Genomic DNA, 221,408 nt, shown 5'->3' on the forward strand with positions numbered 1-221,408 from the left:
GCTGTAGATGGATCCACCGACGACTGCGACGTCGGCGCCGGCGCGCTGGACGTCGCCGATCGTCTTCAGGTTGACTCCGCCGGCGACGGAGAACGGGACACGTGCCTGTTCTCCGGAGCTGAGCAGCCCGTTCAAGTCGTAACCGGGCTGCGCCTGCTCGTCCAGCCCGGCGTGCATCTCGACGAACTTCGCACCCAATGCGCGAACCTCCTTCGCACGAGTGACCTTGTCGGCCACGCCGATCAGGTCGACGACGACGCCCTTGTTGTGAGCGGTCGCGGCCTTGACAGCACCGGCGATGGTCGAGTCGTCGGCGGCGCCCAGAATCGTGACGAGGTCGGCACCGGCCTTGAACGCGATGTCCGCCTCGAGCTCGCCGGCGTCCATCGTCTTCAGGTCGGCGAAGACGACCTTGTCCGGGTGCGCCTCCTTGACGGCGGTGATGGCGGAGAGCCCCGCGGCCTTGATCAGAGGGGTGCCGAGCTCGATGATGTCGACGTGCTCGGCGACCTGGCCGGCCAGCGTGAGGGCGGCCTCCGTGGTCAGAACGTCCATGGCAACTTGCAGCTTCATGATGATCTTCCTTCTTGTTGTGATGTGCGATGTGTACGTGGACAGGTGGTCAACTGGACGGCCGGCCTACTCGAGGTTGGCGTGCCGCAGCCACAGCTCCTCGGCGGGCGAGGAGTCGTTCTCCCACAGCGAGGCGAAGAGAGCCTCGGTGGCGACGAAGAGTGCCTGCTCGAACAACGAACCGGCGTACTGCCGCGACACGGAGGTCCCGTGGTCCGTCTTCTGCGCAGCCGGTATGACGACCAGCGCGTCGGCGAGCTTCGCCAGGGGCGAACTCGGGTTGGTGGTGAAGACCCCGATGCGCGCTCCGACCCGTGCGGCCGTGTCGGCGGCCTTGACCACGCCGGACGTGGTGCCGGACCCGGATGCCACGATCAACAGGTCGCTGGCGTCGATGGCAGGGGTGGTGGTGTCGCCGGCGATATGCACGGTCAGGCCCAGGTGCATCAGGCGCATCGCGGCCATCCGCAACACCAGGCCGCTGCGGCCGGCGCCCGCGACGAACACCCGGCCGGAACGGCCGATGTGATCGGAGAGCTCGGACAACTCGGCCGGGTTGATCTTGGCCACCGTGTCGGTGATCTCGCTGCCGACCAGGCTCAGATTGCGCGCGACGTCCTCGGAGGTGCTGGAGACGGTGGGCGTCGAAGTGGGTGCGGAAGACACGATCTTGTCCCTTCGGCTCGGTGGGTGATCCGTAGCCGCCCGGATGGCTGCTGCGGCGTTGACAACCATGGTTTCGGATCGAATGGGTGGGTGTAACACTGTTTTGTGACGGTCTTCACTACACTTTCGGGTTAGTTCCCCTGCCGCAGACCGCCGAACACGAGACGCGGCGACATCAACCGGTGACCCCGGAGGACCCATGACCCAGCTCGATGCCCACCCGGATGCCCACCCGGATGCCCGAACCGCCGCCCGCCCCGATGCCCGACTGGACCTGCCCTGGCCGCTGCTGAAGCGCGTGGCCGCGCTGACGGACGCCCCGCTCGCCCAGATCGCCGACCGGCTGCGGGAGGCTGCGACGCCATACGTGGCCAACAGCGCGCTGATCATCTTCACCGAGGACTGCACCGGCAGGCCGCAGAAGAAGGCCGGCGAGGAGGAGATCATCTCCCGCGTCTCGATCACCGAACTGGACGCGTTGCGAGCCCTCGTTCCGGACGAGGCTCCGTGGTTCGGTGACGCGCAGATCGGCGACCATGCACGGCCGGTGCTGGCCCTCCAGTACCCCGCCAGTGGTGCGCTGCTGGTCCTCACCGACCCCGATGCGGACCTCGATCCGTCGGACAAGGACTGCGCGGACCGCCTGGAGGTTCTCTCCTACCTGTGGGGGCTCGCCGCCCGCCGGATCCACGAGAAGGTGACCGACGCGCCACCGTCATACCTGGCGGAGTCCCGGGCGGCCTCCGCCGAGCGGCTCCGGGTGACCGCGGAGCTGACCGACCTGCACTCGACCACCCTGGAGACATTGCTGGCCGCGCTGCGCTCGTCCACCCTCGACGACGCCACGGCGCGGTCGACCGTCACCGACCTGACCGCCAAGTCCCTGATCGGACTGCGAACCCTCAATGACCGCACCACCGACCTGGTGAAGGAACCGGTGAGGACCGCCTTCGAGCGGCTGCGTGAGGAACTCCGACCACTGACGCGCTTCAGTGGCATCGGTGTGGAGTTCATCGAACCTCCGCTGAACGGCCGCGCCCTGCCCGGCGAGGTCGCGCACGCCGCGCGGGCGATCGTCCGGGGGCTGGTGCTCGCGATGATGGAGCAGCCCGCGATCAGCCGCATCAGGACCCAATGGGACTGCGACGGCGAGAACCTGCTGATCAACATTCGTGACGACGGCAGCGGCGCGTTGTCCGCGAGCGCCCCCAACATCAGCCGGCTGAATCGACAGGTCGAGGCGTTGGCCGGGCAGTTGCGGTTGGAGGTCATGTCCGGCTGGGGCGCAGATGTGTTCGTGACACTTCCGCTGGACCCGCCCGCGGCCCCGTCCGGTGACGTCGCCGGCTGGAATCTCGCCGCCCGCGAACTGGAAGTCCTGCAACAGCTCGCGGCCGGGCGTCGCAATCGCGCCATCGCGGCCACTCTCGGGATCAGCGAGAACACCGTGAAGTTCCATGTGCGCAAGCTGTTCAAGAAACTGGGCGTCAGTTCGCGCACCGAGGCCATCGCCCTGGCACACAGCCACGGCATCCAGTAGGGCCCTATCCGAACAGGATCCGGGCCTCGTCATACCGGTGCTGCGGCACGCCCTTGAGCTGGCCGAGCGCATCCGCGAGGTCCACCTGGATGATCTCGGTGCCGCGCAACGCCACCATGCTGCCCCACTGTCCCTGAACCACCGAGTCGATGGCCGCCATACCGAGCCGCGTGGCGAGCACCCGGTCGAACGCGGTCGGGGTGCCACCGCGTTGGATGTGGCCGAGGGTCGTCGCTCGCGTCTCGATACCCGTGAGGGACTCCAGTTCGGGTGCGAGCTGGTTGGCGATGCCGCCGAGCCGGGGACGGCCGAAAGCGTCCAGCCCGCGCTCGGAGTGCGCTTGCTCCATCTCGTCGGTGGTGAACCCCTCGGCGACGACCACCAGCGGTGCGCGACCGCGATCGTCGGCGAGCTTCACCCACCCGGCGATCTGGTCCATGCTCACCCGCTGCTCGGGGATCAGGATCACGTGGGCGCCGGACGCCATACCGGAGTGCAGCGCGATCCACCCGACGTGGCGGCCCATCACCTCGGCGATCATGCAGCGCCGGTGTGACTCGCCCGTGGTCCGCAGCCGGTCCATGGCCTCGGTGGCGATCTCGATCGCGGTGTCGAAGCCGAAGGTGTAGTCGGTGGCGTCCAGGTCGTTGTCGATCGTCTTGGGCACCCCGACGATCCTGATCCCTGCGTCGGTGAGCCGCTTCGCGGCCGCCAGCGTGCCCTCGCCACCGATCGCGATGATGGCGTCGATCCCCAGATCGGCCATGCGGCGCCGGATCGTATCGGGGCCGCCGCCGTTCTCGAACGGGTTGGTCCGGGAGGTGCCGAGGATGGTGCCGCCCGACTTGGCGATGCCTGTGACCATGCTGCGCCGCAGCGCGATGGCGTCGCCTTCGACGACACCGCGCCAGCCGTCCCGGTAGCCCATGAACTGCAGCCCGTGGACGGCGTCACCCTTGAGCACCGCGCCACGGATGACCGCGTTGAGGCCCGGACAGTCTCCGCCGGAGGTGAGGATGCCGATCTTCATGGCGAGTCCCTTCGTCGTCGCGAGCGCGTGTCGTGACCTCTGCTGGTTGGTGGTGGCCGGCGGTGTCAGCTGGACTTGTCGGCGGATCCGAGTTGGGTGGCCGCCTCCACGACGCGGGCCGCCATGCCCTGCTCGGCGGCAGCGCCCCAGACCCGGGGGTCGTACAACTTCTTGTTGCCGACCTCGCCGTCCACCTTGAGGACACCGTCGTAGTTGCCGAGCATGTGGCCGGCGATCGGCCGGGTGAAGGCGTACTGGGTATCGGTGTCGATGTTCATCTTGATCACGCCGTAGGACACCGCGTCACTGATCTCCTGCGGGGTCGAGCCCGATCCGCCGTGGAAGACCAGGTCGAACGGGCGTTCCTTGCCGACGGACGCCCCGACCGCCTCCTGGATGTCGTGGAGGATCTGCGGGCGCAGCTTGACGTTGCCGGGCTTGTAGACACCGTGCACATTCCCGAAGGTCAGTGCCGTCAGGTAGCGGCCGTGCTCGCCCGCACCGAGCGCCTCGACGGTCGCCTGTCCGTCGGCGACGGTGCTGTAGAGCTTGTCGTTGATGGCGTTCTCGACACCGTCCTCCTCACCGCCGACGGTGCCGATCTCGACCTCGAGGACGATGTGTGCGGCCGCCGTACGGGAGAGCAGTTCGCGGCCGATGCGGAGGTTGTCCTCGAGCGTCTCGGCCGAGCCGTCCCACATGTGCGAGTTGAAGATCGGGTCCTGACCCCGTCCGACCGCTGCTTCGGATGCGGCCAGCAGCGGCAGCACGAAGTCGTCCAGCTTCTCGCGCGGGCAGTGGTCGGTGTGCAGGGCGATGTTCACCGGGTACTGACGTGCGGCCTCACGGGCGTACGCAGCGAAGTTGAGCGCCCCGGCGACCATGTTCTTGATCCCGGCGCCGGACCAGTACGCCGCACCGCCGGTGGAGACCTGCACGATGCCATCGGATCCGGCATCGGCGAAGCCCTGCAGCGCAGCGTTCAGCGTCTGCGAGGACGTCACGTTGACCGCCGGGTAGGCGAATCCACCCGCCTTGGCGCGGTCGATCATCTCGGAGTAGATCTCCGGGGTTGCGATGGGCATGCTTCCTTCTCACTGACGCTGGATGGTTCGGGGGGCTCGCCGTACTCAGGCGGGTACTTCACCGGTGGTCTCGTAGGCGGCGATCTTGCCGATCCGCCGCTGGTGCCGCGCGGCGTTGCTGAACGGTTCGGTCAGGAACGCCTCGATGAGTGCGGTCGCCTCCTCGACGCTGTGCTGGCGACCGCCAACAGCCACGACGTTGGCGTCGTTGTGCTCACGGGCGAGCTTGGCGGTCTCGGTGTTCCACACCAGGGCGGCGCGCACCCCTTCGACCTTGTTCGCGGAGATCTGTTCGCCGTTGCCGGAACCGCCGAGCACGATTCCGAGCGCATCGACGCCCGCGGCCTGGTCCCGGACGACGGCCTGTGCCGCGTTGATGCAGAACCCCGGGTAGTCGTCCTCCGCGTCGTAGTCGACGGGTCCATGGTTGACCATCTCGTAGCCCTTGGCGGACAACGAGTCGATCAGGGCGGCGCTGAGTTCCAGGCCGGCATGGTCGGTGGCGATGTGAACACGCATGAGTGGTGGTCCTTTCCAGGTGTGTGATCGGGTCAGGTCGCGGGCACGGGTGTACGGGACATCGCGAGCAGTCCGCCGGCGCGCAGCGACTCGATGGCATCCGCGGGTGACGGCTTGCCGTAGACCGACGATCCGGCGACGAAGACGTTGGCACCGGCCTCGGCGGCGCGGGTGATCGTCTCCTCGGTGATGCCGCCATCGACCTGTATGGCGACGTCGACCCCGGCCTGGTCCACGGCGGCGCGGGCCCGGCGGATCTTCGGGACGGTGACATCGAGGAAGGCCTGGCCGCCGAAGCCCGGCTCGACGGTCATGATGAGCAGCATGTCGAGCTCCGGCAGCATGTCGAGGTAGGGCTCGACGGGAGTGGCGGGTCGCAGCGCCATACCGGCCTTGGCACCGCGTGCGCGCAGTTCCCGGGCCAGCTTGACGGGAGCATTGGACGCCTCGACGTGGAAGGTGACCGAGGACAGGCCCATGTCTGCGTATGCCGGTGCCCAGCGGTCGACCTCGGCGATCATCAGGTGCGCGTCCAGCGGCACCGGGCTGACCTGCTGCAGGCGCTCCACCACGGGTACGCCGAGGGTCAGGTTCGGCACGAAGTGGTTGTCCATCACGTCGACGTGGGCAGCGTCGGCGTTGCTGATCCGGCCCAGCTCGGCTTCCAGATTGGCGAAGTCGGCCGACAGGATGCTCGGATTGATGCGACAGGTCGGCGAGCTCATGACCGGGCCTCGCTCAGGGCGCCCGCCGCGGTGGACAGCGCGTTCTCGACATCGGCGAGGAGCTCGTTCCAGCTGGCCACGAACTTCTCCAGTCCCTCCGACTCCAGCTGGTTGACCACCTCGGTGTACGAGATGCCCAGGCCCGCGAGCGCCTTCAGCACCTCGGCGGCTTCGCCATACGTTCCGGAGATCGTGTCGCCGGTGACCGGACCGTGGTCGAAGGTCGCGTCGAGCGTCTTCTCCGGCATGGTGTTGACGACATCGGCCGCCACCAGCTCCGTGACGTACAGGGTGTCGGGGTATGCCGGGTCCTTGACACCGGTCGAGGCCCACAGCGCCCGCTGCGGACGGGCACCGTCGGCAGCCAGGGCGGCCCAACGGTCGGTGGAGAACTCCTCCTCGTAGACCTGGTACGCCAGGCGGGCGTTCGCCAGGGCGGCCTTGCCGCGCAGGGCGGCCGCCTCCGGCGTGCCGAGCGCGTCCAGCCGCTTGTCGATCTCGGTGTCCACCCGGGACACGAAGAAGGACGCCACCGAATGGATCGTGGACAGGTCGTGTCCGCGCTTCTTGGCCTGCTCCAGCCCGCTCTGGAAGGCGTCGATGACCGCGCGGTACCGCTCGAGCGAGAAGATCAGGGTGACGTTGACGCTGATGCCGTCGGCCAGCACTGCGGCGATCGCGCCCAGTCCCTCGACGGTGGCGGGGATCTTGATCAGGACGTTGTCCTTGGCGACCTTCTGGTGCAGCCGCTTCGCCTCGGCGATCGTGCCGTCGGTGTCCCAGGCCAGGCGCGGGTCGACCTCGATCGAGACCCGGCCGTCCACTCCCTGGGTCGCAGCGGCGGTGCCGGCGAAGAGGTCACATGCGTCGGCCACATCGGCGGTGGTGATCTCGAAGATCGTCTCGTCGACCCCGGCACCCTGTGCGGCCAGCTTCTCGATCTTGGGGGCGTAGTCGCTCCCGGAGGTGATCGCGGCCTGGAAGATGGAGGGGTTGGTGGTCACGCCGACGACGTTCTTCTCGTCGATCAGGCGCTGCAGGCTGCCGCTGTCCAGTCGCTCGCGGGACAGGTCGTCCAGCCAGATGGACACGCCGGCGGCGGAGAGCTGTGCGGTGGGAGTGGTGGTTGCCATGACTTCTACTTCTTCCTTGCAAGGGATGGTGAGGTTGGATTTCGGTCGGCGCCCCGGAGCAGCACCGGAACGCCGACCGAAGACGGGGCCGCCGGTTCAGCCGGCAGCGGCGGCGAGGGACTCGCGGGCGGCGGCCACGACGGCGTCCGCGGTGATCCCGAACTCCTGGAACAGGCGCTGATAGTCGGCCGAGGCGCCGTAGTGCTCGAGGCTCACGCTGCGGCCGGCGTCGCCGACGATTCCCTTCCACGTCAGGTCCAGGCCGGCCTCGACCGAGACACGCGCGGTCACCGAGGCGGGCAGGACGGACTCCCGGTAGGCCTCGTCCTGCTGGTCGAACCACTCCAGGCACGGCACCGAGACGACTCGGGTGGCGATGCCCTCGGCCTGCAGGGTCTCGCGGGCCTCGACGGCCAGCTGGACCTCGGAGCCGGTGGCGATCAGCAGCACCTGCGCCGGCACCGTGGCGCCATCGCGGGACGCCTCGGCCAGCACGTATGCGCCGCGGGCCGCACCCTCGGCGGAGCCGAAGGTGTCTCCGGTGGCGGCACCCTCGCCGCGCTCGAACACCGGGATGTTCTGCCGGGTCAGGACCAGTCCCGCGGGGTTCTCCAGGTTGCCCAGGACGCTCCGCCACGCGACCGCCACCTCGTTGGCGTCGCCGGGTCGCACCACGTCGAGGCCGGGTATGGCGCGCAGGGTGGCCAGCTGCTCGACCGGCTGGTGCGTCGGGCCGTCCTCGCCCAGGCCGATCGAGTCGTGCGACCACACGTAGATGGAGGGCACGCCCATGAGTGCGGACAGCCGGATGGCGGGACGCTGGTAGTCACTGAAGATCAGGAACGTCCCGGAGAACGCTCGCGTGGGACCGCTCAGGTGGATGCCGTTCACGATCGACGCAGCGGCGTGCTCCCGGATGCCGAAGTGCAGCACCCGGCCCTGCGGGTTGCCCGTCCAGGACTGGGTCGAACGGGACGCCGGGATGAACGACGGCGCGCCCTCGATCGTGGTGTTGTTGGAGCCGGCCAGGTCGGAGGACCCACCCCACAGCTCCGGCATGACGCCGGCGGCCGCGTTGATGACCTTGCCGGATGCGGCGCGGGTGGACACATCCTTGCCGGCCGGGAACTGCGGCAGCACACTGTCCAGCTCGGCCGGCAGCTCGCCGGCCTCGATGCGCTGCAGGAGCTTGGCCAGGTCCGGGTTCGCCGCCTGCCAGGCATCGAACGACTCCTGCCACTGCGCCCGAGCCGTCGTTCCGCGACCGACGACCTCGCGGGCGTGTGCCAGCACCTCGTCGTCGATCTCGAAGCTGCGCGCCGGGTCGAAGCCCAGCACCTCCTTGAGGCCGGCGACCTCATCGGCACCGAGCGCCGCGCCGTGGATCCCGCCGGTGTTCTGCTTCTTCGGCGACGGGTACCCGATGATCGTGCGCAACGAGATGATGGACGGGCGGGAGGTCTCCGCCTTGGCGGCGACGAGAGCGGCATACAGCTCCTCGACGTCCTCGACATAGTCACCGGTGCGGGTCCAGTCCACCCGCTGGGTGTGCCAGCCGTAGGACTCGTACCGCTTGAGAACGTCCTCGGTGAAGGCGACGTCGGTGTCGTCCTCGATGGAGATGTGGTTCTCGTCGTACAGCACCACCAGGTTGCCGAGCTCCTGGTGACCGGCCAGCGAGGACGCCTCGGAGGTGACGCCCTCCTGCAGGTCACCGTCGGAGGCGATCACCCAGACGGTGTGGTCGAACGGGCTGGTACCGGCCGGGGCGTCGGCGTCGAACAGGCCGCGCAGGCGGCGCTGGGAGTAGGCGAAGCCGACCGAGGACGCCAGGCCCTGACCGAGCGGCCCGGTGGTGATCTCCACACCGGGGGTGTGCTTGTACTCCGGGTGTCCGGGGGTCAGCGAGCCCCAGGTACGCAGCGCCTCCAGGTCCTTCATCTCCAGGCCGTAGCCGGCAAGGTAGAGCTGGATGTAGAGGGTCAGCGAGGAGTGACCCGGCGACAGGATGAAGCGGTCCCGGCCCGACCAGGTCGCGTCGGTCGGGTCGTGACGGATCAACTTCTGGAACAGGAGGTATGCCGCCGGCGCCAGGCTCATCGCGGTGCCGGGGTGGCCGTTGCCGACCTTCTCGACCGCGTCGGCGGCCAGCACTCGGACGGTATCGACAGCACGCCGGTCCAGATCGGTCCAGTCCAGGTCAGGGGCTTCGGCGGGGAGCCGGGTCGGTGTCGCTGTTGAAGTCACTGTCTTGTCCCTTCGGGTTGGCCATCGATCTACGGTGGCCGGATAGCTGCTTCCTCGGTTGAGGACCATCCTGTAGGGACAAACGGGTAGTGATAACGCCATTTTGTGACGGTTCTCACTATCCTTTCGGGTTGGTCCTCCCCAATGGGACCACCCGGAGGGTGGCAATCAGGCCCTTCCGACCCGGCGCGGGACGACGAACGGCCGCCTCCCTCAGGGGAAGCGGCCGTTCATCTCGGATGGTGCGTATGTCGTTGTGGTGGTGGAGACTAGGGGGCTCGAACCCCTGACCCCCGCCTTGCAAAGGCGGTGCTCTACCAGCTGAGCTAAGTCCCCGGAACTGAGGGCCACCATCCGGCGGCCGATCAGATCAGTTGTTGGTGTCTCCCGGCTTGTCGGCGGCTTGCGCCCACAGGTCCTTGGTGTCGTTCTTCTGGGCGAGCTTCTGCTTGGCTGCGACGGCCAGGCCGGCGAGGCCCAGCAGTACGACGAGCTTCTTCAACATCACGGGCTCCGATCGACTGCGGAACGGCGGGTGGTGGGCCTAACAGGACTTGAACCTGTGACCTCTTCCTTATCAGGGAAGCGCTCTAACCGACTGAGCTATAGGCCCGTGCACCGTCCGACGACCTGCCGCAGAATGCCGCAGGCGCCGGACGAGACTATCTCACCAAGGGCGGCAGAACCAAAACGGGATCGTATGGCGCTCGGTCTCGATACGCTCCTCCGTCGCTACTCGACCCACGAGGCTCTGCTATTCGTCCGACAGGGTCATCTGCACGCCGCCGACCAGCGAGGAGCAGATGTTGTAGAGGAACGCGCCGAGGGTCGCCAGGGCGGTCATCAGCAACACGTCGACGACTGCGATGACGACCGACAGCGAGACGACCCGGCCGAAGCCGACGTAGTCCATGATGTCGAACGTCTTGCCACTCGTCTCGAGCGTGCGCAGCAGCTCGTTGACGTTGTCCCAGACACCCATGCCCTGCAACACGATCCACAGCATCGCGATCATCACGACCATGGCGATGCCGATCGCCACGGACAGCAGGAACGCGATCTTCATGACCGACCAGGGGTCGACCCGGGACAGCGTCAGCCGCACCCGGCGCGGGGTGCTCCGGCCGCCGGGACGACGGGCCGGGCCGCCTCCCGCACGCGGCGCGGGGCGCCGCTGGCCGGCCTTGACCGGCCGCCCCTTCGCGCCACCGGCCGTGCCGCTCTTCGAGCCCGGCCGCGGCGCTTGCCGTGGAGGTGTCGCGCGCTTCTTACCGCCGGCTGCCGCGCCCGGAAGACGCACGGCACCGCCGGCATCGGTCGCGGTCGCCCCGGCGCCCTTGTCGGCGTCGGATCCGTCAGTGCTCACTCATCGTCTCCCGGCTCGTCCGGAGTCTGTTCGGTCTCAGGCTGGTCACTGTCAGTCTGCTCGTCCGCCTCGACCGGATGGTCGATGACCGGGGTCTCGGCGTCCGTGTCGTCGGTCCGTTCGTCAGACGATCCGTCACTCGACGACTCGCCCGACGGTACGCCATCATCCTGGTCGTCTTCGACTTCGCGCTCGGCGTTCCGCGCAACGGCCACGATCGAATCCTTCTTGTCCGGGGTCGCGAACTGCACTCCCTGGGTCGACCGGCCGGTGCGACGGATCTCGATGACGGGGGAGCGGACGATCTTGCCCTTCTCCATCACCACGAGCACCTCGTCCGTCTCGTCGACGGTCAGTGCGCCCACCAGGTCGCCGCCGCGGTCGGAGATCGAGGCGACCTTCACACCGAGCGTCGCCCGGCCCTTGACCGGGTAGTCCGACGCCGCGGTGCGCTTGGCAAGGCCGTTCTCGAAGACCACGAAGACGTCCGGGTCGGTGCCGTCGGCCACGATGTTCATCGACAGCAGCTCGTCGCCGTCGCGGAACTTCATCCCGGTCACGCCGGAGGTCGAGCGGCCCATCGGCCGCAACGTGTCGTCCGTGGCGTGGAAGCGCACCGACTGCCCCTTACGAGACACCAGCAGCACGTCGTCCTCGGAGCTGGCCAGGCCGGCGCCGACCAGCTCGTCGCCGTCACGCAGGTTGACGGCGATCAGGCCGCCGGAGCGCGGGGAGTCGTAGTCGGTCAGCTTGGTCTTCTTGACCAGTCCGCGCTTCGTGGCCAGCAGGAGGTATGGCGCCTGCTCGTAATCACCCAGGGCCATGACCTGCGCGATCTGCTCGCCGGGCTGGAAGGCCAGCAGATTGGCGACGTGCTGGCCCTTGGAGTCGCGGCTTCCCTCGGGCAGCTCGTAGGCCTTGGCGCGGTAGACGCGTCCGGCATTGGTGAAGAACAACAGCCACTGGTGCGTCGTCGTGGTGAAGAAGTGCGACACCACGTCATCGCCGCGCAGGTTCGCACCGCGCACACCCTTGCCACCGCGCCGTTGCGAGCGGTATTCGCTGGTCTTGGTCCGCTTGGCGTAGCCACCACGAGTGATCGTGACGACGACGTCCTCCTCGGGGATCAGGTCCTCCATGGACATGTCGCCGTCGAAGGGCACGATGTGGGTGCGTCGCTCGTCGCCATACCGCTCGACGATCTCGGCTAGCTCGTCGCTGACGATCTGCCGCTGCCGCTCCGGCTTGGCCAGGATGTCGCGGTAGTCCTCGATGGCGCGCTGCAGCTCGTCGTGCTCGTCGATGATCCGCTGCCGCTCCAGGGCGGCAAGTCGGCGCAGCTGGAGGTTCAGGATCGCGGTCGCCTGGATCTCGTCGACGTCCAGCAGCGACATCAGGCCGCCCCGGGCCTCTTCGGCGGACGGGCTGCGGCGGATCAGGGCGATGACCTCGTCGAGCGCGTCGAGCGCCTTGAGGTAGCCGCGCAGGATGTGGATCTGCTCCTCGGCCCGGCGCAGCAGGTAGGTCGTCCGGCGCTGGATGACGTCGACCTGGTGCTCGACCCAGTAGCGGATGAATGCCGAGATCGGCAGTGTGCGCGGCACACCGTCGACCAGCGCCAGCATGTTGGCGCCGAAACTCTGCTGCAGCTGGGTGTGCTTGTAGAGGTTGTTCAGGACGACCTTGGCGACGGCGTCGCGCTTGAGCACCACGACCAGTCGCTGGCCGGTGCGGCCCGAGGTCTCATCGCGCAGGTCGGCGATGCCGCCGATGCGCCCGTCGCGCACCAGGGTCGCGATCTTCTCGGCCAGCGCATCCGGGTTGACCTGGTAGGGCAGCTCGGTGACGACGAGGCACTGGCGTCCCTGGATCTCCTCGACGTTGACGACGGCGCGCATGACGATCGAGCCGCGTCCGGTCCGGTAGGCGTCCTCGATGCCCTTGCGGCCCATGATCAGGGCACCGGTCGGGAAGTCGGGGCCGGGGATGATCTCGAGCAGCTTCTCCAGCAGCTCCTCGCGGGAGCACTCCGGGTGCTCCAGCAGCCACTGCGCACCGGCCGCGACCTCGCGCAGGTTGTGCGGCGGGATCTGGGTCGCCATACCGACCGCGATGCCGGAGGCGCCGTTGACCAGCAGGTTCGGGAAGCGGGCCGGCAGCACGGTCGGCTGCATCGTCTTGCCGTCGTAGTTGGGCTCGAAGTCGACGGTTTCCTTCTCGATGTCGCGCACCAGCTCCATGGCCAGCGGCGCCATCCGGCACTCGGTGTATCGGGGCGCTGCGGCACCGTCGTTGCCCGGCGAACCGAAGTTGCCCTGCCCGTCGACCAGCGGGTAGCGCATCGACCACGGCTGCACGAGGCGGACCATCGCGTCATAGATCGCGCTGTCGCCGTGCGGGTGGTACTGACCCATGACGTCACCGACGACACGGCTGCACTTGTTGTAGCCGCGGTCCGGGCGGTAGCCACCGTCGAACATCGCGTAGACGATGCGCCGGTGCACGGGCTTCATGCCGTCGCGCACGTCCGGCAGCGCTCGGCTGACGATGACCGCCAGCGCGTAGTCGATGTAGCTGCGCTGCATCTCGGTGTTGAGGTCGATCGGGTCGACATTCGAACGTGGCCCGTCGCCGTCGGTGGGACCACCGGGAGGCAAGGTGTCGTCAGTCATGAGTTTCCTTCATTCTCAATGCAATTCAGAAGCTTTGTATGGCGATGCCGGCTCGGCTGGGGCGACAGCGCACGAGAGGTCTCGCCGCACCTCAGCCGACCCGCCGTGAGCCGACGACCAGCACGGGACGGGGCGTCCGCGAGCTTGCGAGCGGAGCGCAACGGACCGGGCTGCGAGGAGGCGAACAAGACAACTCAGATGTCGAGGAACCGGACGTCCTTGGCGTTGCGCTGGATGAACCCGCGTCGGCTCTCGACGTCCTCACCCATCAGGATCGCGAAGATCTCGTCGGCAGCGGCGGCGTCGTCGAGCGTCACCTGCAGCAGGGTGCGGTGGTCCGGATCCATGGTGGTCTCCCACAGCTCCTGGTAGTTCATCTCGCCCAGACCCTTGTAGCGCTGGTAGGGGTTCTCCTTGGGCAGCCGGCCGCCGTTCGCCTGGCCGATCTTCAACAGACCGTCGCGTTCCTTGTCGGAGAACGCGAACTCGTGCTCCCGGTTGCTCCACTTGATCCGGTAGAGCGGCGGCTGCGCGAGATAGACGTAACCGGCCTCGATCAGCGGTCGCATGAAGCGGAACAGCAGGGTCAGCAGCAGGGTGCGGATGTGCATGCCGTCAACGTCGGCATCGGCCATCAGCACGATCTTGTGATAGCGCGCCTTTTCGATCTCGAACTCTTCGCCGAAGCCGGTGCCGAACGCCGAGATCAGCGACTGCACCTCGTTGTTGGCCAGCACCTTGTCGATGCGCGCCTTCTCGACATTCAGGATCTTCCCGCGGATCGGCAGGATCGCCTGGTTGAACGGGTTGCGGCCCTGCACTGCCGAACCGCCGGCCGAGTCGCCCTCGACGATGAACACCTCGGAGATCGTCGGGTCGTTGCTCTGGCAGTCCTTGAGCTTGCCCGGCATCGCCGCGCTGTCCAGCAGGCCCTTGCGCCGCGTTGCCTCGCGCGCCTTGCGCGCCGCCATACGGGCTGCTGCGGACTGGATCGACTTGCGCACGATCGCCTGTCCTTCGCGCGGGTGCTGCGCCAGCCAGTGCTCGAACTCGTCGCGGACCGCGCTCTGCACGAAGCCCTTGACCTCGGAGTTGCCGAGCTTGGTCTTGGTCTGCCCCTCGAACTGCGGCTCACCGAGCTTGACCGACACGACTGCGGTCAGGCCCTCGCGGATGTCGTCACCGGTGAGGTTGTCGTCCTTCTCCTTGAGCAGCTTCTGGTTGCGCGCGAAGGTGTTGACCAGCGAGGTCATCGCCGTGCGGAAACCCTCTTCGTGCGTGCCGCCCTCGTGGGTGTTGATCGCGTTGGCGTAGGTGTGGACCGACTCGCTGTATGCCGTGGTCCACTGCATCGCGATCTCGACCGACAGCAGCCGGTCGGGATCCTCGTGCTCGAAGGCGATGATGTCGTCGTGCACCGGCTCGCTGCGCTTGGACGCGTTGAGGTGCTTGACGTAGTCGATCAGGCCGTCGTCGTAGCGGTAGGTGACGGTCTTGGCCTTGCCCGACTCGTCCTCGACCTCGTCCTGTGCCGTGGCGCCGGCGAGCGCTTCCTCCTCGGCGCCCTCGTCGACCTGCTGGACGCGCTCGTCGGTGAGCGTGATCGCCAGGCCCTTGTTGAGGAAGGCGTACTGCTGGAACCGGGCCCGGATCGTCTCGAAGTCGTAGTCGACGCTCTCGAAGATCTCCGGGTCGGCCCAGAAGGTGATCGTGGTGCCGTGGTCGGACTGGTCGGTCTGGCCGATAACCTCCAGCGACCCGAGCGGGTCGCCGTGGTCGAACTCCATGTAGTGGATCTTGCCGTCCCGACGGACCTCCGCGGTCAGCTTGGTCGACAGGGCGTTGACGACGGATGAGCCGACGCCGTGCAGGCCACCGGACACCTTGTAGCCGCCGCCACCGAACTTGCCACCCGCGTGCAGCTGGGTCAGGACCAGCTCGACGGTCGAGACGCCATACGCCTCGTTGATCTCCACGGGTATGCCGCGGGCGTGGTCACGCACGCGCACGGCGCCGTCGGGCAGGATGGTGACCTCGATGTGGTCGCCATACCCGGCCATCGCCTCGTCCACCGCGTTGTCGACGATCTCGGTGACCAGGTGGTGCAGGCCGCGGGGGCCGGTCGACCCGATGTACATGCCGGGGCGCTTGCGGACGGCCTCCAGACCCTCGAGCACCTGGATGTCGTCGGCACCGTATGTCGATGCGCCGCCGTCGTCCTGCTTGGCCGGCGAGCTCGCCGGGTTCTGTTCGTCAGGTGATTGCTGCGCAGCGGTGTCGGACACAGTGCTCCTTGGGTGGAGTGGGACGCGAATGGAAGCTGAGCCGGGCACGCCTGCGGCCCGCCGGGAGGCGAGCCGCATCAGCCAACATCAAGTGCTCAGAATCTGTCTCCTAGCATACCCTGTCCGAGCCGCCGAACCGCGCTTGACGTGCCGTGAACGGCACTATGCCGGTCGAACAAAGCGCTTCACGACTCCCTACACGCGACCGGGGCCGCGAGCGCGTCAACGCCGCGTTAACGGATCCGTCACTTGCGCACGATGTAGACGATCGCTCCGGTCTCGGTCGTGCAGGTGACGTAGGAGCCCGCCTGGCAGGTGACCTTGTAGTTGTCGTGGGTCTCCGGCGACTTGGCGCGGAACGAGGCGTTGCCGTCCTTGTCCTTCTTCGCGCTGTAGAGCGTCGAGACCACGCCGGCGAAGCTGCAGGACGTCTTGGGTCCGGTGCCGTAGGAGTCCGATCCCGGACATGATCCGGCGGAAGCCGGCAGCTCCGACGCCCCCGTGGACGAACTGGGACTGCTGGACGACGAGGATGAGGAGGAGGACGACGACGAGGACGACGAGCTGGGGCTCTGTGATGAGGACGAGCCCGATGAGGACTGCGACTGGTCCGGGGTCGTCGTCTGGGTCACGGTCCGGGTCGGTGTGAAGGCGCCATTGGCCATCTTGCCGCTGGAGTTGTTCAGGATGATCGCGATCACCACGGCGACGATCGCCAGCGATGCGACGATCACCGCGACCGGCGCCCACATGGCACCGCGACGCTGCGGCGGCTCCTCGTAGTAGGCCGCGGGCTGGTGGTAGCCGCTCTGGTCGGCTGGAGCGTATTCGTCATACTGCTGCGGCTGCGGGGGGCGAACGTATGGCGCGTGACCGGTCGCCTGGGTGCGGTCCGCATCGGCTTCGGCCGAGTTGGCCCACGCCGTGGTGTCGGGATCCTGCGATGCGCTGGAGCCGCTGCGGTCACTGAAGAAATGGTCGAACTCGTCCCGGCCCCTGCCCGGGTCGCCCTGACCGGGTTGGTCATGACTCACGTTGAACTGCTTCCTGCCGGTTGGGGTCTATGCCTGTGCAAAACTCGCCTCACTGTACGTGTGCCAGGCGTGCTGCGGCCAAATCCGCATCCGGCGAAGATTGTTCACCCGTAGGTGTCACGCGGGCCGCGGCCGTCACGCACGGTCCGCGGTCCCTTCTTCCAGCTCGGCGCGTTGGGCCCGACGATCCGCAACGACTGCACCACGTCCGCCCCGACCGCTTGCTCGAAATTGCCCAGCAGGGTGGAGGTCAGCAGGCGCAGCTGGGTGGTCCAGGCCGTGGAGTCGGCACGAACCGTCAGCTCACCGTCGGTGAACGACACCGGACGGGCGTGCGCCGCGACCGCCTCGCCGACGATCTCGTCCCACCGCCCCATCACCGAACCCGCGGCGACGTCGACCTGCCACCCCCGGTCGGACAGCAACCGGTCGAGCTGGTCGCCGATCATCGCCGGGTCGCGGCCGTCGTCGCGTGCCCGGCCGGTGCCGAGATCGCCGGCCTTGCGCGGACGGCGCCTCGCGGGTGCGCCGGGCCGAAAACCCTTCTCCCGGGCGGAAACTCGTGCACGGCGTATGGCGTCCCGCACCGCGTCAATCGGGTCAATCTCGTCGATCTCGTCGGGGGTCGTTCCGTCCTCGGGACCGTCCTGATCCGCGTCACCCACTCGGCTGCACCTTGCCGAGGGTGACGGTGAACTGGTTGCCGGTCAGCGAGTCGGGGACATCGTCGTCGACCGCTGCGGTGATCAGCACCTGCTCGCAGTCGGCGACCATCAGCGCGAGCCGCCGGCGGCGGCCCGCGTCCAGCTCGGCGAAGACGTCGTCGAGCACCAGCACCGGGTCGGTGCCCAGGTCGTGCCGCAACAGCTGGAACGCCGCGATCCGCAGCGCCAGCGCGAACGACCACGACTCGCCGTGGCTCGCGTAGCCCTTGGCCGGCAAGGTGCCCAGGCGCAGCACCATCTCGTCGCGATGCGGACCGACGAGTGTCTGGCCGCGCTCGACCTCGGCCCGGTGCTGTTGTTCGAAGGTCTTGGCGAAACCGGCCTCCAGTTCCGCGACGTCCGGGACCTCTCCCGCGGCGAGCTGGTCGGCGAGTTCGTCATACAGCGAGCTCTTGTAGGTGACCTTGGCGTCCGACTGCCCGGCGCTGACCTCGTCATACGCCAGCCGCAGGTAGGGCTGCAGGTCGCGCAGCAGCCGCAATCGCGCGTAGACGAGGTTGGCGCCGACCGAGGACAGGTGGCTGTCCCAGACCGGCAGCGTCGCCAGCGCGGCGGCCCGATCCGGTGCGGTACGAGCGGTTTTCAGCAATGCGTTGCGTTGCTTCAGGATCTTGTCGTAGTCGGCGCGCGCACCGGCCCACCGTGGCTGCCGCGCGACCAGCAGGTCGTCGAGGAAGCGGCGGCGCTCGCTCGGATCGCCCTTGACCAGGGCGAGGTCCTCGGGCGCGAAGAGCACGGTGCGCAGGGTGCCGAGTACGTCGCGCGGGCGAGTGACCGGCGACCTGCCGAGTCGCGCCCGGTTGGCCTTGCCGGGGTTGATCTCCAGCTCGATCTGCTGCTCACGCCCGTCGTGGACGACGGCACCGCGCACGATGGCCTGGCCGGCGCCGGCCCGCACCAGGGGACCGTCCTGCGCGACTCGATGCGAGGACAGCGACGCCAGGTAACCGATCGCCTCCACGACGTTGGTCTTGCCCTGGCCGTTGAGCCCGATGAAAGTGCTGACGCCGGCGGTGAATTCGAGGTCGGCGGACTCGTAGGACCGGAAGTCCTTCAGAGTCAGGTGACGCACGAACATGTCCCGAGTTTAGGTCCGTCCCGTTACCCCGCAAACACTCACGAACCGCACAGGATCGCCACGTTAGCTTCGCGTTGTGAGTCTGACGGGGCTGGGGTTCTATGACACGACGATCGTTGCAACCCTTCTCGCGGTTACGACGACGATGCTGCTGTGGAGCCGGGTCCGCGGAATGGTTGCGCTGCGTGCTCTGCAACGGATCGCGATGCTCGTGATGTGTCAGCTCTGCGCCATCGTGCTGACCATGACTTGGGTCAACAATCACTTCGGTCTGTACGCCTCGTGGTCCGACCTGCCGGGGACCGGTGGTTCGGGACATCTGGTCATGTCCGGCCCGCCCCCGGAGACAGCCGACTTCAGCCCGGCGGCGCGCGGGACCGAGAGCACCTTCTTCCGGGGACCGGCCTCTCGGCTCGCCGGGGAGGTGTTCGTGTGGACGCCACCGCAGTACCACCAGGCGGCATACAAGCACGACCGCTTCCCGGTGATCGAGTTGCTGCACGGTGTCCCCGGTGAGGCCCAGGACTGGCTGATCAAGGGTGGTATGCCGGGCCGGCTGGCCACCATGATGGCGCACGGCACGCTCGAGCCGGCCATCGTGGTGATGCCCACGCTGAACCCGGGCGGCGTCGACACCGATTGCACGGACACCCCACGAGCCAAGGTCGCAACCTGGTTGGCCAAGGACGTCCCGCGGTTGCTGTCCCGGCATTTCCGGGTGCTGTCGGATCCGAAGGGTTGGGCGCTCGCCGGCCTGTCGACCGGTGGCTTCTGTGCGATCAAACTCTCCCTGCAGTACCCGAAGAAGTTCGGCATCGGGGCAGGTATGGACTCCGACCCGTTCACCGGCGATCCCGCGGTGCTGGCGGACACTGCTCTGCGTACGGCGAACGCGCCGGTCACCCTGGCCCAGAAGCGACCACCCGTGCAGCTCTTCGCCGGCACCAGCGCCCAGGACCACTGGAGTCCGCCGTCCCACATTTTCGCGCTGCAGCGTGCGGTGCGTTACCCGACAGTCCTCGCGCCGCCCTACATCCTGAGCCGGGGCGGTCACAACTGGGGCACGTGGGGACGGATCGAGCCAGCGTTGTTCGCCTGGATGAACACGGTGCTTGCTCCGCCGCAGAGCCAGACGTCGCGGGGGACCCTGGGCGGGGTCTTCCACAAGATCCTGCATCCCTGATGCGGTCGGGCGCCCGAGTCCGGCTCCGGGGGGTGCCCGACCGCCTTGCCCGGGGCGGAGCGGAAGGCCGTACGTCAGTGGTCGGTGACGACGCCCTTCTCACCCTTCTTGGTGACGACGTGGCCGCCGAACTCGTTGCGCATGGCGGCGACGGCCTTCATCGCGGGGGAGTCGGTGCCCTGGCGGGAGAAGAACCGCTGGAAGAGTGAGGCGGAGATGACCGGCATCGGGACGCCGTACTCGACGGCTTCCTGCACGGTCCAGCGGCCCTCGCCGGAGTCGTTGACGAAGCCCTCGATCTCGGAGAGGTCGCCGTCCTTCTCCAGGGCAGCGGAGATGAGTTCCTGCAGCCAGGAGCGGACGACGGTGCCGCGGGTCCAGGCCTTGAACGCGGCGGGGACGTCCTTGACGATCTCCTTGGCCTCGAGCAGCTCATAGCCCTCGGCATACGCCTGCATCATGCCGTACTCGATGCCGTTGTGGACCATCTTCACGTAGTGGCCCGCACCGACGGCACCGGTGTGGCAGAAGCTCTCGTCGCGCGGACCCTCGGGGCGCAGCGCGTCGAAGACCGGCATCATCCGCTCGATGTTGGCGTCGGAGCCGCCCGCCATCAGCGCGTAGCCGTTCTCCTTGCCCCACACACCACCGGAGACACCGCATTCGGCGAACTCGATGCCCTTCTCGGCGAGTTCCTTCTCGTGCTTGGCGTCGTCGCTGAACTTGCTGTTGCCGCCGTCGAGCACCAGGTCACCCTTCTCGAGGAGTCCCTTCAGCTCGTCGATGACCGACTGGGTGACCTTGCCGGCCGGCACCATCACCCAGATGTTGCGCGGTGCGTCGAGCTTGCTGACGAGCTCGTTGAGGTCCTTGACGTCCGAGACCTCGGGGTTGGTGTCGAAACCGACCACGTCGTGCCCGGCCGCCACGAGGCGGTCGCGCATGTTGCCGCCCATCTTGCCCAAGCCGATCAAACCGAGTTGCATGCCGCGCCTTTCATTCGTGTATGTCGTACTTCGCTCCGACGCTACTCCGGAGGCTTCCCGGTCAACTCGCGAAACGCACCGGCATCAGGACGTAGCGGTAGGACTCGTCCGCGTCGCCGTCCGCCTCCGCCTGTCCCGACAGCACCGCCGGGCTCTTGGGCTGGGTGAACGACATACGGGCGAACTGCGTGCCGAGGGCACCGAGTCCGTCCAGCAGGAACTGGGGGTTGAACGCGATCTCGATCTCCGGGCCGGTCAGCGTCGCCTCGACGGCCTCGGAGGCCTGGGCGTCATCGCCCTGGCCCGCCTCGATCGCGACCTGGCCCTCCGAAAAGCGCAGTCGCACAGGGGTATTGCGCTCGGCGACGAGCGAAACACGCTTCACCGCTTCGGTCAGCGCGGCCGTCTCGATGACCGCGACGGAATCGACACTGGTGGGGAAGATCGAGGAGACCTTCGGGTACTCGCCGTCGAGCAGCCGGGTGGTGGCGCGACGCTGGCCGGCCTCGAAACCGACCAGACCGTCGCCGCCCGCAGCGGATCCGAGCGCGACCTGCACCGAGCCGGAGGCGCCGAGCGCCTTGGCGGTGTCCTGCAGGGTGCGCGCCGGGATGAGCGCGGTCTGTTCGGCATTCGCGTCGGTGGGGTTCCACGTGAGCTCGCGCAGCGCGAGCCGATAGCGGTCGGTGGCCAGCAGGCTCACCTTGTCGCCCTCGATCTGCAGGCGGACGCCGGTCAGGATCGGGAGGGTGTCGCTGCGGTCCGCGGCGATGGCCACCTGCGAGACGGCCTGGGTGAAGATGTCGCCGGCGATCGCACCGGTGGGCTCGGGCGAGGTCGGCAGCGTCGGGTAGTCCGCGGTCGGCATCTGCTGCAGCGAGAAGCGGCTGGACCCACAGGTCAGCTCCACCTTGTGCTCGTCGGCAGTGATCGAGACCGGCTTGTTCGGCAGTGACCGGGAGATCTCGGCCAGCAGCCGGCCGAGGACCAGCACCTGACCGGGCTCGTCGACCTGGGCATCGACGGTCACCTTGGCGGACACCTCGTAGTCGAAGGCGCTGAGGGTGAGCCCGTCGGTGCTCGCGTCGAGCAGCACACCGGCGAGGACCGGCACCGGCGGCCGGTTGGACAGGCCCCGCACGGCCCACGTCACAGCTTCGGCCAGGACATCGCGATCGACGATGAGCTTCACGTACTAACCATCCTTGTTCCGAGGTGCTCGCCGAAGTATGACGGGAGGTCATCCGCGGCGAAGTGGAGCGGGTCCGATGAGTGTTGTGCACCGAGTGTTGTGCACGCAGCCGGCCACGAGTGCGTCGGGGCGGTCTGCGCGCAGCATGACCCTAGTCTCCCGATGTATGACGCCGCCACCGTGGTTCCCGCCCGAGCGCAGCACTTCATCCCCAGTCGGCAATGGCGAAAACGCCATCTCTCTCCGGTAAGTAGTCGTAGTAACAGCTGTGGATTCTGTGGACAACCGTCAGTCGTCGCGTCATACCGCCATCGTGTGGTGTGGATGACCTGGGTGTCGTGCTGTGGATAACTTCGGTGATCCGTGGACGACCGATTCTGTCCACAGGTTGTCCGCAGTCGGCGGGTCCTCGATCGTGCAGTTGTACACAGGTTGCAGGGCTCTACCCACCGGCCGGTGTGGATTCGGGTGGGACCACATCCGTCACAGCGGACCAACTGCCCACATGTTTATCCACAGGGTGTGGACCATCGAGGGTGATGGAGAGGGCGGACTGCCGTGGCGGCCGGCTGCGGCGCGCGATGAGCGCCGAGCGCGCTGTGGTCCGCGTCGCGACATACGAACACCGATTTCCACAGAAGCTGTGGAAATCGGTGTGGAAGGTTTCCCGGGGGGGGGTCGCCCGGTCAGGCGGTGGCGCGGCGGATCTGCGTGGTGAGTTCGCTGATCTGCTCGTAGAGGTGGGCCCGCTCGCCCATCAGCTGGCGGATCTTGCGATCGGCGTGCATCACCGTCGTGTGGTCGCGCCCGCCGAACTGCTGACCGATCTTCGGCAGCGAGAGGTCGGTCAGCTCGCGGCACAGGTACATCGCGATCTGTCGGGCGTTGACCAGCGTGCGCGACCGGGAGGAGCCGCACAGTTCCTCCACGGACAGGCCGAAGTACTTGGCCGTCTGGCGCATGATCGCGGTCGCGCTGATCTGTCCCGAGCCGGAGCTGGGCATCAGGTCCTTGAGGACCCGGCCGGCGAGTTCCTCGGTGACGTGCTGGTTGGAGACCGAGGCGTATGCCGTCACGCGGATCAGCGCACCTTCCAACTCACGGATGTTGCTGGGCACCTTGCTCGCGATCAGGCTGAGCACCTGGTCGGGCATGTGCATCGAGTCGGCGACCGCCTTCTTGCGCAGAATGGCGATGCGGGTCTCCAGGTCGGGCGGCTTGACGTCGGTCGTCAGTCCCCATTCGAAGCGGGACCGCATCCGGTCCTCGAGCCCCGACAGCATCTTCGGCGGCTGGTCGGAGGTCAGCACGATCTGCTTCTCGCTGTTGTGCAACGCGTTGAAGGTGTGGAAGAACTCCTCCTGCGTGCCGTCCTTGCCCTGCAGGAACTGCACGTCGTCGATCAGCAGCACGTCGACGTTGTCGCGGTACCGCTTCTGGAAGCTGGAGGCCTTGTCGTCGCGGATCGAGTTGATGAAGTCGTTGGTGAACTCCTCGGAGTTCACATAACGGACCCGCATGTGCGGGTAGTAGTTGCGCACGTAGTTGCCGATGGCGTGCAACAGGTGGGTCTTGCCCAGCCCGCTGTCGCCATACACGAACAGCGGGTTGTAGGAGCGCGCCGGCGTCTCGGCGACGGCCTGGGCGGCGGCGCACGCGAACCGGTTGCCGGCGCCGATGACGAACGTGTCGAAGGTGTACTTCGGATTGAGTCGCGCATCCTGGATCGGCTCGGTCGTGACCGGCTGGCGGTTGCGTGCAGCAGCGCTGGTGAAGAGATCCTCTTCGACGTCGGACGCCGCCTCCGGCTCGGCCGGACGCGGGGTCGGCTCGACGGGTTCGTCCTCCGCGGGTTGCAGGCTCTCGTCCACGGTGACGGCCAGCCGGATGTCGGTGTGCAGCTGCTCACCGAGCGCCTTGCAGATCGGGTCGCTGAGCGTGGTCTCGACGAAGACCTTGGTCTGCGGGAACGGGACGGCCAGTAGGGCCGTGTCGCCGACCAGCCCGGCGAGCCGGGCGAGCCGGAGGTAGGCACGGTCACGAGCGGGTATGCCGGAGTCCTCGATGCCCAGCATCGCACCGTGCCAAACGTGAGCGAGGTCGATGTCCGGATCGCTCACAACGCTGCGTCCTCCCTGACAGATTGTGTATTCAGAATCGGCGATGCGTGGCCGCCGACGGACATGCTACGCCGTTCATCCACATAGTTATCCACAGGCTGTGGGCAGAGACGACGAGATGAACCGTATGACGGGGGGACCGACCTGGAAGACGCCGACGCTAACAACATGGACTAGCGTCCGGCAAGCCGGCTGCCGAAGAATTTTCTGCAGTGCACGGCGTGGCGGCTGGTGTGGCCGGAGCGAGAGCTCTTTGATGAGGGGTTCGGTCTCGCGAACCGCGCGGTATCGGTCGGTTTGACCCTGTCCACCGGCGGCCCGTATCGTAGCTGCGAGCCTCCTTCGCTCACGTCTGCCTGGACCACAACGGTTCCCTCCGGCAGCGATCGACCCCGCTCCGGCGGGCCGAAGCGAAGACCCCATGACCAACGCACGACCGGACCCACCGTGGGCCCACACATTTCGACGGAGACGACAGTGAGCAAGCGCACCTTCCAGCCCAACACCCGCCGCCGCGCCAAGGTGCACGGCTTCCGCCTGCGGATGCGCACCCGTGCGGGCCGCTCCATCCTGTCGGCGCGTCGCGCCAAGGGCCGCAGCAAGATCTCGGCCTGAGGGGCCACCGGCTGACCGCCAGTTAGGCGACAGTGCTGCCGACGAACAACCGACTGCGCGACAGTGCGGATTTTTCCGCAGTGTTGCGCAGTCGTCGTTCCGGACGGGCGGCGGGTCCCCGGCTCGTCGTGACAGCGTCGAGTTCGCCGGCGGATGCACATCGCGTCGGATTCGTGGTGTCCAAGGCCGTCGGCAACGCTGTCGTCCGCAACCGCACGAAGCGTGTGTTGCGCCACCGGATGGCAGCCCTGCTCCCGACGATGCCGGGCCACACGGACGTGGTGATCCGCGCGACTCCTGCTGCAGGTGCAGCACGGGCCGACGATCTGCGGCGCGACCTCGACCGGCAATTGGCCGCCGCGATCGAACGGCTCCGGTGACCAGATGTCGTTCACTCGGATCCTCGCACGGCCGCTCGTCTGGCTGGTTCGCTGCTATCAGATCCTGATCTCGCCACTGCTTCCGCCGAGCTGCCGGTTCACGCCGTGCTGTTCGGCATACGCGATCACGGCACTGACCCGCTTCGGGTTGTTCAAGGGAAGCTGGCTGACCATTCGTCGGCTGGCCCGCTGCCACCCGTGGAACCCTGGCGGCGTCGACCACGTTCCGCCTCTTGTTACCGCAGACGACGCCGGCTCACCCACGCCGGCGCCGCTCAACTGAAGGACTGCGCCATCTACAACTTCTTCGACACGATCCTGTACCCCCTCGAATGGTTCGTCGCCTTCGTCATGGTGGGGTTCCACAAGATCTTCACGGCCATCGGTATGCCGGCCGCCAACGGCTGGACCTGGGCGCTGTCCATCGTGGGCCTGGTGCTCGTGCTGCGCATCATGCTGATCCCGCTGTTCGTCAAGCAGATCAAGTCGTCGCGGCGAATGCAGCTGATCCAGCCCGAGATCCAGAAGATCCAGAAGAAGTACAAGGGCAAGAAGGACGCCGAGTCTCGTCAGAAGATGACTGAGGAGACGATGGAGCTCTACCGCAAGGCGGGCACCAACCCCTTCTCATCCTGTATGCCGATGCTGCTGCAGTCACCGTTCTTCTTCGCGCTGTTCCGGGTGCTCGACCGGCTGAAGGACATCGGCTCCGGTCAGCACGACCCGATCGGGTGGATGACGCAGTCGCTGGCGAAGCAGGCCGAGCAGTCGACGCTCTTCGGCGCTCAGTTGTCGTCGGCGTTCCTGCACCCGGGTGACTCCCCGCTGGCCGCGGTCCGCACGCTCTGCGTGGTGATGATCATCATCATGTCGGTCACGGTGTTCACCACTCAGCACCAGCTGATGCGCAAGAACATGCCGGCGTCGGCACTCGACAACCCGATGGCCAAGCAGCAGAAGTACATCATGTACATCATGCCGGTGTTCTTCGCCATTTCCGGCGTGAACTTCCCCATCGGTGTGCTGATCTACTGGGTGACCACGAACCTGTGGACCATGGGCCAGCAGTTCTACACGATCCGGCGGATGCCGGCCCCCGGATCGGAGGCCGAGAAGGAGCTGGAGAAGCGTCGCGCGGCCAAGGGCAAGCCGATCACCAAGCTGAGCATCCCGGGTCTGCACAAGGACGACGAGGCCGAGTCCGAGGACCCGTCGGTCGAGTTGGCCAAGTCCAAGACACCGCCCGGCACACCCGGCCTGGTCACCGCCGATGGCGGGACCGCCGGCAAGGCCGGCGGCCAGCGCGTGCAGCCCAAGCGCAACAACAAGAAGCGCAAACGCTAGCCCGCACCACCCTTTGTCACCGGTGGCGCATGTCGCCGCCCGGGCCGGCCTGCCGCAGGCCGCTCACCGAACTTTGAAGTTGATTCTGGACAGACACACGGAGCTCGAGATGTGTCGGCGTTGCAGGGGTCTTGACTCGCAACGCCGGCGCAGCACAAGCATCGTTGTGCTCATCAGCACTGGGAGTGAAGAATGACTGACGTGACCACCCACGACGACTCGTCTGCGCACGAAGCGGAGCCCGAGCCGCGCAGGACGGTCGACCTGGACCGCGAGGGGGAGGTCGCAGCCGACTTCCTCGAGACCCTGCTGGACATTGCCGACCTGGACGGTGACATCGACGTGGACGTCGACGGTGACCGCGCGTCCGTGTCGATCGTGGACTCCGAGGAGGGCCGCGTGCCGCGCCGCCTGGTCGGGCAGAACGGCAAGGTGCTGGACGCTCTGCAGGAGCTCACCCGGCTCGCGGTGCAGGCCGAGACCGGTAACCGCAGCCGACTGATGCTCGACGTCGCCGGGTTCCGCGCGGACCGCCGCGCTGAGTTGGTGAAGGTGGCCGAGGACGCCATGGCGTCCGTGAAGGCCGATGGCCAGCGCGTGGCACTCGACCCGATGTCTGCCTTCGAGCGGAAGGTCGTCCACGACGCTGTGCTCGCAGGCGGTTTGCGCTCGGAGTCCGAGGGCGCCGAACCACGGCGCTTCGTGGTGGTTCTGCCCGCCGACGACTGAGGCGTTCCACGTGAAACACGATCCCCCGCAGCACGGCACGGGCGGTTTGGAGACCGCCGACGTTCCTGCTGCACCGGCTCAGGCTGCGGCGATCTTCGGGGACCGGTTCCCGCTTGCCCAGCAGTATGCCGAGCTGCTCGCCGGCTCAGGAGTCGTCCGGGGGCTGATCGGGCCCCGCGAGGCGCCACGCCTGTGGGAGCGCCATATCCTGAACTGCGCAGTCATCACCGAGCTGATCGATCCGGACAGCACGGTCGCCGATGTCGGTAGCGGTGCGGGCCTGCCCGGCCTGGTGATCGCCGTACGTCGCCCCGACGTGTCGGTGACGCTGATCGAGCCCCTCCTGCGACGCGTGCGGTGGCTCGACGAAGTGGTGCAGGAGCTCGGACTGACGAATGTGACGGTTGCCCGTGGTCGGGCGGAGTCGCTCTGGGACGAGGTAGCTCCGGCCGATGTCGTCACCTCACGCGCCGTGTCGGCGCTGGAGAACCTCGCGGTCTGGTCCGTGCCCCTGGTGCGCCCGGGAGGTTGGTGGCTGCCGATGAAGGGCTCGTCGGTCGCCGATGAGATCGAACAGAGCCGTGATCTCCTCAGCTCGGTCGGTGTGACCGAGATCGAGGTGGTGGAGTGTGGTGTCGGGGTGCTCGATGAGCCTACGATCGTGGCTCGGTTGGCGATCGGCACACCACGCCGACTCGGCAAGAACGCGGCTGGCAAGGGCACCAAGAAGCCCGGCAGGCGTCAGTCGGCCGACCGCCGCCCTCAGGACCGCAGGCGCCAGTGATCATCCGGGCCGGCTCCGGCCGGTCCGACGGACCACAACGATGAATGGAAGAGGCGAACGTGAGCACAACGTCGCTGCCCACCGGGTGGCAAGGATCTGCAGTCACGACCGCCACCCCTGAACCGGTCGGCTGGCGCAATGCTGCGCGCTGTGAGCCCACCCTCGTCGTGGGTGCCCTGCACCCCGTTCCGGCTGGCGGATCCCCGGAACCTGTGCAGCGTGCTGAGGCTGCCCTTGTGAATGGCGCGGCGAACACGACCACCGCGCCGGCTGAGGACGAGCACACCGGCGACGGCGATGCTCCTGTTTCCCGTGAAACATCGGCCGAGGACCCGATACCGGCGGTGGATGAAACTCCGGTGTCTTCGCCGTTGGCCGACCAATTGGTCGAGCAGGCCCGGCGACGGGAGCGGCTGGCCGAGGGCAACGTCGTCCCGCCCGCACAGCCTCGGATCCTGACGATCTCCAACCAGAAGGGTGGGGTCGGCAAGACGACGACGACGGTGAACGTCGCAGCCGCGCTGGCGAAGTTCGGTCTGAAGGTGCTCGTCATCGACATCGACCCGCAGGGGAACGCCAGCACCGCACTCGGCATACCGCACCACGAAGAGGTGGCCAGCGTCTACGACGTTGTGGTCGAGGACGGCGAGCTGGCCGATGTGCTTCAGGAATGCCCCGACATCTCGGGCCTGTGGTGCGCACCCGCCACGATCGACCTGGCGGGCGCCGAACTCGAGCTGGTGTCGTTGGTTGCACGTGAATCACGGTTGAAGCGCGCGATCGACCACTATCAGGAACACCCCGGTGCCGCAGGACGGTTCGACTTCATCCTGATCGATTGCCCGCCCAGTCTGGGACTGCTCACCGTGAACGCGTTCGTCGCGGCGGAGGAAGTCTTCATCCCGATCCAGTGCGAGTACTACGCACTCGAGGGTCTGAGCCAGTTGCTGAAGAACATCGAGCTCATCCGCGCGCACCTGAACCCGCGGCTGCACGTGTCGACGATCCTGCTGACGATGTATGACGCGCGGACCCGACTGTCGGCCCAGGTTGCTGACGAGGTGCGTACGCACTTCACGGATCAGGTGTTGAAGGCATCGATCCCACGGTCGGTCCGCATCTCCGAGGCTCCCAGCCACGGACAGACCGTGCTCACCTATGACCCGTCGAGTAGCGGCGCCCTCTCGTATTCGGAGGCTGCCAAGGAGCTGGCCGCACAAGGCACTAAGATCGACCAGTGAGCGAAAAACGACGTGGACTCGGGCGCGGCCTGGGCGCATTGATCCCGACAGCACCGGCACCCGCCCCCGGAACCCCGCGTCCGTCGGACGTCTTCTTCCCCGGCAATTCGGTGGTCGCCAACAACCGCGACGCAGCCGAGACCGAACGTTTCACGGGAAACAATGACGCCGAGTTGCCGGCCGACTCCGCCGGGCCGAAGCCCGCTGAGCCGAAGCCCGCTGAGTCGAAGCCCGCTGGGCCGCAGCACGACGTTGCCACCCCGGCGAACGCCGAAGCCCCCGAGGCTGCGACGGATGACGTCGTTGACGTGGAGGAACTGCAGGAAGTTCCCGGAGCGACCTTCGCGGAGCTGCCGGTCGATCAGATCCGCCCGAACCCGCGTCAGCCACGCACCGTCTTCGACGAGGACGAACTCGCCGAGCTGGTGCACAGCGTCCGTGAGATCGGAGTGCTGCAGCCGATCGTGGTCCGCCGCCTGCCGGCCGACCAGGCCGCTGAAGCGGGTGTCACCTACGAACTCATCATGGGCGAGCGTCGACTCCGTGCCAGTCGCGGCGCCGAGAAGGCGACGATCCCGGCGATCATCCGCACCACGGACGACGACGACATGCTGCGCGATGCGTTGCTGGAGAACCTGCACCGCGCGCAGTTGAACCCGTTGGAAGAGGCAGCGGCGTACGGTCAGCTGCTCGATGACTTCTCCTGCACCCACGAGGAACTCGCCGGCCGCATCGGCAGGTCACGACCGCAGATCAGCAACACGCTGCGCCTGCTGAAGCTGCCGGCCCTGGTGCAGCGTCGGGTGGCCGCGGGCGTCCTGTCGGCCGGTCACGCCCGAGCACTGCTCGGTCTCGCGGACGCCGCAGCCATGGAGCGGCTCGCACAGCGCATCGTCGCCGAAGGGCTCTCGGTCCGCAGCACAGAGGAGATCGTGGCCCTGGGCGGTGACAAGGAGAAGTCGGTCCGTCGCTCCCCACGCGCCGGCCAGCACCACCCCCAGCTGGACTCGCTCGCCTCGAGTCTGTCGGACCAGCTCGACACCCGTGTGAAGATCTCGCTCGGCAAGAGCCGCGGAAAGCTGACCGTCGAGTTCGCCAGTGTCGACGACCTCAACCGCATCATGGATCAGCTGGGCGTCCAACGCTCTTGATCCCGCGGGTCGAGTAGGGCGAGGAACGAGCCCGTATCGAGACCGAAACCCGTTGTGTTTGAACATGTTTCACGTGAATCGGTGGGTTTCTCGGTCACCTTGGTGGGTGGCGGCTACGCCGCCGCCCCGGTCTCACTCCGTTCTCTCCGCTAGCGCTCCGTTCACTGCATAGGCCCGGGTCGACGACGCACCCGCCACCCCGGAGCGTCACCTGGACAGTGCTCCTGTTGACGTCGTCTGTTGCTTGCTGACGGTTCGCGCGCCGACCCTTCACGTGGCACCCGCACCCGATCACAGGTCGGAGAGTTGGCTAGTGGGTGGCGAAGTACTCGGTCATCGCCTTGACGTTCCTGCATTAGTTTTCGTGTGGCGACGTAGGCAATCAGGTGCGGACACGAGGACCCTGACCCCACCGGAATCGGCAGCGATGAGACTCCGCTGACACCCCTATTCGGCCAACTGAAGTATTAGGCGACTTTTCGAATCCGCCTGCGGGCCAACAGGATTCGGCGACAGAAGAGGGTGCTGGGTGCGTCGTGGCGCCGGGCCTATGCAGTGAACGGAGCACACGAAGGCGACGACCATGTCGAGTGGAGTGGCCGAGCGAGCGTGCGAGCCGCCACTCCGCCCGACATGCGAGGAGTCGAGCCATGGGGACAGCGCAGAGAACGGAGTGAGACCGGCGACGCGGCGTAGCCAGCACCCCAGACCCAGCCAGGCACAAAGAGACCTGCCAAGGACAACGAAAAGGCGGCCGTCCCGAAAAGCTCGGGACGGCCGCCTCTCGGAAGCGGTTGGAAGCTCAGCCGATGAAGGGCTCGAGCTCCTTGACGAGCTTCGGCTTCGGCATGACGCCGACGATGCTCTTGACGACCTCGCCGTTCTGGTAGACGTTCAGGGTCGGAATGCCGGTGATGCCGTACTTGGCGGAGGTGGCCGGGTTGTCGTCGGTGTTGAGCTTGACGACGGTCAGCTTCTCGGAGTTGGCCTCGGCGATCTCGTCGATGATCGGAGCGATCATCTTGCACGGTCCGCACCAGGGCGCCCAGAAGTCGACGAGCACCGGCTTGTCGCTCTTGAGAACGTCGGCCTCGAAGGTGGCGTCGGAGGTGTCCTTGGTGTTCGCACCCATGTCGGATGTTCCTTTCAATTGTGTGGATGTATGCCGAAAGGCGTTGGTGGGAAAAGGGATTCAGGCGTTGACCGTCTGCGCGGCATCCCGGGCGGGGGCGCCGGCCTCCTCCTGCGCGGCCAGGAAACGCTCCGCGTCCAGGGCTGCGGAGCAGCCGGTGCCGGCGGCGGTGATCGCCTGCCGGTAGGTGTGATCGACCAGGTCGCCGCAGGCGAACACGCCGGGCAGGTTGGTCGCCGTGGTGCCTGCACCGACGAGCACGTAACCCTCCTCGTCAGTGTCCACCTGACCTAGGACAAGCTCGTTGCGCGGCAGGTGGCCGATGGCGACGAAGACCGCGGCGGTGTCGACCTGGCGGGTTTCACCGGACACGGTGTCGGCGAGGGTCACCGAGCTGACCTTGGGGTCGCCCTGGATGCCGGTGATCCGGCTGTTCCAGGCGAAGTCGATCTTGTCGTTGGCCAGCGCACGATCGGCCATGATCTTGGAGGCACGCAGCTCGTCGCGCCGGTGCACGAGAGTGACCTTCTTGGCGAAGCGGGTCAGGAACGTCGCCTCCTCGATCGCGGAGTCACCGCCACCGACGACCATGATGTCCTGGTCGCGGAAGAACGCACCGTCACAGGTGGCGCACCACGAGACGCCGTGTCCGGAGAGGCGCTTCTCGTCCTCCAGGCCGAGCTCGCGGTATGCCGAGCCCATGGCCAGGATGACCGCGCGTGCCTCGTGCACGTTGCCCTCGCCGTCGGTGACGCGCTTGATCGGCCCGGTCAGGTCGACCTCGGTGACGTCGTCACGCACCAGGTCCGCGCCGAACCGATCGGCCTGCTCGCGCATCTGCATCATCAGCTCGGGGCCCATGATGCCGTCGGCGAAGCCGGGGTAGTTCTCCACCTCGGTGGTGTTCATCAGCGCACCACCGGCGGTCACCGAACCCTCGAAGACCAGGGGATGCAGGTTGGCGCGGGCGGCATACACGGCGGCGGTGTAACCGGCCGGACCGGAACCGATGATGATCAGGTTGCGAGGCTCGCTCACGGATTGTCCTTCACGTCGACTGGTCGGCCCGGCCGCTCGGCGGGCTCGTAGAGCACAACAGATGGTATGTCGGGAATGTTCCGTGCCGTACATCTGCTCCCGCTCCGGGTCGTGCAGCACGGCAGAGCGCCGAGCGGACGGGCCGCTCGGCGCTCGGGTCGGTGCTGTTTCGGCCTCAGACGCCGCGGGGCGCGGCGTAGGGCTGGGTGCCCTTGCTGCAGGTCGACGAGACCGCGAAGGCGGTCTGCTTGCTGTCCTTGGTGACCACGATGATCAACGCCGGCTTGCCGTCGTAGCTGGCCAGGTCGACCTTGATCCGCGAGGGGTCGTCGAGCAGGGAACCACCGATCGAACGCACGCACTCGACGATGGACCGCGGGTTCTTCAACGACCCGAACTTCGCCACGACGGCGGGGTCCGGGAGCTGGCTGCTGTCGCTGGACGCCATACTCGCGGCCTGCGCGTTGAAGCGGGCGTCGGAGTAGTTGGTGCCGGTGCTCTCGACCTGGACCCGGCCGGCCAGATCGTCGGAGCCGGCCGAGTGGCTGCTGGTCGGCACGGCGGACGTGGGCGCGTCGTTGCTCTGCAGGGAATTCACGCCGACAACGGCGACCGTCGCCACAACTGCGGCAGCGGCAACACCGCCGACCACTTGCATCCAGCGGCGGCCGCCGGACGTGCCGGCGGGCCGACCAGTGCGCGACAGCGGCGTGACGTTGCTGCGGTCATCGTCCGCGTGGTGTGCGCGTTCCTGGGCCAGCGCAGCGGTGATCCGGTCTGTCACGTCCAGCGGCATCGGCCCGGGGTCGGGCAGCGAGCGCAGCAGATCACGCATCCCGGTCGGGTCGTTCTCGAAGTCGTTCTCGAAGTCATCGGGAGGTGTCGTCACGGCTTCCTCCAATCGGGTTCAGTAGCTGAGACGACGAATGCCAGGTTGTGGTTCCGTCCTGCGGGCGAGCATTGCGGTGAAGGGGAGACCAACATCAGTCGAGGGTCCGACGAACATCGGGCCACTTTGGTTCCAACGGACATCAGGAACCGCCGGGGTAGCCGTCCCCGTGCCTGTCACGGAGCAACTCGGCCAATGCCGACCGTCCGCGAGCGCACCGGGATTTGATGGTCCCCTCGGCCACACCGAGGACCTCAGCGGCCTCGGCCACGGGCAGGCCCTGCATGTCGACCAGGGTCAGCGCCAGCCGCTGGCCCTCCGGGATCCTGCCCAGGGCTTCCTGCACATCGAGTCGTATGACGGTGCTGCCGTGCACGTCGTGCCGGTCCGCGAGGTCGTATTCGGGCAGCTCCGAGGTCGGCTTGATCCGGCGCAGCCGGTCGAGGCAGGCGTTGACGATGATGCGGTGCAGCCAGGTGGTGACCTGTGCGTCGCCACGGAACGAGTCGGCGCGCCGGAAGGCCGAGATGAAGCCGTCCTGGACGGCGTCCGCGGCGATCTCCGGGTCGCGGGTGGTGCGCAGCGCGACGGCCCACATGCGGTCCTTGTGCCGCCGGAAGAGCTCACCGAACGCATCGGGGTCTCCCGAGCAGTGCGCCGCGAGCAGCTCGCGGTCGGTGCTCTCCGCCAGGTCCGTCACGGATACACCTTGACGTCGTTGATGCGCTCCTGGAACTTGCCGTCGTCCTGCTTGCTGAGCTGGGTGACCCAGATGGTGATGTATTTGGCGTCGGCCCCGTCCAGGTGCGCGGTCTGCGTGCCCGAGCCGGTCAGGGTGGCCTCGGGCTGGCGCGTGCTCACCGGCTCGATCACGTCGCTGACGTAGAACTTGATCGTGGACGGCCCACCCGTTGTGGTGATCTTGACGTCCTTCACGGACTTCACCGTACCGAGGTTGAGCAGGATTCCGGTCCCTTGGCCGCCACCGCGACCGTCCGCGGTGTTGTAGTCGAAGGAGTTCCAGTAGGACCCCGGGTCGCCGTCGGTCGCATTCGCCGCGAGGCCGGAGTTCTCACCGCCGTTGATGCCGTATGACGTGGTGCGCTCGATCGTCAGCGGCTTCGCGGTCGGTTTCGGCTTGCTCGACCGGGCCGGTGCGGAACTCGACTTCGACCCACTGGCCGACGGCGACGCTGCCCCGGAAGAAGCGGCCTCGTCGGGGCTGGACGAGCCACCGAGCCCGTGCAGGCCGATCGCCGCGAAGATCACCGCGATGATCACCAGCAGCCCGACCAGCAGCAGCGCGAGCCGGCTGCTCTGGCTGTCGGGCTCGTAGCCGTGTCCGACGAGTCCGGGGACCGGCGGTTCGAGCTCGGCATATGACGGGTCGTAATCGTCGTCGACGTCGGGCGGCACCGCGGTGCGTTCACGGGCCCGCTCGAGGGTGGCGCGGGAGATCTGCGCGGTCTCGTCCGAGTTGTCGACCTCGGAGGCTGGCCCGGCGGCTGAGGCGACACCGCCCTTCGGCAACGCGGTCTTGACGGGAGCTGCGCCGCCGGTGGGCGTGTGTCCGGCTCCGTCGGTGTCGTCGCTTGGAACCGGGGCGCCGGGAGCTGCTGGGGGCTTCGTCCCGCTCCGGTCACCGCCGGGGACGGCCTGCAGGGTCGCCGCCGACTTGCCGCCGGATCCGGTCGTACGACGGGTCGACGTCGTCACGCGCTCGGAGGACCACGGCGCCAGCTGCCGGGCGAGCTCACCCGGCGTGCGCGGGCCCTCGTCGGCGCCGAGCGTCGTCCGGCACAGCGTGTCCAGGTCGCCCGGGACACCCGGCACCAGCTCGCTGGGCGACGGCAACTCGCCGTCGGCGCGGCGGGAGACGTTCTGCAGGCCGGGGACAGATTCCTCTCCGGGCCAGCGGCGGGTCAGCCCGGCATACACGATCTGGACGAGGGCCACGGTGTCCGCGCGGGAGGCGTCCTCCGAGGACAGGTCGTCAGCGCCGGCGAGCGCTGCGTCGGTCGGCAGGCCGAGCACGGAGACGGCGCCGTCGGGCGAGGAGACGATGTCGTGGGGCGTGAGCTGCAGGTGGTGCAGGCCGCGTGCCGAGGCGGCGCCCAGGCCACTGGCCGCCTCGCCGACCATCCGGCGCACCTCTTCGGGCGGCAACGGGTCGAACTGCAATGCGGCCGCAATGGATTCGGCACCGTGCAGCGCCTCGGTGATGACGTATGCCGTGCCGTTCTCGCGGCCGACGTCGAGCACCCGCGGCAGGTGCCGGTCCTCGACACCCGCAGCACGGCGGGCGCTGTCGAGCGCGGCCTCGGCATGATCGAAGTCGGCCGGGAAGACGGTTGCGGTCACCTCGCGCCCGAGCGTCGCGTCGGTGGCGATCCACAGCTCCTGGTCCGCTCGACCCGCCAGCTTGCGGGTCAGCGTGTAGCGCTGTGCCAGCACGGTGTTCTCGCCGATGGCTCGCACGTGGACCTTGGCTCCCTGTTCGCGGTACGGACACCGCCCGGGTGCGGCGCCGATGGGCGACGCGTGCCCGCCTCGGGCGACCACACATCGGCCACATCCTAGGAGGCATCCGGCGCGGTCCCGTGAGGGACACGCTTCGGGAGCGCCGATCCGCTGTCGGGTCGCGGTGCCGCGCAGGCCTTGTTCCGTGGGTGATCAACAGGTGATCAACGGGTGATCAGCGGCCCAGCAACCGGCGTACGCCGCCCAGCTTGCCCTGTATGGCGTCGACGAGCTCCTCGACCTCCTTGACGTGCAGCCGGCGGGAGAACAGCACGTAGAGCACGAGGAACACGACCACGGCGACGACGAAGACGACGAAATTGGCGAGCCGGCTGTCGTGACCGGTCAGCAGTTCGGTGCCGTACCGGGCGGCGAACGCGACGGCCATCGCGAACACCGACGCCACGGCCAGGCGTGCCCACGTCTGTGCCACGCCGACCATCCGCAGGCCGGGCAGCTGCTGGTCACGCAGCCAGCGGTATCCGAGGGTGGCCTCGACGAAGTAGGCGATCGAGCCGGCCAGGCAGACTCCGAAGCCGCGCCAGTCATCGGGCAGCAGGATGCAGGGAACAGCCAGCACGCTGGTGATGATCGTGCACCAGACCTGCATCTTGAAGGGCGTCTTCGCGTCCTGGTAGGCGAACAATGCGCGCTGCACGACCACGCAGACGGTGAACGGCACGAGTCCGATGAGCAGCGCGATGGTCTGGCGCTCGACCGCCGTGGCCAGTGACGGGTAGAACGCCGCGCACAGCGGGCCGGCGGCGACCAGCGCACCGAAGGTCGCCGGCATCGTCGCCACGGACGACAGCCGCAGGCTGAACTCGGTGTCGTGCGCGACCGCCCGGGTGCGGCCCTCGTGGGCCGCGCGCGACATACGGGTGAACAGGGCGGTGATCAGGCTGAGCGTCACGAGCGAGTGCGGCAGCATGAAGAACAGGAACGCGTAGCCCTGCGCCTGGTTGGCCGAGCCGATCGGGTTCAGCAGGTTCCCGGTGACCAGGAAGACCCCGAGTTGCTGGACGATCACGGCACCGAAGGCCCACCCGGCGATCGTCGAGGTGCTGCGCAGGCCGACCCCGCGGAACGAGAAGTTGGGCGACCAGGTGTAGCCGGAGCGCCGCAGCGGAATGATCAGCACGACGGCCTGCGCGATGATCCCCAGCGTCGCCGAACCGGCGAAGATCACCACCATCGAGGTCGTCCAGTCGGCCGGGTCACCGACCCGGTGGTGGTCGGCGACGAGCAGCCAGACCACACCCGCGATCGCGAACACGTTGGCCAGCGCCGGCGACCACATGAGCGCGCCGAACCGGCTCCGGGCGTTGAGGATCTCGCCGAGCATCGTGTAGAGGCCGTAGAAGAACAGTTGCGGCATACACAGCAGCGTGAACAGAATGCCGAGTCGCCACGTGTCGCCGGTCGCGTGGACGTAGCCGACCTTGAACACCACCGGGGCCGCGGCCATGAAGATCACGGTCGCGCCCAGCAGGATCGACATCGCCAGGGTGAGGATGCGGTCCGTGTAGGCCTTGCCGCCGTCCGGATCCTTCAGGGCGCGGGTGATCTGCGGCACCAGCACCGCGTTGATCACACCACCGGCGAGCAGCAGGTAGATCTGGTTGGGGATCTTGTTCGAGGTCTCCCACACGTTGCCCGCGACGCCGATGATCAGTGCCGCCATCAGGATCGTCCGGACGAAACCCAGCGCTCGCGACACCAGGGTGCCGGCGGCCATCACCGCGCTGGCCCGCCCGATGCCGCCCTCGGCGGCGGGCGCCTCGGCGGGTATGGCGGCCGGTGGCGCCACGTCGGGGTCCTCCCCGCGCGCGATCGCGTCCTTGCGTGCGGCGATCACGTCCGGGTCGGGCAGCGGCAGGTAGCCGGAGTCCTCGCCGATCCAGGCGGCATACATCGAACCCAGGCTGCCCTGGCCCTCCGGTGCGCCCGCTGCGGCGCGGGAACGCAGGTCGGACTCGGCGTACAGCTGGCCCAGGCTGGGTCGGCTCTCGTCAGTCATCGGTGTCGGTGCCCTCGTCGTCGGTGTACCTGTCGGAGTGCTCGGTGTGCGCTGTCGGCTTGCGTCCGGCGTCGACGATCGCGTCGTTCGGCGTCGGGCTGTCGGTCGCGGCCGGTGCGGAAGCGGTCCGTGGGCCACGTCGTATGGCGCGCCACAGGCCCACCACGAGGATCAGGCCGGCGATCACGCCCAGCACCCACATGATCCACCCGGACGTCGGGTGAACGTTGATCTGCACCGGTGACGGCACGTCCGCGTCCGTGAGCGGGGTGCCGTCCGGCGCGCGCAGCACGGCGTCCAGGGGGACGGTGCCACCACCGACCGCCTCGATGTGGAAGTGCGCGGTGGCGCGCGACGTCGCGTCGATGTCGACCGTCTTGACCGAGTTGGTGACCCGGATGAGGTACTTGCGCGGCTGCACGTCCAGCTGGACGTTGTGCACCGGGCGGTTCAGCTCGTTGGAGATCGTGATGCTGATGTCACCGGAGTCGGCGAAGAAGTTGATGGTCGAGGACCGGATGGTCAGCTTGTGCAGCATCGCGGTGACCGCGACGGTGTTGCGGTCGGCGACGGCGGCCAGCTTGGCGGCCGTGCCGCGCCACCGGGTCGAGCCGATGATGTCGAGTCCACGCTTGCGATCCGGTATGACGTCCTCGCCGTCGACCAGCACGCTCTGCAGGGCCGTGAGGCGCTGGCGCGACGCGGCCAGGTCGTTCAGCTCCGCCTTGGTGAGCGCGGCGCGCGCGACCTTCGGGGTCGAGTCACCCGTGCCCGGGTTCCTCAGCAGGGAGGTCCTCGGCGCCGACTTCAGCGCCGTCGCGGTCTGGGTGCCGGTGCGCAGCTTGACCCAGTGCGCCGCGCCCAGGGCATCGAGCTGGGCCGCGAGCTGGGTGGGGTTGGCACCGCCGGTGCGCGGCGCGACCAGTGCGATGGACCGCGGTGTGCCGGGCGACTGCTGGTAGAGGGCGAGCGACTGGGTCAGCAGCCGGCTGGTCTGCGTGCCCGGGGAGGTGGTCGACGTGCTGAATGCCTTGGACAGCTGCTCGTCATACGTCAGGACGCCGGAGGTACCGGCCGCACGGTGGGTCGCGGTCGTGGCCGGCGACCCGCCGACGGCGCGGCTCGGCAGCAGCGCCATCGTGGGGCTCTTGCTGCGGGTCGCGAGGTCCTTGGCGAACGACGTGACGGCCGTCCCGGCCAGGTCGCCGGTGGGCCAGACCAGGCGCGTGTCGCCGAGGTGCTTGACGCCGGCGGGCAGTGGACGGGAGAAGTCGCGGCTCGCCAGGGCCGTGCCGGCCGTCCCCCGCTGCCGCAGCGCCGTGAGGTCGGGGTCGTCCGACGGCAGCCACCACACGGACTGCTTCGCGTCGAGCGAGGTCAGCCGGGCGCTGAGCGCTGACACTGCCGCGTCGATCTTGCCGTGCGGGGTCTTGGGCGGGGTGGTGCTGGTCGGTGAGGACGGCGTCGTGGACCGGGTGGACCCGTCGCTGCTGCCCGACGAACCGCTGGTCGTCCCGGAGTCGGTGCCGTTGGTGTCGTCGGTGGACGTGGATCCGCCGGACGGCGTGCCCGACGTCGTGCTGGTCGGATCGGGGGTGCCGCTGGAGTCCCCGGTCGACGAGGTCCCGTCGGACGCGCCGGAGTGCTGCCCCGACCCGCTCGACCCGCTCGATCCGCCGGACGTGCTCGAGCTCGGCGAACCGGACGGCGACTCGCTCGGCGTCACCGCCGGCACGTTGCCGTCGGCCGCGGGCGGCGGATCGAGCAGCGCGGGGTCGACGGCGAAGATCACCGGTTTGCCGGCGAAGGCGTCGAGGGTCTGCTGCACCTGGGAGTTCGGCCCGATCGCGCGCTCCCACGCCGCGGCACGCGCCGCGCCGCTCGGCCCGAACAGGTCCGGATCGGCCGGCAGGGTGAGCGGTATGACGACCGTGACCTGCAGCGGTGATGGCACCGGCTTGTTCTGCAGCGCGAGGGTGCTGCGCGCCATACCTCGTATGCCGGAGGCGCCCGCCGAGGACCCGTCGGTGACCGTGACCGTCAGCGGCAGCGAGGCCAGGCCGTAGCCGTAGTCGAGCTTCTTGCCGGGGATGGTGACGGAGAACGGGGTGCTGCTGCCGGCACTGAGGGCGCCCGCGTCCGCGGTGGCCTTCTGCGTGGTGGGGACGTCGAGCTTGCCGGTCATCCAGCTCTCGGCGGCGGAACGTGTGTCCAGCAGCTGTGTGCCGACCGACACGTGCGCGACCGCGTGCGCCATATCGGTGGGGCCGGTGTTGGTGATGGTGCCGGTGACGGTCACCGACTGGCCGGAGGCCGACACGGCCGGCAGATTGGCGTCGAGACTGATCCGGGCCGAGGAGGAAGTGTCGGCGCTCGCGGGGGACGCGCCGAGGGTGAAGCTGAGCGAGAAGAGTGCGAGCAGCAGTGCGAGCAGTGCGGCGCCGGCGGCCTGGTTATGCCGAAGGAGCCAGGTGTTGCCAGGCGGTTTGGACGATGCGTCGTTCATTGGGGAAGGTCAGCTTCCGTTGCACACGGTCCAGGCGGAACCAGCGCGCGTCGACGGCCTCGTGATCGGGGTCGCCGTCGATGCTGATCTCGCCACCGAGTGCCTCCAACATGTAGTGATGGACCCGCTTGTGAATGCGTAGCTGCGGGGTGCTGAACCAATAATCGATCGTGCCCAGGGTCACCAGGGCACGTCCGATGATGCCTGTTTCCTCCTGGACTTCGCGAACTGCCGTCTCGACCAGTGTTTCGCCCGGCTCGACATGTCCCTTGGGCAGGCACCACTCGAGCCGACCGGCCCGGTTGTGCCGGGCGATCAGTGCGATCCAGGCGTAACCACCAGCCACGTCGATGATCACGCCACCCGCCGATGTCTCCTCCACGGCAGGCAACCGCCGCACGGGGCGGTCGGCGCGCGGCGGGTGGAGGGTCATCTCGACACTCTAAACCGCGGTCGCCGCGACTCCCAGCGGATCGAGCCATTCGCCTCACCTACCCTGTGGTGGTGCCGACGCCCCCACGACCCGACAATCCTGTGTCCCCCGGCGAGTCCCCCGGCGACCTGCAGCGCCGTGCGGTCGCGCAGCTGGCACCGGTACTGCCGCTGCTGCAGGAACTCGGTGCGCTCTTCGCCGACGCGGGCCATGAACTCGCTCTGGTCGGCGGTCCGGTGCGCGACGCGTTCCTCGGCCGGGCCTCCTCGGACCTGGACCTGACGACGTCCGCGCGTCCCGAGCAGATCGAAGCGCTGCTGAAGCCGTGGGCCGACACGACCTGGGACATCGGGCGAGATTTCGGCACGATCGGGGCCCGGCGCGGCGACGCCATCGTCGAGGTCACGACCTACCGCGCGGACGCCTACGACCGGCAGACCCGCAAGCCGATCGTCAGTTTCGGCGACTCGCTCACCGACGATCTGGTGCGGCGCGACTTCACCGTCAACGCCATGGCCCTGCGGTTGCCGGCCCTGGACTTCGTCGACCCGTATGACGGGATGGGCGCGCTCGCGGCGGGCACGCTGATGACACCGTCGGCTCCGGAGGTCTCCTTCGGCGACGATCCGCTGCGGATGATGCGGGCGGCGCGGTTCGCGGCCCAGCTGGGCTTCACCGTCGACCCGCGTGCCCGTGCCGCGATGAGCGAGCTCGCGGGGTCGATCGGGATGATCTCGGCCGAGCGGGTGCACGACGAGCTGGTCAAGCTGATGCTTGCTCCCGACCCGCGCGCCGGCCTGACCCTGCTGGTCGACACCGGCATCGCCGATCACGTGCTGCCGGAGTTGCCCGCGCTGCGGCTGGAGCTCGACGAGCATCATCGGCACAAGGACGTCTACGAGCACTCGTTGACGGTGCTCGAGCAGGCGATGGCGCTGGAGGGCGACCGCGTCGTGCCGGGGCTGGAGCAACCGGAGCTGGTGCCGGGGCCGGACCTGGTGCTGCGGCTGGCGGCGCTGCTGCACGACATCGGCAAGCCGGCCACCCGCCGCTTCGAGAAGCGCGGTGGCGTCTCCTTCCATCACCACGAGATGGTCGGCGCCAAGCTGGTGCGCAAGCGGCTGAAGGCGCTGCGCTTCGACAGGGACACCATCAAGCAGGTGTCCCGGCTGACCGAGCTGCACCTGCGCTTCCACGGGTATGGCGGGCCGGGCGTTCCCACCTCCGGCACCGCGGCCAACATCGACTCGCCGTGGACCGACTCCGCCGTACGGCGCTACATCACCGACGCCGGTCCGCTGTTGTCCCGGCTGCACCTGCTGACCCGGTCTGACTGCACCACCCGGAACCGCCGCAAGGCGGCGGCGCTCTCGGCGGCATACGACAGCCTGGAGGTGCGGATCGCGGCGCTGCGCGAGCAGGAGGAGCTGGACGCCGTCCGGCCCGAGCTGAACGGCAATCAGATCGCCGAAACCCTTGGCATCACACCGGGTCCGGTCCTCGGGCGCGCCTACAAGCACCTGCTGGCGTTCCGGCTCGACACCGGCCCGGTCGGCGAGGACGCCGCCCGCGAGGAGCTGCTGCGCTGGTGGGCCGACCAGCCCGAATCGAACGAGTAGAACCAGTAGAACCACCCACCCCTCGTTAACAGCCATCCACCCCTCACCCAGAACCACCCACCCCTCATTGCCGAGAGGACACCCGTTGACCGAGGGGACACCCGTTTCGGCCCATTTTCGGGGTGAATCGCGTGTCCTCTGGGTATTCGGGTGTCCTCTCGGCAATCAGGTGGCGACCAGGGTCGAGGTGGACTGTGTGGGCTGTTTCGTGCCGCGGCGCCAGCGGGCGGCGAGCACCTCGTCCACCACGTGGTCGGCGTCCAGGCCGTAGTCGGCAAGCAGCGTTGCGCGATCACCGACCGGGACGAACTCCACCGGCAACCCCAGCGGTATGACGCGTGTCGCCAGCCCCGCACGGTGCACCGCCATCGACAGCCCTGCTCCGAGTCCGCCGCCGATCGCGTTGTCCTCCAACGTGATCACGACGCGGTGCTCGGCGACCAGGGTCATCAGTTCCGGCGCGATGGGGTGGATCCAGCGCGGGTCGGCGACGGTCGTCGACACCCCGATCTCGGCCAGCCGGCGGGCGGCCTCGACGGCCACGGATGCCAGCGCACCGCTCGGGATCAGCAGCACCTGGGAGTCGGCACGGTGCGGCGTGAGCAGGTCGACCGGCCCGATCCGGGTGTGCACACTCACCGGTCGGGGAGCGCTGCCCTTGGGATAGCGCACCACGGTGGGACCGTCCTCGTGTGCCAGCGCCTCGCGCAGCAGCTCCCGCAGACGTATGGCGTCACGCGGTGCCGCGATCCGGATCCCCGGCACACCGCGCAGCATCGACACGTCCCAGATGCCGTGGTGGGACGGGCCGTCCGGTCCGGTGATGCCCGACCGGTCGAGCACGAAAGTGACTGGTAGATGGTGTAATCCGACATCCATCAGCACCTGGTCGAAGGCGCGACCGAGGAACGTCGAATAGATCGCGACCACCGGGTGCAGACCCGAGGTCGCCAGCCCGGCCGCGCAGGTGACCGCGTGCTGCTCCGCGATGCCGACATCGACGATCCGGTGCGGGAAGCGCTCGCCGAAGGGACCGAGCCCGGTCGGCAGGCGCATGGCCGCGGTGAGTGCGACGACGTCCGATCGCTCCTCGCCGATGGCGACCAGCTCCCGGCCGAAAACGGTTGTCCAGGCTTCGGTTCGGTCCTGCCGGCGCGTCCGTGCGGTGACCGGGGCCGGCGGCGTGGAAGGGCTGACGCTGTGCATCCGGTCGGCCTCGTCCTGCTCGGCCGGCGGGTAGCCGTTGCCCTTGCGGGTGACGACGTGCACCACGACCGGACCGGTGTGTTCCCGAGCGGCCCGGAACGCCCGGTGCAGTGTCTTCAGGTCGTGTCCGTCGACCGGCCCGAGGTAGCCGAAACCCAACATTTCCAACAGGTTCGACGTTGCCGTGCCGTCGCGCAACTCGCTCAGGTGCCTGCGGAGTGCACCGACGGTCGGGTCGTAGGACCGGCCGTTGTCGTTGATCACGATCACCACCGACCGGTTGCTGGCGCCGAGGTTGTTCAGCGCCTCCCACGCCATACCTCCGGTGAGTGCGCCGTCGCCGACGACGGCGACCACCCGCCGCCCGCGGCCGGTCAGCTCGAAGCCGCGGGACAACCCGTCGGCATACGACAGGGCGGTGGACGCGTGCGAGTTCTCGACGATGTCGCAGTCGCTCTCGTGGCGGGATGGGTAGCCGGAAAGGCCTCCGGCAGAACGCAATTGATCGAGTCGATCGTCGCGTCCGGTGAGCATCTTGTGCACATAGCTCTGGTGCCCGGTGTCCCAGATGATCGCGTCGTGCGGCGCATCGAAGGTGCGATGCAGTGCGATGGTCAGCTCGACGACACCGAGGTTGGGCCCGAGGTGTCCGCCGGTGCGCGTCACGACCTCGACCAGTCGCCGCCGGATCTGTGCGGCCAGCTCGGGGAGTGCCGAGTCCGGCAGCACCTTGAGGTCACCGGGGGAGGTGACGTGCCGTAGCAGCTCCGGCGCGGTCATCACGCCACCGCCGCCCGGATCGTCTCCCGCAGCGAGTTGGTCGTGGCGATCACCGCGGTGGGTTCGTAGCCGCAGTGCGCCATACAGTTCGCGCAGCGTTCGTCCTTGCCGCGGCCGAACGCCTCCCAGTCGGTGTCCTCGATCAGCTCCTGGTAGGTCGAGACGTAGCCGTCGTCGAGCAGGTAGCACGGCCGCTGCCAACCCTTGAGGCTGTATGACGGGATCGCCCACGGCGTGCACTCGTAGTCGACCCTGCCCTCGAGGAAGTCGAGGAACAGCGGGGAGTGATTGAGTCGCCATTTCTTGCGGCGGCCCTCCCCGAAGGCCTTCGCGAAGAGCTCGCGGGTCTCCTCGACGCCGAGGAAGCCCTCCTGATCGGGCGCCTTCCAGTAGGCATAACCCGGCGCGATCTGCATGTTGTCGACCTTGATCTCATCGTTGAGGTAGTCGAGCACGTCGATGACATCTTGTGGCGAATCACTATTGAACACAGTGGTGTTCGTCATCACCCGGAAGCCGCGCGACTGGGCCAGCTTGATCGCCTCGATCGCCTTCTCGAAGCCGCCCTCGTGGCTGACCGAGGCGTCGTGGCGTTCCTTCATCCCGTCGACGTGGACCATCCAGGCGAAGTCGCGGTGCGGGGTGAACTTGTCGATGTGCTTGGCCATCAGCAGTGCGTTGGTGCACAGGAACACGATCTTCTTGCGGTCCAGGAGTTCCTGGACGATCTCGTGCACCTGTGGGTGCATGAGCGGTTCGCCGCCGGCGATGGAGACCATCGGCGCACCGCATTCCTCGATGGCGGCGACGGCCTGTTCGACCGGCATACGCTGCTTGAGCATCGCCGCGGGCTCCTGGATCTTGCCGCAGCCGACGCACTTGAGGTTGCAGGCGAAGAGGGGCTCGAGTTCGACCAGCAGCGGGTACTTCTCGCGGTGCGCGAGCTTCTGCTTCAGGAGGTACTGCCCGAGGCGGACGGATTGACGAAAAGGCATGTGCGGCATGGTCAGACGACCTCTCGGGGAAGGGTGAAATGGACGTTCTCGGTGACGCCCCCGCGGCGGGTGACCTCCAGGTCCCCGAGCGCCGTGAGCGCTGCGATCAGTTGGTCGACGAGGGCAGCGGGTGCGGACGCCCCGGCGCTGACGCCGATGGTGCGCACTCCACGCAGCCATTCCAGGCGTATGTCGGAGGCGTCCTCCACCAGGTGGGCGACGGCGCCCGCGGCTCTGGAGACCTCGACGAGACGCACGGAGTTGGAGGAGTTCGCCGACCCGACGACCAGCACCAGATCGCTGTCGGCGGCCACGTCCCGCAGGGCGTGCTGCCGGTTGCTCGTGGCGTAGCAGATGTCGTCACGGCGTGGTGCCTGCAACGCGGGGAAGCGGGTGCGTAGCTCGCCGGCGATGACGTCGGCCTCCTCCACCGAGAGGGTGGTTTGCATGACATACGAGACCTGCGTGGGGTCAGGCACTTTCACGGTGCGGGCGTCCTCGACGGTTTCGACGACGACGACCTCGTCCGGGGCCTCTCCGCGGGTGCCGACCACCTCCTCGTGGGCGGCGTGGCCGATGAGGAAGACGGTGCGCCCGGCAGTGGTGAAGCGCCGGACCTCCTGGTGGACCTTGGCGACCAGCGGGCAGGTCGCGTCGATGACGTGCAGCCGGCGTTCGTCCGCCTGCACGCGCACCGACGGTGCGACACCGTGAGCCGCCAGGACGGCGGTGGCACCCTCGGGCACCTCGTCCAACTCCTGCACGAATACCGCTCCGCGCTGCTCGAGTTCGGCGACGACGTGCGTGTTGTGCACGATCTGCCGCCGCACGTAGACGGGCGGGCCGTGTTGTTCGAGGGCACGTTCGACGATTTCGATCGCGCGCTCGACGCCCGCGCAGAAGGACTGCGGCTCGGCGCGCAGGATGGTGCGCGGCGCGCACGCATCGAGCCATTCCTGCAATACCGGGGCCGCGCGACGCAGTGTCCGCAGCGCGGTGATGCCGCGTCGGAGGGTGCCGGGATGGAGAAGCGGGTCATCGGCCGTGTCGACGATCGAGCGCACGACGGCCAACTGTCGAGGGTCGAGATACCGTGCCAGATAAGCGGATTCGGTGTCCACCGCTGTCGAACCGTGTGCGGCGAGTGACTGCCTCTCCTCACCGGTGACCACATGGTCGGTGCTCTCGATGGTGCCGACGTGCACGGTCAGCCCGGCGCGGCGGAGCTCGCCCGCGAGCAGTGGTGCCGAAGGCAAGGCGACTTCGACCGAGCCGGTGCGCAGCCGGTCGGCCACCACCAGCTCGCCCGGCCGGACGTCCGGGTCGAGCGCGCCGGCGACCCCGGCGATGACCGTGGGCACGTCGGTGCGGCGCGGGTGGCCCTCCGGGCCGCGGCCGGAAACGTATGGCGTGTCGCGCATTCCGTGCTCGAGGGCGAGCCGTTCGATGCGCAGCGGGGTCAGCAGTTGGGCGCTCATGACGTCGCCTTGCGCGGGACAGAACCTCGTGGGGCGAGCAGGCTCGGACGACTGCCCTGCTCCGCCTTGCTGAGTGCTTGCACGGCACGGCCGAGCGCCCAGACCGGGAAGATCAGCCGGTAGAGGTGATAGGCGATGTAGAAGTCGCCGGGGAAGCCGGTTCCGGTGAACCGGTCCTCGGCCCAATCACCCTCCGGGCGTTGGGTTTCGGCGAGGTAGTCGACTCCGCGGGCCAGCGTCGCTCCGAATTCGCCCGCGGCGACGAGCGCCATCAGGGCCCAGGCGGTCTGGGACGGTGTCGAGTCACCTCGGCCGACCCACGCCGGGTCGTCATACGAGCGCAGGTCCTCGCCCCAGCCACCGTCGGCGTTCTGGTGGTCCTCGAGCCAGTGGACCGCCGCGCGGATCGGGCCGGCACCCGGGTCGATGCCCGCGGCGACGAGTGCGGGCACGACGGCACCGGTGCCGTAGACGTGGTTGGCGCCCCAACGGCCGAACCATGAGCCGTCCGGCTCCTGGTGATCCAGCAGCCACTGCACCCCGCGCTGACAGCGTGCACCACGCGAACGTCCCACGGCGGCAAGCATTTCCACGACATGTGCCGTGACGTCGGCGGATGGCGGATCGGTGACCGCGCCGAAGTCGCAGAACGGAAGTTTTGCCGGCCAGCCGCTGGTGTTGTCCGCGTCGAACGCGCCCCAGCCCCCATCGGAGGACTGCATGCCGGCGGTCCACGCTGTTCCACGGGAAACGGCCTGTTCCTGGACAGGGCCGCGCGTGGTGATCACCCGGTTCAAACCCATCACGATGATGGCGCTGTCGTCGGTGTCGGGGTAGTTGTCGTTGGCATATTCGAAGGCCCACCCGCCGGGCGGGAGCTTCGGGCGCTGCTCGACCCAGTCGCCGGGTGCGGTGATCTGCTCGTCGATCAGCCAGTCGGCGGCGCGGCGGAGTGCCGGATCGCGAGGATCCACACCGGCATCCAGCAGTGCGTTGAGTGCCAGCCCGGTGTCCCAGACCGGCGATTGGCAGGCTTCGAGCCGGCGTACCGGACCGTCGCTCGTGTCCTCATGGATGACGAAGCCCTCGAGGCCGTCGATCGCGGACTTGAGCACCGGGTGGTCCAGCGGGTAGCCGAGCGTGTGCAGCGCGAGAATCGAATAGACCCAGGGCGGTTGGATGCCGCCCCATCCGCCGTCGGCCTCCTGGCGGGCGATGATCCACTCGGCCGCCCGGCGCAGCGCGTTCCGGCGTACCGGGCCGATCGCGTGACGGTGATAGACGTGCAGACCCGAGTCGAGCCGGTTGAAGAACGTCTTGCCCTCCGCAGGCTCCGGCCTACTCAGGGCGGCGCTCGACCCGCTTATCTCCGAGAGGTCCCACTTCATCCGGCGCTTGGGCCGCAACGTGCAGACGACGGTGAGCGGGACGATCGTCTGCCGGGCCCAGCAGCCCCAGGAGTAGACGTTCAGTGGCAGCTTCTTCCCCAGATACATCAGCTCCGGCGGCATGGCGGGCAGGTCGGTCCACTCCCACCAGCCGAAGAGCGCACACCAGATCCTCGTGAAGACACGCGTCTGCTCCAAACCGCCTGCGGACACGATGAATTCGCGTGCAGCGGCCATGTGCTCGGCACTGGGCTTGTCGCCCGCCATACGCAGGGCGATCCAGGCCTCGACGGTCGTCGACAGGTCCCCGGGGCCGCCGGCGAAGGTCGCCCAGGTGCCGTCCGCGCGCTGCTGGCTGCGGATCCAGCGGGCGGTCTGCTCACGCGTCTCCGCAGTGTCGATGCCGAGGAAGACGCGCAGCATCATGTCCTCGGCGTCCATCGTGACGTTCGTTTCGAGCTCCCCCTTCCACGCACCGGTGGGCAACTGCAGGTCGAGCAGTCGGCCGACGGCGCGGTCGAGCGTCTCGCGGGCGCGGCTCGCCGTGCCGTCCGTCGATGGGGGTGTCGCAACGTGCGTCATGTGTCACATGTCCCTTCCGGCGACGTAGTGCGCCACCTCGGTCAGTCCGGTGACGGCCGCCTCGTCGAGGTCGGCCCCGTGCAGTGCTGTGATCGCGCGGGTGATCGCCGAGTCCGCGCTGGTCCGGCACCAGTCCCTGGCGCCGAGTGCCTCCAATTCGCCTGCGATCCGGGCAAGTTCGTCGTCCGTGGTCGCACCGTCGGCGAACCACTCGCGCAGCGCGGCACCACCGGGCTGCTCCAGTGCCCAGCAGATCGGCAGCGAATGCTTCTTGGCCCGCAGGTCGGAGTGATTGGACTTGCCGGTGACGTCAGGGTCGCCCCAGAGACCCAGCAGGTCGTCGACGATCTGGAACGCCAGGCCGACATTTCGCCCGTATGTCGCCAGCGCGCCGCGCTGCTCACGGTCGGCACCGGTGAGCACTGCGGGGAGCTCGGTGCTGCAGACCAGGAGCGCGCCGGTCTTGGCGGCCGCCATCGCGCGGCATTCGGCCAGCGAAACCTGGTCGCGCTGCTCGAAATCCATGTCCAGCATCTGTCCGCGGATCAACTCACGAACGGTCGCGGCGAGCAGGTGACCTGCTTCGGCAGCATGGTGGCCGGTCTCGGCCAGCACGGTCTCGAAGGCGAGTGCCTGCATGGCGTCTCCGGCGAGGATCGCCGTCGCGTCGTCCCACACCGACCAGACGGTCTCACGGTGCCGACGGGTGCGATCGCGGTCCATGATGTCGTCGTGCACCAGCGAGAAGTTGTGCACCAGCTCGACCGCCGCGGCGCCACCGACGGCCTGGGCGGGATCCGCGCCGATGGCTTGGGCACTGAGCAGCGCGAGCATCGGTCGCAGCTTCTTGCCGCCGTCCTCGTGGACCGGATTACCTTGCGCGTCAACGAAACCGAGGTGGTACGCAACGACCAGGCGCTCCAGCCCGGCAAGCGTGTCGACCGCCTTCCGCAGCGCCGGCGTCACCAGTGCCCGCGTCAGCTCCTGAGCCTTCACGAATTCGTCGGTGGCCCCTGACGGGTCCGTGCGAGTTCCCTGTGGAGCCCGTGAGCTCGCCCTGAGGAGCCCGTGAGGGACGAGCGGGCGTCTCGAAGGGGAGCGAGCGGGCGTCTCGACGGGTGCCGGAGTTCGTGGGTGCGCGAGCACCACCTCGGCCGCCGAATGCCCGCTGCGGACAGCGCCTTCCATCGTGGCGGGCCACCCGGTGTCGGTCCACGCACCCGCAAGGACGATGTTCGGTTGTCTCGTCCGGGCGGGTGCCCGCAACCGTGCGCTACCCGGTGCGGCGCGGAAGGTCGCCTCCGGCTCGCGGGTGACGAAGAAGTCGAGGATCTCGGCATCCGCCATACGTGGCAACAGCTTTCGCAGGTGCGGCAGTGCCCAGTCGCGCAACTGCGCGTTGGTCCGGCCGATCAGCTCATCCGCCGCGGAAATCGAGACAGCTAGATATTGAACCGATGACTCGAGCCCGGCGGACTCGGTGCGGTCGAAGACCCATTGCAGCGGGCTGTCCACGGCTGCAACGAATTCGGTGTCCAGCACCGGCCGGTCCACGACGACGTGGAGGTTGATGATGGGGGAGACACCGAGCTGCTCGGCGACATCGGCCGGCAACCCCAGCGTCACCGGATCGATGACCCGCGACAGTGCGGCGGGTGGCACCGCGAGAACCGCGGCGTCATAGCGCTGCGTGCCCGCAGCGGTCCGGACATCGATCCCGTCCTCGGTAGGAACGATCTCGCTGACCTTGGTGCGCAATCGCACAGTGCAGCCGACGTCGGCCAGAGCCCGCTCCGCAGCGTCACCGTGCAACTGCTGCAACGGAACCCGCGCCCAACCGAGGTCCGATGCACCCTTGTCGGCGAGCAGCCCGAGCTGGAAGACCGTCGCCGCCAGCGCGAGCGAGCAGTGGTCCGCGTCGGCGTTCAGCGTCGCCTTGCCGATCAACTCCCACAGCACCTCGATCGACCGGTCGTCGGCACCCTTCGACCGCAGCCAGCCGCCGAACGTCTGTGCATCGACGGCCGGGTCGGCCGGGTCGACCCGGCCGAGAGCGAGGGCGATCGGTCCGACGAGCAGCCGCTGCCGTAGTGGCATCCAGCTGTGCCGCAACAGGGACGCACTGAGGTGCAGGGGTGCGGGTAATTCGTTGCGCCGCAGCCGTGTTCGGCGGTCGGAGGCCTCGCTGGCGATCGGCACCTCGAGCCGGTCCTGCAGCTGGGTCAGGTGCCGGACGCCGAGCCGGTCGAGCAGTCCGAGGTATGACGTGCAGCATCGCAGGAAGGCGTGCTGTCCGCCGTCCACCCACATCTCGCCCCTGCGGAAGGAGTGCGTCAGGCCGCCGAGCCGGGCCCGCGCCTCGGTCAGGGTGACCTCGAGTCCCGCGTCGGCCAGCTCCAGCGCAGCCGTGATCCCGGCGAGGCCGCCACCGACCACGCAGACCGAGGTGCGCGCGCGTTGCGTCATACCGGCAGCACCGCCTTGGCCAGTGCGGCGAGCGCAACGCGGCCCTTCTCGTGCGGGGGCAACGACATCCGCCGTTCGTAGACCGCGGTCGGGTTCTCCCGGATGCGCAGCAGCAGGTGGTGATAGATGCCGGCCATCGCCGCGCAGCTGGCCGCGCTGCGATGGTCCAGCTGCGGCAGCAGGCGCAGCCCGAGGTCGTACCAGTGCTCGGCGCGCTCCGCCGCGAAACTGATGTATGCCGCCAGCCGTGCATCCGGGTCGTGCAGCGCGCCCGCGTCGTCCAGTTGCAGGTTGACCCCGAAGTCGGCGAGTTCCTCGCGCGGCAGGTAGACGCGGCCCAGCAGCAGGTCCTCGCGGATGTCGCGCAGGATGTTGGTCTGCTGCAACGCGATGCCGAGCTGGTCCGCGAAGAGCGGCGCCCGGGGATCGGTGCCCTTCCCGAAGATGGACAGGCACAGCCGACCGATCGATCCGGCGACGCACCGGCAGTAGACGCGCAACTCGTCGAAGCTCTCGTAGGTGGCACCGCGCAGGTCCATCTCGACGCCGTCGAGCAGCTCCTCGAACGCGTCCAGCGGCACCGGATAACGACGCGCGGTCTCGGCGACCGCGACCAGCACCGGATCGGTCGACGCGTCGAGATCGGACAGTTGCTTGCGCACGAGCCCCAACGCGGTGCGCTTGGTCTCGAGGGGAGCGTCGTCGTCGCCGATGTCGTCGATGCGTCGGGCGAGTGCGTAGAGAGCGCACAGGCCCTGTCGCTTGGGCACGGGCAGCAACCGGATGCCGTAGTAGAAGTTCCGCGCCTCGGTGCGGGTGACTGCCTCGGCCGCCGCGAACGCTTCCTGCACTGTCATCTCATCGCCCCCTGGTGAGTAACAGTCGAATCCCGTGGCGCAGCAGCTGAATCCGCCGGGGTCGAAGAGCATCGCCCCGGGTCACATCACCGCCGGCAGCTTCCAACGCGTCCGCCGTCGCGAGCCCTCCGGCGACGTAGCCGGCCACCGCGACCCTGCCCCAGCCGCGTAGTTCACCGACGAGTTGTGTTCCGACAGAGAGCATTTCGCGGCACACCGCGACCTGCTCCAGCACGACGTGATGCAGCGCCGCGGCGCTGCCCGGCAGCAGCATCGTCGTGTCGGTCAGGCCGACGGCAGCCAGCTGGTCCTGCGGGAGATAGACACGTCCGGCCCGGTGATCCTCGACAACGTCCTGGCAGTGCTCGAGCACTTGCAACGCGGCGCACACCGAGTCGCTCCACGCGATGCGCTGCGGCGTCGACTGACCGAAGACGGCCAGCACCAGCCGTCCGATCGGATGCGCGGACAGCGCGCAGTAATCGAGCAGACCCGCGAAATCCCTGTAGCGAGTGACGTGTTGGTCGACCAGGTTCGCCTCGATGAGATCGTCGAAAGCGCTCAGCGGCAGGCGGAATTCGCGCGTGTATGGCGCAAGGTCGAGCAGCACACGACTGCGCGGTGTCTGACGGCGCTCTACCCGGTGCAGGTCGATCCGAAACGCGTTCAGCGCGGCGACGCGGTCGCCCGGCGCGGCATCGCCGAGTTGGTCGATGTGGCGGGCGACGTCATACACGGCGAGCAATGCGTGGCGATAGCGCACGGGCAGGATGCGCAGCGCGACCGGGAAGTTCTCGGTTGCGGCGCTGGGGGTGACATCAGCAGCACTGACGTCCGAGGGGCTGGTTGCGCCAATCATTTGTATCCAGGGTGCGCCGAACCAATCTGCAAGCGCTGCACCGAATTGTGTGGATCTGGCGGCCCGCCTTTGTCACCAAGTGATAGACCTGATGGTGTGGGGAATACGTTGAGCGTCGCTGACGTACCCGGGAGCCAGCGTCCCGAGCTACGCCTGCTGCAGTCACGCCTGGTGACGCACTTCCCGCAGATCATGCTGGCGGTCGCGCAGGAGCTCGAAATGCTGTGGCCGGCGTGCGTCGAGTTCGCGGCCGAACGCGGCACCGAGCTCTCCGACACCGCGGATCAGGTGGTGCCCAGACTGCTGGCGACAGTGGAGGCCGAAGCGCTTGCGCGTCCGGCGACCGCGCCGGAGCTCGACCCGTTGCTGGTGGCGATGTTCGACCAGCTCGGTCGTGTCCAGTTCCGGCAGGGTCGGGATCTGAACGGCATTCTCACGGCATACCAAGCCGGCGCGCGCGTCGCGTGGGCACACATCTCGCAGGAGGCGATGCAGGTCGGCCTCGACGCGCGGCGGCTCGCCCGGCTCGCGGAGACGCTCTTCATGCTGACGCACGACATCTCGGCGCGCACGACCGATGGCTATGTGCGCGAGCAGTCCGAGCGTGGCTTGGTGTCACACCGGGCGCGCGGCGAGCTCTCCGGGCTGCTGATGTCGACCTTGCCGGACCGCAACGGGATTCGGCTGGCCGCGGACCAGGCGGGTTGGGTGGTCCCGGATGAACTCGCCTTCGTGCTGCTGCGCGATCAGGACGACCCGCCGCTCACGGCCAAGCCGCGACTCGACCCGGAGTGGCTCGTCGTGCACGTCGGTGATGTCGTGGGCTGGCTGGTGCCATGGGTCGCCGGCATCGAGGCGCGGCTGCAGCGAGCGTTGGGGGACGTGCCGGCCGTCGTCGGGCCGCCCGTGCCGGTGACCGACGTTCGCCGCAGCATGCGGGTCGCGCGCAGCGCACGTCGCTTGCAGGATGCCGGTGCGCTGCCGAACCGAATGATCTTCGTGCCCGAGCACATCGACACGATGTTGGTCCACCGCAACCCGGAGTTGTTGGCAGCGTTACGTTTTCGCGTGCTGGCGCCGTTGGATCCCCTGCCGGAGTCGACCCGGGAGCGACTCGTGGAGACGTTGACCAGCTGGCTGCGGCACTTCGGCTCCCGCCGCGAGGTCGCCGAGGAGTTGCACATCCACCCGCAGACCGTCCGCTATCGGCTCGACCAGTTGCGCGAGATCTTCGGCGAGGCGCTGGATGATCCCGCACAACGTGCGCAGCTCTTCCTCGCGCTGGTCTGGGGCGCGCCGCCGGAGGTCTGACCGCTCAGCGCGCGATCCGGTCCGACTCCGGGTGGTCAGGAAACTCAGGAATTTCAGTGCCCACTCGCCGGTCCGACGCGAGCAGGTGTGCGTCGAGCGCCTCGGCATACGCCCGTGCATCGAGCAGGCCGGCGTCGGTGACGACCGTGATGCCGAGCATGCCGTTCCAGCTGAGCGCGCCGATCGTCAGCGGTATGCCGGGAGCCGGCGGCAGGATCGGGTGCACCCGATCGACCGCGCCACCGGCCAGCGTGAAGCGCTGGTCCGGGCCTGGCATGTTGGACACGATCGCCTGAAAATACTTGGGGCCGTAAACAGTTCGGGCGAACCATCGCCGCCCGGCGGGTGGCGCGGCACGCAGCGCGGTGGCCATCACCCAGCGCGACGCGAGTGCACGGGTCGGCGTGCGCAGGGCACCACCGCGGCGGCATACCTCGTCCCGCAGGTCGGCCGGCGACGCATTCCGGGCGGGGACGTCCAGGAGGACCGCGCCGGTGAGGTTCCCGCCGTCGTCGGCACCCGCACCCGGTGCTCGCAACATGACCGGGACGGACACACGTAGTTGCTCGCCGCACCGCTGCGCCAGCGCCGGGTCGACCGCCGCGAGGGCAGAGCCGGTTGCCGCCAGCAGCAGCTCCGTGACCCGCATCCGGTGTGCGCGGGCGGCGTCACGCACCGTCTCGAGCGGGACCTCGAACGTCGCGAAGCCACGCCGCGGCCCGCCCGTCGGCAGCACCGTCGCCGGCTTGCCGTCGGTCGCCAACTGCGCCAGCCCCTGTATGACGCCGGCGCTCCGACGCATCGCGGACGGGCCCTCCCGCGCCGGGATCGGCAACTCGTAGGGCGGCTCCAGCAGGTTCAGCAGCTTGGCCACCGCACCGATGCCGTCGGCCATGCAGTGGTGCATCACGATGCAGAACGCCGCCTGCCCACCGACGCCCCGGATCACCCACGCCCGCCACAACGGCCGATCACGGGGCAACTCCTGCGCGGTCAGCTCGCCCACCAGCACGTCGAGATCCGCGAGGTCCGAACCGGGCGGCAGCGCGACCTCGACCAGGTGGTGCGACCAGTCGATCGGCCCGGCCGGCACCCACCGCGACACCCCGGGAGCCGCCAGCTGCTCGGTGAAGTGCGGCAGTTCGTCGAGTTGCGCGCCGATGGTGTCCTGGACCCGTGCGTAGGACGGCAGCGGTGCCCCCATCAGCACCAGACCCCCGACATTCTGCGCGTGCCCGGGCGTCTCGACGTCCAGGAAGAACGCATCGGCCGTCGGCAGCGCCGTCCCCGGGTGCCGCCGCTGCCACCACTCGGTCACGGCCACCGCGGCGAGCACCACGACGGCCGCACCGAGCGCGTCCACGACGAAGTGGTTCGCGGTCGCGAGCACGACATACAGCGTCACGGCGACGTGTATGGCGCTCGCCACCTGCAACCAGCGCCGGTGCGACATCCGGGCGAGCATGACGCTCACCCACAGGGCCCAGGCCATGTGCAGCGACGGCATCGCGGCGAGCTGGTTGGCGCTCGCGACCAGCGGCGAACCCCACGAGCCCACCGTCCCGCCGGAGGACACGGTGTCGACATACCCGGGCATCATCCGCGGCGGCATCAGCGGGAAGAAGGCGAAACACGCGAACGCCAGCAGGTTCAGGACGACGAACGAGTTGCGCGCCTGCCGGTAGAGCGCCGGCGTCCACACATACGTGATCACCAGCAGCAGAGCGGCCGAGACGATGTAGGTCGTCGCGTATTCGTAGTTGGCGACGGTCATCAGCCCCGGTCGCCCGGCGAGCCAGGAGTTCAGCCGGCCCTCGACGTCCAGTTGCAGCCACTGCTCCAGCCGTATGACGCGCTCGCCGTGCGACCGTGCCGCGGCGGTGCGCGACGAGCCGTTCAGCGCATCGACGAGCAGGTAGACGGAGAAGAGGGCGAGGCCGCCGAGCAGCTCCCGCGAGACACGGGGCCGCCGCTCGCGGGGGATCGCCGGCCACCGCACCGGCGGAAGGTGCAGTTGCAGGTGGTGCGGGTGCGTCGCACTCAAGGCAGATCCCTCCTTCGTCGGGTTCTGCCTTTCGCCTGAGTTTTTGCTCGCTCGCTTCGCTCGCTCGGGGGCCGGGCACCCCCACAAGCGGGTCGAGTAGCGGAGGAGCGCAGCGGGGGAGCGTATCGAGACCCCGCCCCGCGCGCCGGAAGAACTGACGGAAGAACTAGGCGAAGGAAATCGTGAAGTCCGGCATCCGGCGCAGCCGGCTCCAGCCCCAGGCGACGCAGATGCCGACCGTCAGCAGCGTCAGTGAGGTGCTGAAGACGCCGCGCGACAGCAGCGCGTTGCGGGCGCCGAGTTGCAGGAAGCCCATGCTCATGCCGACGTCGATCAGCCGCGAGGCGCCCCACAGGATGCATACCTGGGTGAACATCCGATGGGCCCGCTTGTCGTGCATCAGCATCTGCGGCAGCGCGATGAAGTCGCGGGCGAGGTGCTTGGTGATCGGCCGGCCGATGGCTGCGCTGCCCAGGAAGATCAGTGCCATCAGCAACGACCCGGCGATCGGTTGCAGCACGTAGATGTAGACGCTGGACAGCGCCAGCGACAGGGAGGTGCGCCCGACCAGCATCAGCACCGCGATGAGCAGTGTGCGCGGCACGGTGGCCTGGGTGCGCAGCCGGAACGCGACGATCAGCCCGGACCACACCAGCACCGAGATCAGGCCCCAGAGCTGGCCGACGGATGCGAGTGCGGCATACAGCAAGAGCGCCGGTATGACGACCGCCTCGAGCAACATGCGTCCCGCCCGTAACGCAGAGGTGCGCACGAACTCCCGGTCGATGATCAGGGCACAGGCGCCTTGCTGTGCGGCCGGTCGCGAAGGCATGGATCACACTATGACACCGCCACCTGAGAATCGGCCGTGTTTTCGACCCGGGACAGCGGCGAATGCGACAGACCGCTGATCCCGATGCCGATGAGTACGGCGGTCACCGACACCGCCGCGAGCGCGCCGGCGCTGTGTGGGACGGTCACGTGGAAGCCGAAGATGCCCGCCAGATAGCTGATCACCGGATTGGTGATGCTCATCGCCGCGACCGCCCACGGCAGCGAACCGTTGGCGAACGCGGCCTGCTCGATCAGCAATCCGGAGGCCGTGGCCACCGCCAGGCTGTAGCCCGGCCAGTCGAGTGCGGTGTGCAGCACGCCGGGACCGAACAGGTCCTCGGTGGTCAGCTTCGTCAGCACGGCGTTGCCGGCGAAACACATGCCGGCCGCGACCGCGAGCATCAGGCTGGCGGCGCGTGGGTCGCGCTGCCCGCGGGCGAAGCCGACCAGGATCACCACCGCGGCGGCCATCGCGATCAGCACCCAGATGACCTGCTCCCGGTTGGGCGTGCCGTGCAGCGGTGCCGCGCCGCTGACCGACAGCAGCACGATCAGGCCGGCGCAGATGCACAGCACATACGCCCAGTCCTTGGCGCCCGGGCGCAGCCTGCTGCCCAGCCCGGTCAGCAGCAGGGCGAAGAGCACCTGACTGACCATCACCGGCTGGACGAGGGCGACGCTGCCGAGGTGCAGGGCGGCGGCCTGGATCAGGAAACCGAGGTTGTTGATCACGAAGCCGGTCAGCCACAGCTTGCGGCGGACGAGCGCCCGCACGAACGCCGAGAACCCGTGGACGGTCTCGAGCGTGTGCGAGCGGGTCGCCTGGGCGGCAGCGCGTTGCTCGAGCATCGCGGACAGGGCGAACGCGAACGCCGCGGCGCAGGCGAGCAGGAGCACCAGCCAGAGCATCACTCGCCCCCCTTCAACCGCGTCTTCTCACCCCAACGCTGCGCGAGCCGTGTGTATGCCGCCGGCCACGCCGACCGCACCAGCGGCGCGACCCGGAGGGCAGGGTCGCTCCACCCCTCGGGCGCGCCGGCCGCGATCAGTGAAACCACCTGTCGGGCAACAGTTTCCACGTCCTTGGGGCGCGGCGATCGACGGGCATACGGAGTGCCACGGTGGGCGAAGAAATCGGTGTCGACGACGGCAGGCACGAAGGTGCTGATCTCGACGCCGGTGCCGACCGCCTCGAGGCGCAGCGATCCGGCGAAGGCATCGAGTCCGGATTTCGTTGCGGCATAGACGGATTCACCGGCGACCCCGGTGCGGCCGGCGATGCTGGTGACGAAGCACAGGTGACCGCGACCGCGTGCCAGCAGCTGGGGCAGCACCGCGCGGGAGAGGGCGATCGGTGCGGTCAGGTTGGTCGCGACGAGCTCGGGAATGCGCTCGGGCGGCATGGTGTCGAAGCCGCCCTGCCAGCCGATGCCCGCGTTGTGGACGACCAGATCGAGGCGCCCGTGGACAGCCGTGGCTTCGTCGATGAGGCGTTGGTGCTGTGCCGGGTCGGCCAGGTCGGCCAGCACGGGTGTGGAGCGCAGCTCGCGCGCGATGGCTTCGGTCCGGCCGGCGTCGCGGCCGTGGACGACGACCTGCACGCCGCGGTCGGTGAGCTGTCGCGCGATCGCGGCACCGAGGCCGCCGCTGCTGCCGGTGACGAGTGCGAAGCTGCCGTGCAGTCTCATTGCGGCACGCGGCTTTCCGGGCCACCGCGTCGTTGCGCCAGGTGGTCTGTCCGGGAGCGAGGCGAATCCGCCACGTCATCAACCATATTCGAGTCCTATGGCGATGCGGTAGCAGGGTCGCGCCGGCCGTGTCAGCAGCGCGGCACCGGCGCGCTGTAGCCGGTGTTGCTCGGGTTCACGACGTAGTAGTCGCTGACCCATCGGCCGTTGTCGAGCTCGTCCCAGATCTTCGTCGTCCCGACCGTCTGGCCGGCGCGCTGGCACCACACCCGGGCCAGTCCGCCGTTCGGTATGACGCCCACGACGGGGTATGACGACGACGGCCCGGACCGCATGTTCAGCGTGTCCGGCACCGCGACCTGATAGCTGTGCGCGCACCGCGGAGAGCCGGACCAGGTGGTCCGCGACGGGGTGCTCACCCAGTAGTCGCTGACGTAGGTTCCGTCGGTGAGCCGGTCCCAGATCCGCGTGGTGTTGACGAGTTGACCGGTGACCTGACACAGGACCTGCACGGAGCTGCCGGGTTGGTGCGTGTGCACGATCGGGTATGCCGTCGACGGGCCCGACCGGGCGTTGAGCGGGACCGACGAGGTGACGGTCCAGGCCCTGGAGGTGGAGGCGACCGGCGCGTCCCACTGGTCGCTGTCGATGTTGATGGTGACACCGCCATACGTCTCGTCGTGCCCGCCGCGGTACTGCTTGCCGCGCTGGTGGAACGCCCAGTACTTGCTGGAGATGCCGGACCATCCGGTGGTCGAGGCGATGCCGTCATACCGGGCGATCCACAGTGCGTCCGGACGCGCATAGGCGGTGGAGTTGTAGACACCGGCCAGGTCCGCGGCGCCCAGGTTGAGATTCATGTAGACGCCCGCCAGGTAGCCGCGGGAGTGCAGCCGCCCCGTCCACCCGGAGATGAACTTCAGCACCGCGGTGCGGCAGGACGTGTCGCCCCGGGCGTAGTTCTCGATGTCCAGATAGAACGCGCTGCCGCCGCGCAACCCGAGCGCACCCGCCCTGGTGGCGGCGTCGTCCGCCGCTGCGGTGCCCTGCGCGAATGCCGTCGAGGGATTGATCTTCGGGTCGGTCGCCCGACCGCCGCACGGTGGCTGCAACCCCTTGTAGATCGGGATCAGGCGCCAGCCCATGCGGCTGACCTGGCTGACCCACGAGGCGGTGAGATTCGGCTGGCTGCAGGTGCGGCTCACCCCGCCGAAGTAGATGCCCACCCCGCGATAGGGCGATGCGAGCCAGGCCCGCATCGTCGCGACCGACGGCGCGGCGCAGGCGTCGAAGGCCTTGCCGGCGAACCTGGTCGTCGTCGACGCCGTGCGGTAGGTGATGGAGGTGGCCGGATCGGCCGCGGCCGCGGGCGCCCAGATCAGCGCCGCGGACGCGGCCATGCTCACACCGAGGGTCGCACCGACAGACGCACGGACCGTCACACGAGGACCGCCGGTGCCGATCCTGCCGAACCGTGATGACAACAGCATGGCCGCCTCCTGTGACCGGGCGAGACTTCCATTGAACTCCCAGCCCGGTCACAGCACCAGAGGACCAAGGTCCCTTGCAATTCCTTGCGAGATCCCTTGTTGAATCCCTTGATTCAGCCCACCTCGAGTGCGATCTCCTCGGTGTCGCGCAGCTGCTCGATCGGCGAGCTCGCATCGCGCTTCGCGGTGTCCTTCGCGCTGTCCTTCGAGGGCCGCCGCATCACGATCATCACCAGTGCGAACGCGACGAAGAGCATCAGCGCACCCACCTGGAATCCGCGGTCCGCGCCGGTCACGAAGGTGTGTATGGCGTGTTGGCTCGCACCCGGCGAGACGGCCGGGTCCTTGCCGGCGGTGGCGAAGACCGTCACCAGCACCGCGAGTCCGAGCGCACCACCCAGTTGCTGGGTGACGTTGACCAGGCCCGACGCCACGGACGTGTCCGCGGGTTCGACCCGGGACAGGCCGGCCGTGGTGAGCGGCACGAACGCGATGCCGTTGCCGAGCGCGAAGACGACGAACGCCGGCAGCATCTGCAGGTAGCTCGTGTGCTCGGTCAGCGTCGTCAGCATCAGCATGCCGACGGTCGACAGCAGCGTCCCGACGGCCGCGATGGCACGGGTCGAGTAGTGGTTCGAGATCACCCGGGCGACCAGCTGCGAGCTGATGAAGATCGTGACCGGGAAGGGCAGGAACGCGATCCCCGACTGCCACGGCGTCCAGCCGAGCACGATCTGCATGTACTGGCTCATGAAGAAGAACGATCCGAGCGATCCGGCGACCAGCATCAGCCGGGCGATGTATGCCGTGGCGCGGTCGCGGTCCGCGAAGAGCCGCAGCGGCATGACCGGCGACTCCGCGCGCAGCTGGACCGCCACGAAGATCGCGAGCAGAACCAGACCGGCGCCGAATGCCGCCAGCGTGCCGGACTCGGTCCAACCATCGGACGCCGCGCGGATGAATCCGTAGACGACAGAGCTCATTCCGACGGTGACCAGCAGTGCACCGGCCACGTCGACCGAGCCGCGCACACCCCTGTCACGGGAGAGCGACCGGTAACCGGCAGCGAGCACGGCGATGCCGATCGGGACGTTGACGAAGAAGACCCAGCGCCAGGAGGCGACCGAGGTCAGGAGGCCACCGGCCAGCAGGCCGGTCGCCGCCCCGGACGCCGAGACGACGGTGTACCAGCCGATGGCGCGGGTCTGTTCCTTGCCCGGCTTGTAGAGGGACATCAGGATCGCCAGCGCGGACGGCGCGGCGAAGGCCGCACCGACGCCCTGCAGGGCACGGGAGGCGAGCAGCAGGCCTTCCCCCTGGGAGATGCCGCCGGCGAACGATGCGGCGACGAAGACCGCCATACCGGCGAGGAAGGTGACGCGGCGGCCGAGCAGGTCACCGGCGCGAGCGCCGAGCAGCAGCAGGCCACCGAAGGCCAGCGTGTAGGCGTTGACGATCCACGACAGGGACGTGGAACTCATGTGCAGTTCGGTGCCGATGTCGGGGAGGGCGATGTTCACGATCGCGGCATCCAGCACGAGCATCAGTTGGGTCACCAGGACGGCGGTCAGCACGAGGCGAGCGGGCCCGGTGGTCGACCCAGCGGTGCGCCGGGCCGATTCGTTGGTGGTGGTCGACGCCGCGGGGCGGCGAGACTTGGTAGTAATGGTCACGAGTTGTGTCCTTCGCGAGAGCGAGGCGTACCATGAATGAAGAAGCGGAGTTGTTCTCCGTTTAGAACTATACGGAGGGTTCCTCCGGTTTTGCAACCGGACAACCTCATGAGGTGTGAGAACGATGGCCACAAGCGGCTCGGCAACGACGTCGAAGCGCCCGGCGAAGGCTGTGCAGGACAACGCGAAAAGCGCTGCGAAGCCACAGGATTCGTCGTCCGCCGACGTATGCAGCAAGCCCCTGCGCGCTGACGCGGCACGCAACCGGCAGAAACTCGTCGATGTCGCGACCACGGCATTCACCGAGGACGTCGACACCCCGCTGGACGAGATCGCCAAGCGCGCGGGGGTCGGCATCGGCACGCTCTACCGGCACTTCCCGACGCGCTGTGACCTCGTGCTCGCGGTCTACGGCGATCAGGTCGCCGGCCTGGAGCAGCGCTCCTACGATCTGCCCAAGGAGCTGGGTCCGGGCGAGGCGCTGCACGAGTGGATGCGCGGTTTCGTCGGCTACTACGCGGTCAAGATGGGCCTGATCAACCTGCTCCGCTCGATGATGCAGGGCAATCCGGAGACGTTCGAGTCCGCGCGCAACCGGATGCGCGCGTCGGCCGAACGCGTGCTGCAGCCCGCGATCGAGGCCGGCGTCGTGCGCCCCGACGCCACCGCGATGGAGCTCACCCGTGCCCTCGGTGGCGTGTGTCTGGCCTCGTCCACCCCGGAGGGTCAGGAGACCTCACTCGCCGTCGTCGACCTGATCTACGACGGCCTGCGCTTCGGCGCGCCGAATCATTCTTGACTCGACTCCTCGCGAATCACGTGACGACGCGGCTCGCACGCTCGCTCGCGCCGTCACCTGATTCGGTCGTCGTCTCCTCGGGCGTCCGCTGCTCGTTCGGTCCGGTTGGTATTGCCCGTCACCGGCTGACGTAGGCGCCGTCAACCTCACTCGGTGCAGGCGGCCATCGCCTGCAGGACCGACTGGGCCTTGTCGAGCGTCTCCTGCCACTCGGCCTCGGGGTCGGACAGCTGCGTGATCGCGCCACCCACGCCGAGCACGAACCGGTCACCGGTCAGCTGCACCGTGCGGATCGCGACGCTCAACGTGGCCGTGCCGTCGATGCCGAGCAGACCGATCGACCCCGAATAGACGCCACGCCGCTCCGGCTCGAGCCGGCCGAGGATCTCCACCGAGCGCTCCTTGGGTGCGCCGGTCATCGACCCGGGTGGGAACGCCACTCGCACCAGATCCATCGCATCCGCACCGGGCGGCAGGTCGCACTCGATCGTGCTCACGAGCTGTATGACGGTGGGGAACGCCCGAACGCCATACAGCTTAGTCACTTTCGTGCTGCCCGGTATGGCGACCCGGTTGAAGTCGTTGCGGACCAGATCGACGATCATCAGGTTCTCGGCGCGGTCCTTGCGTGACGTCGCCAGCTCCGTGGCGCTCGCGGCGTCACGCTCGGTGTCGCCGGTCGCCGGGCGTGTGCCCTTGATCGGCGCACTGATGGCATGCCCGTCGGCGTCCACCCGGAGGAACAGCTCGGGCGACCCGGAGACGACGGTCCGTTCCTGATCGAGGCGCAGGTATGCCGCGCGCGGCACCCGGCCCTCGGCGCGCAGCGCCCGGAAGAGCGGTAGCGGGTCGCCGGTGAAGGTGCCGTGGATCCGGTGGGTGAGGCACAGCTCGTAGGACTCCCCGCGTGCGATCGCCGACCGGCAGTCGGAGATCAGAGCCAGGTAGTCGTCCTGTCCGGTGCCGTGTTCGATCGCCGGCATCGGACCGCGGCGCGTGTCCGGTGCGGCGCTGTCGGCGGCGGTCCCGTGCTCCAGGGCACCGACAAGGCCGGCGGTCCAGTCATCCAGTGCGCGGATCGATGCCGCATCGTCAGGATCGTCGAGTCCGACCACGTAGCAACGATTCTCGTGGTCGATGACGACGGCACGCGACACCAGCAACCACCAGGCGTCCGGCCAGTCATCGGCGGCCCGCAAGTGGGGTTCGGCCAGTCCGAGCAGCTCGATGCCCAGTTCGTAGCCGACGTAGCCGGCATACCCGAGCGTCATACCGGGGTCGTCGCCGAGACGTTGCAGCACCGGCCGCGCGGCCGCGAGCCGTCGCTGGACGGTGTCCAGGATGCCGGTCGGGAGCCTGGTGGCGGTGCTGCCGCTCACGACCTCGGCGCCCTCCGCGCAGTTGCCGACGAGGCGGTGCGCCCGACGCGGGTCGTCCCAGCCGATCACCGTGCACGGCGACCCATCGGCCGTGGCGATGCCGTCGAGCACGACGGTCGGCTCCGCCTCGCACCGGTCCAGCACCTCGTCCACCGACAGCGAACGGGTGAGTCGCACCGACCGCTGCCGGGTCGGCACCGGTGGCCCGGCCAGGTCATCGGCGGCGGCCGCGAGCCGCAGGAAGTTCCCGATCAGGGTGGCGCCGAAGTCGCTCTCGATCGACTCGGGGTGGAACTGCACGCCCCAGCGCGGCCGGGCCGAGACACGCAGTGCCATGAGCGTGCCGTCGGCGGCATGGGCCAACGGCACGATCGGGTCATTGACCGAGCGCACCGCGAGGCTGTGATAGCGAACAGCGCTGAATTCGGTTGGTATGCCGTCGAACAGCGGGTCCCCACCGTGCGTGATGACCGAGGACTCGCCATGTATCGGGTGGTCGGAAGGGCCGACCTCGCACCCGTGCAGGAGGGCGAGGAGTTGGTGCCCGAGACAGACGCCGAGCACCGGCAGCTCACTGTGCTCGAGGACCTCGCGCGAGGACCCGACGTCGGCCGGCACGCCGGGATGCCCCGGACCCGGCGAGATCACGACCGCGTCGAAGCGTGACGTCCAGCCGAGCGGCAGCGGGGCGTCGTTGCGGACCACCACGGTGGTCGCGCCGGGTACGTCGCGCAACAGCTGCAGCAGGTTGTGCGTGAAGCTGTCGTGATTGTCGATCAGCAGGATCCGCACGGCAGGCTGCTCCCCTCCGGCAGCAGGTCGGCGACCGGCTGCCGCGCGCCCTCCAGCGCGGCCTGCAGGTGGTCCCGCAGCGCCGGATTCGGTTCGTATGACGCATCATTCACCCGCTCCACGACCCGCACACCATGCAGCGCGGACAGGGTGAAGACGGCCGGCGCGGTGAGCAGATGAGATGCGGTCACGGTGGCGGCTCGGACCGGCCGGCCGGCCCGTTCCCGCAGCACCGACAGGGTGACACTGTCCAGTCGCGGCGCGTCCGGCACGATCAGCTCGCCGCCGCGGGCGAGGACCAGCGTCGCGAAGACGGTCTCGCTCAGCGGCCCGTCGGAGGTGGCCAGGACCTGATCGTCATACCCGGCGTCTATGGCATCCCGGAGTGCGTAGGTCTGCGACAGGTAGTCGAATCCCTTGATATCAGGGCGTTTTCGCGCATCCAACGTCGGTCGGAGCAGGAGGGTCGTCGTCCGCCGGAGTTGTTCCACGGGAAACGGGCGCACGAGCAGTCGGAGGCCCGCAGCGGTCCAGACGAACGCCGGGAACCACGACCCCTCGACGGGAAGGTGCGCGAGTGCATGGTCGTATGCCGCAGCCGACTCCTCCTCGCGGACATCGAAGACCGCCCGCACGTGCGCAGTGAACCGGTCGCGATGCCGGTCGACCGCGACGCCGGCGCCGTCATACAGGTGCCAAGAGTCGAGCACGGTCGTCCCCGCGCGGGCCAGATCCACCACGGCACTGTCGGTCAGAAGCCGGCAGTCCGGTCGCGGCGCTGCGGATGTCATGCCTGATGGGTAGCACACCCCAAAGCGCGTCGAGTAGCCGGAGGAGCGCAGCGGGGGAGGCGTATCGAGCGCTCCGATCGGGCACGCCGCCGCGGCACCGCGGTATGACGTGGCCTTTTCGGCATACTCACGCGGGACGGGCACGGCCAGCTAGTATCAAGGCGATATATCAAATCGATACATGCCGGTGAGTCATCCGGAAGCACGAAAGGCGAGGACTCGTGAGGACGAACGGTACGCAGGCGCGACTGGCCGCGGTGGCGGTCATCGGTGCGCTGGCGCTGACCGGGTGCAGCAGCACCGGCGGCAAGAAGGCGACCGAGCAGCAGAACGGCGCGGGCGGACACGCCAACACCCCACGGTTCACCGCCGCCCTGATCACCCACTCCGCGCCGGGCGACACCTTCTGGGACATGGTCCGCAAGGGCGCCCAGGCGGCCGCGGACAAGGACAACATCAAGCTGCAGTACTACTCCGACCCGGATGCCGCCAAGCAGGCCAGCCTGGTGCAGGCCGCGGTCGACAAGAAGGTCGGCGGCATCGCCGTCACGCTGGCCAAGCCCTCCGCGCTCAAGGGTGCGGTCAAGAACGCCGAGGCGGCCGGCATACCCGTCGACGGCCTCAACTCCGGCACCGACCAGATGGGTCCGATGGGGCTGATCGGCTTCTTCGGCCAGGACGAGAAGGTCGCCGGGGAGGCGGCCGGCAAGCGACTGAAGCAGGACGGCGCCAAGCACCCGATCTGCATCATCCACGAGCAGGGCAATGTCGGCCTGAACGACCGCTGCAACGGCGTCAAGGAGATGGTGCCGAGCACCCAGATCGTCTACGTCAACGGTGCCGACCTGCCGTCGGTTCGCTCGACGATCACCGCGAAACTGCAGGAGGACAAGAAGATCGACTGGGTCATGGCGCTGCAGGGCGACGTGGCACTGAATGCCGTGAAGGCCGTCTCGAGCACCGGGTCGAAGGCGAAGGTCGGCACGTTCGACACCAACGCCGGCATCGTCAAGGGGATCCAGTCCGGCAGCGTGCAGTTCGCGGTCGACCAGCAGCCGTGGCTGCAGGGCTACCTCGCGATCGACGCCCTCTGGCTCTACCGCAACAACGGTGACACGGTCGGCGGCGGCAAGCCCACGCTGACCGGGCCGGCGTTCGTCGACAAGAGCAACGTCGACAAGATCGCCGAATACGCCGCGAAGGGCACGCGCTGATGTCCAGCCTCGCCACCACTGACACGCGGACGGCGCCGAAGTCGCCGATCGCGGTGCTGCTCGGCAAGCCCGAGGTCGGTGCGCTGATCGGCGCGGTCGCGATCTGCGTGCTGTTCCTGTCGGTCGCGCCGGCCTTCCGCGGGCTGGCCAACGTCGGCACGATCCTCTACCAGTCGTCCGCGATCGGCATCATGGCAGTTCCGGTGGCACTGTTGATGATCGGCGGGGAGTTCGACCTGTCCGCAGGCGTCGCCGTGACCAGTTCGGCGCTCGCGGCGTCGATGCTCGCCTGGGAGTTCAACTTCAACGTCTGGGTCGGCATCCTGCTCGCGCTGGCGATCTCGCTCGCGGTCGGCTTCGCCAACGGGTGGCTGCTCCATCGCACACGGTTGCCGAGCTTCCTGGTCACCCTCGGCACCTACTTCGTGCTGCAGGGCGCGAACCTCGCGGTGCCGCGGCTGATCGACAACAACGTCACTTCGCCGAAGATCGACGACATGGCCGGATTCGACTCCGCCCACGCGGTTTTCGCGTCGAGTCACACGTTCTTCAAGTCGGACTCGTTCGAGGGCATCACGATCAACATCTCGGTGCTCTTCTGGGTCGCGCTGACCGTGATCGCGGCGGTCGTGCTGACACGCACCCGTGCCGGCAACTGGATCTTCGCGTCCGGCGGTGACGCCGAGGCTGCCCGCGCGAGCGGTGTCCCGGTGGTGCGCACCAAGATCGGGCTGTTTCTCTTCGTCGGCTTCTGCGCGTGGCTGCTGGGTATGCACACACTGCTCAATTTCGAGACGGTGCAGTCCAATCAGGGCGTCGGCAACGAGTTCATCTACATCATCGCGGCGGTCGTCGGAGGTTGCCTGCTGACCGGCGGCTTCGGCTCGGTCATCGGCGCCTCGATCGGTGCGCTGATCTACGGCATGACCAACCTGGGCATCACGTATGCCGGCTGGAACGTCGACTGGCTGAAGACCTTCCTCGGGATCATGCTGGTCCTCGCGACGCTGATCAACATGTGGGTACGACGACAGGCGGAACGCCGATGAGCGCCGACCGAGCCGAGCACACGAGCGACGAAGGAGCGAGGCGCGCAGGCGAGGGAAGAGGCGCGACAGAAGAGATGAGCGCGGACAACCAAGCGGGTCGAGCAGCATCGCGCCCTGCGGAGCCCGTGAGGGACGAGCGGGCGTCTCGAAGGGTAGCGAGGGACGAGCGTATCGAGACCCCGGATCCGATCGAGACCGCGGACGCCAACGAGACGTCTCCTGTCATACGCCTCGAGGGTGTCGGCAAGACCTACGGCACCGTGCGCGCGCTGTCCGGCATCGACCTGGAGGTACGCGCCGGCGAGGTCACCTGCGTGCTCGGCGACAACGGCGCCGGCAAGTCGACGCTGATCAAGATCATGGCCGGGCTGCACGAGCACACGGCCGGCACCATGCTGGTCAGCGGGAAGCCGCGCAAGTTCGGCAGTCCGCGCGAGGCGGTCGACGCGGGCATCGCGACGGTCTACCAGGACCTGGCGCTCGCGCCGCTGATGTCGGTATGGCGCAACTTCTTCCTCGCCCACGAGATCCGCAAGGGTCCGCTCAAACTGCTCGACTCCGCGACGATGAAGCGGATCACCCGGGAAGAGCTCGCCAAGATGGGCATCGACCTGCCGGACGTCGACCGCCCGGTGGGTTCGCTCAGCGGCGGGCAGCGGCAGTGTGTGGCGATCGCCCGGGCCATCTACTTCGGCGCGAAGGTGCTGATCCTGGACGAGCCGACCGCAGCGCTCGGCGTGAAGCAGTCCGGCGTCGTGCTCAAATACGTTGCGCGTGCTGCGAATTCGGGCCTTGGCGTCGTCTTCATCACGCACAACCCGCATCACGCGTTCCTGGTCGGCGACCACTTCGTGATCCTGAAGCTCGGCGAGATGTCGCTCGACGCGCCGCGTGACGAGATCACCGTAGAACAGCTAACCGAGCAGATGGCCGGCGGCGACGAGCTGGTCGAGCTGGCGCACGAGATGCGCGACGCGGACTGACACCTGCCCTTCACCGAGTCGCACACCAAACGCCGAGTCGCACATCTACAGATGTGCGACTCGGCGTTTGCTGTGCGACTCGGCGGCGACGCCTGTCACGGCGGAGTCGTGACATTCGGCACGGGCGCACGCGCGGGCGCCGACCTACTGTGAGTGTCATCGCGGAGGACACTTCAGAAGGGCGAGCGCAATGACACCGATCCGGCTGCACCGGTCTCAATGGTGGCTGCTGATCCCGGCAGGCTGGGCACTGGTCGGCGTCATCGGCCACTGGCTGGTCCTCCCGATGGTGCTGCTGACCGTCTTCCTCGGCACCGGGATGTCCCGCCATGGGCGCTCGACGAAGGCGCGCCGGCAGCAGTGCCGGCCGCAGCGGCAGGACCGCCTCGACGTGCGCTGGGAGCAGCGCCACACCATGCCGGCCCAGCAGCCGGTGCCGCGGGTGGACCTCGCCAAACCGGCACCCGTCGACACTCTCGCCGGGCTGGCCGCCGCTCCCGGCATACCGGCTGACGTGCGGGAACGGGCCCAGCGCCTCGATCGCGAGTGTGTCAGCACCCTCACCTACCTGCGGGAGCACGGCGCCCCGACCGCGCAGGTCTTCGAGCTCGAGCAGATCCAGACCGACTTCGGACCGCAGGCCCTGCGGTCCTACCTGGCGCTCGCACCGGGCACCGCCGACACGACCGAGGTCCTCGACGGCAAGACCGGCCACCAGCTCATCATCGAGCAGCTCGACCTGCTGCTCGCCCAGGTCTCCGCGCACCTGCATCGCGCGGCCACGCTCGGCAGCAACGAGCTGCTGGCCAACCATCGCTTCCTGACCGAGAAGTTCAAGACCGGAGGGGACTCGGAGCTCACCATCTGAGCGACGGGTGTATGGCGCGGCACTTCGGGGGAGCCGCGCCATACGTATGTCCGCGGATCAGCGCAACCGGACGGCCAGCTGCCCGTTGTCGAGCAGCTTGGTCTCGACCAGGTCGTCGTGGCTCTCGACGAACGCACGGAATGACGAGAAGCCGAGCGACTTCTCCTTGAACGTCGAATCCAGCCGCTGCATCTGGCTTTTCAGGCTCGACGAGTGCTGCCAGCCGTCATCGCTCTTCTCGGCGCCGATCTGGATCGCGCGGCGCAGCAACGTGGTCGCAGGTGGTTCCTTGGTCTTCGTGGCCTTCTTCGTGGAGCGGCTCTTCGCAGCTTTCTTGGCGACCGGCTTGCTGGCTGCTTCGGGCTCCGGTTCGTCGTCGCCGGGCGCGGGCACATCGGTGACGCCGGGCAGGTCGCCATACGAGCTGAAGTCGTCGCACGCTGCGACCAGGGCACGACTGGTCGAGCCGGTGACGCCGATGCCGACGACGTAGCGGCCCATCCGCTTGCAGCGCTGCGCGAGCGCGATGTAGTCCGAATCCCCGCCCACGACAACGACATGCGTGATGTCGGCGTGCTGGAACAGATCGTCGACCGCGTCGATCGACAGCCGTATGTCGGCACCGTTCTTCGTCCCCGATGTCGCGAAGAGCTGCACCAGGTCGACCGCCCGATCGATCAACTGCCGCTTGTATGCCGCGTTCGCCGGCACCGACCAGTCGGCATACGCGCGGGTGAGTGCGACGGTCCCGAAGGACGAGGCGTAGTCGATGATCGCGCCGAGGTCGACCTCGGCCTCGATGAGTCGCCGCGATACCTCGTTGTCCGCCTCGGCGGGCGTGTGGTCGCGTGCATCGTCCTTGCGCCATCGACCGGGGCCGTGCACGGCGTCGTACCGGGAGATCACCATGTTGTCGAAGTCGACATACACCGCGACCCGTGCGTCATCACTCATGACAGTTCCCTCCTGCGTCGGTAACTGTCATTCGCCTGAGCTCTTGGTCGCTCGCTGCGCTCACTCATGAAACGACCCTAGTGCGGCTGCCGCCCTACCCGGCCACAGCTGCGACGGCCTCGATCTCCACCAGTTGGTCGCGGTAGCCCAGCACCGCGACACCGACGAGCGTGCTCGGCACGTCGTGCGCGCCGAAATGCGCCGCGACGACGTCCCAGGCGGCGACGAGCTCGGCGCGGTCCTGCGTCGCGACCAGCACGCGGGTGCTGATGACATCGGTCAGGTGCGCGCTTGCCGCGTCGAGCGCAATCTCCAAGTTTTCCAGGCAGATTCGCGCCTGACCAGCGATGTCACCGACGGCCGCGGTCGTGCCGTCCGGTTTCAGCGGGCACGCTCCCGCCAGGTGGATCACGCGACTGCCGGCCGGCGCCGTCGCGGCATACGCGTATGGCGCGGGCGCCAGCCGGTCGGATCGCACGAGCTGCACTACGGACGTCATACCGGTGACCGTAGATCAGTCGTCGTGGTGATTTCACCCTAATTCGCGGCAAAGGTAAACACTTTCCATCGCATCGGTATGAGTTCGGCATCGCAACCGCAAAGGTTTACCCGGGGCGGGAATCAAACCCCCACGGCGGCGCGGACAGGGCCAAGATCCGGTGGTGGCACCCACCCGTTGCCACCCCTGCGAAGGAGCCCTCCATGTCCCGCTCTGCACTCACCCTCAAGCTCGGCGTCGGAGCCACCGCTCTGGCCTTCTCGTTCGCCCCGGCGCTGTCGGCGCAGGCCGCCGGCGAGAACTACGTCGCGTTGGGCGACTCCTACTCCTCGGGAGTCGGGGCGGGTGACTACATCGGCAGCAGCGGCAGCTGCGACCGCAGTCCCAATGCGTATTCGGCGTTGTGGGCGCAGCAGCACAGCCCTTCGTCATACACCTCGGTTGCCTGCTCGGGCGCGAAAACCACTGATGTCATTGCCAATCAGCTCTCGGCGCTGTCGAGCAGCACGACCCTGGTCAGCATCACGGTCGGTGGCAACGACGAGAATTTCGCCGGCATCATGGAGGACTGCAACGTCTACGGCACCGACAGGTGCGTCAGCGAGATCAACGCCGCGGAGGCCGACGCGAAGGCGAACCTGCCCGGCAAGCTGGCCACCCTCTACAACGCCATCAGGTCCAAGGCTCCGAACGCGCACGTGGTCGTCCTGGGCTATCCCGAGTTCTACGACCTGAGCAACGACTGCGTCGGCCTCAGCCAGGAGTCGCGCACGGCGATCGACGGCGGCATCGACCTGCTCGACTCGATCACCAGCACCGCCGCGGGCAAGGCCGGATTCACGTATGGCGATGTGCGTGGCTCGTTCACCGGTCACGAGATCTGCGACAGCGACCGCTGGCTGCACTCGGTGAACTTCTGGGACTTCACCGAGTCCTACCACCCGACCGCCGACGGTCAGGCCTACGGATACCTGCCGGTGTTCGCGGGCAAGGCCTGAGCGGGCCTGAGCGAGCCTGAGCAGGCCGCACGCCTTCTGCCGCAAACGGCTGCCACGTCCCGATCTTCCGGGGCTAGGCTCGCCATACGCCCGCCCGGTGACCCGCCGGCGCAGGTGAGGGAGGAAGGCAATGCCCGGGAGCGACCCGTTCGAGCGGCTCGTCGCGCTGCTGGCCGCCGACCCGCAGTCGCTGACCGCCCCGGCGGCCGACCTCGCCGCCGAACTGCACTACTCCCGGTTCCACTTCGAGCGCATCGTGACCGCGATCGCCGGTGAGACGCCGACGGCGTTCCGGCGGCGCATCCTCCTCGAACGGGCCGCCTACCGGATGATCCGGACGGACCGCACGCTGCTGGACGTCGCGCAGGAGGCGGACTTCACGTCCAATGCGGCGTTCACCCGCGCGTTCGAACGCGCCTACGGACTGCCGCCGTCCCGCTGGCGCGAGCGGCCCACCAAGTTCCAGCTACCGAGCCCCAACGACGTGCACTTCCACCCGCCGGCCGGGTTGCGGCTGCCCGCCCGATCCGGCTCTGCGACAGCGGATGTCACCCAGGAGTCGGTCCGCCACCATGCCTGGCTCGTGGGCGAGCTGGTCGACCGCGCGAGCCGCCTGACCGACGCGCAACTCGACGCCGAACTACCGATGCAGATCGACGGCATCGACGGAGATTCGTTGCGGTGGTTGCTTTCTCGGCTCATCGGCCAGATGGAGATGTGGCTCGCCGCGATGGCTGATCGCGAATACGACTTCATCGTCGAGGTTGACGAGTCGCGAATCTCGTTGCAGGAGAGGTGCGCTCGCGTCGCGCCGGAGTTCGTCTCGTCCGTCGCAGCCGTCAACGCTGAGCGTCGCTGGGACGAGACCTTCGTCGACGCCTTCTCCCGGCCGCCGCAGGTGGTCACGTATGCCGGGATGGTCGCCCACGTGCTCACCTTCTCGGCGCATCACCGGCTGCTCGCCCTGGACCGGTTGCGGTTCTTCGGCATCACCGATCTCGGGTACGGCGATCCGAAGTACTGGTTCGGTGAGGGTCCGTCGAGCCACCGATGACGGCGTGGGCCGGGCCGAAGATGCCGAATTCGATCAAGCGGCGCGGCCGGGGTCGCTGCACGCTGGCTGACATGGACACGACACGAATGACGGCCGGCCGACCGGCGATCGCCGTCCTGGACAGGGACTGCTGGTTCTGCAACGACGAGGTACGCGGTGAATCACCGCCCGGTGGCTGGCTGCTCGACGACGGGATCTGGCGAGCCGGTGCAGCACCCGCGGGTATGGCGCGAGCGGGCACCGTCGTGCTGGAAGCCCGGCGGCACGTCCGGGACGAGGCCGACTTCGGCATTCGCGAGTCCATCACGTTCGTGCCCGCGCTGGGCCAGGTCCTCACTGCGATGCGCGCGGGACTCGGCTGCGACCGCGTCTACCAGTGGTCGACCATGGCGGCATACGAGCACTTCCACGTCTGGCTGATCCCCTGGTGGCGTACGTCGGCGCACGGGGGACCGGCGCACCTGCTCGATGTGGTCGAGTCACCGGCGCGAGAGGCCGACGTGCTGGCGACCGCGGCACGCGTCGCGGCAGCGATGCGGGAGGCGTCATGACCGAGCGCCCACTCGAGGGCCGAATCGTGTTGGTGGCCGGTGCATCTCGTGGTCTCGGCCGGGCCTGCGCGATCGAGTTCGGCGCTGCCGGTGCGTATGTCGTCTGCACCGGCCGCAGCACCCGCGACGCCCCGACCCACGCCGAGCCGGCCGACCTGACGCTCGAGCGCACCATCGAGGAGGTCGAGGCGGCGGGCGGGTCCGGTGAGTGGCACCGCTGCGACCACACCGATCCCGTCCAGGTCGAGGACCTCGTGCGCGACATCGTGCAGCGGCACCGCCGCATCGACATACTCGTCAACAACGCCTGGGGCGGGCACGACCACCACGACCAGCCCGGTGGCGAGGAGGTGTGGGACGAGCCGATGGACCAGTTCCGCGCGATGCTGCTCGGCGGTGCGTACTCGGACTTCGTCACGTCGATGCTCACGCTGAGGCTCGCGATGGCGCCGGCCGGGAAGGGGCTGATCCTCACCTCGACCTGGCACACACCCGAACCGCCCGCCTGGCTGCCCTACGAGTCGAGCAAGGCGGCCAAGAACCGCCTGGTCTACGCGCTCGCGTATCACCTTCAGCCCAAAGGTATTCCGGCGATCGCCGTCGCGCCGGGCTGGATGCGTACCGAGCTGATGGAGGCCAAGGTGCCCGCCGAGGAACTCGCCGGCAACACCGAGTCTCCCCGGTATGCCGCGCGCGTCATGGTCGCGCTCGCGACCGACCCGGACGCGCAGCGCTTCAGTGGCCAGGTGGTCGACGTGGGCGAGCTGGCCGTGGCGTATGGCGTCACCGACCTGGACGGCACGCAGCCCCAGCCCAACGCCGGTCGCTTCGAACCGAGCCGCCCCCTCCCGGCATACAAGAGCTGACTTCTCGCCGAGAGGACACCCAAATACCGAAAGGACAGGCAAATCGGGCGATCAGAGCCCGAATTGCCTGTCCTCTCAGTACGTTCCGTGTCCTCTCGGCATGGGGGTGACGCGCCAGACCAACGGGCCCGAACGAAGAGCGGACGCCCGCGAAGACGACGACCAAGACTGAGGGCCAGGTTCCCGAGCTCGCTCGGTGAACCTGGCCCTCAGTCTTGCGAGGAGTCAGAGCAATGGACTCAGCGAGTCTCTTCGCCGGCGATGAACGCCTCGAGCTTCTCGCGGCCGAGGCTGTCCTCGCGCTGCTCCGGCGGGGACTTCATCAGGTAGGACGAAGCCGACAGCAGCGGGCCGCCGATGCCACGGTCCTTGGCGATCTTCGCGGCGCGGATCGCGTCGATGATGATGCCGGCGGAGTTCGGGGAGTCCCAGACCTCGAGCTTGTACTCCAGGTTCAGCGGAACGTCACCGAAGGCGCGACCCTCGAGGCGGACGTAGGCCCACTTGCGGTCGTCGAGCCACTGCACGTAGTCCGACGGGCCGATGTGGACGTTGCGACCGTCCTTGATGCCGGCCAGCGGGCCGCTCAGGTTGGAGGTCACGGCCTGGGTCTTGGAGACCTTCTTGGACTCCAGGCGCTCGCGCTCGAGCATGTTCTTGAAGTCCATGTTGCCGCCGACGTTCAACTGGTAGGTGCGGTCCAGCGTGACGCCGCGGTCCTCGAACAGGCGGGCCATGACGCGGTGCGTGATGGTGGCGCCGACCTGGCTCTTGATGTCGTCACCGACGATCGGGACACCGGCGTCCTCGAACTTCTTGGCCCACTCCGGGTCGGAGGCGATGAAGACCGGCAGGGCGTTGACGAAGGCGACGTTCGCGTCGATCGCGCACTGCGCGTAGAACTTGTCGGCCTGCTCCGAACCGACGGGCAGGTAGGAGACGAGCACGTCGGCCTTGGCGTCCTTGAGCGCCTGGACCACGTCGACCGCTTCGGCGTCCGACTCGGTGATCGTCTGGGCGTAGTACTTGCCGATGCCGTCGAGGGTGGTGCCGCGCTGGACGGTCACGCCGGTCGGCGGTACGTCGGCGATCTTGATGGTGTTGTTCTCGCTGGCGGTGATCGCCTCGGCCAGGTCGAAGCCGACCTTCTTGGCGTCGACGTCGAACGCAGCGACGAACTCGACGTCGTTGACGTGGTAGTCACCGAACTTCACGTGCATCAGGCCGGGGACAGTCGTGTCAGCCGACGCGTCCTTGTAGTACTCAACGCCCTGCACGAGTGAGCTCGCGCAGTTGCCGACGCCAACGATGGCGACGCGAATGGATCCCATTTCCTACTCCTTGTCGGATTCTTCGCTGGGGCCGGAGGTCTGCTCCGATGTCGCCCCATCGACCGGCTGGTCGGCAGAAGCCGCCGTGCCGGGATTGGTTGTGCGATATGCCGATCGCTCCGTCTCGATCAACTCGGAGAGCCAGCGCACTTCGCGCTCGGTCGACTCCAAACCGTGACGGTGCAGTTCGGCGGTGTACTTGTCGGTGCGCTCGCGACGCTGGCGGGATTGCTCCCGGGAATCGTCGAGACGCTCCTCCAGCCGACTGCGGCGACCCTCCAGGATGCGCAACCGCACATCACTGCTGGCTCGACCGAAGAAGGCGAAGTGGACGTCGAAGTTCTCGTCCTCCCATGAGGCCGGCCCTGTCTGGGCCATGAGCGTCTGGAACTGCTCCTTGCCCTCCGCGGTCAGCTCGTAGGTGATCTTGCCGCGCTTGCCGCCGAGGCCGGGACCTTGCCGGTCCTGGTTGCCGGAGGTGCGCTCACTGATCCAGCCGCGCTCGACCAGGCCGCGAAGGCACGGGTAGAGCGAGCCGAACGACACGGCACGAAAGGCACCGAGCACGCCGGAGAGCTGCTTGCGCAGCTCGTAACCGTGCAGCGGCTGATCGTGCAGCAATCCCAGGATCGCGAGTTCGAGGATGGCGCCACGCCGTGACATGAGCGACCTCCTTCGAATGCGGTTGATCCCGTGCTTGCCGTGGTTGTGCGAAGCAGCATACCGCACTCGATGTATCGAACCGATACATCGTGCAAATAGAGCGAGTCGCCATCCGAGGTTTCCCGCTTCACATCGCGGCCGGTTACCCTGCACCGGTGACAGATGAGCAGGATGGGGCCGGTCCCGGCGCTGATGACGGTGCACCGACGTCCGCGGGGAGGCGCGGTCCCGGGCGCCCACGGGGTAAGAAGGAGCACGGCCTGGCCTACAAGGTCTTCTGGCGCACCGTGCTCGGTTTCGTCGCCCTCGGCCTGATCGGCGTGATCGCGCTGGTGATCATCTATCTGCGCACGTCCATCCCGCAGCCGCAGGCCAATGCCGGCAAGCAGGTGTCGATCGTCTATTACAGCGACGGCAAGACCGAGCTGGGTCGCTTCAGCACGGTCAACCGCGAGGACGTCACGATCGACAAGGTGCCGAAGCAGGTTCGATACGAATTCCTGGCCGCCGAGGACCGCGACTTCTACAAGAACTCCGGCGTCTCGGTCAGCGGCACGCTGCGCGCGGCCTGGAGCACGCTGTCCGGCGGGCAGGAACAGGGTGGCTCGACCATCACCCAGCAGTACGTCAAGAACTACTTCCTGACCCAGGACCGCTCGGTCAAGCGCAAGGTCAACGAGATCATGATCGCGCTCAAGATCGACCGCAAGATGTCCAAGGACGACATCCTGCAGGCCTACCTGAACAACATCTACTTCGGTCGCGGTGCCTACGGCATACAGGCCGCATCGCAGGCGTACTTCGGTGTCGACGTCGACAAGATCGACGCCAGCCAGGGCGCCTTCCTCGCATCGGTGATCAACGCACCCGGCCTCTACGACCCGCAGTTCGGCGACGCGGCCAAGGCGCGGGCCAACGCGCGGATGACCTACGTCCTGGACGGCATGGTCAAGGAGGGCTGGATGACGCGGGCGCAGCGCGCCAAGGCGCACATGCCGGCCTTCAAGAAGTACAAGCCCAACGCCCAGCAGGTGTCCGGCCCGAACGGTTACATCGTCTCGTCGGTGCGTGGCGAGCTGGAGCGGAAGCTGAAGCTGACCCCCGAGGACATCGACCGCGGCGGGCTGCGCATCACCACCACGATCGACAAGAACTCGCAGAAGGCGGCCGTCGCCGCGGTGGAGAAGAACGTCCCCTCCCAGACCGCGCGACTCGACGCGCTGCACACCGGCCTGGTCGCCGAGAAGCCCGACGGCGCCGTCGTCGCGATGTATGGCGGCGAGGACGCCTCCAAGGAGATCAGCGCCGCGAACGATGCACGGCTGCAAGGTGGTTCGAGCTTCAAGGCGTTCGGTCTGGCTGCCGCGTTGCAGGACGGTATGACGCTGCAGACCAGGTTCAGCGGCGCGTCACCGCTGAACATCACGGGCGCCAACGGCAAGCCGCAGAAGGTCTACAACGACAACCACGAGCAGTTCGGCATGCTCACGCTGGAGCGCGCGTTCGCGGTGTCGTCCAACACCGCCTTCGTGCGGCTCAACGAGGCGCTGGGCACCGGCAAGACGCTGGGTGCGGCGCAGCAGCTCGGCATACCGGCCAGTTCGCCGGACATGAACCGCCCGGCGACGACCGACATCCTCGGCAGCGCGGCCGTGCGGGTGATCGACATGGCGAACGCCTACAACACGATCAGCGCGCAGGGTAAGAAGGCCGACCCCTACTTCATCAAGAAGGTCAGCAGCGTCGAGGGCGACTACAGCTACGACGCGCACCCCGACTCCAAGCAGGCGATCTCCAAGGACATCGCGGCCAATCTCGTCAACGGCATGACGGGTCCGCTGAAGGACCCTGACGGCACCGCGCACAAGACCGCCGGGCTGCTCAAGCGGCCGGCGGCCGGCAAGACCGGCACATCCAGCTTCTACAAGTCGGCGTGGTTCACCGGTTTCACGCCCGACCAGCTCACGGCCTCGGTCGGCATGTATGCCGGGTCCGGCAAGAATGCCGGCACGATCGGCCTCGACAAGGCGACCCACAACTCGTCCTTCTACGGCGGCGACATACCGGCGACCATCTGGCGTGACTTCATGCAGGCCGCGCTGAAGGGCCAGCCGGTCGCGAAGCTGCCGAAGACCAAGGAGGCGAAGCCGACCCAGACCTACGTCCCGCCGGTGACCACCACCACGACCCAGCCGCCGACCACCAGCAGCACCACGACACCGTCATCGACGCCGACCTCGACCACCTCCAGCAGTTCGTCCTCGAGCACTACCTCGTCCTCGACCTCGTCGTCGACGCCACCGAGCCCGACGTCCACGACCACGACGACCACGCAGCCGCCGAGCTCCACCGCGACGCCGCCGAGTTCCACTCCGCTCCCACCGCCGCCGACCCTCGGTGGCGGCGGGCCGCCGTCGTCGTCGGCGCAGCCAACGCAGTAGGGCGTGACGTCATACAGGTATGTCCCGCGGCACGGGCTCGCGGGTTAGGCTCGCGCTCGTGCCTGTGCCCACTCGCCTGACCTCACCCAGCCGCGGCGAGGAGCCCGCGGCGCTCGCGACCGAGATCATCGGCGGGCCGACGGGTCGCTTCGCGGCGGTCGGCCGCCGTGGCTGGACGTATGCCGCCGCGATGCTGTCGGCGCTCGCATCGGTGCTGATCGCGCTCGGCGTGCTGCAGAAGAACCACTGCGTGCGCGACGGCTGGGGTTCGCCGGGTGCGCTGTGGCGGGCCTGTTACTCCGACCTGCCGGTCGGCTCGGGTGGCCCGAAGGGCGGCACGCCGTGGAGCGCCGGCGGCGCCGGGCACAACCAGCCGGTGCTCACCGCGATCCTGGACTGGCTGGTCAAGCAGCTGACGCCGGGCGGCAACGCGCTGGCCACCCAGCAGGTCTACTTCGCGATCGGCACCGTGATCATCGTGCTGCTGATCGCGCTCACCACCCTCGCCACCGCGTCGATGCTGCGCGACACCCCGTGGCTGGCCGCGCACGTCGCGCTCAGCCCGGTGCTGATCACCGCGGCGCTGGTGTCGTTCGACGTCTTGGGTGTCGCCCTCGCAACCGTCGGTATGGCGCTCTGGGCGCGCCGGCACCCGGTCGCGGCAGGCCTGTGCCTGGGCGCTGCGGTGATGGCGCGGACCTACCCGCTGGTGCTGATCGGCGCGATCGTCCTGATGGCGCTGCGCGACGGCGCCCGGGAGCCGCTCGCACGTTTCCTCGCCGGTGCGGCCGGCGCGATCGTCGTCTGCTTCGGACTGGCCTACGCGATGGGCGGTGACCCGCTGGAGGTCTACCGCGGCTGGTGGGACCAGGCCCCCGGCTACGGCTCGCCGATGTACCTGCTGACGGTTGCGCACCACGCGCTGCCGGCCGCGTCCGCGTCGATCATCGCGGTGCTGGGGTGGGTGGTCGCGTTCCTGCTCGGCCTCTACCTGAGTGGCCGGCCCGCCATACGCACGCAGCTCGCGCCGCTCGCGCTGACGATGCTGGTGATCGTGATGGTCACGGGCAAGTCGATGTCGGTGCAGAGCTGCCTGTGGGTGCTGCCGCTGATGGCGCTGGTCGCGCTGCGGTGGCGCGAGCACCTGCTGTGGGCGGGCGCGGAGATCGTCTACTTCGTGATGACCTGGATGTTCATCGCGGGCCCGAGCAACACCGCGAAGGCGATGCCGGGCGCGGCATACGCCTTCTTCCTGCTGATCCGGATGATCGCGTATGTCGGGATCGCATGGGCGTCATGGGAGACGTCGGAGGACCTGCCCCGTGACCCGGCCGACCCCTATGCCCCGCCGACCACCGACGGCTGGGCGCAGGTCGAGCCCGTGCCGGCGAATGACCGATTAACGCCGGACGCCGGTTGACCGATAAACTCGGCCGCGGCCCGAGCCACCGCCCCCGTATGTCGGGGGTTGGCGGCATACTCGCGGAGACACCGGAAGTGGTGCGACCGGGGTGTGGGCCACGCTGCAACCCTCCTGTCACGGAGACACCGTGACCGCTTGAGACCGAAGGAGGTGGGTTAACGCATGCGTCAGTACGAATTGATGATCATCATCGACCCCGAGCTCGACGAGCGCACAGTCCAGCCCACGCTGGACAAGTTGCTCAAGGTCGTGACCACCGATGGCGGCAAGATCGACAACACCGAGATCTGGGGTCGTCGCCGTCTTGCATACGACATCAAGAAGAAGTCCGAGGGCATCTACGCCGTTGTGACGATGACCGCCGAGTCGGCTACCGCCAAGGAGCTCGACCGCCAGCTGTCACTCAACGAGCAGATCATGCGCACCAAGCTGCTGCGCGTGGACGCCTGAGGCTCGCAACCTAGCAAGGGAGTTCCGACATGGCCGCAGGCGACACCGTCATCACAGTCATCGGCAACCTGACCCAGGACCCGGAGTTGCGGTTCACGCCGTCCGGGGCAGCCGTCGCCAACTTCACCGTTGCGTCGACGCCGCGATTCATGGATCGGCAGACCAATGAGTGGAAGGACGGCGAGACGCTGTTCATGCGCTGCTCGGTATGGCGAGAGGCGGCCGAGAACGTCGCCGAGTCGCTGACCCGCGGTGCACGCGTGATCGTGTCCGGTCGCTTGAAGTCCCGTTCGTGGGACGACAAGGAGACCGGTCAGAAGCGCACCACCATGGAGCTGGACGTCGACGAGGTCGGCCCGTCCCTGCGTTACGCAACCGCGAAGGTCAACAAGACCCAGCGCGGCGGCGGCGGAGGTCAGGGTGGCTTCGGCGGTGGCGGCCAGCAAGGTGGCGGCTTCGGCGGCAACTCCGGCGGCCAGCAGGGCGGCTTCGGTGGCGGACAGCAGTCCGACCCGTGGGCGACCGGCGGCCAGGGCGGCCAGCAGGGCGGGGGCCAGCCGGCCCCGCAGCCCGGTGGCGGCCAACAGGGTGGCGGTTGGAGCACCGGCCCGTCATACGACGAGCCGCCGTTCTAACGTCGGCCCACACAACAACACGTTCCACCCCATCCCGAGTCTCGACTCGGGCTCTCGATGAAGAAGGAGAGCACCACGATGGCTAAGCCCGTCATTCGCAAGCCCAAGAAGAAGGCCAACCCGCTGAAGTTGGCGAAGGTCGAAACGATCGACTACAAGGACGTTGCGTTGCTGCGCAAGTTCATCAGCGACCGTGGCAAGATCCGCGCGCGTCGGGTCACCGGCGTCTCCGTGCAGGAGCAGCGACTGATCGCCACCGCGGTCAAGAACGCCCGCGAGATGGCCCTGCTGCCCTACTCGTCCTCGGCTCGCTGAAAGAAGTAACGCTATGAAGATCATCCTGACCCATGAGGTCGCCACTCTCGGCGCTCCTGGCGACGTGGTCGAGGTCAAGGACGGCTACGCCCGTAACTACCTCCTGCCGCGCCACCTGGCCACGCCGTGGACCAAGGGCGGCCAGAAGCAGGTCGACGCGATCACCAAGGCACGGGCCACCCGTGCGGTGCAGTCGCTCGAGCAGGCCAAGTCCCTGAAGGGCAACCTGGAGTCCGCGGTCGTGCAGGTTCCTGCGCGCGCCGGTGCCTCCGGTCGTCTCTTCGGAGCGGTCACCACCGCCGAGATCGCCGACGCCGTCAAGGCGTCCGGTGCCGGCACGATCGACCGCCGTACCGTTCAGGTCTCGGCGCCGATCCGGAACCTCGGCGCCCACCAGGTCAGCGTCAAGCTGCACCCGGAGGTCGAGGCCACCGTCAAGCTGGACGTCGTCGCCGCCAAGTGACGCACGTCGTCTGACGTAACACCGCGAGAGCCGGTCATCCCTCTGGGGTGACCGGCTCTTGTGCGCGGCATCGCGATCGTGGGGGGTTGCGTACATAACCGGCAACGGTCGGCACTTCGGGACGCGGTATGGCGGGGTGGGCGTTCTTTTGTGACGACGGTCGGCACTTCGGGACGCCGACGCCGCGCCATACCTCAGGCGCCGGTCACCATCCACCGGCCGGAGCGGGCGCGCAGCCCGAGACCGATCAGCCGGAAGAGCATGAACCCGGTGAACGCCCACCAGAGCATCAGCAGCGCATGGCTCGGACCGCCGGCGCGCAACGTCGCCGCGTGCGCGTGCACCAGCCAGAGCAACGGCAGGTATGCCGCGACCGCCGCCACCTGCAGCCAGGCGAGCGCGGGCCCGTCGCCGGCCCCGATCAGCACACCGTCCAGCACGAAGACCAGCCCGGCGATCGGCTGTCCGAGCGCGACGACCAGCAGCGCGACCGAGAGCGCATCGCGCACCGATCCGTCACCGGTGAACAGCAGCGGCAGCACGGTGTGGACCGCTGCGATGATGACACCGAGTGCGACGCCCATCCAGAAGCCCCACCAGAGCATCAGTCGGGTCGCCGCGCGGGTGCCCTCCAGGTCGCGTGCGCCGAGGGTGCGGCCGGTGATCGCCTGCGCAGCGATGGCGAGCGCGTCGAGGGCGAAGGCCAGGAATCCGAAGATCGTCATCGCGACCTGGTGGGCGGCGAGCGGCACGTCGCCGAGCTCGGCGGCCGCCCAGGTGCTGGCCAGCATCGCGGCACGCAGCGCCAGGGTGCGTACGAGCAGCGGCACGCCGAACCGGGCGACGGCCAACACCCGGCCGGGGTGCGGTCGCAGGCTCGCGCCGAGTCGTCGGGCGCGTCGCAGCACAACCGCGAGAAGCCCTGCGGCCAAACCGGATTGGGCGATCACCGTGCCGAGTGCGGAGCCGGCGATGCCGAGCCCTGCGCCATACACGAGGAGGAGGTTGAGCAGCAGGTTCGCCACGAAGCCGGTGGTGGCTCCGATCAGGGGCGTGCGGGTGTCCTGGAAGCCGCGGAGCACTCCGGTGGCGGCGAGCACCGCGAGCATTCCGGGTATGCCGAACGCGCTGATCCGCAGGTAGATGGTCGCTTCGTCGGCGACCGCGGGCGAGGCGCCGAAGAGGTCGCAGATCGGTGCGGCGAAGATCGCGACCACCACGGTCGTGACGGCGCCCAGGAGTAGCGACAGCCAGATGCCGTCGACGCCCGCGCCGACCGCGGCGGAGTCCTGTCCCGCGCCGAGTCGGCGGGCGACCAGGGCGGTCGTGCCGTAGGCCAGGAAGACGTAGATGTTGGCGGCCGTCAGTAGCGCGGCGCTGGCGACACCGAGGCCGGCGAGCTGGTCGGTGCCGAGGTGGCCGATGATCGCCGAATCGGCCAGCAGGAAGAGGGGTTCGGCGACGAGCGCGAGGAAGGCCGGAACTGCCAGCGCGAGGATCTGCCGATGTGTCGAGGCCGGCGCGGCGCTCGGCTGCGACGGGGGACTGGCGGGCACGTCCTTCAGCGTACGGTGCGCCGTTCGTCATACCGCTGACGAGGCTCCGGTTGACGAGAACGTAAGACACATCTCGGATGGTGAGATACGCGCGTCTCATCCAGGGATGTGTTCCGCGTGAGCATTGAGGCGCTGTGCCGGATCCGCGCGAAGGCCGTCGAACCGCGCAACGCCGCGGAATATTACGGAATGATCACGGCCCGCGCGCGTGCGCGCGAGGCGCTGGCGCCGGACAGACTGCTGAACGGTTGTCCACAGATATTGCGGAACGACTTTGGGGAGGCCGTCCGATGCGTCATAGTCAGTGACCGTGCCACCGGCTTCGGGGAGTCGAGTGCACAACGTGGGTGGGGTGATCGATCCCGGGGCAACGGCGCCCGAACCCGCTTGTCATTGCAGTCCATTTTGAAGGGTCCCTTGATTCATGGGTTCGTACTCCCCGCGTCACCTGAAGCGTGAGCCGAAAGTTCTGAACAAGGTCGGTCGCCGAGGCATTGCAGCCGCCGCTGCCGGCGCCGTCGTCGTACCGCTGGTCAGCATGGAGACCGCCTCGGCGGCTCCGAGCGCCGGTCTGGTGCAGGCAAGTGCCGTGCAAGCCGCCGGACATGTCCCGGCTCTTGGTCACGTCGCCGCACGTGCGTATGTCGGTCCGACCGTCCGCTGGGGCTCCCGCGGCACCGCTGTGCAGACCGTCCAGCGCAAGCTGCACGGTCTCGCGGTCGACGGCATCTTCGGCCCGCGCACCAACGCGAAGGTCAGGTCGTTCCAGCGCGCACACCGCCTCGTCGTCGATGGCATCGTCGGCCCCCACACCTGGCGTGCGCTGGGTGGCTACTCGGCGGGTTCCTCATCGCCGGCTCCCACGTCCAGCTCGTCCATCGTGTCGATCGCGATGAGCCTGCGTGGCACGCCATACGTCTACGGCGGCGCGTCGCGCTCGGGCTTCGACTGCTCGGGCTTCACGCAGTACGTCTACCGCCAGGCCGGCAAGAGCATCCCGCGCACGGCGTCGGCGCAGGCCGCCGCTGCCTACCGTGTCTCCAACCCGCGTCCGGGCGACCTGATGTTCTGGGGGAACCCGGCATACCACGCCGGCATCTACCTCGGTAACGGCAAGATGATCGCCGCGCGCCGTCCCGGCACCGTGGTCAGCGTCCAGAGCGTCTGGGGCAGCCCCTACTACGGCCGTATCTGATCGCAGCGCTCTGCGCGCTCACGAATGAGCCCCGTCGGCCCTTGCGGCCGGCGGGGCTTCTCGCTGCCCAGACGTCGCCGGACGTCGCCGTACGGCGCGCGAACGCGCCTGTGCGACAACGGGATGCGGCTCCGCACGCGCGGATCCGGTGGACGTCTGGCAGGATTGCGGCAGGCCCGTGGCGTGGAATTCCCCAGCCGCCCCGGAAGCCGGGCGAGGTGAAACCCGCCGACCGTCTCAGAATGCGAGATTTTGGAGAAAAAGTTTCGATTCGGCGTGTCGTTCGAACGATTTTGCCGGCGCGAGTGCTACAAGCGGCCCTCGAGCCGCCGGGATCGTTGAAATTGCAACACTAGGACACACCAGCTCCGCCAGCCCCGCCAATTCACTTGAGTCACACAAGTCACAGGGGTCACCTGGGCCCATCCGTGCCCACATTTCGCGCCTTTCACAGACTTCTGGGCCCCGGCATAGTCATTGCTCGTGCACCGCCTTCTTCGGGGAAGGAGTAAGGCGACATCGGGGGATGCCACGGCACACGTGGCATCCCCTGCGCGCGTTTCTGGACTGGACGAGCACCGAGAGGGTCACATGACCACGATTACTACTCCGAGACATCGCAAACCACGGCCTGGGCTGTCTGCCAAGGTCGCCCCGGCGATCACCTCCCGCAAGGGGTTGGTGGTGACCGGAACGCTGCTCAGCGTCCCGGCCACCGCTGCCAGCCTCGTGCAGGCCGCTCCGTCGTATGCCGATCCCGGCAGCGGCACGAGCGGAGTGTCAGGGCAGAGCAGCGGCTCAATGACGACCGGCGTGCGCGCCGCGTCGCCGAGCACCGTGGTTTACCTGCGCTACGGATCCACAGGCAGCTATGTCAAAACCGTGCAGCAGCGGCTGGGCGGACTGGCGGTCGACGGCATCTTCGGGACGCGGACGCTGGCGAAGGTGAAGGCCTTCCAGCAGACGCATCACCTGGCTGTCGACGGCATCGTCGGTCCGTTGACCTGGAACGCCCTCGGTGGCTTCCCGGGCTCGACGCCGCCACCGCCGACAACACCGTCCTGTCAGGTCACCGTGCTGCGATACGGCGCCAGCGGGTCCCTGGTGTCGAGCGCCCAGAGCAAACTGGGCGGGATCGCGGTGGACGGCGTCTTCGGCGCGGCCACGCTCTCCCGGGTGAAGTCGTTCCAGAGCAGCAAGGGCCTCGTCGCGGACGGCATCATCGGTCCGCTGACGTGGAATGCGCTGGGCGGCTTCCCGTGCGGCACGCCGGCACCGACGCCGCCTCCGCCGTCGAGCGGTCAGGGCCTGTCCGCGGTCGTCTCGATCGCGGAGAAGTACCTGGGCGTGCCCTACGTCTGGGGCGGCTCGTACCCCTCGCAGGGCTTCGACTGCTCGGGGCTCACGTCATACGTCTACAAGCAGGCCGGTCTCTACATCCCCCGGACGGCCAGCCAGCAGCAGGCGTACATGAAGCGGACCTACAACCCGCAGCCGGGCGACCTGGTCTTCTTCGGCTCCCCGGCGTATCACGTGGGCATCTACGTGAGCCCGGGAATGATGATCGCGGCACCGAAGCCCGGTGACGTCGTCAAGAAGCAGACGATCTGGACGACGCCGTCGGGCTACGGCACGTTGCGCTGATTCACCGGATCCGGTCCACGCGGCCACGGGCACTCACCGAGTGCCCGTGGCCGCTTCCATATGCCTGCGGGTCAAGCCCAACGAAGCGGGTCGAGTAGCGGCGGAGCGAAGCGGGGGAGCGTATCGAGACCGCTGCGTCTCGAGGTCGCGCCCGCAGCCTGTGGATAACGTCAGCGCCTGAAGCCCGAGATCGGGCATGATCTTGGAGTCGTATGCCGCACACGGGCGTTCTTGACCAAAGCTTTAAAGAGTGGGCTCACTTTCGCTCTGACGTGTCACCCATAATCACGGGGCACTCAGGTTCCACACAGGGGAGGGTTCAACCAATGCGCAGGACACGTGCCATGGGCGCTGCTGCGACGATGTTCGCCATTCTGGCAGCCGCAGGATGCGGCGGCGGTTCGAGTGGTGGCGGCGCGTCGTCGACGGCATCGCACTCGCCGAAGGGCATCGCATCCGGTGAGCCCGCGCCCCCGCAGAGTTCCACTGCTAGCTCGTCACCGGCCTCGAAGTCACCCACGACCAAGCCGACTCCAAAGCCCAGCGGCACGGCTGCCGGAGCTCCGGGCGTCCCCGGGTCGGCGCGGCAACACACGGAGGATGGCGCCAAGGCATTTGCCGCATATTTCTATTCGCGGATAAATCTGCTGTATCGCAAACCTGGCAAGGATTCTATTCGCGGACTCTACCAGGAATCATGCAAGCCGTGCCATGACTTCGAACAAGACGCCGCGGGAATGCGAAAGAATAAGCAGCACTTCGTAGATGATCAACTAAAGTATTCAGTACTTGACGCGACTCCCGTTCTAGGGACCGGGTATCACGTTATTTTCCGCTTGACTCAGAATTCGGCGAGATTGGTCGACGCGGGAGGAAAGGTCGTTGGTAAGACGCCGGCGAGCACGTCGAAGAGTGTCGTCCTTGCGCAATGGAATGACGGTAAGGGTTGGATAGTTCAGGACCTTCAAAGTGAGTAGCTTTCACATCGCGGCCACACTTATCGCTCCGCTGCTCACACTTCAACTCGGCGCTAGCCAACCTATGGAGGGTACGGGGTCCTCCGATCCGAACCCGCCGGTTCCGTGTGCGAAATGCCACGTCGACAAGAATCTCTATGCAGGTTTGACCGAAACCGAGACGAAGAACTTACCGCCGAAGGCAAAGGTTCCGGTCCGCTCGGGGGACAAAATCGTTGAGAAAGTGGCTTCGGTTGAGTATGCCGCGATGCCATCGTGCCCAGCCAACAACGATCCGGACGGAGATGAGGTCTGGTGCGATAGTTCCCAAAATGCTTGCAAGGGCGTTAAGAATGCAGAGGGCCCGCTCAGTCGAATCTTCATGCGTGCTACCAAGCCCAAAACGCCTCCTCAGCCCTGGAAACTCACCAAAATGTTGACGTGCTGGCCAACGGAGATTCCCGGCGGCAAGCCCAAGCTCACGGTGGCGATGATCAACTCTGAGTTTGTGAAGACGCCGTTTGCTCGGCCCCAGGTTAAGATGGAACCGGTCGGAAATAGGACGCTTGCTAACCTGCCCAATTTCTTCATGGCCGATTTCAGTGGAAAGGGATACGGCCCGGGGGAGGTTCGGGACCTTACGCTCCTGGGTCATTCCGTTAGGGTGCGTCCGACGCTTAAGTCCAACACCTTCCACTTCGGCGACGGATCATCGCTCGGGCCGACAGAGTCACGCGGCGGCGGCTACCCCGACGGTGACATTAAGCATGCCTACCTGAAGCGCGGCACGGTCAGCGCATCCGTCACGACGGTCTACGGGGGGCAATTCGCAGTCGACGGTGGTGAGTTCACCGACCTGCCCGGCACAGCGACGATCACTGGACCGGCACAGCCAATTCAGGTCCTCGAGGCGAAGGGCCGCCTCGTCCGGTAGCTCGGGCGCGAGGGGGGCGACCGCACGACCGGTCATCAAGGACCAGGGCTCGGTGACGAGGACACGCCAGGGGAACGGAGTCACCCATGTACAAAGTGAGCGGCATCGGCGCCGCTGTGGCGATTGCCGCAGCTATGGCGGTTTCGGGATGTAGTGACGGATCGACCACGCGCGCCAGCATGGCGAGCCCAACGCGGGCGAAGAATGACATCGTCTCCGGGAGGTCGACGCCCTCCAACGGCTTCACGGCGACGTCATCAAGCGCGTCAAGCTCCGCTTCGACCAAGGCGGCGCCCATGCCGCACCGTAGAGCGGCCGGTGCTCAACGCGTTCCGGAGCAAGCGAGGCAGCACACCACGGCGGGTGCCGTCGCCTTTGCGCGTCACTATTGGGACACGGTCAACCGAACAGCAGTGCGGCCCAAGGTCGGAGAACTGGACAAGCTTGCGTCCTCAAGCTGCAAAACCTGCAGGAACTTCGCCGAAACCGTGCGCACAAATGTCGAGAACGGATGGCGTTTCGATGGGCCAGAGGGAACGATCGCCGCGGCCGAGCCTCGTGGCGAGTCCGTGTGGATGAAGATCAATCCGATCGATGGTGCCCTGGTGAATCAAAACACTGGCGCACTCGTGAAGGACTACCCAACAGATGAACCATACGTCTGGGTTTTCTCGCTCGAATGGACGTCTCAGGGCTGGAAGGTGACATCGATGAGGGTCGCTGATGCGAGCCTATGGTGATCCGACGACAACCGCTGATAGATCGTTGGTTTGAAACTCGTCGCAAGCCGGCGCCTGGTGGAAGTGCGCCCGGTCGGGCCATGCGCTGAATCAGCCAAGGACTGATAGCTGTCACATGGAGGCGAATTTCGAAAGGTGGTTCCACTAATGAACAGACCGCTTGCGTTCGCAACGGCAGCGATTGTGCTCGTGACTTTGGCATCTGCGGGATGTGGTGGCGTATCGTCGACGATCTCACATTCCCCGAAGAGCGCCAGGTCCGACGAGCCCTTGCCCTCGCACAATCCGACCGTGGGTTCATCACTCACCTCGACGGCATCCACGACGAAGTCGACCACAAAGGCCACTGGAACGGCAGTCGGTGCGCCCGACGTCCCGGAGCCTGCTAGGCAGCACACCAACGGTGGGGCCAAGGCCTTCGCCAGATACTACATGTCGGTCCTGAACGATACGGACGCACATCCAAGAACCGGTGTGCTCAAACCGTTAGCGCTGGAGAGTTGTAAGAGCTGCAAAAATCATCAGAACGTCGTCCGTAAGCTGGTCGCCAGAAGTCTGAAGTTTAACCAGCGGCAGATGGCCGTTAAATACGTCTCCCTCAATGGCAGTTCTGAGCTCGCCACCTTTGTTGAGATTCGTGGGTATGTGCCCAAGGCGGATATAGTCGACAAGGATGGAAGACCAATCCAGTCCTTCCCCGAGGTTCGAGATCACGGCCTGATGTTCGAACTCAAGTGGACGTCTAATGGGTGGCGCGTAGCGACAATCAAGAATGTCCTTTAGTAGGAAAACTGCCGCCGCGGCACCCGACAGTGGCGCGGCGCGCCCCTTGCGCGAGGTGTGCGGGATGGAGCACATCGCTCAGCCGACTGTGGCGAGACGTGCATGACTTTCCCGGCACTGCGACCATCACGGGTCCCAGCCCATCCAGATCCTCGAAGCGACCGGTCGACTCGTGCGTTAAGTGGTCCGCACGGTACTGCCGGGAGCGGTCGACGATGCGATGTTTGACCCGTCCTGGGCGGAGCGAGACCTCCTCTTGGCGCAACCTTTACTGACTTGACCGTAACCACAACGTCGGCAACTCGCCGGCGCGGCAGGCCTGTGGGTAACTCTCGCCACGCAAGGGCAAAAACTATTTCTTGTGCACAGCGCGAAAAACGCATCGTCGCAGGTCAGAGGCCTGCAGCCGCGACCTTGCAGAAGATATCCACAGTCTTGTCCCCAGGGCGTGCACACGCCGAACGTCACATGTCCACACGTTCTCCACAGGTTGTCCGCAGGGCAATGCCGAGGGGGTTTGCGGGGCGCTCGGAAGGCGCCTAGCGTGGCCTCTTCGCGTGTCACGCACCCCAGTTGGAGTTCACTGTCACACCCTCGTGGTGCAGTTGACACATGTTCGAAAACGGTGGCAAGGAGAGCGTGCGTGGCGATTGCTGAACTTCCCCCGGACTACGCCGACGAAGGTGGCCACGGGGGCGGCATGGTCCCGCCACAAGACGTCCCGGCTGAGCAGTCGGTGCTCGGCAGCATGCTGCTGTCCAAGGACGCGATCGCCGACGCAGCAGAGTCGGTCGACGGACGCGATTTCTACCGTCCGGCACATGAGTCGATCTACGAAGCCATCATCGACCTCTACGGGCGCGGCGAGCCAGCCGACGCCATCACCGTTGCCGACGAGCTGACCAAGCGCGGCGAACTGAGCCGCATCGGCGGCCAGGCCTACCTCCACGAGCTGATCCAGGGCGTGCCGACCGCCGCCAACGCCGCCTACTACGCCGAAATCGTCGCCGAACGCGCCGTGCTGCGCCGCCTGGTCACTGCCGGCACCCGCATCGTGCAGATGGGGTATGCCGATGGCGGTGGCGACGTCGTCGATGTCATCAACGCCGCCCAGGCCGAGGTCTTCGGCGTCACCGCCGGCAAGGAGTCGGAGGACTACATCCGGCTCGGTGAGATCATCGCCGAGACCGCAGACGAGATCGACGCTGCCAGCAGCAGCAACGGCCAAATGACCGGTGTGCCAACAGGATTCACCGATCTCGATGCTCTCACCAACGGGCTGCACCCGGGGCAGATGATCGTCATTGCGGCCAGGCCGGCCGTCGGTAAGTCAACGATCGGATTGGACATAGCCCGAGCCTGCTCAATCAAGGCGGGTATGGCGTCGGCCGTCTTCTCGCTCGAAATGAGCAAGACCGAGATCGCCATGCGACTGCTGTCCGCGGAGGGCGGCATACAGCTGCAGCACATGCGCAAGGGCACGATGCGCGACGAGGACTGGACACGGCTGGCGACCACGATGGGCAAGGTGGCGGATGCGCCTTTGTTCATTGATGATTCGCCGAACATGTCGCTGATGGAGATCCGCTCCAAGTGCCGCCGGCTCAAGGAGCGCAACGACCTCAAGCTGGTGGTCATCGACTACCTGCAGCTGATGACGTCCGGCAAGCGCGTCGAGTCGCGCCAGCAGGAGGTGTCGGAGTTCTCCCGTGCGCTGAAGCTGCTGGCCAAGGAGATCAACGTACCGGTCATCGCGATCTCACAGCTCAACCGTGGACCCGAGCAGCGCACCGACAAGCGCCCGCAGATGTCCGACCTGCGTGAATCCGGATCGATCGAGCAGGACGCCGACATGGTGATCCTGCTGCACCGCGAGGACTCCTACGACCGCGAGTCCGAGCGCGCCGGCGAAGCAGACCTGATCGTCGCCAAGCACCGTAACGGCCCGACCGACACGATTACCGTCGCTTTCCAAGGCCACTATTCGCGCTTCACAAATATGGCGCAGAATTTCTAACCGACTGTCGAGATGCAGCCAAGATTAACCAAATGGATCTTGTAGTTAATCATTATCAGAAGTTATGAATTGGGATACTTCGGTACATGAAGTGTTATGAATGGGTGCAGCGATTCGATCTGAAGCTACTTCGCGTCGTCTCCACGCCGTTCGGGTGGGGCTGGCTTCGCCGAGGCCACTTCGGTGCCACCAGCGTCGATACCAAGATCCACGCGGGCTGCAGCGCGGAGATCGATGAGCGCCTGATCGAGCTCCGTGTACTTGTCCGACTCCCAGGACCACGCGTACCCCTCGGTCGCTGTCTGTAGCCGCTCGGCCGCCTCTCTGGTGCGTTGGGTGCCCACCAGGAGCAAAGCGTTGATCGATTCTCGAAGCGGACGGAAGTACGATTCAAGTTCCGGTCCGTCGAGGTAGTCGCTCGGAGTTTCCTTGCCTCTGTACTCGTCTTCCAGCGCGCGATCGCGGATCGCGGTTGCTGCATCGACGACGTGTGTTACCGCGTCTAGGCGCTCGGTGTAGCGATGCTCGGTGCGCTGGTCAGCAGCGGCGTCTGCTGCGAGTTGCTTCTGATGGGCGCGGTCAGCGTCCGCCATCAATCTCGCGTGACGGTTGGTGAGCAAGAACGTGACGAGACTGGCCGCTACGGGCACGACACTCGCTCCGAAGTACTTGATCAAATCTACGGTTTGGCTGCTCATAGCACGTCTCCACCCGGTGTCATTCGTTCAACTCAACGTGCGCTGTCGGCGATGACGTTCTGGTCGACAGTTGCCCGGGCGCGCTTGTAATCGCGACATGCAGACAGCGGGCCGGTCGATCGCGGCGCTCGGTTTCGAAGTCGGGTCTGCTTGGAGTCGTACGGAAGGTCATGGGCGCAAGGACGGCGTTTAGTGTTTCGGCTCGCCCAAGTCTAGGTCCCGGTCGACGGTAGTTGCCATGGCATCGACGAGCGGTTCCAGGCGAAGGATTTCGTCGCGGATCTCGCCGAGCGTTAGTGACGCTGACAGTTGCATCCGGGCACCGAAGAGGCACTCGCGATAGGCCGTGGTCGCCACGGCCATCCCGAAACCTTTGCCAAGCCACTCTTGGGCCCGCCAGCGGCGATCATCGCTTTCCAGTTCGCGCGATCAATCGTGTGACGGGGGTTGGCCGAAGTCTGCTGCCACGGCCAGTCCGGTCGTGGCTGTCCGTGTTCGTCGAACAGGCGGAGCAACAACTTCCAGTCGAACCCTTCCGAGGTGTCGACATCGCTCATCCGGAGGGCGATGACGGGCGCCGGTCCCTTTACACGGTCTCGGTAGGGCCGGTCTGTATCCGGGCGCCATTCGTAAGCGGTCATGCCCTCCTGGATCTCTACTTGAACGCGCAGGTTGCGGATCGCGGTAGGCGCCCAGAGTCTCAACACCCAGGTCCCGCCACCCGAGGACTGCACGATGTCGTGCGCAAGTTCCAAGTCGTCGAGGTGATGCGCCAGCCACGCAACCCGAGCGCGCAGCGCCAACTCCAGCGCGCTAGGTTCATCGGGCACGTCATTCCAGACGGTGTCGGCGTCCACTAAGGGCACCAGGAGGTCCAGCTGGTCCTCCTATGCCCGGGCTGTAGCTGCCCACCCATGGGTGATCGCTCTCCGCGTAGGCCGACAGCACGTCTTCCCAAGACAGTTCATCCCAACCCGGTGGAAAGTCGGCATTAACTGGCAGTGAGCTCAGGTGCAGGACGAATCTTCGCTGCGCTTGCGGGAACGCCGACGTGTACCGGGTGAGTTGGTCGAGCCCAAGGTCTGAAAGGACCTTCACTTCGATGGCGGCGATCTGCTGTCCGTTGCGGCTGAGCAGCAGGTCAAGCCGGTCTGACTTCGTTGATGTCTGTCCAGAGACGGCGACCTCGCGGCGCACCGGGTCTGGCACCACCCCGATGAGACGACCGATGGGAGCAGGGTCTGTCATTATCAGGGACGCGAGCAGATCGCTCCACCGATTCTCCTGCCCCCCGGGATTACAAAGCGCAGGTCAGGTTTGCGTGTCTGACTCATGCCGGGTTCCGGCTATTGGTCAAAAGCTCCAAAGTCTCCTTGGCCAATGTCGGACAGTGCTCCCAGCAGGCAACTCGTATCGACGGCCGGATGTTTCCAATGAAATGGGCGACGCCCACGCCCAACATCTGCTCATCGAGTTGCTGCGAGTGTGGCTCGGGCATAGCGCACATCCTGGCAGCCTCGTGGTCGGGATGGGAGCTGTTCGTTGCGATAGGTGCGCTTGTGCCGCCTTGTTGTCGCGGTGCACGACGTAGGGGACGAACCTCAGCGCCTCCCCGTGTGTTCAGGTTTCTAAGGTCCCGAACGAAGCACGCCGCGCTTGCGTATGGTGACACTCGGCAAGCAGCGGACATCAGAGGAGGATGCTCAGCTCAATGAGTGACCGATTTTTGGGCTCGTGCCGCGAGCTTCCATTTGATGGCGTCACCCCGAGTGCGGACGCCCTCCGCGCCATGTCCGTCTTAGGCCTCGACGCAGTCTGTGAAAAGGTCGATGGCTTCAAGGCAGCCCTAGCGGCTGCTCTTTGGCACGACAGCTATCTTTACGAGCACCAGCGGGACGCGCCAAATCTCACGCGCGGGGTCCTCCGGGCTCTAGAGACACTCGGTGGATCATGGCTTTCGCGCGAACTAGCTGTCACCGTCGTTCAAGCCAGGCACGACGACAGACCGGGAGCGATCAGCAGTACGGTTGCCGGATCGCGGGTGGCATTCGCCCAACATGTCGCGGCCAATGAGGACTGGGTTCGTGCCTGCGGACAGTTCGGCGGATCTTTGGCTGATAGGAAGCCTGCTCGGGTCCTGAACACGGTGTACCACCAAGTGGCAGGTCTGCTGTGCATCGTTGGAGCGGAAGAGGATCTGCGCCGACACTTGGCTAATGCGCTGCTGTGCTCGATCTCTGAAGCAGGCGCCGGCACGGACTGGATGACCCTCCTGGACCAGGTCGCGACAGCGGACAGGAATGCGATCAGGTGGACGTTTGATGCCGCAGGGCCCAATCACGGCCAAACGTTCTTGGCGACGTGTTCTAGTGGAGCACGGAGCGTCTCCGCCAGCGGTACCAGCAAGAAGGCGGCGCGCTTGCACGCCGCTGAACGGATGATCCGTGAGCATTTCCCGCACGTACTGAACGCGGCACCTTCCCGGGCCCCGGCCCCGCGGCCGGCGCTGTCGGTGCCGCGCACGCAACACGCTGAGTTTCTGGGCGTCGTCGACAGCCTGCCGCGCATGTTCGGACTCTCCGAGAGTTCCAAGCCACAGCTCGCGCAGGCCTTCGTCCACGCATCGTGGGCCTACGAGAATCGGTCCGAGATGACCCGCGCGCGGCAGCGCGACAACGGTGTCCTCGGATTCGTTGGCTCCCAGATACTCAACTACGAGGTCTCTCTTGCAGAGACGCTCGAAGTGATTCGGAACGCGCTGGCCGACTATGCCCATCTCACCTCGGAACGCCGAACCGATGTGGAGGCGATGCGCCTGCTCGGCTTGGACGGCGCCATCTTGCTCGGCCGTGGCCAACGCCTTCACGGTCTGCCCGACGAAATCGTCTCCTCGGCGTTTCAAGCCCTGGCGGCGGCAGTGCACATGGCGTTGGGTCACCCGCGTTCACTCCTGGAGCATTGGCCGGATGCCTACCCATGGACGGCGGTCGCTGACTTGATTGCGCCAGGCGTTGGACGACCTCGAGACGCGATCACACGCGTGCAGGAGTTTGCTGCTGCGAGCGGGCTGGTCAGCGCATATTCGTTCGACCGGGCCGGGCCTGACCACAACGTCCAGTACACCGCCCAGCTTGTATTGGAGAGCGCAGTATTGAGGCGCCGCCTCAAGGTGACTGGCAAGCCGTGCCCATCTAAGACCGCTGCAAAGCACGACGCATCGGAACTCGCGGTCCGTTGGATCGACGCGTTGAACCATGGTGAGGCGCTCGATCGGATCGCTGGGCGGTCTGCGTCAGACCTCGCCGGAGCGATCTTCCTCTTGTCCCACCTGTGCGAGTCGGCGGCACTCCAACCGAAAGTGTCAACATCTTGGCGTCGATTCGGACTCCTGGGATCGGCGACTCAAGACACTGCTCTGACATCCTGGGCGGCCGCGGCCGACCGGATCCTGACCCGTCAGAAAAAGGTGCAACTCGATGTCGAGGGTTTGACCGCATACTTCCGCGACGTGGCCAACGCTGCAGACAGCGCGCTGGTTCTATCCTCTCCTCTTAACTCAATCCTTGACTGGATCGCCGGGCTGGATCCTCAAGAGGGGATCGGTGAGCATCAGGAGAGGCGATTGGTCGCCCTGGCCGCCGCGTATCGAGCACTCGGGAGCGACCAGCAAGAGGTCTCGTTAACCGAAACACTCGAAGGTCAGATCCTGCTGTCTCGCGGCCGGCTGCGGATTGACCTCCCGGCGAACATAGGCAAGGTTCCGGCCCTCATCATCGCCGCCATCGAAGCACTGCTTGCGGTCATGAATGCAGATCGCCGAACTGCGCTAATCCAGCTGGACGAGACTGGCGAACTCATCATGAGCCCGAAGCCCGTTACCGGAGATCCGCCACCACTAGAAGACATTGTCGCGCTATGGAGCTCACTGGGAATCGAGATGCAGCTGAACTCGAGCACAGGCCGCGTCTCGGTACATATTGGTGCCCGCCAGCAGGAATCCCATGGACCGATCGAAACCGCTCTCATGGCTGCCTCAACGCCGCAACCGTCTGCGTTGGCCGCTGCGATGGCGGACCTTCTCCACGACGTCAAGAACCAAGTTGCCGCAGCTAAAGCCCTCGCCACCACACTCAACACGGGCAGTCGAACCTCCAGACTCGAGAAGCAGCTGGCAGTGAGCCGACACGTCGACCAGGCAGCCGCGCTGGGCGAGCGGATCCGGGCAGCCTCCGACTTGCTGGGGCCAAGCGCTGCTCCCGGGGAGGCGACTCCGCTTGCGGACTTCCTTCGCCGCTACGCCTCAGCGATGATCGTTGGGCTACCGGCGTCGGTGTCCCTATCGATCGGCGCGGCTGGTGACGAGATGCACGTGGCCATGAGCGAACCGGCGTTGATAGCCGTCCTCGATAACTTGATCAAGAACGCCGTGGAGGCCATGCATGATGGTGGTCACGTGACGCTGGAGTGGGCTTGCGACCAGAAGTTTGCCGTGGTTGAGGTAACTGACGACGGCCCTGGCTTGCCCGAGTCTGTCCGTGAGGCATTGGAGTCTGGCGGCCGGATCCGGAGCACAAAAGCTGGCGGGAATGGGCTCGGTCTCCTCGGGGTTCGTTCGATGCTCCGCGGCATCGGAGGAGATTTTGAACCCGCCCGCGTTGATAGTGGCACTACATGGCATCTCACGATCCCGATTGCGGAAGTGGCCAAGGCATGATGCTGCACCGCTTTCGCGTTCTCGTCGCTGATGACCAGCGTGACGTGGCGGTCACCCTGACAGCCGGCTTACGTGCCACCGGCGCGACGTTGACATACACCACCGATGGTGCTTCTGCCCTCCAACAGGTCCGATCCGGCGGGATCGATCTGCTGATACTAGATATGAAAATGCCGCCTAACGACTGGGGCGGCCTATGGGTCCTGGCTCAGATGAGAGATTTGGGCCTAACAGTCCCCGTCATTGTCCTCTCGGGCGAGGGAGGCCAACGACAGACAATCGAAGCCATGCGCCTTGGCGCGGGTGACTGGGTCGACAAGGGCCACGCGGCAGCCGAATTGGTCGACCGATGCGCCGAGTTGTTCGCGGCAGTCGACGAGGAGGTGCTCGAGACCGCCGCTCGAAAGCTGCCCAGTCCAATCGCGCATCAGTTTGGACGGTACACGGCCGCGCCCAAACGAGACACGTCCGCGCAGGATGGGCTACGAGCGCTTGAAGACACGATCAAGTTCGCTGCGTTCCTGGCACTGGCCGACCGCTCCCCGGAGGCACGCGGCATCCGAGGGATCCAAGCAACCCATTTCGCCAGGCCCAGCATGGGGACCTGGGCCAACGTTGCCCGCTCGCTTGGCGACGAGGTTCGTAGTGACAGTCTCGCTGCAACTTGGTTGGCCGCCTTGGTCCCCGAGCCCAAGTCTTTCAGCGAAATCCAAAACCTTGTCGCACTTCGCAACGACATCGCGCACGGCGGACACGAACCTTCTGCGGAGGATGATGCCCGCCTTCGCGCGCACCTAGTGACTGTGGCTCACCGACTCACGACATCTTGGCCTGGGCAGCTCCACGTTGCGACTTCGATGGACTACGACGGCTCTTCCTTCGAGGTCCACACGAAGTTGCATATGGGCACATCCGAACCTGGTCACTGCGCCTTCGATTCACAGACCCCGGTGCGAACCGGAGACGTCTTCGTGGTCGACGTGGATGGCCAGCCGCTGTCGCTTTCACCGTGGATCGAGTTGGTTAACGTTGAGGGACGGGACGCGCTTGCGGTATATGACTCCGTACAGCTCCCGAGGAAGCAAACCAGCAGAGAGACGCCGCTCCAATACGCCGAACCAATCACGCGGTCGCGCGGTTTGTCGGCTAGTGATCCGGAAGCGATTTGGTCACGAATTCGGCACCACGTCGAGCAAGCCTGACCGCACTCTGCTCGTCGGTTATCTCCGAGCTACAGCTGAGTCATCGGAGACCCCTTCGTTCAAAGTCAAGGCGACACGTCAGTCGCAGGATAGGTTGACTGGTTGCCGTGGCAAGTGCCATCTCGTCGACCTTCAAGGCGTGTCGCGGGTCAAGTCCTCCGGAGTGGTGTACGAAGTCGTGAATCCTTTGGTTGTGTTTAGGCGCTGAGCTCGCCGGCGATGGCGGGCGCGCTGTCGGTGTCGGTCGTGTCCTCCTGTGCTGGGTTGGTGGTGCGGGCGGTCAGGACAGCTTGTGCGGCGGCGAGGGCTTCGACGCCGAGGTAGCGGCGTTGCTCGGCCCATTCGTCGTGTTGCTCGGCCAGCACGGCACCGACGAGCCGGATGATGGCGTTGCGGCCGGGGAAGATCCCCACGACGTCGGTCCGCCGCCTGATTTCGCGGTTCAATCGTTCGTTGGGATTGTTCGACCACACTTGCCGCCAGATCGACTTGGGGAATGCGGCGAACGCGAGCAGATCGGCCCGCGCGTTGTCCAGGTGCTCGGCCACGTCCGGGAGCTTGTCCGCCAAGGTGTCCACGGCTCGATCGAACTGCGCGTGCACGGCGTCGGTATCGGGTTGGTCGTACACGCTGTGCAGCAGTGTCTTGACCCACGGCCACGACGACTTCGGTGTCGCGGACATGAGGTTCGCCGCGTAGTGGGTGCGGCAGCGCTGCCAGGACGCGTTCGGCAAGGTCGCACCGATGGCCTCGACCAAGCCGGCATGCGCGTCACTGGTCACCATCGCCACACCGGACAGGCCGCGGGCCACCAGGTCCCGGAAGAACGCTAACCAGCCAGCACCGGATTCCGTTGTGGCCGTGTGGGTCCCGAGGACTTCCCGGTACCCCTCGGCGTTGACCCCGGTGGCGACCATGACCGCGACCTTCACGACACGGCCGCCCTCGCGGACCTTCATCATCAACGCGTCCGCGGCCACGAACGTGTACGGGCCATCATCCAACGGCCGAGTGCGGAACGCGGCGACCTGCTCGTCCAGGTCCTTGGCCATCACGCTCACCTGCGACTTGGACAAACCAGTGATGCCCAGGGTTTGCACGAGCTTGTCCATTCGACGCGTGGAGACACCGAGCGGGTAGCAAGTCGCCACCACCGAAGTTAGGGCCGCTTCGGCGCGTTTGCGGCGTTCCAGCAACCAGTCGGGAAAGTAGGTGCCCTCGCGCAGCTTCGGGATCGCCACGTCCAAGGTGCCGACCCGGGTGTCCAAGTCGCGGTGCCGGTACCCGTTCCGGCGGTTGGTCCGCTCATCGGTGCGGGTGCCGTAGTCCGCGCCGCACACCGTGTCGGCCTGCCCGGACAACAACGCGTTGACGAACATCTGCATCAACTCCCGCAACAAGTCGGGGCTGGCTTGGGCCAGGTGCTCGTGCAAGAACTCCTGCGGGTCAATATCGTGGGGTGCAGCGGTCATCGTGGTGCTCCATTCGAGTGGGATCTAGACAGTTCTCTCGAAGGATCCACCCGGTGACCGCGCTCACGTGGAACGCGACACGATCACCGGGATCGTTCGTACACCAAACCTATGGACGTAACTGTGTCGCGGTCAGTCTTCGCTGCGTCTCGACACCGACCGACTTTGTCGAGATGCGGCAGCGAAGACTGTTCAAATCATGATTTGAACAGTCTTCGGTCATTCCTGCGGTTGTGTGGCGCTCGTCGGAGAGTGGTCAGTCGAAACAAAAACAGTTGCCGCGGCGCACCACGAGCGTTGCGCGGCTCCGCCATGTCGAGGTCCTCCGGTTGAGTTGCGGGAGAACACACAACAGCGGAGGACCTCGACCTCAGCTCAGCATTGGCCGCCAGCCAGCGCTCTACCCTCCTTCTGAGGAGCCGCTCAGCACTCGGGCGCCGTCAGGCCGGCGCTCCTCACGCAATCGCTGCGCAGCAACATGAGGACGTCGCAGTCGGCCTGGAGCAGCTGCGGCCACGCGGGAGTTGCGGTCGGTCAGTGCGCGCCCACCGCGGCTTGTGCTGACGTCACAACACTCACGGCAGAGGCCTCGGTGTTCGGGACCGCACGGCGAACCAGCGCATCGAGCGCAGTAACGCCGTCGCCGTCCCGCCCGATCGACAATGGGTTGACCTCCGCCTCCAGTACGTCCGGGGCGGTGACGGCCAGGCGCGACATGTTGACCATTGCGTCGACGAGGGCTTCGATGTCGCCGCGTGGTAGCCCGCGGTAGCCCGTGGCAACCGACAAACCCTTGACTTCGGAGATCATCTCCCGGGCGGTGTCGGCGTCGATCGGCGCGAGCCGGACTGATGAATCGGAGAAGAGCTCTGCCATCACGCCGCCGGTGGACAACACGACCAGCGGGCCGACATCACGGGTCACGCGGTATCCGACGAGTGCTTCTGTGACTGCCTTCGCCTGCATGCGCTGCACCAGTATCTTGTCGATCCGGGCTGTTGGCATCGCGTTGCGTACGGAACTGAGGATTTGCGCGGCAGCAGCGCGCAGTTCCCCGATGTCGGCGACGTCGAGCACGACTCCTCCGACATCGCTCTTGTGCGGCACATCTGCGGACAACGCTTTCGCGACCACAGGGAACGGGAAGGGAAGCGCCAGGTCCGGGTCTGCGATCTCCTCGGGCGTCAGAGCTACGTACTCGACAGGGTGGATCCCCGCCTGGCTCAACAGCTGCGTGGACGCGAGCTCGTCGAGCACCTCGGACGCGGAGACTTCGACCGAGCCGACACGGAACCCGTCGTGCAGCGCCGGAGGCCGCCGTGAATAGGCGGCGGCGACGACGTCGGCACAGGATTCGGGGGTGCGGAATGCAGGTACCCCTGAGGCGTTCAACAGCTCGGCGGCCTCGGGTGCCTCGGGAAGGGCGAATCCGACGATCGGTACGTCATACCCGCCGCGCTCGGAGATCGCCTCGACGGCGAGCTCGGGGTTCAGTCGAGCAGACGAGCCGATCACGAACACGATGAGGTCGAACTCCCCGCTGTCCTGCAGATGCTGCAGCGCGGTGGTGACGACGTCGTGCCGTGCTCCCGCGAGTCCCAGGTCGGCAATGAGGCTGTGTGGGATGTGCGCCCCCGCTGCGTTCATCTCCCCCACGAGTGCGTCGGACGGGGCAGTGACTCGCATCCCTCTGATCGCAAGCTGGTCCACCATGATGGCGGCGCCGCCGCCCGTCGTCGTCACGACACCAATGCGTGGATGGTGCGCGCGCGGGCCGTCTCCCAAGCGAAGCAGCAGGTTCGGGGCCTCCAGCAGCGATTCGAAATGTTCGACGCGCGCAAACCCGCACGCCCGGAACAGAGCATCGGCCTCACTGTCCTCGCCGGCCAGCGCGCCGGTGTGGGACACGGTGAGGTTGGCGGCCTCGTCGGACCTGCCGAGCTTGTACACCGCCACCGGTTTGCCGGCCCGTGCGGCCTTTCGTGCGAAGGTCACCAGATCGTTTGAATGACGCAAAGACTCAAGGAACAACGCGAAGGACGTGACGCCCGGGTCGTCGACAGCCGCCGTGCATATCTCGCCGAGCGACAAGTCCGCCTCGCCGCCGACCGACACCAAGCCCGCGAAGCCCATCCCGCGGCCACGGGCGCGGCTGACAAGCGAGCCGATGACACTGCCGGACTGGGATGCCACGAAGATGCCGCCCGTGGGCAGGTCTGGTTCGCCAAATGCGGCGTTGCCCGTCAGCATCACTCCGTTGCGCGGGTTGACGACACCCAGGCTGCTCGGGCCGACGACCCGAACTTCTCCCTCGGCGGCCGCTGCACGGAGACGATCCTCGCGCGCCCGGCCCGCCGGACCTTCTTCGGCGAACCCGGAGGCAAGGACGGTGGCGGTGGTCACTCCGAGGTGGGCGCATTCACGGACTGTCTCAATCGCCGCCTCTGCCCCCGTCATGATGTAGACGTGTTCGGGCACCTCCGGTAGCGCGGACAGTGACGGGTATGCCCTGACGCCCTGGACCGTCTCGCGGCGTGGATTGACGAAGTAGGCGTTACCCGTGTAGCCGGCCTGCGCGAGGAACTGCTGGGGTCGAGCCGTGGTTTTCGTCGGATCGTCGGACGCACCGACGATCGCCACAGACTCCGGGGTCAGCAGTGCGCGGACGAGGGAGGTCTCGTTCTGGTGGTGGATTGGCATCAACGACTCCTGAGATGCGAAAGGTGGGGTGGCTTCATCAGCGGCAACGGCATGATGAGCGCTCGCTCACTATTACATACTCTATAGAGTTATGTCGAGAGCGACGTTCGTTGATGACCGTCGGCGCCCGAGTCAGTGCGGAGCGGTGTGGCGCGCTCGTGGCCTCATCGGGCCTCGGGTTCGGTCGCGCCGAAGTCTTCACGCTCATCAGTGCCGGAGGCGCGTAGGTCCGGGTCGTGTTCGCGGATATCGGCCGCTCGCGCGATGTGCTCGGCGGCGATCTTGCCGGCGGCGGCGGCGTCGCCACGCTCCAGCGCGTCCATGATTGCCTCGTGGTCACGCTGGAGTGCCGCCGCGTGGGTCGGGTTGCCCCAGATTGTCGAGCCCGGTGTCAGGCGCGACCAGAGCAGCTCGACGTGCTGCAGGATCAGTGGTGACGTTTGGCGGTAGATCGCAAAATGAAATTCGCGGTTCAGCAGTGAGCGACGTTCGGGCGCAGCAGATGGATCGGCCACTGCAGCCGTCAGCTCGGCATGTACTCGTTGCACCTCTTCCAGGCCGCGCCGTGTCATGCGCTCGGTACCCATTTCCGTGGCAACCCGCTCAGCTGCAGCTCGCAGGCGGTAGAGGTCACGCGCGGCCTCTGGCGACAACTCGCGCACCGACGCACCTCGATGCGGCGAATACTCGAGCACACCATCGGCTTCGAGTAGGCGCATCGCCTCGCGGACGGGTGTAGCGCTGACCCCGTATCGCTTCGCGATCACCGTTTGCTTGATCAGCTCGCCGGGTTTGATCGCCCCTGATGCCACATCGGCCTTCAGTCGCTCGGCCACGTAGGCAGTGCGGCTGACAGGAGGTGCAGCCGATGTCTCCGACATCACGGTCCTTTCGACGGTCCGACCCGTAGTGTGTCAAACCGCTCAACATTCCGCAGCGCATAAAAAATTCCCAACACTCTCTAGACAGCGCTCTATAGAGTATGTACTGTCTCTCCGGAAGGCGCCGCTGTGTGGTACGTCACAGCAAAATGCCGCTTCGAAAAGTGCCCACTGACAGTGAGGCTCCTACCGTCGATGGAGATCCGACCCATGACCAGCCCCAAGGGCCTGACCCGCAATGTCGCAGACTGGATCGTCGAGCAGGGCAAGGCCGCTCTGCCGGACGAGGTCGAGCATCACACGCGCAGATTGATGCTCGATCACCTCGCTGGTGTGGTCGCCAGCAGCCCCGGCCCGGTGTCCACGGCTGTCGCGCGCCACGCCCAGCGTCTCTATCCGGGGGAGGCCGCCACCGCGATCGGCCACGGCCGACTGTCGATCCTGGGCGCTGCGCTGGTCAACGGAACGAATGGGCACGGGATCGAATCCGACGAGGGGTACACACCGGGCAGCATGCACCCCACCTCGGTCATCTTCCCGGCAGTTTTCGCGGTGGCGCAGCAACGGGACACTTCCTTCGCGCAGGTGGTGAACGCCGCGGCAATCGGTATGGAACTGTCCTGTCGGATAGCCGCCGCCGGACATCCCGCCACCCGCCTTCGGCACTTCCACAACACCGCGATTGCCGGAGTGTTCGGAGCGGCCGCGGCGGTCGCCGTGCTCTACCGGATGGAGGCCGAGGAGGTCGCCAACGTTCTGGGGCTCGCAGGTTCCCACGCCAGTGGGCTCTTCGAGTTCCTGTCGTCGTCGGCAGAGGTCAAGCGCTTCCACCCGGGGAAGGCGTCCCGTGACGGCATCGCGGCTGCCGACCTGGTGGACTGCGGGCTCACCGGACCGGTCACCGTGCTGGAAGGGGTCGACGGATACTTCGCGGCGTACGCGGGCGAGTGCGGGGTCGACTGGCATCCCGAGGTGCTGACCAATGGCCTGGGTATCGAGTGGGTGCTCAGTCAGACGTACGTCAAGCCCTACCCCTGCTGCCGTCACCTGCACGGCGCAATCGACGCGACGATCGAGATCGCGGTCGACCAGGACATCAAACCAGCGGACATTGCGACCGTGCGCGTGGGTACGTTCGGGATCGCCGCACGCCACGACGGACGCGACCTCGACACCGTGCTGCAGTCCCAGCTCAGCCTGCCCTACACGGTTGCACTGGCGGCAGTCCGCCGCGGCGTGGGACTGACCGACTTCGATGAGTCGTCGCGTGCCGACAGAGATGTGCGAGCCGTCATGGATCGCGTGGAGGTTTACGTCGACGCCGATGCGGACGCCGACTATCCCCGCTCCGGTCGGCCCGCGGAGGTCACCGTCGTTCTTACCGATAGGCGTACCTTCGTGCGCCGCATTCAGCGACCCTACGGCGAGCCCGCGAACCCACTGAGCGATGCCGACCTCGAGGGCAAGGCGCGACGACTGGTCGAGCCGGTTGCCGGCAAACAGGCCGCCGACGTCCTCATCGACGCCGCGTGGAACGGTTCGGATCTCGCCATCCTCGATGTCCTGGATGGCGCGATTCACGCCGGCGCACTCCGTTCGCCCGCCTGATCCGAGCGCACCGCACGCTCGGTTCCTCCCACATCTACGAATCTATAGAGTACAGAATACGGAGAAATGCCATGACTACTTCCGAACGGGACAGCCTCCTGGACTCGGTCCGGGCCTTCGGACGCAAACACTTGGCCGACGGGGCGCTCGAGCGCGCCCATGAGCCCAGCTACTCCTGGGACATCGCGAAACTGCTCGGCGCCCAGGGACTGCTCGGGCTGACCGTCAGCGCCAAGGACGGCGGCCAAGGAGCGAGCCTCGCAGACGCCGTGGCCGTCATCCGGGAAGTGGCGATGATCTGTCCGAAGAGCGCCGATATCTTGCAGGCCGGCAATTTCGGTGCGATTCGGACATTCGCCGAATACGGAACGCCCGAGCAGAAACGGCGATGGCTCCCCGGCCTACTGGAAGGGACTTCGCTGATCGGGCTGGGCATGAGCGAACCTGAAGCGGGTTCGGCCGCGACCGAGCTACAAACCAGCGCCACACCCGAACAACGCGGCGACCGCGACGGATTCCGCATCAACGGAACGAAGATCTGGGGAACGCACAGCCTGGACGCGACACTGTTCCTGGTCTACGTCCGTTTCGGTCCGGGCACCGCAAACATCGGCTCGGTGTTGATCGAGCGTGGGACCGCCGGCCTCGAGATCGGGACGCCCTCGGCATACATGAGTGGCGAGCAATGGGCGCAACTGTACTTCCAGGACTGTTGGATTCCGGCCGACAACGTGCTGCTCGGGCCGGGCGGATTCAAGAAACAGATGAGCGGCTTCAACGTCGAGCGGATCGGGAACGCATCCCGCGCATTGGCTCTGGGTCGCCTCGCTTTCCAGATCGCCGTGGAGCACGTGCAGCAGCGCCACCAGTTCGGTCGGCCGTTGTGCGAATTCCAGGGACTGCAATGGAAGTTCGCCGAGGCCGCGGTCCAACTGGACGCAGCCGAGCTGCTGCTGGAACGTGCGGTGTCGGCCGCTGCGGCAGGATTGCCGTCCGCATACGAGACAACCGTGGCGAAGCTTGCGTGCAACGAGGCCGGCTTCAACGCCGCGAACCAGGCGATGCAGGCGATGGGCGGGCTCGGCTACTCGACCGAAGCGCTGGTGGAGTACTGCATGCGCCGTACCCGAGGCTGGATGATCGCGGGCGGGTCCGTGGAGATCATGAAGAACCGGATCGCCGAGGAGATCTTCGGACGTCGCTTCTCCCAGAGGGCCTGACTCCGATGGACCACATGCAGCACGAGCCGGTCTCGGTGGCCATCGACGACGGCGTCGCGATACTCAGGATCGTCAACCCGCCCGTCAACGTGAGCACCAGTGCAGTCAGGCGCGGCCTGATCGCCGGCCTCGGCATCGCCCAGCAGCGCCCCGACGTGCAGGCCGTCGTCATCATCGGTGCGCCCGGCGGCAACTTCGTATCCGGCTCCGATCTCGCCGAATTCGACGGGCCCGTCGCGGACCCGGCGCTGCCGGCGGTGATCGAGCGCATCGAGCAGTGCCCGAAGCCCGTCCTGGCGGCTCTGTCCGGGATGACGCTCGGCGGCGGATTCGAGCTCGCGCTGGGCTGCGACGGACGTATCGGTACCCCTGACACAGTGGTCGGGCTGCCGGAGATCGGCCTCGGGATCATTCCGGGTGCTGGGGGAACGCAACGCCCACAACGCATTCTGGGAGCGGCGCGGACTCTCGAGCTGATCACGTCGAACGAACGGCTCACCGCCCCGGAGGCATTGTCGCTGGGCTTGATCGACGACATCGTCAGCAGCGATCTGCTGGAGCACGCTGTGCGGGCGGCGTCGGCGTTGATGGCAAAGCGCGTCCTGCTCGAGGCGCCGATTCCGCCGGATCGTCCGGGCGTTCTCGAGCAGACCGCTGGAACTGTACTGGCGCAGAATGGGCCGCGGCCGCAGTACGTCGCCGCCGTCGGCTCGGTCCTCGCTGCCGCGTCACTGAGCCCGACCGCGGCACTACGTCATGAACGAGCCGAGTTCGAGCGGCTGCGCGAAAGTGCTGAAGCCGGAGCCCTGCGCCATCTGTTCTTCGCCCGACGCTCGGTGGCCAAAGCCAATCACCCCGCATCGCCGGTCAGCGTGCGGCGCGTCGCAGTGGTCGGCGCGGGGACCATGGGAGCGGGCATCGCACGAGCGTTCGCCGAGGCGGGCATCGAGGTGCGGCTCTTCGACCAGGATCGCTCGGCAGCCGACGCCGGCGTGGAGCGCTTGTCCGCTGGCTGGCAGGCCGAAGCCGACAGAGGGCGGATCGACCGGGATTCCGCGCGTCGTCAGTCCGAATCGGTCACCTGCGCGCAATCGCTTGACGCGCTCAGGGGGTCCGACCTCGCAGTGGAGGCGGTGGTCGAGGACCTCGACATCAAACGCCGGGTGCTGGCCGACCTCGAGGACGTCGTCGGCCGGGGCGTGCCGTTGGCCACCAATACGTCATACCTCGACATCGACGTGCTCGCGGACTCGCTGCGACACCCCGGGTCGCTCGTGGGCCTGCACTTCTTCGCGCCGGCACATCGCACCCGCGTGCTGGAGATCGTCCGTGGGCAGGCGACATCGTCGCGTGCCATGGATGCAGCGTTCGCCGCGGCGCGGGCGCTACGCAAGACGCCGATCGTGGCGAGAGTGTGTGAGGGATTCATCGGTAACCGGATCTACAACGCATACCGCAGGCAGTGCGAGCTGATGATCGAGGAAGGCGCGCTGCCCCACGAGATTGATGACGCCGCGGTCGGATTCGGCTTCGCAATGGGACCGTTCGCGGTCGCCGACATGTCCGGCCTGGACATCGCGTGGCGCATGCGGCAACGCACCGCTGACGCGCGGGATCCTCATGTGCGCTACCCCGATGTGGCCGACGTCCTCTGCGAGAAGGGCAGGTTCGGTCAGAAGACGGGTTCGGGGTGGTATCGGTACGAGCCCGGCTCGCGCGTGCCGCTTCGCGATGCCGCGGTTGAACAGCTGATCAGGCAGTCCTCGCGCCGCAAGGGCATCGAACGGCAGCAGTTCTCCAGCCGGCAGATCGTGGATCGGCTGCTGGTCACGATGGCCAACGAGGCAGCGCTGATCCTCGACGAAGGCATCGCCCAACGCGCCGGCGATATCGACCTGATGCTGACGCTGGGTTACGGCTTTCCCGAGCACATAGGCGGGATCACGCATTGGGCGGCCTGCTGTGATCCGACGTGGCTCACGAAAGCTCGCGACAGCGTGGCTGCCGTCACCGGACCGGGTTACCCCATGGGCGACCTCTCCCTCCTGACCAAGTACTGAACCAGCCGATGGCATAAGCCACTGCGACCACACCGCGAATGGCATGGCGCAAAAGGCATCTTCGAAATTGCTCATCGAATTCCAGGCATTAATCACGCACTGAGGGATCCCCATGCAATTCGTTCAATCACTCAACGATCAATCGGTCACCATGCCGATTCATCACGCTCCCGTCGAGCGCAAGACAGTGACCGGCAGGGACGTGCGAATCGAGGTTCTGACGCAAGGCGATGGCCCTGTGATCGTCATCTGTCCCTCGCTGGGAAGGGGCGCCGGCGATTACGACGTCGTGGCCGGACTCCTGGCAATGAACGGATTCCGGGTACTCCGTCCGCAGCCTCGCGGCATCGGCGACAGTATCGGGCCACTGGATGGCCTGGGCATGCACGACTTCGCCGCGGACATCGCCCTCGTGCTGGACGACGAACATGCAACACGTCGTCCCGGCCGCGCAGTCGTCGTCGGGCACGCCTGGGGCAGCCAGCCGGCCAGAATGCTCGCGGTCGACCGACCGGACCTGGTGAGCGCGCTGGTGCTCGCCGCCGCATCCGCCGGTCGCCTGCCGCCGGGCAGCACCGAAAAGCCGTACGGCCGCCTCCGTTGGGCGATCGACGGCGCCGGTGACCCGACAAGACCCGAGCATGAGCGGCTCGAATGCCTCCGACGGGCCTTCTTCGCCCCAGGTCACGACGCCCGCCCGTGGCTCACCGGCTGGAGCGTCGAGACCCACGCCGCACAGACCCACGCGCGCAACACAACCCCGATCGACGCGTACTTCGCCGGCGGCACGGTGCCGATCCTCGACCTGCAGGCGCAGTTCGATGCGGTCGTCATCCCCGGGGTCTTTCAGTCATTGCTCGGCGCACGAGTGACCGTCCAGGAGATCCCCGATGCGGGACACGCATTGGCTCCCGAGCAGCCGGTATCCATGGCAACAGCCATCGCGAACTTCGCCGGCGAATTCGCCACCCCGGCAGCGACTTCCCGCACGGAAAGAAACCTCTCAGGAAGCAGAGAACGGAGTTCATCATGGAAATGAACATGCAACAGGCCGCACGAGAGGACGTCGCCATGACAACGTCCCAGCGGTCAACAACGCGAGGCGCCATGATCAAGGCCGTCCTCGGCATCGTTCTGGAGTATTACGACTTCGCCGTGTTCGGCATCTTCACCCCCTTCTTCGCCCACCAGTTCTTCTCCGGGGCGGGGGCAATGGGCGCGACCCTGTCGACACTCACCGTCTTCGCCGTCGGCTTCCTGTTCCGGCCACTCGGCTCGATCCTGTTCGGCTGGTGGGCAGATCGCCGGGGTCGGCAACCGGTCATGGTGGTCGCGATGATGGTCACGGCGGCTGGAAGCCTGCTGATCGGCCTCACCCCCACCTCATCGACCATCGGTGTGGCCGCGGTTGTGATCCTCGTGATCGCCCGGGTGATGCAGGGCTTCGGCTACGGCGGTGAGAACGCCACCGCCTACTCGTACACGGCCGAGATCGCCCCACCCAACCGGCGCGGTCTCTGGATGAGCTTCAACGGAATGGCACTCATCCTGGGAATCCTGGCCGCCACCGCGGTCGGCACCATCCTGACGACCGTGTTCGATTCCCATCAGCTGGAGAGCTGGGCCTGGCGCATCCCATTCCTGCTGGCAGGACTGACCGGCATCTTCGCCATGTATCTGCGGCGAAACCTCGCCGAGACAGAAGCATTCACCGAGCACCGCAATGAGACGCTCGACAATGCGCCGAGCGACCGATCGAAATTCGCGGAATTGTGGACCTGTCGGCACGGAATGCTGCGAGTTCTCGCGATGACCGCAGGCATCACCGTCACGTTCTATTCATGGGTCGTCAACGGGGCGGCCAACGCGATCGTCGCTTACGGGGTGCGCGAGCAGACAGCCTTCGTGGTAGCGCTCGTCGCGCAGATCCTGTACGTCGTGTGCACGCCTTTCTGGGGCCGGTTCTCCGACCGCTTCGGACGCCGGGCGAACTTCATCGTGTACGGCGTCTGCAACGCCCTGCTCGCCTTCCCGGTCCTGTGGATCATGGGCAGTCACTGGTGGCAGATGCTCGTGGCAATGACCATTCCCCTGGTGCTGCTCTCGGCAGCCACGGCGGCCAACACGGCGTTCTACGCCGAACTGTTCCCGACCAGCCTGCGGTCCCGTGGCATCGCTATTCCCTACGGAATCGGCATCGCCGTCTTCGGCGGAACCGCGCCACTGCTGGACACCTGGATGCACAGCATCGGAATGTCGTGGCTGTTCACCACCTACGCCATCGTGATGAGCCTTGGTGGCGCTCTGGCGGCCTGGTGGACCCCCGAAACCGCCGGCCGGAACCTCTGTGACGACTGACCACCACCCGACGAGCGTTGAAAGAGACGAGATATGACACGTGTACCCCCGGCAACCTCGGACGGGCCGGTCGCACAACGCATCCGGGAACGCCGCGGCGGCACCTTGACGCCACTCGATCAAGCCCTGTTGCACAGTGAAGCGTTCGCCGACGGATGGAACGCCCTGCTCGGCGCCGTGCGCAGCCGAATGGACCTGCCGGGTCACCTTCGGGAGCTCGTCATCTGTCGCATCGCCGCGCTCAACGGCGCCGAATATGAATGGCGCGCGCACGCTCCCCTCGCTCTGCATGAGGGCCTGACCGCCGAACAAGTGGCGGCATTGCAGCCGGGCGCCGACCCCGCGCCACTGAACGACCTGCACCGCCTGGTGATCGACTACACCGACGCCATGACTCACGACGTGACGGTGCCGGACCGGCTCAGTGACGCCCTCCACGAGCTCCTGGGCACACAGCAACTCGTTGAGCTGACCGGAACCATCGCCGCATACAACATGGTGTCGAGGTTCCTGGTCGCGCTGCACGTCGGACAACCACGAATCGAAGAAGGTGAAGTGCCGGCATGAGTACACGCCTGGCAGGCAAGGTAGCGATCGTCACCGGAGCCGGAAGCGTTGGACCCGGATGGGGAAACGGCCGGGCGACTGCGGTGAGATTCGCTCAGGAAGGCGCACGCGTCTTCGCCGTCGACATCAATGAGGACGCACTCAAGGAAACCGTCGAAAGCATCGGTGGCCCGGAGGGGGTGATCGTCCCGTACCAGTGCGACGTCACCGACACGGCCGCGGTCGCCGCGATGGTCACGGCGTGCAAAACGGCATTCGGCGCGATTGACGTCCTGGTGAACAACGTCGGTGGTTCCCGCGCCGGCGGGCCCGTCGAGCTGTCCGAGACCGAGTGGGACCGCCAACTCGAGTTCAACCTGACCACGACCTACCTGACCTGCAAGCATGTGCTGCCGCACATGAAGGAAGTGCAGTCCGGAGCAATCGTCAACACGGCCTCCACCTCCGGAATCCGTTGGACCGGAGCAGCACAGGCCGCGTATGCCGCCTCGAAGGCGGGCGTCATCGCCTTCACCCGTTCCGTTGCGGTGCAACATGCACCGGTGGGCATCCGGGCCAACACCGTCATACCCGGGCAACTGCACACTCCGATGGTGGAGGCTCGCCTGGCCGGACAACGCGCCGGCGGGGACGTGGACGCCCTGCTCGGACAGCGTCTCGCGCGGATTCCACTCGGGTTCATGGGAGACGGGCGGGACACGGCAAGCGCGGCATTGTTCCTGGCGTCCGACGAAGCTCGTTTCGTCACGGGCACCGAGATCGTCGTCGACGGTGGTATGTCGGCCCGGTGCGACTGAACGCCGGGAGAGAACCAGCGATGCCGAGCGACTTCGAACCCACCATTCCCGGTCCGCTGGAGCACCCGACTCCGGCGAGCTACCGGCCGCCGGCCGGGGCATGCGACAGCCACTGCCACGTCTTCGGGCCGGCGGCCAGGTTCCCCTTCACCGCGAGCCGAACCTTCACACCTCCCGACGTTCCCGTGTCCGACCTCATGCGGTTGCACCGCGAGCTCGGTCTGGACCGCGCGGTCATCGTTCAGTCAGCGTGTCACGGACGCGAGTACGACGTGCTCGTCGATGCTCTTCGGGTCGGCGACGGAAGACACCGTGGAGTCGCGCTGATCGGACTGGACACGCCGGTGTCGGTGCTGGAAGACCTGCACCGAGAAGGTGTGCGCGGAATCCGGCTCCAGTTCATGCCCCACCTCGGGCCGGCTCCAACCGACGACGAGATCTTGCAGTACGCCGCGCTCGTGGAGCCACTCGGCTGGCACCTGGAGATCCACGTCGCCGGAAACGGCGTTCTCGATCGTTTCGAGGTGATCAACCGGATCCCCACCCGAGTCGTGCTCGATCATCTCGGTCGAGTGGACCTTGGCGACGGGCTCGATGCGCCCGCCGTCCACGGTCTTCGTCAATTGCTCGACACCGGGAACGTGTGGCTCAAACTGAGCGGCACCTACCGGGTCAGCCTGACCGGCAGCCCCTACGCGGATGCCAACAAGCTCGCGGCAGCACTGGCAGCACACGCGCCCGAGCGTGTCGTATGGGGAACCGATTTCCCACACCCGAATCTGCACGGCCCGATGCCGGACGACGGCATCCTGCTGGACGGCATACCCGAGATCGTTCCTGACGAGACCAAACGTCACAGGCTCCTCGTGGACAACCCCACAGAGCTTTTCGACTTCTGCTGACGGCTCTGGCAAGCGACGGGAGCGAGCTGGGAAGAACAACTACCGAAGAGTGCCGGGCTCTCGTAGGCCGCCGGCGAGCAGCGTCGCGATGACGGGAGCGATGGCAAGGGCCGCCAATGCTCCTCGTGGGCCGTGGTGTTCGGCCACCAGGCCGAGCAGTGGCATGAACAGGCCACCAGCACTGATTGCCAGCCCGAGCGTGACGCCGGCGGCTGTTCCCGGCCGGCTCGGAAGGTAGTCCTGGCCCAGCTTGACGAGGACGGCGAAGGGGACATTGGTGACCAACCCGACGAGGAAGATCAGGGGCAGGGCGCCGTACTTGTCCTGACAGAGCAGGAGCCCACCCACCGCTGGGAGGAGCGCGGTGTTTCCGATCTGGATTGTTCGCACGAGTCCGAGCCGGTCGGCCATGCGACCACCGAGCAGCGTGCCCGCGACACCGCCGGCCAGCTCCAGAGTGAGGGCGGTTCCTCCCAGCGCGCTGGAGGCGCCGAGGTGTCGGATCCAGTACAACGAGACGAAGGTGTTGACCCCGTTGCTGAATCCCGAACGGATGACTTCGGTTGCGGTGAGAAGGCCGAAGAGACGTACGTGGTCCGTGCCGGCGTGCGCGCCGAAACGCTTCGGCACCGCGCTGGACCTCCGGTTGTGTCGCAGCAGGATGAAGCCCATCAACACAGGGGGCGGGATGAACAGTGCGGTCGCGCCGATACCCAGACTGTCGAGAGCGGGGGTGACCAGGGCGGGCCCGGCGAAGAAGCCCAGGCTGCCGCCTGCTGCGAAATAGCTCATCGCAGTCGCGCTCGCGCCGGCCTCCCGGCGGGCGTCACGCCCCGCAGGCGGGTGGAACATCGCGATCCCCAGCCCCGCCGCGAGCAGGAGCGCGAACACCGCGACATACGAATCGACCAGCCCGGACAAGCCGGCCCCGATCCCCGCGATGCAGATGCCGGTAGGCGCCATCCACGGAAGACGGCGACGATCCGAAAGTATGCCGATCGGGATCTGCGGCAGTGCGCTGCCCAGGGTGGTGGCCAGCACGAGGCTCGAAGCCTGCACATAGCTGAAGTGCCGTTCGAGAACGAAATAGGGAACAGCGGCAGGCACCAATCCCTGGAAGAAGTCGTCGACGGCGTGTGCAGTCGCCCAGATCCGCATCCGTTGCCACGGCGTGCGAGTGTCGGGCGGCTCCTTCGTGAGTGCGGTCTGCGTCGAGGTCACGCATCCACCGTCGTTCCCGAAGGGCGTTGTCCGCTTCCGGTAATCTGCCTAGTTGTGTCGAATATCCGCCACATGCCCATCGCGCCGACGCATACCGTTCTGCAGAGCGGCGGCGATGTCATCGATCGGCACCAGCACGACGAACATCAACTCATCTACGTCAGCTCCGGAGTAGTCGCGATCCGCACGGAGCACGGAGCCTGGGTCGCCTCCAACGACCGGGCTCTATGGATCCCGGCGCGCACCTGGCATGAACACCGTTTCTACGGGGCGACGAATTTTCACACCATCGGTTTCGACACCGAGCATGCCTGGTTGCCCACCGACTCGCCGACCGTCATCGTCGTGGATCCGCTACTGCGAGAACTGCTCGTCGCGCTCACCGTCGACGATCTCCCTGCGCGGCAGGCACAACACATCCGGGTGGTCGTCGCCGACCGCTTGCACCGCGCTGCACAGAGACCGTTCATGCTCCCCGCACCCAGTGATCCGCGACTGGCTGACGCGTGCCGGCGTGTTGAAGCGGACCTGTCGATCCCACGTTCAGTCGGCTGGCTCGCCACGCAGGTCAACACCGGTGAACGGACGCTGTCTCGCCTCTTCCGTAGCGAGTTCGGCATGACCTACCCGCAGTGGCGGACGCGCACCCGGCTCTTCACGGCCATCGTCCTGCTGAGCCAGGGTGAGACCGTGACGCGCACCGCGCACGCAACCGGTTGGGCAACGACCAGCGCCTTCGTGGACACGTTCACCCGTGCGTTGGGAGCCACGCCGGGCTCGTACCGGCACCGATGATCGGCGACGCCGAATCCCTCAGGTGATCGACCGATCGTGGCGAGCTCGCACGTCGGCCGGGTTGTGATCTTCGGGTCAGGCGACGCCGGGTCGCCACGGCTCCTGCACGTGCGCCAGCCACACAGCCTCGGGACCGAGGGCGCGGATCAGACGCTGGCCCTTGGTGCGTGGCTCGTCCAACTCGCCGAACCACACTGCGCTGTCGCCACAGATGACGATCGGACGCCGTCCGGTCTCGATCACGACGAGCTGGGAGCCGGGCGTGTGGCCCGGTGCGGGGACGAGGCGGACTCCGGGAAGCAACTCGAGTTCGCCGTCGACCGGCACGTAGTCCAGCTCGGGAGCGTCGACCCACTCGCGGATCGTGTAGTCATCCTCGCCGCGCGCGTCGTCGAGCTCCCGGCGCTGCACGTAGATCGGTCGCCCGGTGAAGAGGTGGTTGCCCCCGCAATGATCGGCGTGCAAGTGGGTGTTGACGATGATGTCGATGCCGGCGAGATCGACGTCCTGCTCGCTCAACGGATAGAGGCGTGGGTTGAAGGCGGCGACCACCGCCGGGTGGCGCTCCGTCATACCGGTGTCGACCAACACCCGACCGTCCGGATGGTCAACGACGTGCACGCACACGGGCATCACCTCGTCCCCGACGAGCAGCTCGGCGACGAGGATCGGGGTGACGGTGATGGCGCTGTCGGCGTTCATCGCACGTGGGCTCCGCGATTGCCCGCGTCGGCGGCCGGCCTCGGCTGAGACTCGAGGTGCGCGACGAGGTTGTCGAGCCACGGCGCCTGGCCATCGGGGCCGAACGGATCGGTGCCCCAGCCCGCGACCATTTCGGAGAAGTACTCGTTCTCCCAATCCGCGCCGTTCCCATACGAACTGGTCACGACGCGAAGGACGCAACTGCCACCGGACGCCGACTCGATCAGGAACTCGGTAGCCGTCGGGGACAGCGACGCCACCTCCTCATCCGTGACCTCGTGCCCGGAGGTCTCGGCGACCCACTCGCGCATCTCGTCGGTCATCGGCCACGGCTCGTCATACGCAAAACGCTGATGCGGGGTGTAGTCGGTGACGACACCGGTCGACCGGAACCCGCCGTGGTCGAACGACACTTCGCCGCCGACCCGTGGCTCCAGCCGGGCCGGCACCATCCACGCCGAGATGCCCTCGGCGGTGGCGATGGCGTCCCACACTTGCCCTGGACCGGCAGGCAGCTCTCGTGAGTGCTCGCTCCGGTGCTCGACGCGATCGGTCATGACTCCTCCTTGGGTTTGGGGTATGACGACACGGTGAGCCGGTGGAGCCGGCCGTCATCGTGGTGATATCTGGCGGCCAGGTCGGCGACCGCCGATTGCAGCTCGGCAGCGAACGCGGCGCGATCCTCGGCGGACTTGAACCCGATGACCGTGTCGACGGTCAGGGTCGGCACGCGCGTCCCGGCCGCCGCGCTCGCGGTGATCGATCCGACCTCGGAGACGGCCCGGGCGTTGACGGCGACCAGATATGCAGCCGAGCGGCGATCGGCGATGTCATTCGGATCGGGCGTTTTGCCCTCAAGCACGTCGGGGGCGACCACAAGATGGCGTGCCGAGCGTTGGACGTAGCGCTCGGTGATGCCGCCCCAGGTGCGTTCGCCCGCCGGCTCGACGAGGCCATGTGCCTCCAGTGACTTCAGGTGATAGTTCACCTTCTGGCGGGTCAGCCCGACCGTCGCCGCAATCGAGGCGGCTGATCCCGGCTCGGCCAGCGCATCGAGGATCGAGGTCCGAATCGGGTCGAGCGCTACCTCGACCGCGCCGGCGTCATTGAGTACGTGTATGTCGTCCACGGTTCGACCATGCCCTTGACAGAAAAAATTGTCAATAGCGCCGGGTCGCCATCACCTCGCGCAACCCCGGGGATCTGGATGCCTTCGACCAGGCGATCGTCGACGAATTGGCGCGCGGCTGACTGCGGGTCGACCCGGGTTCGGACTCGGCCTCAGGGCCGGTCGCCGGCCAGGTTCTTCGCGCGCGACCGCGGAACCCCCAGCATGAGAAGACTGGTGATGGTGGCCGCCTGAACTCCGAGGGCGTCCGTCGCGAAGTCGCTGTCCGCGATGGAGAAGACGGCGGCATACGCGAGCTGGCTGAGGGTGGCCGCGGGCAGGTGCTGTCCGAATGCCCCGCTGTCCTGCCCACGCTGTACGAGGTCGGCAAGGACGAGATCGACCGGTCCGAGCAGGGCGTGGATCTCCGCGCCGTATTCGCCCCGCCGAAGCGCCAGGAGTGCTTGGTAACGGTGCGCCACCGGCCACAACCGAGCGATGAAATCGGCCCACACCGTGTCGGCCGCTCGGTCGGAGGAGTTGACCTCCGCGAGGACCGCGGAGATCTCGGTCACGGCCCGCTTCGTCAGGCTGCGCACGAGGTCGGCGCGGGTGGGGAAGTGGCCGTAGACCGTACGGCGAACCACGCCGGCTGCCGACGCGATGTCGGCCATGCTCGCGTCCGGGCTGCGCCCCAGCACCTCGAGCGCGATGTCCAGGATGCGGTTCCTGGTCGCAGTCATGGCGCGTGCGCGGGCGGACTCGGTCTGCACCTGCTGATGATTGCACAATAGTGCGCAACGGAATAGATTGCACACGAGTGTGCATTGCACATGACAGTGCAACGAAATCGCTGCACGGTGAGCCAGCAGTTCAGGAGAACAAGGCCATGACCGCAGCACCGTCCGCACCAGCACCGCTCATCCGCCCGTTCACCGTGGCGATCCCGGACTCGGAGATCAAGGATCTGAAGCAACGATTGGCCAGGACCCGCTGGCCGGATCGGGAGACCGTTCCCGACTGGTCCCAGGGAGTTCGGCTCGACGACGCGAAGGCGCTGATCAACCACTGGGAGCACGAATACGACTGGCGTCGCTTCGAATCCGAACTCAATCGGCTCCCACAGTTCCTGACCGAGATCGATGGACTCGACATTCACTTCATCCACGTCAGGTTCGAGAATCCGCACGCGATGCCGCTCATCCTCACCCACGGATGGCCGGGCTCGATCGTCGAATTCCTGAAGCTGATCGGCCCACTCACCGACCCGGTGGCGTTCGGCGGCACGGTCGAGGACTCGTTCGACGTCGTCGTCCCGTCGCTGCCCGGATTCGGCTTCTCCGAGAAACCGACCGGGAGCGGATGGACCGTTGCGCGCATCGCGGCCGCCTGGGCGGAGCTGATGACGCGGCTCGGCTATGAGAAGTGGGCCGCTCACGGCGGTGACTGGGGTTCGGTCGTGACGACCGCACTGGGAGGCATGCAGCCGGAGGGCCTGCTCGGCATACATCTGAACAGCCAGTACGCGTTCCCCGCACAGCTACCTGCACGCCTGTCGCCGGAGGAGCGCGACGCCGTCGACACCCTCGATCTCTATACCGGCGAGCTCGGCGGATCGAACCACTTGCAGGCCACGAAGCCGCAGACCGTCGGAGTCGCCCTGGCGGACTCGCCGGCGGGGCAGGCGGCGTGGATCTACGAGAAGTTCCAGTCCAAGACGGACAACGACGGACGGGCCGAGGACGCCCTCGACACCGACGACATGCTCGACGCGATCTCGCTCTACTGGTTCACCAACAGCGCGGCGTCATCCGCCCGCATCTATTGGGAGAACTACACCGGTTCGCTGGCCGGACCGAAGCTCACGCTGCCGGTCGCGGTCACCGTGTTCCCCCGCGACATTCCCCGCCTGCCACGCAGTTGGATCGAAGACGCCTACAGCAACCTGATCCACTACGGCGAGGCCGGCAAGGGCGGCCATTTCGCCGCGCTCGAGCAGCCCGCCATCCTGGTCGACGAACTGCGCACGGGACTGCGAAGCCTGCGCCCGTGAGCACGGAGCGTCGGCGCCGACAGTCGGCACCGCTATTCCGCACCGCTATTCCGCACCGCAGGTGCACCGGACCGGACGGCGTGACTCGAGGTCACCGTCGTCGACGAGGGCGTGGACGACGCCGCCGTGGCCGAAGGCCAACACCGGGTGCCGGCCGGTGGCGTGCAGCTGGGCCGCCATCGCGGTCTGTGCCGAGACGTCGACCACGTGCCCGATGCGGAACAACGAGGTGGTCTCGGCCACGACTGGGTCCTCGCCCGCGCGCAACACGAGGCGGACCTGAGGGGCGACCGCCAGGGCGGTGATCGCAATGGCGATGTTGTCCAGCTCGTCCGAGCCCAGCGCCGCCAGGGCCAGGGCGTGCTCGACGCGCACCCGGGCGAGGGTCGCGCGGTCCTCGGCGTGGCCGATCAGGACGGGCACTCCGGCGTTGCGTGCCAGCCGCAGGTTCTCCGCGGCCGGGTCACGTTCGATGGCGACCACCGGCACCCCGAGTCGCTGCAACGACAGGCACGCCCGCAGGCCCACCTGCCCCAGGCCGGCGATCACGACGTGGTTGCGCCGCGGTATGGCGAGCTTGCCGAACACACCCACCGAGCGCGCGGACATCAGCCAGTCGACAAGCCCGGCGACGAACGTTCCGGTGAGTACGAGGGTGATCAGCATGAAGATCGAACTGACGACGAGGTACCAGGAGTCGCCGGCACCGGTGTGGGCATCCGCCGGGCCGACCGCCGCGATCGTGCGCGCCGACTCGTAGAGCGAGGACACCACCGGCTCGTGCAACACCACGGTGGTGAGGATCCAGTCGGTGAGCAGGATCAGCGCCAGCCCGATCAGCCCGGTCAGCATCAGCGCGGGCGACCCGCCATACCAGCGCGGGATCAGTCGCTCGGCGCCCGCGTGCCACCGGCGATGGGTCGGATGCCAGGGCTCCTCGGTCACCCCACCGGTCGGCTCAACCTGACGCACCAGTCGCGGGCCGGCGCCGGTCTCGCGCAGCGCCAGTGCGTCGTCGTCGAGCAGGGCACCCAGGATGGAGGGCACCGCGATGTCGGCCGGTGAGGTCGCCACGCAGTTGGGCACCACGCGCACCAGTTGCCGGGCGACCGTGGCGTCGAAGATCGTCGTCACGATCCGCACCCCGGGCTGGGTGTGCGCGGCCAGCAGCGCATAGCGCAGGGCCTGCACATCGGAATGCATGATGATGACGACCGCGTCGGCCGGCTCATCGAGCGCCGCCACCACCTCGCGGCCCTGCGGTGCGAGCAGGTGGCGCACCTCGGCGCCCGTCTCCCGCAGCAATGTGCAGGTGAGACGGGTGGCCTCGAGTTCACCGACGACCAGGACGCGACCGGCCGAATGCGCGGACATGCTGAAAGGTTAGAGGGGTGCCGGCGCGATCAGGTCCGCACAGCCGAAGTGCTACGCCCGGGCCGCCACCCGTACCGCCTGGCCGGCGAACGACACGACGTCGCCGGGCCGGACCTGCCGCCCGCGACGGGTCTCGACCTCGCCGTTGACGGTGACCTCACCGGAGTTGATGACCTCGCGGGCCATCGCGCCGTCGTCGACGAGACTCGCCAGTTTCAGCAGTTGCCCGAGACGGATGCTGTCGTCGCGGATCTCGATGTCGACGGCGTCGGTGGTCATGGTCGGCCAGGCTAGCTGCTGTCGTTATACACGGACGGGGTGGCCGCCACTGGCGACCACCCCGTCCTTCGGTGTTTCCCGGACCGTTACCGGCGCGGGCTGGGCTTGGGCACCACGTGGCCCGGCCGGACGGTGCGCGGCTGCGCCGGAGCGACGTGCCGGACCGCGGCCTTGGACTGCGAGCTCGCCGTCGTCGTCCCGTCGAACCCGATCGCGAAGACGTGCGCGTCACCACCACTGGCCAACGGCAGCGTGATGCTCGCGACCGTCTTGCCCGCGGTCAGCGGGGCCGAGACGCTGAAGACGAACGTCTTCACGTCGTCCTGGTTGTTGCCGCCGGCATTGCGGTATGCCGTGCTGATCGCCGTGACGTTGCCGGGCACCGGGGTGCCGCCCCCGCCACCCAGCGTCCAGTCGCTGAACATCGCGTCGAACGTCGACGTGCTGCCGTCGGTGTAGTGGACGACCACCGTGCCACCGGCTCCCGACGACCCGGCGTTGGTCGCCGAACCGAGCAGGCCGATGCGAGTCGCGCTGGAGGGCACCTGCAACGGGATCGTCTGGCCGGCCTCCTCGATGTTGTCGAGGGTCGCGACCGGGACGTTCGGCCAGGTGTAGTCGACGCCGTCGGCCGTCACGGTCGAGCCGGGAGTGACCCCGTCCGCAGCCAGCGCCTGGGCCGAATAGCTCCACCCGCCACCGTCATACGTCGCGGCATTGGTGTTGCTGTCATCCGTGATGCCGGCGTTCGTGTAGAACGGCCACACCTCACCGGGTTTCGCGACCGCGACATCGATCGAGGACGACGGTAGTGCGCCGCCACCCGAGAGTGCGAAGTCGAGGCCGACGGAGTAGTGACCCTCGGCGCTCGCCGAGGCGGTGATCTTCACCGGAGCCGTCGCCGTGGCGCCGGCCTTGACCTTGACCGAACCCTGGGCCGGACTCACGGTGAGGCCGTTCATCGGGTGGGCGGACCAGTCGATCGTCTGTGTCGAGCCGCTGACGTTGGTCACCGTGACGTTCGCGGTGGTCGAATTCCCAGGCTGCACAATGGCGCTCGCCGGTGTGACCGACGCGAAGACCGGTGTCTGGCCGGTCCCGTCGGACGGGGGAGCGCTCTTCGCGGCCGCACCCCACGACTTGTCGGGCGTCGTGCCGAGGTCGAACGCGAGCGTCGTACCCTGCCCGAAGGTGCTGTATGTCGTCCACGGCTTGTCCCATGTGCCGCCGTTCAGCTTCAGGCCCTGAACGTATGGCGCGTCCGACGCGGCATTGGGTGCCGTGATCGTCGTGGTCCTGCCGTTCGCCAGGTGCACCACCGTGATCGGGAAGACCGGGCTGCCCAGGGCCAGCGTGTCGGTCCCCGGGGTCTCCGGGTACATGCCGAGGTTCGACCAGACGTACCAGGAGCTCATCGCACCCAGGTCGTCATTGCCGAACTGGCCGACGGGAGCGTTGAAGTACAGCTTCTGCTGTGCCTCCCTCACGACCTGCTGGGTCTTCCACGGCTGGCCGATGTAGTCGTACTCCCACGGGATCTCGATGCTCGGCTCGTTCGACAGGTCGGCGTTGGTGCCGCTCGGATGGTCGATCGAGGTGAACAGGCTGTCGAGGTACTTCCCGTATGCCGCGTTGCCGCCCTTCGCCGTCGCCAGCGTCTTGATGTTGAACGGCACCATCGGGGTGTACTGCGCGGACGTGCCCTCGACCATGCCGGTGCCGGTGGCGGGGGTGAAGCCGGGCACCCACTGGCCGTTGGCGAGCTTGGCCTGGACGTAGCCGGTGCCCGAGTTGAACGTGTTCTGCCAGTCCTGCGCTCGGGTCGCGAATTTCGTGTAAACACTGCTGTTTCCGAGCGAACGGGCGAACGACGCGATCGCGTAGTCGGCCGAGTCGTACTCCAGCTGCGTCGACACCGGACCGTAGAAGTTGCAGCACGCGTAGCTGGCGTCATACGGCAGGTAGCCGTAGACGTCACGGGTGTGCTGACCGGGTCGGGTGTTGTTCGGCTGGGTGGCCTCGTCGACCATGGCGTTCAGCGCGTGCTGGACGTCGAAGTCACGCGCGCCGAACGCGTAGGCGTCGGCGATGATCGGGTCGGCGGGATCGCCCACCATCACATAGCTTTCGCCGTTGTTGAGCGCCCATTTCGGCATCATCCCGGTCTGGTCGTAGTCGTTCAGCATCGAGGTGATCGAGTCGCTCGTCTCATGCGGCGCGACCATCGCGGCGAGCTGCACCTGGCTGCGGTAGATGTCCCAGCCCGAGTAGTTCGCGTACTGCTCGTGGCCGGCCGCGGCCTGGTGGACCTTGTCGTCATACCCCATGTACTGGCCGTTGTCGTCGCTGAAGACGTTCGGGTGCAACAGCGAGTGGTAGAGCGCGGTGTAGAACTGCGTCTGCTGGGTGTGGGTGCCGCCGCCGATCTCGATCTTGCCGAGCAGCTTGTTCCACGCGGCGCTCGCGCTGCTGCGGACACCGTCGAAGTCCCACTTCGGGATCTCGGCGGTCAGGTTGCCCGCCGCGTTCGCGGCGTTCGTGTAGGAGATGCCCACCTTGGCGAGCACCGGTGCACCGGCCGTCGTGTCGAAGGTGAGGACCTCGCCCGCGGGTCCGCCGCCGCCCGCGGTGCCGTAGCTCTTGGCGGTGAACGGCTGGTTGAATTTCAGGTCGAAGTGCAGTGTGTAGTCGTGCTCCAGGCTGCTGCTCTGACCGCAGAAGTGTCCGGAGGTGACCGACCCGGTGAGTTCGTCGTTGCCGACCACGGTGGCACTGGTGCCGTCGACCTGGCTGGCGCCGCCGTTCAGCTTGACGACGAGGTTGGCCGCCGTCGACTTCGGGAAGGTGAACTTCCCGATCGCGGCGCGCTGGGTCGACGTGAGTGCCGTTGTGACAGAGTCGGATCCGCTGCCACTGGTGACCTGGTAGAAGCCGGCCGTCGCCTGCTCTCCGTCGTGTGTGTATGGCGTGGTGGCGCCGCCCGGGTCGGCGCCGACGTCGCCGACGATCGGCAGGATCGGGACGTCGCCGCTCGCGCCGCAGCCGGGGCCCGAGATGTGGGTCAGGCTGAAGCCGCGCAGCTTGGTGTCGTTGTATTCGTAGCCGCCGCCCGCGGGGCGGTCGGGTGAGGTGTCCGGGCTCCACTGCGTCATACCGAACGGCACGGCGGGGCCGGGGAAGGTGTCGACGGCACCCGAGGTGCCGACGATGGTGTTGACCAGGGACGCCGGATCGCTCACCAGGGTGGGCGCGGCGTCGGCGGTCGGCACGATGATCAGAGCGGCGGCCGAGGCGAGTGCCGCCGACCCGATCGCGGCGCCGGCGCTGCGCGCCAGGCGTCGGGACCGTAACGAGGGAATCTTCACGCTGTGCTCCTTGACTCCGTGGACGTCGTCTGCGTTAGACAACGTTGTCAAGCTAGTCCCGGGAAGGAGGGCGTGGTGTTTAACGAGTCGGTGAAATTTTCCTGCGCAGCCGGGCGTCGTGTATACAGTCCTGGGCGAGGAAGGGGCGACAACGTTGCCAGCAGATGCTGCACTGGAGGGTCGGCGGCCGACGATGCGGGACGTCGCGTCCCGGGCCGGCGTCAGCCTGAAGACCGTGTCGAGGGTACTGAACGGCGAGTCGGGCGTGCACGTCGAGACTGCGGAGCGGGTCCGCGTCGCAGCCCGTGAACTGCGCTTCGTGCGCAACGAGTCCGCCGCGACCCTGAAGCGCTCGGGACAGCGGTCCCGCAGCATCGGCCTGGTCCTGGAGAACGTCGCGAACCCCTATTGGTCCGCGCTCGCCAAGGCGGTCGAGGATGTCGCCCGTGAACGCGGATACCTTTTGACCACAGGCAGTTCCGGCGACGACCCGGCCGTCGAGCGCGAGCTCCTCGACGAGCTGTGCAACCGGCGCGTGGGAGGTCTGTTGATCGTCCCGAGCGGTGCCGAGCTGGGCTATCTCGCCGACGAGATCGACCACGGCACCGTGGTCGTGAGTATGGATCGACCCGCGGCCGGCGTGCAGGTCGACACCGTGTTGCTCGCCAACGCCGCCGGCGTCCGCGACGGCATCGCCCACCTCGTCGGTGCCGGGCACCGCAGGATCGCATTCGTGGGGGACACCGTGCGCTACACCGGGTCGCAGCGCCTCGCCGGCTATCGCGAGGCACTCGGTGCGGCGGGTCTGCCGCTCGACCGCAAACTCGTGCGACGCGCCCACGACGCGGAGCATGCACGGGAGGCGGCACGCGAGTTGCTGGCGCTGGACGAGCCCCCGACGGCGATCTTCGCCGGCAACAACCTGCTGACCCGCGGCGTCCTCGAGGCGCTCGGTCGTCGCCGGCACGAGATCGCGGTCGTGGGGTTCGACGACTTCGCCTTCGCCGAGCTGATGGATCCGCCGGTCACGGTGGTCGGCCAGGACGCCGCCGAGCTCGGCCGCAGCGGGGCACGGCAGTTGTTCCGCCGGCTCGACGGTGAGTCCGGTCCGGTCCAGGAGATCGTGCTCGCCACCACGCTCGTCGCGCGCGGCTCCGGGGAGATCAGTCCGTGCGCCGCCGGGCGCCCATTGACGTCTTAAGCGGCCGCTGACGGCCGAAACAGCCATTGACGCAGCAGCAGGAGCGTCAATCGCTGTTTCGAGCGTCACTCGTGGGGCTCGTGGGTGTGGCAAAAGTGCCAGACTTTGCCGCATGACGACCATTGCATCTCGCGACCTTCGCAACCACACAGCTGCCGTATTGCGTCAGGTGGCGGACGGCGTGGACGTCACCGTCACGGTCCACGGCGAGCCAGTTGCGCTCATCACGCAGCCGCGACACCGGAGGCGGGCCGGAATACCCAAGGCCGAACTCTTGGCACTGCTGGACCGCCAGCAGCCGGAAGACACTCTCGCCGACGACAACGCCTGGATCTCCGATGGCTCGACGGAAGACCTGGGACCGCTTCGGTGACCGAAGGCCCGGCGGCCGCCAGCATCTGGATGTCCGCCCGCGCCATCAGACCACCGTGTTCAGCGGGGCACGGTGTCGCCCGGGAAACTGAGGCACGCGAAGACCTCGTAGGTCATCATGCCGGCCTGCACGCATGGGTCCTCGGCCATGATCTCCTCGGCCCGCTCGGTCTCCACCGTCATGACGGCGACGCCGGCGAGGGTCTCGGAAAGGACCGGGCACAGGATCGCGATCACGCCGTCCGCGCGAAGACCGACCATGCGTCGCTGGTGCTCGAGCTCGATCGCGTCCGCGCCGTCGCGATGACGGTCGGCGGTCCAGCGAAGCTGCACGAGGCTGAAGGGTTTGGCGGAGACCGCCACCTGCTGGATCTGCTCGTCGGTCACGTTCGCGTTCATGGTCGTCACATGCCGATCTGCTCGTGGTCGACCTCGATCAGGCCGACGACTCGTTCGACATCGCGACCATACGGACCGCCGGTGTATTTGGTGGCGATCGCGTCCACCTCCTGCCAGCCCCGCTCGCCGTCCAGCCACTGGACGACCCGACCGCGAATCGTCACCGGCGAGAAGGGGTCGTCCGGCGGGGTGAGCGAGATGGCGACCCTGGGGTCGCGGCGCAGGTTGCGTGCCTTGCGGGAGTCGGGACCGGTCATGATCGCGACGCGGTCGCCGATGGTGCCGATCCAGACGGGGACCGAGTGCGGTGCACCGTCGGGCAGCGTCGTCGCCAGGTGGGCGATCGGCGTGCCGTCGAGTATGGCGCGAAGGTCGTTCGTGAACATCGTTGCAATCCTTAGTGATCGACTCGGTAATGGAGGTGCGTGACACCGGCCCCGAGGACGGTGTCGATGAGCGTGAGCGGGATGTGGGTGGAGAGCTCGCGGAAGAACGGCCGGCCGCCGCCGAGCAGGACCGGCACCTGATGCAGGATCAGCTCGTCGACCAGCCCGGCCTCGATCGCCGCGGTGACGGTGACGCCGCCCTGCATGCCGACATCCTTGCCGTTGGCGAGCTCCTTGCCTCGTGCGATGGCTTCCTCGATCGAGCTCGCGAAGACCTGCCGCTGCGAATCGGCATACGCCGCAGGTTGTTTGCGGTGACTGAGGACGACCATCGGTGCCGTGGGGTGCGGGCTGCCGCCGTCGAAACCTTCGCAGTCGTCGTAGGTCGTGCGTCCCGTGACGACTGCACCCACGCGATCGACGAGTTGCTGGTAGGTGGCGGCGTTGCCGGGGTCGCCATACCAATCGAAAAGCACTCCGCCATCGCCGAGGCCGTGGCCCGGGCGCGGATTCCTGCCCGTGATGTAGCCGTCGGTCGAGACCGCCAGGGCGGCGAGGACCTTGCTCATGACGTTCCTTTCGAAGTTCCCTGAAGAGACTATTTGACCGTAGCGCATTTAGTTTCTTAAGGGAACCCTTGGTGCTAGATTGGCTTCATGCAGCGCACACAGTTCGGTGAGATGGCATGCTCGATCGCCCGCACGTGGGACGTGATCGGTGAGCCCTGGTCCGCCCTGATCGTGCGCGACGTGTGGGTCGGCATCCGCCGTTTCGATCAGTTGCAGGCGGACCTTGGCGTCTCCCGGAAGGTCCTCACCGAACGACTGAACCACCTCGTGGCCAGTGAGGTCCTCGAGCGACGCCCGTATGGCGGCGGGGCCCGCTTCGAGTACCACCTCAGCGAGAAGGGCACGGAGTTGCTCGACGTGCTCATGGCCATGGTGCGGTGGGGCGATCACTGGCTGGCCGGAGAGGCGGGGCCGCCGGTGCTCTACCGGCACCGCGTGTGCGGCCAGATCGCCGAGGTCGACCCCCGCTGCAGCAACTGCGGCGGGCCGATGCACGCGGACGACGTCGAGGTGCTGCCCGGTCCCGGAGCGGCGCGCTGACACGGGGCAACAGCTGCGTCAGCTGGTGATGACCCGGTCGTCGATCAGCCGCTCGTTGACCGCGCGGCCGTCGGGGTCGAAACGCCCGTGCTGGAAGTCCTTGGCGAATTCCAGGTCGAGCCGGTCGCGGCCGTGCCGGTTCTTCTCGAGCGTCACGACGCTCCACGCGTGGAACCGCTCGGCGTTGCCGAGGTCGTAGACGAGGTGCTCGCGCGAGACGATGTCGGCCTTGTCGCTGATGATCAGCACGACGTCCGCCTCATAGGCGAGCGACGACGAACCCCGCAGGTCGTGCGCGCGCATCCGCCGTCCGGCGCCCAGGCTCTCACCCTCGGCCGCGGCGATCGCGACGACCGGCGCGCCCAGGTCGAGAGCGGTGTCCTTGAGTCGCTCCGTCACGGCGGCGACGCGCTGCAGGTCGTCATACCCGGCGTTGAGGGGGACCTTCTGCAGGTAGTCCACCACGATCATCGGCGGCTGCCCCTGCAACTCCGCCAGCTCGTGGCTGATCCGCTGGATCTCCGCCAAAGTCGTTGTCGCGCCTGAGGATTCGTGGATCGACAGTCGATCGCCGTATGACGTCAGGGCGGCCAGCGCCTCGGGGCCGCCCGGCAGGCCGCTCAGCAACTCGGCGAGCGGCGCCCCGTCATACGCCGTCTCGAAGGCCCGCCGCACCGTGGTGACCGGCACTCCGTCGAGCGTGGCGGTGGCGGCTTCGAGGGAGATCAGGCGCTCGAGGAGGGTGTGGCCCTCGTGCTCGTAGGAGAACACGACGGCCGTCCCGCCGGAGGCGATCACGTTGCGCGCCAGCTGCATCGCGAGCGTCGTCTTGCCCTGGCCGTGCGGGCCGCCGATCAGCGCGAGCTCGCCCGAGCGGATGCCCCCGGTGAGGGCCTGGTCCAGCGCGCGAAATCCGGTCGGCCACACGCGGGCACCGGCCGGCACGCCACGACGCAGGGTTGCGTCGGTCTCGGCGATCAGCTCGCCCAGCGAGGTGAGCCGTTCGGCATCCCTCGGGCCGTAGTGCGACATCTCCGTAGTGCAGCACATCGCCCGGCCGGCCGCCCACTGATTGCAGATTGAACGGCCATCCGGAATCACGCCGCGTCGTGGAAGACCAGTGCGAGAGTATGCCGCTTCCCGGATCGTATGGCGGAGACGCCGTGCCGGACCGGAGCCGCGGACCAACCCCGGGCGGACCGCACCGGCCGGTCCCGGGTGGTGAAGACGTACACGTGTCCGTGCGGCAACAGCGTTGCGGTTCCACGTGATTGGGCCCGCGGCCGTTGCTCGACCAGCAGGAACTCCCCACCCGTGTGATCGACGCCGGGCGAGTTGAGGTTGATGACGACCTGCAGGGGGAAGACCAGGTCGCCATACAGGTCACGATGCAGGGCGTTCCAGTCACCGGCGGCATACCGCAGCAGGATCGCCGTCGACTTGGTCTGGCCGGCGTCGTGGCACAGCTGCAGCCACTCGTCGAGCGTGTCCGGCCACGGGGTCGGGCGGCCGAGCCGGGTCCACCAGTCCCGGGCGATCGGCAGTAGGCGCGGGTAGAGTGCGTGCTTCAGCTCTTCGATCGGCTCGGGGTATGGCGCTGCGAAATAACGATATTCGCCGGATCCGAAGCGGTGCCGCGCCATGTCGACCGTGGAGCGGAAGAGCTCGCCCGCGTCATACAGTTCACGGATCGCGGCCGTCTCGTCCGGCGTCAGCAGCTGGGGGAGCAGCGCTCCACCGAAGGCGTCCAGCTCGGCGCCGACCTGCGTCCAGTCCGCCTGCTCGACGCGGGCGCGCCACCGGTCGGCCATCAGAAGAGCCGGCCGGCGGTGCGGGCGTCGGCCTCGTCCAGTGCGAGCAGTGCGCGCTTGCGGCGCAGCCCACCGGCATACCCGGTCAGGGCGCCGTTCGCACCGACGACCCGGTGGCACGGGATGAGGATCGCGAGCGGGTTGGCGCCGACCGCCTGGCCGACCTGCCAGGCCAGCGACCGGTCGCCGAGCTCGGTGGCGATCGCGCCGTAGGTCGTGGTGCTGCCACGAGGGATCGCGGCCACGATCGACCACACCCGCTGCTGGAACTCGTCGCCGACCGGCGCCAGCGGCAGGTCGAATTCGACGCGTCGACCGGCCAGGTAGCCGGTCAGTTGGCCGGCCGCCTCGGTCAGCAACGGGTCCTCGGCGGCCGGTATCCGCGGGCCGAGCGCGGAGGTGTCGGGGCGGCGGACGTGGTGGCGGAAATACAGTCCGGTGATCGAGTCGTCGGTCGCGACCAGCGTGATCGGGTCCAGGTCGGTGTCCACCGTCGTATGGCGGGTGCGCATCGCAGTCTCCTTCGTCGTCTCACCGGGTAGACGCTGCGGAGCGGGCAAACGTGAGGTCGGCTTCGAGGGCTACAGCTCAGAAGCGTTGGACACTTCGCGCGGTGGAGCGCGCGAAGTGTCCAACGGAGATGTCAATCCCGGACGAAGGGTAAGCGTTCTGGTCGCTTGATTCAGCTGCCGGTCTGATTCTTGCGAGCCGCCTCTCGCTCGGCCATGAGCCGCTGGCGAGCCAGCTTCTCGTCGACCTCGTGAGCGCCACGCGACGCCCTGCGGGCCTCCCGCTCGGCCTTGGCTCGATCCCTGCCGGCGCGAGAGGCTTCGAGCTTGGCTCGGGACGCGGCCAGCTTGTCCGCGCCGCTGGGCTTGGCCGGCTCGACATAGCCGGGCATTCCTTTCCTCGGCTTGTACGGACCGCCGCCGCGTTTCAAGTTCTCCCCACAGCCTCGGCACTTGAGCCGCTTCGGGGCGGCAGCGGCAGCCAATGCACCGCCCACACCGAGCGTCAGCACACCGAGACCTGCGGCCCCCAACTTCGCCTTGCCGGTGCGCTTGTCGGAGAAATCAGCGCCCCCACAGACGGGGCAACGGACCCGTCCGTCCTGGTCAACCTGTGTCTCTTTCATGATGTCCCTCCCTCTCGTGCCCAGAGACTAGAACTGAACATCTGCGCACGAGAGGGAATTGCGAAAACGCTTTACGGCATCACCAATCAGGCCGTGCGAGCGTCTTTCACGCGCTGCGCCACACTCTCGGCCGACTCTCCGGACCGGAGCCGCCAGAGCGCGTCCCGGCCATCCGACGGGTACATCGGGTACATCAACTGACCGCAGCTTCTCCTGGATCGGCCGCCGTGGTCCGCCTCGCGGTGACGGTGACACCGTCGAACAGCGAACGGACGCTGCTCTGGTGGTCCGGCGGTGCGAGGACGGTGACCAGGTCGCCGGCTTCCAGGCGCACCGCACCGAGGCCGAGCAGCATCGTGTCGGCGCGCCGGACCGACACGACGATGACCCCCGGAGGCATGACCTGCTCGTCGAGGCGCCGGCCCACGAGTGGGGAGCGCGGCCCTACCCGCACGTCCTGGATGCCGGCACTGGACGCCACCCGCGACATCTTGCGGGCGTCCGAGCGGAGCGCTCGATGGTAGGCGCGGACGATATCGCTGAAGGCGACGATGCCGCGGACGTGGCGCTGGTCGTCGAGGACGGTGAGCCAGTGCACGGTCGCCGGCAATGCGTCGATCGCCTCGTCCAGGGTGGCCGACAGGTCCGCGGACGGTGCCGTGGCGTCGACCGTATTCCGCAGCGAGCCGCGCGGGTCCTTGCCGGCCGCCTCGCGCAGTTCGGGGAGGGTGACGGTGCCCAGGAAGCGCTGCTGGGCGTCGACGACGGGGGCACCCGGAATCCCTTCCGCGGCAAGCAGATCCGCTGCTTCGGACAGGCGGTCGTCCTCGTGCAGCACCAGCCGGGGAACGGCCAGCGCGTCCGCCACCGACACCCGACCGAGCAGCGGCAGCCCCTGCTTGAGCCGCGCCGCGACAGCCTCGTCGCGGTTGGCCAATTGCGACCGGTAGATCGTCTTGTCGAAGTGGCGCACGATCAGGTAGGCGAGCCCGACCGCGACCATCGCCGGCGCCAGGATGGTGAGGTTCCCGGTCATCTCCGCGACCATCAGCATGATCGCCAGCGGCGCGCGTGCGATGCTGCCGAAGCACGCCATCATGCCGACGATCACGAACGGCGCGGGACTGTGCGGCACGCCGGGTGCGAAGGTCTCCAGCACCCGCCATACGGCAGCACCGGTGAATGCGCCGATCACCATGCCGGGGCCGAAAATGCCTCCAGATCCTCCGGATCCGATGGACAGCGCCGTGGAGGCGATGCGCGCGAAGGGCAGCAGCAGGATGATCCACAGCGGTATGCCGAGCAGGCCGTCCCGGGTGAGGGATATCTGCACCCACCCGTAGCCGGTGCCCAGCACCTGCGGGATCGCCAGCGCGATCAGGCCGACCATCAGGCCACCGACGGCGGGCTTGACGATGGTGTTGCCGGGCAGTCGCTTCACCACCCCGGCGACGCCGTAAAACGTTGTGCTGTAAGCAAGTCCGACCAGGCCGGCCACGATCCCGATCACGGCGAACCAGGCCAGCTGGACGGGCTGGTCGAAGTGGTAACCGGACGCGGCATACCCGAACATCGGCGAGAAGCCCTCGGCGAACCCGAAGACGGTGTAGGCGACGATCGACGTGACCAGGCCGGGGACGAGTGCCTCGACCTCGAAGTCGTCCTTGTAGACGATGTCGGCCGCAAGGACCGCCCCACCCAGTGGTGCACCGAAGATGGCACCGATGCCCGACCCGATCCCGATCGAGACGGCGATCCGGCCGTCCTCGGCGGTCAGGTCCAGCGTGCGCGCGAGCAACGACCCGAAACCCGCCGAGATCTGCGCCGTCGGCCCTTCGCGACCGCCCGATCCACCGGCTCCGATGGTCAGCGCGGAGGTGACCAGTTTGACGACCACGGCACGGGCCCGGATCATCCGCGGGTTGCGGTGCACCGCATCGATCGCTGCGTCCGTGCCGTGCCCCTCGGCCTCGGGGGCGAGCTTGGTCACCAGCAGTCCGGACAGCAGGCCGCCGAGCGCCACCACCAGTGGGATGGCCCACCATCGGGTGAAGTGGCCCGACCCGTGCGCCCCGCCCTCGGCCGCCGGCGCGGGCACCACGTAACCGCCGATGCCCTCCAGCAGGAAGTGCCCGGCCGCCTGCAGGGCCAGGTAGAACACGATGGCGCCGAGACCCGCGATGACACCGATGACCGCGCCCAGCACCACCCACTTCTGCAGGTAGCTGGCGCGGCGCACCCAGCCCCCGGCGGTGGCGCCGACCGAACGCAGTTGAGTCTGAACGATCGTCATCGGGCGCGGCTCCCCGCCTCGGGCGTGGAGTGCAGCCGACGCGACGCGCGGGTGCGATCGCTGCTGTGCGCGGCCTGCACCAGAGCGCCGAGGGACGTCGCGAGCTCGGCCTGCTGCTGCGGGGAGATGCTCTTCAGCAGCCGATTGATCTCCCGCTTGCGCTGGCGCGTGCTCTGCGCGATCAACTGGCGTCCTTCCGGCCGCAGCGTCAACGTCATCTGGCGACGGTTCCCGGCATCGACCGTGCGGTCCACGAGTTCTTTGGTCACCAGGCGGTCGCACATCCGGGTCGCGGTCGAGGGCACCACACCCAATGCGTCGGCGAGCTGCGCAACAGTCATCGACCGATGTATGTCGATCAGCACCAACGCACGGAACTGCGGCAGTGTCACCTCCGGCTCGAGCCCTGCGAGCGCGCTCGCCGCGACCGCCACGAAAACCCGGTTCGCTGCCAGGACCGCGTCCACGACGTCGGCCTGCCCGGCGAGCATGCTGGCGGCATCGTCGTCCGCCAGCTCCGCATCGATCGACTCGGAGACGGTTGCTGGGTCATCGGTCATGGCGGACAGCATAGAGCAACTGTTGCAGGATGCATGAATCCAAGGAGTTCAGCAACGGCTCAGGCGCATGTGAGACCGTTGCTCAATGCATCGATTGCACACGGCATTCATTGTGGCAGTGGCCGTCCTGGGGCTGGCGGGATGTTCCTCCCAGTCCGGCGACGGCGCGCGCACACCGAGTGCATCCGCGGCATCGTCACTGAATCGCATTGGCACGCCGCTTGATTCGGCCATCCCACGGCACATCCGCAACCTGACCTTCACCGACAGCAATGGTCGAAAAGTGCGTCTCGACGACCTCGAGGGGCGCACCGTGGTGCTCTCGGACGTGATGACGTTGTGCCAGGAGACCTGCCCGATCGACACCGCCACCGTGGTCCAGACCGCCCGCGCCGAAGAACATCCCGCGCAGGGCAAGCCGCCGGTCTTCATCTCGCTGACCGTCGACCCGGCTCGCGACACCACGGCGCAGCTGACGGCATACCGCCGGCTCTTCACCGACCCACCCTCGAACTGGCAGGCGTGGACCGGTAGTTCGAAGAACGTCAACGCACTCTGGGACTACTTCGGTGTATGGCGCAAGCGGGTCGCCGACGACCCCGGCCCCGCACCGCACAACTGGCGCACCGGAAAGCCCCTGACCTACGACATCCAGCACTCCGACGAGGTCTTCTTCATCGACGCCACCGGGCACGAGCGGTTCGTGCTCGAGGGTGCGCCCTATGCACCCGGCGGGACCGTCCCCAAGGCGCTCCGAGCGTTCATGAACAAGGAAGGCCACAAGAACCTTGCGTCCCCGCCGGCCACCGCGTGGACGAAGGCCCAGGCCGAGACCGTGCTCCGGTCACTGCGGTCGTGACACCTACCGCGCGGGCCGACTGAGGCGCTCGATGAGGGTCTGCCAGCTGTCCTCCAGGGAGCCGACGCGCTTGGCGGTGGGCGGCGGCGGAGTGTAGGACGCCAACAGCAGGGGACCCTCCAGGGCCAGCGCCAGTTGTATGGCGAGGTTGTCGACGTCCGCGATCCCCAGGTCCGCCTGCACGAGCAGCATCCGGACATGCACCTGGGTGAATTCGACGCCGGGTGCGGCGATCCGACCGCCCGGCTCCACCGTGGCGCGCATGACCTCGAGGTGGTCCATCAGGAAGGTGCTGCGCGCGCGGCCGTACTCGATCAGCCGCTGCACGGGGTCCGCGCCGGGTCCCAGCGGTGGCTCGCCCCGGATGACGTCGGTCTGGAACGCGGTCTCGTCGGCTTCGAGGAGTGCGCGGAAGATCCCGGCTCTGGTGCCGAACGCCCGGAAGACCGTTCCCTTGCCCAGGCCGGCGCACTCGGCGAGGCCGTCCATCGTGATTCCGGCCGTGCCTCGTTCGGCGAGAACATCCCGGGCAACGGCGATCAGGTGCTCCCGGTTGCGTGCCGCGTCCGCGCGCCGGGGGCGCGGACGGCCGAGCGGTACGACGGGAAGGCTCACGCTCCAACGCTACGCGGAATACTAACCGGGGTATCCCCCGTTTAGGAGGGACAAGGATCAAACATCTCACGAAAGAGAGCACAGCTCATGGGCAGCATCACCATCATCGGAACCGGCAACATGGCTCGCGCGATCGGCACGCTGGCGGTCGCCGGCGGTGACACCGTCGAGGTCATGGGCCGCGACCAGTCCAAGGCCGAAGCCCTGGCCACGGCGCTCGGTGGCAACACCACGGCGGGCAAGTGGGGCGCCGTCCCGACCGGCGACATCGTCGTCACGGCGCTGTTGTATGCCGGTGTCGTCCCGGTCGTCGCGGAGTATGGCGACGCCCTCGCGGGCAAGGTCATCGTCGACATCAGCAACCCCTTCAACGACACGTTGGACGGGCTCGCCCTCGGTGAGGACACCTCGGTCGCGCAGGAGGCCGCCAAGGTCGCACCGGCCGACGCCGGCGTCGTGAAGGCGTTCAACACCGTCTTCCGCAACGTGCTGGAGACCGGCCATCCGACCATCTTCCTCGCCGGCGACAGCGTCGAGGCGAAGGCGGGTGTGGCGGCCTTCATCCAGCGAATCGGGTTGCGCCCGTTGGATATCGGTAATCTGAAGATGGCGCATTGGCTCGAGGGAATGGGCCTGGTCACCGTGGCGCTCGCGGGCAACGGGGTGGGTCACTGGGACTTCGCCCTCGGCGTCGACGAGTTCACCGGCTGAACTCGTGCTGGCTGGCGCCGGTCAGCGCCGGTCGGCGCCCACGCCGGGCTCGAAAACAGCCAGCGAGAAGCGCACCGTGCCCCGGCCGACATTGGCGTAGCTGTGCTCGGTGTCCCCGCGGAAGGTGATGCCGTCGCCCGCCTTCAGGGCGACCCGCTGATCGCCGACCCCGATCTCCAGCGTGCCCTTGATGACCTGGGCGAGCTCCCGGGTGCCGTCGGCGTGGGGCTCGCTGACGTAGCGGTCACCTGCCGGCAGCGTCCAGTCCCACAGCTCGACCACGTCGGGTGGTTCGGTGCCGGCGACCAGCACCCCACGCCCGCCGGCCGGGCTGCTCCACAGCACGGGACCGTCGCCGGCGCGCACCACGCGCAGCGCGCTGGTGAGCTGCGGCGGCTCGACGAGCGCGGGCAATCCCACACCGAGCGCATCGGACAGTCGCAGCAGCGTCCCGACGCTGGCATTCACCGCACCCTGCTCGATGTTGACGAGCATCCGCCTGCTGACCGACGCGGCGGAGGCAAGCTGATCGAGAGTCCAGCGACGCTCCTGGCGTTCGTGCTTCACTCGCGCGCCGATGGCCGCAGCGAGTGCCGCAGATGCTTGATCCATGGGTGCATGATAATGCACTATTGAGGCAATCAGGATACGCTCTGGTCACGACATCGGGATCGCGATGTCCGCGCCACCCAGTGCTCCGACGACGGGAACCACCAAATGATGTGCTGCCAGTTCATCTTCAAGCCTGGCACCTACGACGACGACTTCCACCGCCTCGACGGGCAGATCGCGGACTACGCCCGCGCGCTGCCCGGGTTCGTGAAGACCGAGACGTGGACCGCACCGGAGGCCGGCCTGGTCAACGCCATCTACTACTTCCAGGACAAGGAGTCCGTCGCCGAGCTGGCTCGCTTTCCCCGACATCGGGAGGCCAAGGGCCAGGTCGAGCGCTGGTATGACGGCTACCGCATCGTCATCAGCGAAGTCACGGCCGGCTACGGCGACGACCGCCTGCCCGGCAATCCCCTCGAGACACATCGGACGACACCATGAACCAACCCGGCACCTGGCAGCGACCCGACAAACACGACCCGGGCACGCTGGACGACGCGACCTGGTTCGTCCACGGCGGCAATCGTGCCGACGACACGACCGGCGCGATCCGCACGCCCATCGTGATGGCGAACAGTTATCTGCTGCCGGAGGATCCGACCACCATCGACGACCCGGCATACAGCGGCCTGGTCTACACGCGCGAGCACGGCGCCAACCAGCTCGGCCTGGAACGCAAGCTCGCCGCCCTCGACCACGGGCAGGCGGCGGCCGTCTTCGGCACCGGTATGGCGGCGCTGCACGGCGCGTTCTTCACCCTGCTCGGCCCCGGCGACCACGCCATCGTCTCGAATGTCGTCTACATGCGCACCCAGGGCCTCTTCGAGGACCTGCTGCCGGCCAAGCTCGGCATCGACGTCGACTTCGTCGACATCACCGACCTGGACGCCGTGGTCACGGCGATGCGACCCAACACCCGGCTCGTCCACACCGAGGTCATCGCCAACCCCGACCTGCGGGTCGCCGACGTCGCCGCCCTGGCCGGCATCGCCCACGCCTCGGGTGCACAGCTCACGGTCGATTCGACCTTCACCCCGCCACCGCTGCTGCGACCGCTCGACCTCGGCGCGGACCTGGTCATCCACTCCCTCACGAAGTACTTCAACGGGCACGGTGATGCCATGGGCGGCGCAGTCATCGGCGGCACCGAGCTCATCGAGCAGATCCGCACCGGAACGTTGCACCACGTCGGCGGCGCCATCTCACCGTTCAACGCCTGGCTGATCATGCGCGGCAGCATCACGCTGCCGCTGCGCGTCCAGCGCCAATGCGACAACGCCCAGCAGCTCGCCCGATTCCTGCACGACGATCCCCGCGTCGCGTATGTCGCCTACCCGGGACTGGCCGACAGCCCGCACCACGCGATCGCGCAGCAGCAACTCCGTGGCGGGTATGGCGGGGTCGTCTCGTTCGCTCTTGCCGGCACCCACCAGGGCCGGGTCCGCTTCGTCAACGACCTACGCGTCATCACCTCCGCGGTGTCACTCGGTCACGACGAGACGCTCGTCGCCTACGAGCACTACCCGCCGGAGGTGGCCGCTGCTCTCGATCCGCACTTCCGCGAGCACGGACTGGTCCGGCTCGCCGTCGGCATCGAGTCGCCCGAGGACCTCATCCACGACTTGGACGCGGCACTGACCACGGCCTACGGGACCGCACGCTGACGGCATACCAGGGCGCTCGCCTTCGGCGCGGTCACTTGCCGCTGTAGACCGGGAACGCGCTGGAGTCGCCGTAGTCCTGGGCGCGCCCGCGCAGCGTGTCCATGTCGGCGTCGGAGATGTCGAAGTCGACCTCCGCGTTGGAGCGCAGGTGGTCTGTTTCGAGGAAAGCAGGCGCCTACCGTGGTGCAGGTGGACGACAACCGTGAACAGAGCCGGGTTTCCTGGTCACCCGCCGCGCCAAGCTGAGCCCGGCGCATGTCGGCCTGCCGAGCACCGGCCGTCGCCGGGTGCCGGGCCTACGGCGCGAGGAGGTCGCCGTACTCGCCGGCGTCAGCCCCGAGTGGTACACCCGGCTGGAGAAGGGCCACATCGACATCGTGGCGAGCAACGCCCTCGGTGCGGCGTTGTACTCCCCGGTGCTGGACAACCCGGCCAATCGTCGCAACATCGCGCGCTTCGACTTCCTCGATGCCCGGGCCGCCGACTACTACCCCGATCACGACGGAGCATTGTCGGTCGCCGTCGCGCTGCTGCGCACCGAAGCAGGCCGCAACGCGCGAGATCCGGCACTCACCGAACTCGTCGGGGAGCTCGCCACCCAGAGCGAGGCGTTCCGCACCCGGTGGGCTGCACACGACGTCCGAGCACACAAGGGCGGCGTGAAGACGTTCAACCATCCGCAGGTCGGGTACCTCGAATTGGCTTACGACTCCATGGAATTGGTGGCGGCGCCGGGCCTGGTGCTCACCGCCTACACCGCCGAGCCGGGCACCCGGTCGGCGGACAGCCTGAATCTTCTGGCCAGCCTGGCCGCGACCGAAACCGCTGACCCAGCAGGCCGGCGCATCCCGTCTTCCGAAGGAGACAACTGCTGGAACTGACCGAACTGAGCAAGACAGCCAAGAGCCCGGACACGCTCTTCACCGGCGACGTCTACATCAACCCGGTCAAGGCGAAGTCCGAGCCGTCCCGCTTGATCGCGAGCATCGTCCGGTTCACCCCGGGCGCACGCACCAACTGGCACTCGCACGCCCTCGGGCAGACCCTGCACTGCACCGACGGTGTGGGGGGCCTGGTGGTCTCGCGCGACGGCACCGTCATACGGCTGACACCCGGGGACACCGTGTGGACGCCACCGGGCGAGGAACACTGGCACGGCGCGGGGGTCGACTGCATGATGAGCCACCTGGCCATGCTGGAAGGTGTCGAGGACGGCGACGGCACGACGTGGCTCGAGCCCGTCACCGACGAGCAGTATGCCGCCGCGCAACCCGACTGACGCCGAAGCCAGACCGGCACGCGGCGGCGCCCGCTGCCTGCTCAGCCGGACAGCATCCCGCTCACCAGCGCCTGCCAGGTGACCGGACCGCACACCCCGTCGACAACGACCGACGGCACCTCGAGATGCACGGCCTGCTGGAAGGCGCGGACCGCGGCCTTCGTCTTGGGGCCGTATTGCCCGTCGACCGCCAGATAGGTTGCGGGGTTGCCGGACAGGTTGCGGAAGTTGATCTCGACCTGCACGCCCTTGACGGCCTCACCGTGGCTGCCCTGACTGACGGTGCGGATCACGTGCGACCAGGTGGCCGGCCCGACGATGCCGTCGACCGTGAGCCCGGCACTCTGCTGGAACTTCCGCACCGCGGCATCGGTCTTCGGGCCGAAGTCACCGTCCGCGGTGAGCGACGCCCCGCGACCGTTGAGCAGGTGTTGCAACGTCGGCACCGGGTGACCGTTCGCGCCCTTGCGCAGCACCGGCCACGGCAGCAGGTTGCTCGGTATGACGGTTGTCGGCTGGCGCACCCACGCCTCGGCGGTGATGTTGACCATCGACGGCTGGTCGATGATCCCGATCGAGTTCCAGGTGAACAACGCATAGCCGGGAGCTCCCGCATTGACTCCGCTGGGCACGCTCACGTGGAGTTGCCCGGCCAGCCAGCCGATGGTGCCGTAGCCGCTCAGCGAGACGCAGTGATCCTCGTTCGGGTCGGCGTGGAAGCCGGTGGCGAACCATCCGTTCGCACCACCAGTGCTGAGCCAGGCGTCGTCCAGCTGGTCCGCTGCGACCCCCAGCTTCACCGGGCCCTGTGCGATCGCGGCGTGCAGTGCGGACGGGTTGGTCCAGTCGACGGTGGCGTGCGTCCCGTCGTCATACACCTGGCCGCCCTGGCGGAAGCCGTCGTGCTGCATCCAGGTGAGGACGTCGGGCAGGTACGCGCCCTCCAGGACGTCGTGCCCGGTCGCCCAGCTGATCACCTCGGTGTCGGTGATGAAGATCTCCGGGTTGTGGCATGCCTTGGCGAACGCCTCCTCCGCGGTGACGCAGTCACCGTGAACATCGTTGCCCCACATGGAGATTCGGCTCGGGACTGTCAGGAACTGCATCGGCGCTGCGACCGGTGGTGCGAATGCGCGTGCCGCAGCGAGCACGTGGCGCGGGGTCGGTATGGCGCCGCGCATCCGCGCGGGTGTGGTGGTCTGATCGGACATCGGTGGGCTCCCGTTCGGTATGGCGCGCGAATGGCCCGTCCCGGTCCTGTCGGCGGGGGCGCGCGTTGCGTCATACGACGCACACCCGGGAGGAGTCGCCCGGGGCCGCGGTTGATACAGCCGAACCGCCACCGCCGTGACCAGATGACAGGTCGGCACGCGGTGGCGGTTCAGGAGCGGCCCGGTCAGAAGCCGTTCGTCGACCACTCGCTCGCTGCGAGGGCGGCCTGCCCGGCCGTGCTGGGGTGGAAGTAGTCGTCGGTGGACACGTCGCCGGTGGTGAAGGTGACGTTGAAGTTGGCGCCGCCGTCATACCGGCAGTTGGTGTACTGCGCGCAGACCTGGCCCAGCACTGTGTTGTAGTCGATCTCGCGCTGCCGGAACGCCGCTCGACGGTCCACGTCGGCCTGCGCGGTGGAGGTCGGGTTGAGCAGCAGCGCGTTGCACTCGTTGTAGGTCTGCCAGGCGTTCACGGCAGCGGGATCGTTGTGGAACAGGGTCCACAGTTGGTAGGCGTCCGGCAGCGAGGCGACCCGGACCTGGGTGTTCGGCGCCTGCGTGGCGAGTGTGTTCAGCGCCGCGGTGAACTGCGACTTGAAGTCGGACACGCTGGTCATCGCGCCGCTGGCGCCCCCACAGGCATCGTTGTTGCCCATCAGGATGGTGACCAGGCCGGCGTTGCGCAGCACGGCCGAGGAAGCCTGCCGCTGGAGATCGAACATCTTGTCGCCGCTGATCGCGTCGTTGAAGTTGTTCCCGTCGATGGCGGGGTTCAGGGAGCGCAGCCTGAGGTAGTAGCTGTTCACCGCGCTGTTGGTGCCGGTGGACCACGAGTTGGCCGGGCAGTCGGTCCAGGCGGACGGGCAGTCGGTGTTGAAGGCGCGGGTCATCGAGTCCCCGAGCGCATCCATCGAGTTCGGGTAGGACGTCGTCGTCATGGGCTTGGCCCTGCTGGTTGCCATGGCGCCGGTGGCGGCGGTGGCGGCGGTGGCCGAGGGCACAGCCGTGGCGGTGGTGCCGAGCGCGAGGAACGAGCCGGCGAGGGCCAGGCCGATGGACTTGAGGCGACTGGAACGCATGAAGTTCTCCTGGTGTGTGTCGGGCGCTCCTCGATGCTGGGGCATGATCACCCGCTTCCGACCTGGGAACCTCGCCCAGACATCGGACGATCCCGCTGTGACGGATCACAACGCGCGCAGCGAATCCTCGGTCCGGGCGATCCGGATCGCGGCGTCAGAGTGGCTGACGGCCCGGGAGGCGACCCGGAGGTGGGCGGCGTGGCGAAGGCGGTCGGTGGCGACTCGGGCCTCGCCGGGCGCGGTCAGCTCCGCCGCCTCGCGCGCGAAACGTTCCGGGTCCTGCGCCGCGAGCACGATCGCCTCGTCGACGTAGGCGAGGTGGTCGATATCGCGCGGCCGCGGTCTCGCGACCCGGGTCGGTCCGGCTCTCGGGCACAGCGCCTCCTGCCCGTACGCGCGTCCGGTCGTTCGTGTCCGGGTTCACCCGACACATGCCCCGGTCGGGACCGGCGTCGTGGAGTGGGCCGCGTCCTCGACGACCGGACGACTCTCGGCGAGGGTCAGTGCGTATCCGGTGGGTGCGCCGCGGGCGGACCTCGCGAAGACGGTGCCCACGACCCGTCCCGTCGACGACAGCAACGGCCCGCCGGAGTTGCCCGGTTCCACGCGCCCGGTGATCGCATACACCTCTCGCGCCGCGGCTGGTTGGCCGTAGATGTTCGTGCCCAGAGCGAGCAGGCGCGCGTTGATCCTGGCGCCGTCGAGCCGGTAGGGGCCGTTCTCGGGAAAGCCGGCGACCACCGCGGCGTCGCCGCGGGAGAGTTCGGCGCCCGTGGGGAGTGGCCGGGCGACCAGGCCCGGCACCGCCAGCACCGCGATGTCCCGATCCTGCGAGAATGCCACCGGGGTCGCCGGATAGCTGCGTCCGGTGCCACCCACCTGCACCACAGGGTGGTCGACGCCCGCGACGACGTGGGCGTTGGTGACCACGCGGTGCGGCGCGACCACCCAGCCGGTGCCCTCCTGTTCGCGTCCGCAGCCGTCCGCATCGCCAGTGACCTTCACGATCGAACCGGCGGCGCCGGCGACGCCGCGTGCATGCAGCACCCCGGGCTCCGGCGGTCCCACCGGCGCGATCGGCCCGGCATACAGGTCCGGCATGCCCCGGTCGTCGACCATCTGTCGCACGCCGGCGAAGAACCGGTCGGCCTGCGACGGCATGATCCGATCGACACCGCGCAGGACGCGAGAGTGCGCGATCGCCTCCGAGGCGCTCGTCGGCAACGTTCCCTGGACGGCGCCGGCGACGAACCACGCCAGCGTCGCAGCGACCAACACACCCGCTACCGCGCCGAGCACCGAGTCCGCCGTGCGCGCGGGCTGGAAGCGCAGGCGGGATCGCAACCGGCCACCAGCATGCGCACCGGCGACCTGCCCGACCGTCGCCAGCGTCAGCACTCCCATGACCAGCAGGAGTCCTTGCCCCAGGGCGCTGTCGGCCGTCGCCGACCAGCGGTTCAAGAGGCCCGGCAGCAGCCACAGTCCGAGGAAACCGCCGGCGAGGAACCCGGCCAGCGACAGCACGCTCGCGACGAACCCGGCGCGGTAGTGTCCGATGGCGTAGCCGATCAGCACCAGCACCAGCACGAGGTCAAGGGCCGCCGCGCCACTGATCATCGTCGGGACCTCATCTCAGCCTCCTCGGTTCGGGTGGGTCCAGTTCACCATCCGAACCCGGGAGTACGGCGAGGGCGATCCCGATCCGCGCCCCGCCCGGCGCTCTGCTGACCGGCGGGGCGCGCGATTGGTCAGAGCACGAGCACCCGGCCCGCAACAACCAGGTGCACCTCATCGCACGCTGCGGCGAGTCGCTGGTTGACCACGCCGAGCAGGTCGCGGAAGACGCGCCCGGAGCGATGCGCGGGCACCACGCCCAGGCCGACCTCATTCGTGACGAGGACGACCTGAGTGCGGCTCCGCAGCAGGTCGGCGGCGTCCGAGACCAGGCGGTGGACGGTGTCGGCGGCGGCGTCGCCCAGGCGGTCCCAGAGCGCGTGTTCGTCCAGGACCGCGGTCAGCCAGGTGCCCAGGCAATCCACGATCACCGGGCCGTCGATCCGTAACGCTGCGGTCAGATCGCGGGTCTCGAGCGTGCTCCAGTGCGCGGGTCGCCGCTGCCGGTGTGCTGCGATGCGGGCGGCCCAGTCGGGGTCGGGATCCTCCGTCGTGGTGGGGCCGGGTGCGACATACGTGACCGACGGCAAGCCCGCCACGAGCGACTCGGCGTGCCGCGACTTGCCGGAGCGGACCCCGCCGGTGACCAGTGTCCTCACGTCGATCCCTTCATCGGTCGCGCTGCAGCCGAAACGTGTGCAGCAGACGGCAGTCGTCGTTCGCCCACCATTGCAGGTCGATGCGGTCGACCGACACCGTGGCGGGCAGCAGGTGCGCAACCCGGGCGTGGACGGCCTCCGGGGTGACCGTCGCCGAGCGCCGGTCCAGCGTCAGGTGCGGCACCACGTCGGTGAAGGTTCCGCCATACGGCGGATGGGCCGGGAACCTCGCTGCGAGTCGTGTGGTCAGCCGACGCAACTCGTCGTCCGGCTCCGGTCGCAGGTGCAGCAGGCCGTCGGGGAACTCGTCCAGTTGTGCCAGCTTTACGTCGAAATACGTTGTGGTCGAGGTGATTTCGGCAACGGCAGCCAGGTCGTCGACCGTCGGCTGCGCCACCCACGGTCCGAGGACGGTGATGTGCGCGTGCGCGAACCCGGCATCCGCGGAGACGAAGGACCGGTCGTAGAACGCGGTGCGCTCCCGCACCGTGGTTTCGAAGGCCGGCACGGGTATGGCGAGCACGGTGTGGCCCATCAGGCGGTTCTCCACGAGTCACGCTGCATGTGCCTACCGTAGGAAGGCCGCAGTGACGCGCCGCGACCCGTGCGCGGCCGCCGGCCCGGCCCGCCGTTGTCCACTCGGCGAACGAGCCATTTCGGGAACCCCTGCGGTGCGTAGATTGAGACGCATCGTCCATGATTCGGAAAGGAACCGCGTGTCAGCCACTGCACACCGTGAACCCGAGGCGCCCCAGCAGCCTGGTGGGGCCGGTGTCGTGGCGCGGGCCGCGACCGCCATCGAGGGCTTCGCGGTGCAGACGCCGCTGCACCCCAATGCCCGGCTCAGCGAACTCGTCGGCGCCCGGGTGCTATTGAAGCGCGAGGACCTGCAGCCGGTGCGGTCCTACAAGATCCGCGGGGCGGTCAATCTGATCCGCGGGCTCAGCGAGCAGGAACGCGCGCAGGGAGTCGTCTGTGCGAGTGCCGGAAATCACGCACAGGGCGTCGCGCTCGCTTGTGCAGAGCTGGGCGTCAAAGCGCGAATCTACTTGCCTCGCAACACTCCTCGGCAGAAGCGGGACCGGGTCGCGGCGCTCGGCGGAGAGTATGTCCGGCTGATCCTGCACGGCGACACCTACGACGACGCGTCGAAGGCGGCCGTCCTGGATGCCTCGCGGACCGGCGCGACGCTGGCGCCGGCATTCGACGACCCGCGGGTCATCGCCGGGCAGGGCACCGTCACCCGCGAGATCCTGCAGGAGCTGGGTCACGCTCCCGACATACTCCTGGTGCCCGTGGGTGGCGGCGGCCTGCTGGCCGGGGCGCTGCTCGCGCTCGCAGAGGCGCCCGCCGAGTTCGGGGCCGACAAATGCCGGGTGATCGCTGTGGAGCCGGTCGGCGCGGCCAGCCTGCAGGGAGCGCTGGATGCGGGTGGCCCGCTGGATCTGGGTGAGATCGACACGTTCGCGGACGGCACAGCGGTCCGCAAGGTCGGCGACCATCCCTTCGAGATCATCCGGGACGCCGGTGTCGAGGTCGCGACCGTAGAAACCGGCGCGATCTGCCAGGAGATGCTGCGGCTCTACCAGGTCGACGGCATCATCGCCGAGCCATCCGGTGCGATGGCGATGGCCGATCTGGACCGGCGGGGCATCGAACCCGACGCGACCGTGGTCGCCATGCTGTCCGGCGGCAACAACGACGTCAGCCGGTATGCCGAAGTGATCGAGCGGGCACTCGTGCACGAGGGACGCAAGCACTACTTCCTCGTCGACTTCCCGCAGGAGCCGGGTGCGCTGCGGCGCTTCCTGCAGGACATCCTCGGCCCGGACGACGACATCACCTTCTTCGAATACGTCAAGCGCAACAACCGCGAGTTCGGGCCCGCGCTGGTCGGCGTGGAGCTCGGCGATCCTGCGTCATACGACGCGCTGCTCGGGCGCGCCGAGGAGTCGCCGCTCGTCGTCGAGCCGCTCCCGCCGGACAGCCCGATGCTGCGTTACCTGGTCTGAGTCATCCGCCCTTGCCGCCGCTGTCCCACGTGGGCGACAGCGGCGGCGCGCGAGCGTCATCCCTCGCATTGCGCGGTCAGCTGCGAGCCGCGTTTTTCCTACTCACGAGTGTCTTGACCGCAAATCACGCATCATGCATGATCCATGAAGTGAGGTGCGACACATCGCACGCCGGCCCGCGGGCCGGGTTCCATGGACACGAGGAGACGCTGTGAAAGCTCGCTACCTGGCCGCGCCGATTGGGGCCGCTCTCGCCTTGGCATTGTCCGGTTGCTCCGATCCGAGCAGCGGTGGCGGCACCTCGGCCGGCGGCAGCACACCGAGTGCGGCCGCCGTGTCGGCGGGCGCGAAGACGCCGGCCGTCACCGTGGACAAGAAGGCCAGGGCCGCGCTGCCGGCGTCCATCCGGGACAAGGGTGAGCTGGTCGCGGTGATGAGTGAGAGCTCGGCGCCGCTGCACTATGTCGACACGAAGACCAACAAGATCAGCGGCCTGGACGCCGATCTGGCGCGTGCGCTCGGACAGGCCCTCGGCCTCAAGGTCCGCGTCGTCGGCACCAGCTTCGACGCGATCATCCCCGGCTTGCAGGCCTCCAAGTACGACATCGCGGTGTCCCAGATGAGTCCCTCGAAGGACCGGCTCAAGGTGCTCGACTTCGTCGACTACTTCAAGTCCGGCAGCGGCATCGGGGTGGCGGGCGGGAATCCGAAGAAGGTGACCAAGGACCTCTGCGGCTTCAAGGTCGGCGACCTGAAGGGGTCGTTCCAGAACACCACCCACGTGCCGGAGATGAACAAGAAGTGCGCGGCGGCCGGCAAGCCGAAGATCCAGGAGAAGACCTACCCGGACATGCAGACACCGCTGCTCTCGCTCGCGGCGGGACGCATCGACGCCGTGTATGTCGACGGCGGTGTTCTCGGCTACGCGATCAAGCAGGGTGCCAAGGTTCAGGCGCTCGGCTACACCGATGTCTCACCGGTCAGCATCGGGTTCAAGAAGGGCGCGAAACTGCAGACCGCGATCAAGGGCGCCCTCCAATCGCTGACCGACCAAGGTGTCTACCGGTCGACGCTCTCGAAGTGGGGACAGGCTGACGGCGCGATCACCGACTTCGCCTTCGACAAGGCGCAGTGAGTCGATGACCGACCCTGCTCTGACACTGGAGAAGACGCCACCGGGGCGGCACCCGGATCACGACATCCTGATGCAACACCCGCAGCGTCGGGTGGTCGGCGACTGGATCATCAACGGCGTGGTCGTGCTGCTCGGCGTGGCGATCGTCGTCGCGGTGGCCACCAATGACCGATTCGGCTGGAACATCGCGTTCGAGTGGTTCTTCTCCCATCGGCTCGTGACGGGGCTGCTGCGGACGTTCGAACTCACCGCGATATCCATGGCGATCGGCATCGTCCTCGGCATCGCACTGGCGCTCGCTCGCACCGCGTCGAACCGCATGCTGAATGGCGCCGCCGGCGTCTTCGTGTGGTTCTTCCGCGGCGTGCCGGTCTTCGTCCAGCTCTTGTTCTGGGGTTTCATCGCGGCCCTCTATCCGCACATCGGTCCGTGGAGCGCGAATCAGCTGATCAGCCCGTTCATGGCCGCAATATTGGGCCTCGGTCTCAACGAATCGGCATACATGTCGGAGATCGTGCGCGCCGGACTGCTGAGTGTTCCGAACGGCCAGGCCGAGGCCGCCCGATCGCTGGGCCTGCGTCGGTTCACGACGTTCCGCACCGTGACGCTTCCGCAGGCCATGCGCTTCATCGTGCCGCCGACCGGGAACCAGACGATCTCGATGCTGAAGACCACGTCGCTCGTCAGCGTCCTCGCGTTCCCCGAGTTGCTCTACTCGGCGCAGGTCGTCTACAGCCAGAACTACCAGACGATTCCGCTGCTCATCGCGGCCAGTGCCTGGTACCTGATCGTCACGAGCGTGCTCAGTTTCGGACAGATGCTGATCGAACGTCACTACGGCCGCGGGGACCGGGGACGGTCACCGGGTCGATCGTCGGGTCGATCGTCGGGTCGATCGCTGACGTCCCGTGGTCCGTCGTTGAGGAGGAAGCGCGCATGACCTCGAGCGAACTCGTCGTGCAGGCGTGTCAGGTGCACAAATCCTTCGGCGCCGTCGAGGTGCTCAAGGGCGTCGACCTGTCCGTTCCCCGCGGTGGTGTCACCGGCATCATCGGGCCGTCCGGGTCGGGGAAGACCACGTTCCTGCGATGCATGAACCGGTTGGAGGAGGTCGACTCCGGTTACATCCTCGTCAACGGCGAACCCATGGGTGTCACCGTCCGCAACGGCCGGCCCGTGCAAGCAACGGATGCCCAACTGGCGAAGGCCCGTGAGAACGTCGGCATGGTCTTCCAGTCGTTCAACCTGTTTCCGCACATGACGGTGCTGGAGAACCTCATCCTCGCGCCGATGAAGGTGCGGAAGGAGTCGCGTTCGGATGCCGTGGAGCATGCCCGCGAACTACTGGACTGGGTGGGCCTGGGGGACCGCACCGGCTCCTATCCGAGCCAGCTGTCCGGCGGCCAGCAACAACGCATCGCGATCGCCAGAGCGTTGGCCATGCGGCCCACTCTCATGCTCTTCGACGAGCCGACCTCGGCACTCGACCCGGAACTTGTCGGCGACGTCCTCGACGTCATGCGGAAGCTCGCCGACGGCGGTATGACGATGGTCGTCGTCACCCACGAGATCGGTTTCGTCCGCGAGGTCGCCGACGACCTGGTGTTCATGGACGGTGGCGTCATCGTCGAGGAGGGCGATCCGCGCGAGGTCACGCGCAATCCACAACACGAGCGCACCCGCAGGTTCCTGCATCGCGTCCTGGCGTGATCCGGGCGACCGACGTGCACTGCCGAAACGAACCGAAGAAGAGAAGGAAGCCTTGAATACCAAGTGGATTGTCAGCATCGACGACTATCGGCGTGCGGCGCGACGCAAGCTACCGAAGATGATCTACGACTATCTCGAGGGTGGCGCGCTGGACGAGTCGACGGTGCGGGCCAACCGCGAGAGCCTGGACGCGCTCCTGCTGAAGCAGCGCAACTTCGTCGATCTCACGGGACTGGACACCACGACGACGCTGCTGGGCACCGAGGTCACGATGCCCCTGCTGGTCTCACCGATGGGAATGCTCACGATCTTCGACTCGGGGTCGGACGTCGCCGTCGCGAACGCCGCGGCAGCGGCGGGAAGCATTTTCGTGCACAGTGCCTGGGCCGGCTGCTCGATCGAAGAGGTCGTCGGCAGCACACCGGCGACGGTGTGGGCCCAGGTGGGGCTCTGGAAGGACACACGCGAGGTGGCCGACTACCTGGACCGGGTGGAGGCGCTCGGTGTGGACACCATCGTCATCGCCGGCGACGTCAGCTCGTCCAGTAAGCGCGAGCGGGACCTGCACCACGGGATGTCGATGCCGCCACGACCGCCGGTGGTGGACTACCTGCGCACCGCCACCAAACCGGGTTGGATCTGGAAGTGGCGCACCGGCCGAGCGATGACCTACGGCAACTACAGCGTCGATTCACGACCGATGAACATGTCGGAGATGAACAAGTGGATGGCGGACAACAAGAACAAGGCGGTGACCTGGTCCGACATCCAGGACATCCGCCGGCGCTGGTCCGGCAAGGTCGTCATCAAGGGGATCATGAACGGCGAGGACGCGAAACGAGCGGTGCACGAAGGTGTCGACGCCGTCTTCGTGTCCAACCACGGCGGGCGACAGTTCGACGCACAACCGGCCACGATCGACGTGCTGCCGGAGGTCGTCGAGGCGGTCGATGGCGGGGCGCAGGTCTTCCTCGACGGCGGAATCCGCCGCGGCCACGACATCGTCAAGGCGATGGCCCTCGGCGCCGACGCGGTGATGGCGGGGCGGCCCTTCGCATCCGCGCTGGCGGCCCGGGGTCAGGCCGGCGTCGAGCACGCCTTCGCGGTCTACCGCGAGGAACTGATCGGTGCGATGGGTTTCGTCGGAGCGCGGCGGGTTGCCGAGATCGACCGGTCGGTGCTGTGGAATGTAGCCGGACGTCCGACCACACCGTGTCACGATGTTCCGCTGCCACTCGATCGGATTCGTCAGGAGCGATGAACCATGCCCGATGCCCAACGCGGGACCAGGAGCCGGCTCATGGGGCGCCAGGTCCTGACCGACCAGGTCTTCGAGGCGATCCTTGCGCAACTGTTGGACAACGAGGTTCCCGCCGGTGCGAGCCTGACGATCGATCGGCTGGCTCGCGACTTCGGCGTGTCGATCACGCCGGTGCGCGAGGCTCTCGCGCGCTTGGAGACAACCGGGATGGTTCGCCGCGAAGCGCTGCGTGGCTATCGGGTGGCGCCGGCTCCGACGCCTGCCGAGGTACGTGACCTGCTGGAGGCACGGCGCATGCTCGAGCCGGAGCTCGCCGCACGGGCCGTCGCGAGTGCCCCGCCGACGCTGGTGGCGGACCTCGAGCGGATCAGTGCCGACCTCGACCGGGCGCAGGCAGGTGGCGACGCATTCGCCGACTGGCGCCCGTACTGGAATGCCGACGAGGTGTTCCACCGCCGGATCGCGGAGGCCGTGGGCAGCGACGCGATGCTGCGCATGTACCTCTCCACCGAGGGCTACACCCAGCGGTTCCGGCTGCTGGTCCACAACCAGATGAGCGGCGAATACACCGTCGAGGAGCACCGCAAGATCGTCGACGCCGCTCGCCACGGATCGCCCGAGGACGCCCGGCAGGCGATGCTGCAGCACATCGACGGCATCACCCGCCGAGCCCTCGAGCTGCCGATGTTCGCGAGCGAGGGCGGGTCAGGACAGTGAATCGCCCTGCTGCAGGACAGTCGGTGCGGGCTGCTCGGCGGCCAGCGACGCGAGCAGTTGCAGGCGCTCCCTGGAGGGTGACCCGGGCTCCGCGGTGTAGACCATCAGCACCAGCCCGGGCTCGGCGGTGATCGCGAGTTCCTCGTAGGCGAGCACGAGTTCGCCGACATCGGGATGGTGGAAACGCTTGGTGCCGGTGCCATGGGTGCGGACGTCGTGCGACGCCCACAGCGTCCGGAAGGTCGTGCTCCGGGTGGAGAGCTCCCCGACCAGGTCCTGCAGCCCGCGGTCGTGCGGGTCGCGGCCCGCTTCGGCGCGCATGATCGCGACACACATCTCGGCGAAGACGTCCCAGTTCGGATAGAAGTCCCGGGACGCGGGGTCGAGGAACTGGAAGCGGGCGAGGTTCGGTGTGCGTCCGCCGTCACCGATGAGCGGCTGGTAGAAGATCCGGCCGATCGCGTTGGTGGCCAGCAGGTCCTGCTGCGGATTGCGCACGAACGCAACGCCGTCGGTGATGGCCTCGAGCGCCCACTGCAGGCTCGGGCGCGACGTGGTCTGCCTGGTCGGACGACGCCGGTTGCGCCCCGAAGCCGGTATGCCGTCAGCCGCGCGCGCCAGGTCGAGCAGGTGGGCTCGCTCGGTGTCATCCAGCTGCAGCGCGCCGGCGATCGAGTCCAGGACCGATGCGGACGCTCCGGCGATCGCACCGCGCTCCAGTTTGGCGTAGTACTCGACGCTCACGCCCGCGAGCAGCGCGACCTCGGTCCGCCGCAGCCCCGCCACCCGCCGGTTCGACCCGGGCGCGAGCCCCACCTGGGCCGGCGTGACCTTGGCGCGCCGGGACATCAGGAACTCCCGCACTTCGGCTCGATTGTCCATACCGCCGAGGATAGGTTCGCCGCGAGCCACCGTGGGATGCCCTGGCAGTACACCCCTCGACAGTGACTCCCACGACGTCGTCCCGACCCGTCTACTGGATGACGTGACCACTTCTCCCACCGGCCGTCTCCGTCGGCAACTCCCGACGCTCCTGCTCCTGCTGACGGTGTTCGGGCCGATCTCGATGGACCTCTACCTGCCCGCGTTGCCGTCGTTGACCCACGAGCTGGGCGCGGCGACGTCCATGGCGCAACTGACCGTGACCGCATGCCTGATCGGCCTGGCCCTCGGCCAGCTCGTCGCCGGCCCGCTGTCCGATCGCTTCGGTCGCGCCACCCCGTTGTATGCCGGGCTGGTCGCCTACGTCCTGGCCTCGCTGCTCTGCGCGGTCAGTCCGACGGTCGAGTCGCTGGTCGCGGCCCGGCTGGTCCAGGGCCTGGCCGGCGGGGTCGGCATCGTGATCGCCCAGGCCGCCGGGCGCGACATCTACTCCGGCGGTGCGCTGATCCGCTACTACGGCCGGCTGACGGTCCTCGGCGGACTGGCCGCGATCATCGGCCCGCTGGCCGGCGGCCAGCTCGTGCGGGTCACCGACTGGCGTGGCCTGTTCGTCTTCCTGGCGGCGGCCGGTGTCGTCATACTCGCTGCGACTGCCCTGGTCTACCGCGAGACGCTGCCCGCGCCACACCGTACGTCGGGCGGCTTCGCCCAGACCGGACGCGATTTCCGGGTGCTGCTGGCCAACCGCCGGTTCGTCGGCGCGGTGCTGGTGCAGGGCCTGACCTACGCGGCCCTGTTCGCTTACCTGTCGGGCGCGACATACGTGTTGCAGGGGATCTACGGCCTGTCGCCGCAGCAGTATGCGCTGGCGTTCGGCCTCAACTCGGCGGGCTTCATGGTCTTCGGGTACGTCGCCGGCCGCACCAGCGAACGCCGGAGCGTGACCGGCACGCTGGCGGTCGGCCTGGCGATGTGCGCCGCGGGTGCCCTCGGGCTGCTCGTCACCGGGCTGGCGGCGTTGCCGCTGCCCGCCGTGCTCGTGTCGCTGCTGGTCATGGTCAGCGGGGTCGCCGTCACCACGCCGCCCGCCACCACCCTCGCGCTGGCCGACTACCCGCAGATCGCCGGGACCGCGTCCTCGCTGCTGGGTATGGCGCGCTTCGCCGTCGGCGGGATATCCGCTCCGCTGGTGGGGATCGCGGGCGCCGCCACCATGGTGCCGCTGGGCGTCGTCACCACCGGGTCGGTCGTGCTCGCGGTGGGAGCGTTCGCACTGCTGCGCGGCGGCCGCACGCGGCCCGAACCCCGCTCAGCGGTCGACGAGCCCGCGCTCGCCGGCACGCACTGATCCTCGCCATTCAACAAGTCCCGCCACACGATCAAGGAGAACTCATCATGCGTGGAGTCATCATGCGAGCCCCGGGCGACATCCGTGTCGAAAACCGTGACGAGCCAACCATTCTCGAGCCCACCGACGCGATCATCCGCCTCGTGGCGACCTGCGTCTGCGGGTCCGACTTGTGGCCCTACCGTGGCGCCGAACCCGCCGATCACCTCGCCATGGGGCACGAGTATGTCGGCATCGTCGAGGAGATCGGCGACCAGGTGAAGACGCTGACCGTGGGCGACTTCGTCGTCGGATCGTTCGTGATCTCGGACAATACCTGCGAGATCTGCCAGGCCGGCTACCAATCCCGTTGTGTGCATGCGGAATTCGTGCACGGCACGATCGGCACGCAGGCCGAGCGGGCTCGCATCCCACTGGCCGACGGGACTCTGGTCGCCACGCCCGGACAGCCGGACGCGGACCTGATCCCGTCCCTGCTGGCGGCCTCGGATGTGCTCGGCACCGGCTGGTTCGCTGCCGTCGCCGCGGAGGCCGGCCCCGGCAAGACCGTCGCGGTCGTCGGCGACGGCGCGGTCGGGCTGCTCGCCGTACTCGCCGCTCGGCAGCTCGGCGCGGAGCGGATCATCGCGATGAGCCGGCACGAGTCGCGTCAGGCGCTGGCCCGCGAGTTCGGCGCCACCGACATCGTCGAACAGCGCGGCGATGAGGGTGTCGCCCGGATCAAGGAGCTCACGGGCGGGCTCGGCGCGCACTCGGTCATCGAGGCCGTCGGCACCCAGGAGTCGATGATGCAGGCCATCCGCGCCACGCGGCCCGGTGGTCACGTCGGGTATGTCGGTGTCTCGCACGACGTGCAACTGCCCGGCGACGAGCTCTTCTTCTCCGGCGTCCACCTGCACGGCGGGCCGGCCCCGGTGCGGCAGTACCTGCCCGAGTTGATCGACCTGATCTGGCGGCGAAAGATCAATCCCGGCAAGGTTTTCGACCTCACCCTGCCCCTCGACCGGGCCGCCGACGGCTACCGGGCGATGGACCAGCGCCGGGCGATCAAGGTTTTGCTGCAACCGTGAACACCCGCCCCATCGGGGCACTGATGACCAGCAGAGAGGAACGGAATATGAAGATCACACCCAGCGGCGGACGGACGGCTCCCGGCCCGGAGGACTGGTTCACCGGCGATGTGCTCATCGACGGCGTCAGGAACCCCGACGAGCAGTCCGCGATCGGCTGCGCGCACGTGCGGTTCGCCCCCGGCGCCCGCACCGCATGGCACTCCCACCCGAAGGGCCAGACGCTCTATGTCACCGACGGCATCGGGTTCGTCGCCCGCCGCGGCGGCGAGGTCACCGAGATACGGCCCGGCGACGTCGTATTCATCGAGCCGGGTGAGGAGCACTGGCACGGCGCCACAGCCGACCGCTTCATGGCACACATCGCCATGCAGGAGGCCGACGAGCGCGGCGAGGTCGTGACCTGGTTGGAGCACGTGGGCGACGACGAGTACGGCGCCGGGATCCGGTGACCGGCGTCAGGCCACCCGGCAGGCAGGTCCTACGGCGCGGTCAGCTTGTCCAGCAGGCGCGGAACCTGTTGTAACGCAAGCCGTTCCGCGTCGTCGAGGCGCTCGCGGATGGCGGTGGCGAGCAGGTCACGGCGTGCTTTCCGGTCACGATCGATCGCCGCCGTTCCGGCTGCGGTGATCGTGATCAGCTGGGCGCGTGCGTCGCGCGGGTCGGCCTCGCGCCGGACCAGACCGAGCGCCTCGACGTCCTTGACCGCACGGCTCATCGCCTGGTGCCGCACGGCGCGGCCGGCGGCCAGGTCGGCGATCGTCTGCGGCCCGTCGCGATCGAGCTGCCCGAGGAGCTCGGCCCGGGCGCGGGGTAGCGCGTCGGCCCGGCCCCGGGTGGCACGCACCAGGCGGCCGATGGCCTGCCGGAGTTGCTCGGCCAGCTCCTGGTCCGGGTCTTCGGCGCCGCGAATGGCGTTCACAGCTCGAGGGATTCGCCGGGGGCGAGATTGTGCAGCGGGGTCTGCGTCAATCCATCGGGGCCGAGGAACATCGTCATCGAACGCCGGCCGATCTCGCTGAGCATGACGTCGTGGATCGGCACGCTCCGCCGCGGGCCGACGGCCGTGACGAAGTCGATCGCCTCACCGACCTTGGTCCACGGGCCGCTGGTCGGCACGAGCAGCGTGTCGACCGGAAACGGTGGCACGGCATACGAATCGCCGGGGTGGAATACCTTTCCGCCGATCAGGTAGCCGAGGTTCTCCGGCACCGCGATCCCCTCGTGTATGGCGCCGTGCGGCGCGGCGACGGCCTGCACCTCGAGCCCGTCGAGGTCGAGTCGTCCGTCCGTCACGACGTGGACGCGCGCCGGCTCCGCACCGGCATCGATGAGCGCCTTGGCCGCCGACGCGGGGCCGAACACCTCCAGGCGCGATCGGCTCGCCATACGACCGGCCACCAGCTGTAGGTCGAGGTGGTCGAAGTGGTCGTGGGTGACCAGCACGACGTCCGCGCTGTCGAGCGCCGCGGATGCCTCCGGCGTGAACGCCCCCGGGTCGACCAGGACCGACAGTCCGGCATGTGCCAGTTGAACGCAGGCGTGCGAGTGCTTCGTCAGGAGCACGGATCCTCCTTGTATACGGCAATATATACAGCAATGTTGTATATAAGGATATCGGACGATGCCCCGGGATCGACGGCCGGTGGTTGCGCTCGAACCTCAGGACGACGCGAGCAGCGCGCCGAACATTCCGTCGACATCGTCGAGTAGTTGCTCGCGCGGTGGGTCGTAATCGCTGATCACCCAGTCGACGGCGATCTGGATGCCCGCGCCGACGAGGGCGTCGCCGAGGAAGCGCCGCTGTCGCCCGTCGACGGTCACTCCGATCGTCGCGGCCAGTCGGTCGCACAGCTCGTCACCGACCGATCGCGCGTAGGAGCGATACAGCCCATCGACCCGCTCACTGACGCCCAGCACCTCGAAGAGATGCACCCGTGAGCGGACCGGGTTGTCCTGCACCCAGCCGAGGAAGCCGTCGATGAAGCCACGCACCACGGCGAGCGGATCGTCGCCGCCGCGTGAGAAGAGCGACTGCTTGAGGTCCGCCACCACCACTTCGTAGACCGCGCACAGCAGATCTTCGAGGGTGGCGAACGACTCGTAGAAATAACGCTTGTTCAGGCCGGCCGTGTCGCACACGCCACCGACGGTCGCCGCGCGGAAGCCACTGGTGCCGAACAACGCGATCCCCGCGTCGATGAGTCGCTCGCGCCGGGCGGACTGGCGCGCCTCACGACTTGCGCCGGCATACGGACGCGCTTGCTCTCCCATGCAGTGATCTTGACAACTTCGCCGACCCATCGCAAACTGGCACGACTTCGTACCAGAAAGGTCGACATGTCCTCACCACTTCCGGGCGACGCAGCGCTGAACGCCGCTCGCCGGACTCGCGAGCTCGCCGAGTTGGCATCCGGCGAGGGCGTCGACGTGCTGGTGGTCGGCGGCGGGATCACCGGTGTCGGTGTCGCACTGGACGCCGTCAGCCGCGGACTGAGCGTCGCACTCGTCGAGCGTCGTGACCTCGCCTTCGGCACGAGTCGCTGGAGCTCCAAGCTCGCGCACGGCGGCCTGCGGTACCTGGCGAAGCTGGACGTCCCGATCGCCTGGGAGTCCGCGGTCGAACGCGGTCACCTGATGAGTGACATCGCACCGCACCTCGTGCGCCCGATGGCGATGCTGCTGCCGCTGCACGGTGGTGTCAGTCACTTCAGCGCGACAGTCGCCGGCGCCGGCTTCGTCGCCGGCGACCTACTGCGTATGGCGGCGCGGACACCCAGGTCATTGCTGCCACACCCGAGCCGCGTGCCCCCTCATCTCGTACGGCGGCTGGCTCCCGCGACCGCGGCGCAGGGCCTGCGCGGGGGACTGCTCAGCTGGGACGGCCAGCTCATCGACGATGCGCGACTCGTGGTCACCATCGCCCGGACGGCCGCGGCATACGGCGCGCGCATCCTCACCTACGCGAACGTCACGTCGATCGAGCCGGGCCGAGCGCACGTGACCGACGAGATCACCGGCGCCCAGCTCACGATCCGCGCGACGCAGATCATCAATGCTGCTGGGGTCTGGGCAGATTCGCTTTCCGACGAGGTCGAGCTGGCGCCGAGCAAGGGCTCGCACCTGCTGGTCCGTGCCGAGCGACTCGGCCGGCCGACGGCGGCCGTCACGGCGCCGGTGCCCGGTCATTTCGGCCGGTTCGTCTTCGCCGTTCCGTGGCACGACGACCTCGTCATGATCGGCCTGACCGACGACCCGTATGACGGCGCCATCCCGGAGCGGGCCCGGCCCGACGAGGGGGAGCAGTCGTTCCTGCTCGACACGATCAACGCCGTGCTTGCGGACCCGCTCACCCCCGATGACGTGGTCGGCAGCTACGCCGGGTTCCGGCCCCTGCTCAAAGGCAGCGCCGACTCCAGCGCCGACCTCTCCCGCAAGCACGCTCTCGTGCGCGACTCGCGCACCGGTGCACTCACCATCGTCGGAGGCAAGCTCACGGCATACCGGCGTATGGCGCAGGACGCCGTCGACGCCGCCGTCGAGTCGGCCGGCCTCACTGCCGCCCCGTGCCGCACGACGCACCTGGCGCTCGCGGGCGCCGGGGTTCCCTCCACCGGGCTGTCCGAGCGGTTGATCGACCGCTACGGCACCGACGCGGCCACCGTGACGTCGTACGCCACCGGGAACGCCGCACTGAGCGAGCCCGTCCGCACCGGAATTCCGTTGAGTGGCGCGGAGATTCGCTTCGCCGTCGAGCACGAGCTGGCGCTGACGGTCGAGGACGTCGTCGACCGCCGGACCCGCTGGGGCCTGGTCGACGCCGACCGGGCAGACCTGGTCACCGCAGTACAGCAGCACGCCCCCGAACTCATCGAGACCAACCAGGAAGAAGGCTGACCGCATGGACAACACAGAACCGCGAATGCGTTGGTGGGGGTGGGGCGAGGACGGCAACGACGGTCCCGTGAAGCCCGGCGCCCGCGCGATGCTGACCGAGGCCTGTGGCTGGCCCGAGGACGTCGACAACCCGCCCGTTGCACTGGAGGACGTTCACCTCCCTGTCAATGCGTTGCCCGTCAGCGCACGAGAGCGGTTCGAGTCCGCCGTCGGTTCGGCATACGTCCGCGATGACCACGCGACGCGGGTGTCGCACGCCGCCGGCCGCAGCTACCCCGACCTCGTCCGGTTGCGCAGCGGCGACGTGCCCTTCGCCCCCGACGCGGTGCTCTACCCGGCCTCCTCGCAGGAGGTCGACGAGCTGCTGGCGATCTGCCACGACGAGCACATCGCGGTCGTCCCGTTCGGCGGTGGCACCAGCGTCGTCGGCGGCATCGACGCATTCCGTCCCGGCTTCGACAGCTGCATCTGCATCAGCCTGGCGCGGCTGGACCAGATCCTCTCCATCGACGAGGAGTCGCTGACCGCGACGGTGCAGGCCGGTGTCTTCGGCCCGGACCTCGAAAAGAAGCTGCAGGCAAAGGGATTCACCCTCGGCCACTTCCCGCAGTCGTTCGAGTTCAGCACCGTCGGCGGCTGGGTCGCGACCCGCTCGGCCGGCCAGCAGTCGACCGGTTACGGCCGCATCGACGAGAACGTCTTCGGCCTGCGCTGCTCGACGCCGACCGGTGTCGTCGAGCTGGACACCATCCCCGCGACGGCCGCCGGTCCCAACCCCCGGCAGGTCTTCGTCGGCAGCGAGGGCACGCTCGGCATCATCACCGAGGCCACGCTGCGCATCAAGCGCCAGCCGGAGGCGACCCTGCCCGACGCGTTCTTCTTCCCCGACTTCGCCTCCGGCGCGGCAGCGCTGCGTGAGATGGAGCAGAGCGGGCTGCACCCCGACATCGCGCGCCTGTCCGACATCAACGAGACCGCATTCGGGTTGGCGCAGCTCGGCAGCGGGCTGCAGCGCAAGGGCCTGCTGGCCTACCTGCGCGCGCGGGGCATCAAGACGCCCTGCCTGATGGCGCTGCGGTATGACGGACGCAAGCCCGAGGCCAAGGCGCGCAAGGCTGCGGGTCGATCGATCGCCAAGAACCACAACGGTATTGCGCTGGGCGGCGCCCCGGAGACGATGTGGGAGAAGCACCGCTTCTCGACGCCATACCTGCGCGACACCCTCCTGACGCACGGCATGCTCGTGGACACCATGGAGACGTCCGCGCCGTGGAGCAAGATCGACGAACTGCACGAGTCGATCCGGGTCGAGATGGAGGACGCACTCCGAGCGCAGGGCACACCGGGCTTCGTGCTCTGTCACATCTCGCACCTCTACACCGCCGGATGCTCGCTCTATTTCACGGTTTTCGCGCAGCAGAAGGCTGATGACGTGATGGCGCAGTGGAAGGCCCTGAAGTCTGCCGCGGGCGACGCGATGATCGCCGGCGGCGCCACGAGCACGCACCACCACGGCTGCGGCGCCGACCATGCGCCCTGGATGTTCCAGGAGAACGGCGACCTGTGGGTCCGGATGCTGCGTGCCGCCAAGGCGGAAGTCGACCCGGCCGGGATCATGAACCCCGGCAAGCTGATGAACGGACCGGAAGCGCTATGACCTCAACAGTTCCCGTCATCCTCAACCCCTCCGCGCGCAACGGCGCCGTGCAGGAGCGTGTCGGACCACTGCGGGCCGCCTTCGCCACGCACGGGCTGGACGCAGAGCTCGTCGAGAGCAGGAGTGAGACGCACGCCACCGAACTCGCCGCCGGGTTCGCGGCGCAGGGTGCGCCCGTTGTCGTCTCGCTCGGCGGCGACGGCATGGTCCGCGCGGTTGCGGCCGGGCTGGTCGACACGGACGCCTCGCTCGGCATCATCGCCGGTGGTCGCGGCAACGACTTCATCGGCAAGCTCGGCATCCCGAAGGATGTCGCGGCGGCCGCCGCGATCGTCGCCGACGGCAAGGACCGCACCATCGACGTCCTGGACCTCGACGGTCGCATCTGCGTCGGCAACGTCAGCCTCGGTATGGACTCCACCGTGCAGCACCACGCCGACAACGCCCGCCGGATCAAGGGCCACTGGGTCTACCTGTATGGCGTGATCCGCGCGGTGGCGCAGCCACAACGCATCGACCTGGTGCTGACCATCGATGGCGAGCGCTCCGAGTTCCGTGGCTACTCAGCGGGTTTCGCCAACTCGGGCCGGTATGGCGGTGGCTTGAAGCTGTCGCCCGAGGCGGAGGTCGATGACGGTCTGATCGACGTCGTGCTGCTGCGTGACGTCTTCCTGCCCAAGCTCGGTGTGGAGCTGGCGGCGTTCAACCTCGGCAAGCACGACCGGCACCCCGACATCGGCTTCAGCCACGCACGCGAGGTGCGCATCGAGGCAGCGCCCGGCGCCGAGCCGATCGAGATCTTCGCCGACGGCGATGCGGTCGCGCACACGCCCGCCACCGTGCGAATCCGCCCGCAGTCGTTGACAGTTCGGGTTCCGGCCGACAGCTGACCGACGCAGTTCCGAGTGACGCGGTTCAGAGTGACGGCGTGCGCGGCGGCGCGATCCGGCGCGGCCTGATCGCCTCGAAGGCGGCGGCGTGCCGGAGCAGGGCCGTGTCGTCATACGCACGGCCGGCGAAGGTCAGGCCGACCGGCATACCGATGTCGGCCATGACCCCCAGAGGCACGGTCACGGTCGGTATGCCGAGGTGGCGGATCACCAGGTTGCCGTTGGCGACCCAGGTGCCGTTGCGCCAGGCCAGGTCCGCGGACGCCGGGTTGACGTCGGTGTCGGCGGGACCGACGTCGGCGACGGCCGGGAAGACCACGGCGTCCAGCTCGAGGTCCGTCATCCATTCCTCGAGGTCGACCTGCCTGGTGCGCTCCAGACCGGCCAGCCCGTCCGGGAGCGTCGCCATCTCCGCCAACGTCGCACCGGGGTGGGTGCGCACCCAGTCGGGGTAGGTCGTGATGTCGTCCGGGAAGCCGGTGTAGCGGTCCAGTTCGCCCTCGGGGTGCGGGAAGATCGTGGCGCCGTCGACGGAGGCCAGCGAGGACAGCTTCGGGTCGCCGTTCGCGGCCAGGAAGTCCTCCCACGACCACGCCGACAGGTCCTCGATCTCCTGGGCGAGGAAGTCCGGGCTGACGAAGCCGCGGGTGCTGATCGTCGGTGCGCCGGCCCGGTCGCCCTCGTAGTTCGAGACGACCGGGAAGTCGACCTCGACGACGGTCGCGCCGGCGGCCTCGAGGTCGGCGCGCGCTGCCTCCCACAGGTCGATCACCGAGGCGCGGGTCTCGATGCGCTCGCCGGTCGGGCCGCCGATCGTCGTCCCGGTGCCCGCGTCCGGGTCCGCGTTCACATACATCCGCGGTATGCCGAGCCGTCTGCCGGCAAGCGAAACGCCTTCGCGTAGCGCGACATACGACGGTGGACGGACGGTCGACGAGGCAGGGATGTCCACCCACGGCTGCACCCGCCAGAAGTCCCCGCGGGTGTCGGCATCGTCGGCGACGATGACGTCCAGCACCTCCAGCAGGTCCGCCATGGTGCGCGTGTGCGGGACCACGACGTCCATCGTGGGGACCAGCGGCCAGTTGCCGCGGACCGAGATCACGCCCCGTGACGGCGTGTAGGCGCACAACCCGTTGTTGGACGCCGGGCCGCGGCCACTGGACCACGTCTCCTCACCCAGCCCGAACGCCGCGAAGCTGGCGGCGGTGGCCGTGCCGGATCCGTTGGACGAGCCGGATGCGAAGGGCGCAGTGAGGAATTCGGCGTTGTAGGGGCTCTCCGCCCGGCCGTAGAGGCCGCGCTGCATCCCGCCGTTCGCCATCGGCGGCATGTTGGTCAGCCCGAGACAGATCGCGCCGGCGGCGCGCAACCGCTCGATGGTGAACGCGTCGCGCTGCGCCACCAGGTCGGCGAAGGCCGGGCTGCCCGCGGCCGCGGTGAGTCCCTCGACCAGGTAGCTGTCCTTGGCCGTGTAGGGGATGCCGTCCAGCGGACCCAGCACCTCGCCGGCGGCACGCCGCCGGTCCGATGCCTCGGCCTCGGCGCGCGCCGCCGGGTTGGGGACGATGACGGCGTTCAGCGCGGTCGCCGTGCCCGGCCCGTCATACGCCTCGATGCGCGCCAGGTAGGCGTCGACGAGCTCGACGGCCGTCGCCTCACCCGACGCGAGGGCGGCTCGCAGGTCCGCGATGGAGCGTTCGACGACATCGATCACTGAGGTCTCCTGCCGATCGGTGGGTCCGGGCTTTCCGTGCGATGCAGCGCCGGCTCCGCCGAATTGTATGGCGCTCCCGACGCCCCGTTGACCCGGTACAAACTGGCGGTTAACAAGACACCAGGCAGGTCAGGAGTGCGAAACTGATTTACGTCCGGGTGCACCCCTGGCGCCCGCACGATGTGGAGGCACGACATGGCTCAGCAGTTTCCGATCAGTCGACGCACCGTTCTCCGCGCGGGAGGGGTGATCGGCGGCGGGCTGGCGCTCGGTGTGGCGTCGACGCACCCGGCCCGGGCCGCTGAGGTGGATCCGCCGTGGTTCGCCAAGCTGTCGCCGGAGCAGCAGGTCGGGCAGCGGGTGATCTTCTCCTACCCGGGTGCCACGCCGTCCGATGTGCTGATGCAGTCCATCAGGGACGGGCTCGTCGGCGGGCTGATCTTCTTCGGCGAGAACATCCTCAGCCTCTCGCAGATTGCGGATGTGGTGACCGAGCTGCGGGCCGCGCACGCGCAGAGCCCGACGAGCGGGTCGCCGTTCCTGCTGATGACCGACCAGGAGGGCGGTGTCGTCCGCCGGCTGCGCGGCCAGATGCCGATCCTGTCCGAGAAGCAGATCGGCGCCTCCGCGGATCCGCTCGCCGAGGCGACGAAGGCCGGCACCGGCGCCGGCGAGGCACTCAAGGCCGTCGGCATGAACCTCAACCTCGCACCGGTGGAGGACGTCTACCGGGTGGAAGGCAACTTCGACGACCGCTTCGGCCGTTCCTACAGCTCCGACCCCGTCGTGTGCGGGACGCTCGGTGCGGCCTTCGTCCGCGCCCAGCAGGCAACCGGTGTCGCGGCCACCGCGAAGCACTATCCCGGACTCGGCGCGGCGACACGTGACGAGAACACCGACCTCGGCGTCGTCACCCTGACCCAGTCCGCCGACGAGATCCGCTCGGTCGACGAGCTCCCGTTCACCCCTGTGATCGACGCGGGTGTCCAGTTGGTGATGACCTCGTGGGCGACATACCCGGCGATCGACGCCGACTACCCGGCCGGCCTGTCGAAGACCTTCGTCGGTGGCGACCTGCGCGGCCGGCAGCGCTTCCAGGGCGTGACGATCACCGACGCGCTCGAGGCCGGTGCGCTCGAGCCGTTCGGGGACACCGGCGAGCGGTCCGTCCTCGCCGCGGAGGCCGGCATGGACCTGTTGCTCTGCTCGGGCCGCGACGTCGGTCAGGGTGACGCCGCCGTCAGTGCGGTGACCGCGGCACTGCGAAGTGGCCGGCTCAACCCCGGGCATTTCGTCATCGCGCTCAACCGGATCCGGCGGTTGCGCGACAGCCTCAGCTGAGGCGCGCCGCCCGCGCCATACTGAATGCGATCGGGCGGGTACGACGCAAGGAGTCGCGACATGGCAGCAAAAGGGCTCGTCCCACCATTCGACCGGGACAGCGCAACCGCGAAAGTGCGTGCGGCGGAAGACCTTTGGAACACGCGCGATCCGGAGAAGGTCGCCGCGGCATACGCACCGGACAGTCGCTGGCGCAACCGGACGACGTGGGTGCACGGGTATGACGAGATCGTCGCGTTCCTGATCCAGAAGTGGGACCGCGAGCGCGACTACCGGCTGATCAAGGAGCTGTGGGCGTTCGGCGGCAACCGGATCGCCGTGCGGTTCGCGTCGGAGTCGATGGGCAAGGACGGCCTCTGGTATCGCTCCTACGGCAACGAGCAGTGGCAGTTCGACGCCGAGGGGCGCTGCCAGTTCCGGCACGCCAGCATCAACGATCTGCAGATCGACGAGTCGGATCGCCTCTACCGCTGGGACGCCCCGGGCCCGCGCCCGCCGGATCATCCCGGGCTGACCGACCTCGGGCTCTGACCACGATTGACCGGCATACAAGCGCATTGACCGGCGTACGAAATTCACCGAATTTCGTACGCCTGTCAACGCTGAAGTATGCCGCTCAATCAGGATTCGGACGTTCCGATTCGATGACGACTGCGGCGCCGGCGCTCGCAGGTCAACACTGAGGCGTATGACGAAATAGACCCGACTGGGTGGCGGAGCACTGACAGCTTCGTTGCTGATGCCCACCGGGCTGTGGCTCGGCGCCGCTCGGCGCCGGCGGCAACCGCAACGCCCGGATTCGCTTCAGCGACAAGATGTTTCGCTCCAGTAACCAGGTCGAAAGGTCCGACGCCGTAAAGAACCCTGCCGTGGGCACCGGGGACGTCGGAGGGTGCGATCTAGCGCCGGTGAATTCGAATCTTTGTGCGCAATACCCTGTACGCAAGCGACCGGTTTTGGTATCCTGTAGATACGCGAAAACGCAAGTGGGGGAAGGGGATTCGGCGATGAACATTAATTCGATGATGCGCGATCCGGGTCCTGTTTGCGACGCTGGCGACCCGGAGTAATTGCTGGGCGCGGAGCCGGGTCGTGGGCCGGAGGTGCTTGCCATCTTGCGTGCCGCCGCGCGGGTGGTGGACGAGGTCCCTGGCGCGATGCATCAGTTGGGTGAGGAGCAGGAGAACGAGTTGGTGTCCGTCCTGTTGCGACTGCATGGGCGGTCCGCGCAGGTCGCGACCATCGTCACCTCGGATGCAGTGGGGCGGGGCACAGTCGAGAAGGCTCCTGCTGCTACGACGAGCCAGTGGCTGATGGGTCACTTGGCCGGTGGGGTGCCGGTCGAACCGAAGACGGTCCGGGCGATGGCCTCGGTGGCCGATGCGTGCCGGGCACGGAAGAACCAAGTGATCGCACGGGCCTTGCGGGACGGCGCCTGTTCGGTCGAATCCGCACGCACCGCCCTGACACAGGCGGACAAGGTGGGACCCGTTATCCCGACCGCGGACCGGGACGAGATCCTGGGCTGGTTTCTGCAACTCGACCCCGCACTCGGTGCTGCCGGGGTGACCCAGTTGACGCGGCGGATCATCGCCAAGTTCGCCCCCGACGAGTTGTCTGACAAGGACGAGAAACTCGAGAAGACCGAATCGTTGACCTGGTCCACCACGGCGACCGGGATGTCGCGCCTCGTGGCGGAGTTGTCGCCTGCGAACGCCGCGATCCTTAAAGAAGCGATCACCGCCAAATCCGCACCGAGGCCTGCGAAGCCTGCGGACGACAAGGTGGGGGATGCGGGTAGAGTAGCGGCGGAGGAGCGTAGCGGGGGAGACGGCGTATCGAGACCCGATGATGTGTCGACCGGATCGAGCCGGACCGGCGGGACCGGTGCCGCGTTCGGGCTCCGCCCCGATGGCGGGCAAGAAGAGTCCGACGCGTCGACCGGTTCGGGATCGGCGACGGGCTCCGGTGACGCGGTGCGGGATGAACGGTCGCCGGGTAAGCGGCGGGCCGACGCGCTGATGGAGCTGGTCGGCGCGGGTGCCCGAGTGGCGAGCGGTGAGGGCACCCAAGCCAGTGCTGCGACAGTGTTGTTGACGATGAGCCTGCAGGACCTGCTCGCCGGGCACGGGGCGACCACGGGCAACGGTGACATCGTCGATGCGGGTGCGGCTCGCCGGTTCGCGTGTAGTGCGGATCTGATCCCCGCCGTGCTCGGCGGACTCAGCCAACCACTCGATGTGGGTCGGCGAGAACGCCTGGCCACCAAAGCCATTAGGGCAGCAGTGATCCTGCGCGACGGCGGCTGCACCTTCCCAGGGTGTGACCGGCCACCGGGTTTCTGCGAGATTCACCACGTGACACCGTGGTGGGCCGGCGGCGACACTTCCCTCGCCGATTCCGCGTTGCTGTGCGGCCGCCACCATCAGACCGTGCACCGGCAGGGTTACACCGCCGAGGTTCATCCCGACCGGGTCGAATGGGACCTGACACCGGGCCGCATGCCCGGCCACCACAACACCGCCGCCTGAACGCGAACCGCGACAGCCACCTCGGGACACCGAAGCGTCGGTAGACGGTGCAACTCGCGACTTTTGGGGAGCAGGTACTCCGGCGTCCTCGCATTCCACTGCGAGATGGTGGTGTTGGCACGCGATTCCTATCCCGCATGGGGCGGCCAGCTTTTGGAACGTGCCCAGCAGAGAGGTCCAGCCGGACGAGTCACCGTCGCGGGGCGTCGTGCGAGAGTTGCGCGAGGAGAGCGGCATACAGGTGGCAGGACCTACTGTCTGAGTCCCGTCCTCGCACGCCCAGGATTGACCGGCATACAAGCGCATTGACCGGCGTACTGAATTCGGTGAATCACCTACGCCGGTCAACGCTGAGGTACGCCGCTCAATCAGGATTCGGATTTGCGAACGGTTCTGTAAGAACGGCTCAGCTCACCGTGAACCAGGACGACCCTCGAAGCTGTCGCCGGGATCACGCGGACGTGTTCGACGCCCGCGGTTCCGCGACGTGAGTGGCGCACCCACTCACCAAGGGCGAAGGAACAGCCATGAAGGTCATCACCAGGACGCTCGCCGTCACCGGATCAATTGCAACGGCAGCAGTTTTCGCGGCAGCACCGGCGAGCGCCGCAACCGGGCACAGCGGTGCGGCATACCGCAGCGGCCCGACGAGCGGGGTCGTGTTCGTGCAGAACGACAACCCGGCGGGCAACACCGTCGTCGCCTACGACCGCACCGCGGACGGCGGGCTGGCGAAGGTCGGCTCCTATCCCACCGGCGGCCTCGGCGGGGTGCTGTCGGGATCGGTCGTCGATCACCTGGCCAGCCAGGGATCGCTCGGCTACGACCGGTCGTCCCGTTCGCTGTATGCCGTCAACGCGGGCAGCAACACGCTGACGTCATACAGCGTCTCCGGCGACCGGTTGACCCGCCGCCAGGTGGTGCCGACCGGCGGAGACTTCCCGGTCAGCGTCGCCGCGCAGGGCAACCTCGTCTTCGTGCTCAACGCACGGGACGGCGGCTCGCTGTCGGGTTACCTGCGCGTCGGCGGCGCGCTGTTGCCGATCCCGGCCTGGCACCGTGAACTGCACCTGAACACCTCGGCGCCAGGTCAGGCGGACGAATTCGTTTCAACGCCAGGCCAAGTCGGCTTCACGCCGGACGGCCGCGACCTGATCGTGTCGACCAAGAACGGCGGGAACACGTTGGAGACGTTCCCGATCGGCCTCTTCGGACCGTCAGCCCGACCGGTCACCACCGCGCTGCCCGGAGCAGTGCCGTTCGGCTTCGCCTTCGACAGCCGCGGCCACCTCGTGCTGAGCGAGGCGGGCACGAACAGCGTTGCCACCTTTGCGGTTTCGCGCCGCGGCACGGTCACGCCGATCGACTCTGCCGCGACCGGGCAGGCCGCCACCTGCTGGATCGCCACGACCGGTGACCAGGTCTACGCATCGAATGCCGGCAGCGGCACGCTCTCGCGCTACTCGACCTCGGTCCCCGGCGCGTTGACCAGCCGCGGCCTGACTGCCACCGATCCCGGCACCGTCGACGCCGCAGCGTCATCGGACGGCCGCTACCTCTACGTCCAGACGGGAGCCAACGGCATCGTCGATGCCTATCGCATCCAGCCGAACGGGTCTCTGGCCAGGACCGGCTCCGTCACCGTCCCGAATGCCGTTGGCGCAGAAGGGATCGTCGCACTCTGAGCCGTCCACCACGTGAGCGGGCGGCGGTGTGCGCGGTCGTCAGGCTCGTGCCTCGCCATACATCTCGCGAATGGTGTCTGCTGCCCGCTCCGTGATGACATTGCGCTTCATCTTCAGAGTCGGTGTCAGGTCGCCGGACTCGACGGTCCACTCGGTCGGCAGTAGCCGCCATTCGCGGACGGACTCGGCGCCGGACACCAGCTTGTTGGTCGCCGCGACCTGCTCCCCGATGGCGGCGAGCACGTCGGGGTGCGTGCCGAGGTCGTCGTCGTCGCGGATGCCGTTGTTCCGCGCCCAGTACGCGGCGCCGTCCTTGTCGAGCGTGAGCAGGGCGGCGACGAAGGGACGGTCGTTGCCCACGACGAGCGCCTGACCGATGAGCGGGTGCTGGGTCAGGCTGTCCTCGAGCATGTCCGGTGCGATGTGCTTGCCGTCGGTGGTGACGATGAGGTCCCTGGACCGGCCGATGATCCGCAGGTGCCCGTCCTCGAAGCTGCCGAGGTCGCCCGTGCGACACCAGCCGTCGACGGTCAGCGCCTCCCGGGTCGCCTCCGGGTTGCTGCAGTAGCCGGTCATCGCCTGCGGCGCCAGGATCAGCACCTCGCCGTCCGGGCCGAGCGTCATCCGCACACCCGGGACGGGCGGACCGACCGTGCCGATCTTGGCCCCACCGGGCGGGTTGACGTTCGTGATGCCGACCTCGGTGAGTCCGTAGCCTTCGAGGATCTCGAAGCCGACCCCCTCGAAGAACCGACTGAGGTGCGGGCTCAGCGCACTTCCGCCGGAGATGATCGTCCGGCACTCGCCGCCAAGGGCGTCCCGCAGTTTCCGGTAGACCAACCGGTCGTACCACCGGTACTTCAACCGGGTGCCCAGTCCGGGCGACGGGGTGCTCGCGAACTCGACAGCGGTCCGCTCCGCCGCGGCGAAGATGCGGCCGGCCCGACGGCCCTTGGCCTGAGCGCTCGCGGCTGCGGCGGCGTAGACCCGCTCGAAGACACGGGGCACGGACCCGACGAAGGTGGGCCGGTGCAACCTGAACGCCTCCCCGAGGTGCTTCATGTCGGGCTCGTGCACCAGCTCGTAGCGCGCCAACAGCGTTGCCGCCTCGATCACCTGGCCGAAGATGTGCGCCAGCGGCAGCATGAGGACGGTGCGGGGTCGGTCGCCGCGCTCGACCGCCTCACGGATCACGCTGAGCGACGCGTCGGCACTGTGGAGGAACGCGGCGTGGCTGATCTCGCACCCCTTGGGGCGCCCCGTCGTGCCCGAGGTGTAGACGATCGAATGCAGGTCGGTCTCGTTGACCGCACCGGCACGCACGTCGAGCGTCGCCTCGTTGACTCCCGACGCGGCCTCCTCGATCTGGGCCAGGGCGTCGTCGTCGACGACCAGGACGTCGGGTCGTATGTCGGTCGACAGGCTGTCGACGCCGGATGCGGCGCGCAGGTCCGAACTCTCGACGATGAGGAGTCGCGCGCCGGAGTTGGTGAGGATCCACTCGACCTGGTCGGCGGAGGCCGTGTCATAGATCGGTGCAACGGTGACACCGACGTAGGTGCACGCCCAGGACACCAGCGTCCACTCGTAGCGGGTGCGGCACATGATGGCCACCCGGTCGCCGGGCTTCAGGCCGAGCCCGATCAGGCCACGCGCCAGCACACGGATGCGCTCGCGCAGTCCTTGTGCCGTGACTTCCGTCCAGCGCTCCACCGGCGCCGAGGTGTCCCCGTCCGGTGGCACCAGCAACACCACGGTGTCGGGCTCCTCCGCGATCCAGTCCACGGCGAGTGGAGCCGTGCGCGGGAAGGTGTGCACCTCCGGTCCGCCGTCCAGCTCGGTGACGGTTGCCGGCTTGAACATGTCTTGGCTGGTCATCAGCGCAGCGTCTCCGGGATCTCAAAGCGTGTGTCGGCCCCGGTGACAATCTCCCGCACCGCAGGTCGTTGGAACGTCATGAAGGTCAACGTTAGGCGGTGACGGTGCACTGATGCGACGCAGCAGGTCACGCAGTTTCCCGTGGCGGAAACCGGTGCGCGCAACTCAGGTCAGCAGCACGATGTCATGGGCAGGTCTCGTCCAATTTGACCACTGAGAAGTCGACGGCCGTGTCCTCGGTGAATGTCGTTCCGGCCCTTGGTGTTTGAGCGCACACCCGCAAGTCCCTGTCCCAAAGCTGCATCCGGTCTGCGCCCAGTGCGTCGGTCGATGTGCTGTAGAACAGAGGGTTGCCGCTCACGAGCTGGATGTCGTCCTGCGCTGCCTGCAAGGTCTTGCCCTTCTCGTCCGGCATCGTCCACGAGGTCGGCGCAGCGGTGACGCTCTTGGTCGGGTGCTGCGTCCTGGACGGCTTTGTAACGGTCTTCGCCGGTGCTTTGGTGTGCGTCGCCTTCGGTGTAGCAGTGACCGTCACGGTGGCGGGTGCTGCAGGTGACTTGCTTGCCGACGTGGTCGGCGAGGCAGCGGCGTTATCGGACGAGTTGTCCTGTGGGCTCAGAGCGCTCGCTATCCCACCGATGGCGAAGAACGCAACGACGGCCGCAGCGGTGATCTGAACCCAGCGGCGTTTCCACCACGGCCGCGCAGGCTTCGCTAGCGGCGCTGGCTGCTCGGCCCACTGCTGCTGGGCCCTGGGAATGGGTTGAGTTGCAGAGGCGAGGTTCTCGGCGGGGGCGAACTGTTCGGTCCACTGGTTGCCGTCCCAATACCTTTGGCGGGGCGAGCCTTGCGGGTCCGGGTACCAGCCGGCCGGGGTCTGGTTGTTCATCCGCATTCCTGTCATGACGGGGGTATGGCGGAGATCGACGCGCTACTACGTGCAGGACATCCTGGGTCGGGGCGACGTCGTGAGCGGTCGGTGTCAGCCCTTGGACGGCAACTGGTCAGCACGTGAATGACGTTCAGTAGCAGTCACTTTCGGACTCCCCGACATCCCCAAAGACCCTGGCCCGAAGCCCTCCCAAATGGCCAAGCCTGCGAACCGTAGGACAGGTCAATCGGCCACCACAAGGAAATTGCACGCGCCGTCCTCGTCTGCAAGAAGCCCAGGACAACCACGTATCACGAGGGCGCTTCGGGCCCGGGTCAGGAACAGAAGAGCAATCCGTGCCGGGACTTCAGCGTCAGCACCCGGTGGACGGCCGCGCTGACCTGACCCGCGAACGTCGGACTCGACTTCATCTTGGCGAGGATGGCTGCCGCCATGGTCGGCACGTCGTGCGGCGCGCCGGTGAGGACGATGTCACCGCCGGCGGCGATGAACCGCGTCGCTCGCTGGCCGACCGGAATGTGTTGCACGGAAACGGCACTCAGCGAGTCGCTGACCACCACGCCGTGGAAACCGAGGCTCCCGCGCAGAAGCGTGGTGATCATCGGATGGGAGAACGCCGCCTGGTTGGCCGAGTCGATCTTCGGGTACCACGCGGTCGACATCATCACCATGCCGGCGCCCGCGGCGATGCCGGACTTGAAGGTCGACAGGTAGGGGTCCGTGGCGGTCATCGTGTTGTCGGTGATGCCGGTGCTGGACGTGTCGGTGTTGTTGGTGATCCGGCCCAGTCCCGGGAAGTGCTTGAGCGTCGCGATGTCGCCGCGGGAGTTCAGCCCGTGCACGACATTCGTCACCGCCCGGCTGACAACGCTTGGGGTGTAACCGTATTCGCGGTAGTAGTGACCGATCGGCCCGTTGCGGGTGCCGAGTGACTGCGGCACGGTGTCGGCGACCGGGGCCAGGTTGACGTTGACCCCGACGTCGCGCAGTTGCTGGCCGACCGTCGCGCCGGTGCTGGTCTGGTGGGACGAGGACCAGCTGCCCTGGGTCAGTGCAGTCGGCAGTGTGGTGAAACCGGTCCCCTTCAGCTGCTGGACGTAGCCGCCCTCCTGGTCGGCCGCGATGAGCAGCGGGACGTTGCCGGTCCAGGCGCCGGACGTCAGGCCCTGGTTGGCGTCCGAGGTGCGGCCGACGGTGCTGTTGCCGGTCCAGCCGCCGAGATAGACGATGTTGCCCACGTGGTCGTACTTCATCAGCGTGTGGACGTAGCTCTGGTCGTCCTTGTCCATCCCGACCATCAACAGTTGCCCGACCCGCTGCGACTGCGACAACTCGCCGTACTTCTTGGTGACACAGGCCGATCCGGTCGGACCGAATGCCGCCAGCGCCTTCCAGTTGAGCCGGTCGACGACACCCGTCGGGTTGAGATGCCGCGGTGTCTGGAAACGCTTGACCGCGGTCACGGTCGACGTGCCGAAGACGCCGTCGGCGCCCGACGACCCCACCGAGTAGCCGTGCTTGATCAACAGCTGCTGGGCGAGTTTCACGCACGCGCCGCTGGTGCCCTTGTAGAGGACCGGATGGGTGGTGCACGTCGTCGCTGCACTCACTGCGGGACCCGCGGCCTCCGACGGTTGTGCCGCGGCCAGCGACATACCGCCGGTCATCATGGCGACCGCGGTGCCGAGCACCAGCGGTCGTCCCCCGAACGTGCTCATCTTGTGACTCCCTCGGTGAGTGCTCCGCTCCGTAGGACGCCGCAGCGGCGCTGCGGGTTGGCCACCGGAACCGGTATGTCAGTCATGATGGCCCATATGCGACTGATGATCCGGTTACTGGGTATGGCGGTCGTGCTGCTCCTCGCCGCCGCGTGCTCCACCAGCGGTGACCACCCTCGGCATTCGCCGGCGTCCTCGAAGTCCCCGCCGTCTTCGGCAGCTGGCGGGCAGCCGGCCACGGCCGGTGCCGCCGCGCAACCGCAGGAGTTCCGCGGCAAGGATCCGCTGGACTTCTACCGGCCGCCGAAGCCGATGCCGGCGGTCCCGCACGGGACCCTCCTGCGTTTCGAACGCACGAGGCTCACGGTCTCGGGCGGCACGGTCTGGAAGATCATGTATGCCAGTAAGTCGTTGTCCGGCAAGCGAATTGCCGTCACCGGGATCGTTCTCGTGCCCGCCGGGAAGCCGCCGGCCGGTGGCTGGAAGCTGGTGTCCGCGGCCCACGGCACGACCGGTGTCGCGGACGACTGTGCGCCGTCCCGAGGCGACGTCGCGCTGCCCGCCGGACAGAGGACGCCATACCCGATCAGCCTGCTCAACAAGGACTACGGCGCGTTCGCCGAGGCCGGTTATCTGCGCTCCGGCTACGTCGTGTCCCTCACCGACTACGAAGGTCTCGGCACGCCCGGGATCCACCCGTATCTGGTCGGGCAGAGCGAGGCGCGCAGTGTGCTGGACGCGGCGCGTGCGGCGCGGCAACTACCCGCCGTGCCGGTGCAGCGGCGATTCGCGATCTGGGGCTACTCGCAGGGCGGGCATGCGGCCGCCTGGGCCAACGATGTCGCGGCCACCTGGACCCCCGAGCTGCACCTGGTCGGCACCGTCGCCGGCGGGCCGGTGAGCGAGATGACGCTGGTCGCCAACACGCTGGCGACGACGAAGATGGCGCCGAGCCTCTTCTTCATGATCATCGCCGGGTATGCCGCGGCATACCCGCAGTTGCACCCGTCGGACGTCCTGACGCCGGCCGGCCTTGCGATGTTGAAGCGCTTCGAGACGCATTGCAGCGCCGCCCACTCGGCTGCGTTGACGAAGACGCCGATGTCGGCCTTCGTCAAGCCCGGTTTCACCTCGGACACGGCGTGGCAGCGGGCGTTGAGTGAGAGCAACCCCGGCCAGCCGGGTCGCCCGAAAGTGTTGTCGCCGTTGCTGATCCTGCACAGTGACGTCGACGAGACCGTGCCGGCGTTCCTCAGCGACACGATGTTCAAGCGGATGTGCCGGCTCGGCTGGCATGCCGAGCGGCGGGTCTATCACAACGGCAAGACGCACGTCGGCGAGGTCCCCGACGCACTGGTCGACGGACTGCACTGGATCAACGACCGCATGGCGGGCAAGCAGGCTCCGACGAACTGCCCCACGTCCTGATCCTGGGCGTCGTCGCAGCGACATGCAGGGCACATGCAGATCCGCGTGTCATGGTGTCGCCGTGGGACTCGCATGGAAGTCTCCATGCTGAGGAACGGTCATGTACCAACTCGCAGTGGGGCTTGCCGTCGGTGCGGCGTTTCTCATCGCAGTGGGCGCCGCGCTGCAGTCGCGGTCTGCCGTCCGGGTCAGGTTCACCGATGACAGCCGGCTCGGCTTCCTGATCGTCCTGATCCGGCAGCGCCGGTGGCTGGCCGGTGCCGTGGTGAGCGTGTGTGGCGTCGGGGTGCACGTGGTGGCCCTCAGTCTCGGCCCGGTGAGCGCGATCCAGCCGGTCGGCACCGTTGGCCTGATCTTCGCGGTGGCGGCCAAGGCCGCGCTGGACCGGGCGCGACCGAGCGCGCGGGCGGTGAGCGGAGCCGTCGTCGTCATCGTCGGACTCGCTGCCTTCCTGCTCGTGCTCCCGCCCGGTGAGGGACGACCCCAGGTGCCGGCACGTGGCGCGGTCGGTATGGCGGTGATCGCCCTCGGCATCGCTGGCGTGGCGCTGGCACTGCCGCGCGAACGGGTCGGCGTGAACGTGCGTGCCGCGGCCGCAGCGACTGGTGCCGGTGCTTCGTTCGGCGTGGGGGCTGCACTGATCGGTGTGATCGGCCGACGCTTGGCCCGCAGTGTCGACACGGTGCTCGCCTGGCCGACCGTGGTGGTGATCATCCTCATGCTGGCCGGCGGGGTCGCGCAGCAGTACGCCTATGGGCTCGCGCGGTTCGCAGAGGTGTATGCCGTTGTCCTCGTTGCTGATCCGTTCACCGCCGCCTTCACCGGGGTCGTCGTCCTGAGGGATCCGATCCCGACCGCACCGCTCGATCTGGCCTGGCTCGCGGTCGCCGCAGCGCTGACGGCGGCCGGTGTCGTCGTGTTGTCGCGCGACCACCCGGCGCGTGCACGAGGGCAGGCCGGCTGATGCGTATTCTGATGGCCACCGACACCTACCCGCCGGACGTGAGCGGCAGCGCGGTCTTCGCCCGCCGGCTCGCGCGCGGCATGTCCGGGCTCGGCCACGAGGTGCACGTGGTCTGCTCGTCGGAGAACGGCCCGAACAAGTTGCTCGTCGACGACGAAGGTGTGCGGATCCATCGGCTGGCGTCGCTTCCGCTGCCGGTGCACCCACCGCTGCGGTTCGCCAGCCCCATCGGCGCACGTCGGCGGCTGCGTGACCTGCTGGCGGACATCCGGCCCGAGGTGCTGCACGCGCAGGATCACTTCACGATCGGCCGCGCGGCGATCCGCGCCGCCACCGAGTGCGGCATCCCCGTGGTTGCGACGAATCACTTCATGCCGCAGAACCTGACGCCATACCTTCCACCCCCCTGTCGTCCCCTGGTGACCCGTGCAGCGTGGGCCGACTTCCGGCGGATCTACCGCACCGCCGACCGGGTGACCGCCCCGACCCCGGCGGCGGCCGCGCTGGTGCGCCGACACGGCCTGCCACAACCGATCGAGCCGATCTCGTGCGGAGTCGACATCGACACCTTCCACCCTCCGGCCGTGCCGGGCGGCGGGCGCCGGGCCCTCGGCCTGCCCGATGCACCGACCATCGGGTATGTCGGCAGGCTCGACGCCGACAAGCACGTGATCGAGCTGATCCGGGCGATCGCCCGCCTCGCCGATCTCGGACCGGCGCAGTTGGTGCTGGTCGGCTCCGGCGCACGGCGGCACGCCCTGGAGAAGGTCGCCGCCGATGTCGGCGTGACCAACCGGGTGCACTTCCTCGGCTTCGTGCCCGATGCGCAGCTGCCCCAGGTGTATTCGGCGTTCGACGCGTTCTGCATGCCGGGGACCGCCGAGCTGCAGAGCATCGCGACACTGGAGGCGCTCGCGACCGGCCTGCCGGTGGTGCTCGCCGACGCCCTGGCCCTGCCGCACCTGGTCCAGCAGGGTGCCAACGGATTCCTCTACCCGCCCGGTGACATCGACGAACTCGCCCGGTCGCTGCGGACACTTCTGACGTGCGACCGCCGCCCGATGAGCGTGGTGAGCCGACAGATCGCCGAGCGCCATGCGGCGACCCGGACCGTGGCACGCTTCGACGAGATCTACCGTCGGCTCACCGCGATGGCGACAGCGCTCCGGGCCGCCGGCGATGCCGACGGCCCGGACCGACCGAGGTGACGAGCTCGCGGCGCTACCCGCAGTCACCCGCCGACGACCCGGCGGCGATCACCTTCTCGTTGGCGGCACGGGCACGCGCCACGTCGAGTTTCGGCACCTTCCGGTCGTAGGTCCACAACCCGTTGATCTCACCTTCGACATCGGTGATCTGGGTGTAGACGCCACCGGACAGCTGGCACGCCGCTTCCTTGGCGAGGGCGCCCTGGGTCGTCTCGAACTTCTGCGTCAGCTGCGCCGAGTCGGATGCTCCGGCGTAGTTGATGAAGCCGACGTTCCAGGAGTGCGCCGGGATCGACAGGCCCCAACCACCGTGCTCGCCGTCGATGGCGGGCCGGTTGTTCGCCACGTCGGGTTGCGGCCGCGCCGGACCGGTGTAGGTGTGCCAGTCGACGATGTTCCCGGCACCGGTGTCGGAGTTGACGCTGCCGCAGCAGTTGAAGCCGGACTCGGCGTCGACCAGCCGGCTCGGGTCATCCTTGGCGACCTGCTCGGCCGCAAGCTTCACCTCGCTGATGGCGTTGCTGACGTTGCCCCGGTCCATGCCCCAGCCCTCGTTGTAGGGCTCCCACGAGATGATCGAGGTCTCGCCCTTCAGCTCCTCGACCATCTGGTGCAGCTGTGACCTGAACTCCGTGTCCTGCGCGGGAGTCGCGCTGAACCCGGACTCCATCGAGGGCATGTCCTGCATGACCAGCATCCCGGTGGTGTCGGCGGCGTAGTACCACCGCGCCGGCTCCACCTTGATGTGCTTGCGGATCGCGTTGAAGCCGAGGTCCTTGGTCGCGGTGATGTCCCACTTGAGCGCGGCATCGGTCGGTGCGGTGTAGGCGCCATCGGGCCAGAACCCCTGGTCCAGGGTGGCGTTGACGAACGTCGGTTTCCCGTTGAGCAGGATCTTCGGCACGCCGTTGACCTTGCCGACCTCGACGGTCCGCTCGCCGAAGTAGGAACCGACCTGGTCGGTGCCCGTCGAGCCCTTCAGCGTCACTTTCGCGTGGTAGAGGAAGGGATCGTCCGGCGACCACAGGTGCGCCTTGGGCAGTGCGATCGAGAAGGGCGTGTTCGCCTTCCCGGTGCCCGTTGCCACGACGGCCGTGCCGTCATACAACCGGACGTCGACCTTGCCGTCCTTCGACGTGCTGCTGTTGACCTGCACGGTCACCGAGGCGCCGTCGGTGCTCGGGGCCTTCGGCAGCGTCGGGGTGAAGACGACCTGATCGACCTTCTGGGCGGGAGTCGGCTCCATCCAGACGCTCTGCCAGATACCGCTGCTCGCCGTGTAGAAGATCCCGCTCGGGTTCATCACCTGCTTGCCCTGCGGCTGGCTGGCTGCGCCGGTGTTGGTCACGCCGACGGTCAACTGTTGCGCTCCGCTGCTCTTCAGCGCGTCGGTGACGTCTGCACTGAACGGCAGGTAGCCACCGGTGTGCGTGGCGACCTGCTTGCCGTTGACCCAGATCGTCGCCTGGTAGTTGACCGCACCGAAGTGCAGGATCACCCGGCGACCGGCCTGCCGCCAATCGGTCGGCACGGTGAAGGAGCGTCGGTAGAACGCGTTGTCGTAGTGCTTGCGCACACCGGACAGGGTCGACTCCATCGGGTAGGGGACGACGATCTTGTCCGGCAGCTTCGCGTCCGCCGCCGGCTCCTCGGCGATGTTCGCGTCGTCACCGGTCCGGCCCTCGAACGACCAGGTGCCGTTGAGCGACTGCCACTTGTTGCGGGTCAGTTGCGGCCGCGGATACTCCGGCAACGGGTTCTTCGGGTCGACCTTCGAGGTCCACGGTGTCGTCATCGGCACGGTCGAGCTGTTGTCGACGTGTGTGTAGAACTTCGGGACGTCACTGTCATCTGCGTATGTCGCGCCGCCCTTGCCGTCATAGCTGACCGGGACGCTGCCCCACGTGTCGTAGACGGTGCCGTCCAGCGTGATCACCAGGACCTTCGAATCGGTCGGATCGACAGCGGCCGAGGTGATCGGGAAGCCGGCGGCGGACAGGTGGCTGGTCGCGGTGGAGGGCCAGGTGCCGAGTGGGTGCCCGAAGGTCAGCCGGATCGTCCTGCCGTCCTTGGCGAGCTCACCTCGCTCGACCGTCGGGGTGTAGCCGTCGGGCAGGGTGAAGGCCGAGGCCGGGACGGGCACCAGGCTCGAGGCGCCCGGCGGTTGCCAGGACAACTTCGCGAAAGCACCACCGGTCGCTTGGTAGTAGTCGGCACGGAAGGTGTGGGTGCCCGCGGTCAGATCGACCTGGCCGGGCTTGTTGACGTTCCAGTTGTTGAGCCAGTTGTCGATTACGAGCCGGCCGTCGACATACAGCCGAAAACCGTTGTCCCCGTAGTAGTTGAAGGTGTAATTGCCGGTGCTCGGGGCAGTCAGGTTGCCGGTCCACTGGATGCCGGCATCGGTGGACGTCCCGGTCAGCTCAGCGAGCGATGCGGTCAGGTCGTCGGAGTCGATGTTCGAGTCGACGATGGTTGCGCTCGGCTCTCCGCTGGGCGGGAATTCCGGTCCGGGAGTGTCGTTGGTGTTGTTGGTGTCGGGCAGCGGGTAGTAGTCGGCGCGGAGGCCGGGCGGCGGGGAGCTGGATGTCCCCGCGTGTGCGGATGGCGCAAGTGGGAGACAGAGCACGGACACCAGCGCGAGGAGCAGGACGGTGATGCCCGGCATCCTTCGTGTTCTCGGATGCCGTCGACGGGGGACAGACATGACACTCCTTCGGGGACTGGACGGGTTGTGCAGCAGCGCACTGGCGGAGCAATCACGGAGCAGTGCACACAAAAGTGAACTGTGTCACACACAAAATCGACAGTGTTCCAACAGAAGCGACCATCTTCGCAAGTTGAATAACGATTTGATAACGGGATATGGGTCCGCGATGCGGGCGCCGGAACATGCCGAAGGCCCGCCGATCGCTCGGCGGGCCTGGCAGGTGCGGCGCGGTCCGGACCGGCCGCAGCGGACCGGTGGGTCGGCTGCGGGGCGGATCAGGCGCGGGGTGTGATCGTCGGTAGGTCGTTCAGTCGGTCGGCTGCTCGACCTGCATCTCGCCCGCGGCATACCGCTCCCGCAGTCGCTTCTTGTCGAACTTGCCGACGCTGGTCTTCGGGACCTCGTCGATGATCGCCCAGCGCTCCGGCAGCTGCCAGTGAGCGACCTTGTCCGACAAGTGTTTTCGCAGATCGGCGGACGTGGTCGCCGAGCCCTCCGCGAGAACGACCGTCGCCAGTGGCCGCTCGCCCCACTTCTCGTCGGGCACGTTGACGACGCTCGCCTCGACCACGTCGGGGTGGGACATGATCTGGTTCTCCAGCTCGACCGAGCTGATCCACTCGCCGCCGGACTTGATGACGTCCTTGGACCGGTCGGTGAGCTTGAGGAACCGGTCGGCGCTGAGCGCGCCGACGTCGCCGGTGCGGAACCAGCCGTCCTCGCTGAAGCGTGACGCGCGATCGTCGATATCGGCCTGCGCGTCGTCGTCATTGGTCAGGTAGGAGCCGGTGATCCACGGGCCGCGGATCTCCAGCTCACCGACGCTGACCCCGTCGGCCAGCTGCACGGTGCCGTCCGGGCCGATGATGCGTCCCTCGAACGACGGGAGCAGCCGGCCCTGTGACGAGCGGTAGCGCCAGTATTCGTCGGTGCCCTCCTCCAGTCCGGGCGGAGGTACGGCGACAGAACCCATCGGCGAGGTCTCGGTCATACCCCACGCATGGATGATCTCCACCCCGAGCTCGTCCTGGAAACGACGGATCATCGACTCCGGCGCCGCGGAGCCACCGACGACCAGTCGTCGCACGGTCGAGGCGTCGGCCTCGGAGTGCTCGGTGAAATAGCGCAGCAGATCGGACCAGATCGTCGGCACGCCGGCGCCGCCGGTGATCTGCAGCTGCTGGATCATCGTGGCGAGCGGCTCTGCCTGCAGGTAGCGCCCGGGCATGATCAGCGAGGCGCCGGAAAGCATTGCCATGTAAGGGAATCCCCACGCATTCGCGTGGAAGAGCGGGACCACGACCAGTAGACGGTCGGCTGCCGACCACTGGAAGGTGCCCGCGCCCGCGAGCGCGTGCACGTAGTTGGAGCGGTGCGAGTAGGCAACACCCTTGGGGTTGCCGGTCGTGCCCGAGGTGTAGCAGAGCGAGGACGCGTCGTTCTCGTCCATGTCCGTCACCCACTCGTAGCTCGTGGGTTGGTCGGCCAGCAGGCTCGTCCAGTCGTGCACCTGCGCGTGCTGAACCAGCTTGTCCCGCAACGCATCCGGGATGGCGCCGTTGACGATGACGTGCTGCACCGCCGGCAGGTGGGGCAGCAGTTTGGCGAAGGGCTCGGCGAGCGTGTCATCGACGATGACGACCTGGCTGCCGCCGTGGTTGGTGACGTAGAGCAGTTGCTCGGGGAAGAGCCGGATGTTGAGGGCGTGCAGGACCGCACCCATCGAGGGCACGGCGAGGTATGCCGCCAGATGCTCGGCGTTGTTCCACATGAACGTGCCGACCCGTTGATCACCGTCGATCCCGAGGCCGCGCAACGCATTTGCGAGCTGCGCGCAGGTCTGGCCGAGCTCGCCATACGTCGTGGTGCGGGGGCCGTTCTCGGTCCAGGTGATCACCTCGCTCTGCGCGTACGCGGTGGTGCCGAACTCCAGCAGTGTGGAGATGAGCAGCGGGGTCTCCTGCATGGTGCTCTTCATGGCTGCAGCCTGTCACTTGGCGGCCGCCTGCGGGAGGACCCGACCGGAATGTTCCCGGATATCGGCCCTCCCGCGGCCGTACTCACCGGCAGAAGAGCAACCCGTGCGCCGCCTTCAGCGCAAGGATCCGGTGGATCGCGTAGTTCACCTGCCATGCGAAGGTCGAGCTCGTGCGGACGCGTGCCCCGATCGCGCTCAGCATGGTCGGCACCTCGCTCGTCGACCCGGTGAGCACCATGTCACCGCCGGCCGAGATGAACCGGACGGCCCGGTCGCCGACCGGAACCCGTTGCACCGCAACGGCACTCATCGAGTCGCTGACCACGACCCCCTTGAAGCCGAGGTTGTGTCGCAGGATCGTCGTGATGATCCGAAACGAGAACGGCGCCTGGTTGACGGAGTCGATCTTCGGATACCAGGCGAGCCCGACCATCACCATGCCGGCGCCCGCGTTGACTCCCGCCTGGAACGGCGACAGGTAGGGATCGGTGGACGTCATCGTGTTGTCGGTGATGCCGGTGCTCGAGGTGTCGGTGTTGTTGAGGATCCGGCCGATGCCCGGGAAGTGCTTGAGCGTCGCGACCTCGCGGCGGGAGTTCAGCCCGTGCACCACGTTGGTCACCGCGCGCGTGACAACGCTTGGGGTGTAACCGTATTCGCGGTAGTAGTGACCGATCGGCCCGTTGCGGGTGCCCAGTGACTGCGGCACCGTGTCCGTCACCGGGGCGAGGTTGGCCCCCACGCCGACATTGCGCAGTTGCTGCCCGACCGTGGCCGCGGTGCTGTACTGCTGGGATGACGACCAGGTCCCCTGGGTGAGCGCCGTCGGCAGCCTGGTGAACCCCGTCCCGGTGAGCTGCTGCACGTAGCCGCCCTCCTGGTCGGCGCCGATCAGCATCGCGACGCCGTCGGTCGCGGAGTTCGACGTACGACGCTGCAGCCCGTCCGAGGTCCGGCCGACCGTGCCGTCACCGCTCCAGCCGCCGAGATAGACGATGTTGCCGACGTGATAGTTGGCGATGAGTCCGTGGACGGTCGACTGGTTGCCGCTCGTCATACCGACCATGATCAGCTGGCCGAGCCGCTGCGGCACGGTCATCTCGTTGTAGGTCTCGGTGACGCAGGCCGAGCCGGCCGCGCCGAAGCGGAGCAGCGCCTTCCAGGTCAGGTCGTCGACGACGCCGGTGGAGTTCAGCAGCCGCGCGGACTGGAACCGCTCGACCGCGGACCGGGTCGCGGAGCCGAAGATGCCGTCGGCACCGGACGAACCCACCGAATAGCCGTGCTTGATCAGCAGCTGCTGCGCGAGTTTCACACAGCTGCCGGTCATGCCGTAATAGATGACCGGGTATGACGGACAACTCGCCAGCGTCGCCGCGGCCGGAGCAGCCGCGTGTGACGGCGCGGCGGCCGCGATCGACATACCCGCTGTTGCAATGGCGAACGTCGTGCCGAGCACCAGCGGTCGCCCCCTGAAAATATTCATCATGAGACCCCTCCAAGCGTGTCCACTTACTAGACGCCCATAGGAGCTGGTCGGTTGTCAAGGAACACGTGCAACAAGGCGGTCCGGTCGCCGGATCGCGGCTTCAGGGCGTGTCGGCGCCGGGAACGGCTCGTCGATCAATACCGTCGCAGTAGGCGAAAGTTCGCTGCTCAACAAGGGGTGACCCGAAGTGGATGACATCACGCACAACTGTCCGCGTTGTCATGAGATAACCCGCGATCCCGATGATCACGAATGCGGGGTCAATCCGGTCGGCGGCCTGCCGGCCAACCAACCGCACAAGGCGCCGGAGCCGGCCTACGCGTCGGGTTGCGCCGGTGAGGCCGATCACCGCCTGGCCTCCTGAACCTCCCGCCGGCGTCCCCGGAGGATCCTGTCCGACTGCTGTCAGCGGCCGGCGAGGCGCAGTACTAGCGTGACCACATCGCCGAGCCGGAGGATCCCATGACGCTGACAGATGATGCGCCGCAGGCCAGCGTCGCCGAGCTGGTCAAGACCCGGATGGGCGATCTGCCCGCCGCGGAGCGCAAGGTGGGGCGCGCCCTGCTGGCCGGCTACCCGGCCGCCGGGCTCGGCACCGCCCAGCGACTGGCCGAACTCGCCGGCGCGAGTGCCCCGACCGTCGTACGTTTCGTGGCCCGGCTCGGCTTCGACGGCTATCGCGGTTTCCAGGACGCGCTGCGCGACGAGGTGCAGGGTGCGCGCACGGCCTCGCCGCTGACGCTCCCGCAACGAGCGTCCGGTGACGACCTGGGCGCCGTCTCCGCTCGCGTCCTCAGTAGCGCGGTCGAGGAGTCGCTCACCGCCGTGCCCGACAGCGAAATCCGGCGGGCTCTCGACCTGCTGGCCGACGTCCGCTCGCGCATCACCTGTGTCGGCGGCCGCTACTCCCACGTGCTGGCGACGTACTTCGACCTGCACCTGCGGCAGTTGCGGCCCGGGACGAGCGCCACGACGTATGCCGACATCCTTCGCGCCGCCCCGCTGTTGGACCTCGGGCGGCGAAACACGTTGGTGCTCTTCGATGTTCGCCGCTATCAACGCGATGCGGTCGAGCTGTCGACCCGGGCTCACGAGCAGGGTGCGCGGATCGTGCTGATCACCGATCCCTGGCTCTCGCCGGTGGCCGAGGTCGCCGACGTGGTGCTGAGCGTCCAGGTCGAGGGGCCGAGCCCGTTCGACAGTCAGGTGCCGGCGACCGCCCTGGTGGAGATGCTGGTGGCCGGCCTGCTCGAGCGTCTCGGACCGAGCGCCGCGGAGCGCATGCGTCGGGTCGACGAGCTCGCACGCGGCACCACCATCGAGTGATCTATTTCACGTCTACCTATTGACGCGGCAGCTGAAATGGATATTTCATGTACGTCAGTCGCCACGCGAACTGCGTGGTCACCGACGTAGGAGCAGCAGATGGCCGCACGGACTCCCCGCAAGTTGCGTCTCTGGGAGGCGCTCGCCCTGTCCGTCGGCCTGATGGGCCCGACGCTCGCGATGGGCCTCAACGGTCCCGGCGTCGCCGCCACCGCGGGCAAGGCCGTCCCGCTCGTCTTCCTGCTCGGTCTCGCCGGGGTCGGCCTGGTCGGCTACGGGTTCTGGCGGCTCACCCAGCACTTCAACCACGCGGGCTCGGTCTATGCGCTCGCCGGCGCGACGATCGGGCCCCGTGCCGGGTTCTTCGGCGGCTTCGCCCTGTTGGGCACCTACCTGTTCTTCCTGGTCTGCACGCAGGCCGCGACCGCGGTCTTCGCGAACGCGTTCCTCAACGAGTTGGGCATCCACCACACCGGCGCCTGGATCGCCTACGCCCTGCTGGCGGCGGTCGGTTGCGCGGTCCTGAACGTGCGCGACACCCGCTTCACCGCGCGGACCCTGCTGCTCATCGAAGGCATCGGGATCATCGCCATGCTGGTGCTGGCCGCCGTCGTCGTCGGCGGTGCCGGGCTCGGTATCGGGCACCACACCGCCTCGGGCGGAGCCCCGTCGATCGACCTGTCGACCTTCACACCGGGCGGCACCACGATGAGCGCCGTCATGACCGCGACGGTCTTCGCGTTCCTCTCCTGGGCCGGCTTCGAGGCCTGCGCCTCCCTCGGTGAGGAGACCGACAACCCGCGACGCAACATCCCGCGTGCCCTGGTCGGCAGCGTCATACTCACCGGAATCCTCTACGTGCTGCTGATGTTCACCCAGACCATCGGCTTCGGCACCGACACCAAGGGCATCGCCGCGTTCGCCGGTGCCGAGTCACCGATGTCGACGCTGTCGCAGCGGTATGTCGGCACCTGGTTCTCGCTCATCGTCGCGTTCACCGCGGTCGCCTCCGCCTTCGCCAGCTCGCTGTCCTCCTCGGCGGCGGCCAGTCGGATGGTCTTCGCCCTGGCTCGCGACGGCTTCGGGCCCAAGGCCATGGCGAAGGTCGACCCCGACACCGGCGCCCCACGGACCGCGCTGTTCTCCGTCGTCGCGGTCACCACCGTCGCCGACGTCGCCCTCTGGGCGGGCGGAGCCGGCGCCTTCGACAGCTACTACTGGTTCGCGACGCTCGGTGTGCTGTGCGTGCTCGTCGCGTATGCCGTGGCCGCCGCCGGCGTCATCAAGTTCACCTTCTCCGGCCGGGGCAACATCCCGCGCTGGGAGACGATCATCCCGACCGCCGGGATCGCCTACCTCGCCTTCGTCTTCTACAAGCAGTCGACCGGGCAGACCGCGCCATACACCTACTTCCCCTGGATCGCCGGCGCCTGGTGCGTCATCGGCGTGCTGGTCATCCTGTGCGCTCCGCGGCTCGCGGCCCAGATCGGAGCCCGGCTGACCGGCGAGCTCGCCGGCTCCGACTCCGACGTCGAGGCTTCCTCGCAGGGCTCAGCCGAAGCGGACGCCGCGGCGAAGGTGCAGGGTTCGTGACGGGACTCTACGAACGCGACGGCCGGGTCATCGCGGCGGCGCAGCGGCTTCGCTTCTTCCCGCTCGCGCCGGTCGCCGGATGCGGTGCCCGGCTGCGCGAGGCCGACGGGCGCGAGCTCATCGACCTCTCCGGTGCCTGGGGTGCGGCCGCCGTCGGATACGGACACTCCGCTGTCGCCGCGGCCGTTGCCGGTGCGGTGCGCACCATGCCCGGCGCGAGCCTGCTGTCCGGCACCAACCCGGAGGCGGTCGCTCTCGCGGAGGAACTCGTCGCACTCCTGCCACAGATCCCGGATGCCCGGGTCTACCTCGGGCACAGCGGTTCGGACGCGAATGCCGCTGCGCTGCGCAGCATTCGGGCCGCGACCGACCGGACCCGGATCCTCGCGTTCGACGGTTCCTACCACGGCGGCCTCGGCCCGGCGCAGGAAGTTTCCGGTGTCTGGATCGACGGCGGGACGGCGCCCGCAGCAGACCTGACGATGATCCCCTACCTGTCGCTGGACGCGGCCGAGGCCGAGCTCGGCAAGGGCGACGTCGCCGCGGTGCTGGTCGAGCCGATCCTCAGCGACGGCGGTCTCGTCATACCTCCTGACGGGCAGTTGCGCCGGCTCGCCGACCTGACCCACGAGCACGGTGCGTGGCTGCTGGTCGACGAGGTCAAGGTCGGCCTCGGCCGCACCGGCTGGCTGCACGCCTTCGAGGCCGAGGGTGTCGTGCCCGACGTCGTGACGTTCGGCAAGGCGCTCGGTGGGGGACTGCCGCTGTCGGCGGCGGTCGGCCGCGCCGAGATCATGGACGCCGCCGAGGGATCCTCGCTGTTGACCACCGCGGGCAACCCGGTCTGCGCCGCCGCCGGCCGCGCCGTACTCCACACGCTGGCGGCCGAGGGTCTGGTCGAGCGGTCGGCCGTGCTCGGCCACGTGCTGTCCGATCATCTCGCCGAGTTGTCCGACCGCCATGAGTCCGTGAGCGACACCCGGTCGCGCGGGCTGTGCGCCGGCATCGAACTCGACAGCGCGATCACGGCGGCGAAGGTCGTCCACCGCGCCCACGAGCTCGGTGCCGTCGTCTACTACGTCGGCACCGGCTCCAACGTGCTCGAACTGACGCCCCCACTGGTCATCTCCGCCCAGGACCTGGCCCGGGGCATCGACATACTCGACGCGGCACTCGCCGACGTCGCCGACGGACTGGTGCACGATGAGGTCGTCACCGCTTATCGAGGTTGGTGAACCCAATGTCCAGAGCTTCCACGGTTTTCGTCGCGACCTGCGACCTCGCCGGGCTGACACGCGGGCGTGCAGTGCCCGGCTCCGAGCACGACCCGGTGCTGCGCAAGGGCGTCGGCTGGGTGCCGGCCGACCTCGCCCTCACCGCCTTCGGTGACATCGCCGAGGACAACCCGTTCGGCTCGGTCGGCGACCTGCGGCTGCTGCCGGACCCGACGACCCGGGTGGAGATCCCGGCCACCGCGGAGATACCCGGCGTGCACATCTACCTGGCCGACCAGGTCCAGCTGGACGGCACGCCGTGGGATTGCGATCCGCGCTCGTTCGCCCGCCAGGCGCTCGCCGACCTGCGGGAGCAGGCGGGCCTGGAGGTCATCGCTTCGTTCGAGCACGAGTTCATGCTCGAGGGGCTGCCACGCACCGCGCCGTTCTCCTTCGAACGCTTCCGCAGTGCGGAGCCGTTCGGCTCGCAGCTGATCGACCTGCTCGACCGCGCGGGCCTGGAGCCGGAGACCTGGCTGCCGGAGTATGGCGAGGACCAGTTCGAGATCACCGTGAGCCCGACCAATGCGCTGATCGCCGCGGACCGGGCGGTGCTGCTGAAGGAACTGGTGCGCGAGACCGCCCGCCGCAACGGCCGCCGGGCGACCTTCGCGCCGTTGGTCGACCCGGACGGCAGCGGCAACGGGGTGCACGTGCACCTGTCGTTCAAGGACATCCGGACCGGGCTGCCGGTGCTGCTCGACCCGGCCGCGCCCGGGCGGCTGTCCTCGGTCGGAGCGCGGTTCGCCCGCGGGCTGCTCGCCCATGCCGGTGCCCTCACCGCGATCACCGCGCCGAGCCCGGTGTCGTTCCTGCGGTTGACCCCGCACCGTTGGAGCGCCGGCGGCGCCTTCCTCGCCGAGCGCAACCGTGAGGCGCTGGTCCGGATCTGCCCGACCTCCACCATCGGCGGTGCCGATCCGGCGCACCAGCTGAACCTCGAATACCGCGCGGCCGACGCGGCGGCGAACCCGTGGCTCACGCTCGGTGCTCTGGTCCGCGCCGGCCTCGACGGCCTCACCCAGGACGGTGAGCAGCCGGAGGTCTGGCCGGAGGACGCCACCGAGGAGCAGCTGGCCGCGGTGCCCGCGCTGCCCTCCGACCTGGCCACCGCGCTGGACACCCTGGAGAAGGACGACGTCGCGTCCGGGTGGTTCGCGCCGGATCTGCTGCGCACGCACCTGGCGGTGAAGCGCACCGAGCTGGCGCTGGTCGACGGCCTGGACGACGCCGAGCTGTGCCGGAAGGTCGCCGATGTCTATTGAGCTGCACGACCTGCACGACGCGATCGCGGGCATCGGCCTCGTCGATCACCACGTGCACGGCTCGCTGCGGGGTGCCTGCCGGCGCGACCAGTTCGAGTCGCTGATCACCGAGTCCGACCGGCCGGTCCCGGCGTGGATGACGCAGTTCGACTCACAGGTCGGTTTCGCGATCCGGCGGCACTGCGCGCCGGTGCTCGGGCTCGCCCCGAACGTCGAAGCCGACAGCTACTGGTCGGCGCGCGAAGCGTTCACCGCGGACGAGCTGACCAGTCGGTTCCTGGGGTCAAGCGGAGTCGCGCACTGGCTGATGGAGACCGGCTACCGCGGTGACGAGATCCTGACGAATGACGAGCTGACCGGCCTGCTGAGCAGCCCCGTGTCGGAGGTCGTCCGCCTCGAGTCGGTGCTGGAGTCTGTCGCGCCGACGAGCACCGCGGCCGGCCTACGGGCCGACTTCTGCGAGGAGCTCGCCCGACGCACCGCCACGGCCGTCGGTCTCAAGAGCATCGTCGCCTACCGCTACGGGTTCGACTTCGACCCGACGCCGCCGAGCGACCAGGAGGTCACCGATGCCGCGGGTCGCTGGCTGCGCGAGTGCGAGGCGGGCGACGCCCGGGTCGCCGATCCGGTGCTGCTGCGGATGCTGCTCTGGGAGGCGACCGAGACCGGGCTGCCCCTCCAGCTGCATGCGGGGTATGGCGACCCCGACGTGGAGCTGCACCGGTGCGACCCGCTGCTGCTGACCCGCTGGCTGAAGGCCGTCGAGCCCACCGGGATGGACGTGCTGCTGCTGCACTGCTACCCCTTCCACCGCAACGCCGGCTACCTCGCACAGGTCTTCCCGCACGTCTACTTCGACGTCGGCCTGGCCATCAATTACACCGGCGCACGATCGGCGCAGGTGATCGCCGAGAGCCTGGAGCTCGCGCCATTCGCGAAGATCCTCTACTCCTCCGACGCGTGGGGCCCGCCCGAACTGCACTACCTCGGCGCGACCCTCTGGCGACAGGGCATGGAGACCGTTCTCGGCGGTTTCGTCGACAGGGGCGAGTGGGCGGCGGATGATGCGATGAGAGTGGCTTGGATGGTCGGACGGGAGAACGCGCAGCGTGTTTATGGGGTGCGTCAATAATGTGTGATGCCAAGCGAATTCACGCTGCCCTGCACGATGAGCTTCCTGCCGCCCGGCGGCTGCGCCGGCGGTTGCACGCGCAGCCCGACTTGTCCGGGCAGGAGTCGGCGACCCTCGCGACGGTCCTGGACGCGCTGCCGGCCGAGTTGCGCTCGATCCCGGTGGCAGACACCGGTGCGACGGTGCGGATCGGCGGGCCGGGACCCGCTGTGCTGCTGCGCGCCGAGATGGATGCGCTGCCCGTCCACGAAGCGACCGGTGTCGACTGGGCGAGCACCCGGCCCGGGGTGATGCACGCCTGCGGGCACGACGTGCACGTGGCCGCTGCGGTCGCGGTCAGCCGGGCACTGCACCGTATGGCGGCGCCGGTCCCGCTGCTCCTGGCCCTGCAGCCCCGAGAGGAGTCGTATCCCTCCGGCGCGCTGGACATCGTGCGCAGCGGTCGGCTGGCCGACGAGGAGGTTGCCGCGGCTGTCGCGGCCCACCTGCAACCCGCCCTCGCACCCGGCGTCGTCGCCTGCGTCGAGGGCGGTGTCAACGCGTCGTCCGACGAGTTCGAGGTGCGCGTGGAGGGCGAGACCGGGCATGCGGCATACCCGCACCTCACCGCCGATCCCGTGCTCGCGCTGGCCCAGGTGGTGGTCGCCCTGCAGAGCGTGGTCAGCCGGTCGGTCGATCCGATGACCCCGGCTGTGGTCGGTGTGTCGTCGATCCAGGCCGGCAGCGCGGCGAACGTCGTACCCGGCACGGCGCGTGCGCTGGGATCGTTGCGGGCACTGTCGACGCACACCCGTCGGGTCCTGCACGAGCGGGTGGTCGAGGTGGCGACCGCCGTCGCATCCGCGCACGGGTGCACGGCGCAGGTGACCTTCACCGACGGCGAACCCGTGCTGACGAACGACGCGGCGCTCACCAGAAGCACCGCCGCCCGGCTCGCCGCCGACGGGCTGGAGGTCTGCGACACGTTGCGCACCCTCGGCGCCGACGACTTCTCCTACTTCAGCGAGAGCGTCCCGTCGGTGATGACCTTCGTCGGGTGCGAGACCGACCGGCCGTTGCACGGCGACGCGTTCCTGCCGAGCGACGCGGATGTCGATCGAGTGGCACGCGCGATGCTCGCGGCATACCTGGGCGCCGTCGACCTGCTGACCGAGCGACCGCGCGACGTCGAGCTCGTCCCACCGGGCACACAGACCAACTTCAGTTGATGGAAAGGACCACCATGTCGACACATTCGCAGACCGAGCGCGAGGCGACCGCTGCATCGGACGCGCCCAACCGGAAGAACACCGCCGCGATCGAGGTCGACGAGACCTACGTCGCGCACAACTACCACCCGCTGCCGGTCGTGGTCGCCGAGGCGTCCGGTGCGTGGGTGACCGACCTGGACGGGAACCGTTACCTGGACTGCCTGGCCGGCTACTCCGCCCTGAATTTCGGGCACGGCCACCCGAAGCTGCTGGCGGCCGCGCACGCACAACTGGACCGCGTGACGCTGACCAGCAGGGCGTTCCACAACGCCGAGCTCGGCCCGTTCTGCGCGGCGCTCGCTGCGTTGGCCGGCAAGGACTTGGTGCTGCCGATGAACACCGGCGCCGAGGCCGTCGAGACCGCGATCAAGGTGTCCCGCAAGTGGGCGTATGACGTCAAGGGCGTGCCTGCCGATCAGGCGAATATCGTTGTCGCACAAGGGAATTTCCACGGACGGACCACCACGATCGTCGGGTTCTCGGACGACCCGGATGCCCGCGACGGGTTCGGCCCCTTCACTCCCGGCTTCCGCTCCGTCCCGTATGGCGACCTCGCCGCCCTGGAGGCGGCGATCGACGACAACACGGCCGCCGTGCTGATGGAGCCGATCCAGGGTGAGGGCGGTGTCATCGTGCCGCCGGAGGGCTTCCTGCGGGACGTTCGGGAGTTGACGACGAAGCGGCGAGTCCTGTTCGTAGCGGACGAGATCCAGTCCGGCTTGGGCCGCACCGGCACGACGTTCGCGTGCGACCTCGAGGACGTCGTGCCCGACATCTACATCCTCGGCAAGGCACTCGGTGGTGGCATCGTCCCGGTGTCGGCGATCGTCGCGAACCACGACGTGCTCGACGTCATACATCCGGGCAATCATGGTTCCACCTTCGGCGGCAATCCGCTGGCCGCTGCGGTCGGTCACGCGGTGGTCGACCTGCTCGCGACGGGGGAGTACCAGCAGCGTGCTGCTCGTCTCGGGGCGCGGCTCGATGATGGCCTGCGCGCGTTGATCGGCCGCGGGGTCTGCGCCGTGCGCACCCGCGGCCTGTGGGCCGGCGTCGACGTCGATCCGGCACTGATGACTGGTCGCGAGTTGTGCGAGAAGCTTGCCGCCAGAGGGGTTTTGGCGAAGGAGACGCACGGCTCCACGGTCCGGCTGGCGCCGCCGATCATCATCGACGAGGACGACCTGGACCGGTTGCTCGACGCGATCACTGCAGTCGTCACCGGCGGGTGAACACCCCGCGCTGAACGCTGAGAACACCCGTGCTCAGTGCTCCAGCGAAGTTCAGCACGCGCGTCACGCCGTCGGTGAGCAGCGCGGGCAGCGTGGCGGTGGTGTCGGCCGCCGCCATACGTGTGCCCAGCTCCTGGAACCGCGGAGGGCGGGGACTGGAAAGCATCTCCCGCGACGCTTCTGGCGAAGTCAACCGATGGACCAACCTCGACAAGAAACGGAGGCTACAGTACCCGTACACGCCCGGTGATATGAGGGCCAGACAATAGTGGTTAGGAGAATACGCTCGGATAGTAGAAGTACGATTTGGCCCTCGGCGACACCCGAAGAGAGATCAATTGATGGGCGAAGACGGTCTGTTCAGTAGGCTGCGGTCAGCGGTTAAGAGTGAGCTTGCCGGATCCGATTACAAGATTCATGGTCGAGGCTCTTTTATCCGGAGATTCGGTGACGGCGGCGGCGAATCGGTCCTTCGAATAGATGGCAGCAAACACGGTGGCGGACCATACCAGGTGGCCTGGGGGATAGTAATTCCTGTCATGGTTTCCCCGCTTTGGATGGTGAAGTATTCCGCAGGGCAGCCCGGTCTTGGATGCATGTTCGGTGGTCCCATAAATCTATCGGCGCTACCAGAGTCTCACCGCGTACTTGTTGGTGATGAAATAACCCATGGCAACGCCGATAAGATTATTACCGCACAGACCCGTGCCGCTATCGGGCGCATGATGCACATAAACTCTGTCGGCTCGTTGATCGAGGAAATTGTCAGATCGGACGCGAACTCGTATTTCTTCCCGTTTGATAATTGGAAGGATGTTGTCATAAAAGCGCTGCGGGTCTTGCGGGAGCCGCAACTAATTGATGAGTATTCGGAAGACCCGGGATGGAAGGCAATGTCTCCTCGCACGCGGCGAGTCATAGAGGAGGCGGCCGATATCGCGAAACGCGGCGTGTGATTTAACGTGCGCGGATTAGTCCGCACGAGTGCCGGGTGTCGATACCTGCTCGCGACGGGGGAGTACCAGCAACGTGCGGCTCGTCTCGGGGCGCGGCTCGATGATGGCCTGCGCGCGTTGATCGGCCGCGGTGTCCTCGCCGTGCGCACCCGCGGTCTGTGGGCGGGCGTCGACGTCGATCCGGCGTTGATGACCGGGCGTGAGTTGTGCGAGAAGCTCGCTGCCAGAGGGGTTTTGGCGAAGGAGACGCATGGATCGACGGTCCGGCTGGCGCCGCCGATCATCATCGACGAGGAGGACCTGGACCGGTTGCTCGATGCGATCACTGCGGTCGTCACCGGCGGGTGAACGCTCCGCGCTGAACGCTGAGGACGCCGGCGCTCACGGCGACCGCGAAGTTGATCATCCGCGTCGGGCCGTCCTCGAGCAGGGCGGGCAGTGTGGCGGTGGTATCGGCCGCCGCCATACGTGTGCCCAACTCCTGGAACCACTTTGCGATCCAGTCCGATTCGTCGACCCACTCGACGGTCTCGAAGCCGCTGCTCTCGATGGCGTCGACGAGATCGCCGGGGGTCGTGAGGAAGCTGTCGGTCCCGTCGAGGCTCCAGGGCAGCGGCAGCCCGGGGTCCTCGTCGCCCGTGCGGCATACCTCGAAGACCGCCAGCCGGGCGCCCGGGCGCAGTCGGTCCGCAATGCCGGTGAAGAAGCCGTGCTTGTCGGCGACGTTCATCTGCACGTGGATCGTGTATGCCGCGTCGAAGTCCGACCGGTCCAGGTCCGACACGTCGGTGCACCGGAACTCGACCCGGTCGGCCAGTCCGGCGGCCCGGGTCAGCGCGGCTGCGGTGTCGACATACGACGGGGTGATGTCCACCCCGACCACGCGGGAGCCCGTCGCACGCGCGACTTGGCGTGCGGGGCCGCCGAGGCCGGATCCGACGTCGAGCACCGTGGTGGTCGGGCCCAGCTCGAGCAGCGGCAGCAGGCGCTCGACCGCTTCGGCGCCGCCGGCGTGGAACTGGTCGATACCGTCCAGCTGTGCCTGGCTGAGTGCTTCGATGCGCTGCGCCGCGAGGTCTTCGATCGTGCCGACGAGGCCGGTCTCCGCATAGGTCATCCGCGGTCACCGACCTTGGTGCGAGCGGACGTGACAAGGTCCGCCAGAAGCGCTGTCCCGCCATTGATTTCGAGACCGAGGTCCTTCGCCTCGCGGACGGTGAGCAGGCCGGCCAGCACGCCGCCCACCAGCTGGTCCGGACCGGCAAGCGTCACGTCGACCTCGTCGTCCAAACCCCGCTCGATGGCAAAGCCGTCGGGATCGAGAGCCACACGCACCGCGCCGCCGTCCGTTCGTATGCCGAGCGTGATCCGCTGATCCGGTGCGAGTCCCTCGTGCAGGGTCAGGCCGGCGAAGAGCGCCGTCCACTGCGGCTGCACGGCATCGTTCGCGGACGGTCCTGAGGGCATCGTCGGCAGCCCCCAGCGGGTCAGCGCCGACAGCACGTCGTCGAGTGCCCGGCCGCGATCGGTCAGCTCGTAGACGGGGGAGCCGACCGGCGCCGGGGCGACCCGATGCTCGATCAGCCCATCGGACTCCATGGTCTTCAAGCGCTCGGCGAGCAGGTTGGTCGCGATGCCCGGCAGGCCGCGTTTGAGGTCGGAGTAACGGCTCGGCCCGAAGGTGAGCAGCTCGCGAACGATGAGCAGGACCCACCGGTCGCCGACGACATCGAGGGCGCGGGCCACCGTGCAGTACTGGTTGTAGCTCTTCATAGGATCGACCATAGCAAAATGGTTGCCAAAATCAAGTAAGCACTTTATTTTCTAAATCATAACGAACATTCTCTGGACCCTTGGTACCTTCATCGTCCGCCGTTCCAGGCTCGTGCTGCTCCTGGCCGTCGCGGCCCTACTGGGCGCTGCCGTCCTCGGCGTCGGCGCCTTCGGCAAGGTGCAGACCAACGGGGCCTTCCAGGACCCGGCAGCCGACTCGACCACTGCGCAGCACCTGCTCGACGATCGCTTCGGCGGCGCCGACAACGTGGTGCTGCTGGTGCACGCCCGCGCCGGCACGATCGACGACGCCGGCGTGCGCGCAGCGGGAACGGCCGCCGCGCATCGGCTCAGCACCACACCGGGCGTGACCGGTGTGGTCTCCTACTGGGGCTCGCACGACCCCGCGCTCCGATCGACGGACGGCCGCTATGCGTTGGTCATCGGCACCGAGCGGACCACCGACGAACTCGGCGCGGACACGCTGGCCTCCCTCGCCGCGACCGACGCGGCCGCAACCGTGACCGTCGGTGGGGGTGCCGCCGTGAACCACGATGTGACCGCACAGGTCGGCAAGAGTCTGGTCACCGCGGAACTCATCGCCGTGCCGATCATCCTGGTATTGCTGGTGATTGCCTTCGGCAGCCTGATCGCCGCCCTGCTTCCGCTGGCGATCGGAGCGATCGCGATCACCGGCACCTTCGCGGAGCTCTTCCTCCTCGGGTCGGTGACGCCGGTCGCGGTCTATGCGATCAACCTGACGACGGCGCTCGGCCTGTCGCTCGCCATCGACTACGCCCTGCTGATGGTCAGCCGGTACCGGGAGGAGCTGGCTGGTGGCAAGGACCCGACTGAGGCCGTCATACGTGCGGTGGCGACCGCGGGCCGGACGATCGTCTTCAGCGGAGCCACGGTTGCGGCGGCACTTGCCGTGCTGCTGATCTTTCCGCTCTACTTCCTGCGTTCCTTCGCGTATGCCGGGATCGGTGTCGTCCTGATCTCGATCGTCGCTGCCGTCCTGGTGCTGCCCGCTCTCCTCGCCGTGCTGGGGGAGCGCGTCAATGCCGGTCGGTGGCCCCGGGCGAAACGCCGTATGCCGCAGACCGCGGCGCCGCTCTGGGGGCGCGTCGCCGACCTGGCGATGCGTCGTCCGGCGCGAGTGGCGCTGCCGGTTGTCGTCCTGCTGCTGCTCGTGGCATCGCCGCTGCTGCACGTCTCGTTCGGGACCCCGGACGACCGCGTGCTGCGGACGGACACGTCCAGTCGGGTCGTCGGTGACGCGCTGCGTTCGGACTTCTCGGCCGAGCTGGCCTCCGGAATCGACGTGGTCACCGAAGGCCGTGTGTCCGGCACCGCCCTACAGCGTTATGCGACAACGCTTTCCGAGCTACCGAGGGTGGCTCAGGTGCAGACCAGCCTCGGCACGTACGCGGACGGCCGACTGCAGAGTCCACTCCGTGACTCGAGGCTGGCCAGTGCCGGCAGCCAGCGACTGAAGGTGGTGCCGTCCGTCGACCCACGATCGGCCGCCGCGCAGGATCTGGTGCGCGACATCCGCAGCTGGCCGGGGCCGCAGGACTCGGCTGTCCATGTCGGCGGACAGACCGCCCAGCTCATCGACAGCAAGCACGCCATCGGCAGCCGAATCCCGTTGGCAGCGCTGCTGATCGTGCTGACCACGTTCGTGGTGCTCTTCCTGTTCACCGGGAGTGTCCTGCAGCCGGTGCGCTCGCTGCTGCTCAACCTGCTCACCCTGTCGGCCACGGGAGGGCTGCTGGTCTCGATCTTCCAGGACGGTCACCTGGCCGGGATGCTGCACTTCACCCCGCTGCCACTCGACACGAGCATGCTGATGCTGCTCTTCTGCATCGCCTTCGGCCTGTCGATGGACTACGAGGTGATCGTCCTCAGCCGGATCAAGGAGCTGCACGACCGCGGTTTCGACAATCACACCGCGGTCGTCGAAGGGCTGACCCGAAGTGGCCGCATCGTCACCACGGCGGCAGTGCTGGTCGCCGTGAGTTTCCTGGCGTTCGGCACCTCGACGGTCAGTTTCCTACAGCTCTTCGGCATCGGGGCCGGCGTCGCAGTGCTGATCGACGCGACCCTGGTGCGGGCGGTCCTGGTGCCGGCGTGTCAGCGCCTCCTGGGTCGGGCCGCCTGGTGGTCGCCGCCGACGCTGCGCCGACTTCACGCTCGACTCGGCGTGGCCGAGAGCCCGGTGAATGACGTTGCAGCTGAGTCGGATCCGGCGGCCGGCCTGTCGAAAATCGGATGAGCCGCGCCGGTGCCGGTGCTACGTTCCGAGGGTTCGTGACACGACAGCAGGAGGTGGGGCCGATGAACAACTCACTGTTCACTGCACAGCACACCTCCGACGGCGTGGTCGAGCGCGACTTCCTGATCGGGGACGTCCCCGGCGTCCTCTGGTCACCTGCCGACGCGTCGGCCGGCACCCCGCTGGTGCTGATGGGCCACGGCGGCGGCCTGCACAAGCGGTCGCCGGGGCTCGTCGGTCAGGGCTGGTGTGTGACCGCGGACACCAGGTCTCCTCGAGGGGCGCGATGTGCGGCGTCTGAGAGCTGAATTGGTGTCACTTGACGACGGACTCTCCCGTGGCTCGCAGGAGGTCCGCCAACCACACCAGGGCGTATGTGCTTACCGCTGAGGATCCCTGGATGATGTGGTCAGCATTGTGTAATGACTCGCTCAACGCGCCCACGGTGAAGGTCGTCGGCTCGACGTAGACATTGTGTCGCTGTTCGGCTGGGATCGACCAGAACAGGTCCTCATTGAGAGCCACGACCGGTCCTTCGACGGCCTCAAGATGGGACAGCAGCAGCTTCCAGGCTCGCCGGAGAGTCTCGACCGGAATCTCGATTTGCTGGGCCATCAGCCGCCTCCGAAGAGATTGTCGATCTGCGGGTCAGGGCGTGGGGTCGAAGATGGTGACCGCGGTGAGGTTGTGGGCGTCGTCGAATGCCTTGATGTAGATGCGGTTGAGGCCGACGGTGGCGGGCACGGTGGCGGTGTCGTTGGTGACGGGTAGGTATCCGCTGGTGGGGTTGCCGTTGGCGTCGTGGCTGAGCACGGCGTTGTAGGAGCATCGGGTTGATCCGAGGGTGGGCAGGCCTTGTTCGGTGGTGGACCACATGATGCCGGCGGCGGATGTCGTGTGGACGCTGAGTGACCCGTCGGTGTTGACGGTGAACGTCGGTTGGCTGGGTGGCCAGGCGTCATAGACGAACGAGAGTGTGGCGGACCAGGGGGAGCTGACGGTGCCGTCTTTGCTGCTGACCGCTTGAGCTTTGAGGTGGTAGCCGTGGGATTCGTTGCTGGGTAGCGCGGCGGTATTCGTGGTGTTGCCGGAGTAGCTGTTCCACTGGACGGTTTGCGCGCTGGTGCTGGTGCTGCCGGCCACCGGGGTCTTGGTTTCCTTGAAGGCGCTGAAGACACCACTGGTGCCGATGTCGAGCTGGAACCGCATGCCGAGGCCGGTGGTGGCGGACGGGTTGTAGGAGGTGGTGGTGGCGTACATGATCGGCGTGGTGCTCGTTGCGTACGGGTAGTGCCCGGAGCAGGTGACGGCGGGCGTGATGTGCAGGTTGCTGGGGGTCGCGGGCGGGAAGCCGTAGGTGATCGTGGCGACAGGGTCGCGCGCGAATTGCTTCCACTCGAAGGCGTCACCTTCGTTGGGGGCGATGAGTCCGAAGGTTGTCGATGTGGTGTCGCTGTCGGCTGAGGACTGGAACAGGCTGGTGACTGCGGAGCCGCTGAACTTCAGCCATTCGGGGTCGTTCGTGCCAAAGCCGGCGGCGGAACTCACGGTATCGAGCTTGGTCTTCTTTGTCGGGCCTGGCCAGGTGGTGGCGGAGCTGAAACCGTTGGTGGACCACAGGTCGACGGGTGTGGCGGCGGATGCGCCAGATGCGAGTTGTTGAACGCTGACGGATGCGGAGAAGATCTTCGCGGTGGTGGGCTTGCCGGTCAGAGCCGTGGTGTTGAGGGAGAAGAAGGACCGTGCGACGCCGAGAGTCCCGCAGTAATCCCAGTTGCACCAGCCGGTTTGCAGGTTGCGACTGCTGGAGTCGTACGCGTGAACCCCGCCGGAGGACACGGTGAGCGTGTGCTGTTTCGTGGCGCTCATGCCGGGGTCGATGTAGACCGGGTAGTGCACATCGGGTCCGGTCAATTGTGCCGGAGTCGGGTTGAGGATGACCGTTGTCTGGTCGCCGGATGGTGACGTGGTTGCCGAATCGGTCGTGCCAGATCTCTGAGTGGCGTTCGATGCCGAGGCAGTGTCGGCGATCGTGGTGGCGATGCTGCTGGCTTGTCCGGTGCCGATGTCTGCTGCGGTCGGGGTCGGGCCGGAGTCTGCGGTGCTGGAGTCCCACAGGGTGGGTTGATCGGTGCTGATGGTCTGGTCGCCGCTGACCGTGGACAGGGTGCCGTCGGAGTGAGCGTCCAGGGTGATGCCCGCGGTGGTGACTGTCCACTGCGGGTTGGTGACCGCGGGGTTGGTGGCGGCTTGCGCGGTGTGGATCACGAGCGTGTCGGTGAACCCGGTCGGTGTGGCGGTCAACTGCAGGTCCACGTCGGGGTAGACGTCGGTGTAGACCGCAGTGGGTCCGTCCAGTGTGGGCGCCGGCAGGGTGGTCGGAAGGGTGAATGAGACGGTGGCGTCACCGGTGCTGAATGTCGCGGCCGGGCCGCTGCTACCGCCGTTGAAGCTGACCGGGTTGGCCGCCACTGCGGGAGTGATGCGCCCGTCGGCATCGCGGTGCAATGTCAGGTCCAGTGGTTGCCACCCGGTAATGGTGTGTGCTCGGACCGGTTCGCGCGCGGCGGTCAGGGTGAAGGTGCCGTCGTGGTTGTCGGTGACCTGCTCGGTTTGCGTGGTCTGTGCCTCGACGACCGAAGGTGACGCACTGGTGGTGCCGGTGTCGTCGCCGCGGGCGGTGTCGAAGCTGGTGGCGGTGAACGCGGCAGCGAGACTCACGCTGCATAGGATGGCGATACTGCGGTGTGTGAGCGTGGTCATCACGGTTCCCCTTGAGCTCCCCTGGAATGGTTGCCGCAGTCAGGCGGTGCGTTGTACCGCGGCTGGCAGGACAGTAGACCCACCATGGTTCGAATCAGACCCTTTTGTGAAAAGAACCGGCAACAACTGAGATTTCCCTGTGTTTTTATAACGGTTAGATAACAAACCCTTTTGTGGGCTGTTCGCCGGGTACTTGACAGGCGTTTGATGCCGCTCGGTCCTACACGTGATTTTGAATCGGCTGTGAACGTCCTGCAGTCGGCCCGAGCCCGTGCGGAGATCGTTGTGAGCGCCCCGTGTTGTGCGGGGCGTCTTTGGGCTGTTGGGGAGCGGTGGGGTCATGCGATCAAAGCGGGCGACGTCAACTGTGGTGGCGGGTGTGCTGTTGGGTTTCGGTGCGGCGACTGTGGGGTTGCCGTCGTCGCCCGCGGCGGACGCGGCGGGGTCATTGGGGCCGCAGGCGAAGTTGCTGAAGGCGGTCGCCGGCACCCGGTGGGGTGGCACCTCGGGGGCGAAAGCCGTGGGAAAACCGACTCCGGCACGGCCGGTCGCGTGGCCGAAACACGGGCGTGCAGTGATGAAAGTGCCTGGTACTGGGCATGTTTCGGCCGCGAGCATGCCGGTGACGTTGGCGAACAAGTCCGGTGCGAGCGGACTGCAGCTGGGCGTCGAGGTGCTGGGCCAGGACACGGCTCGGGCCGCGGGAGTCCACGGCGTCGTGGTGCGGGTGACGCCCCAGAGCACCGCAGCGCAGAGCACCGCGGCGGGGTCACCGTCGACGGTCTGGCCGGAGGGCAAGACGGCGCGCGGTTCGCGGGTGACGGTCGGGATGGATTACGGGTTCTTGAAGTCGGCGCAGGCACAGTTGGGGCAGCGGTTGCGGTGGGTGCGGTTGCCGGCGTGTGCGCTGACGACCCCGGACAAGCCGGCGTGTCAGGTTCAGACACCGCTGGTGTCCCATCACTCGGGCGCGCACACGGTGACCACCACAGTCGATCCTGCTGCTGCAACTCCCAAGGTCTCCGTGAGCAAGGCGTCGGCAAAGTCTGCGGATCCGGGCCTGGCAGCGGGCGCGGCCCCGGCCGTCGTGCTGGCCGCGGTTGCCGGGTCGTCGGGGTCGAACGGTGACTTCACCGCGACGCCGCTGAAACCGTCGGGGTCGTGGTCGGCCGGGGACGGGACGGGGCAGTTCAACTGGTCGTATCCGCTGGTGCTGCCGCACGCCGGGATCGGTGACGACGTCGCCCCGGACGTGACCTTCGGGTACGACTCGAGCTTGGTGGACGGTCAGATCGCCGGCCAGAACGACCAGTCGTCCTGGGTGGGGGAGGGATGGGGTTACTCGCCGGGGTCGGTGCAGCGCACCTACCGGACGTGTTCGGATGACACGTCGTTGCCGACGGCGAGCAAGACCTCGGACTTGTGCTGGGCGGGCCAGATCCTGACGCTGAGCCTGGGGGGCCGGTCCAATGCGATCGTGCGGGACGACACGACCGGCACGTACCGGTTGCAAGACGATGACGGGTCCAAGGTGCAGCACCTGACGGGTGCGTCGAACGGCGCCCAGGACGGCGAGTACTGGGTCGTCACCGACACCGACGGTGTCAAGTACTTCTTCGGCCGCAACGTGCTGCCCGGCGGCGACAGCAGCAACGCCACGAACTCGGTCAACACGGTCCCGGTGTACGGCGCGAAGGACGGCGACCCGTGCTACAAGTCCACCGGGTTCGCCGATTCACGCTGTGACCAGGCGTGGCAATGGAACCTGGACATGGTGCAGGACACCCACGACAACGTCACGACCTACACCTACACCAAGGAATCCAACTACTACGGCGCGAACAAGGGCACCGCCCCGGTGAAGTACACCCGGGCGAGTTACCCGGCGACGATCCAGTACGGGCAGAGGCTGGCCGGCGGGAGTGTCTATGGGACCCCGGCGGCCGACCAGGTGGTCTTCCACTCGGGCGAACGCTGCATTCCCTCCTCGACGTTCACCTGCGCGGCAGCCGACTTCACCGCCGCGAACGCGTTGAACTGGCCGGACACCCCGCAGGATCAGGTGTGTGCCTCAAGCGGTACGTGCAACGTGCACGCTCCGACGTTCTGGACCCAGAAGCGGCTGACCAGTGTCGATACCCAGTACCGGTCCGGGTCCTCGTATGCGACCGCCGACACCTACACCCTGACGCAGTCGTTCGCGACGACCGGTGACGCGCAGATGTCGCTGGACTCCATCGTGCGCACCGGCAAGGCCGGCGGGTCGACCGCGCTGCCGGCGGTGACGTTCGGGTACGACGAGTACAACAACCGGATCGAAGACCTGAACTCCCAGCCGCAGATGATGCGCAAACGGATGACGTACATCGGTACCGAGACCGGGGAGAGTATCTCGGTCTCCTACAACACCGATCCGGGCCAGTCCGGCCGGGCGCCGGCGCAATGCACCGCGTCGACGCTGCCGGCGAACCTGGCGCTGAACACCACCGAGTGTTTCCCGGTCAAGTGGACCCCGCTGGGGTACAGCGCCCCGATCACCGACTACTTCCACACGTATGTGGCGACTCAGGTGACCACCAGTGCCACGTCGGAGCCGATGCCGAACCGCACCACCACGTACACGTACACCGGGGGCGGCGCCTGGCACTACGACAATGATGAGACCGTCAAGCCGGCCAACCGCACCTACGGGCAGTGGCGCGGTTATGCCGCCGTGGAGACCCGCTCCGGCGACAGTGACGGGTGGACGCTGACCAAGGACAGCTTCTTCCGGGGCATGGATGGCAACAAGCAGCCGACCGGGACGCAGTCGGTGCACGTCACTGATTCCGCGGGCGTGCAGCACACCGACTCCGACGCGTTCAGTGGCACCACGCTGGAGGAGCAGGTCTTCAACGGCACGACCCGTGTGTCCAGCCAGATCACCGTGCCGCAGATCGTGACCACCACCGCGACCCGGGCACGCTCCGGTATAGCGGACCTGACCGCGACCGTCACCGGTGACAAACAAACCAAGGAGATCACCGCCCGCGCGAGCGGTGATGACCTGTGGTTGCAGCACGATTACACGTACAACGACCTGGGGCTGGTCACCTCCGACAGTGAGACCGGCAGCGACGTGCCGGCATTGTGCACCACGACCGCGTACGCCACCGACACCAGCAGCGGAATCAGTGCGCCGTCGGAGATCATCAGTTCCGGGCAGGCCTGCCCCAGCGGCACGACACCGCAAACGTCGGTGCTGTCGGTGGACCGCAACTACTACGACGGGTCCGGCACGCTTGGCACCGTCACCGGCGCGGGGGACGTGACCCGCACCGATTCGGCGACCAAGTCCGCGACGACGTTCTCCACGGCGACCTCGACGTACGATGCCGCCGGCCGGGTGACGGCCAGCACGGTCCACGCGTCGGCGACGGACACGACCGGTCGCACCACCACGACCGCGTACACGCCCGCGACCGGTGGGCCGGTCACCGGCGTCACGGTCACGAACCCGTTGGGGCAGACCACGACACAGACCACGGACCCGGCGCACGGGACAGTGACCAAGGCCGTCGACGTGGCCGGGCATGCGACCACCGCGACCTATGACGCGTTGGGCCGGATCACCGGAGTGTGGGAGCCGGGTCAGACCCAGGGCAGCACTCCGGCGACCACCACCTTCGCCTACAAGGTGTCCACCACGTCGCCCTCGGCGATCACCACGAACACGCTGGTCGACCCCGGCACCGGGACAACCTCGACCGTCAAGAGCGTGCAGATCTTCGACTCCTACGGGGAGATCCAGCAAACCCAGACCGCGGCCGCCGGTGGCGGAGCGATGGTCTCCGATACCGGGTTCGACGCCCACGGCTGGGCCACGAGCGCGAACAACCACTACTACATCGGATCCGCGCCGTCGACGACGGTGTTCATGCCCACCGGGTACGGCAACATCAACAACCGCACCACCACCAACTACGACCTGGCCGGCCGACCGACCAAGACCACGTTGTACAACGGCGACACACTGACCTCGAGCACCACGTCCGTGTACGGCGGCGACCGGGTCACCACACTCCCGCCAACGGGTGGGGTAGCGACCACGCAAATCAGCGATGCGCGTGGCAACACGATCGAAACCGACCGCTGGTCGACCCGGCCCACCATCACCGGGAACACCTACTCCGGTGGCACCGCGGTGAAGACCACCTACGGGTTCGACGCCGCCGGCCGGCAGACCGCGATGGCCACCGCTGTCGGGACCGCGAAGGAACAGTCCTGGTCCACCACCTTCGACCTGGCCGGGAACGCGACCAAGCAGGTCGATCCGGAATCGGGCACCTCGACTGCGACGTTCAACGACCTCGGCGAGCAGCTGACCTCCACCGACGCACGCGGCAAGACGATCGCGACCACCTATGACCTGCTGGGTCGCCAGACCGCGCAGTACGCAGGATCGACCTCGGGCACGAAGCTGACCGGGTTCACCTACGACTCACTCCAGAAGGGCCAGCCGACAGCCTCTACCCGGTATGTCGGCGGTGCCGCATACACGACCGCGGCGACCGGATACGACAGTGCGGGCCGGCCGAAGGGGACGAAGGTCTCGTTCACCAAGACCGGGTTCGCCGCCTCCTACACCTCCAGCAACACCTACACCAGCACCGGGTTGCTGAAGACGACCACACTGCCCGCGGCCGGCACCCAGGCCGCGGAAACGTTGACCTACACCTACGACGCGCAAGGCAACTCGAACACGCTCAAAGGCACCAAGACGTACGTGGCCGGGATGCAGTACGACCGCGACGGCACCCCGGTGCGGTTCCAGCTCAACGATTCACCGACCGCGTACCTGCTGGACGACCTGGACGGGCAAACCCGCGCCGTGCGCGGGCGGACCCTGTCGATCGGGCTCGCGATCCAGGACGATGTCGACAACACCTACGACAAGGCCGGGAACCTGACCAAAACGGTCAACACCCAAGGCGCTGCCGGGTCTCCGACCGAGACCACCTGTTACAGCTATGACGGGCTGGATCAGCTCACCCAGGCGTGGACCGCCACTGATGCGTGCGCGACCGACCCGGCATCGAACGCGGGCGCGAAAGTTGGTGGCCCGCAACCGTATTGGCAGTCATGGACCTTCGACGCCGCGGGCAACCGCACCAGTCAGGTGGCCCACAAACTGCCGTCCACGGCAACCCCGCTCAGTGGTGCGAACCCGTTGTCGCCGAAGACTGCGTCGAACACCACCACCTACAGCTACGGGGACGCCGATCATCCGAACGCGATGACCTCGGCCACCACCACCGGTCCGAACCCCTCGACCCGATCGCAAACCCTGGATGCGGCCGGGAATGTGACAGCCCGGCATACCCCGTCCGGTGATCAGACGATCACCTACGACGACCAAGGGTTCACCACGTCGATCAAGACCGGCAAGGGCACCACGACCTATGTGAACGACGCCGACGGCAATGAGCTGCTCAAGACCGACGCCAACGGTGCGACCACTTTGTACCTGGGCGGTGAGGACGTCACGGTGACCGGGACCGGGACCAGTGCGGCGGTGTCGAAAGTCATCCGGTACTACTCGATGGCGGGCCGGCAGGTCGCGTATCGCAGTAATGGTGCCGCGCCGGTGTTTGAGTCGCTGAATACCCAGGACTCGTTGATCGCGAAGTGGAACCCGACCGCGGCAGCAGGCAAGCAGGTCAGCCGGTTGTACCTGGACCCGTACGGCAACAACCTGCTCGCCGGCGGTGACGGGACTCTGTTGGCGGCCGGTCAGGTTGCTGATGGGCGCGGGTTCTTGAACCAGACCAGCAGCAACGACACCGGGATCGTGGACACCGGGGTGCGCAAATACGACCCCACCACCGGTGCGTTCCTATCCGTCGACCCGCTGCTGGACGCATCGAACCCGATGCAGTGGAACGGGTACGCCTACGGCGGCGCCAACCCCGTCTCCAATGCGGACCCGACCGGGGCGATGTTCCCCAAGGGCGGCGGGCCGGTACTGACACCCCGCGGTGGCGGCGGACACCACAGTGGTGGTCGGCGCAAGCCGGCACCGAGGTCGACCGTGCGGAAGGCGCCGCCGAACTACGCACCCGGGGCCTGGTGGGGCCAAGGCGGCTCGGCGTACCGGGCACCACGGCACTACGCGTACCGGGCGCCACGGCACTACGTTGACCCACGCGCCCGATGGGGTGTGCCGGCCCAGCACGCGGGCGGGATGTACGCGAAACCCAAGTCGTACCAGCAGAAGGTCTCTGCGACCAGGCCAACTGGTGGTGTCGTAGTAGGTAACTGTGGTGGCTGGGCGCAGGCCAACGGCATGTGCCGTGACCAGCAACGCGCGATCAGAGACGGAATCCGCGCGAACTTCACTGAAACCGAATTCTGGTTCATGGCCGCGAGCTACCCGCTCATGCCGCTGGAGGGTGCTGGCGAAGCATTCAGCGCATTCAGAGCAGCACGGGTCGCAACGAGAGCCGCAGAAGACGCAGGATCGAAGGTTGCGTTTGGCCCTGGTTTGGAGAAGGCTTGGAGCGTCCTGGATCGCGTTGATGCGAAGGGTTCGCCGCTGCCTGGTTACAAGGGCGGCAGAGCCTTCGGGAACACGCAAGGTCGACTGCCTGAGTCTCCGGGTGTCGCCTACCGTGAGTGGGATGTGAACCCGTACGTGAAGGGCGTGAACCGTGGGGCTGAGCGCATCGTGACGGGCGACGACGGCTCGGCATACTGGACTGGTGATCATTACGACACCTTCCTGATGTTCCGGGGGCCGACGCAATGACGGATGACTTGGTGCTGATGAAGGTTGAGTCCGGACTCAGGCCTCTGCTACTCGAGGGCGATGCCCAGTCGATCGGGGTCGCCGTGACCGGCTGGATCGAGGCGGGTCTGACCGCTCGGGTTGTCCGCGGCCGCAAGATGCGGACAGTCGAGGGCCTGCTCGATGAGTTCGCTGCGGCGCTGCAGTTCCCGCTCTACTTCGGCGAGAACGAAGACGCGTTCAACGAATGTATTGCTGAGCTGGAGACCTTGCCTGCAGGAGAGGGGTACGTCGTGACGGTCACGGAGCCAGACCAGGTTCTTGGCGACGAGGATATTGCAGCGCTCGGCTGGCTGGTTCGATCGTTGACGTCAGCTGCCGAGGAGTGGGCTCGGCCGGTCGAGCTCGGCGAGTGGTGGGATCGCCCTGCGGTCCCGTTCCATCTCGTACTCGCTGGAGAGCGTGAACACGTCGAGAGCGCAGCTCGTCACTGGGTGAGGGCGGGTGCGGCCCCGGTGCCGTTCGGTGGGGCCGATGCCAGGTGAGCGGGTCGTCATCAGACTGTCCCAGCCATGTTCGAAGACCAAACCGAGCAGTCAGTTCTCCGGTAGGCCCAGCTACTCGTCCTAGTTCTTCGTCGTCGACGCGTTCTCGGTGAACACGAACGCGACTGCAGGACGCGCACGCGCCGCTGACCTGGTCGGTCACTGGTTGCTGGAACACTGGGGCTTATGGCTACCGGCATCCGACAGCGTCACGGCACGCGTTGGGTGCTGGTCTTCCTAGCCGCGTTGTGACCGTCCTGGTCACGGTGTTGGGTGCTGGGGCGGCGTCCGCCGCCACGACCCTTACCGCTGAAAACTGTGTCGGGGCCATCACCCAAACAGCTACCACACGTGTCGGGCTGACCGGACGCGTCGCTGCTGGTCAGTGGCTAGGGAATGGCCTTCCGCGGGTCGTGATGGTGGTGGCTACTGGTGTTGCCGCAGAAGCCGGAGCGCCGCAGAAGACGTACCGACGGTCGTGTTCAGCCGGAGCCGGGCGCCGGGCATCGCGAAGACGTTCGATACAGCCGTGGAGAACGGTGCTCCGACGCGCCTGAACCGTGTGACTGGCGCTGCGCGGGATGCAAACCGGCGAGCTGCCTTGCGTGGCCAGTCTCCGGCGCCCGCTGGGCAGTCGCTCGACGAGTACCCGTTCGCCTGCTCGGTGCAGGGCGGCTGTGGATCGTTCGTCAACCCGGTGCCCGTTGGCGAGCAGAGATATCAGGGCGGCGTGTTGAGCTCGTTCTTCCAGAAATCCGGGATTGGACCAGGCGATCCCTTCGATGTCATGTTTGGACCGTGATGTCTGATCTCCTCTCTTCGCTCGTGACGATCGAGAAGGCGCTGCAGCGCCTCGACCGACGAGTCCTCCTAGAGTCACTCCAAGAAGGTCTTCCGGCCGGGGCTGTGCGGACCTCCCTCGCAGCAGTTGGTCTGCTGGCATCGCCGGAGCTGGAGGCGTTGTACGGCTGGAAGAACGGCACTTCGACGGCTGGCATCGCGGCTGTCGATGACATTCACTTCTTCCCGGGCTTCTACCTGCTGTCCCTTGAGGACGCGCTTGCTAACTACCGTGCGTTCGCGGCCGACGCCCGGTGGCCGGTCGGCTGGCTGCCACTGTTCGCCAATGGGGGCGGCGACTTCTACGTTCTAGATCTCAGCGGGCCGGCAGAAGGCGCCGTACGCCACTTCCGGATAGAGGAGTCCGAGCATCCGATCGAGTTCGATTCGCTGCAGGCCTTGTCGGCGACGCTCGGCGCCGCGTTCGAAAGGGGAGTCTTCTTCGTCGACCCCAGCGGCTATCTGGAGATGGACGACCTCGTGTTCGCGGGCATTGCCGCGGAGTTCAATCCTGACATCGCGTGGTGGCGCGACTAAAGCCTGAACTCAGCCGGCGATGTCGAGTGCTGCTCGGACGCGGGTGTTGGCGTAGGCCGTCGAAGATGTGGAAGAGGGCGGCGCGGTCGGCGTCGCTGAGCTTGTCGAGGTCGGCGAGCCGGGTGCCGAGTTGGTGGCGCCATTCCGCAAGCAGCCGCCCATCGAACTCGCTCGGTGTCTGCACGTTTCATGAGGTCGACGCTCCACGGCACATCCAGCGGCGCGTTGTCGAAAATCGGATGACCCGCACCGGTGCCGGTGCTACGTTCCGAGGGTTCGCGACACGACGGCAGGGGGTGGGGCGCATGAACAACTCGCTGTTCACTGCACAGCACACCTCCAACGGCGTGGTCGAGCGCGACTTCCGGATCGGTGACGTCTCCGGTGTGCTCTGGTCACCTGCCGACGCGTCGCCCGGCACCCCGCTGGTGCTGATGGGCCATGGCGGCGGCCTGCACAAGCGGTCGCCGGGGCTGGTCGGCCGGGCACGGGATGCGGTGTTGCGGGATGGACACGCGGTCGCGGCCATCGATGCACCCGGCCACGGTGACCGTTCGCGGTCGGCCGAGGACCAGTACTGGATCGACGACATGCTCGCCGAGCGCGCGGCGGGTCACTCGATGGCGGCGACCATCGCGGCATACAACAGCTCGCTCGCCGAACGCGCCGTCCCGGAATGGCAGGAGACACTCGACGCCCTTCTGCAGCTGCCCGAGCTCGGCGCCGATGCACCGGTCGGTTACTCCGGTATGACGCTCGCCAGTGCGATCGGCATCCCGCTCGTCGTTGCCGAATCCCGCATCACCGCTGCCATTTTCGGCGGTGTTTTCGTGTATGACGCACTCACTCGAGCCGCCCGGAACGTGACCATCCCGATCGAGTTCCTGCTGCCGCTGGACGACCCCGAGATCAGTCGCGAGTCCGGCCTGGCGCTCTTCGAGGAGTTCGCCTCGCAGGACAAGACGCTGCACGCCTTCCCGGGCAGTCACTTCACCGTTCCCGTGGAACGCGTCGACACGCGATTCTTCGCCCGGCACCTGGTGCGATGAGCCGGAGCCGCCGGCAACACACCGCCGGTCCAGGTTGGCGGTCAACACTGGACGGGTGACATCCGCGGCTCACGAGACGTCCACCACCGGCCCGAACCGGCTGACGCCGATGCGCTTCGTGCTGGGCTTCGGCATCGTGGCCGGCCTGGGGGACTTCGTCTACGAGGGTGCCAGGTCGGTCGTCGGGCCCTACCTCGCGACCTTCGGCGCCAGCGCCGCCGTCGTCGGCCTGGTCACCGGTGCGGGGGAGGCCGTCGCGCTGCTGTTCCGTCTCGTGTCGGGACCGCTGACCGACCGCACCCGTCGGCCGTGGCCGATCACCATCACCGGCTACGCGATCACCATGGTCGCCGTGCCGCTGCTCGCCGTCGGCCAGGTGCTCTGGCAGGTGGTGATCCTGGTCATCGGCGAACGCTTCGGCAAGGCGGTCAGGAGTCCAGCCAAGGGCACCATGATGGCCGCCGCGAGCAGCGGGATCGGGCGCGGCCGGGCATTCGCGATCCAGGAGGCGCTCGACCAGGCCGGAGCCGTCGTCGGACCTCTGGTCGTCGCCGCGATGATCGCGCTGTCGGGCTACCGTCTCGGCTTCGCCGTGCTCGCGGTCCCCGCCGCGGCGAGCCTGGTCGTGCTCGCCATACTCCGTCGGCGTGCGCCGCACCCCGAGGCCTACGAGCAGGGTGAGCGCACGAAAACCGTTGCGGCGCAACGAGAAGCACCACCGCTATCCACTCGGTTCTGGGGTTACAGCGGCTTCACCGCACTGACCATGCTCGGCTACGCCACCTTCGCGGTGCTCGCGTTCCACCTGCAGGTCCGGCACGTCGTGCCCACCTACCAGATCCCGATCATCTATGCCGTCGCGATGGGCGTCGACGCGGTGGCCGCCCTCGCCTCCGGCTGGCTCTACGACCGGGTGGGCCTACGCGGTCTGGTCGTCCTCCCGGTGCTGGCTGCCGTGGTGCCGGTGCTGTCCTTCTCGACGAACGCCGTGCTCGTCTGGATCGGCGCGCTCGTGTGGGGAGCGGCGATGGGCGTGCACGAGTCGACGATGAAGGCCGCCGTCGCCGACCTCGTCCCGCCGGCCCGCCGCGGCTCCGGCTACGGCATCTTCGCCGCGGTGTATGGCGTCGCGTGGCTCGCCGGGTCCGCCGCGATCGGTGCCCTGTATGACGTGTCGGTCACCGCCATCGTCGTCTTCACCACCGTGACCCAGCTCGTCGCGCTGATCGCGTTCTTCCCGCTCGTCATACGGACCGCGCGGACGCCCTGACAGGGACACGGCGGTCCGGCCCGGATATCGGCCGGACGCAGTCCGAATGACGTCAGTCGTGACTCCAACACGCCAGCACATCGGTGGCCACGGTGTAGGCGAAGTCCGTCTGGCTGGTGTCGGGGCTGCCGAGGGTGCCGGAGAGCTTGCTGGCGTCGACCAGCAACGTGAAGTCGTCCTTCGCGAACCCCACGGTGCCGGCTCGGTCCTGGAACGCCGGTAGGCCCAGGGACTGCAGGCCGGTGATGGCCCGCCCACCCAGGGCCTTCTCGCGCGCCTTCAACTGACGCTCGGCGGCCGCCTTGCTCCCTGACTGGTGCACGACCAGCACGAGGGGCCCGGCGGTCAGGTTGTAACGGCAGGTGTAGACCGTGCCGTCCCAGGTCGCGTGCCCACGCGGCACCGAGGAGACACGCAGCAGCCTGGCGATGCTGTCACGCAACTCGTCGGAGCAGACCATCGTCGCGGTGTCCGGCGCATCGGCGACGTCGACGTTCGCCGGACCATGGGCGGCCGAACTCTGTTGTGAATGCTTTGGGTTCGCGGCGGCGGACGACTGCCCAGTGCTGGTGGGCGAGCCCGGGTGCCCGGCCTGTGCAGCAGTGCCGGCCGAGCCGCACGCGGTGAGCAGGGACGCCGCGGCCACGAGCACGGTGAGGCGACCGGTGGTCTTTCCTGTGGACATGGATGACTCCGTGATCAGGCGGGATGGCTGGAGACGAGGTGGGCGTAGACGACGATGTTGTCGACGTAGTGGTGGATCGACGTGTCGTAGGCGCCACCGCAGGTGATCAACCGCAACCCGGCATGATCGAGGTTCCCGTAGACCCGCAGGGTCGGGAACTCCGACTTCTTGAAGCGCTCGACACTGTCGACCTCGAACACCGCCACTTTGTGGTCGGCGAGGGCGACCGAGGCACGGTCACCCGCACGCAACTGGCCGAGCTTGAAGAAGATCGAGGGACCGGCGTCGGAGTCGACGTGTCCGGCGATCACCGAGGGCCCGAGCTGGCCGGGCGTGGGCGATCCGGTGAACCAGCCCGCAGGGGTGTTCGCCTTCGACGGCGGTATGGCGATCTCGTCGTGCTTGTTCAGGCCGAACTTCGCCAGCGGCGCGTCCTCGATGCCGATCTTCGGGAGGCTCAGCGACACCGGTGTGGACCGGTCGAGGATCGGACCGACCGTCCTGGCGGGTGCGGGTGTCTTGCGTGACGAATCAGCAGACCGCTCAGGGGAATTGGAGGAGGGCGCCGGCGCGGCGAGGTTGCCCTCGGCCGCAGGGTGGGCGGCGGACGCGGGAGGCTGCGGTGCGTGGTGCTGGCCGCGCACCGCGACGACCAGCACCACGGCAGCAGCCACGGCCAGCACCGCAGCCACCACGGACATGACCGTGCGGGTGCGGCGCCGGCTGCGGCGGGTCGGAGTCACGATGGTTCAGCGACCTCAGTGCTGCTTGCTGAACTTGCGGCGAGCGGCCAGCGAGCCACCGGCACCCAGCGCGAGAATGCCTGCGGCATAGAACAATCCGGCATTCTGCAGGCCTGACGTTCCGCCGCCACCGGTCTGCACGCCGCCGCTCGGCATACCGGACATCTGCGAGTTGACGACCTTGCCACAGAGCGTGGGAGACGTCGCCGCGAGCGGCAGCGACGGGACCAGGTCGCTCTTCTCGGCCTGCGCCTTCTTCGACAACTTCGACGGGTCGAGACCGTGCACGACGATCACCGCAGTGCCGTTCTTGAGGTCCGCGATCGTCTTCGAATCCAGCGTGATGGTGCGCTGATACGTGTAGCTCGCGCCGCCGGGAGCGATCTTGATGTTGGTGCCCGACGCCGGACTGGTGTCGCCCGACTTCGACAACGTCGTCACGATGCTGCCGTAGTGCGGCGCGCCCTCGGTCGTGCTGATGACGCCGTCGCCGTTCTTGTCCGCCGACATGTCCGGGCACATGCCCATCGCGCCGCCGTGGATGTGCTGGACGTGCGGGTAGGGCGCGCCCATGAAGGTGGCTGCCAGGCCGTTGGTCTTCTCGGTGATGACGGCCTGATTGCCGGTCAGCTTGAGCCAGAAGGTGCCCGAGGCGCCGGATCCGTTGATGGAGTTGAGGGTTGCCTGGTAGGACGTCGAGCTGTCCGCCGCATGTGCAGCCGGAGCTGCGGCCATGCCCAAACACACCGCCGCCGCAGCGGGGGCAAGGAGTAGAGCCTGCTTCTTCATGGGACTTCCTCTGTTCCTTAGGAATTGCGGCCGGCGAACGTATGAAGCCGACCGGGTGAACGTGCTGCTGGTGAGCACGGTCACTCGGTGGTTCGGGGCCCTGATGGATTCGGATGGGTCGGATCGCTGACGAATTTCGGAGCAACGATCAGGCCGGCCGTGCGGCATGCCGTCCGCGCCCTCGTATGGCGAGGCAAGCCCCCACGACCACGACGAATTCGCTGAGGACAGAGACGATCCCGAGCGGTTCCAGCCAGTTGCCGACATCGTCGGCCAGCATCGGGAAGGCGACCAGGCGCGTTGCGGCATACCCGATGATCGCCAGGCCGCAGGTCAGGACGGAAAACGCGTAGACCCGCTCGCCGTCATGAACCGCCAGCGTCACCGCGAGCGCCAGGCAGGCGGTGGTCAAAGCGACGAAAAGCACTCCCATGTATGGCGCTTCGTCCAGGTGCGGCGCTATCACCGGCACATGAGCGGCCGCCGCGATCACTGCAGCGACCACGACCAGCGGCCGGAAGCGGGAACCCAACGACGGCCCGAACGCATGATCCAGCATGGCGACTCCTCGCGATCGGTGAGCAGCGAAGTGCTCAGGACACGCGTGGTTCGTCGCGAAAGCCGTGGTGGATGGGTACCCGTCGGGCGTGCTCGTGCGGGCGCGAGCGGCACACCGTCAGCGGGCGGCGCGCAGGGTGGCGTAGGAGAAGTCGATGAGATAGTCGTTCAGCGCGTGGGATGCGGTCTCGGCCGCGTCGGCGTCCCGCTCGAGGATGGCCCGCAGAATTCGCGCGTGCAGCCCGGACCCGGTCGCGATCTCCGCCGGGCGATCGACGACATGCGTCAACCAGAACCGCCGGGACAAACCCTGCAACGGCGCGATCGCGTCTGCCAGGTAGTCGTTGCCCGCACCCTCGACGATCAGGTCGTGGGTGTCCTTGACGGTTTCGGCATACGCCTCGAGGGTGAAGGCGTCTTTGTCGAGGAGCGCCACCATCGCCGTCATCCGCTCGCGGACGTCGGTGGTCGCCCGCTCGGACGCGAGGCGAACGGCGAGGCCGTCGAGAACGCGTCGCAACTCGAGCATCCGGAGCTCGGCCTCGACCGATGTCGACGGGATGAGAACACCCTTGTTGGGGTGGATCTCGACCATCCGATTTCGGGCGAGTCGCTGCAGCGCCTCGCGGACCGGGGTGCGCCCGAACCCGGTGCGCTCCATCAGTTGTGACTCCGATGCGAGCGACCCGGGCGGCACCTCCTGGAAGACGATCATGCGCTCGATCGCCCGGTAGGCCTGGTCGGCCTTTCCTTCAGTCACGCGTCACCTCCGTATGTCGCCGATCGTAAGCCGACTCCACCCGCGCAGTGGAGTCACGTGTCGGCGGGCGACCGAAAAGAATCCGGATTACCCATTGTGCAACCAGTATATCGGTTGCATACTGGACCGACCGAACAGCGAGTGACATGGGTCACTACATGCTTCGGCCGCGGCCCGCGCCGCTCGTCCCCCGTTTGCGAGGTTCACCATGAGCAAGTCAGCAGTCCTTGAACAGCGATCGATCGATTTCGTCCCGGCCGCCGAACGACACGGATCGGCCAGGAGTCTCTTCTTCGTCTGGTTCGCGGCGAACACGTCCATCACCGCGGTGGTCACCGGTGCGCTGTTCGTCGTCCTCGGCAACACCGCGCTGTGGTCGATCCCGGCGATCATCATCGGCAACATCGCCGGCGGCTTCTTCACCTCGCTGCACTCGGCGCAGGGCCCCAGTCTCGGTGTGCCGCAGATGATCCAGAGCCGAGCGCAATTCGGCTATCTCGGCGCGATCCTGCCGCTGATCCTCGCCCTGATGATCTTCCTCGGCTTCTACGCGACCGGCCTGGTGCTCGGCGGCCAGGCGTTCGCCAACCTGTTCCACATCTCCCGGCACCTCGGCGCGATCGTCTTCGCAATCATCTCGACGGTCCTGGCCATCTTCGGTTACCGGCACATCCACCGCTTCTCGCACATCGCCGCCGTGCTCAGCGGTGTGGTCTTCATCGGCCTCTTCGTCCGGATCGCCTTCGACTCGCACACCAGCGCGGCGTTCAGCCACCACGCCTTCGCGCTCGCGCCGTTCATCCTGGGCATCTCGCTGGCTGCGTCGTGGCAGCTCACCTTCGGCCCCTACATCGCCGACTACTCGCGCTACCTTCCGGCGGACACGCCCAAGTCGCACACCATCGGGTGGACCTTCCTCGGCAGCGTCCTCGGCGGGTCCCTGGCGATGTTGCTCGGCGCCCTCGCCGCGGCCATCGGCGGCGCAGCCTTCATGAGCGACCAGATCGGCTACCTCGGCGATCTCGGCGGTGCACTGTGGGCGCTGGTCCTGCTCGCCGTCATCTGCGGCAAGCTCACCGGCGACACGCTGAGCGCGTATGGCGGCTACATGTCCGTCGTCACGATCGTCACCAGCCTCACCGGGCAGAAGGTGGTGCGGCCCAAGCACCGCACGATCTACGTCACGCTGATCTCCGCGGCCGCCCTCGCCATCGCGCTCGCCGCGACCGACACGTTCCTCACATCGTTCACCAACTTCCTGCTCTTCCTCCTCTACTTCATGACGCCGTGGTCGGCGATCAACCTCGTCGACTTCTACTGGGTACGACGCGAGCAGTACCGCATCGCGGAGCTTTTCGATCCGCACGGCAGCTACGGCCGGATCAACAAGGGCGCGTTCATCGCCTACGCGATCGGCGTGGCGATCCAGGTCCCGTTCATGAACAGCAGCCTGTATGTCGGGCCGATTGCGGACTGGCTCGGTGGCGCCGAGGTCGCCTGGGTGCTCGGGCTGGTCGTCGCCGGCGGCCTGTACTACGTCCTGTCGGCAGACGTTCGGCGGGAGCACGCCGCGCCACCGGAATCACCTGCCGAACCCGAGCCAGCATCCGCGCACTGAACACACACGTTTCAAAGATCCAGGAGTCATCGTGAAATACAGCCCCGCAACCGAGCGGAACCCGCTTCCCTACTCGCCGTTCAAGGCGTGCACCGTGCCGCGGCCGATCGGCTGGCTGTCCAGCATCAGCACCGACGGGGTGGAGAACCTCGCGCCATACAGCCAGTGGCAGAACCTCACCTTCGATCCGCCGATGGTGATGTTCTCCGCGAACCAGTACCCGGACGGGCGGCGCAAGGACACTGTCATCAATGCCGAGGAGACCGGCTGGTTCGTGTGGAACATGGCGACCTGGGAGCTGCGCGACGCGGTGAACATCAGCGCGATGGCACTGCCCGAGCATGAGAGCGAGTTCGAGCGCGCCGACCTTCGCCGCGCGGCAGCCGACCTGTCGCCGGTTCCGATGGTCGCCGACAGCCCCTGCCACTTCGAATGCAAATACCAGTCGACGCACCGCCTGGTCGGCAACTCGTCGGTCGGGACCATCGACATTGTCTTCGCCAGCGTCGAGCGCATCCATGTCAACGACGAATTCCTGACGCCCGAGGGCAAACTCGACATCTCCCGCATTCAGCCCATCGCCCGCATGGGCTATTACGACTACACCGTCGTCAAGGACACCTTCGAGATGCGGATCCCGGGCGCCAGCGGTGTCGCGGCCGACGGGCTCGAAGGAACGCCCGGCTAGATCGCGGCAAGAGGAGAGGAGCGCGTGGCCGGGTGGCGATCGAGATGAGAGACCTCTCATCGTCAACTCATCCCGGCCTTGACCGGCCCTGAGACGCTGGGTGCATGAGATTGAGTCGTTGGGTGCTCGGCGGTGCGGTGGTGGCGATCTTCATCGTCTTCGTCGCGGTCGCCCTGTCGGTCAAGGCCGACAAGGAGGACATGGGCAAGCCGGTGCACATCCAGCACACCACGCCCGCTGTCTCCAGCTCCTCGATGCCGCGCACGTCGACGGCCACTCGATCGTCCACCAGCAGCTCGACGAAACCATTGGCACCGTCCTCGACGACGCCACCACCGACGACTCCGGACCGCACCGGCGCACCGCGCATCACCAAACAGCCACCGACGGCGGGGGACGAAGACGACCCCTACGACGACGATGACTACTACGACGACTACGGGGACGACGACGGTGCGGACGATTAGTCGGGCGCGCGGTTGAGCGCGCGAGCTCGCATCGTCGGCTGGATGGTGCTCCTCGTCGGCGTCGCGCTGGGCGGCTCCATCCTCGTCACCGCGCAGATCGTGTCGGTGCGCGCCGACACGCTGGCCGCCCAGGCCCTCGAGCACGAGGTCGACAGTTTCCACATGTTCGCCGCGTCGCCCACCGGCCAGGCGCGGACGACGGTCGACTCCCTGCTGACCCGCTACCTCACCGTCAAGGTCGCGGATCGCGGCGAAACCCTCTTCACCACCCTGGACGGCAAGCCGCACCGCCGCAGCGCGGGCCCACCCGCCGCCCGGCTGGACACCGACCGCGCCTTCATCGCGCGGATCGCCGGCGCCCGGAAGCCGATCTCCGGCTGGTGGGGCACCAGTGCCGGTCGCGTTCGGTATGGCGTCATCCCCGTCACGGTCGACGGGGATGCCCACCGTGGCGCGCTGGTGATCGCCGAATTCCGCGACGAGCAGGCCAAGCCGCTCTTCTCGACGGTGCGCATCTTCGCCATCGTGGGCGTCGCGGCACTCGCCGTCGCGGCACTGTGCTCCTGGCTGGTGGCCGGCCGGGTGCTGGAGCCGGTGCGGTGGATCCGGCAGACCGCCGAAGGGATCAGCGAGACCGACCTCGGCCGGCGCATCCCAGTCCGCGGCCGGGACGACGTCGCGCGGCTGTCCCGGACCTTCAATCACATGCTCGACCGGCTGCAATCCTCCTTCGTCGCCCAGCGGCGCTTCATCGACGACACGACCCACGAGCTACGCACTCCGATCACCGTGGTCCGCGGCCACCTGGAACTCATGGGTGATGACCCCGGCGAGCGGGAGGAGACCAAGGCGCTGTTGCTCGACGAACTGGACCGGATGCGGCGGATCGTGGAGGACCTGGCCGACCTGGCGCGCTCCGAACGTCCCGACTTCCTGGTCATCGGCGAGGTGGACCTGGCCGACCTGACCGTCGACGTCCTCACCACGGTGCGGGTGATGGCCGACCGGCAGTGGGCCGTCGACGAGGTCGCCGAGGGTGTTGTCCTCGCCGACGGGCAGCGTCTCACCCAGGCGCTGATCCAGTTCGTTTCCAACGCTGTTCGTCATACCGACGACGGCGACCGCATCGCAATCGGCTCCTCCTACGTCGATGACCGGGTCCACCTGTGGGTCGACGACAGCGGTACCGGAGTCGACCCCGCCGACGCCGAGCACATCTTCGAACGCTTCCACCGCGGCGCCGGAGCGCGGCGGGTCGACGGCGCCGGACTCGGCCTGTCGATCGTCGCCTCGATCGCCCACGCGCACGGCGGTACGGCGTCACTCGTGGACCGGCCCGGCCCCGGCGCGCGGTTCATCATCGTCATACCCGCTCGTCGGGTGAGCCCGCTCGACGACACCCCACCGGAGGACCCCGCATGAGCCGCATCCTGATTGTCGAGGACGAGGAGCGCATCGCCTCCTTCGTCGAAAAGGGCCTACGCAGCAAGGGATTCGTCACCTCGGTCGTCGCCGACGGGCACACCGCGCTCGACGAGGCGCGGACCGGTTCCTACGACCTGATGATCCTGGACATCGGCCTGCCGGGACTCGACGGCTTCACCGTGCTGCGGCAACTGCGGGAGGGCGGAGCCACCCTGCCGGTGATCATCCTGACCGCGCGGGACAGCGTCGACGACCGGGTGTCCGGGCTGGCCGGCGGAGCGGACGATTACGTCGTCAAGCCGTTCGCGTTCGACGAACTACTGGCCCGGGTGCACCTGCGGCTGCGGGACGACCGCACGCCCGACGCGACGGTGCTGCAGGTCGGGAGCATGAGCCTGAACCTGCGCACCCGCAGGGTCGAGGACGGAACGAAGGCGATCGACCTGTCGGCACGCGAATTCGCCCTGGCAGAAACGTTTTTCCGGCACCCGGACCAGGTGCTGTCGCGCGAGCAGCTCCTCTCGCGGATCTGGGGACTCGACTTCGACCCGGGATCGAACGTGGTGGAGGTCTACATCCGCTACCTGCGCCGCAAGCTCGGCGCCGACCGCATCGAAACGGTGCGCGGGATGGGCTACCGGTTCGTCGTGCATTGAGCCCGAAGCTCCCGGTCGCGAACCTTGGAACCTTCTCATCGTCGTCTCCCGGTCGGCTCATGCGCGCCCTCCAGAGTCGTGTGTACGTCGGCGAACTGCGCCGGCGGGTGAAGACCTAGGAGTTCTGATGAACCTGCTCGTGGCGGCAATCGCCGACCTGATCGCGATCTCGGTGCTGACCTTCGGTGTCTACTACCGGCGGCACTTCCGCCGGGACCTGGTGCTTTCGTACGTCGCGCTCAACGTCGGGATCATGGCGGTCGCCGGCATGCTGGCGGGCGGTGGCGCCGGAATCGGTTTGGGCATGGGCCTTTTCGGCATACTCTCGATCATCCGGCTCCGCTCGGACGCGATCACCCAGGAGGAGGTCGCCTACTACTTCGTCTCGCTGGCGATGGGCCTGGTCAACGGCCTGCACCCGGACCCGATCTGGGTCGCTCCGGCCATCTCGGCCGGACTGGTCGCCGTTCTCTTTGTCGCCGATCACCCACGGTTCGCGCACCGGACCCGGCGCCAGCTGGTCACGCTGGATCGTGCCTACCCGCAGGAGCCGGAGCTGCGCGCGGCACTGGAGCGGACCCTCGGTGCGGAGGTGCTGCACCTGTCGGTCAACGAGTTGGACCTGGTGCGTGACCTGACCATCGTCGACGTGCGGTTCCGCGTCGCCGCCCGTCAGCCGGTGGCCGACCTCGCCGGGCTGCGCCTCCCGCAGCGCGCCGTCGAGCAGGTCCGGTGACGGTGATGTCGACGAAGACCGAGACGACACAACGCTCCACGGCGGGCCGAGTGCTGGCGGGCGTCGTGCGGGACCGCTCCGCGATCAGCCTGCGCGAGGTGGACGCGACGGCGGCGCTCCAGCGTCGGGTCGACCGCACCTACCTCGTCACGGCAGGTCAATTGCACCGACTGGCCGCCGAGATGGGCCCGCGCTTCCGGGCGCTGGAGATCGACCGGGAGCGCGTCATGCGCTACGACTCGGTCTACTTCGACACCGACGACCTGGACCTCTTCCGGGCCCACCGACAGGGCAGGCGCCGGCGCTTCAAGGTGCGGGTGCGGACGTATGTCGACAGCGGCACCTCCTTCGTGGAGGTGAAGACCAAGTCCGGTCGGGGCGAGACCGTCAAGCACCGGATCCCGCATCCGCCGGAATGGCGTGCTGCGCTCGACGACCGCGCAACAGCGTTCGTGCACCAGGTGATTCGCGAGCAGTATGACCTTGCGGTGCAGCCCCTTGTTCCCGCACTGGAGTCGCGCTATCGCCGGGCGACCCTGGTCGATCCGGTCGCCGGTGAACGACTCACCTGCGACGTCGACCTGCAGTGGTCGGGAGCGGACGGACGTCAGGTCAGCGGACCGGACCTGGTGCTGCTGGAGAGCAAGACCACTGACCGCGGCCGCGTCGACGACGTGCTCGCCAGCTGGGGGATCCGGCCGCTGAGCATGAGCAAATACGCCCTCGGCACCGCACTGCTCCGCCCGCATCTCGCGGCGAACAAGTGGAGTCGACTGCTGCGTCGCGAATTCGACTGGGAGCGAGCAGAACCCGTGTGATCGCCGAGTGGTCAAGACCCCGGTCAGTCAGTCAGCGAGGAGCGAAATCCCTTGAGCCGCAGGCTGTTCATGACGACCGACACCGAGGAGAAGGCCATCGCCGCGCCCGCGAGCATCGGGTTGAGCAGCCCGGCCGCCGCGATCGGGATCGCGATGACGTTGTAGCCGAATGCCCAGACCAGGTTGCTCCGGATGACGCCCAGGGTGCGCCGCGACAGGCGGATGGCGTCGGCCGCGACCCGCAGGTCACCGCGGACGAGCGTGATGTCGCCGGCCTCGATCGCGACGTCGGTGCCGGTGCCCATGGCCAGGCCGAGGTCGGCCTGCGCGAGCGCGGCGGCGTCGTTGACGCCGTCGCCCACCATGGCGACGACCCGGCCCTCGGACTGCAGCCGCTTGACGACGTCGACCTTGTCGGCCGGCAGCACCTCGGCGAAGACGTCGGCCGCGTCGATGCCGACCTGGCCGGCGACGGTCCGCGCCACCCGTTCGTTGTCGCCGGTGAGCAGGATCGGCCGCAGCCCGAGCCCGCGCAGCCGGGAGATCGCGTCGGCGGAGGTGTCCTTGACCCGATCGGCCACGACCAGCACCGCGCGAGCCTGTCCGTCCCAGCCGACGGCGACCGCGGTCTGCCCGCGGTCCTGCGCCTCGTCGAAAGCGGTCTGCAGCTCACCCAAGCTGGTCGAGTAGCGGCGAGGAACGAGCGGCGCACCCAAGCTGGTCGAGTAGCGGTGAGGAACGAGCCGCGTATCGAGACCCTCCTGCGACCACTGTGCGAGCAGTTGCGGCCGGCCGACGAGGACCTCGTGCCCGTCGACGATGCCCTGCACACCCAGGCCCTCGACATTGGTGAAGTCCTCGACCACGCCGAGCTCGCCGGCCGCGCGGGCGGCATCCGCGACGGCGCGCGCGATCGGGTGCTCGGAGGCGTCCTCCAGCGCGCCCGCCATACGCAGCACCTGGGCGGTGTCCTCGCCGTCGGCGACGTGCGTGCGGGCCAGCGTCATCTCACCGGTCGTGACGGTGCCGGTCTTGTCCAGCACGATCGTGTCGACCGTGCGGGTCTGCTCCAGCACCTCCGGCCCCTTGATGAGTATGCCGAGCTGGGCGCCGCGGCCGGTGCCGACCATCAGCGCGGTGGGCGTGGCCAGCCCCAGGGCGCAGGGGCAGGCGATGATCAGCACCGCCACGGCGGCGGTGAAGGCGGTGGCGGCGGACGCCCCCGCCAGCAGCCAGCCGGCCAGGGTCAGCAGCGACAGCGTGATCACGACCGGCACGAACACGGCCGATACGCGGTCG

General features: G+C 67.7%; 196 protein-coding genes and 2 tRNA genes. 98 read left to right on the forward strand and 100 right to left on the reverse strand.

The features are described 5' to 3' along the window. Window positions 1-573, reverse strand: a 573-nt coding sequence (gene hxlA, locus VG502_RS10205) for a 3-hexulose-6-phosphate synthase (protein WP_325549943.1), incomplete at its 3' end; no start/stop codon positions are given. 66 nt (window positions 574-639) lie between these two features. Beyond that, window positions 640-1,239: a 6-phospho-3-hexuloisomerase gene (hxlB, locus tag VG502_RS10210; RefSeq protein WP_325549944.1), complete on the reverse strand. Its 600-nt coding sequence runs from the start codon at window positions 1,237-1,239 to the stop codon at window positions 640-642. 199 nt (window positions 1,240-1,438) lie between these two features. Here hxlB and VG502_RS10215 point away from each other — a divergent pair, with 199 nt between their 5' ends. After that, window positions 1,439-2,779: a helix-turn-helix transcriptional regulator gene (locus VG502_RS10215; protein WP_325549945.1), complete on the forward strand. Its 1,341-nt coding sequence runs from the start codon at window positions 1,439-1,441 to the stop codon at window positions 2,777-2,779. Window positions 2,780-2,783: 4 nt separating this feature from the next. Here VG502_RS10215 and VG502_RS10220 read toward each other — a convergent pair whose 3' ends face one another. From VG502_RS10220 to recF, 15 genes are all read right to left on the reverse strand, one after another. Further along, window positions 2,784-3,809, reverse strand: a complete 1,026-nt coding sequence (locus VG502_RS10220; protein ID WP_325549946.1) for a 6-phosphofructokinase — start codon at window positions 3,807-3,809, stop codon at window positions 2,784-2,786. A gap of 65 nt (window positions 3,810-3,874) precedes the next feature. Beyond that, window positions 3,875-4,894, reverse strand: a complete 1,020-nt coding sequence (fbaA, locus tag VG502_RS10225; protein ID WP_325549947.1) for a class II fructose-bisphosphate aldolase — start codon at window positions 4,892-4,894, stop codon at window positions 3,875-3,877. A 45-nt stretch (window positions 4,895-4,939) separates the two neighbouring features. Beyond that, entirely contained in the window at window positions 4,940-5,413 is a 474-nt protein-coding gene (locus VG502_RS10230) for a ribose-5-phosphate isomerase (RefSeq protein WP_325549948.1), read from the reverse strand. 32 nt (window positions 5,414-5,445) lie between these two features. Further along, window positions 5,446-6,138 (reverse strand): ribulose-phosphate 3-epimerase, encoded by a 693-nt coding sequence (rpe, locus tag VG502_RS10235; RefSeq protein WP_325549949.1) that lies wholly within the window; start codon window positions 6,136-6,138, stop codon window positions 5,446-5,448. After that, window positions 6,135-7,271: a transaldolase gene (tal, locus tag VG502_RS10240; protein WP_325549950.1), complete on the reverse strand. Its 1,137-nt coding sequence runs from the start codon at window positions 7,269-7,271 to the stop codon at window positions 6,135-6,137. Before tal ends, rpe begins: the two co-directional genes overlap by 4 nt. A 96-nt stretch (window positions 7,272-7,367) precedes the next feature. Beyond that, entirely contained in the window at window positions 7,368-9,518 is a 2,151-nt protein-coding gene (gene tkt, locus VG502_RS10245; RefSeq protein WP_325549951.1) for a transketolase, read from the reverse strand. A gap of 260 nt (window positions 9,519-9,778) precedes the next feature. Further along, a tRNA-Ala gene (locus VG502_RS10250) sits at window positions 9,779-9,854 on the reverse strand. Window positions 9,855-9,888: 34 nt separating this feature from the next. Further along, a complete protein-coding gene (locus tag VG502_RS10255) occupies window positions 9,889-10,023 on the reverse strand; it encodes a DLW-39 family protein (RefSeq protein WP_325549952.1) in 135 nt (44 codons plus the stop codon). A 31-nt stretch (window positions 10,024-10,054) separates the two neighbouring features. Then, window positions 10,055-10,131: transfer RNA gene (locus tag VG502_RS10260), tRNA-Ile, on the reverse strand. 141 nt (window positions 10,132-10,272) lie between these two features. Beyond that, entirely contained in the window at window positions 10,273-10,884 is a 612-nt protein-coding gene (locus VG502_RS10265) for a DUF3566 domain-containing protein (protein WP_325549953.1), read from the reverse strand. After that, the gene (gene gyrA / locus VG502_RS10270; protein WP_325549954.1) at window positions 10,881-13,556 is read right to left on the reverse strand and encodes a DNA gyrase subunit A; all 2,676 of its coding nucleotides are present in this window, start codon (window positions 13,554-13,556) and stop codon (window positions 10,881-10,883) included. Before gyrA ends, VG502_RS10265 begins: the two co-directional genes overlap by 4 nt. 194 nt (window positions 13,557-13,750) lie before the next feature. After that, complete coding sequence (gene gyrB, locus VG502_RS10275) at window positions 13,751-15,841, reverse strand: DNA topoisomerase (ATP-hydrolyzing) subunit B (protein ID WP_414655724.1); 2,091 nt, start codon at window positions 15,839-15,841, stop codon at window positions 13,751-13,753. A 245-nt stretch (window positions 15,842-16,086) separates the two neighbouring features. After that, on the reverse strand, window positions 16,087-16,875 hold the full coding sequence (locus VG502_RS10280) for a hypothetical protein (RefSeq protein ID WP_325549956.1): 789 nt from the start codon (window positions 16,873-16,875) through the stop codon (window positions 16,087-16,089). Between the two features lie 104 nt (window positions 16,876-16,979). Further along, a complete protein-coding gene (locus tag VG502_RS10285; protein WP_325549957.1) occupies window positions 16,980-17,540 on the reverse strand; it encodes a DciA family protein in 561 nt (186 codons plus the stop codon). Further along, on the reverse strand, window positions 17,533-18,678 hold the full coding sequence (gene recF, locus VG502_RS10290; RefSeq protein WP_325549958.1) for a DNA replication/repair protein RecF: 1,146 nt from the start codon (window positions 18,676-18,678) through the stop codon (window positions 17,533-17,535). Before recF ends, VG502_RS10285 begins: the two co-directional genes overlap by 8 nt. Window positions 18,679-18,754: 76 nt before the next feature. Here recF and VG502_RS10295 point away from each other — a divergent pair, with 76 nt between their 5' ends. Continuing rightward, window positions 18,755-19,861 (forward strand): alpha/beta hydrolase, encoded by a 1,107-nt coding sequence (locus VG502_RS10295; RefSeq protein ID WP_325549959.1) that lies wholly within the window; start codon window positions 18,755-18,757, stop codon window positions 19,859-19,861. Between the two features lie 74 nt (window positions 19,862-19,935). On the opposite strand, the gene gnd is transcribed toward VG502_RS10295, so the two are convergent. From gnd to dnaA, 3 genes are all read right to left on the reverse strand, one after another. Beyond that, window positions 19,936-20,847 carry a phosphogluconate dehydrogenase (NAD(+)-dependent, decarboxylating) gene (gnd, locus tag VG502_RS10300; protein WP_414655725.1) on the reverse strand — a complete coding sequence of 304 codons (912 nt, stop codon included), beginning with the start codon at window positions 20,845-20,847 and terminating at the stop codon, window positions 19,936-19,938. A 61-nt stretch (window positions 20,848-20,908) separates the two neighbouring features. Then, window positions 20,909-22,039 (reverse strand): DNA polymerase III subunit beta, encoded by a 1,131-nt coding sequence (gene dnaN, locus VG502_RS10305; RefSeq protein ID WP_325549960.1) that lies wholly within the window; start codon window positions 22,037-22,039, stop codon window positions 20,909-20,911. A 686-nt stretch (window positions 22,040-22,725) separates the two neighbouring features. Then, window positions 22,726-24,159, reverse strand: coding sequence for a chromosomal replication initiator protein DnaA (gene dnaA, locus VG502_RS10310; RefSeq protein ID WP_414655726.1), 1,434 nt, complete (start codon window positions 24,157-24,159; stop codon window positions 22,726-22,728). Window positions 24,160-24,636: 477 nt separating this feature from the next. On the opposite strand from dnaA, the gene rpmH reads away from it, so the two are divergent. From rpmH to VG502_RS10350, 8 genes are all read left to right on the forward strand, one after another. Beyond that, window positions 24,637-24,774, forward strand: a complete 138-nt coding sequence (gene rpmH, locus VG502_RS10315; RefSeq protein ID WP_325549961.1) for a 50S ribosomal protein L34 — start codon at window positions 24,637-24,639, stop codon at window positions 24,772-24,774. A 32-nt stretch (window positions 24,775-24,806) separates the two neighbouring features. Continuing rightward, entirely contained in the window at window positions 24,807-25,154 is a 348-nt protein-coding gene (gene rnpA, locus VG502_RS10320; RefSeq protein ID WP_325549962.1) for a ribonuclease P protein component, read from the forward strand. A gap of 4 nt (window positions 25,155-25,158) precedes the next feature. Further along, on the forward strand, window positions 25,159-25,437 hold the full coding sequence (gene yidD, locus VG502_RS10325; RefSeq protein WP_325549963.1) for a membrane protein insertion efficiency factor YidD: 279 nt from the start codon (window positions 25,159-25,161) through the stop codon (window positions 25,435-25,437). After that, a complete protein-coding gene (yidC, locus tag VG502_RS10330) occupies window positions 25,353-26,498 on the forward strand; it encodes a membrane protein insertase YidC (protein ID WP_414655727.1) in 1,146 nt (381 codons plus the stop codon). The genes yidD and yidC overlap by 85 nt, the downstream gene beginning before the upstream one ends. 192 nt (window positions 26,499-26,690) lie before the next feature. Next, the gene (locus tag VG502_RS10335; protein ID WP_325549964.1) at window positions 26,691-27,227 is read left to right on the forward strand and encodes a Jag family protein; all 537 of its coding nucleotides are present in this window, start codon (window positions 26,691-26,693) and stop codon (window positions 27,225-27,227) included. Window positions 27,228-27,237: 10 nt separating this feature from the next. Next, a complete protein-coding gene (gene rsmG, locus VG502_RS10340; RefSeq protein WP_325549965.1) occupies window positions 27,238-28,011 on the forward strand; it encodes a 16S rRNA (guanine(527)-N(7))-methyltransferase RsmG in 774 nt (257 codons plus the stop codon). Between the two features lie 335 nt (window positions 28,012-28,346). Further along, complete coding sequence (locus VG502_RS10345) at window positions 28,347-29,252, forward strand: ParA family protein (protein ID WP_325550128.1); 906 nt, start codon at window positions 28,347-28,349, stop codon at window positions 29,250-29,252. Then, entirely contained in the window at window positions 29,249-30,403 is a 1,155-nt protein-coding gene (locus tag VG502_RS10350) for a ParB/RepB/Spo0J family partition protein (protein WP_325549966.1), read from the forward strand. Before VG502_RS10345 ends, VG502_RS10350 begins: the two co-directional genes overlap by 4 nt. An 802-nt stretch (window positions 30,404-31,205) precedes the next feature. On the opposite strand, the gene trxA is transcribed toward VG502_RS10350, so the two are convergent. The 8 genes from trxA to VG502_RS10390 form a co-directional block, all read right to left on the reverse strand. Next, the gene (gene trxA / locus VG502_RS10355; RefSeq protein WP_325549967.1) at window positions 31,206-31,535 is read right to left on the reverse strand and encodes a thioredoxin; all 330 of its coding nucleotides are present in this window, start codon (window positions 31,533-31,535) and stop codon (window positions 31,206-31,208) included. Window positions 31,536-31,595: 60 nt separating this feature from the next. Next, entirely contained in the window at window positions 31,596-32,573 is a 978-nt protein-coding gene (gene trxB / locus VG502_RS10360; RefSeq protein ID WP_325549968.1) for a thioredoxin-disulfide reductase, read from the reverse strand. A 175-nt stretch (window positions 32,574-32,748) separates the two neighbouring features. Continuing rightward, on the reverse strand, window positions 32,749-33,462 hold the full coding sequence (locus tag VG502_RS10365) for a hypothetical protein (protein ID WP_325549969.1): 714 nt from the start codon (window positions 33,460-33,462) through the stop codon (window positions 32,749-32,751). Window positions 33,463-33,604: 142 nt separating this feature from the next. Continuing rightward, a complete protein-coding gene (gene sigM / locus VG502_RS10370) occupies window positions 33,605-34,162 on the reverse strand; it encodes an RNA polymerase sigma factor SigM (RefSeq protein WP_325549970.1) in 558 nt (185 codons plus the stop codon). Next, window positions 34,159-35,940, reverse strand: coding sequence for a protein kinase family protein (locus tag VG502_RS10375; RefSeq protein ID WP_325549971.1), 1,782 nt, complete (start codon window positions 35,938-35,940; stop codon window positions 34,159-34,161). Before VG502_RS10375 ends, sigM begins: the two co-directional genes overlap by 4 nt. A 217-nt stretch (window positions 35,941-36,157) precedes the next feature. Then, entirely contained in the window at window positions 36,158-38,002 is a 1,845-nt protein-coding gene (gene murJ, locus VG502_RS10380; protein WP_325549972.1) for a murein biosynthesis integral membrane protein MurJ, read from the reverse strand. Beyond that, on the reverse strand, window positions 37,995-40,508 hold the full coding sequence (locus VG502_RS10385; RefSeq protein WP_325549973.1) for a DUF6049 family protein: 2,514 nt from the start codon (window positions 40,506-40,508) through the stop codon (window positions 37,995-37,997). The genes murJ and VG502_RS10385 overlap by 8 nt, the downstream gene beginning before the upstream one ends. Continuing rightward, entirely contained in the window at window positions 40,456-40,941 is a 486-nt protein-coding gene (locus VG502_RS10390; RefSeq protein WP_325549974.1) for an NUDIX hydrolase, read from the reverse strand. Before VG502_RS10390 ends, VG502_RS10385 begins: the two co-directional genes overlap by 53 nt. A 71-nt stretch (window positions 40,942-41,012) precedes the next feature. Between VG502_RS10390 and VG502_RS10395 the strand changes: the two genes are divergently transcribed. Then, on the forward strand, window positions 41,013-42,560 hold the full coding sequence (locus VG502_RS10395) for a CCA tRNA nucleotidyltransferase (protein ID WP_414655728.1): 1,548 nt from the start codon (window positions 41,013-41,015) through the stop codon (window positions 42,558-42,560). 165 nt (window positions 42,561-42,725) lie between these two features. Here VG502_RS10395 and VG502_RS10400 read toward each other — a convergent pair whose 3' ends face one another. From VG502_RS10400 to VG502_RS10430, 7 genes are read right to left on the reverse strand one after another with little or no spacing between them, the layout of a single operon-like run. Continuing rightward, window positions 42,726-44,546, reverse strand: a complete 1,821-nt coding sequence (locus tag VG502_RS10400) for a 1-deoxy-D-xylulose-5-phosphate synthase (protein WP_325549976.1) — start codon at window positions 44,544-44,546, stop codon at window positions 42,726-42,728. Next, the gene (hpnH, locus tag VG502_RS10405) at window positions 44,546-45,541 is read right to left on the reverse strand and encodes an adenosyl-hopene transferase HpnH (RefSeq protein WP_325549977.1); all 996 of its coding nucleotides are present in this window, start codon (window positions 45,539-45,541) and stop codon (window positions 44,546-44,548) included. Before hpnH ends, VG502_RS10400 begins: the two co-directional genes overlap by 1 nt. A gap of 11 nt (window positions 45,542-45,552) precedes the next feature. Continuing rightward, window positions 45,553-47,019, reverse strand: a complete 1,467-nt coding sequence (ispH, locus tag VG502_RS10410; protein ID WP_325549978.1) for a 4-hydroxy-3-methylbut-2-enyl diphosphate reductase — start codon at window positions 47,017-47,019, stop codon at window positions 45,553-45,555. After that, entirely contained in the window at window positions 47,016-48,989 is a 1,974-nt protein-coding gene (gene shc, locus VG502_RS10415) for a squalene--hopene cyclase (protein ID WP_325549979.1), read from the reverse strand. Before shc ends, ispH begins: the two co-directional genes overlap by 4 nt. 3 nt (window positions 48,990-48,992) lie before the next feature. Then, window positions 48,993-51,455 carry a hydroxysqualene dehydroxylase HpnE gene (hpnE, locus tag VG502_RS10420; protein ID WP_325549980.1) on the reverse strand — a complete coding sequence of 821 codons (2,463 nt, stop codon included), beginning with the start codon at window positions 51,453-51,455 and terminating at the stop codon, window positions 48,993-48,995. After that, window positions 51,452-52,312 carry a presqualene diphosphate synthase HpnD gene (hpnD, locus tag VG502_RS10425; RefSeq protein ID WP_325549981.1) on the reverse strand — a complete coding sequence of 287 codons (861 nt, stop codon included), beginning with the start codon at window positions 52,310-52,312 and terminating at the stop codon, window positions 51,452-51,454. Before hpnD ends, hpnE begins: the two co-directional genes overlap by 4 nt. 1 nt (window position 52,313) lies before the next feature. Further along, window positions 52,314-53,171, reverse strand: a complete 858-nt coding sequence (locus tag VG502_RS10430; protein WP_325549982.1) for a squalene/phytoene synthase family protein — start codon at window positions 53,169-53,171, stop codon at window positions 52,314-52,316. Window positions 53,172-53,267: 96 nt separating this feature from the next. Here VG502_RS10430 and VG502_RS10435 point away from each other — a divergent pair, with 96 nt between their 5' ends. Next, window positions 53,268-54,482: a PucR family transcriptional regulator gene (locus tag VG502_RS10435; RefSeq protein ID WP_325549983.1), complete on the forward strand. Its 1,215-nt coding sequence runs from the start codon at window positions 53,268-53,270 to the stop codon at window positions 54,480-54,482. Window positions 54,483-54,486: 4 nt separating this feature from the next. On the opposite strand, the gene VG502_RS10440 is transcribed toward VG502_RS10435, so the two are convergent. The 6 genes from VG502_RS10440 to VG502_RS10465 all read right to left on the reverse strand — a co-directional run bounded on the left by VG502_RS10440 (window position 54,487) and on the right by VG502_RS10465 (window position 62,211). Then, window positions 54,487-56,526, reverse strand: coding sequence for a bifunctional phosphatase PAP2/O-acyltransferase family protein (locus VG502_RS10440; RefSeq protein WP_325549984.1), 2,040 nt, complete (start codon window positions 56,524-56,526; stop codon window positions 54,487-54,489). Between the two features lie 166 nt (window positions 56,527-56,692). Continuing rightward, window positions 56,693-57,358 (reverse strand): DUF3159 domain-containing protein, encoded by a 666-nt coding sequence (locus tag VG502_RS10445; protein ID WP_325549985.1) that lies wholly within the window; start codon window positions 57,356-57,358, stop codon window positions 56,693-56,695. Between the two features lie 8 nt (window positions 57,359-57,366). Next, window positions 57,367-58,269, reverse strand: coding sequence for a DMT family transporter (locus tag VG502_RS10450; RefSeq protein WP_325550129.1), 903 nt, complete (start codon window positions 58,267-58,269; stop codon window positions 57,367-57,369). Then, the gene (locus VG502_RS10455; protein ID WP_325549986.1) at window positions 58,269-59,048 is read right to left on the reverse strand and encodes an SDR family NAD(P)-dependent oxidoreductase; all 780 of its coding nucleotides are present in this window, start codon (window positions 59,046-59,048) and stop codon (window positions 58,269-58,271) included. Before VG502_RS10455 ends, VG502_RS10450 begins: the two co-directional genes overlap by 1 nt. 131 nt (window positions 59,049-59,179) lie before the next feature. Then, complete coding sequence (locus VG502_RS10460; protein WP_325549987.1) at window positions 59,180-60,538, reverse strand: glycoside hydrolase domain-containing protein; 1,359 nt, start codon at window positions 60,536-60,538, stop codon at window positions 59,180-59,182. Window positions 60,539-60,651: 113 nt separating this feature from the next. Further along, complete coding sequence (locus VG502_RS10465) at window positions 60,652-62,211, reverse strand: MFS transporter (RefSeq protein ID WP_325549988.1); 1,560 nt, start codon at window positions 62,209-62,211, stop codon at window positions 60,652-60,654. A gap of 124 nt (window positions 62,212-62,335) precedes the next feature. Here VG502_RS10465 and VG502_RS10470 point away from each other — a divergent pair, with 124 nt between their 5' ends. Beyond that, window positions 62,336-63,010 carry a TetR/AcrR family transcriptional regulator gene (locus VG502_RS10470; RefSeq protein ID WP_325549989.1) on the forward strand — a complete coding sequence of 225 codons (675 nt, stop codon included), beginning with the start codon at window positions 62,336-62,338 and terminating at the stop codon, window positions 63,008-63,010. Window positions 63,011-63,156: 146 nt separating this feature from the next. Here the strand turns inward: VG502_RS10470 and VG502_RS10475 are convergent, their stop codons facing one another. Both VG502_RS10475 and VG502_RS10480 read right to left on the reverse strand, forming a co-directional pair. Further along, on the reverse strand, window positions 63,157-65,181 hold the full coding sequence (locus VG502_RS10475) for a chorismate-binding protein (RefSeq protein ID WP_325549990.1): 2,025 nt from the start codon (window positions 65,179-65,181) through the stop codon (window positions 63,157-63,159). Further along, window positions 65,166-65,972: an aminotransferase class IV gene (locus VG502_RS10480; RefSeq protein WP_325549991.1), complete on the reverse strand. Its 807-nt coding sequence runs from the start codon at window positions 65,970-65,972 to the stop codon at window positions 65,166-65,168. The genes VG502_RS10475 and VG502_RS10480 overlap by 16 nt, the downstream gene beginning before the upstream one ends. A 221-nt stretch (window positions 65,973-66,193) precedes the next feature. Here VG502_RS10480 and VG502_RS10485 point away from each other — a divergent pair, with 221 nt between their 5' ends. The 4 genes from VG502_RS10485 to VG502_RS10500 all read left to right on the forward strand — a co-directional run bounded on the left by VG502_RS10485 (window position 66,194) and on the right by VG502_RS10500 (window position 70,086). Continuing rightward, complete coding sequence (locus VG502_RS10485; protein ID WP_325549992.1) at window positions 66,194-67,186, forward strand: substrate-binding domain-containing protein; 993 nt, start codon at window positions 66,194-66,196, stop codon at window positions 67,184-67,186. Continuing rightward, window positions 67,186-68,235, forward strand: a complete 1,050-nt coding sequence (locus VG502_RS10490; protein WP_325549993.1) for an ABC transporter permease — start codon at window positions 67,186-67,188, stop codon at window positions 68,233-68,235. Before VG502_RS10485 ends, VG502_RS10490 begins: the two co-directional genes overlap by 1 nt. Before the next feature lie 125 nt (window positions 68,236-68,360). Beyond that, on the forward strand, window positions 68,361-69,218 hold the full coding sequence (locus tag VG502_RS10495; RefSeq protein WP_414655729.1) for an ATP-binding cassette domain-containing protein: 858 nt from the start codon (window positions 68,361-68,363) through the stop codon (window positions 69,216-69,218). Window positions 69,219-69,408: 190 nt separating this feature from the next. Then, window positions 69,409-70,086 carry a hypothetical protein gene (locus tag VG502_RS10500; RefSeq protein WP_325549994.1) on the forward strand — a complete coding sequence of 226 codons (678 nt, stop codon included), beginning with the start codon at window positions 69,409-69,411 and terminating at the stop codon, window positions 70,084-70,086. A gap of 57 nt (window positions 70,087-70,143) precedes the next feature. Here the strand turns inward: VG502_RS10500 and VG502_RS10505 are convergent, their stop codons facing one another. Both VG502_RS10505 and VG502_RS10510 read right to left on the reverse strand, forming a co-directional pair. Continuing rightward, window positions 70,144-71,040, reverse strand: coding sequence for an NYN domain-containing protein (locus tag VG502_RS10505; protein ID WP_325549995.1), 897 nt, complete (start codon window positions 71,038-71,040; stop codon window positions 70,144-70,146). Window positions 71,041-71,134: 94 nt separating this feature from the next. After that, window positions 71,135-71,539, reverse strand: coding sequence for a RidA family protein (locus VG502_RS10510; protein WP_325549996.1), 405 nt, complete (start codon window positions 71,537-71,539; stop codon window positions 71,135-71,137). Window positions 71,540-71,742: 203 nt separating this feature from the next. Between VG502_RS10510 and VG502_RS10515 the strand changes: the two genes are divergently transcribed. From VG502_RS10515 to VG502_RS10530, 4 genes are all read left to right on the forward strand, one after another. Continuing rightward, the gene (locus tag VG502_RS10515; protein ID WP_325549997.1) at window positions 71,743-72,537 is read left to right on the forward strand and encodes an SGNH/GDSL hydrolase family protein; all 795 of its coding nucleotides are present in this window, start codon (window positions 71,743-71,745) and stop codon (window positions 72,535-72,537) included. A gap of 130 nt (window positions 72,538-72,667) precedes the next feature. Further along, window positions 72,668-73,591, forward strand: a complete 924-nt coding sequence (locus VG502_RS10520; protein WP_325549998.1) for a helix-turn-helix domain-containing protein — start codon at window positions 72,668-72,670, stop codon at window positions 73,589-73,591. Between the two features lie 71 nt (window positions 73,592-73,662). After that, on the forward strand, window positions 73,663-74,142 hold the full coding sequence (locus tag VG502_RS10525; protein WP_325549999.1) for a hypothetical protein: 480 nt from the start codon (window positions 73,663-73,665) through the stop codon (window positions 74,140-74,142). After that, window positions 74,139-75,008 carry an SDR family NAD(P)-dependent oxidoreductase gene (locus VG502_RS10530; protein ID WP_325550000.1) on the forward strand — a complete coding sequence of 290 codons (870 nt, stop codon included), beginning with the start codon at window positions 74,139-74,141 and terminating at the stop codon, window positions 75,006-75,008. The genes VG502_RS10525 and VG502_RS10530 overlap by 4 nt, the downstream gene beginning before the upstream one ends. A 239-nt stretch (window positions 75,009-75,247) precedes the next feature. Here the strand turns inward: VG502_RS10530 and VG502_RS10535 are convergent, their stop codons facing one another. Together VG502_RS10535 and VG502_RS10540 are read right to left on the reverse strand one after the other, a co-directional pair. Further along, the gene (locus tag VG502_RS10535; RefSeq protein WP_325550001.1) at window positions 75,248-76,339 is read right to left on the reverse strand and encodes an inositol-3-phosphate synthase; all 1,092 of its coding nucleotides are present in this window, start codon (window positions 76,337-76,339) and stop codon (window positions 75,248-75,250) included. A gap of 3 nt (window positions 76,340-76,342) precedes the next feature. Continuing rightward, window positions 76,343-77,002, reverse strand: a complete 660-nt coding sequence (locus VG502_RS10540; RefSeq protein ID WP_325550002.1) for a PadR family transcriptional regulator — start codon at window positions 77,000-77,002, stop codon at window positions 76,343-76,345. 155 nt (window positions 77,003-77,157) lie between these two features. Here VG502_RS10540 and VG502_RS10545 point away from each other — a divergent pair, with 155 nt between their 5' ends. From VG502_RS10545 to rplI, 6 genes are all read left to right on the forward strand, one after another. Further along, window positions 77,158-79,443 (forward strand): transglycosylase domain-containing protein, encoded by a 2,286-nt coding sequence (locus VG502_RS10545; protein ID WP_325550003.1) that lies wholly within the window; start codon window positions 77,158-77,160, stop codon window positions 79,441-79,443. A gap of 58 nt (window positions 79,444-79,501) precedes the next feature. After that, window positions 79,502-80,863 carry a hypothetical protein gene (locus tag VG502_RS10550; protein WP_325550004.1) on the forward strand — a complete coding sequence of 454 codons (1,362 nt, stop codon included), beginning with the start codon at window positions 79,502-79,504 and terminating at the stop codon, window positions 80,861-80,863. Between the two features lie 165 nt (window positions 80,864-81,028). Next, window positions 81,029-81,316, forward strand: a complete 288-nt coding sequence (gene rpsF, locus VG502_RS10555) for a 30S ribosomal protein S6 (RefSeq protein WP_325550005.1) — start codon at window positions 81,029-81,031, stop codon at window positions 81,314-81,316. Between the two features lie 29 nt (window positions 81,317-81,345). Continuing rightward, window positions 81,346-81,951 carry a single-stranded DNA-binding protein gene (locus VG502_RS10560; protein WP_325550006.1) on the forward strand — a complete coding sequence of 202 codons (606 nt, stop codon included), beginning with the start codon at window positions 81,346-81,348 and terminating at the stop codon, window positions 81,949-81,951. Between the two features lie 78 nt (window positions 81,952-82,029). Further along, window positions 82,030-82,266 carry a 30S ribosomal protein S18 gene (rpsR, locus tag VG502_RS10565; protein ID WP_123272507.1) on the forward strand — a complete coding sequence of 79 codons (237 nt, stop codon included), beginning with the start codon at window positions 82,030-82,032 and terminating at the stop codon, window positions 82,264-82,266. A gap of 13 nt (window positions 82,267-82,279) precedes the next feature. Beyond that, window positions 82,280-82,729, forward strand: a complete 450-nt coding sequence (gene rplI / locus VG502_RS10570; protein WP_325550007.1) for a 50S ribosomal protein L9 — start codon at window positions 82,280-82,282, stop codon at window positions 82,727-82,729. A gap of 194 nt (window positions 82,730-82,923) precedes the next feature. On the opposite strand, the gene VG502_RS10575 is transcribed toward rplI, so the two are convergent. Next, complete coding sequence (locus VG502_RS10575) at window positions 82,924-84,285, reverse strand: MATE family efflux transporter (RefSeq protein WP_325550008.1); 1,362 nt, start codon at window positions 84,283-84,285, stop codon at window positions 82,924-82,926. 424 nt (window positions 84,286-84,709) lie between these two features. Here VG502_RS10575 and VG502_RS10580 point away from each other — a divergent pair, with 424 nt between their 5' ends. The 7 genes from VG502_RS10580 (at window position 84,710) to dnaB (ending at window position 92,554) form a co-directional block, all read left to right on the forward strand. Then, complete coding sequence (locus VG502_RS10580; RefSeq protein WP_325550009.1) at window positions 84,710-85,480, forward strand: C40 family peptidase; 771 nt, start codon at window positions 84,710-84,712, stop codon at window positions 85,478-85,480. Window positions 85,481-86,164: 684 nt separating this feature from the next. Beyond that, window positions 86,165-87,124 (forward strand): C40 family peptidase, encoded by a 960-nt coding sequence (locus tag VG502_RS10585; protein WP_325550010.1) that lies wholly within the window; start codon window positions 86,165-86,167, stop codon window positions 87,122-87,124. Window positions 87,125-87,486: 362 nt separating this feature from the next. Next, a complete protein-coding gene (locus VG502_RS21840) occupies window positions 87,487-88,101 on the forward strand; it encodes a DUF6318 family protein (RefSeq protein ID WP_414655734.1) in 615 nt (204 codons plus the stop codon). A 145-nt stretch (window positions 88,102-88,246) separates the two neighbouring features. Next, complete coding sequence (locus VG502_RS10590) at window positions 88,247-89,014, forward strand: hypothetical protein (protein WP_325550011.1); 768 nt, start codon at window positions 88,247-88,249, stop codon at window positions 89,012-89,014. 86 nt (window positions 89,015-89,100) lie between these two features. Then, on the forward strand, window positions 89,101-89,754 hold the full coding sequence (locus VG502_RS10595; protein ID WP_325550012.1) for a DUF6318 family protein: 654 nt from the start codon (window positions 89,101-89,103) through the stop codon (window positions 89,752-89,754). A gap of 291 nt (window positions 89,755-90,045) precedes the next feature. Beyond that, complete coding sequence (locus VG502_RS10600; protein ID WP_325550013.1) at window positions 90,046-90,537, forward strand: DUF6318 family protein; 492 nt, start codon at window positions 90,046-90,048, stop codon at window positions 90,535-90,537. Window positions 90,538-91,180: 643 nt separating this feature from the next. Beyond that, a complete protein-coding gene (gene dnaB, locus VG502_RS10605; protein ID WP_414655730.1) occupies window positions 91,181-92,554 on the forward strand; it encodes a replicative DNA helicase in 1,374 nt (457 codons plus the stop codon). Window positions 92,555-92,679: 125 nt separating this feature from the next. On the opposite strand, the gene VG502_RS10610 is transcribed toward dnaB, so the two are convergent. Together VG502_RS10610 and VG502_RS10615 are read right to left on the reverse strand one after the other, a co-directional pair. Beyond that, window positions 92,680-93,252 carry a hypothetical protein gene (locus VG502_RS10610; protein ID WP_325550014.1) on the reverse strand — a complete coding sequence of 191 codons (573 nt, stop codon included), beginning with the start codon at window positions 93,250-93,252 and terminating at the stop codon, window positions 92,680-92,682. A gap of 293 nt (window positions 93,253-93,545) precedes the next feature. Continuing rightward, on the reverse strand, window positions 93,546-94,109 hold the full coding sequence (locus VG502_RS10615; RefSeq protein WP_325550015.1) for a hypothetical protein: 564 nt from the start codon (window positions 94,107-94,109) through the stop codon (window positions 93,546-93,548). Window positions 94,110-94,963: 854 nt separating this feature from the next. On the opposite strand from VG502_RS10615, the gene VG502_RS10620 reads away from it, so the two are divergent. Together VG502_RS10620 and VG502_RS10625 are read left to right on the forward strand one after the other, a co-directional pair. Further along, entirely contained in the window at window positions 94,964-97,966 is a 3,003-nt protein-coding gene (locus VG502_RS10620; protein WP_325550016.1) for an ATP-binding protein, read from the forward strand. Further along, the gene (locus tag VG502_RS10625) at window positions 97,963-99,168 is read left to right on the forward strand and encodes a response regulator transcription factor (protein WP_325550017.1); all 1,206 of its coding nucleotides are present in this window, start codon (window positions 97,963-97,965) and stop codon (window positions 99,166-99,168) included. Before VG502_RS10620 ends, VG502_RS10625 begins: the two co-directional genes overlap by 4 nt. A gap of 197 nt (window positions 99,169-99,365) precedes the next feature. Here VG502_RS10625 and VG502_RS10630 read toward each other — a convergent pair whose 3' ends face one another. The 3 genes from VG502_RS10630 to VG502_RS10640 all read right to left on the reverse strand — a co-directional run bounded on the left by VG502_RS10630 (window position 99,366) and on the right by VG502_RS10640 (window position 104,176). Beyond that, entirely contained in the window at window positions 99,366-100,640 is a 1,275-nt protein-coding gene (locus VG502_RS10630; protein ID WP_325550018.1) for an IS256 family transposase, read from the reverse strand. A gap of 534 nt (window positions 100,641-101,174) precedes the next feature. Continuing rightward, on the reverse strand, window positions 101,175-103,340 hold the full coding sequence (locus tag VG502_RS10635) for an acetate--CoA ligase family protein (RefSeq protein ID WP_325550019.1): 2,166 nt from the start codon (window positions 103,338-103,340) through the stop codon (window positions 101,175-101,177). A 164-nt stretch (window positions 103,341-103,504) separates the two neighbouring features. Then, a complete protein-coding gene (locus tag VG502_RS10640; protein ID WP_325550020.1) occupies window positions 103,505-104,176 on the reverse strand; it encodes a GntR family transcriptional regulator in 672 nt (223 codons plus the stop codon). A gap of 255 nt (window positions 104,177-104,431) precedes the next feature. Here VG502_RS10640 and VG502_RS10645 point away from each other — a divergent pair, with 255 nt between their 5' ends. From VG502_RS10645 to VG502_RS10680, 8 genes are all read left to right on the forward strand, one after another. Beyond that, window positions 104,432-105,829: an MmgE/PrpD family protein gene (locus VG502_RS10645; RefSeq protein ID WP_325550021.1), complete on the forward strand. Its 1,398-nt coding sequence runs from the start codon at window positions 104,432-104,434 to the stop codon at window positions 105,827-105,829. A gap of 71 nt (window positions 105,830-105,900) precedes the next feature. Further along, window positions 105,901-107,049 (forward strand): acyl-CoA dehydrogenase family protein, encoded by a 1,149-nt coding sequence (locus VG502_RS10650; RefSeq protein WP_325550022.1) that lies wholly within the window; start codon window positions 105,901-105,903, stop codon window positions 107,047-107,049. Window positions 107,050-107,063: 14 nt separating this feature from the next. Continuing rightward, complete coding sequence (locus VG502_RS10655; RefSeq protein WP_325550023.1) at window positions 107,064-109,109, forward strand: 3-hydroxyacyl-CoA dehydrogenase NAD-binding domain-containing protein; 2,046 nt, start codon at window positions 107,064-107,066, stop codon at window positions 109,107-109,109. Between the two features lie 112 nt (window positions 109,110-109,221). After that, window positions 109,222-110,148, forward strand: a complete 927-nt coding sequence (locus VG502_RS10660) for an alpha/beta fold hydrolase (RefSeq protein ID WP_325550024.1) — start codon at window positions 109,222-109,224, stop codon at window positions 110,146-110,148. Between the two features lie 32 nt (window positions 110,149-110,180). Then, on the forward strand, window positions 110,181-111,467 hold the full coding sequence (locus tag VG502_RS10665; RefSeq protein ID WP_325550025.1) for an MFS transporter: 1,287 nt from the start codon (window positions 110,181-110,183) through the stop codon (window positions 111,465-111,467). Between the two features lie 33 nt (window positions 111,468-111,500). Then, window positions 111,501-112,034 carry a carboxymuconolactone decarboxylase family protein gene (locus VG502_RS10670; protein WP_325550026.1) on the forward strand — a complete coding sequence of 178 codons (534 nt, stop codon included), beginning with the start codon at window positions 111,501-111,503 and terminating at the stop codon, window positions 112,032-112,034. Then, the gene (locus VG502_RS10675) at window positions 112,031-112,831 is read left to right on the forward strand and encodes an SDR family NAD(P)-dependent oxidoreductase (RefSeq protein WP_325550027.1); all 801 of its coding nucleotides are present in this window, start codon (window positions 112,031-112,033) and stop codon (window positions 112,829-112,831) included. The genes VG502_RS10670 and VG502_RS10675 overlap by 4 nt, the downstream gene beginning before the upstream one ends. Before the next feature lie 20 nt (window positions 112,832-112,851). Continuing rightward, window positions 112,852-113,733 (forward strand): amidohydrolase family protein, encoded by an 882-nt coding sequence (locus VG502_RS10680; RefSeq protein WP_325550028.1) that lies wholly within the window; start codon window positions 112,852-112,854, stop codon window positions 113,731-113,733. Between the two features lie 39 nt (window positions 113,734-113,772). Here VG502_RS10680 and VG502_RS10685 read toward each other — a convergent pair whose 3' ends face one another. Then, entirely contained in the window at window positions 113,773-114,954 is a 1,182-nt protein-coding gene (locus VG502_RS10685; RefSeq protein ID WP_325550029.1) for an MFS transporter, read from the reverse strand. Between the two features lie 72 nt (window positions 114,955-115,026). Between VG502_RS10685 and VG502_RS10690 the strand changes: the two genes are divergently transcribed. Further along, the gene (locus VG502_RS10690) at window positions 115,027-115,749 is read left to right on the forward strand and encodes an AraC family transcriptional regulator (RefSeq protein ID WP_325550030.1); all 723 of its coding nucleotides are present in this window, start codon (window positions 115,027-115,029) and stop codon (window positions 115,747-115,749) included. Between the two features lie 75 nt (window positions 115,750-115,824). Here the strand turns inward: VG502_RS10690 and VG502_RS10695 are convergent, their stop codons facing one another. The 4 genes from VG502_RS10695 to VG502_RS10710 all read right to left on the reverse strand — a co-directional run bounded on the left by VG502_RS10695 (window position 115,825) and on the right by VG502_RS10710 (window position 118,332). Beyond that, the gene (locus VG502_RS10695; RefSeq protein WP_325550031.1) at window positions 115,825-116,451 is read right to left on the reverse strand and encodes an MBL fold metallo-hydrolase; all 627 of its coding nucleotides are present in this window, start codon (window positions 116,449-116,451) and stop codon (window positions 115,825-115,827) included. Beyond that, window positions 116,448-117,008, reverse strand: coding sequence for an SRPBCC family protein (locus VG502_RS10700; protein ID WP_325550032.1), 561 nt, complete (start codon window positions 117,006-117,008; stop codon window positions 116,448-116,450). The genes VG502_RS10695 and VG502_RS10700 overlap by 4 nt, the downstream gene beginning before the upstream one ends. Continuing rightward, window positions 117,005-117,580 carry an ArsR/SmtB family transcription factor gene (locus VG502_RS10705; protein WP_325550033.1) on the reverse strand — a complete coding sequence of 192 codons (576 nt, stop codon included), beginning with the start codon at window positions 117,578-117,580 and terminating at the stop codon, window positions 117,005-117,007. The genes VG502_RS10700 and VG502_RS10705 overlap by 4 nt, the downstream gene beginning before the upstream one ends. 152 nt (window positions 117,581-117,732) lie before the next feature. Next, window positions 117,733-118,332 carry a TetR/AcrR family transcriptional regulator gene (locus VG502_RS10710; protein WP_325550034.1) on the reverse strand — a complete coding sequence of 200 codons (600 nt, stop codon included), beginning with the start codon at window positions 118,330-118,332 and terminating at the stop codon, window positions 117,733-117,735. A gap of 116 nt (window positions 118,333-118,448) precedes the next feature. Here VG502_RS10710 and VG502_RS10715 point away from each other — a divergent pair, with 116 nt between their 5' ends. Beyond that, window positions 118,449-119,612, forward strand: coding sequence for an epoxide hydrolase family protein (locus VG502_RS10715; RefSeq protein WP_325550035.1), 1,164 nt, complete (start codon window positions 118,449-118,451; stop codon window positions 119,610-119,612). 45 nt (window positions 119,613-119,657) lie between these two features. On the opposite strand, the gene VG502_RS10720 is transcribed toward VG502_RS10715, so the two are convergent. The 3 genes from VG502_RS10720 to VG502_RS10730 form a co-directional block, all read right to left on the reverse strand. Beyond that, window positions 119,658-120,986 (reverse strand): NAD(P)-binding protein, encoded by a 1,329-nt coding sequence (locus VG502_RS10720; RefSeq protein WP_325550036.1) that lies wholly within the window; start codon window positions 120,984-120,986, stop codon window positions 119,658-119,660. Window positions 120,987-121,037: 51 nt separating this feature from the next. Beyond that, window positions 121,038-121,265, reverse strand: a complete 228-nt coding sequence (locus tag VG502_RS10725) for an RNA-binding S4 domain-containing protein (RefSeq protein ID WP_325550037.1) — start codon at window positions 121,263-121,265, stop codon at window positions 121,038-121,040. Between the two features lie 86 nt (window positions 121,266-121,351). Next, window positions 121,352-124,630: a GH92 family glycosyl hydrolase gene (locus tag VG502_RS10730; protein WP_325550038.1), complete on the reverse strand. Its 3,279-nt coding sequence runs from the start codon at window positions 124,628-124,630 to the stop codon at window positions 121,352-121,354. Between the two features lie 193 nt (window positions 124,631-124,823). Between VG502_RS10730 and VG502_RS10735 the strand changes: the two genes are divergently transcribed. Further along, entirely contained in the window at window positions 124,824-125,831 is a 1,008-nt protein-coding gene (locus VG502_RS10735; RefSeq protein WP_414655735.1) for a LacI family DNA-binding transcriptional regulator, read from the forward strand. Window positions 125,832-125,943: 112 nt separating this feature from the next. Continuing rightward, window positions 125,944-126,204, forward strand: coding sequence for a type II toxin-antitoxin system Phd/YefM family antitoxin (locus tag VG502_RS10740; RefSeq protein ID WP_325550040.1), 261 nt, complete (start codon window positions 125,944-125,946; stop codon window positions 126,202-126,204). A gap of 59 nt (window positions 126,205-126,263) precedes the next feature. Here the strand turns inward: VG502_RS10740 and VG502_RS10745 are convergent, their stop codons facing one another. Genes VG502_RS10745 through VG502_RS10755 form a run of 3 tightly spaced genes read right to left on the reverse strand, consistent with a single transcriptional unit; the run spans window position 126,264 to window position 127,557 of the window. Further along, complete coding sequence (locus VG502_RS10745; RefSeq protein ID WP_325550132.1) at window positions 126,264-126,602, reverse strand: YciI family protein; 339 nt, start codon at window positions 126,600-126,602, stop codon at window positions 126,264-126,266. A gap of 5 nt (window positions 126,603-126,607) precedes the next feature. After that, on the reverse strand, window positions 126,608-126,988 hold the full coding sequence (locus VG502_RS10750; RefSeq protein WP_325550041.1) for a PPOX class F420-dependent oxidoreductase: 381 nt from the start codon (window positions 126,986-126,988) through the stop codon (window positions 126,608-126,610). Window positions 126,989-126,999: 11 nt separating this feature from the next. Continuing rightward, on the reverse strand, window positions 127,000-127,557 hold the full coding sequence (locus tag VG502_RS10755; RefSeq protein ID WP_325550042.1) for a dihydrofolate reductase family protein: 558 nt from the start codon (window positions 127,555-127,557) through the stop codon (window positions 127,000-127,002). 87 nt (window positions 127,558-127,644) lie between these two features. Between VG502_RS10755 and VG502_RS10760 the strand changes: the two genes are divergently transcribed. After that, window positions 127,645-128,097 carry a winged helix-turn-helix transcriptional regulator gene (locus tag VG502_RS10760; protein WP_325550043.1) on the forward strand — a complete coding sequence of 151 codons (453 nt, stop codon included), beginning with the start codon at window positions 127,645-127,647 and terminating at the stop codon, window positions 128,095-128,097. A gap of 18 nt (window positions 128,098-128,115) precedes the next feature. On the opposite strand, the gene VG502_RS10765 is transcribed toward VG502_RS10760, so the two are convergent. The 6 genes from VG502_RS10765 to VG502_RS10790 form a co-directional block, all read right to left on the reverse strand. Next, complete coding sequence (locus VG502_RS10765; RefSeq protein WP_325550044.1) at window positions 128,116-129,129, reverse strand: DnaB-like helicase C-terminal domain-containing protein; 1,014 nt, start codon at window positions 129,127-129,129, stop codon at window positions 128,116-128,118. A 65-nt stretch (window positions 129,130-129,194) separates the two neighbouring features. Continuing rightward, window positions 129,195-129,908, reverse strand: a complete 714-nt coding sequence (locus VG502_RS10770) for a 2OG-Fe(II) oxygenase (protein WP_325550045.1) — start codon at window positions 129,906-129,908, stop codon at window positions 129,195-129,197. Continuing rightward, a complete protein-coding gene (locus VG502_RS10775) occupies window positions 129,908-130,420 on the reverse strand; it encodes a methylated-DNA--[protein]-cysteine S-methyltransferase (protein ID WP_325550046.1) in 513 nt (170 codons plus the stop codon). The genes VG502_RS10770 and VG502_RS10775 overlap by 1 nt, the downstream gene beginning before the upstream one ends. A gap of 170 nt (window positions 130,421-130,590) precedes the next feature. Then, window positions 130,591-131,043: a hypothetical protein gene (locus tag VG502_RS10780; RefSeq protein WP_325550047.1), complete on the reverse strand. Its 453-nt coding sequence runs from the start codon at window positions 131,041-131,043 to the stop codon at window positions 130,591-130,593. A gap of 193 nt (window positions 131,044-131,236) precedes the next feature. Continuing rightward, complete coding sequence (locus VG502_RS10785) at window positions 131,237-133,336, reverse strand: chloride channel protein (RefSeq protein WP_325550048.1); 2,100 nt, start codon at window positions 133,334-133,336, stop codon at window positions 131,237-131,239. Further along, a complete protein-coding gene (locus VG502_RS10790) occupies window positions 133,333-133,896 on the reverse strand; it encodes a MarR family transcriptional regulator (protein WP_325550049.1) in 564 nt (187 codons plus the stop codon). Before VG502_RS10790 ends, VG502_RS10785 begins: the two co-directional genes overlap by 4 nt. A gap of 85 nt (window positions 133,897-133,981) precedes the next feature. On the opposite strand from VG502_RS10790, the gene VG502_RS10795 reads away from it, so the two are divergent. Next, window positions 133,982-134,755 (forward strand): SCO family protein, encoded by a 774-nt coding sequence (locus VG502_RS10795; RefSeq protein ID WP_325550050.1) that lies wholly within the window; start codon window positions 133,982-133,984, stop codon window positions 134,753-134,755. A gap of 3 nt (window positions 134,756-134,758) precedes the next feature. On the opposite strand, the gene VG502_RS10800 is transcribed toward VG502_RS10795, so the two are convergent. After that, complete coding sequence (locus tag VG502_RS10800; protein WP_325550051.1) at window positions 134,759-135,370, reverse strand: TetR/AcrR family transcriptional regulator; 612 nt, start codon at window positions 135,368-135,370, stop codon at window positions 134,759-134,761. Between the two features lie 87 nt (window positions 135,371-135,457). On the opposite strand from VG502_RS10800, the gene VG502_RS10805 reads away from it, so the two are divergent. Further along, window positions 135,458-136,081: an NADPH-dependent F420 reductase gene (locus VG502_RS10805; protein WP_325550052.1), complete on the forward strand. Its 624-nt coding sequence runs from the start codon at window positions 135,458-135,460 to the stop codon at window positions 136,079-136,081. 21 nt (window positions 136,082-136,102) lie between these two features. Here the strand turns inward: VG502_RS10805 and VG502_RS10810 are convergent, their stop codons facing one another. Next, window positions 136,103-136,693 carry a helix-turn-helix domain-containing protein gene (locus VG502_RS10810; RefSeq protein WP_325550053.1) on the reverse strand — a complete coding sequence of 197 codons (591 nt, stop codon included), beginning with the start codon at window positions 136,691-136,693 and terminating at the stop codon, window positions 136,103-136,105. A gap of 105 nt (window positions 136,694-136,798) precedes the next feature. Here VG502_RS10810 and VG502_RS10815 point away from each other — a divergent pair, with 105 nt between their 5' ends. The 4 genes from VG502_RS10815 to VG502_RS10830 all read left to right on the forward strand — a co-directional run bounded on the left by VG502_RS10815 (window position 136,799) and on the right by VG502_RS10830 (window position 139,636). Further along, on the forward strand, window positions 136,799-137,134 hold the full coding sequence (locus VG502_RS10815) for an antibiotic biosynthesis monooxygenase family protein (RefSeq protein WP_325550054.1): 336 nt from the start codon (window positions 136,799-136,801) through the stop codon (window positions 137,132-137,134). Further along, on the forward strand, window positions 137,131-138,357 hold the full coding sequence (locus VG502_RS10820) for a trans-sulfuration enzyme family protein (protein ID WP_325550055.1): 1,227 nt from the start codon (window positions 137,131-137,133) through the stop codon (window positions 138,355-138,357). The genes VG502_RS10815 and VG502_RS10820 overlap by 4 nt, the downstream gene beginning before the upstream one ends. A 287-nt stretch (window positions 138,358-138,644) precedes the next feature. Then, window positions 138,645-139,238: an MmyB family transcriptional regulator gene (locus VG502_RS10825; protein WP_325550056.1), complete on the forward strand. Its 594-nt coding sequence runs from the start codon at window positions 138,645-138,647 to the stop codon at window positions 139,236-139,238. 5 nt (window positions 139,239-139,243) lie between these two features. Continuing rightward, window positions 139,244-139,636 (forward strand): (R)-mandelonitrile lyase, encoded by a 393-nt coding sequence (locus VG502_RS10830; RefSeq protein WP_473964767.1) that lies wholly within the window; start codon window positions 139,244-139,246, stop codon window positions 139,634-139,636. A gap of 41 nt (window positions 139,637-139,677) precedes the next feature. Here the strand turns inward: VG502_RS10830 and VG502_RS10835 are convergent, their stop codons facing one another. The 6 genes from VG502_RS10835 to VG502_RS10860 all read right to left on the reverse strand — a co-directional run bounded on the left by VG502_RS10835 (window position 139,678) and on the right by VG502_RS10860 (window position 144,749). After that, window positions 139,678-140,847, reverse strand: a complete 1,170-nt coding sequence (locus VG502_RS10835) for a peptidoglycan-binding domain-containing protein (RefSeq protein ID WP_325550058.1) — start codon at window positions 140,845-140,847, stop codon at window positions 139,678-139,680. 185 nt (window positions 140,848-141,032) lie between these two features. After that, the gene (locus tag VG502_RS10840) at window positions 141,033-141,926 is read right to left on the reverse strand and encodes an SGNH/GDSL hydrolase family protein (protein ID WP_325550059.1); all 894 of its coding nucleotides are present in this window, start codon (window positions 141,924-141,926) and stop codon (window positions 141,033-141,035) included. A gap of 105 nt (window positions 141,927-142,031) precedes the next feature. Beyond that, on the reverse strand, window positions 142,032-142,220 hold the full coding sequence (locus tag VG502_RS10845; RefSeq protein ID WP_325550060.1) for a hypothetical protein: 189 nt from the start codon (window positions 142,218-142,220) through the stop codon (window positions 142,032-142,034). Window positions 142,221-142,346: 126 nt separating this feature from the next. Next, window positions 142,347-143,543, reverse strand: a complete 1,197-nt coding sequence (locus tag VG502_RS10850) for a MarP family serine protease (protein WP_325550061.1) — start codon at window positions 143,541-143,543, stop codon at window positions 142,347-142,349. Window positions 143,544-143,674: 131 nt separating this feature from the next. Further along, window positions 143,675-144,199: a bifunctional adenosylcobinamide kinase/adenosylcobinamide-phosphate guanylyltransferase gene (locus VG502_RS10855; RefSeq protein WP_325550062.1), complete on the reverse strand. Its 525-nt coding sequence runs from the start codon at window positions 144,197-144,199 to the stop codon at window positions 143,675-143,677. A gap of 10 nt (window positions 144,200-144,209) precedes the next feature. After that, on the reverse strand, window positions 144,210-144,749 hold the full coding sequence (locus tag VG502_RS10860) for a 2'-5' RNA ligase family protein (protein WP_325550063.1): 540 nt from the start codon (window positions 144,747-144,749) through the stop codon (window positions 144,210-144,212). Window positions 144,750-144,915: 166 nt separating this feature from the next. Here VG502_RS10860 and ilvA point away from each other — a divergent pair, with 166 nt between their 5' ends. The 6 genes from ilvA to VG502_RS10890 all read left to right on the forward strand — a co-directional run bounded on the left by ilvA (window position 144,916) and on the right by VG502_RS10890 (window position 151,034). After that, the gene (ilvA, locus tag VG502_RS10865; RefSeq protein WP_325550064.1) at window positions 144,916-146,211 is read left to right on the forward strand and encodes a threonine ammonia-lyase IlvA; all 1,296 of its coding nucleotides are present in this window, start codon (window positions 144,916-144,918) and stop codon (window positions 146,209-146,211) included. A gap of 211 nt (window positions 146,212-146,422) precedes the next feature. Further along, the gene (locus tag VG502_RS10870; protein ID WP_325550065.1) at window positions 146,423-147,346 is read left to right on the forward strand and encodes an ABC transporter substrate-binding protein; all 924 of its coding nucleotides are present in this window, start codon (window positions 146,423-146,425) and stop codon (window positions 147,344-147,346) included. Window positions 147,347-147,350: 4 nt separating this feature from the next. Then, on the forward strand, window positions 147,351-148,286 hold the full coding sequence (locus tag VG502_RS10875) for an amino acid ABC transporter permease (RefSeq protein WP_325550066.1): 936 nt from the start codon (window positions 147,351-147,353) through the stop codon (window positions 148,284-148,286). Beyond that, window positions 148,283-149,056, forward strand: coding sequence for an amino acid ABC transporter ATP-binding protein (locus VG502_RS10880; protein WP_325550067.1), 774 nt, complete (start codon window positions 148,283-148,285; stop codon window positions 149,054-149,056). Before VG502_RS10875 ends, VG502_RS10880 begins: the two co-directional genes overlap by 4 nt. 52 nt (window positions 149,057-149,108) lie before the next feature. Further along, window positions 149,109-150,317, forward strand: coding sequence for an alpha-hydroxy acid oxidase (locus tag VG502_RS10885; protein ID WP_325550068.1), 1,209 nt, complete (start codon window positions 149,109-149,111; stop codon window positions 150,315-150,317). 39 nt (window positions 150,318-150,356) lie between these two features. Next, on the forward strand, window positions 150,357-151,034 hold the full coding sequence (locus tag VG502_RS10890; protein ID WP_325550069.1) for a GntR family transcriptional regulator: 678 nt from the start codon (window positions 150,357-150,359) through the stop codon (window positions 151,032-151,034). Here the strand turns inward: VG502_RS10890 and VG502_RS10895 are convergent. Continuing rightward, entirely contained in the window at window positions 151,023-151,916 is an 894-nt protein-coding gene (locus VG502_RS10895; RefSeq protein ID WP_325550070.1) for a helix-turn-helix transcriptional regulator, read from the reverse strand. The genes VG502_RS10890 and VG502_RS10895 overlap by 12 nt on opposite strands. Window positions 151,917-152,019: 103 nt before the next feature. Between VG502_RS10895 and VG502_RS10900 the strand changes: the two genes are divergently transcribed. Genes VG502_RS10900 through VG502_RS10910 form a run of 3 tightly spaced genes read left to right on the forward strand, consistent with a single transcriptional unit; the run spans window position 152,020 to window position 154,786 of the window. Next, entirely contained in the window at window positions 152,020-153,264 is a 1,245-nt protein-coding gene (locus VG502_RS10900; RefSeq protein ID WP_325550071.1) for a multidrug effflux MFS transporter, read from the forward strand. A 47-nt stretch (window positions 153,265-153,311) separates the two neighbouring features. Next, on the forward strand, window positions 153,312-154,334 hold the full coding sequence (locus VG502_RS10905) for a zinc-dependent alcohol dehydrogenase family protein (RefSeq protein WP_325550072.1): 1,023 nt from the start codon (window positions 153,312-153,314) through the stop codon (window positions 154,332-154,334). Between the two features lie 47 nt (window positions 154,335-154,381). Then, entirely contained in the window at window positions 154,382-154,786 is a 405-nt protein-coding gene (locus tag VG502_RS10910) for a (R)-mandelonitrile lyase (protein WP_325550073.1), read from the forward strand. A 29-nt stretch (window positions 154,787-154,815) separates the two neighbouring features. Here the strand turns inward: VG502_RS10910 and VG502_RS10915 are convergent, their stop codons facing one another. The 3 genes from VG502_RS10915 to VG502_RS10925 all read right to left on the reverse strand — a co-directional run bounded on the left by VG502_RS10915 (window position 154,816) and on the right by VG502_RS10925 (window position 156,608). Next, window positions 154,816-155,256, reverse strand: a complete 441-nt coding sequence (locus tag VG502_RS10915; RefSeq protein ID WP_325550074.1) for a MarR family winged helix-turn-helix transcriptional regulator — start codon at window positions 155,254-155,256, stop codon at window positions 154,816-154,818. Next, complete coding sequence (locus VG502_RS10920) at window positions 155,253-155,900, reverse strand: MBL fold metallo-hydrolase (RefSeq protein ID WP_325550075.1); 648 nt, start codon at window positions 155,898-155,900, stop codon at window positions 155,253-155,255. The genes VG502_RS10915 and VG502_RS10920 overlap by 4 nt, the downstream gene beginning before the upstream one ends. 96 nt (window positions 155,901-155,996) lie before the next feature. Further along, a complete protein-coding gene (locus VG502_RS10925; protein WP_325550076.1) occupies window positions 155,997-156,608 on the reverse strand; it encodes a TetR/AcrR family transcriptional regulator in 612 nt (203 codons plus the stop codon). A 66-nt stretch (window positions 156,609-156,674) separates the two neighbouring features. On the opposite strand from VG502_RS10925, the gene VG502_RS10930 reads away from it, so the two are divergent. From VG502_RS10930 to VG502_RS10940, 3 genes are read left to right on the forward strand one after another with little or no spacing between them, the layout of a single operon-like run. Next, window positions 156,675-158,231, forward strand: coding sequence for a glycerol-3-phosphate dehydrogenase/oxidase (locus VG502_RS10930; protein WP_325550077.1), 1,557 nt, complete (start codon window positions 156,675-156,677; stop codon window positions 158,229-158,231). Between the two features lie 4 nt (window positions 158,232-158,235). After that, window positions 158,236-159,888 (forward strand): FAD-binding oxidoreductase, encoded by a 1,653-nt coding sequence (locus VG502_RS10935; RefSeq protein ID WP_325550078.1) that lies wholly within the window; start codon window positions 158,236-158,238, stop codon window positions 159,886-159,888. Then, entirely contained in the window at window positions 159,885-160,778 is an 894-nt protein-coding gene (locus VG502_RS10940) for a diacylglycerol/lipid kinase family protein (protein WP_325550079.1), read from the forward strand. The genes VG502_RS10935 and VG502_RS10940 overlap by 4 nt, the downstream gene beginning before the upstream one ends. Before the next feature lie 25 nt (window positions 160,779-160,803). Here the strand turns inward: VG502_RS10940 and VG502_RS10945 are convergent, their stop codons facing one another. Continuing rightward, complete coding sequence (locus tag VG502_RS10945; protein WP_325550080.1) at window positions 160,804-162,495, reverse strand: amidase; 1,692 nt, start codon at window positions 162,493-162,495, stop codon at window positions 160,804-160,806. 195 nt (window positions 162,496-162,690) lie between these two features. Here VG502_RS10945 and VG502_RS10950 point away from each other — a divergent pair, with 195 nt between their 5' ends. The 4 genes from VG502_RS10950 (at window position 162,691) to VG502_RS10965 (ending at window position 168,052) form a co-directional block, all read left to right on the forward strand. Further along, window positions 162,691-163,836: a glycoside hydrolase family 3 N-terminal domain-containing protein gene (locus VG502_RS10950; protein ID WP_325550081.1), complete on the forward strand. Its 1,146-nt coding sequence runs from the start codon at window positions 162,691-162,693 to the stop codon at window positions 163,834-163,836. A 60-nt stretch (window positions 163,837-163,896) separates the two neighbouring features. Then, on the forward strand, window positions 163,897-164,367 hold the full coding sequence (locus tag VG502_RS10955) for a nuclear transport factor 2 family protein (RefSeq protein WP_325550082.1): 471 nt from the start codon (window positions 163,897-163,899) through the stop codon (window positions 164,365-164,367). 572 nt (window positions 164,368-164,939) lie between these two features. Next, window positions 164,940-166,367 carry an HNH endonuclease signature motif containing protein gene (locus VG502_RS10960; RefSeq protein WP_325550083.1) on the forward strand — a complete coding sequence of 476 codons (1,428 nt, stop codon included), beginning with the start codon at window positions 164,940-164,942 and terminating at the stop codon, window positions 166,365-166,367. Window positions 166,368-166,894: 527 nt separating this feature from the next. Further along, window positions 166,895-168,052, forward strand: coding sequence for a lactonase family protein (locus tag VG502_RS10965; RefSeq protein ID WP_325550084.1), 1,158 nt, complete (start codon window positions 166,895-166,897; stop codon window positions 168,050-168,052). Window positions 168,053-168,091: 39 nt separating this feature from the next. On the opposite strand, the gene VG502_RS10970 is transcribed toward VG502_RS10965, so the two are convergent. From VG502_RS10970 to VG502_RS10980, 3 genes are all read right to left on the reverse strand, one after another. Beyond that, window positions 168,092-169,930, reverse strand: a complete 1,839-nt coding sequence (locus VG502_RS10970; protein WP_325550085.1) for an AMP-dependent synthetase/ligase — start codon at window positions 169,928-169,930, stop codon at window positions 168,092-168,094. A gap of 184 nt (window positions 169,931-170,114) precedes the next feature. Continuing rightward, window positions 170,115-170,819, reverse strand: a complete 705-nt coding sequence (locus VG502_RS10975; protein ID WP_325550086.1) for a DUF2510 domain-containing protein — start codon at window positions 170,817-170,819, stop codon at window positions 170,115-170,117. A gap of 317 nt (window positions 170,820-171,136) precedes the next feature. After that, window positions 171,137-172,540 carry a glycoside hydrolase family 3 N-terminal domain-containing protein gene (locus tag VG502_RS10980; RefSeq protein WP_325550087.1) on the reverse strand — a complete coding sequence of 468 codons (1,404 nt, stop codon included), beginning with the start codon at window positions 172,538-172,540 and terminating at the stop codon, window positions 171,137-171,139. A 96-nt stretch (window positions 172,541-172,636) separates the two neighbouring features. Between VG502_RS10980 and VG502_RS10985 the strand changes: the two genes are divergently transcribed. The 3 genes from VG502_RS10985 (at window position 172,637) to VG502_RS10995 (ending at window position 176,140) form a co-directional block, all read left to right on the forward strand. Continuing rightward, window positions 172,637-173,968: a lipase family protein gene (locus VG502_RS10985; RefSeq protein WP_325550088.1), complete on the forward strand. Its 1,332-nt coding sequence runs from the start codon at window positions 172,637-172,639 to the stop codon at window positions 173,966-173,968. A 100-nt stretch (window positions 173,969-174,068) separates the two neighbouring features. Beyond that, the gene (locus VG502_RS10990) at window positions 174,069-174,932 is read left to right on the forward strand and encodes a DMT family transporter (protein ID WP_325550089.1); all 864 of its coding nucleotides are present in this window, start codon (window positions 174,069-174,071) and stop codon (window positions 174,930-174,932) included. Further along, window positions 174,932-176,140 carry a glycosyltransferase gene (locus VG502_RS10995; RefSeq protein WP_325550090.1) on the forward strand — a complete coding sequence of 403 codons (1,209 nt, stop codon included), beginning with the start codon at window positions 174,932-174,934 and terminating at the stop codon, window positions 176,138-176,140. The genes VG502_RS10990 and VG502_RS10995 overlap by 1 nt, the downstream gene beginning before the upstream one ends. 13 nt (window positions 176,141-176,153) lie before the next feature. Here the strand turns inward: VG502_RS10995 and VG502_RS11000 are convergent, their stop codons facing one another. From VG502_RS11000 to VG502_RS11010, 3 genes are all read right to left on the reverse strand, one after another. Beyond that, window positions 176,154-178,808, reverse strand: coding sequence for a PA14 domain-containing protein (locus tag VG502_RS11000; protein WP_325550091.1), 2,655 nt, complete (start codon window positions 178,806-178,808; stop codon window positions 176,154-176,156). Between the two features lie 349 nt (window positions 178,809-179,157). Continuing rightward, on the reverse strand, window positions 179,158-180,828 hold the full coding sequence (locus tag VG502_RS11005; protein WP_325550092.1) for a long-chain fatty acid--CoA ligase: 1,671 nt from the start codon (window positions 180,826-180,828) through the stop codon (window positions 179,158-179,160). A gap of 82 nt (window positions 180,829-180,910) precedes the next feature. Then, a complete protein-coding gene (locus VG502_RS11010) occupies window positions 180,911-182,317 on the reverse strand; it encodes a glycoside hydrolase family 3 N-terminal domain-containing protein (protein WP_325550093.1) in 1,407 nt (468 codons plus the stop codon). Between the two features lie 462 nt (window positions 182,318-182,779). On the opposite strand from VG502_RS11010, the gene VG502_RS11015 reads away from it, so the two are divergent. The 7 genes from VG502_RS11015 to rocD all read left to right on the forward strand — a co-directional run bounded on the left by VG502_RS11015 (window position 182,780) and on the right by rocD (window position 191,389). Then, window positions 182,780-183,643: a MurR/RpiR family transcriptional regulator gene (locus VG502_RS11015; RefSeq protein WP_325550094.1), complete on the forward strand. Its 864-nt coding sequence runs from the start codon at window positions 182,780-182,782 to the stop codon at window positions 183,641-183,643. 99 nt (window positions 183,644-183,742) lie between these two features. Continuing rightward, a complete protein-coding gene (locus VG502_RS11020) occupies window positions 183,743-185,236 on the forward strand; it encodes an APC family permease (RefSeq protein WP_325550095.1) in 1,494 nt (497 codons plus the stop codon). Continuing rightward, window positions 185,233-186,471, forward strand: coding sequence for an aspartate aminotransferase family protein (locus VG502_RS11025; protein WP_325550096.1), 1,239 nt, complete (start codon window positions 185,233-185,235; stop codon window positions 186,469-186,471). Before VG502_RS11020 ends, VG502_RS11025 begins: the two co-directional genes overlap by 4 nt. Window positions 186,472-186,476: 5 nt before the next feature. Further along, on the forward strand, window positions 186,477-187,775 hold the full coding sequence (locus VG502_RS11030; RefSeq protein WP_325550097.1) for a glutamine synthetase family protein: 1,299 nt from the start codon (window positions 186,477-186,479) through the stop codon (window positions 187,773-187,775). Continuing rightward, window positions 187,765-188,907 carry an amidohydrolase family protein gene (locus VG502_RS11035; RefSeq protein WP_325550098.1) on the forward strand — a complete coding sequence of 381 codons (1,143 nt, stop codon included), beginning with the start codon at window positions 187,765-187,767 and terminating at the stop codon, window positions 188,905-188,907. The genes VG502_RS11030 and VG502_RS11035 overlap by 11 nt, the downstream gene beginning before the upstream one ends. Next, window positions 188,907-190,115: a M20 metallopeptidase family protein gene (locus VG502_RS11040; protein WP_325550099.1), complete on the forward strand. Its 1,209-nt coding sequence runs from the start codon at window positions 188,907-188,909 to the stop codon at window positions 190,113-190,115. Before VG502_RS11035 ends, VG502_RS11040 begins: the two co-directional genes overlap by 1 nt. A 14-nt stretch (window positions 190,116-190,129) precedes the next feature. Next, window positions 190,130-191,389 carry an ornithine--oxo-acid transaminase gene (gene rocD, locus VG502_RS11045; RefSeq protein ID WP_325550100.1) on the forward strand — a complete coding sequence of 420 codons (1,260 nt, stop codon included), beginning with the start codon at window positions 190,130-190,132 and terminating at the stop codon, window positions 191,387-191,389. Here the strand turns inward: rocD and VG502_RS11050 are convergent. Further along, window positions 191,376-191,555 (reverse strand): hypothetical protein, encoded by a 180-nt coding sequence (locus VG502_RS11050; RefSeq protein WP_325550101.1) that lies wholly within the window; start codon window positions 191,553-191,555, stop codon window positions 191,376-191,378. The two genes, rocD and VG502_RS11050, sit on opposite strands and share 14 nt — an antisense overlap. Before the next feature lie 373 nt (window positions 191,556-191,928). On the opposite strand from VG502_RS11050, the gene VG502_RS11055 reads away from it, so the two are divergent. Next, entirely contained in the window at window positions 191,929-192,345 is a 417-nt protein-coding gene (locus tag VG502_RS11055) for a hypothetical protein (RefSeq protein WP_325550102.1), read from the forward strand. Between the two features lie 6 nt (window positions 192,346-192,351). After that, a complete protein-coding gene (locus VG502_RS11060; protein WP_325550103.1) occupies window positions 192,352-192,693 on the forward strand; it encodes an aminotransferase class III-fold pyridoxal phosphate-dependent enzyme in 342 nt (113 codons plus the stop codon). Here the strand turns inward: VG502_RS11060 and VG502_RS11065 are convergent. Further along, on the reverse strand, window positions 192,680-193,462 hold the full coding sequence (locus VG502_RS11065) for an SAM-dependent methyltransferase (protein ID WP_325550104.1): 783 nt from the start codon (window positions 193,460-193,462) through the stop codon (window positions 192,680-192,682). The genes VG502_RS11060 and VG502_RS11065 overlap by 14 nt on opposite strands. Further along, window positions 193,459-194,118, reverse strand: coding sequence for a winged helix-turn-helix transcriptional regulator (locus VG502_RS11070; protein WP_325550105.1), 660 nt, complete (start codon window positions 194,116-194,118; stop codon window positions 193,459-193,461). Before VG502_RS11070 ends, VG502_RS11065 begins: the two co-directional genes overlap by 4 nt. 112 nt (window positions 194,119-194,230) lie before the next feature. Here VG502_RS11070 and VG502_RS11075 point away from each other — a divergent pair, with 112 nt between their 5' ends. Next, window positions 194,231-196,396 carry an MMPL family transporter gene (locus tag VG502_RS11075; protein ID WP_325550106.1) on the forward strand — a complete coding sequence of 722 codons (2,166 nt, stop codon included), beginning with the start codon at window positions 194,231-194,233 and terminating at the stop codon, window positions 196,394-196,396. 62 nt (window positions 196,397-196,458) lie between these two features. Next, window positions 196,459-196,704 carry a hypothetical protein gene (locus VG502_RS11080; protein ID WP_325550107.1) on the forward strand — a complete coding sequence of 82 codons (246 nt, stop codon included), beginning with the start codon at window positions 196,459-196,461 and terminating at the stop codon, window positions 196,702-196,704. Window positions 196,705-196,711: 7 nt separating this feature from the next. On the opposite strand, the gene VG502_RS11085 is transcribed toward VG502_RS11080, so the two are convergent. Both VG502_RS11085 and VG502_RS11090 read right to left on the reverse strand, forming a co-directional pair. Beyond that, window positions 196,712-197,011 (reverse strand): hypothetical protein, encoded by a 300-nt coding sequence (locus tag VG502_RS11085; protein WP_325550108.1) that lies wholly within the window; start codon window positions 197,009-197,011, stop codon window positions 196,712-196,714. A gap of 33 nt (window positions 197,012-197,044) precedes the next feature. Continuing rightward, on the reverse strand, window positions 197,045-199,117 hold the full coding sequence (locus VG502_RS11090) for a hypothetical protein (protein WP_325550109.1): 2,073 nt from the start codon (window positions 199,115-199,117) through the stop codon (window positions 197,045-197,047). Window positions 199,118-199,775: 658 nt separating this feature from the next. On the opposite strand from VG502_RS11090, the gene VG502_RS11095 reads away from it, so the two are divergent. The 6 genes from VG502_RS11095 to VG502_RS11115 all read left to right on the forward strand — a co-directional run bounded on the left by VG502_RS11095 (window position 199,776) and on the right by VG502_RS11115 (window position 210,166). Beyond that, the gene (locus tag VG502_RS11095; protein ID WP_325550110.1) at window positions 199,776-205,946 is read left to right on the forward strand and encodes an RHS repeat-associated core domain-containing protein; all 6,171 of its coding nucleotides are present in this window, start codon (window positions 199,776-199,778) and stop codon (window positions 205,944-205,946) included. A 17-nt stretch (window positions 205,947-205,963) separates the two neighbouring features. After that, a complete protein-coding gene (locus VG502_RS11100) occupies window positions 205,964-206,470 on the forward strand; it encodes a barstar family protein (RefSeq protein WP_325550133.1) in 507 nt (168 codons plus the stop codon). Window positions 206,471-206,999: 529 nt separating this feature from the next. Continuing rightward, a complete protein-coding gene (locus VG502_RS21855) occupies window positions 207,000-207,272 on the forward strand; it encodes a NucA/NucB deoxyribonuclease domain-containing protein (protein ID WP_422653656.1) in 273 nt (90 codons plus the stop codon). Then, the gene (locus VG502_RS11105) at window positions 207,272-207,847 is read left to right on the forward strand and encodes an SMI1/KNR4 family protein (RefSeq protein WP_325550134.1); all 576 of its coding nucleotides are present in this window, start codon (window positions 207,272-207,274) and stop codon (window positions 207,845-207,847) included. The genes VG502_RS21855 and VG502_RS11105 overlap by 1 nt, the downstream gene beginning before the upstream one ends. Before the next feature lie 305 nt (window positions 207,848-208,152). Next, window positions 208,153-208,896: an alpha/beta hydrolase gene (locus VG502_RS11110; RefSeq protein WP_325550111.1), complete on the forward strand. Its 744-nt coding sequence runs from the start codon at window positions 208,153-208,155 to the stop codon at window positions 208,894-208,896. A 55-nt stretch (window positions 208,897-208,951) separates the two neighbouring features. Then, window positions 208,952-210,166 (forward strand): MFS transporter, encoded by a 1,215-nt coding sequence (locus tag VG502_RS11115; protein WP_325550112.1) that lies wholly within the window; start codon window positions 208,952-208,954, stop codon window positions 210,164-210,166. Between the two features lie 52 nt (window positions 210,167-210,218). Here VG502_RS11115 and VG502_RS11120 read toward each other — a convergent pair whose 3' ends face one another. The 5 genes from VG502_RS11120 to VG502_RS11140 all read right to left on the reverse strand — a co-directional run bounded on the left by VG502_RS11120 (window position 210,219) and on the right by VG502_RS11140 (window position 213,701). After that, a complete protein-coding gene (locus tag VG502_RS11120; protein ID WP_325550113.1) occupies window positions 210,219-210,851 on the reverse strand; it encodes a hypothetical protein in 633 nt (210 codons plus the stop codon). A gap of 14 nt (window positions 210,852-210,865) precedes the next feature. Next, window positions 210,866-211,594, reverse strand: coding sequence for a class F sortase (locus VG502_RS11125; RefSeq protein WP_325550114.1), 729 nt, complete (start codon window positions 211,592-211,594; stop codon window positions 210,866-210,868). A 15-nt stretch (window positions 211,595-211,609) separates the two neighbouring features. Beyond that, window positions 211,610-212,383, reverse strand: coding sequence for a hypothetical protein (locus VG502_RS11130; protein WP_325550115.1), 774 nt, complete (start codon window positions 212,381-212,383; stop codon window positions 211,610-211,612). A 148-nt stretch (window positions 212,384-212,531) separates the two neighbouring features. Further along, entirely contained in the window at window positions 212,532-212,942 is a 411-nt protein-coding gene (locus tag VG502_RS11135) for a hypothetical protein (protein WP_325550116.1), read from the reverse strand. 117 nt (window positions 212,943-213,059) lie between these two features. Continuing rightward, window positions 213,060-213,701: a GntR family transcriptional regulator gene (locus VG502_RS11140; RefSeq protein ID WP_325550117.1), complete on the reverse strand. Its 642-nt coding sequence runs from the start codon at window positions 213,699-213,701 to the stop codon at window positions 213,060-213,062. A gap of 208 nt (window positions 213,702-213,909) precedes the next feature. On the opposite strand from VG502_RS11140, the gene VG502_RS11145 reads away from it, so the two are divergent. The 7 genes from VG502_RS11145 to VG502_RS11175 all read left to right on the forward strand — a co-directional run bounded on the left by VG502_RS11145 (window position 213,910) and on the right by VG502_RS11175 (window position 220,109). After that, window positions 213,910-215,319 carry a purine-cytosine permease family protein gene (locus tag VG502_RS11145; RefSeq protein ID WP_325550118.1) on the forward strand — a complete coding sequence of 470 codons (1,410 nt, stop codon included), beginning with the start codon at window positions 213,910-213,912 and terminating at the stop codon, window positions 215,317-215,319. A gap of 31 nt (window positions 215,320-215,350) precedes the next feature. Then, entirely contained in the window at window positions 215,351-216,007 is a 657-nt protein-coding gene (locus VG502_RS11150; protein ID WP_325550119.1) for a flavin reductase family protein, read from the forward strand. Between the two features lie 104 nt (window positions 216,008-216,111). Next, window positions 216,112-216,474: a hypothetical protein gene (locus VG502_RS11155; RefSeq protein ID WP_325550120.1), complete on the forward strand. Its 363-nt coding sequence runs from the start codon at window positions 216,112-216,114 to the stop codon at window positions 216,472-216,474. Window positions 216,475-216,516: 42 nt separating this feature from the next. Beyond that, the gene (locus VG502_RS11160; RefSeq protein WP_325550121.1) at window positions 216,517-217,896 is read left to right on the forward strand and encodes a sensor histidine kinase; all 1,380 of its coding nucleotides are present in this window, start codon (window positions 216,517-216,519) and stop codon (window positions 217,894-217,896) included. Then, window positions 217,893-218,555, forward strand: a complete 663-nt coding sequence (locus VG502_RS11165; protein WP_325550122.1) for a response regulator transcription factor — start codon at window positions 217,893-217,895, stop codon at window positions 218,553-218,555. The genes VG502_RS11160 and VG502_RS11165 overlap by 4 nt, the downstream gene beginning before the upstream one ends. A 127-nt stretch (window positions 218,556-218,682) precedes the next feature. Then, entirely contained in the window at window positions 218,683-219,291 is a 609-nt protein-coding gene (locus VG502_RS11170) for a DUF4956 domain-containing protein (RefSeq protein ID WP_325550123.1), read from the forward strand. Window positions 219,292-219,296: 5 nt separating this feature from the next. Then, window positions 219,297-220,109: a polyphosphate polymerase domain-containing protein gene (locus VG502_RS11175; RefSeq protein WP_325550124.1), complete on the forward strand. Its 813-nt coding sequence runs from the start codon at window positions 219,297-219,299 to the stop codon at window positions 220,107-220,109. A gap of 23 nt (window positions 220,110-220,132) precedes the next feature. Here VG502_RS11175 and VG502_RS11180 read toward each other — a convergent pair. Continuing rightward, a partial coding sequence (locus VG502_RS11180) for a heavy metal translocating P-type ATPase (RefSeq protein ID WP_325550125.1) occupies window positions 220,133-221,408 on the reverse strand: 1,276 nt, incomplete at its 5' end.

This window comes from Flexivirga sp. (assembly GCF_035551235.1).
In the GTDB taxonomy this organism is placed as follows: domain Bacteria; phylum Actinomycetota; class Actinomycetes; order Actinomycetales; family Dermatophilaceae; genus Flexivirga.

Bases quoted from the DNA above. Each gene is read 5' to 3' on its own strand.
- VG502_RS10215 (WP_325549945.1), top strand. From the start codon at position 1,439: ATGACCCAGCTCGATGCCCACCCGGATGCCCACCCGGATGCCCGAACC.
- VG502_RS10220 (WP_325549946.1), bottom strand. From the start codon at position 3,809: ATGAAGATCGGCATCCTCACCTCCGGCGGAGACTGTCCGGGCCTCAAC.
- fbaA (WP_325549947.1), bottom strand. From the start codon at position 4,894: ATGCCCATCGCAACCCCGGAGATCTACTCCGAGATGATCGACCGCGCC.
- VG502_RS10230 (WP_325549948.1), bottom strand. From the start codon at position 5,413: ATGCGTGTTCACATCGCCACCGACCATGCCGGCCTGGAACTCAGCGCC.
- rpe (WP_325549949.1), bottom strand. From the start codon at position 6,138: ATGAGCTCGCCGACCTGTCGCATCAATCCGAGCATCCTGTCGGCCGAC.
- tal (WP_325549950.1), bottom strand. From the start codon at position 7,271: ATGGCAACCACCACTCCCACCGCACAGCTCTCCGCCGCCGGCGTGTCC.
- VG502_RS10255 (WP_325549952.1), bottom strand. From the start codon at position 10,023: ATGTTGAAGAAGCTCGTCGTACTGCTGGGCCTCGCCGGCCTGGCCGTC.
- gyrA (WP_325549954.1), bottom strand. From the start codon at position 13,556: ATGACTGACGACACCTTGCCTCCCGGTGGTCCCACCGACGGCGACGGG.
- recF (WP_325549958.1), bottom strand. From the start codon at position 18,678: ATGTTCGTGCGTCACCTGACTCTGAAGGACTTCCGGTCCTACGAGTCC.
- gnd (WP_414655725.1), bottom strand. From the start codon at position 20,847: ATGCAACTCGGTTTGATCGGCTTGGGCAAGATGGGCGGCAACATGCGC.
- yidD (WP_325549963.1), top strand. From the start codon at position 25,159: ATGTCGTTCACTCGGATCCTCGCACGGCCGCTCGTCTGGCTGGTTCGC.
- VG502_RS10335 (WP_325549964.1), top strand. From the start codon at position 26,691: ATGACTGACGTGACCACCCACGACGACTCGTCTGCGCACGAAGCGGAG.
- trxA (WP_325549967.1), bottom strand. From the start codon at position 31,535: ATGGGTGCGAACACCAAGGACACCTCCGACGCCACCTTCGAGGCCGAC.
- murJ (WP_325549972.1), bottom strand. From the start codon at position 38,002: ATGACTGACGAGAGCCGACCCAGCCTGGGCCAGCTGTACGCCGAGTCC.
- VG502_RS10385 (WP_325549973.1), bottom strand. From the start codon at position 40,508: ATGAACGACGCATCGTCCAAACCGCCTGGCAACACCTGGCTCCTTCGG.
- VG502_RS10390 (WP_325549974.1), bottom strand. From the start codon at position 40,941: ATGACCCTCCACCCGCCGCGCGCCGACCGCCCCGTGCGGCGGTTGCCT.
- VG502_RS10400 (WP_325549976.1), bottom strand. From the start codon at position 44,546: ATGACCGCGCCGGAGCTGCTACGGCACGTCACCTCCCCCGGTGACCTC.
- hpnH (WP_325549977.1), bottom strand. From the start codon at position 45,541: ATGCCTTTTCGTCAATCCGTCCGCCTCGGGCAGTACCTCCTGAAGCAG.
- ispH (WP_325549978.1), bottom strand. From the start codon at position 47,019: ATGAGCGCCCAACTGCTGACCCCGCTGCGCATCGAACGGCTCGCCCTC.
- shc (WP_325549979.1), bottom strand. From the start codon at position 48,989: ATGACGCACGTTGCGACACCCCCATCGACGGACGGCACGGCGAGCCGC.
- hpnE (WP_325549980.1), bottom strand. From the start codon at position 51,455: ATGACGCAACGCGCGCGCACCTCGGTCTGCGTGGTCGGTGGCGGCCTC.
- hpnD (WP_325549981.1), bottom strand. From the start codon at position 52,312: ATGACAGTGCAGGAAGCGTTCGCGGCGGCCGAGGCAGTCACCCGCACC.
- VG502_RS10430 (WP_325549982.1), bottom strand. From the start codon at position 53,171: ATGATTGGCGCAACCAGCCCCTCGGACGTCAGTGCTGCTGATGTCACC.
- VG502_RS10445 (WP_325549985.1), bottom strand. From the start codon at position 57,358: ATGCCTTCGCGACCGGCCGCACAGCAAGGCGCCTGTGCCCTGATCATC.
- VG502_RS10450 (WP_325550129.1), bottom strand. From the start codon at position 58,269: ATGCTCTGGCTGGTGCTCCTGCTCGCCTGCGCCGCGGCGTTCGCGTTC.
- VG502_RS10455 (WP_325549986.1), bottom strand. From the start codon at position 59,048: ATGAGACTGCACGGCAGCTTCGCACTCGTCACCGGCAGCAGCGGCGGC.
- VG502_RS10460 (WP_325549987.1), bottom strand. From the start codon at position 60,538: ATGCTGTTGTCATCACGGTTCGGCAGGATCGGCACCGGCGGTCCTCGT.
- VG502_RS10470 (WP_325549989.1), top strand. From the start codon at position 62,336: ATGGCCACAAGCGGCTCGGCAACGACGTCGAAGCGCCCGGCGAAGGCT.
- VG502_RS10480 (WP_325549991.1), bottom strand. From the start codon at position 65,972: ATGACATCCGCAGCGCCGCGACCGGACTGCCGGCTTCTGACCGACAGT.
- VG502_RS10490 (WP_325549993.1), top strand. From the start codon at position 67,186: ATGTCCAGCCTCGCCACCACTGACACGCGGACGGCGCCGAAGTCGCCG.
- VG502_RS10500 (WP_325549994.1), top strand. From the start codon at position 69,409: ATGACACCGATCCGGCTGCACCGGTCTCAATGGTGGCTGCTGATCCCG.
- VG502_RS10505 (WP_325549995.1), bottom strand. From the start codon at position 71,040: ATGAGTGATGACGCACGGGTCGCGGTGTATGTCGACTTCGACAACATG.
- VG502_RS10510 (WP_325549996.1), bottom strand. From the start codon at position 71,539: ATGACGTCCGTAGTGCAGCTCGTGCGATCCGACCGGCTGGCGCCCGCG.
- VG502_RS10515 (WP_325549997.1), top strand. From the start codon at position 71,743: ATGTCCCGCTCTGCACTCACCCTCAAGCTCGGCGTCGGAGCCACCGCT.
- VG502_RS10520 (WP_325549998.1), top strand. From the start codon at position 72,668: ATGCCCGGGAGCGACCCGTTCGAGCGGCTCGTCGCGCTGCTGGCCGCC.
- VG502_RS10525 (WP_325549999.1), top strand. From the start codon at position 73,663: ATGGACACGACACGAATGACGGCCGGCCGACCGGCGATCGCCGTCCTG.
- VG502_RS10530 (WP_325550000.1), top strand. From the start codon at position 74,139: ATGACCGAGCGCCCACTCGAGGGCCGAATCGTGTTGGTGGCCGGTGCA.
- VG502_RS10535 (WP_325550001.1), bottom strand. From the start codon at position 76,339: ATGGGATCCATTCGCGTCGCCATCGTTGGCGTCGGCAACTGCGCGAGC.
- VG502_RS10540 (WP_325550002.1), bottom strand. From the start codon at position 77,002: ATGTCACGGCGTGGCGCCATCCTCGAACTCGCGATCCTGGGATTGCTG.
- rpsF (WP_325550005.1), top strand. From the start codon at position 81,029: ATGCGTCAGTACGAATTGATGATCATCATCGACCCCGAGCTCGACGAG.
- VG502_RS10560 (WP_325550006.1), top strand. From the start codon at position 81,346: ATGGCCGCAGGCGACACCGTCATCACAGTCATCGGCAACCTGACCCAG.
- rpsR (WP_123272507.1), top strand. From the start codon at position 82,030: ATGGCTAAGCCCGTCATTCGCAAGCCCAAGAAGAAGGCCAACCCGCTG.
- rplI (WP_325550007.1), top strand. From the start codon at position 82,280: ATGAAGATCATCCTGACCCATGAGGTCGCCACTCTCGGCGCTCCTGGC.
- VG502_RS10580 (WP_325550009.1), top strand. From the start codon at position 84,710: ATGGGTTCGTACTCCCCGCGTCACCTGAAGCGTGAGCCGAAAGTTCTG.
- VG502_RS21840 (WP_414655734.1), top strand. From the start codon at position 87,487: ATGTTCGCCATTCTGGCAGCCGCAGGATGCGGCGGCGGTTCGAGTGGT.
- VG502_RS10595 (WP_325550012.1), top strand. From the start codon at position 89,101: ATGTACAAAGTGAGCGGCATCGGCGCCGCTGTGGCGATTGCCGCAGCT.
- VG502_RS10610 (WP_325550014.1), bottom strand. From the start codon at position 93,252: ATGAGCAGCCAAACCGTAGATTTGATCAAGTACTTCGGAGCGAGTGTC.
- VG502_RS10620 (WP_325550016.1), top strand. From the start codon at position 94,964: ATGAGTGACCGATTTTTGGGCTCGTGCCGCGAGCTTCCATTTGATGGC.
- VG502_RS10625 (WP_325550017.1), top strand. From the start codon at position 97,963: ATGATGCTGCACCGCTTTCGCGTTCTCGTCGCTGATGACCAGCGTGAC.
- VG502_RS10630 (WP_325550018.1), bottom strand. From the start codon at position 100,640: ATGACCGCTGCACCCCACGATATTGACCCGCAGGAGTTCTTGCACGAG.
- VG502_RS10635 (WP_325550019.1), bottom strand. From the start codon at position 103,340: ATGCCAATCCACCACCAGAACGAGACCTCCCTCGTCCGCGCACTGCTG.
- VG502_RS10645 (WP_325550021.1), top strand. From the start codon at position 104,432: ATGACCAGCCCCAAGGGCCTGACCCGCAATGTCGCAGACTGGATCGTC.
- VG502_RS10650 (WP_325550022.1), top strand. From the start codon at position 105,901: ATGACTACTTCCGAACGGGACAGCCTCCTGGACTCGGTCCGGGCCTTC.
- VG502_RS10655 (WP_325550023.1), top strand. From the start codon at position 107,064: ATGCAGCACGAGCCGGTCTCGGTGGCCATCGACGACGGCGTCGCGATA.
- VG502_RS10660 (WP_325550024.1), top strand. From the start codon at position 109,222: ATGCAATTCGTTCAATCACTCAACGATCAATCGGTCACCATGCCGATT.
- VG502_RS10665 (WP_325550025.1), top strand. From the start codon at position 110,181: ATGACAACGTCCCAGCGGTCAACAACGCGAGGCGCCATGATCAAGGCC.
- VG502_RS10670 (WP_325550026.1), top strand. From the start codon at position 111,501: ATGACACGTGTACCCCCGGCAACCTCGGACGGGCCGGTCGCACAACGC.
- VG502_RS10675 (WP_325550027.1), top strand. From the start codon at position 112,031: ATGAGTACACGCCTGGCAGGCAAGGTAGCGATCGTCACCGGAGCCGGA.
- VG502_RS10680 (WP_325550028.1), top strand. From the start codon at position 112,852: ATGCCGAGCGACTTCGAACCCACCATTCCCGGTCCGCTGGAGCACCCG.
- VG502_RS10690 (WP_325550030.1), top strand. From the start codon at position 115,027: ATGCCCATCGCGCCGACGCATACCGTTCTGCAGAGCGGCGGCGATGTC.
- VG502_RS10695 (WP_325550031.1), bottom strand. From the start codon at position 116,451: ATGAACGCCGACAGCGCCATCACCGTCACCCCGATCCTCGTCGCCGAG.
- VG502_RS10700 (WP_325550032.1), bottom strand. From the start codon at position 117,008: ATGACCGATCGCGTCGAGCACCGGAGCGAGCACTCACGAGAGCTGCCT.
- VG502_RS10715 (WP_325550035.1), top strand. From the start codon at position 118,449: ATGACCGCAGCACCGTCCGCACCAGCACCGCTCATCCGCCCGTTCACC.
- VG502_RS10720 (WP_325550036.1), bottom strand. From the start codon at position 120,986: ATGTCCGCGCATTCGGCCGGTCGCGTCCTGGTCGTCGGTGAACTCGAG.
- VG502_RS10725 (WP_325550037.1), bottom strand. From the start codon at position 121,265: ATGACCACCGACGCCGTCGACATCGAGATCCGCGACGACAGCATCCGT.
- VG502_RS10735 (WP_414655735.1), top strand. From the start codon at position 124,824: ATGCGGGACGTCGCGTCCCGGGCCGGCGTCAGCCTGAAGACCGTGTCG.
- VG502_RS10740 (WP_325550040.1), top strand. From the start codon at position 125,944: ATGACGACCATTGCATCTCGCGACCTTCGCAACCACACAGCTGCCGTA.
- VG502_RS10745 (WP_325550132.1), bottom strand. From the start codon at position 126,602: ATGAACGCGAACGTGACCGACGAGCAGATCCAGCAGGTGGCGGTCTCC.
- VG502_RS10750 (WP_325550041.1), bottom strand. From the start codon at position 126,988: ATGTTCACGAACGACCTTCGCGCCATACTCGACGGCACGCCGATCGCC.
- VG502_RS10755 (WP_325550042.1), bottom strand. From the start codon at position 127,557: ATGAGCAAGGTCCTCGCCGCCCTGGCGGTCTCGACCGACGGCTACATC.
- VG502_RS10760 (WP_325550043.1), top strand. From the start codon at position 127,645: ATGCAGCGCACACAGTTCGGTGAGATGGCATGCTCGATCGCCCGCACG.
- VG502_RS10765 (WP_325550044.1), bottom strand. From the start codon at position 129,129: ATGTCGCACTACGGCCCGAGGGATGCCGAACGGCTCACCTCGCTGGGC.
- VG502_RS10770 (WP_325550045.1), bottom strand. From the start codon at position 129,908: ATGGCCGACCGGTGGCGCGCCCGCGTCGAGCAGGCGGACTGGACGCAG.
- VG502_RS10775 (WP_325550046.1), bottom strand. From the start codon at position 130,420: ATGCGCACCCGCCATACGACGGTGGACACCGACCTGGACCCGATCACG.
- VG502_RS10780 (WP_325550047.1), bottom strand. From the start codon at position 131,043: ATGAAAGAGACACAGGTTGACCAGGACGGACGGGTCCGTTGCCCCGTC.
- VG502_RS10785 (WP_325550048.1), bottom strand. From the start codon at position 133,336: ATGACGATCGTTCAGACTCAACTGCGTTCGGTCGGCGCCACCGCCGGG.
- VG502_RS10790 (WP_325550049.1), bottom strand. From the start codon at position 133,896: ATGACCGATGACCCAGCAACCGTCTCCGAGTCGATCGATGCGGAGCTG.
- VG502_RS10795 (WP_325550050.1), top strand. From the start codon at position 133,982: ATGCATCGATTGCACACGGCATTCATTGTGGCAGTGGCCGTCCTGGGG.
- VG502_RS10805 (WP_325550052.1), top strand. From the start codon at position 135,458: ATGGGCAGCATCACCATCATCGGAACCGGCAACATGGCTCGCGCGATC.
- VG502_RS10810 (WP_325550053.1), bottom strand. From the start codon at position 136,693: ATGGATCAAGCATCTGCGGCACTCGCTGCGGCCATCGGCGCGCGAGTG.
- VG502_RS10815 (WP_325550054.1), top strand. From the start codon at position 136,799: ATGATGTGCTGCCAGTTCATCTTCAAGCCTGGCACCTACGACGACGAC.
- VG502_RS10820 (WP_325550055.1), top strand. From the start codon at position 137,131: ATGAACCAACCCGGCACCTGGCAGCGACCCGACAAACACGACCCGGGC.
- VG502_RS10835 (WP_325550058.1), bottom strand. From the start codon at position 140,847: ATGTCCGATCAGACCACCACACCCGCGCGGATGCGCGGCGCCATACCG.
- VG502_RS10840 (WP_325550059.1), bottom strand. From the start codon at position 141,926: ATGCGTTCCAGTCGCCTCAAGTCCATCGGCCTGGCCCTCGCCGGCTCG.
- VG502_RS10850 (WP_325550061.1), bottom strand. From the start codon at position 143,543: ATGATCAGTGGCGCGGCGGCCCTTGACCTCGTGCTGGTGCTGGTGCTG.
- VG502_RS10875 (WP_325550066.1), top strand. From the start codon at position 147,351: ATGACCGACCCTGCTCTGACACTGGAGAAGACGCCACCGGGGCGGCAC.
- VG502_RS10880 (WP_325550067.1), top strand. From the start codon at position 148,283: ATGACCTCGAGCGAACTCGTCGTGCAGGCGTGTCAGGTGCACAAATCC.
- VG502_RS10890 (WP_325550069.1), top strand. From the start codon at position 150,357: ATGGGGCGCCAGGTCCTGACCGACCAGGTCTTCGAGGCGATCCTTGCG.
- VG502_RS10895 (WP_325550070.1), bottom strand. From the start codon at position 151,916: ATGGACAATCGAGCCGAAGTGCGGGAGTTCCTGATGTCCCGGCGCGCC.
- VG502_RS10905 (WP_325550072.1), top strand. From the start codon at position 153,312: ATGCGTGGAGTCATCATGCGAGCCCCGGGCGACATCCGTGTCGAAAAC.
- VG502_RS10910 (WP_325550073.1), top strand. From the start codon at position 154,382: ATGAAGATCACACCCAGCGGCGGACGGACGGCTCCCGGCCCGGAGGAC.
- VG502_RS10925 (WP_325550076.1), bottom strand. From the start codon at position 156,608: ATGGGAGAGCAAGCGCGTCCGTATGCCGGCGCAAGTCGTGAGGCGCGC.
- VG502_RS10930 (WP_325550077.1), top strand. From the start codon at position 156,675: ATGTCCTCACCACTTCCGGGCGACGCAGCGCTGAACGCCGCTCGCCGG.
- VG502_RS10935 (WP_325550078.1), top strand. From the start codon at position 158,236: ATGGACAACACAGAACCGCGAATGCGTTGGTGGGGGTGGGGCGAGGAC.
- VG502_RS10940 (WP_325550079.1), top strand. From the start codon at position 159,885: ATGACCTCAACAGTTCCCGTCATCCTCAACCCCTCCGCGCGCAACGGC.
- VG502_RS10950 (WP_325550081.1), top strand. From the start codon at position 162,691: ATGGCTCAGCAGTTTCCGATCAGTCGACGCACCGTTCTCCGCGCGGGA.
- VG502_RS10955 (WP_325550082.1), top strand. From the start codon at position 163,897: ATGGCAGCAAAAGGGCTCGTCCCACCATTCGACCGGGACAGCGCAACC.
- VG502_RS10965 (WP_325550084.1), top strand. From the start codon at position 166,895: ATGAAGGTCATCACCAGGACGCTCGCCGTCACCGGATCAATTGCAACG.
- VG502_RS10970 (WP_325550085.1), bottom strand. From the start codon at position 169,930: ATGACCAGCCAAGACATGTTCAAGCCGGCAACCGTCACCGAGCTGGAC.
- VG502_RS10975 (WP_325550086.1), bottom strand. From the start codon at position 170,819: ATGAACAACCAGACCCCGGCCGGCTGGTACCCGGACCCGCAAGGCTCG.
- VG502_RS10980 (WP_325550087.1), bottom strand. From the start codon at position 172,540: ATGAGCACGTTCGGGGGACGACCGCTGGTGCTCGGCACCGCGGTCGCC.
- VG502_RS10985 (WP_325550088.1), top strand. From the start codon at position 172,637: ATGCGACTGATGATCCGGTTACTGGGTATGGCGGTCGTGCTGCTCCTC.
- VG502_RS10990 (WP_325550089.1), top strand. From the start codon at position 174,069: ATGTACCAACTCGCAGTGGGGCTTGCCGTCGGTGCGGCGTTTCTCATC.
- VG502_RS10995 (WP_325550090.1), top strand. From the start codon at position 174,932: ATGCGTATTCTGATGGCCACCGACACCTACCCGCCGGACGTGAGCGGC.
- VG502_RS11000 (WP_325550091.1), bottom strand. From the start codon at position 178,808: ATGCCGGGCATCACCGTCCTGCTCCTCGCGCTGGTGTCCGTGCTCTGT.
- VG502_RS11005 (WP_325550092.1), bottom strand. From the start codon at position 180,828: ATGAAGAGCACCATGCAGGAGACCCCGCTGCTCATCTCCACACTGCTG.
- VG502_RS11010 (WP_325550093.1), bottom strand. From the start codon at position 182,317: ATGATGAATATTTTCAGGGGGCGACCGCTGGTGCTCGGCACGACGTTC.
- VG502_RS11015 (WP_325550094.1), top strand. From the start codon at position 182,780: ATGACGCTGACAGATGATGCGCCGCAGGCCAGCGTCGCCGAGCTGGTC.
- VG502_RS11020 (WP_325550095.1), top strand. From the start codon at position 183,743: ATGGCCGCACGGACTCCCCGCAAGTTGCGTCTCTGGGAGGCGCTCGCC.
- VG502_RS11030 (WP_325550097.1), top strand. From the start codon at position 186,477: ATGTCCAGAGCTTCCACGGTTTTCGTCGCGACCTGCGACCTCGCCGGG.
- VG502_RS11035 (WP_325550098.1), top strand. From the start codon at position 187,765: ATGTCTATTGAGCTGCACGACCTGCACGACGCGATCGCGGGCATCGGC.
- VG502_RS11040 (WP_325550099.1), top strand. From the start codon at position 188,907: ATGTGTGATGCCAAGCGAATTCACGCTGCCCTGCACGATGAGCTTCCT.
- rocD (WP_325550100.1), top strand. From the start codon at position 190,130: ATGTCGACACATTCGCAGACCGAGCGCGAGGCGACCGCTGCATCGGAC.
- VG502_RS11050 (WP_325550101.1), bottom strand. From the start codon at position 191,555: ATGCTTTCCAGTCCCCGCCCTCCGCGGTTCCAGGAGCTGGGCACACGT.
- VG502_RS11055 (WP_325550102.1), top strand. From the start codon at position 191,929: ATGGTTTCCCCGCTTTGGATGGTGAAGTATTCCGCAGGGCAGCCCGGT.
- VG502_RS11065 (WP_325550104.1), bottom strand. From the start codon at position 193,462: ATGACCTATGCGGAGACCGGCCTCGTCGGCACGATCGAAGACCTCGCG.
- VG502_RS11070 (WP_325550105.1), bottom strand. From the start codon at position 194,118: ATGAAGAGCTACAACCAGTACTGCACGGTGGCCCGCGCCCTCGATGTC.
- VG502_RS11080 (WP_325550107.1), top strand. From the start codon at position 196,459: ATGAACAACTCACTGTTCACTGCACAGCACACCTCCGACGGCGTGGTC.
- VG502_RS11085 (WP_325550108.1), bottom strand. From the start codon at position 197,011: ATGGCCCAGCAAATCGAGATTCCGGTCGAGACTCTCCGGCGAGCCTGG.
- VG502_RS11095 (WP_325550110.1), top strand. From the start codon at position 199,776: ATGCCGGTGACGTTGGCGAACAAGTCCGGTGCGAGCGGACTGCAGCTG.
- VG502_RS11100 (WP_325550133.1), top strand. From the start codon at position 205,964: ATGAAGGTTGAGTCCGGACTCAGGCCTCTGCTACTCGAGGGCGATGCC.
- VG502_RS11105 (WP_325550134.1), top strand. From the start codon at position 207,272: ATGTCTGATCTCCTCTCTTCGCTCGTGACGATCGAGAAGGCGCTGCAG.
- VG502_RS11110 (WP_325550111.1), top strand. From the start codon at position 208,153: ATGAACAACTCGCTGTTCACTGCACAGCACACCTCCAACGGCGTGGTC.
- VG502_RS11120 (WP_325550113.1), bottom strand. From the start codon at position 210,851: ATGTCCACAGGAAAGACCACCGGTCGCCTCACCGTGCTCGTGGCCGCG.
- VG502_RS11130 (WP_325550115.1), bottom strand. From the start codon at position 212,383: ATGAAGAAGCAGGCTCTACTCCTTGCCCCCGCTGCGGCGGCGGTGTGT.
- VG502_RS11135 (WP_325550116.1), bottom strand. From the start codon at position 212,942: ATGCTGGATCATGCGTTCGGGCCGTCGTTGGGTTCCCGCTTCCGGCCG.
- VG502_RS11145 (WP_325550118.1), top strand. From the start codon at position 213,910: ATGAGCAAGTCAGCAGTCCTTGAACAGCGATCGATCGATTTCGTCCCG.
- VG502_RS11155 (WP_325550120.1), top strand. From the start codon at position 216,112: ATGAGATTGAGTCGTTGGGTGCTCGGCGGTGCGGTGGTGGCGATCTTC.
- VG502_RS11160 (WP_325550121.1), top strand. From the start codon at position 216,517: ATGGTGCTCCTCGTCGGCGTCGCGCTGGGCGGCTCCATCCTCGTCACC.
- VG502_RS11165 (WP_325550122.1), top strand. From the start codon at position 217,893: ATGAGCCGCATCCTGATTGTCGAGGACGAGGAGCGCATCGCCTCCTTC.
- VG502_RS11170 (WP_325550123.1), top strand. From the start codon at position 218,683: ATGAACCTGCTCGTGGCGGCAATCGCCGACCTGATCGCGATCTCGGTG.
- VG502_RS11175 (WP_325550124.1), top strand. From the start codon at position 219,297: ATGTCGACGAAGACCGAGACGACACAACGCTCCACGGCGGGCCGAGTG.